This window comes from Streptomyces sp. NPDC104814, from assembly GCF_055583185.1.
Genome location: NZ_JBVJOL010000009.1, coordinates 115,344 through 340,738, shown reverse-complemented (window position 1 = coordinate 340,738; position 225,395 = coordinate 115,344). Strand labels below are relative to the sequence as shown.

The following is a 225,395-nucleotide window of genomic DNA, read 5'->3' as shown; positions in this document are numbered from 1 at the left end:
TTTCAAGCTCGGCCGCGCTGCATGCGCGGTCTGCGGCAAGACATGGCCGTCGGCACGGCAGCAGTGGCCTTCACCGCAGCGACCGGCCCTATCTGGCCGCCGGCCGCCACACTCTGCACAGTGCCGCGCCTGGTCAGCGTGGGACGGGTGCAGTCCGGCGCCCACCAGGGCCTGTCCGCGGATCATGCCGGGGCCGCCCACTGGCGCTGAATCGCTGTGGCGTCCCGCCGGACAAGGAGCTGGGTGGAGCAGGTTGGGCCCCGGCGTTAAATGCCTCGACATCGGTCGCGGTGATCGGGGACGCTTCGCGCGATGACCAGAATCGACGACACCCCACCCGCGTGGGACGAGCGCACCCAGCTCACCACCTTCCTCGACTACGCACGTGACACCGCCCGCGCCAAGTGCGCCGGCGTCTCCGCGGACAACGCACGCAAGGCGCTCCTGCCGGGCTCACCCCTGATGACCATGAGCGGGCTGATCAACCACCTCCGCTGGGTCGAGTACTACTGGTTCCAAGTGGTCTTCCTCGGCGAGGAGGACCGGGGCCCCTGGACCGAGGAGGACCCCGACCGCGAGATGCGTATCGCCGTCGACTTCCCGCTCACGCAGTTGCTCGACGAATACGCCGAACAGAGCGCCCGCTACCGCGAATTGGTCGCAGCGAACGGCCTGGAGAAGCATGCCCAGCGAGCCGTCCGCAACGGCCTCCACGTCGACCTGCGCTGGATCCTCCTCCACCTCACCGAGGAGACGGCCCGCCACAACGGCCACCTGGACATCCTGCGCGAGATGCTCGACGGCACGACCGGCGACTAGGGTCCGTCTTCCCACGGATCTTGCCCAGAGCGGGAACGACGCAAGACTGACCGCTGCCTCGTAGGAGGTGGCGGTCTTGTCGTATCTGGTCGCGATCCCGCGGAAGCCCTTGAGCCGGTTGAAACAGCGCTCGACGGTGTTGCGCCGGCGGTATGCCTCCCGGTCGAACCCGGGTGGCCTGCCGCCGCGGCGGCCCCGGTTGAGCCGGTGGCGCCGCTGGTCGGCCTTCTCCGGGATGGTGTGTGCGATGTCGCGTTCGCGCAGGTAGGCGCGGGAGCCGCGGGAGCTGTAGGCCTTGTCGGCGATGACCTGGTCAGGCCGGCAGCGAGGTCGGCCCAGGCCGGTGCGGGACCGCCGTCCAGGGCGTAGCGGCGGAAGCGGGTCCAGACGGCGAAGACGGACCCTGGACCACCACGAGCAACGCCGACTGTCCGGATTCTGAAACTGGTCCGGCCGTCACAACCCCCGGTCGCAGCCGCCCCGCCCCTCCCTGGGGATCGGGCCCTCGAACGGCGAGGACGGCTCGCGCCGGGCCAGGGCGTCGAGCCGTCCTCAGGGGTGGTGTGTGCGTGCGCTACCGCGCGACCGGACTCAGCGGTGGTGGGCGGCCGCCCAGGCCAGGGCCGGCACGAATCGCAGGGCGTCGATGGTGCCGACGCCGGTGGCCATGTCGTAGCCGTTGACAGCCTTGTAGCCGGTGACGCCGGCGTAGCTGTTGTCGGTGCCGTCGTTGACGTCGATGACGCCGGTGCCGCGGTGGCGAGCCAGGCCGTAGAGGGCTTCGTTGATGTCGCCGACCCGGTGTCCGGCGACCTGGTCGGCGAGGGCGACGATGCCGGAGAACAACGGGCTGGCCTCACTGGTGCCACCGGAGACGTCCCAGCCGCTGGCGGTCGGATCGAAGCTCGAGTAGATCCAGGCCCCGCCGTTGACCGCGGCAGCCATCGACACGTCCGGGGTGCCGCGGCGGGCGCCGACGACCTTCTTCACGCCGTTCTGGAAAGCCGGGCGGGAGAAGACGTGTGACTGGCCGCCGCCGCCCGCGCCGTTGTCGTTGTAGACGCTGTCCGGCTTGACGCGCCGGCCCTGGTCGTCCAGGTGCAGTTGCGTGCCGCCGATGGAAGTGACCAGCGGGTCCGAGGAGGGCCAGGAGTTGACACGCTCCTTGTAGTAGCCCTTGCCGTCCGCGGTCGCGTCGGTGGCACCGCCGTCGCCGGAGGAGGCGAGCACGGTGACGTGCTTGCGGTTCGCTTCCTGGAAGGCGTAGCGCAGCTTGGCGATGCTGGAGAAGTCGCCCTTCTCAAAGCCGGGGAAGGTGTTCTCGGTGGCGCCGAAGCTCTGGGTGATGACGTCGCCGACACCGCGGTCGATGAGGTACTTCTCGGCATCCATCATCTCCGGCAGACCGGTGGTGCCCTCGGTCTCGGCCACCGCGGTCTCCACCAGCACGATCCGGGCGCCGGGTGCCACGGCGTGCGCCATCTCGACGTCCAGCGTGCTCTCTCCGGCCCAGCCCGTCATGTCCGCGTTCTTGGGGTCGAAGACGGGGACCTTGCCCCACTTGACCACCTGCACCTTGGTGCTGGGCAGCCCGAACTGCTTGCTGTAGACGTCCAGGTCGTGCTGGATCGTCGGCGACCCGAACGAGTCGACGATGACGATCGTGCGTCCCTTGCCCGTGATGCCCTTGCGGTACAGCGGGTTGAGGTTGTACGCGGTGCGGTACTGGAGCGGGTTGTAGCAGGCGATCTTCCACTTGGCCTGGCACTGATCGGTGGGCAGTGGCGCGGCCACGCCGTGAACGAGGGTATGCCCGGCGATAGCCGGTACCGCCTTGGTGTGCGGCACGGCGGCGGGCGCAGCCGCGCTGGTGGCGCCGGCCGAGGGAGCGGTCGCCAGGGCGGCGGCGGCGAATGCGGCGGCGACGGTGGCGGACGCCGCAGCGGCGCCTCGTCCGGTACGGACTATGTGCACGAAATCTCCCCTGGGATGTGCGGAGTCGCACGAAGTGGTCTCGCACATCCCATCGATTAAGTCATGCACAGGACAAGGCGGTTGAACGGTCGATGCCGAATCCTTTACCCGCAGCGCACCTCGAAGACTGCGCCGGCCCGACGTAGGCGTGCCGTCCGAAGCGGTAGCGCCCACGACGGCTGACACAGTGCCGGATGACACCGATCGCGCCCGTGACACCCTGCTCGCCGGGTCTTCTGCGACCGCCTGCTGCGAGGCCTTGCCCCCGTGAGGTCTGGATCGTCCACCGCTGCCGGCCAGGCGAGTTCGGGCGCACTGTCAACCCTGGTTGATGCTCCTACGTCGTGGGCGGCAGCAAGCTGCTCTTGCACAACAGCCTGCCGTACGTTTCGCGCTGTCCGATCAGGGCGTACCGGCCGCGCGAGGCGGGCCTGTTGCCCGACCGGGCACAAGCGCCGTCATGGAAGGGAGCGCTGCGACGGTCTCGGACAGCGACCTGGCGGCCAGGCCGATACGGCGCTCTCCCCTTCTCCCAGGCCATAAGGGTTGGCGGCCTGATCTTCGTATCCCGGCAGGGGCCCTGAACCCGCTCACGCACGAGGTACCGGATGACTTCGCTGCCCAGGTGCGGCAGGTTCTGGACAATCTCGTCGCAGCCTTCGTCGCGGCAGGCAGCAGCCAGAAGCTGATCGTCAAGTGCACGGGAGAAGTCTCCGGTCGTACGGCCGAGCGACACCGTGGTCAGTCCGTGAGCGTTTCGGGAAGCGTCGCAGCCGGCCCCCGGCCCTTGGCCTCATCAGACAGTACCCCCGGGTGCTGCCTCGCCCGAGCCTTCGAGGTGCAGGGCGTCGAGGAGAGCGAGCTCGTCCTCGGAGAGCCGCAGGGCGCCCGCTGCCACGTTCGCCGCCACATGGCCCGGATCCCCGGTGCCCGGTATGGCCAGCACATGCGGGCCCCGGTGCAGGATCCAGGCGATCCGGATCTGGGCCGGACCGGCGTCGTGCGCCCGGGCGACGGCCAGGACCTCAGGGTGGGATGAGCTGGCGGATGAAAAAGGCCGAAGCAGTCGGGTTGTCAGCGATGAGGCATCCGACGTGTCACAGGTACTCGTTCAGCACGCTTTTGTCACCGGAACGACGCTCGAGATTGCCGTGCCAACGGCAAAGCATCCGGCGCGTCATAGAAGACGCGCCAGGGCCGCTTCGGACGGGCTCCCGGCCGTCGCCTGGTACACGATGATCACCTGTTGCTCTGCGCCGCCGACGGTGAGGGCCTGCCTTCGCAGGGCGAGGGTGCCGACGACCGGGTGCGCGAAGCGTTTGAGTTCGTCCCGGGCGGGCCGCGTCTCGTGCCGCGCCCACATACGACGGAACGCCTCGTCCGTCTCCAACTCTGCGAGCAGGCGGACGATTTTGGGGTCGCGTGGGTCGGCTTCGGCACGCAGGGCCGCTGCGGTCTGCGCGGCCACCTCCGCCCAGTCGGGGAAGAGCCGGCGGGACGCCGGGTCGAGGAACACCGCTCGGACCAGGTTGCTACCGGGCTCGTACATCGGGGCGAGCGCACGGGCCGGCTTGTTCGCCGCCAGCACGTCGAAGCACCGGTCGCGCACGTACGCAGGGCGGTCCGCCCACGCGTCGAGCAGCCGGTGCACGTCCGCGGAGACCGCGGTCCGCGACGGCGGCACGGGGGCGGGACCGGCGAGGGCGTGCAGGTGAGCGGAGGCGTAGGCGTCCAGCTTCAGCGCCCGCGCGAGGGAGCGCAGTACCTGGGGCGAAGGGTGCCGGTCGACGCCCTGTTCGAGCCGGACCAGGTACGGCTCGCTGATTCCGGCGAGCCGGGCCAGTTCCTCCCGGCGCAGTCCTGCCACCCGGCGACGTCCGCCGGCGGGCACCGCCACGTTCGCCGGAGCGACTCGTCCGCGCCGGGCCTTGAGGAAATCTCCCAGAAAGTTGTCGGCCGCCATGGTGCGAGGGTAACCCTGTGGGGGTGCTGGCTGCCGAGGCGTGAACGGCGCAGGCTCGATGCCATGAAGACCTGGTTCATCACCGGCGCGTCCCGCGGCTTCGGCCGTATCTGGGCCGAGGCCGCTCTCGACCGCGGCGACCTCGTCGCCGCCACCGCCCGCGATCCCGAGACCCTGCGGCCCCTCGTGGACGCCCACGGGGACAACGTTCTCCCCCTCCGCCTTGACGTGACGGACCGCACCGCCGCGATCGCCGCGGTGCAGCGGGCCGCCGAGTTCTTCGGCCGCCTGGACGTGGTCGTCAACAACGCGGGCTACGGCCTGTTCGGCATGGTCGAGGAAACCACCGAGGAACAAGCTCGCGCGCAGCTCGACACCAACCTGTTCGGCCCGTTGTGGGTGACGCAGGCGGCCCTGCCGTACCTCCGGGCCCAGGGCAGCGGTCACATCCTGCAGGTCTCCAGCCTCGGAGGCCTGGCCGCCTTCCCCACGCTCGGGCTGTACAACGCCTCCAAGTGGGCCCTGGAGGGGATGAGCGAGGCCCTGGCCCAGGAGGTCGCCCCCTTCGGGATCCACATGACTCTGGTCGAACCCGGCCCCTACGGCACCGACTGGTCGGGCGCCTCCGCAGTGCACACCGAGCCGCTCCCCGCCTACGAACCCGTCCGCGCCGCCCGCCGGGCCGGCGCGTCCGCCCGCACGCCCCAGGACGCGCGAGGCACCGCCGCCGTTGTCCTCGAACTCGTCGATACCGACGCACCGCCCCTGCGGCTCTTCCTCGGCACCTACCCCTATCCGGTGGTCGAGGCGGCCTATCGGAAGCGGCTCGACACGTGGAACGACTGGCGCTGCCTCGCGGCGAGGGCGTGACCGGTACGGAGCACTCCGCAGCGCCCAGGCTCTGCGCGCATCACCTGCTGCACGGCCCCGGCACCAGGCAGGGGGGCCTCGGCGGTAGCCGGGCATGTCCATGCCGGCGTGACACGAAGTGGTACTGCGCCGCGCAGGTCGGTGACAGCATACCCGTTTATGTGTCAACTACCGTGCTTGGTTCACGGATACGTTTCCGGCAGGTCTGGCATTCGGCCGGGTCAGCACCGGGGGGCAGCCTGCTGTACCCCGTGCAGGCCGGGGTGCCGCCACCCCCGCCCAAGGTGATGCTCGTCAGCCCGCGGGTGTGCCGATCTGGTGGCGTGAGGAACTCTGAACCTCCTCGGCCGCTACAGCTTCACCGACACCCTCCGTCCGCTGCACTGTCCGGGCGCACCGGACGGGGACGACGACGGGAGCGGAGGACTGATCGTGGCGTGATCCGGGCCGTGATGAGCGTGCGAGCTCTCGCCTTGGTCAGCCGCTTCGCGGCGGTCGCGCAACGCTGCACTGGCTGCTCCAGGTGCCGGAGACCGAGCACTGCACGGCCGGTCGACCGACCGTCCGCCGGTCAGCAACGACAGGCGCGCCGCGGTCGTGCTCAGCGAGGACGACGGAGAACTCTGCGAGTGCCGCGCGGCAGTCAAAGACCTCCAGGGGATGCTCCGCCGGAGCGAGTCCAGAAAGGCGAGGGCCGCTCCCTCGCACTCATGAAATGACGCTGCGTACCAGGCTGCCAGCCCGACTGGCCGTATCAGATCTGTTTCGTGCGCAACGCCTGCGACAGGGCGTCGACGGTCACGCCCACGATAGTCAGCAGCTGCGCCCGGCTCGCCCCGGCCCTGCTCATGACGGCGAGCGACTGGTTCACAGCCGCCGCGTGCAGAGCGAAGGCTTCGGCCTCCTGGTCGGTCAGTCGGCCGGCCTTCAGCGCGGCGCGCAGGCGCAGGCGTTGGAGGCCGAGCGCCTGCTTGGCGTGCGCTGCGACGCCGGGACTCAGCACTGGGATTGCCATGGCTGACTGGGCAATCAGGCATCCATCAGGCAGTTCGGGATCGGCGATGCGCTCGAGGGTGACGTCGAAGAACGCACGAAGAGCGCCAGCGGGTTCCGAGGCTGCACACGACAGGGCGGCGTCGTACTTCTCGCCATAGCGCGCGGCGTAGCGATCCAGGCAGCGCAGGAAGAGCGTGTCCTTGTCGCCCAGGGAAGCGTAGATGGAACTGCGGTTCAGGCCGGTCGCCCGAGACAAATCGTCCAATGAAGTGTCGGCGTAGCCATCGCGCCAGAACTGGATCATCGCGGCGTCGAGCGCCGTGTCCATGTCGAACTGCTTCTTGCCTGCCACGCGGTACTTCCTCGCCGATGCGTCGATGGTTCGGACTGTGTTGGCCACCATTCTATCTTGAACTAATCAGTTCAAGATGGGTAACCTTCAAGCGTGGTCATGGCCAGGCATTTCGCGCACTTCGCGGCCGGGCGAGCACACCGCGTGTCTCAGCCACCACCGTCAGCTACACCGGCCCAACCGCACACCTGACACCGACGGAGGATCCCCGTGACCGACCAAGCAACCGCCTCTCCACATGTCTCCGAAAGCAACCCCATCCGCGCCCTGCCCCTGCAGCATCTGGCCGGCTTCACTCACCGCTGGGTCGACGCGGACGGCGTCCGCCTTCATGCCGTAGAAGGCGGACGGCCGAGCGGCCCGACCGTCGTCCTGCTCGCTGGATTCCCGCAAACCTGGTGGGCCTGGCGAAAGGTGATGCCCGGCCTCGCCCACCGGTTCCACGTCATCGCGATCGACCTGCCAGGTCAGGGCCACTCCGAGCGTCCGGAGGGCAGCTACGACACGCACGCGGTCGCCGCGCACGTCCACGCCGCCGTGAAGGCTCTCGGAGTGTCGACTTACTTTCTGGTCGCCCACGACATCGGCGCCTGGGTCGCTTTCTCCCTCGCCCTGAACTTCGAGTGCCACCTGCGCGGGGTCGCGCTGCTCGACGCCGGAATTCCCGGCATCACTCTCCCGGAGGCGATTCCCACCGACCCGGATCGAGCGTGGAAAACCTGGCACTTCGCGTTCCACACCGTGCCCGACCTGCCCGAGACGCTGCTTGCCGGCCGCGAACGTCAGTACGTCGGCTGGTTTTTGAAGGTGAAGGCCCTGTCTCCCGACACGTTCGACGACGGCGAGCTGGACCACTACGCGGCGGCCGTCGCCGTTGACGGCGGCCTGCGCGCTTCCCTCGCGTACTACCGAGACGCCGCGGAGTCAGCGCGCAAGAACCGTGAGGCGCTCAAGTGGCGGCACCTGACCGTGCCCATCCTCGGAATCTCCAGCAGTCACGGCTCCGTTCCGGACATGGCCGCCTCCATCAGCCCGTGGGCCGACAACACCACCGGGATCGTCGTGCCCGGCGCTGGACACTTCATCCCCGACGAGCAGCCCGAAGCCATCACTGCCGCGATAGCAGACTTCATCGCCGACGACGACTGACACCCGTCGAACTACCGACCGCGTTGTCCAAGGCCGCGCGGTACTCAGACCACGAAATCTGACTGCCGCACGAGGCGAATTCACGAACGTCAGGATGGGCGCGGCCGTGGCAGCGAGCGTGGGCAGGCGGGCTCTCATCGTGCCCCTGCCACCGCGTCCGGAGCGGACTGTGTGCCGGCGCGCTCCAGGGCGCGGAGTGCGAGCAGCCCTCCGATGCCGGGAATGACGGCGCGCAGCGCGGCGCCGGTGCTGCGCTGCCGGTCGCGCCAGGTGGCCAGGACGCCGAAGAGCCAGGCGATCCCGTGGACAGGACCGAACAGCGCCGCGATCTGCTGGTCGTCCCCGGTGGCGATGTTGAGCAACAACACGGTGAGGCTCACCAGTTCGATGATGGCTGCAACACGCAGCGGCTTGCGTGCGAGCCGTGGCGCGGCTGCGGAGTCGGCGGTCATGGGTCACGCTCCCGTGGTGGAGCCTGGGCGGAGGACCATCAGGACGGTGACCGTCGCCCAGAGCAGATTGAAGGCGCCGGTCAGCATGGCCAGGCGCGCGGTCTGCACGCGCTCGACGACCGCCGTCCCGGGCGCGGATTCGGACAGGTCGGCGAGGAGGCGTTCCTGGGCCGGCAGAACCAGCAGCGCCAGCACCAGTGCTGCGGCACCGGTCAACACGATCGAGGTGATCAGCCAGGGGCTGCCCAGGACATGCAGCCGGCTCGCGGTGGCGAAGCCGAGGCATGGAACGGCCAGACCGACTGCGGCGTAGACGCGGCAGACGCGGTGCAGCACGCGTACGGTGGCCACCGCTTCGTTCCGGTCGGGCGAACCGGCGGCACGGCGGGCCGCGGCGGGGAACATGCTGCCCGCCACGGTCACCGGGCCGACGGCGACGATCGCCGCGAGCACGTGCAGGATGAGCAGGAGCTTGGTCATCACGGCTGCTCCGCGCCGCCGGCGGCGGACACCGGCGCGGGCCCCCGGTCACGCCAGACGACGCCGCGGCGCTCATAGGCGAACAGCTGCTCCACCGCGAGCGCGATCTTCGGCCCGATCTCCCGGTCCAGCAGATACAGGCCCAGGTCGAGGCCGGAGGTGACGCCGCCGGCGGTGACCAGGTCGCCGTCGTCGACGACCCGGCCCGGGACGACGTGCACGCCGCCCGCGCCGAGCAGGTCCACACCCTGGTGATGGGTGGTGGCGTGGCGGCCGTGCACAAGTCCGGCCATCGACAGCACCAGTGACCCGCCGCACACCGTGGCCACCGTGGTGCCCTCTGCGGCCAGCGCGGCGGCCAGCAACTTCGGGAGTTCGGTGGTCAGCGCACGGCCGAGGATCGCAGGAATCTGTTCCTCGGCGGAGCCGTCCGCGCCCTGCCCCGGGAGCCTGCCGGCCGCGCCCGGGACGACGACCAGGTCCGCGCGGTCCGGGGCCAGAGAAGCTCCGGCCGACAACGTGACGCCGGGGATTCCGCTCGGCACCTGCCTGCTTCCTTCAGCGGAGACGAGTTCGACGGTCACCCGATCCGTGAAGGTTCGGGCGGCGCTGAAGACTTCGAACGGGGCGATGACGTCCAAAGGGTCGAAACCATCGAAGAGGACGAACTGGGCCAGCATCTGCGACTCTCATTTCCCTGGGTGCTTGACTGCCGCGCTCACGCTAGGCGGCACAACAGACCCCGCCCATGGGCTTGAATGACACAAATCAACGAGTTCTCGCCACTTCGCCGACCAGCGCTTTCCCGGCAGACAACCTCGGGACCAGGGCAATCCGGTACGGCTGGAAGTGGGCGTAGTCTGCGCGGATGCACACGGTTGCGATTCTCGCGCTGGACCGGACGGTGGCCTTCGACATGGCCATCCCGGTGGAGGTGTTCGGACGCGTGCGTCTGCCGGACGGGCGTCGCCCCTACCGGGTCCGCGTCTGCGGTACCCGACCGGAGGTGCCGACCGAAACGTTCACCATCCGAGCGCCCTGGGGTCTGGACGGCCTCGCCGACGCCGACACGATCATCGTGCCCGGCCGGGAGGAACATGCGGGCCCGCCCCCGGTCGAGGCTCTTCAGGCTCTGCGCGACGCCGCCGCCCACGGCGCACGCATCGCAACGATCTGCGGCGGCGCCTTCACCTTGGCCGCCACCGGTCTGCTGGACGGCCTGGCCGCCACCACTCACTGGATCGCCGCTGATCAGCTCGCCCGGCAGTACCCGACCATCGAAGTGCGCCCGGACGTCCTCTACGTGGACAACGGTCAACTGCTCACCTCTGCCGGGGCATCCGCCGGCATGGACCTGTGCCTGCATATGATCCGCAGCGACTTGGGCTCGGCCGTCGCCGCGGACGCGGCCCGACTGGCCGTCACCCCCTTGGAACGAGAGGGCGGCCAGGCCCAGTACATCGTCCACGGCCCCCCGCCGCTGCCTCGCGGCTCACTTCTGGAACCGACTCTGGCCTGGATCCAGGACCACCTCGGCGAGGACCTCACCCTGGAAGCCATGGCTGCCCGCTGCGCCATGAGCACCCGCACCTTCAGCCGCCGTTTCCGTGAACAGACCGGCACGACCCCGCTGCAATGGCTGCTCCGCGCACGCGTCCGGCACGCCCAGTACCTGCTCGAGAACAGCGATCATTCCGTCGAGCGCATCGCCGTACAGGCCGGTTTCGGATCCGCCACCGCCTTCCGTGAACGGTTCAAGCGCGTCACCGGTACGACTCCGCATACGTACCGGGCAACCTGGAAAGCCACCGAGTCAGATCGAACCTCTACCGCACCCAACTGACGTGCGCAGCGTCGAAATGCCCGCACTGTGCGCCGCGGACCCACGCCTGCTCCATCCCCTCGGCGAGCAAACCCCGTGTGACGGCCGAATGTCCCCCGCCGGCGCCGGCCCCCGGCGACGCCCCTCCCTCTGTGCCGGATTTCGTACGCGGAGACAGCTTCGTCATCTCCGGCGATCCCGCATGGCGTGAAGCAGCCCGCGAGTTCGAGGACCCGTCCCCGACCGTCCCGCCTGCCACCGCAGTCCGGTTTGGACGTTGCGTGCGGCGGAGCGAGGAGTTGCCAAAGCCTCACCGCCGAATGCGGAGCTCCCTCGTGTCCCCGGTGAGGACCCGGGCCCGGCCGAGGAGACGGCCGGGTGGAGCATTCCTACGTGCCGCAAGGATGTCCTTCCTCGCCGCAAACCGCAGCCTCGCCGTCACGGAGCATCCCCGGGTTGGCGGGAAGGACGCCCCAGAACAGGGGCTCGAACGGCGGGCTCACGCGCGCCGAACCCGGGCTTGGCGGTGGGCGGGGTGCGTACCACCGCTGCAGCGCTTGCGCCCTACCACAAGGGTCCGTGCAGCGTTGCGCACCACTCGTCCACGAGCTGGGGCGGGGACGCTCGGTCGGTACGGGTGCTGGACCGCGGCGGAGGAGATGACCCGTGATCTTCAGGCGACCCGTGTCCCGTCCAACACCTCGGTCGAGGCGCTGGACGGCGGCCCCGCCTGATCCGTCAGGGCGGGGTAGTCGTTGTAGCCGGTGGCTCCGCCCACATACATGAAGTACCGGTCCCGGACCGGGTTGAGCGGTGCTCCGAGGCGAAGCCGGGTGACCAGATCCGGGTTGGCGAGGAAGGGCCGGCCGAGCGCGACCAGGTCGGCGCCGGCCGCCAGCATCTCCCGCGCGGCCCGGGTGACGGCCTGCGTGGACAGGGCGGCCAGGTCGGGGTTGCCGATCAGGATGCCGGGCCAGTCGGCGCGGATCCGCCGGTACCAGCCGGTGGACGGGTCGGAGCGCACCAGGTGCAGATAGGCGAGGTCCAGCCCCTTCAGGCGGTCCAGGAGCGTGGCGTAGAGGCCGTCGGTGTCCTCTTCCAGAACGCCGTTGACCGTGCTCGTGGGGGAGATACGGATGCCCACCCGGTCCGCGCCGATCGCGTCGGCCACCGCCTCGGTCACCTCTGCCGCGAACCGCACGCGCCGCTGGACCGAGCCGCCGTAGCCGTCGGTTCGGCGGTTGGTGTTGTCCGCGAGGAACTGGTGCAGCAGCATCCCGTTGGCCGAGTGGACCTCCACGCCCTCGAAGCCCGCGTCGACGGCCCGGCGTGCCGCGGCGGCGAAGTCGTCGATCGTGGCCCGGATGTCGTTGGTCGTCATCGCGCGCGGGACGGCGGCCTGCCGGTGGCCCTGTGGTGTGAAGATCGTCTCCGGCAGCGGGAGGGGGGAGGGTGCGAGGGGCGTGAGGCCGGTGGTCGCCGGGTGGCTGACCCGGCCCCCGTGCTGGAGCTGCAGGAACATCCGTCCGCCGGCCGCCCGCACCGCATCGGTGACCCGCCGCCAGCCGGCGGTGTGCCGGTCGGTGTGGATCGCGGTGATGTCCGGGTACGTCTGCCCGACCGGGTTGGGCGTCGAACCCTCGGCGATGATCAGCCCGGCAGAGGCCCGCTGAGCGTAGTGGGTGACCATCAGATTCGTCGGGGTACCGTCGGCCTCCGCACGGTTGCGGGTCAGCGGGGCCATCACGAGGTGGTTGGGGAGGGCGAGCCGGCCGAGCCGGGCGGGGGCGAGGAAGTCCGTTGTCCGCGTCATGCCGGCACGGTAAAACTTGACACTGATGTGAGGTTCAAGCTCTCTTCCGTCGGAGGTGGACATGCGGATCGGTGAACTGGCCCGGCGCACAGGCGTCAGCGAGCGGTCGCTGCGCTACTACGAGACCCAGGAGCTTCTCACCGCCGAGCGCACCCCCGGCGGCCACCGCGACTACCCGGAGGCGGCCGTCGACCGGGTCATCCGCATCCAGGAGCTGTACGCGGCCGGGCTGCACAGCGAGAAGATCCGGCAGCTGCTGCCCTGCATGCGCGACCGGGACGGCGGACCCTCCGCGATCGCCACTCCCCGTCTGGTGCAGGACCTGAGCGCCGAGCGCGAGCGGATCGACCGCATGATCGCCGACCTGCGCCGTTCCCGGGAGACCCTGGACGAGGTCATCCGCACGGCCCGGAACGCCTGACCGGCCGTACCTCCGGACCGGCTCGTGCCGGGACGGCAGAGTGCCGGGGGCGCGGTGCCGGGGCGCCAGTACGGCCGCCGAGAGGTCCCGTGACTGTGGTTGCGGGGCGGCCGCAGCCTGGTCAGGCACTCGGCTTCCTCTCCAGATGCCGCTCCTCCGGCCGCGTTGTGCTGGGTTGGCCGAAAGCCACCGCGGCTTATTCGCCGGTGCGTCATCCGCGTCCGCGGCAACGCTCCGCGGCGGCCCGGCCGGCCCGGTCATCCCGCCACCGCGCTACTCATCCCACCACCGGCGGCGCCGTGATCCTCAGCCCACCACCGGCTGTGCCGCGAGGAACTCTTCCACCGCCTTTCTTGCCCGGCGGTCGAACTCGGCGTACTGGGCCTCGCGTCGGGCTCCCGCGACCGCTTCGCCGACCAGCAGGTTGCCCTCGGTGTCGAGTCGCTGGGGGCGCTCCTCGGCGTCGGGGAGGAGGGCGACGGAGGAGTGGGAGAACCCGCAGTAGTAGGCGATGCCTTCGCTCAGGTTGGTCTCCAGCACGGCGCGCATCCCCTCCGCGACGGGATCGTCGGAGGTGACACCGGCCAGGCCCAGCCACAGCATGCGCTTGCCGGCCAGGCGGGGCTTGCTGCGTCCGTAGGCGAATCCGTAGTTCCACACGCGGTCGATCCAGCCCTTGAGGAGGGCAGGCACGCTCTGCCAGTACACGGGGAACACGGCGACGACGAGATCGGCGTCGAGGATGCGCCGCATGTGGGCCCGGGCCTCGTCGGAGTACGGCTTGTCCCGGTCACCCCAGTCGGGCTGGTCCGCCACGTTCATCCGCGGGTCGAACGCTTCGGCGTGCAGGTCGAGCAGGTCGACGCCGTATCCGGCGCCCTTCAGTTGTGCGACGGTACGGCGGGCGGTGTGCGCCGTGAGGGAGTCGGCGCGGTGGTGAGCCATGACCACCAGGGCGGTCCCGGCTGCGTTGGCGAGGTGCGGCATCGTTTCTCCTGACTGGTGTCCGTCGGTGCTGCCGTCCCAGTACACGAGTGATCGACTGGATGATCCATAGGGGAAACGCTTCATGGCATAGGAGTTCGTCTACGATGGCCCCCGTGGATCCCTTGAGTTCTCTGCTCAGCGGCATCCGGGCCGAGGGCTCGGTGGTCAGCAACGCTGTGCTGGAAGCGCCTTGGACCATCCGCTTCGCCGACGGCGCTCCGCTCACCATGGTCAGCGTGCTGCGCGGCGCCGGCACGCTGCGCCTGCCCGACGGAACCGAACGAGCGGTCCGCGCCGGTGACACGGCCGTCGTACGCGGCCCGGACACGTTTCACCTCAGCGACGGGCCGGCCTCCTTCGACCGTCCCCGCGCCGAGTACGCGATCGCCTGCTTCACGGAATCCGCCGAGTGCACCGGTGAGGACCTCGGCGGCATCCACTGGGGCAATGATCCGGACGGAGCGACCGCGCTGGTCGTGGGCGCCTACCGTGCCTCGGGCCGTCGCCACGAGCGACTGCTGCGCGGCCTGCCGCCGGTGCTGGTGGTCAGCGCGGACGCCGACGTCTGCGACTGGCTGGAGCAGGCCGCCGCGGACGCCGCCCGGCGCTCGGCCGGCTCGCAGGCGCTGATGGACCGTCTGCTGGACTGGGCCCTGGTGTGCACGCTGCGCGCCTGGTTCGAGGAAGCACGTTCGGAGGCGCCGGACTGGTACCGCGGTCTGGCCGACCCGATGCTCGCCCCCGCTCTCCAGGCCTTCCACGCCGAGCCCGCCCGGAGGTGGACGGTGGCCGCGCTCGCGGCCGAGTCCGGCGTCTCCAGGGCGCTGTTCGCCAAGCGCTTCACCGAGATCATGGGCCGTCCTCCGCTCGCCTATGTGACCGAATGCCGTATGGACGAGGCCGAGGCGCTGCTGTGCGAGACCGACCTCGCCATCGCCCGGATCGCCACATCCGTCGGCTACGCCGATGCCTTCGGCTTCAGCGCCGCGTTCAAGCGCCACCGCGGCCTGAGCCCCAGCGTCTTCCGCACCGCCGCGGCCTGACGGTGTGATCCGCCGAGGGCAATGCGACGCGGTGGGTCATACGGTCACCTGGTGACCGGCCCGGCGCAGTGCTGCGACGGCTTCGTCGAGCCGATCGGCCGGGACGAGCACGAGGTCTCCTTCGTGGCTCGCGGCGGTCCGGACCGGGAGGTCGCCGGCGGCGAGCGGCGCGACGATGGCGCTGAGCATCCCCGTCGCCTCCGGGTCGTGCGCATCATCGCCGTTCCACAGCGCCGCCCATCCGTCCTCGGCCGTGTCGTCGCGCAGCATCGCCGCACCTCCGTCCGGTCCCTGTACCAGCGCGAGCAGGTCGGAGTCGGCGGCAACCGCGCTGAATCGGACACCCGCGGGAGAACGAAGCGGCCCTCCAGCACGCGCAGATTCTGCGGCCGAGCCGCCGGCACCATGGTCAAGTGCCGCTGGCGCGGCTCCCCCGGTGATGCGGGACCACGAATCGCTCGTTCACCTCGTCCATCGCCGTCACAAGCCATTCGCCGGTCCTCGGGGTCTCGGCGGAGCTGACCTGTTAGGCGGATGCGCGCAGGCCGGCGCCGCCTACGTCCGGACGCGGCGCCGGGCGACGGTGAACACACCGCAGTGCGTCAGGGCCGGCAGGATGGCCGGACGCGCAGCAGTTCGGTCCTCAGCTTCGGCGTGCCGTCGACCGGCGCCGGGTCCTGCGCAGTCGGCTCGATGCCGCCGGCAGCGATCTTGTCGAGCGTCTTCAGGCCGGCGGGGCCGACCGTGCCGAACACCGTGTAGTTCGGTCGCAGCGCGGAGTCGCCATAGACGACGAAGAACTGCGAACCGTTGGTGTCCGGACCGGCGTTGGCCATCGCCAGCAGACCGCGGCCGTAGAGGCGACGGACACCGGTCGGATCGTTCGGCGCCGGCGGCAGGTCCACCGGCAGCTCGTCCTTGTACCGGTATCCCGGACCGCCCTCGCCGGTGCCGGTCGGGTCGCCGCACTGCAGGACCTTCAGCGTCGGGTACGACGTCAGCCGGTGGCACACCGTACGGTCGTAGAACCGGTGCCGCGCCAGGTGTACGAAGCTCTGGACCGTGCACGGCGCCTTCGTCCGGTCCAGACGCAGCGGGAGCGGGCCCTGGCTGGTCGGGACAGCCACGTCGACCGTGCCGTGACCGGGGGTGTGCCGCGGGTCGGGCGGCAGCGGAACCGGCCGCGCCGCCGGCTCGTCCGGGGTCTGGGCGTACTGGCAAGGACCGTGCGTGGTCCGCGGCGGGGCATCGGAAGCGGCGGCGGTGGTGCCCCCGGACACGACCAACCCTGCTGCCGCCAACGCGGCCATGAGCGCTCGGTTCATCCTGCACACCCTCCAGAAGATCGTCAGATTTCGGAGCGGTCGCAGTCTAGGGCGCGGCCCGGCGGGCGAGTACCCGTCGGCAAGCCACATCGGCCACGGCCTCCGGCCCGGCCCCGGGCCACTGCCGTGGCCCACCCCGCTCCCCCTTCTCCACCTTCTTGTGGAGGGACTTCGCCATCCGCATCAGCTCGGAGGCGCCTCGCTCGCCGAGGTGGGGCAGGGAGGAGTGCCGGGATTCATGCAGGTCCCAGCCGGTGCCCGGCCCGGCGAGGGCGGTGTGGTGGTGGGGCGCGGGCCTGGCCGTAGGAGAGGCGGACCAGGCCGGTGTCGGGGCAGACATCCCGGACGGAGAGCACTTTGCCCGGTCCGGCGCGGCGGTGGGTGACGAACACCGGCCCGCGGTCCGCGAATACGGGTGTGAGGCCGGCACCGGCGCAGCAGTGCAGGGCGGGGTTTCACGGCATCCAGGCGCGTCCCCTCCGCACGCCCGGGCCGTGCGCCCGGCTGTTGTTGGCGCGGAACTCCCGCATTATGACGGTGTCCCGTCAGCCACGGCTGGGCTGACGGGACACCTGGTGCAGGAGTGGCTCAGTGGGCCGGGGCGTCGGTGACCACGACCTCCTCGATGCTGCGCTCGATCGCCTCGGGCTCGGACGCGGTCGCCTTGGCCCAGTAGTAGATGCCGAGCGAGAACACCGTGACGACCAGCATGTCCCACCACAGCGGCAGCTCACCGTTGCCGCCGAAGGTGCTCAGGTAGGAGATCACGCCGATGCCCGCCAGGTAGGGCAGCAGCCACTGCGCGGCCTTGAAGTCCAGCCGCGGCGCGTTGGGCAGGTTCTTGCGGACCGCGTACCAGGCGTACGAGCCGAGCAGCACATAGCCGATGAGGATCGCAAAACCCAGGCGCCACAACGTGTCCCAGCCGGACCAGAAGATGATCAGGTTGGCGACCACGAAGGACAGCGGGGCGATGATCTGGCCGGCCGGCAGCTTGTACGGACGCTCGTGGTTCGGCAGACGGTCCTTGAAGACGCCGTAGGCCAGCGGGGCGCCCGCGTACATCAGCACGCTCGCCGAGGTGATGAAGCTGACCAGCGTCTGCCAGCTCGGGAACGGCAGGAAGCAGATCACACCGGTCACGAACGAGACCGCGAGACCGAACCACGGCACACCGCGCTTGTCCGTCTTGGCGAACACCTTCGGCGCGTAGCCGTTCTTGGCGAGGCCGTAGGAGATGCGGGAGGTGGCAGTGGTGTAGATCAGGCCGGTGCCGCCGGGGGAGATGATGGCGTCGGCGTACAGCACCCAGGCCAGCCAGCCGAGGCCGACCACTGAGGCGAGACCCGCCCAGGGGCCGCTGATGCCGGCGTAGGCCAGGTTCGCCCAGCCCTTGGCGAAGGAGGCGTGCGGCAGGGCGGCGATGAACACGACTTGGAGCAGGACGTAGATCACGGCGCCGATCGCGACCGAACCGAGGGTCGCGCGCGGCAGGTCACGCTTCGGGTTGCGGCTCTCGCCGGCCAGCTGGATCGCCTGCTCGAAGCCGAGCAGGGCGAAGATGATGCCGCTGGAGCTGATCGCGGTGAGGACGCCCTTGGCGCCGAACGGCGCGAAGCCCTCGGAGGTGAAGTTGGCCGGGTGGAAGTTGCCGATCGCGATGATGAAGATCGCCGCGAGCGGCACCGCGATCTTCCACCAGGTGGCGGCGCTGTTGGTGTGTGCCAGGACGCGGACACCGAGGAAGTTGACCGCGACGAACACGGCCATCAGGAGGACCGCGACGACAATGCCGCTGGCCGTCAGCGTGCCGTTGGTGTTCTGCAGTCCGTCGGCGAAGTGCCAGTGCTTGGCATAGCCGATCATGGCCTCGACCTCGATCGGAGCCACCGTCGCGGCCTGCAGCCAGGAGAACCAGCCGAAGGACATACCGGCCAGGCCGCCGAAGGCGTAGTGCGGGTAGCGTGCGGTGCCGCCCGCTACGGGGAACATGCCGCCGAGTTCGGCGTGCACCAGGGCGAGCAGCACGATGGCCACCGCGCCGATCACCCACGAGATGATCGCGGCGGGGCCCGCAGCCACAACGGCCTTCTCGGCGCCGAACAGCCAGCCGGAGCCGATGATGGAGCCAACCGAGGCCCACATCAGACCGATGAGTCCGACGTCGCGGCGCAGACCACTACCGGTGTCGCTTGTGGCTACCGGTGCAGCCTGGTCGACATTCGCCATGTCAAGTGGCCTCTCAGATTTCGTATACGCGGGAGCGAGCAAGAAGGCCACACGCTAGAGACGATTTCCGAGTGAGCAAAGACTGTTAGCCAAATCTTGACCCGGGATAGTAGGCGTCTTGAGCACACGTTCAGTCACGGCCTTGTCACAGGTCAGGCGCGTATGCGAATGTCAATATTCAGCAGCAGATTGTGAGTAGAAGGAGATTCGCCAGCGCAGAGGGGGAATTTCGATCGCCGGGCAACGCCTCCATGACCATCTCAAGGCCCGCGTCCCGCACGCGCGCGTACGCGGCCTCGTCGATCACCCCGAGCTGCAACCTGCAACAGACCGCCTTCGCGCCCTTGGCGGCGGCCCCGGCCCCGGTCGAGCAGGCCCGCACCGAGTGCCACCGCCAGGCCGCGGCCCTGCGCCGGGCCCGTGCGGAGCGCGCGGCGAGGGAGGCCGGAACGGCGACCGCGATCCCGCAGACGGCGCCGCTGGGCAGGACCGCATGAGAGGGGGAGAGCGACGGGGTGTTCCCACCACAGGTGGCACCAGCGGGCGTCGGCCCCGGCTTGGCGGAGGTCTAGTCGAGGCGTTGCGCCGCCGCGAGGAGTTCCTCGAGCGCCGCCCGTGTCAGCGTCGCCAGTTCACCGGGGGCGTCGTCCCGTGCCGGGTCGGCCCAGCGAGTGAAGCCCAGCTTGAAGGCCAGGACGCCGAGTTCGGCGGCGACTTGGGCGGTCGCCTCGGGGACGTCGCGCTGCTTCAGGGCGCCCACCATCGCGGCGGCCATGCCTATGATCTTGAGCGCGTTGCGCTCCTGCAGCTCCTCGTTCGCCTCGATCGCCGCGTGCAGGAGCGGACTGAGCTCACGGTTGAACGAGGTCATCTCCCCCGAGGCGCGCTCCAGGCCCGCAGCGACGGCGGCGATCGGCGTCGCGTCCGCGGGGGCGTCGGTGATGCCTTCGATCAGGAGGCGACTGAGGGTCTTCTGCCCAGCCGAGAGGATCTCCCGCTTGTCGGTGAAGTGCCGGTGGAAGGTGCTGCGGGTGAGGCCCGCGCGCTCGGCGATCTGGGCGACCGTCGTGTCGTCGTAGCCCTGTTCCGCGAACAGGCTCAGCGCCGCCACGACCAGGCGTTGCCGGGCGTCCGGCTTCCATCTCGGCATACGACCACTCTAAGTGATGCGACACGTGTCGCATCATCGGGTGTAGCGTGGCGAGTGATGCGACATCTGTCGCATCACTTGTTCCCTCGCACCCTGGAGTCCGCCATGCGCGTCTTCATCACCGGCGGCACGGGCCTGATCGGCTCCGCCGCCGTCGCCGAACTGCTCTCCGCGGGACACACGGTCACCGCCCTGGCCCGCTCCGACGCCTCCGCCGAGAAGGCCCGGGCGGCCGGCGCCGACGTGGTCCGCGGCAAACTCACCGACCTCGACGTGCTGCGCGGCGAGGCGGAGAAGGCGGACGGCGTCGTCCACCTCGCCTTCAGCAACGACTTCAGCTCACCGGAGGCGCTCGCACAGGCCGTCTCCGAGGAAGGCGCCGCGCTCGGCGCGCTCGGTGACGCCCTCGTGGGTACCGGCAAACCGCTCGTCACCGTCTCCGGCACGCCCCTTGCACAGGGACGCCCCGCCACCGAGGAGGACCCGCTGCCCACGGACGGGCCGGTCGGCGGGCGCAGCGTCTCGGTGGAGCGCGCCCTCGGCCTGGCCTCGCGCGGCGTGCGCAGCTCGGCGGTCCGGCTGCCGCGCACCGTGCACAACGAGGGCGAGGGCGGGTTCGCCGGGCTCCTCACCCAGATTGCCCGCAGCACGGGCGTGGCCGGCTACCCGGGTGACGGCACCCAGCGCTGGCCCGCCGTGCACGCGCTCGACGCCGCCGTGCTGTTCCGTCTCGCCCTGGAGAAGGCCCCGGCCGGCACCGCCTGGCACGCCGTCGCCGACGAGGGTGACGCCGTACGGGACATCGCCGCGGTCATCGGGCGGCGCCTCGGCATTCCGTCGCAGTCCGTGCCGGAGGAGAGCTTCGGCACGCTCGGACCGATCTTCGCAGCCGACCAGCCGGCGAGCAGCGCACACACCCGCGCCGCCCTCGGCTGGCAGCCGACCCGACCGAGCCTCCTGGAGGACCTGGAGAAGATCCAGCCCTGAGGGCACGGCCGGCTCCCTCAGTCCCGCGTGCCGTGCAAACTCGGCGGCGACCGCGCGCAGCCCCCGTAGCCGATCCCGATGACGGCCTCGGCCTGCGGGACGACGCACGGGGAGTGGTTGCCGGGGAATGCCGGGGCGCGGCTGCGCCGGGGCCTCGCCCTCCAGCGTGGCGCCGCTCCTTGTACCGCCGACCTGCAAGACGCCGAACACGATCAGGCGCGCTGGCGACCCCTGTGCGAGGCGGGGGGCACGCTCCGGGGGCCGGCGGCCACGCGCCCCTGCAACCCCTCGACCCCCCCCCGCCCACGCGACCTGCTCACCATCGAAGTCCAAAGCCATCAGGCAGCCTCGGGCCGCGTCCACCAGGTCGGGAAACCGGGCCTGGAAGAGGCTGCCCCGCCAGGCAAGCAGGCTATGTGAGCTGTTGCCGCGGTGATGCCCGATGAGTAATGCCGCCATGCCGGGTCTACAGCACCGTTGAGCCAGTCTGGATCGAAACGACAGGAGGTCGAAGTGTCCGCATCAGTGCTCGACATGTCGATGTCACTCGACGGATATATCGCCGATCCAAACGATTTTCTGGGCGGCGACGATGGCGAACGACTGCACAAGTGGGCAGGGTCTGAGGACGAGTCCGGCCCGCCGTCCGGGCCGGCCGCGCGATTCCAGGACGAATGGAACACAGCCGGTGCGGTGCTCGTGGGACGACGCACTGCCGAGCTCATGGATCACTGGGGCGGTGATCACGGTGGTCTCCCGATCTTCGTGCCCAGTCACCGCCCGCCCGGCCCCGCCGCCCGTTGGGGCTATCCGTTGGTGACCTACGTGACCGACGGGATCGAAAGCGCGATGGCACAGGCCAAGGCCGCCGCCGGGGACAAGGACGTGCAGGTGCGTGGCGCGTACACGGCGCAACGGGCGCTTGAGGCCGGAGTGCTGGACGAGGTGCAGATTCATCAGATCCCGGTGCTGCTCGGCGATGGCCGTCGCCTGTTCGACGTCTTGGCGTCGCCGATCGAGTTGGAGATCATCCGGGTGATCGACACGCCGGAGGCCACTCACATCCGCTACCGCGTCCGTCGCTGAGCCGGCCGACCAGCACCTTCTTGGTTGCCCAGGCTGGCTGACCGACTGTTGCCGATCTTGACGTGGCTGACGAGCGTGAAGTCAGATGCGGTGAGAAGTCGGCATCGAGAAGCGGCACGGCCGCAGGGGGTTTGGCGTGTTCATCGCGGAAGAGAGCGTTTTCGATCCTGATGAGATGCTGAGCCTCTACGACTCGGTCGGCTGGGAGGGCTACACCGCCGACGTCGACAAGCTCTGCCGCGGCCTGCGGAACTCTCACCTCGTCATCACCGCACGAGACGGTTCAGGAACGCTCCTCGGACTGGCCAGGACCGTCTCCGACGACGAACACATCTGCTACGTCCAGGACGTCGTGGTCAACCCAGCGCATCACCGGCAGGGCGTCGGCCGGGCCCTGGTCGAGCGCCTCATGCAGCGATACTCGCACTGCCGCTTCTTCCTCCTCTCCACAGACCACGAGTCGTCACCGGAAGGCAAGCGCAATCACGCGTTCTACCGGAGCCTTGGCTTTCTGTCCTACGAGGAGAAGCAGATGGCGGGCTTCGGGCTGCCCAGGAACCGCCCTGACCTGCGTGACATGACGCCATAGAGTCGGCTGCGCCCTCGGCTCACCACAGGTGTGTGCCCGGCGCCCCCTTGAACGGCCCGCACACCTCCGACGTGATCCAGCCGCCGTAGAAGTCGCCCTCCTGCGCCGTGACCGCTTCCCCCGCTACCGTGCAACGGTCCACGCGGCTCGGGTAGAAGGCGAAGAAGTCGGCGAGGGCCGCGTAGGCGGGCTCGGGACGCGGATACGTCCAGGCGGCGCGGGCGCGCACGTCGTCGCCCACGACGACGTCCCAGTACCGGGCCGCCCCCTTCCATTCGCACCAGGTCCGTCCCGCGGCCGCCGGGAACAGAAGCTCCGTACGGACGTCCTGCGGCGGGAGGTAGAACACGGGGGGATGGCTGGTCTCCAGCACCCGGATCGTCCTGCGGCTCTCGGCCACCACCTGGCCTGCACACTCCACGACCACGACGCGGTCGTCCTGGCTCATGGCGGGCGGCCGCGGGTAGTCCCAGACGGACTCGGGCCCGCGCGCAGCGGATCGCGGCGCGGGCCCGTCCAGCAAATCCAGGTACACCTCGTCCTCGTAGCACCAGGCCCAGCCGCCGTCGCGTGACAGGCTGAGGACCACCGGGTGCCCGTCGGCCTCGAAGTGGGCCGTGGCATGGGCTCCAGGAGAGCTGTCGTTGCAGCCCACGTGGCCGCAGGTCAGGCAGAGCAGCAGGCCGGCCGGCGCGCGTCCGCGCGCCTCGCAGGCCAGGCACGTCGCGCTCAGTGGCGTCGGGTCGGCCGTACAGGTGTGGGAACAAGACTTCGACGACGGCCGTCCGCCGTCGGGCCGGGGCGTCCATCTCGTCATCGCTGATCACCGGCCGGTCCAGGCGGCCGCACCTGAGTCCGCCGCCACCGCTCCCCGCACGCAACCGTGTCGATCACAGTCCCTCCTCTGCCGTCATCACCCCCACACCTCCTTCGCCCCGACACCCCACCCAGGATGCAGACCGCTGATCCCGGGCACGACCGCCGACAGCAGGCCGTCCAGTCAGACATGCACGACAGTGCCAAGGGCAGCAGCCATTCCGCGTGGATGTACCCCTGGTCACAGTGGTGAGCGGCACCACGACGTCCGATCCCCGGACGTTCCAGCCGGGGCAGCCGTGGCATCAGCAGGCCGAGATCGGCATCCGCCTGGACAGGGCGCCGGCTCGCCGACTGGGAATGAGCCCTGATATCGACATGCCCGCCTCTGTTGTAGGCGCATGGGAGAAGGGGCGGGCATGTACCGCCGTCAGGATTCGGCGGCGGACACGTGGCGAGCCAACTCGGTGGCCAGGCGACGCATGACCGTACGGTTGGCGCGCCGCATCGTGGTCCGCACCAAGGGGGCCAGCAGCCGGTCGGCGAGCGGGGCGTGCATCCACGTGTACGTGAACGAGATGTGTGTCCCACCGGTGCGCAGCGGTTCGATGGCATAGGTGCCGTGAGCCAGTCGCCGACCGGCCGCGCTGACGTTGTGTTCGACGATGCGCCGCGGCGCAACGGCCTCGATGACCTTGATAGTGACATCGGTCTTCGTACCGCTCAGCGCGGCGGTGACCGTGGCGCAGGATCCGATGCCCCGGGCGGGGCCGCTGTAGCGCCAGTTGGTCAGGTAGTGGTCGGTGAACCGCTCGTGGTGGGCCATGACGTCGAGGAAGCCGTAGACCTGCTCGGGAGTCTGAGGTACGGCGATCGACACGGTGACAGGCTTCATGTACCACACGGTACATGCGGCATGTACCGATTGGTACAGTCGTGACGTGGTGACCATGGACGACTCGCATTCCAAAGGCAAGGCCGAGCAAGGCGCGCAGGGGGATCGGCGCGCACAACTGGTGGACGCGGCTGTCGACCACGTCGCGGCACACGGCATCGCGGACCTGAGCCTGCGCGGGCTGGGCGCCGCGATCGGTGTCAGTCACCGCATGCTGATCCACTACTTCGGCTCCAAGGAACAGTTGCTCGTCGAGATCGTCCGGACGTCGGAGCGGCGCCAGCGCGATGTGCTGTCCCGGCTCCGCCTGGAGCCCGGTCTCTCGCCCGCCGATGTCGCGCGGCTGCTGTGGCGGCAGCTGACGGACCCTCGGCTGGCCGGTCAGGAGCGGCTCTTCTTCGAGATCTGCGGGCACGCGCTGCGCGGCCGCCCCGAGGCCGCCCCGGTCCTCGAAGGGCTTGTGACGGACTGGCTGGAACCGCTCGTAGCCGCCGAGGTCGGTGCGGGAGCGGAGCCTGACGCGGCCCGGAACCGGGCCAGGCTGGGACTCGCCACCGTCCGCGGTCTGCTGCTCGACCTGCTCGCCACCGGTGACCGCGCCGGCGTCGACGCGGCGATGGAGGAGTTCCTCCGGCTGTACTACGGCTCGGAGTGACAAGTCACCGATCAGGCAAAGCGGCCCTGTCCACCTCGACGAACCATTGGGATAGGCGGCTCAGGCCGGCGGGCACGTCCGGTAAGGGCTCTACGGAGTCATCAGCCGTCACTGCTGCTCGCCGTCACCGAAGTGGAGCACCCCGCCGCGATCGAGAGTTGGGGTTGAGGGGAGCTGCGCCCCATGGGCTGGGCGGTGACGTGGTGCACGGGGGCCTGGCTCGGCGAGGACATCGGCCGCCGGCTCGCCACACGGCGCCGCGACTTCCGCCTGCCGAGCAAGAAACATCAGCGGCGCGACCGACTCAACACCGACCAACTCAAAGCCCTCGCCTACCTCGGCATCGACAGGGCGAGGCAACGGCATGCGCGGGAGCTCTCGGCATCGCGGCGCCCGGTGCCGCGGCGTCCCGAGGCGGAAGGGTCGTCACCGTCGAAGTCGCGTCCGTCGCACGGCGCGACCGTCCAACCGGCCGGGACACGCACGGACGAGATCGCGTCACTGAAGTTCTCATCCAGGATGCCGACTGGGACCGAGCGATGCGCTCTGGCCCTTGCGGTCAGGGTCGGAGAAGAAAACCGCTTCGTTCGCGACTGCCCCTGGTAAGCGATCAGTACGGTGACTATCAGGACACCTTCGCCCAGCGAAATGAGTGGAGGCGGGCCACCACGGCACCGGACGCATTTTCCACCTGTGTACCCCTGTCACACCCGCCACAGGCAGCCATGCTTCCCGGGCGAACTTCTGCACCTTTCCTGCACGTCGGCGGTAAAACCAGGAGCTTCCGACGGTGACGGATTTGCGGCGGCTTCCCAATCCCCTGTTCTTCGACGTCGGGTTCGTTGGGTAGTCCCTTGGCCGACCGGCGGCGAGAGCCGTCCGTTCATCACGGATGAACCCATCGAAGGAGTGGACCCCATGGAGCAGCCGGAGATCGAACAGGTCACCGAAGAACTTCCCGAGTTCGGCCTGATGGTCGACATCGGCGGCGACGACGACTAAGGCACTGCATCCGTCCGTGTAGCAGCACCAGGGTGCGTGGCGGTTCGTCCGCCACGCACCTTCCACGACCGAACCGTGCCGGAGGCCGGAACGTGCTTGTGACCCCTGACGCCGTGGCCGCCCGCCGGGCCGAGAACGCCCTCTGGCACGCCACGGACGCGGTGTTGCGCAGGACGGGAGCGAGCAGGTCCGTCCCGCCACCGCGTCATCCTGCCCGCAAGGCCGCCGCCCATCGGGCCGGCGCGGAACCGCTGCCCGTGACCGCACGACTGGAGCGCACGGCCTCGGGCGGCGAGGATCTGGCAACCGTTCCCCCACCCCGTAAGGCCACTGGCCGCTGGGCGGTCGATCTCGCTGTCCCGGCACCCCACCTTGCCGCGGCGGTCGGGCGTGCACTCGCCTCGATCCCGCAGGGTCCAGAGAAGACGGGCTCGGAGGGACCGGGCGCCGTCGTCCGGGGCTGGGAGCCTGGGCAGGCCGCCGTACTGGCCGAGGCCGCCGAGCGGCTGCACCAGGTGTGGCCGGCGATGCTGGCCGAACTGCACGAGGGCGTAAGCCAGATCGCCTTGCTGGACGGGCGGGCCATCCACGGATTCACCGACTTCACCACGCACGGCGCCGTGTTCGTCAATGCGGCCCGGCTGACCGCGGGGCGCGACGGTCTGCCCGGTTGGGTCCGGCTGGCCGACGCCCTGGTCCACGAAGGCACCCACACCCGTTGCAACGCCGCTGCCTTCACTACCCCATTCCTCGTGTCCGCCACCGATCCCGGGCACTCGGTCATGACCCCGCTGCGGCCCGATCCCCGGCCGTTGACCGGGCTCTTCCAGCAAACGGTCGTCCTGATCCGCCAGACGCTGCTGTACCGGCTGATCCACCGGCATGCGCCGCTGTCGGACTCACAACGGGAGGCGGTGACCGACCGCCGAGCCCGGCTGCTGGAGAAGGCGTTCCAGGGCGTCGACGCGCTCGGCCGCCACCGCGCCGCTCTCACTCCTGCCGGTGCTGCCGTGTACGCCGAGGCGACCAGCCTGCTGGCGGAGGAGGCCGCGCGGGAAAAAGCGGGTGCGGCGCGGCTACAGGGAGGCCGTGCGTGAGCGTCTCCACACCGACGGCGTGGGCTCCGGAGGTCTTCGCTCCGTGGCCGCACACCCCTGGCGCGCTGCTGGCCCGCGTCGCGGCCCGGTCGAAGTCCTTCAACCCGACCGGAGCCGCTGGTGGTGCTCCCGTCCTGATCGGCAGCGCTGCGGGCGATGCCGCATCCGACCTCGGGCGACGCGCCCGCGGCGAGCTGATGGAACGCATGGGCAACGTGCTTGCCGGACGGGCCGTGGAGGCCGAGGCCGAATCGGGCCGCCCACGGCGCCCGCCGGCCGGCGGCGGCCGGGTCCGCATCGGCGCGTGGTCCGGGCTGCGCCGCGACGGCGTTCCCGCCACCGATCCCGGCGATCTCGCCGCCCGCCCCACCGCCCTGGCACACGACCGAACCTCCGCGCATGAGGTGCGGCAGCTCTGGTGCCGGGGCCGGACAACGGGGACCGGCGAGGACATCTGGGTACCGGCAGGTGCCGCGTTCCTCCATCACCGCCCGCCGCCCGGTTGCGCGGCCACCCACCGGGCCGGGTCGACCGGCGTCGCCGCTCACCGGGGCCCCGACGCCGCGGCGGCACATGCCGCCTGGGAAATCCTCGAACGTGATCTGGTGCGCCGCAGCTGGTGCGACCCGCTCCGCCAGCCGCCCACCGCGTTCGATGCCCTCGGCGCCCTGCCGGCCGGTGCGAGTGAACTGCGCCATCTGCTCGACCACGAGGGCCTGCAGGCCACCGCGCTCGTCCTCCCCGCCCCGGCTGGTGCCACCGCAGTCGCCGTCTGCGTCCATGAGCCCGATCGCACCCATCAGACGTACGGAGCCCGCTGCGGCCCCGCCCACGACCTCTCGGAGGCAGTGGCACGGGCCTGCTGGGAAGCGCTGATGGTCCGCTGGAGCATGTCCACACCGGTAGCCCTTCGCGCCTGGGACTGCTTGTCGCGCACCGGCGTCCCGCGCACCGAGTTGGACCACGCGGTGTGGACCTTTCACGCCCAGGACGCGCTGACGCGCTGGGCAGGGCCGGCCACCGCCCTCCGCGACCCCCCAGCCCCTGTCCCGTCCTGCCAGCCCGGCCTGGAACCGGACCCGGTCGCTCTGCTCGCCACACACACCGGACGCGAAGTGATCGCTGTCGATTACTGCGCGGGCCCCCCGGCGGACGAGGGCCTGGCCGTCGTCCGGCTGATCGCCCCAGGAACATCACCTCTGCCGGCCCGCCCGGTACCGGGAGTGCCTCCCCACCCGTTCGGCTGACCACCCCGACACGCCCTGCACGCCACTCCGCGACCTGGACCGGCCACGACCACTGCTCCGCGCCCGGTCCACGCCCGCACTGGGAGGACCTCATGTCCACGTTCCCGCACGACATGCCGGTACAGCCCTCCTACACCGCCCTGTTCGCCAACCGGTACGACGACTGGTTCGCCGCGTCCAGCACCGAATCCACCGTCGCCTTCCTGGCAGCCCTCGCCAAGGAAGGGCCGCCCGGCCCCCTGCTCGAACTGGGCAGCGGCACCGGCCGGGTGGCCCTGCCCCTGGCATCACGGGGCCTCACCGTCGAAGGGCTCGACGCCTCCCCCGAAATGACCGCCCGACTGCACGCAAAGCCCGGTGGCAGCGCCATCCGGGTCACCCTCGGCGACTTCTCCGCTCCCCCGGCGCCGGCGGACACCGGCCGGTACGCCCTCGTCTATGCGGCCGGCGGCACCTTCGCCGAACTCGACACCCAAGAGGCCCAGCGCCGCTGTCTCGCCTCCGCCGCCCAGCGCCTGCGACCCGGCGGGCGGCTCGCACTCGACGCGCATCTGCCCGAGGCGCTCGCCACCCGCGGCACCGGCACCCAGCCGGTGGACACACCCGGCGAAGGCTTCGTGCTCCGCACCCGCACGCTGCACCCCGCCCGCCAGCAGTACACCTCCGACTACGCCGTCCTCGACGACGGCCGGATGCGTCACGTGCGTGTCTCCTTCCGCTACTTCACCCCCGGCGAACTCGATCTGCTGGCGGAACTGGCCGGCCTGCGGCTCGTACGGCGTACCGGCGGGTGGTCGGGACGGCCACTGACCGACTCCAGTAGTCACCACGTCTCCGTGTACGAACTGCCCGCATGACCGCCTTGAGTCCCTGGGGTACAGGGTCCCCCCATCATGGCCTTCGGGATTCTGGTTGGCCGGTGCCCTTGCGACCCGCGTTCGCGCGGCTGGGCGCCGGCCCAAAGGAATTCAACACGAGCAGGACGAGAGGCCGCACTTTCCAGCGGTACAGACCGCGAAACTACCTAGCCCGGCGCTGGCCCATCAAGCACCCATGCCCGACAGCACAGGCCCCGGGATACGGTCAGCGGCTCAACGTCCAGGATTCCACAGGGGTTCCCCTGGTCTGGGCCCGACCAGTTCGTCAAGGAACATGTCCTGTCGGCCGAGAGCGCGATTCAGCAGGGCCACCATCCCCATGTCGTAGCGGCGCCAGTCCGCCTTGTCCCACACCAGTACTGGCCAGGCGTCCGGGTCCGGGTCCTCGGTCAGCCAGAAGCACTGCTCGCCGCCGACTGCGTTGCCCCAGAGGAGCAGACCACCGGGCTCGGGATAGAAGAAGTAGGGGAATTCCTCCGGGAATTTCTCCCGATGACCGCGCAACACGGCACTGATTTCGGCAGCGGCGTCCAGCACGGGACCCAGCGCAGCAATCCCAGGGGCGGCACCACAGGGGTGCAGCGGGATCAGCGGCGTGAGTCGGCTGCCCACCGTCCCGGCCCCGAAGGCATCGACGAACGCCCGGTAATCAGCGGGCAAGTCGAGGCCGAACGCCGCCCGGGTCTCGCCCCACGGCAGCACCGGCCCCGCCTTTGCGAGCACGACCCCACTGATCCGCGCGAACTCGGCAATATCGTCCCGCACCGCTGGTACACCACCTGTCAAGGAGTGAGATTAAACCCGATCATTACATTCCGCACCAAGCCGCCGTCGGGCAGCGGGAGCGGAACTGCATTCCCGTGGGAGTCCCAGGCCGTAACCTTGTAGATGAACTCGTACGCTATTACCGCCGCGCTGTCCTTGTACTTGCAGGCTACCGTCATTTGCACGGTTCCATTGTTCTTCGCTATGAAGGATTTGATTGTTTTTGCGATGTCTGTCATCTTTCCGACGTTCACGGTCTTGGCCCAGCACGGCGTGAGGTTACGCTGAGCTCCGCGCCCACCGAACTCTTTGGGTATCAGGTGGCAGCTGTTGACCAGAGTTCCCGGTTTTTTCCCCGGGAACAGGGCCTTCGCGCGGTCGCGGGCCTCTTGCATGCCGGGGCTGTTGCGGTCAGAGGGCTTACCGTCACCAAACGGAAGTTTCAGGCATGCGGTGGCCGCAGTGGCCCGCTTGTGGGGCCCGACGGGGGCGTAGTTGATCCAACCCGCCCCGCTGGGCTCGACCGCACCGGGAGGAAAGGTCTGCGCCAGGCAGGTCGGTTTGCCAGGTGATCCACTGCTGCCCGACGGATCCGGCGACGCTGACGTCCCGCTGGGACCACAGGGCGCGCCGAGCCGGCGGGGACTGATCCACTGGTGGGTTCCGGAGGCGTTGACGACGACGACGCGGTTGACGCGGGGGCCGGCACCGTTCGCCTCGCACAGGCTGTCCCGCAGTTGCTGGAACTGGGGGTCGGTGGACAGGGAATGCTCCAGGTCCTGGGTAGTGGCCAGGCCCAGGAGCGGGCCGACGAACGGTTCGAGGTCGAGCCGGAGCACTCGTTCGTATCCGGGTGGCGCCTTCTGGCCGCCGGTGGTCGCGGTGTCCGGTTGCTCGCCGTTGAGTTGCGCGGCGCCGAGGCGTGCCTTCGAAGCCAGTTCTGCCGGGCTGCGGACCGTTTCGGCCTTGACGGCGCGTTTGACCTGCCGGCCCTGCTCGGTGGTCGTGTAGAGGTAATCCGCCGGGCGTGTCGTGCCTGCGGCCGTGGGCGGAGGGGCCCAGGTGACGTGCGCGTTGGGGTCGGCCTGGAGGAGCAGTGCGATCTGCTGGAGTACGCGCTGGGCGTCGACCTTGTCGGTGGCGGGGAGGATGTCGCGCAGGTCCTGGGGGTTGGTGAGCCGGCCCGAGTCGACGATCTTCCCCAGGTCGGGTAGCTCGCCCTGGTCGTTGGCTGCTTCGATCGCGTCGGTCGCCTTGTCGCCTGCTGTGGTGTCGCTGGTCGGCCGGTCCTTGGTCATGGCGTCGAGCAGTCTTGCCACGGTGGGCCGCAAAGGAGTACTGAACGAGAGGTCGCCTGGCCGCAGGTTGCGGGCGTTCAGCCTGTTGCCGACCTTGGGGTCCGGGCCGTACTCAGGGGTGGAGTACACCCAGGCGTAGTCGGTGAAGGTCACCGTCTTGCCGGGTGGTGCGATGTTGGGGCGGCTGCCGCTGACGGTCTTGGACTGCTTGGGTTTCAGGGTGCCCAGCGGGTGGGGGCCGGTGGGTACTTGCGGCATGTTCAGGTAGAGGGTGGCGTCGCCCGGCTGGTCTCCGCTGTTGGTGACCGTGATGGAGTACGAGCACGGGTTGGTCGTGCACAGGTAGGGGTCGTCGCTGGTGATGGTGAAAGCGGGCCCCATGGTCTTGGAGACCGCCTGGGCCGACGTGGCGGGTGGGACGGCGGTCGCGACAGCTGTGGCGGTGGTGGTGCGGACGGCGTTGGCCTGCTCGGGGGTGGCCGGCTTCGGCTCCAGCAGGAGGTAGCTGCTGAAGTCGCGCTCGTCGGCCGACACGGCGTTCACGCGGTGATCCGCCGGTTTCATCACCGGTCCGGTTCGATGTCCGGGGTGCCAGACGGCGGGCTTGACGGGGTCGTCGTGGCTGGGGTCGCCGCCGATGGCGAGGACCGAGTAGGGCGACTCGGCGGCAAGGAGGACCGTCCAGCCCTCAGAGGTATACGAGACGACGTCGCGACCCCGGTACGTCGCACCGTCCTGCCGTACCGCTGCGGGGTCGGAGGTGACCTGCCGGACCAGCGCGGCAAGCGAGGCCGGCGTCAGCGAGCCGGCGTTCACCGCGAAGCTGTCGAGCATGTAGTAGCCGTCGCGCTTCTCCGGGGCGACCCAGTGACCGGTGCTGGTCAGATCGTGGCCGAACTGGGGATTCTGCTGCGCCCAGAAGGCCGCGTCGCCCTTCAGGTAGACCTGGTCGCCGGACCAAGCGAGGGCCGAATTTCCCGCCACCGGTTCGCTGAGGGTTCCCGCCGCCTGCCCCGTGCTGGTGACCGTCAGGTTCGCCCGGGTCATGGACTGATGCTCAGTCGGGGCGTAGACCATCGACAGGTTCACCGCGGGCAGGGCGCTCAAGGCCTGTGCGGCCGAAGCCCCCTGCTGGACCGGTGACACGCGGGGAGCCGATGCCTCGTGCTTGGCATCCGCGGACCCGTCCGAGCCGCTCGACCCGCTGGGCCACAGCACGTAGAGCAGGCTCGCCAGTACGGCCAGCGCAGCACCCGCAGCCGTGAAGGACCGGGCCCGCGTCTGCCGTAACCACCCCGCAACCGCTCGCGGGGTCCTTGCCGGCGCACCCGCCGTGGGAGGCAGGGCCGGCAGCTGAGGCGCCGCAGGCGGCTGCGGTGGGTGGGGCGGCCGGGGCGGTGGTGAAGAAGCCACGGGCGGCTGGGAGGGGCGGGGCGGGCGCGGAGGGGGCGGGCTGTGTCGGGGCGGCGGCGCTGAAGTGAGGGGCGGACTCGGGCGCTCCGGCGGGGGCGGGGCGACCCGGGGGGGCCTGTGCCAGGTGGGGCGCGGCGGGCCCGCGGGCTTGTGCGGCGGTTGCGTATCGGACAACTCGGGCTCCTGGGACGGGCGTCAGTGGTGACACGAGGCGGCGAGGATCACGAGCAGGACCGCGACGGCGATGATCGCGAAGCAGCTTCCGCCGCCGTCCGGACTTTTGCGGTCGGTCTCGACCTGGCCGCCGGGAGCGAGGCCGGGATGGTTGGTGGCGTAGTGCCTGAACTGTGCCTTCTCGCCCTGGGACTCGGTGCCCCAGGGCGTCTTGAAACTGCACTCGCCGCACCAGTAGCGGTAGGCCATGTCGGCTCCTGAACGATGTGGGGGACGGAAGGGAAGGGGAGTCGGGTAGGGGCGGCGGTGCGGGTGCGCGCGGTGGCCGCCCGCTGTTCAGCGCCATCGCCAGCACACGGTGTAGCTGAAGGAGGGGTAGTCGGTGGACTGCCACCAGGTGGAGCCGTCGCGGCCGCAGAACGAGGAGTCGCCGTAGGTACCGGTGCGCCCGGTCACGTAGACGTTGGACCGCGCGCAACTGCCCCAACTGGTGAAGGTGTTGCCCGACTTGAGCAGGCACTCGTCGCGCGTGGCGTAGCCGGCGTCGTCCGGGTAGTTCATCGACAGGCACAGCATCACGTCCAGGCCGGAGTTGCCGGGTACCGTCATGGAGCGCCAGTAGTTGTAGTGCGGCCAGCCCTCGCACTTCGCGTGCGAGGTGGTGCCGTGGTAGACGGCGAGCACCTTGAACGTGCCGGTCCGGCACGGCTGGGTCGCCCACGCGTCCGCGCCCGGGGGTCCGAAGACACAGTCGCCCTGGTCGGCGTGGAACGCGCTGCCCCCGGAGCTCTGGTAGCTGAGGCACAGTACCCGCCCGTATGCGGCGGAGGAGACGCTTTCGTCGCTGTCGGTGACGCCGTCGCAGCTGTGCAGGTCGGTGGTGCCGGTGTTGACGCGGGCGACCTTGAAGGCACCGGCCGTGCAGTCTGCGGGGCTCAGTTCGGCGTGGTTGCTGTCACCGGCGTCGTCGAAGCAGTCTCCGGCCTGGGCCGTGCCGATGGGGTCGGTGGGGGTGGCGGAGGGCGTGTCAGTCGCTGACTCGTCGGAGTTGCCGGAGCCCGCCGACGTGTCGTCGCCGGTGTCGCCGTTCGGATCGCCCAGGTCGCCCGCCGTGCCCTCACCGGAGCCGGCCGAGGTGGTGGGCGAGCCGGGGAACGGCGGGCTGCTCCAGCCGGAACCGCTTTCGGCCCTGGTGGCTTCGGCTCGGGAATGTATCTGGTACCTCCCCACGATGAACACCACGAGGATCACGATCGCCGCCGCGACGCGCAGGGCCTGTTTGAGGTTGGCCGTTGCAGCGCCTGTGAGGTTCCCCGACCGGGTGGTCTGCCCCGGCCCGGTGCCGCCGGGCCGGCGGGAACCGGGAGCGGTGGCCCCCGCCACGCTGAGCGGCGGCCCGGGTTGGGGCTTCTTCTTGTTCTTCTTCGGCTGGGCCTCGCTCCGCTTCGGCTGGTTGGTCGCGGTGGCGGCGGCCGCCGTCAGCTCTTCCGCCCAGGCGGCCGGGGTCGGCCGGCGGGCCGGATCCGGGTTGAGGGAGGCGCGGGCCAGGACGCCGAGGGCCGTGCCGTTCCGGGCGAGGGCGGCGGGATCGGTCGCGGTCTGGTCGCGGGCGCAGAGCCGGACGGCGAGCAGGCCGAGTTTGTACACGTCGCTGGCCGGGGTCGCGCGTTCCTCACCCGGCGGGATCTGCCAGTCCGGGGTCTCCGCCTGCGGTAGCACGCTCGCGCCCCGCAGGCGCATGGCGTCGCTGTCGATGAGGAAGCACTCGGGCCGGGGGGCGAGGGTGAACAGCAGGTTCTTCGGGGAGATGTCGCCCACTGTGATGCCGAACCCGTGGAGGCGGTGCAGGGTCGCGGCCAGGTCGGCCAGCAGCAGGAGCCGGTCGCGGTCGCCCGCGCTCAGGCCGATCCCGGTGACGTAGGCGTCGTCGTTGAGGAGGTACTCCACGGTGGCCAGCCGCCGCGGTCCCGGGCGTGCCGCGGTCAGCGAACGGAAGGTGAAGTGGAAACGGTCGGGTACCGCGCGCATCAGGAACCCGCAGGCCCGACCCTGGCGCTGGACGACGACGGCGGGCCACGCCGTCTTGTCGCACAGCCAGCGCCCGTCGCCGTCGGACAGGCGGCCGAGCAGGGCCACGGCGGATTCGAGTGCCGCGGTGTCCAGGGCGGGCAGGACGGAGGGGCCGTACTCCTTGTATACGACCTCCCAGTGGCCGCCGGCGGCCCCCTTGTTGATGCGCTTGTTCCGTACCTGGTGAACGCTGCCCTGGCCGCCCTGACCGAGGCGGTCGCCCAGGACCAGGGTGGTGACGTCGACGGGCGCGGGGCGGCCGTCGCTCATCGCGACCCCGTCTCGGGCGGCGGCCCGGGGACCGTCCGGGGCCACACGGCCAGCAGGGTGCGGTCGTCGTCGAAGGTTTCGCGGGAGAAGTCCAGGACGTGCCCGAGCCACAACGGCGGGGGCGGCGTGACCAGGTGACCGAAGAACAGCGTGCCGATCGCGCCGTCTCCGTCGCCGAGCGGGTCGCCGAACCCGTCGGTGCCCGCCAGCAGCACCATCGGGTCCGCGAGCGGGAAGGCCGCCTGTTCCAGGTGCTCGGGGAGCCGCGGCAACGGCGCCACCTCGTTCATGACCAGCACGGCGTCCGACCCGGTCTTCGAGGCGAACACCTGCCGGTAGCGGCCGCTCGCCCGGTCCAGCAGCCAGGCTCCGGAGTCCCCGACCCGGAAAAGCTCGACGCGCGCGCCGTCGCTGGTGGGGCGGACCGCGCCTGCCACGAGGGTGGTCGCGTACAGGCGTGCCACCTCGTCAGCCGCGGCGTCGGCAATCCCCAGTCGCCACCGCGCCAGTTCCGTGAGGCAGATCGCGGTGTAGGCGGCGACATCGGCCAGGTCCAGCGGCCGGCCGGGGTGCTGATCGAGCAGGTGCAGGATCCACTCGGCAGAAGCACGGCACGCCTCGATGGCACCCTGGTGCGCCTCGGTGGCGCTGGAGACCCCGTCGGCGACGGCGAACACCACACTGCCGGTGGCCTCGTGCACTGCCGCCCGTGCGGCGTCCTGCCGGGGTTGACGGTAGTAGCGGTGTTTCGCGCCGCGCACCGAGGCGTAGCGCAGGGTGAGGCGATCGGTGGACCAGCCGTCGCACTCGCTGTCGGGGAAGTCGTAGGCGTACTGGCCGGGCGGGCGGGCCTCGAACTCCATTCCGGCGATGTCCACCTCGACCCGCTTCCAGGGCTGTGATCCGGGCGCCGCCGCGGGCGGGAACGCCGGGAGGGCCGGTGCGGGCGGGGACGGCGGAGCCGGGGGGCGCGGGGGCGTGACGGGCGGTGCGGGCTGCGGCGGGAGGCTCTCCCGGTGACCGGGCCTCACGAGCCGACCTCGTCGATCGCCAGGGTGAAGTGATCCGGCTGATTGACTACGAGCTGCGGAATGGCCGAGTTCAGCGCCTGGCCGGTCGCCACCAGGCTCGCGGTCAGGCACTGGAAGAACTCCGCGACCGCCTTGCCGATGTCGGTCCCCGGCTTGGCCACGAAGGCGAACTCCGGACGAGTCGCGACGTCGATCATGGTCTGCGCCTCGGCGTCGCCGATCCCGCAGGCGATGATGTTCGGCGCGGTGGGGGTCCGGCCCCGGTCGACCAGGGCGGCATGCGGGGCTCGCCAGTCGTGCCCGTCGGAGGGCTGCCCGTCGCTGAGGAAGAACACCACCGGGCGGTGCACCTTGTACCCCTCGCCGCGCAGCCACCGCACGTCGGAGGGGATGCGCTGCAGCAGGTCGTCGAACACGGCCCGGTAGCTGGTCAGCCCTCGGATGACCACCCGCGGCACGGAGGTCTCGGTACGCATATCTGCCACCGCGAGCCTGACCTGCACGTCGTCGGAGAAGCCGAGAACGGCGAGCCTCAGCTTCGCCGCGATCATCGGCTCCGCGCGCAACCCCTCGCACAGCGAGGTCACCCCGCCTTGCAGATCGCTCACATGCGGCCCCATCGACGCCGACTCGTCGGCCACGACGTAGGTAGGCAGCAGCACGCCCCTCGTGTCCGCCATCGATCCGCCTCCTCGCACTCGCTCGTTGATGTCGTCCATGGGCCGGTGTCTTTCCTGCCGGCGGCCGGCCCGCAACGGCGATGCTGGCTTCCCCCGGAAGAAAAGCCCAGGTCATGCAACCGGTCATAGGTGACCGGTCGTCACGGTAAGCTCGTGACCGTCCGGTCACGGAACGGAAGGTGACGGTGTGACGGATACGCTCGGCGAACTGCTGCGCAGGCTGCGCAGGCAGGCGGGGCTGACCCAGCAGGAGCTGGAGGAGCGCGCCGGGGTGAGCGTGAGCACCATCCGCAGAATGGAGAACGACAAACCGTTCGACCACCGGCTCGGCACCGTGACATTGCTGGCGGACGCGCTCGGGGCCGGCCCCCAAGACCGCCAGCGCCTCGCCGCGGCGCTCGGCGGCGTCGCCGGTACACCGGGCGCGGGCAGGCCGCCGCAGGACGTTCCGGCGGCGGACGTTCCGGCCGCGCGTTCACCCGAGGCCAATACCGCCCCCGCCCCAGGCGCCCTCCACAGTCCGCTCGCCGACGCGGCTGACGCACTGGCCGGAGAGATCAAGCGGCGCTGGCGGCACGAGGAGGCGCAGCGCCGGGTCCACCATCCCCACCCGCTGCCGGTGCGGTGGCGGCAGGTGCCGACCGGCCTGGCCGACCACGTCGAGAACAGCCGGCGCCATGCTTCCCCAGAGACGCCGCACGAGACAGACACGGGTGGCTCCCTGGGACAAGTAGCGGATCTCTACCGGCGAGTGGACACGGGCCGGCTGGTCGTCCTCGGCCGGGCCGGGTCCGGCAAATCGGTTTTGGCGATCCGATTCGTCCTGGACCTGCTGGAGGCGCGGGGTACCGGGCGGGGACCCCAGCGGGTGCCGGTGATCTTCGGGGTCGGCTCCTGGGACCCGACCGCGGTCCAACTCCGCGACTGGCTGGCCGAAAGGCTGCTGCGCGACCACCCGCACCTCGCGCGCCGGGTCCCCAGCGGCAAGACGCTGGCCGCGGACCTCCTCGACGCCGACCTCATCCTGCCTGTCCTCGACGGATTCGACGAGATCGCCGAGGGGCTGCGGCGCGACGCGCTCGACGTCCTCAACCGCGTGCCCACACCGCTCGTCCTCACCAGCCGCCGCGTCGAGTTCGCCCAGGCCGTGAAGGCGGCACACACGCCACTCGCCTCGGCCGTCGGCATCGAACTGTGCGACCTGACCCTGGACGACCTCAAGAAGTACCTGCCCCTCACCGACCCGCCACTGCCGGCCACACCCGGCCCGCCGGAACCCTCCGGCATTTCCGGAGACGAAGAGCCCGTTGTCACCTGGGACGCCGTGCTCACCACGGCACAGACCACGAAGGAGCCGGGCGGCACGCACCTCGCCGAGGCCTTGAGCACCCCGCTGATGATCGCCCTGGCGCGGACGCTCTACAGCGACTCCCCCGACCACTGGCCGGACGAACTCCTGGACACGGCGACGTTCCCGGACGCACACGCCATCGAGGAGCACCTGCTCGCCGGATTCGTCCCCGCGGTCTACCGGCACCGCGCCCCCGAAGCGCTTGACGACAGCGGTCCCCGCAGCACACCGCCGGCCCCGGACAAGGCCCAGCGATGGCTGGGCTACCTCGCCCACCATCTGGTCCGGTTCGACCACGAGCGCCAAGACCTCGCCTGGTGGCAACTCGGCGAATCACTGCGCCGCTCCACGCGCGTCCTGGCGGTCGTGCTGGCCTCGGCGCTGTGTGTCGCCGTCGCCACCTGGTGTGTCGGCCTGGCCTCCCTGCCGTTCCTGGGATCCTCACCGACCGCCCTCAGCCCCGCGCAGGTCCTGGTCGAGGGCCTCCTCGTCGGCGTCACCGGCGGTCTCGCCTTCGGCGTCACCTACGCGGTCGTCGGCACCTGGAAGGGGAGCAAGGCCTTCGAGCCCACCGCCGTCCGGCTGCGGCTTCCGGGCACCTACCGCGGCATGGGCCGCCGACCGCGCCGCGAGACCACCGCCCTCTTGGGGGCCGTCTTCCTGGGCGGCCTGGTGGTGGGCGCCGGAATGGCGCTCGTCACCAGCCTGCAGTATCACCTGTTCTTCCACGCGCCGCTTGCCACGTCGGCCATGCTCCAGCTCACGCTCGACAACATGCTGCTGTACGCGCTGATCTTCGGCCCCTCCTCCTGTCTGGTCTTCGGGTTCGTGGTCGCGCTCGAAGCTCCCCTCGATGTCACCACCGCAGCCACCCCGGAGGGGCTGCTCTCCTCCAACCGCGCGACGGCATTACGCCGGGCCCTCATCCTCGCGCCGATGCTGACCCTGACCGTCGTCGTCGGCGGGTATGTGCTCGTCTTCCTGCTGCACGGCGCGCTCGGGCCGCTGAACTGGTCCCTGTTCGACGCACTGCCCGTCGCCGCCGCGAGCGGTCTGGGCGGTGCGGCCGCCTACGTGCTCGCCTTCACCGCGTGGGGGCAGTGGGTGCTGCTGTCGCGGATCTGGCTGCCCCTGACCGGCAGACTGCCCTGGGACACGATGGCGTTCCTCGACGACGCCTACCGGCGCGGCGTCCTACGACGGCGCGGCGCGGTCCACCAGTTCCGCCACCTCCGCCTCCAGCACCACCTCGCCCGTACCTACCGCGACGAGCACGGGGGCTACCGCCCGGTGCACTTCAGCTGAAATCGACCCGGGCGATGGTGAGGCAGGCCAGTGTCACACGAGTCGGGGGCGGGCTTGCCGGAACCGAGCCGGGATCTCCGTGGTCGGCCGCAGGCGCCGTTCTCCGCTACTGATGAGCAAGCTCACCGACGATGGCCGAGCGGCACAGGTCCCCGACGTTCACGCGCCGTAGGTGAGGTCCCCGCCGCCGGCCTCGTTCAACCAAGACAGCGAACCACTGGCGAAGGGCCAACCGGTGGTGGCCACTTCGATCCAGCAGTTGCCCGGCTCGTCCGATGGTTCCAGCGGCTGCAGTCCGGCTTCGACCATGATGTCGTGGGCGACGTTCCCGTCGATCATGACGCCGGCACACCCATGGTGACTGGCTCCCGGATACTCACGCTGGTCATCGGCGGCAGTCTGCGGCAGATCGTTCGACAACGATCGGCTCGCCGGCTCCCGCTACCCATGGCCGGATGGTGATGGCGCTTCATGAGAAGAGCACTGTCCGCAGTGTCCATGTATGCGCGGCGGTCGAGCTCGCGGTCGTGGAGCATCTCACCGCGGGGAGAGAATGCTCCGGCCCTGCCGATCCTGCGGGGCTGAGCCGTCCAGGGAAGTGCCCCGGAGCGACATGAGCACCATCAGGGCACCGCCGCAGACAATGCCCGAATCGGCGAGGTTGAACACCGCGAAGTGCTCGACGGAGATGAAGTCGACGACGTGCCCGCGAAAGACCGCGGGCGCCCGGAAGACCCGGTCAGTCAGATTGCCGAGCGCGCCCCCGAGCATCAGGCCCAGGGCGACAGCCCAGGGGAGGCTCTGAAGCCTACGCGCGGCGCGCGCGATGACCACGACCACCGCGACCGCAATCGCCGTGAACACTGCGGTGAAGGCCTGGCCTCTGCTGAAAGCCGCACCCGAGTTACGGAACACTTGCAGCGTCAGCACGTGGCCCGCCACGGCAACGGGCTCTTGGCCTTCCAACCGCGAGACAGCCACAAGCTTGCTGGCGAGATCCAAGGCATAGGTGAGAACAGCCGCCGTCAGCAGAGCAGTCAGAGCCGGTGTGCGCCTGCCGACAGCACGCGTCGCGGTCTCGGCCGGGGATTGCGAGGCATTGTGGGTAGTAATGATCCGCTCCCTGGATGCCGAGCCGCCCTGGACAACACCACGTTACAAGAGCCTGCGAGGGGAAACGACGGGCAGGCGGCCGGCTCAGCCTTCACACCTTCCGCGGTCCAAGCGCGCTCCTGCTCGGCCGCGCAGGCCCGCGCCGAGTCAGGCCGTGCTTCGGAGACGGGGGTGCGAGCCTTGACCAGGGCGTAGAACAAGGCGGCAGGGCAACCACTTTTCACACGGGCCGCCCGACGCTACGGCATGCCACCGCGCCCCGGGGACGACGGCTGTGTTTCTCGTTGTCGAGGACCTTCACCGGGGCCAGCGAACGGACGTGGTGCGGACAACTGCCCGTCAGTACCATACGGTTCGAGATCTCGCGAGCGCATCCCGCACCGGACGAGGAGACCATCGAATGGAGTCACGCGTCTTATCCGCGGCCTTGCTGGTCGTCGCCCTGACCGCCGTCACGGCCTGCGAGTCGTCGGGAGACGGAAAGCACACGGCGTCGGCGCGGCCCAGCAGCACCGCGCCGAGGATGCGCCAGAATTCCGTTGTCGGCGTCGTGGGAACGAGCCCGGCGACCAAGGCGGTGGGTACTCCCTCGACGGCCAGGGTCGTGGGCCTGGGCTACGGATTCCGCCTGCTGGGAACGGCGACGGCCCCGGTCGTCAGCACCGACCAGGGGCCACGCCAGGCGGCAGCGGGGCAGCGGCTGCTGCTGGTCCGTTACGACGCCACCGGCTCGCTGGGCGGGCAGTCCGGCTCGGACACCCCCGGTCTCACCATGAGGGCCACCCTTGTGGTGGACGGCACCCGTACCGTCCTCAGTCCGGACGCGCTGCCGTCGGGACACGATGAAACCGTCGCGATGTCCGTGGCCGAGAACGCCCACGACCTGTCCCTCGAATTCGAGACGGGAGATCTTGTTCAGTCGCTTTCCCTGGTGACCGGAGTACGGTCCGGCGCTGATCCGGTGGTGCTCTACCGGACGGACGCCGGGAACCAGGATGCGACGGGTTTCCCGAGCGTCACCGCGGAAATTTCCAAACGCCTTTCCTTCCCCTTCGCCCTCATCTCCTCGAACGGGCAGCAGGACACGTTCCCGGACGGGAAGTATCCGACGACGATCGACGTCGAGAAGGCGCATCTCACTTACACCCTCACCCAGCCCGACAACGAGCTCAGGTTTCCATCGAGTCCCGACAAGGCGTTCCTGACCCTGGACACCCAGGTGACCGGAGGAAACAGCTGGATGACGGCTCTCCCCACGAAGGACTTCGTCCTCACCACCGACAAGGGGCAGAAAGTACCGGCGCAGCGGTTCGACGATCCCGGGCTGCGGACGGGCGACCTGCAGGACTCCGACAACGCCTTCTTCGGTGGAAAGGTCTACTGGGAAGTCCCCGGTGACACCAAGTCGGCGACGCTCACGATCACCGCCACGAAGAACCACCACATGGGAGGGCTCTTCAACAGTTCGATGCTCGACTACCACAACAACAGGCAATCTTTCGACATACAGTTCTGACCGGGTCCGGCCATACGGCCACCACGCCTGACCGAGCGCCCGTGAGCGCCGTCCCCGCCGTCCCGGCGGGAACGGACCCAGGGCCTCGGCGTAGCTTCGTCACGCCCGGTCCGCAGCCCGGACGGCCGCTGACGTGGGCCAGGCGGCAGCTGATCGACGGCATACGGTTCCGGGTCCGCACCGGCATCCCCTGGCGGGACCTGCCAGCCGAGTACGGACCGTGGGGCCGGGCGCACGACCTGTTCCGCCGGTGGCAGCGGGACGGCACCTGACATCGGATCTTCACCGCGCTGCAGGCCCGGGCCGATGCGAAAGAGCTGATCACCTGGGACATCAACTCACCTGGGACATCAACGTCGACCCCACGGTGTGCCGGGCCCACCAGCACGTCGCCGGGGCGAGGAAAAGGGGGCTGCAGAAGGAGCCGCCCGGTGGCGTCGCCGTCGAGCCGGACGACCACGGGCTCGGGCGCTCGCGCGGTGGCCTCACCACCAAGCTGTACCTGGCCGTCGAACAGGGCCAGAAGCCCATGTCCATCGTGATCACGGCCGGGCAGCGGAGTGATTCCCGCAGTTCGAGCCCGTCCTGAACAAGGTCCGTGTCCCACGTCCCGGGCCGGGCAGGCCGCACCCGGTCAGGTGGGGTGCGCGTCGACAAGACGTACGCCTCCCGGAAGAACCGCGCTTACCTGCGGCGGCGCGGGATCCTCTGCACCATCCCGGACAAGGTCGACCCGCAGGACTACAAGGCCCGGCAAGCGGTCGAGTGCGCGAACTATCGCCTCAAGAGGCACCGGGCCGTGGCCACGAGGTACGACAAGCTCGCGGTGCGCTACGAGGCGACTGTCATCGTCGCGGCCATCAACGACTGACTCTGATTGCCTGCAACGCCGTCGGGATGGTGAACTGCAACTCCGGGCGTTCCCAGGCAACCTTCGGCGGCGATGGAGCAACTGTCCCCACGCGCTTCGCGCCCATGCGTCGGTAGAACTCCTCTGCCGGCGGATGGGCCACCACGCGCACACTGGTCAGCCCGGCTTCCCCGGCCTGAACGATCATGTGCTCGACCAGATGCCGACCGATACCCAGACCCTGCGCCTCATCGGAGACGAATGCCAAGTCCAACTCCGTCGGCTCCAGCACGAGGGAGTAGAACCCCAGTATCTGCTCGGATGCATCGACGGCCACGAAAACCCCATGGCGGGCGATGTACTCCGCTGTGACCCGGTATCCGGAGATGATCGAGGCATACTGCCCTTGATAGGCACTGGACTGCTGAATCAGCGAGGTAAGGCGCTGCGCATCCTGCGCGACGGCACGCCTGATCGTCGTGGACTGCATCCGTCAGAGTATAGGGGCGTAAGTCGCCCGCACTCATTACTTCTTCCACTCGAGATCCACTTCCGATACACGCCCTGGTGCCGCATCAGTCAACGTTTGCCCTGTCCACGGCGGCAGCCACGGAGTAACCACCGCCCCATACGCATCAGATGATGCAGCGGCGGATCACGTTGCCCTGTTCTTTGTGGCTGGAGTGGTAGGTGCCGTTCACGCGACGACGATCTGGCGCCCGCCGAGGGGGCCGGGCTGCTGGCCGTCACCGGCACAGGGCTGCGTTTCCGGCATCTGCTGGTTCGGTTCGCCGCCTACCGCAGCGCGCCGCTCGCGGAGCGGATCGCGGCGCATCTGGCGTTGGCGCAGGCGCTGGCCGGCGCCGGGCACGCGGACCGCAGTGCCTGGCACTTGGCCGCGGAGGCGACCGGGCCGGACGAGCGGGTGGCCACGGAGCTGGAACAGGCCGCCGAGTGGGCGGGCAGCCGGCAGGCGATGGCGTCGCCCTCCGCTGTCTACGAGCGGGCCGCTCAGCTGACCGCAGAGCCGGCGCTGCGGGCGAGGCGTCGGATCGGCGCGGCGCAGCGGGCCAGCGAGGCCGGACAGGACGAGCGCTGCGGGGCTCTGGCCGACCAGGTGCCGCAGCCGTTGCAGGATCCTAAGATGGCGGCGGACTTCGCCCGGGTGCGGGCCGTGGTCGAGCTCGGCTTCGGCAGCCCGGCGCGGGCCGCCCGGATCCTCGCCGAGGGCGCGGACGCGACCGCCGCGCAGCGCCCCGACAAACTCCCCCTGCTGCTGACGGCGCTGCACGCGGCGTTCGCCGCGGGGGACGCGGCGCTGATCGCCCAGATCGCGGCCCGCGCACCCGATCTGCGGGTCCTCGGGGTTCCGGCACACGTTTTCGCCGACGCGGGGGCCACCCGGCACGAGAACGAGGATGCGGCCGCGGACGACGTCCCGCTGACCCCGACGTCCGTGGCGCGCGGCGGCTGCTCGCCGAGTTGGTGGCCGCCTGCGACCGCGATGAAGTCAGCCTGATGTACCGGCTGATTGGTCGTGGTGGTCGGCCGGCCGCTGCCGGGGAACCGCAACGACTACCTGGCCCGGGTCGAGCCCGGCGCCAAGCGGGCGGTGGGCAACACTACGACGATCGCGGACGGCGGCTGCCCGGGCACCGGGCTGGTCATGCCGCACCGCCGACGCAAGGGCGAGAAACGGCCCGACTGGAAGGAGGCCCACAACAAGAGCCACAAACGGGTTCGCGCCCGCGTCGAGCACGCCTTCGCCCGTATGAAGACCTGGAAGGTCCTGCGCGACTGCCGCTTGAGAGGCGAGGGTGTGGGCCATGCGATGCACGGCGTTCCCGTCTACACAACCTCGCTCTCACGGGATGACTCCCGCCGCATGCGGGACCTGAGAGGTCCACGGGAGGCCGGCCGTCGGGAACACAGGCTGCACCGATGTTCCCGAAGGCCTGAGACGGCTCCCCCATCTCGCAGTCTCGGGCGAGAATCAGGCGAGGCAGAACTCGTTGCCCTCGATGTCCTGCATCGTGATGCATGACTCGTTGACGCCATCGGCGCGCTGCGTCAGCACGTGTTTCGCGCCGAGCGCCATCAGCCGCGCGCATTCGGCCTCGAGTGTGGCCAGGCGCTCCTCGCCCACGAGCCCGGCGCCGGCCCGCACATCGAGATGCACCCGGTTCTTGACGACCTTGCCTTCGGGAACTCGCTGGAAGAGCAAGCGCGGGGCTACACCCGTGGGATCAGTGCACGCGAAGTAGACCTCATCCTCGGGCGGCAGCGAGCGGTGGTACTCCTCCCAGGTGGCAAAGCCCTCCGGGACCGTCGGCAGGACGTACCCCAGCACCTCGCACCAGAAGGCGGCCAGGCGCGCAGGCTCCGCGCAGTCGAAGGTCACTTGGAACTGTTTGATCGTTGACATCGGCGCACGATAACAGGAGCCTGCGCATCTTCCCAGGTCAGGAGGTCCGCACGTTGTCGGGAGGAGGCGCCTGCTCCCCGCTGCTGTGCTGTGCGGTCGCAGGGGTGAACCGAGTCAGTGCCTGTCCGAAGGAAACCTGGGATGCGATCCCGGCCAGCCACTCTCGTGCTGCAAAGATCAGTTACGGGACAGCCCTCAGCGACTTGTCGGGAAGCTCTCGGCTGAAATGGGTGGCCGCGCCGGTCCCGGAGATTTGCGCTCCGCTGATCACCAGGTCGAACTCGTCGACGGCGTCTAACACCTCAGACGTCATGGCGTTTCCTCGCTGCCCGAGTTGGGCGAGACCGGCTTGTGCACCGTGCACCGTACCCAGGGGAAGCAGGTGCTCAGTGTCGTTCTCACCCCGGCCGTGGCCGGCGACAGTGAGGTACGCGGTAACCGCCACAGGCGAAGTTTAGTATCGCTAAACACCTTGTCGTGGCCTGCCGACTAGGACGCCTAGAGGTGTGACTTTGAGTAATCAGGCTGTAGTTGCGGGTCTCGGTGCCACTGGCCGGGCCATCGCTTCTTCCATGCTGCACCGCGCGGACGTGGAGATCGTCGGAGCAATGGACCGAGACCGCCGCGTGGCCGGTCAGGACCTCGGAGTGCTACTTGGTGGCGCTGCGAACGGTGTCGTCATCGTGAGCGACGCCGCCGACCTGCCGGCCGCCGACCTCGCGATCGTGGCGACCACCTCAGATCTGAACCAGGTCGCCGGCACCCTGTTGCCGCTGCTGGAGCGTTCGTACAACGTCCTGAGCATCTGCGAAGAGCTGGCCTATCCATGGCAGAGCCATCCCGCCCTGGCCCGGCGGCTCGACGAAACGGCGAAGGCGCATGGTGTGACCATCCTGGGCAGCGGGGCGAACCCGGGCATCCTGATGGACACCCTTCCTCTCCTGCTGACCGCACTGACCCAGCGCGTGGAGAGCGTGCGCATCCGCCGACGGACGAACATGTCACGCTACGGCGCGATCCTGTCGAAGTTCGGCCTCGGTCTGACCACAGAGGAGTTCGAGGCGGCTCGCAGCCGTGGGGACGTCGTCGGGCACTACGGCTTCGAGCAGGCCATCGCGGCACTCGCGGCGGGGCTCGGATGGGATCTCGATTCGGTGAACGTGGGGGAGGTCGAACCCGCCGTCGTGACGTCCTCGCCGCGCGTCGGGGAGCACATGCGTATCGAGCCGGGAGAGATCTCGGCCGTCACTCATGCCGCCCGCGGCATGCTCAACGGCGGAGCGGTGATCGACCTGGAGATCACATTCGGGTTGTTCGAGCCGGCCGACGAGGTGGCCGCGGGCGACGACTACCGGATCGTCGGTGAGGAGCAGGTCATCGACCTTCGTTCCTCCGTGGGCTTCGATGCCTTCCTCAGCACGATCGCAGCGGCAGTCAACTCCGCCGCTGCCGTCGTCGAGGCACGGCCCGGTCTCCTGTCGATGGGAGACCTCCCGGCCCGCTCGGTCGCCGCCAAGGGTGAGCGACGAGCAGCCCGGGCCTCGCTCGGGGCCACGACTTCTCAGGACTGAGAAGAAGACACAAAAGACGGAAAACCTCCTGCTCGCCGTCTTCACACGTCTCGCCGCAAAGACACCTGTCGCGGTTGATCGGCTGGGCGGGAACGAGGGCTTGCGGCGCGTGCCGAGCAGGTCTTGACGCGAAGTGTGCAGGACAGACCCCCCACCCGAAGGAGATCAGGACAGCATGAGGACCGACGGCACGAAGTACAGCAACTTCACCGGCTGGATCGACCGGCCGGACGACGTGCAGCCCGCGCTGGACGGCGACCTCACCTGTGACGTCGCCGTCATCGGCGGCGGCATGGGCGGCATGGCGGCTGCGCTGCGCCTCGCGGAGCGTGATCAGGACGTGGTCCTGCTGGAGGCCGAGTTCTGCGGATACGGCTCAGCCTCGCGCAACGGCGGTCAGATCGCCGGAGCACCGGGTGGCGACCTGCGGATGCTCAGCCTCCAGTCCCCGAAGAAGGTGCCGGTCATGGTCAAACTGGCGGAACACGCGGGCCACTACGTGGAAGACCTCATCAAGACGCACAACATCGACTGCGACTACGTGGCGAACGGCCTGGTGTGGGGCGCGGTCTCACCCCTCATGATGCTCAGGGTGCGCACCCAGGCGGCGATCCTGCGCGCCTTCGGTGGGCGCGGGACTGTCGGCAGCAGAGAGGAACTCGGCATCCCTGCCGGCTTCGTGGGCGGTATGCGGGAATCCATCGGCGGGATGCTGAACCCGGGCAAGCTGGCTCGTGGCGTGCGTCGCGCGCTGCTCGCCTCCTCGGCCAAGGTATTCGAGCAGTCGCGGGTGAGTGATGTCCGGCGGACAGGCCGCATTGTCGAGCTCACGACACCGCATGGCACCGTGCGGGCCAACAAGGTGGTGCTCGCAACCAACGTCTATGGCGGCGAGTGGGACATCTGGCCCAAGAACCTCGCGACGCCGCTGTACGTCATCGAGATCGAGTCGGAACCCATCGCGCCGGAGCGGCTCGCCGAGCTGGGCTGGACCAGCCGGTCCGGCATCATCACCCAGCACCAGTTGATGACTCACTACCGGCTCACCGAGCGCAACACCATCGTCTGCGGGGTCCGCCAAGCGCAGCGAGGCCAGACCTATCCGCTCCCGGACCGGGTCCCGGACCCCATTGTCGTGCAGGACATGGGGAAGGATCTGGCCAATCGGTTCCCGTCGCTGTCCGACGTGGCCATCGAGCGGGCCTGGGGCGGTTGGATCGGCATCAGCCCGGACTGGCTGGCGATCGCCGGGCAAGTGGGCGACAACGTCTTCTACTCGATGGCCTGCAACGGCCACGGCCTCTGTCAGGTGCCGTACGTGGCCCATCAGATCGCCGACTACATCGTCGACGGTGAGATGCCGGATGACCTCGCCGGCATCTGGTCGGACGCCTCGAAGTACTCGTCGTCGATGTCGCTGCTGCTGCAGCCGTCCGTCCTCCGAGCCGTCTGGGGACTGGACCGGTTCAACGACTTCTTCAACGGCAGCAAGACACTGGCCCGGCGGGCGCACCGTCGTCGCAGGCGCTCCTGAAGGTCTGGGTGGCGCCTGAGCCATGACAACGTGCTGTGAGATCGCCACCCCCCCTACGACACGACCGCCCAGTCCTACGAAGCAGTCGTCGCCCTCGCATCATTCCTGGTGTGGGCCTGACATTTGACGACAGAACCTAGTAGTGCTTCGTCAGATCTTTTCGGTGACGCTGATCGCAGGCATGTGGGCTTGTGTGGATGCGCTTGAAGTGAACCGATTGCGGGCGGCGTTGGCGATGTTCGTGACGGATGTCTTCGCCTGGGGCCTGTCGTTTGGATCAGGTCGGCCCCGGGGACGTGCGAAGGGCTTTCAGCGTCACGGCACTCGGACCGCTCGCCCGCAGCGAGACGGCCTCGCACCGAACTCTCAAGGGTGTCGATGTGCACGTGGGTGGACTTCACGCGCGCCGTGACCGTGGCACCGGCCTCGATACCGAGTTCCTCGACGGATTCCCGTGTCACGAGCGAGACGATGCGGTGCGGTCCCGACCGGACCTCGACCTGTGCGGCGACGTCGTCGAGCGTCACACGGGTCACGATCCCCGGGAACGCGTTACGTACGGAGGTGACCTCGAAACCTTCCCGCAACGTGTGCGTGCCCACTGCCCGTTCCTTCGCGAACGCGGCCAAGCTCACTCCGTCGATCGCACGGTTCCCCGGCCCTTCCCGGTCCATGCGCAGCCGCCCGGAGTCAGCCCACCTCCGGACGGTCTCCGAACTCACGCCCAGCAGCCTCGCGGCCTGCCCAATGCTGTACGACGGCACAGAGCGAACTCTAGGTCAGGCGCCCACGAAGCACCTGGCGCCATCGTCTGTCATGGGCGGGCGATTGCAGCCCAGCCCTCCGGCGGGATCCGCCGGATATGGCTCTGAGGTGCAGGGTGGGTGAGTTGCCCGCGCAGCGCAGGGGCGCCCCGACCTGGTTGCTCTCGAACTCCGGGACGCTGTCCTCATGCAGCAGGCCGCTGCCAAAGCACCCCCAACACGAGGTACCGGCGGAGGCGTTCGGCGACCGCTCGCCCTGTCGCCGTCGACGCGCAGGCGACCGCCGGCCGACGGCTCGGGTCCGGGCGGGCCGGGGCCGCAGCCTGCGCTCGTCGGCCGGTACCGCGGTGCGGGCGGGCGCGTGGGCGCCCGCCCGCCGGGGGCCCGTCGCGTCAGCGGTTCCCGTGGGAGCGCAGCCAGGCGGTGTGGTCCGGGCCGTAGCGGTAGGCGCGGAAGACTGCGTTCTGGGCGCCTCGGGAGGACTCCATGCCGGTGCCGGTGGCGAAGGAGCCGAACTGCGGGACGACGTACTCCCACACCACATCGCCGTCCGGGGTGACCTCGAAGAGGCGGCCGAAGGAGCCCTCGGCGATGAACGTGTTGCCGTTCGGCAGCCGCTGGGCGCTGGACATGTACGGACTGTAGAAGTTCTGCGGCGGGTTGTCCTCGTAGGACCAGACGACCTCCCGGGTGGCACGGTCGACCTCGATCACCCGTGAGCAGGGGACGGAGGTGTCGTCGCGGTAGGAGCCGTTGTCGAAGACCAGGATCGTGCCGCTGTCCAGCTCGTGGGGATAGTGCTGCTGGGCGAGCACGTCGGGGCCGAGGCGCCAGGTGACGCGGGACGTCTCCCGATCGATGATCACGGCCGTGGAGGCGCTGCGGAAGCCGACCATGATGCTGCCGTCGCGCAGTTCGTTGACCGTGTTGGCCATCGGCCAGTGCTCGCGGGCGAAGTGGCGGTTCAGCGGGGTGTCCTCGGGCGTCAGATGCTCGAAGGAGGCCCAGCGCCAGACGATGTCGCCGCTCCACGTCATTTCGTAGACGACATCGCCCCAGATCGTGCCGTCGGGTGCTTCCGATCCGGGTATGCCGCCGGGGATACGGGCCGCGACGGCCGGTGGCACCGGTTCGACGGCAAGGATGATCAGGTTGCCGTTGGCGAGGAGACTGGCGTCGTGGTGGTGACGGGGGTGGCGGACCTCGCGCAGGACCGAGCCGTCGGGGGCGACGAGCTGGAGGATGCCGCCGTGGTAGACGTCCCAGATCGGGAACAGCGACTCCGCGCCGGTGTCCTTGCCCTGGTAGAAGAGCGTTCCGTCGGGCAGGAGGTGCGCGTGCCGGCCCGGCGGATCGGCGAGCTTCCATTCGTGGGCCAGGTCGCCGTGGCTGTCGATCAGGTAGACCTCGCCATTGCCGGCGATGGGGGTGTAGAGGGTGTGGCCGCCGTGACTGCGGGCCGGGTCGTGGGCGCGCAGGCCGGTACCGCGGCGTCGCAGGGTGTTCTGGTCGACGGTCGTCATCGTGTCCTTCCGGGTGACGTGGGGTGAGAGCGGGCCGGCGGGTGCCGGGGTCTCAGGGGAGGTGTACGGCCTGGGGCGCGGCTGCGGTGAGCGGTTCGCGGTCGATGTACTGGAGGAAGGTCGTGCGGCTCGGTGTTCCCGGCAGCCTCTGCGCCGACTTCACCCAGCCGCCCTCGGCGACGAGCAGGTTCAGCAGGGGCTCGTCCAGGGTCACCGCGTAGTCGTACGAGGCGTAGTAGCCGTCGACGAAAGCCGGCTGCACGGCTCCCGCCGCCTGGGCGACCACCGCCTTGCGGGCGCCCGCGGGGTCCTTGGCCATGGTCTGGGCGGCGGTGGTGAGCGTGCGCAGTACGGCGGTGGACGTGGAGGTGCCGGCGCCGGCCCCTGCGATCAGGAGCGTGCGGTACCTGTAGCCCCGGTAGGGGAGGTCGCGGTACTGGGCGCCGAGTGCGTTCTTGGTGGCGTCGTAGAAGCTGGGGAAGGTCAGGCCGGCGTCGATGTCCCCGCGGGCGAGGGAGGCGGTCACCTGGTTCGGGGCGAGGTTCACGAGCGTGACGTCACCGGGCTTCAGGCCGCCTGCCGTGAGCATGCCGCTGAGGGCGTACTGGACGTTGGTGCCCTCGGGCAGGCCGATCCTCTTGCCCTTGAGGTCGGCGAAGCGGCCGACCGAGGCGGAGGCGGTGGTCAGCAACCGCCAGTCCGTGAAGCCGGACAGCGCGGCGATGATCTTGATTTTCCGGCCGGCGAGGACGGCCGACACGGCCGGCAGGTCGCCCACCACGGCGTACTGGGCCTGCCCGCCGAGCACGGCGTTCAGGGCGTCGCGGCCGGTGCTGAAGGGCTGAACCCTCGCGGCGAGACCGTTCGCGGCCCACTGGCCCTTCTCGGTGGCGATGTGGACCGGAGCGCCGCCGAGGTAGTCGCCGGCCGCGACGGTGACCGGGGTGGTTCCGGGGGGCGCGGTGGTGGTGTCGTCCTGGACGGCGCAGGCGGTGAGCAGCGCCATGAGCGTGAGCAGGGCAGAGAGTGCGGCCGCTGTCCGTGGACTGCGCGGCGATGTTCCTGGCATGGGTTGTCCTCGAGGAAGGGGAGCGACCGGGTCAGTGGCCGACACGGCTGTGCGGGTCCCGGCCGATGCCGAGTTGGGTGACGATGCGGGCGTGGAGTCCCCCGTCCGGGTCGTCGCTGACGTGGTGGTCCGCGATCACCCGGCCGGGGTCCGCAGCCATGACGATCACCCGCTGGGAGAGGGCGAGCGCCTCGTCCACGTCGTGGGTGACGAAGACGACGGTGGTGCGGGTGCGCTGCCACAGGCGCGCCAGCAATTGCTGCATCCGTGCGCGGGTGATCGCGTCGAGCGCGCCGAACGGCTCGTCCATGAGCAGGACTCGGGGTTCGGCCGCCAACGACCTCGCCAGTGCGACACGTTGACGCATACCGCCCGAGAGCTGTGCCGGATACTTGTCGGCGGCGTCGGCGAGACCGACCTCGTCCAGCGCTTCCAGGGCGCGCGCCCGGCGCTTCGCCCTCGTCAGACCGAGGCGTTTGAGGGCGAACTCCACATTGCCGCGGGCGGTGAACCAGGGCAGCAGCGCGTAGTGCTGGAAGACCATGCCCCGGTCGGGGCCCGGGCCGGTCACCGGGACGCCGTCCATCAGGACGCGGCCGGCACTCGGCGGCGCGAACCCGGCGATCGTGTTCAGCAGTGTCGACTTGCCGCAACCGGTCGGTCCGAGGAGGGAGGTGAACGACCCTTGGGAGAAACCGAGTTCGGTGGCGGAGAGGGCGAGGGAGCGGCCGTATCGGACCTCGACGCCCGCCAGCTCGACGAGGGCGTTCATGGAGTCCTCCGCAACGGGGTGTGGGCGGTGTCGGTCATGCTCCGCCGCTCCAATGGACGAGACGGCGGCCGGCCGTGCTGATCAGCGCATCGGCGATAAGGCCCAGCAGGCCGAGCTCGATCAGGCCGACGAACATGTGATCGGTGCGCAGGAACTGGCCGTCGACCTGGAGGCGGTAGGCGATGCCGTTCTGCGCGCCGCCGAGTTCCGCGGCGACCAGCGCCAGGAAGGCGAGTCCCGCCCCGTAGCGCAGCGCCGCCACCACCGCCGGGGCCGCGGCAGGCAACAGGACCTCGGTGAGCCGGCGCAGTCGTGGGACGCCGAGGGTGCGGGCCGCGCGCAGGTAGTCGGCCGGCACGCGGGCGACGCCGTCGTGGACGTACAGCCAGACGGCCAGCAACACGGCGTAGGCGATGAGCAGGTGCTTGGCCTGTTCACCGATGCCGAACCAGGCGGTGACCAGCGGAACGAGCGCGATCGCGGGGACCGGCCGCAGGAACGCCATCACCGGATTGACCAGCGCGGCGACGCGTCGGTGGTGACCGGTGAGGAAGCCGAGCGCGATTCCGGCCGAGGCACCGGCTGCGAAGCCCTGTCCGGCCCGCGCAAGGCTGGCCCGCAGGTCGGCGGGCATCGTGCCGTCGGACCACATCGCGTGCGCCGCCCGCAGGGTGCGCCAGGGGGTGGGCACGAGTCCCTCGCCCAGCACACCGAACCGCGCCGCCGTCCACCACAGGGCGAGCACCAGGCACGCCGAGGCCAGTGGCGCCGCGGCGCGGGCGAGCGCGGTGCGGGCACTCGCCGCCGGCCGCGCCGCCGCACGGGACGGGCCGGCCGGTGCGGCGCGGCGGGGCCGAGGCGCGAGGGCGTCCTCGGACACCGCCGGGGAGACGGGTGGTGCTGTTCGGGCACGGGCCATGGTCGTCCAGTTCCTCTGCCGACGCGCGAGATTGACGTGGTCAATAATTCGCGACGCTTATTGCAGCAGCGTGTCGGCGTCATGAAGCTTCTTCCGGCACCCTGCCCCCGCTCCCCCGGCCTTCCCCACGGCCCGCCCCCGCTGCGTTACCGTCGATCGCGTGCGCCGACCCGAACCTTCTCCCGAGGCCCTGGCTGTCGGATCCGTGATCCGGGGCCACCGACGACGCCTCGGCGTCCCGATGGCCGAACTCGCCACCCGCTCAGGCCTGTCGCAGCCGTTCCTCAGCCAGCTGGAGCGCGGCCTGACGACCCCGAGCCTCTCGTCCATCTACAAGATCGCCGACGCACTGGGCCTGCCCCCGGGCATCTTCCTGCGCCCCGCCGACAGTCCCGACGCGGTGGCACACGAAGAAGACCCGCAGGTCATCCGGGTGACCGAGGGCACCGGACAGTTCGCCCACGTGCTGATCCCGGGCGGGCAGAGCGACGTCATGGAGGCCTACGAGCAGCACTTCGTGCCCGGACAGGGCGAGCGCGACTGGTTCACTCACACCGGGGAGGACTTCATCTACGTCCTCGAGGGCGAGGTCGACCTCGAACTGCGGGGGCAGGACCCGATCCGGCTGCGCGCGGGGCAGAGCGCCCACCATCGCGGGGACGTGCCGCACCGTTGCCGCCTGGTCGGCACCACAACGGCCCGCACGCTCCTCGTGGTCGCTCTGGGCCGGTGAACCGGGGTGACCGGCACCAGCTCGGCGACTCGGCCGGCCCGCGGGGGCCCGGCTGCCGGCTGCCGGCGTCGCGGCCCGCTCGGCCGGCCGGTCACGGCCACGGCTCCGGCTCCGGCTCCGGCTCCGGCTCCGGCTCCGGCTCCGGCTACGGCTACGGCTACGGCTACGGCTACGGCTACGACGCCGGCAGGTGCGCGGCGAGGCCCGCGATCACACCGCTGGATGCCGTAATGCCCAGGAAGGCCGGATGCGCCCGCACCGGGCTCGTCGGCTCCTGTTCGGCGACGGCGGTGACCTGCCGTTCGCGATACCGGAGGACGGCTGTCGCGGCACCGCGGCCGGTCAGGGCGACGAGAATCACGGCCGAGAGGGTGTCCGCAAGTCAGGGCAGCCGGAGTCGTAGGCAGGCGAGGGTGACCATGGCTCGGCAGTGGCGGGCGCGTTTGTCATAGCGGGTGGCCAGGGCCTTGTGGTGCACGACGGCGCTGAACACCGACACGGCGGCGACCGCGCGCCGATCCGGTGATGCCCGTGACCGGCCCGCTCCCGATGACCCCGGGGCGGGCCGGTCCGCGTTCGCGAGCGAGTCCGGCTCCCGCTCCGGCTCCGGCGGGGAGCGCCGGTGGCCGGCGCCCGTGGGGCGCGTCAGTGGTCGGAGCGCGCCACGGGTCGGTGCCCGTCAGTGGGCGTAGATGAAGTCGCGTGCGAAGGCCCAGCGTTGGTTGTCGCCGCCGTTGCAGCTCCAGAGCTGGCCTCCCGTGCCCCACGTGCCGGTCTGCCAGCCGTTGATCTCCAGGCACCCGGCATAGGCGCTCTTGAGCTCGGCCGGGTGAACCAACCCGGTGGCGGGTGGCGGGCGTCGCTGAACCCGTGGGCCGGCCCATTGCGCCACCCCATCCGGCGTGGATGGTCCGGAGCGGCCTCGGGCCGGCGACGCGCTCGCTTCCGTACTCTCCCTCCTCGCGGAAGGCAGCGGCTACCGGCGGAGCCTGCCGTGGCTGAGGTGCGAGGCCAAAAGAAGAGGCAGATGATGGACGAGCAGGCCGCGGCGAGATCACCATATCGGGGGGTATGGAGATGCGACATGCCGGTTCACAAGGTCCGCCCGGACATCAGCGTTCTGAATGACAGCATTGAGGTGCCGGGTATCGGGCACCTTCCAGTGAACGCCTTCGTAGTGCTCGCCTCGCAGCCCGTCGTCATCGACACCGGACTCGGGCTTCCCGACAGGAACTTCCTGGAGGTGCTTGGTTCCGTGCTGGATCCCGCTGATGTGCGATGGATCTGGCTGACGCACCCGGATCGTGATCACACGGGTGGGATATTCGATCTGCTGGCCGCGGCACCCAAGGCGCGTGTCGTGACCACGTTCCTGTCCGCCGGATTGATGTCCTGTGAGCGGCCGCTGCCGCTTGATCGCCTGTATTTGATCAATCCCGGGCAGACCCTGAATGTCGGCGACCGCGCGCTCACGGCGTTCAGGCCGCCGCTGTTCGACAACCCGGCCACGGTCGGCCTCTTCGACGACCGGTCGGGGGTCTGTTTCAGCTCCGACTGCTTCGGTGGGCCGATGCCCAGTGTCGAACTGGCACACGCCGATGACGTCGCTGCGGTCGGCGCGGAGGAGTTGCGGGCGGCGCAGCTGCTGTGGGCCACGGTCGACAGCCCATGGGTGCACAACGTGGATGTCGAGAAGTTTCTCGGCACCTTCCAGCCGCTGCGGGACAGGGAGCCGGAGCTCATCCTCTCCACGCATCTGCCACCTGCTCCGGGGATCACCACGTCGATGATCGACACGCTCGGCTCGGCAGCCGGGGAATCGGCGTTCGTGGGGCCGGACCAGCTGGCGCTCGAGCAGATGCTTGCAGGGTTCGAGCCCAGCGGCGGCGGGCACCAGCCGGCGCCCGGCATCCCGGGCTGACTTCCGCGCCGCCTGGACCCTCATGGCCCGCTACTCGGCCAACGTGCCAGGACACCGACCGCGGACGCCACGCCCGAACCCGGGCGCAGGGGCGGGAAGCCGACCGTCACCGGGACGCTCAGCCGGGCGAACTGGGAGACCCTGAAGTACCAGGGATGCGCCGGCCGGCCGGTCCAGCTCCAGTTCCGCAAGGCCGGCACCAGCCGCTACACCACGCTCAGGAGTCCCCAGCTCCTGACGGGTCATCGGGTGGGCCGGTAATAGGCCGCTACGGGGTCACGCGCCTCCTGGTGGAGGGCCGGACCGTCGTGCGGCACCGTCGGCCAGGCGCCCGATGGCGGGTGGATCGCGACGAGCTGCTCGGTCGACAGGGCGTAGACGACCCGACCGATGCCGGAGCGGATGATGCCGCCGTCGCACATGCCGCACGGCTGGCAACTGGTGTACAGGGTGGTACGGGCAGCGATGTCCGGGTCGAGTCCGCGGGCCGCCCAGCGGGCGAGCTTGAGTTCGGGGTGTGCCGTGATGTCGTTGTCCCGCCGGACCGTGTTGTGGGCCTCCGCGAGCACGGTGCCGTCCGGCCCGGCCAGGAGGGATCCGTACGGCGCGTCGCCCCGGGTGACCGCGTGGGCGGCGATGGCGATGGCACGCCGCAGAAAGGCCTCGTCGGCCGAGGTGATCATGATCGAGTCCTCCAGTGAGTGGCGACGGTGGTGAGCGCCCGCCATGCCGCAGCGGGCCGACGTGTTTCTTCCGGGTCCCCGTGGTAGGGGTCCAGTACGACGGTGTCCGCGCCCAACAGGCGCAACTGGTCAAGGTCGTCGAGGATCTGTTCGACGGTGCCGACGCCGGCGGGCCGGTCGGAGGCGTCGACCGGTGCGCCGGTGACGCGCAGGGCGATGCGGGGCGCGAATGCCGGCAGTGCGTGCCGCCGCAAGGCCGCGCGCATGTGGGCGAGGGGCAGCCGCAGCGGGTGCCAGGCGTCACCGAATCTCACGGCGCGCCGCAAAGCCGCCTCACTGTGGCCGCCGATCCAGACAGGAACGTCGCCCTCCTGCCGCCCCGCGTCTCTGGCCTCCCGAAGGACGCCAAGACATTCGTCCGTCAGCCGGCCACGCGCCGTGAACGGCACGTCCAGCGCCTCGAATTCCTGCCGGGCCCAGCCCACGCCCACGCCGAGGACGAAGCGACCGTCACTCAGCTGATGGAGGTTGGCAGCCATGCGGGCCACCAGCAGGGGATGCCGGTAGGGCAGGACGAGCACGGTCGTACCCAGCCGCACCGTGGTGGTGAGACCGGCGAGCCACGACAGAGTGGTGAACGGCTCGTAGAACGGCTCCGGGTACCGCTCGGCCACGTCGGGGGTGACCGCCACATGGTCCGACACCATGAGGACGCCCAAGCCGAGCCCCTCGGCGAGCCGCGCCCATTCACGCAGGATGCCGGGATCGGTGCCCACGCCGAAATTCGGTACATTGACGCCCAGTTGCATGACTCGAGGCTATCCCTGCGATCATGACGCAGAGAACCGAAACCTCGCTGCGTAGCTGCTGCTTCTCCGTGATTTTGCTGGTACTTTCGCCGAATGGCCGGGAACCTTGACCACGTCGACTGGGCGATCATCGAACAGCTGCAACGGGAGGCCCGCATCTCCCTCAGTGAGCTGGGCCGCCGCGTGAACCTCAGCCCGTCGGCCACCACCGAACGCGTCCGCAATCTGGAGGCCCTGGGCGTCATCACGGGCTACCGAGCCGAGATCGACCTGGCCAAGGTCGGCTACCCAGTCCTCGCCGTCGTCAGCCTCAAGTATCCCGGCAACCGCCACCAACCCCTGCGCCGCCTCCTGGCTGAACGCCGCGAGATTCTGGAGTGCCTGCGCACCACCGGCAACGACTGCTACACCCTCAAGGTGGCCGCGACCTCCATGCAACACCTGGAGACCCTCATGGACGAACTCGCCGGCTTCGGCAGCACCACCACGAGCGTCGTCTACAGCCAGACCCTCCCCTACCGCGGCCCGGTCCCCCCGAACTGACCACCGACCCGCCATCCGTCCAGGGCTGCACCGGCAGTCGTCCGGACCCCTGCACCCGGTGCTCCGTGCCGCCGCGCGATGGGTTTCGTCGTGGGCGCTGGCCGCGCCACTGGAGCCGCGGCCGATTGTCGACTGACAGTGCGTCGAGCATGCGGCCTGCAAGAACCATCTGTGGCTTCGCAGGGTCATGGCGCACCCTCCACCCGGCACCGATGAGAACGCACACACGGCGCCATGCGCCGCCATCAAGGCATGCGCGCGCTGAGGGTGCGGACGACCTGGCGCAGTACCTTCTCGCTCCAGTTCTGGTCCGCCTTCGGGTACTCCCCCACGCCGCCGGCCGTCGAGGTGCCGCTCACCGCGAACTCGTACGGGCCCTGATAGCAGGTCAGGTCACCCTCGGCGAGGTTGCCGGCGTAACAGCCCTGCGGGCCGAGCAAGGCGCCGAGGTCCTGGAACTTCTTGTGGTACTTGATCGCGTCCTTGCGCGCGTCGGCCAGGTCCTCGGCGTAGTTCTTCGCGACGAGCCCGGGATCGGCGACGGCCGTGAAGGTGACCGATATGCTGCTGTTGGCGTCGCTGTCGTATGTGTCGGGCAGGCCGAAGCCGAACTTGCAGCCGCCGTCGGGCACATCGCCGGTCGTGCCCGGCTCGGCCTGGGACAGCGGGTCGAAGTTGATGACGCTGACCTTGACCGGCTGCCGCTTGATGCCGTCGGCCTGCGGCAGAATCGCCTCGATCTCGGCGTCGCTCAGGACCTCGCAGCCGTGCGGCCACTGGGCCAGCGGCAGCGAGTGACCCGACGGCGGCTGCGCGGCGAGCCGATTCCCCGACGGCTTCGCGGAGCCGAACTCCAGGGCGGGCACGTCCTTGCTGCATCCGGCGAGCAGAAGCACCGCGGCCAGCACCGCGACCGCGGACAGCGCATGGGTGCGCGTGGTCATCGTTCCCCCGAGTGTGCGTGTACGTGGCCGGCAGTTGCGGCGACGAACAGGACAGCCGTGATCTTCCCATTCGCCGTGGTCAGGTCAACTCAGGGTATCGAGTTGTCGACTACTTGTTACCGAGCGCCGGTCACGCCGAGCAGACGGTGGCCCTGGCGGCGATCGATCCGGACTGCAACGGCAGTCCGGAGTGTTCGGCCGACTGCACCGGATCCTGCTCGCCAGGCTGCATGCGGCCGGCGAGCTGGACCGGTCCAGAGCATGCGTCGATGGTTCCCACGTCCGCGCGAAGGGGGAGCCGGCACCGGTCCATCGCCGGTCGACCGGCGGAATGCGGGCAGCGAACACCACCTGACCGGCAATGGCCGCGGCACCCCGCTCGACATCACCACGCGCGCGGCCAACGTCAACGGCGTAACCCGGACCTCGCCCTCGTCGCAGCCCCGAGGCCCTGAGCCCCGGTACCCGACTCCGGTTGGCTTGGCGGCGTAACGCACTGTTGTGACGAGAGCCTGTTCGTGATCGGGTTACGAACTCTGAGGAGGGGCGGTCGGGCGTGCGGTTTGCTCGGCCGAGTGGCGTACTCCGAATGGGCGGGTGAGCCTGATGGGGAGCGATCCGCTCCGGCGCTGACCATGGCCGTCGGAGTGGGCTGTGTCCTCAATCGTGGGGAGAAGACCCATGCCGCTACCGATCAGGCATCTGGCCGTGGCGCTCACCCTGTGTTGCGCCCTGCTGGCCGGATCGACGGCGTACGCCGCTCCGCAGCACATGGGGCAGCAGACCACGACTGTCGCGGTCGCTGATCCCACACCCAGCCCTAGCACATCCGCGGAGAAACGCAAGTTCGCCAAGACGCGTTTCGTGGCGGACGCTGCCCTCGCCGCCGGCGCGACCTACCAGTGGATCGTCAAACCCTACAAGGCGGGCAAGTTCAAGAAGGGCGCGCACGGCCGCAAGCTGGCGCTCGTCAAAGCCGCTGTCGCCGGCGCATTCGCCTACAACCGACTCAAGGCAGCCGTCCGCAACGCCAAGGCCGACCCCCTGCTGTCGAAAGCCCTGGCCCCACTCATCGCGGGCATCGAGTCGCTGAAGAGCCTGCCCTCCAAGCTCCGCAAGGGCCAGTCCACCGACGACACCGTCAACAGCTACAACGACGTCATCAACAAAGTGAAGGACGCCGGGAAGAAAGCCGGCGCCGAAGTCAAGGACAAGGTGCCCTCGGCATCCCAGCTGACCGGCTCCTGAAGGGTCCTGCAGTTGGTGACGAACCAACCTTCCCGGCCGTCGGCCCCTGGGTCGACGGCCGACCGCTTATCGTCCAAACGCCGGTGTCCTGCGGCTGCGCCCGGATTGCGGGCCCGGGGCCTGCGCGGGCACGTACGCGGAGCAGATCTCAGCGGTAGCGTGCCCGGCCCGCCGCCGCGGCCGCTGTCAGGGGCACGGTCAGGAGCGCCGCCAGCCAGAACAGTGGGCGGTAACCGTGCGTTTGAGCGGTGGGGGCCGCCAGTCCGGTGGCCGCGGCGCTGCCCACGTAGAGGGCAACGCCGAACATGGCCACGCCCGTTGCGCGGGCCGTCGGGGACAGGGCCGTCGCCCACGACTGGATCGTGGAATGCATGAAGGACCAGCCGCCCCCGAGGAGCAGGGCGACCACGACGAGCGCCCCGGTGGCCTGGCTGTAGCCGGCGAGCAGGTACGCGAGAGCCATTTGTACCCCGCCGGCCACGATCAGGCGCACCGGGGACCACTGTCCGACGAGCCGTTTGACCACCTGCGCGGCGGCCATGGATCCGACCCCGTACAGGGCCGCGACCGCGCCGGCCAAGGTGATGGGAACTCCGTGCGCCTGAAGGGCCGGGGCCAGATAGGTCAGGAAGCCGAGGAGCACCGCTCCCTCCAGCATCGCCACGCCCATGACGTACCACTGCCATCGCGAGGACAGGACCGTGCGGAAGGGTGCCAGCAGTGATCCGGAGCGGGCCCGCTCGGGCTCGGGCAGACGGCGCAGGGCCACCGACAGGCAGGCGGCGAGGACGCCGGGCAGCGCGAACACCAGCCGCCAGGTGAGGTAATGCGCCAGCGCTCCGGCGACGAGGGTGGCCACGGCGGTGCCGAGCGCGAACGCGGTCATCAGCTCGCTGAGGGGGCGTTGCCGGGTCGCGGCGGGCACCGTGTCGCCCACGTACGTCAACGAGGCGGCGATGGAGGCGGCGAAGAACGCCCCGGCCAGGGCGCGGGCCACGATCAGCACGGGGGCGTCGGGAGCGAGGGCCGAGGCAGAGGCGGCCAGTGCCGCGCCCGCCAGCGACACCCGCATCACCCGAACGCGGCCCCAGCGGTCGCCGGCCACTCCCCACACCGGCTGCATCAGCCCGTAGGCGAGGTAGTAGCCACTCGCTGCCAGCACCACGGTGGGAAGCGGGGCTCCGAGTTGCGGGCCGATGAGAACCAGCATGGGCGCGATGCAGAAGCGGTCGAAGTTGCTGACGAATCCAGCGGTGCGCAGCAGGCGCAGAGAGGACGCGGGCAAGGTCGCCACCGGTGCCGACGCGGTGGTGGTCACGGGCTGGACGCTCCCTTCCTGGAGGGTTCGACGAGAACGGGTGACAGGGAACCGCTCCTCGGGGACGCGGTCTTCCACCAGTTCAGCACCGGGCCCCGCGGTATGGAGACCGCTGGCTATTACCATCACTCACAGGCTGCCGGTTCGGCATCGCGCCTGGTGACGGCAGCATCAGCAGAGAGCGGCCGCGTTCGTGCGGACGCCCGCTGTCCAAAGGAGGGGCACGATGACGCGCGGCGGGCCGTCGCCCCGGGAGACCCGCACCTCGCCCCTTGCGGAGCACGGTGCAGCGCCGCCGGCCGCGGCCGGTCGCCGGCGCGGTGGACGGTGAGCGCGCTCTCGACGCCCTCGGGCGAGTCCCCCCGACGTGAACTGGGGGCCTTCCTGCGGTCCCGCCGTGAACGGCTGAAACCGAGAGATGTGGGCCTGCGGGAAGCCCCGGGCCGCCGGACGCCGGGGCTGCGGCGGGCCGAGGTCGCGGAACTCGCCGGCATCAGCGTCTCCTGGTACACGTGGTTGGAACAGGGCCGGGTGCGTACCTCGGAACAGGTGCTGCGCGCGGTGTCGCGGGCGCTGCGGCTGGACGCCGCCGAAACCGCGCACGTGATGTCGTTCGTGGAGGAGAGCAGGCCGCCCGCCGACGCTCCCACCTGGGTGTCACGCAACCTGCTCAGTCTGGTGCAGGCCATGGCACCCCACCCGGCCGTCGTCCTCGACCCGCACTGGGACCTGCTGGCCTGGAACGCCGCGTACGCCGCCCTGCTGACCGATCCGGCGCGGCTGCACCCCAAGCAGCGCAATCTCCTCTGGCTGGTGTTCCGCTGGCCGCCGGCGCGCACCCTGCTCCCCGACTGGGAGCATGAGGCCCGCGCTCTGCTCGGCCAGTTCCGGTCACGGGCCGCTCGCCGGCCGAAGGATCCGCGGTTCGCCGAACTCATCGGCGCACTGCTGTCGGACGGTGACGCGGCCCGGTGGTACGAGCGCCGGGAGACAGCCGGGTTCGAGCCCTCGGTCCGTCGTTTCCGGCATCCGGCCGTGGGCGAACTGCGCCTGCGGTACGTGAAACTGGCCGCCGTGGACGAGCCCGGCCATCACCTCCTGGCCTACCTGCCCGACGACCAGGACTCCGAGGACGCGCTGCGCCGTCTGCAGGCAGGCGAGTGAGCCCGCGGGCCCGGACGTTTCCGGGACACGGACCCGCGGGGCTCACCGTCGCCGCGGCACCCCGCCGGTCGAGGGAGTCGAAACCCCGGCTGGTGTCAGCGGTCTTGGGAGAGTGCGAGGAGCTCGGCGAACGTGCCGCCGGCGTGGACGAGGTCGTCGTAGTGGCCCTGCTCGGTGATGCGGCCGTGCTCCATGACGACGACGTGATCGGCGACCCTGGTGTTCTCCAGACGGTGGGTGATCACGATGGTGATGCGGTCGGCGGCGATGGATCTGATCTGTTCGAAGATACGGTGCTCACCGCGCGGATCCATCTGGGAGGTGGGCTCGTCAAGGATGAGCAGCTCGGGCCGCCGGTACAGAGCCCTGGAGCAGGCGATGCGCTGCCATTGGCCGCCGGACAGCTCGGACCCGCCGAAGACCTCGCGGGACAGCAGCGTGTCCAGGCCGCGGGGAAGGTCCTCGACGGCCTCCCGGAGACCGACGACGTCGACGGCTTCCCACACGGGTAGGTCGTCCCGGGTGCGGGGCTGGCCGAGGGTGATGTTCTCCCGGACCCTCAAGGGCCACTGGGCGAAGATCTGCGGCACAAGACCGGTACGGCGCCAGACGGATACCGGATCGAGCTCCGCGAGGTCGGTGCCGTTCCAGGTGACGGTGCCCTTGTCGGGAAGGTAGATGCCGGTGACCAGCCGCGTGAGGGTGGACTTGCCCGAGCCGTTCGCGCCGACGACGGCGAGGATCTGGCCACGCCTCAGGGTCAGGGACACGTGGTCGACGGCCGGCTTGTCCTTGCCCGGGTACCGGTAGACGACGTCCTCCAGCCGGATCTCCTCCACCGGAGCGGTGAGCCGGCCCGGCCCGCGCCGGGGTGCGCGGGCGGCGGCGTCGTCGAGGAAGGCCTGCATGTCGCCCAAATACAGGCTGGTGTGAAAGACGGCGGCACCGTTGACGACGACCTGGGAGAGCGCCGCGAGCGTGGTCTGGACGGCGATCACGGCCGTCGCGGCGACGGCCAGGTCGATCCGGCCGGTCACCGCCAGCCATGCGAGGGCACCCCACGCCACGACGAGGAACGCGCCGCCCGCCAGAGCGGAGAGCAGGGCGATCCGCAGGGTGCGCGGTGCGGCGGCCAGGGTGCGCCGGTCGCAGCGCTCGGACAGGGCCCGGTACCAGTAGACGAGGTAGTCGGTCATCGAGTTGGCGCGGACCTCGTCGGCGTACTTCGACGTGGTCGCCCACCAGCGCATCATTCCCCTGACGTTGCGGTCGGCGATGTTGGCGTAGTGGATCTCGTAGTCGACCCGGGCGGTCAGGACCGCGCCGACACCGGCCGGCAGCACGGCGAGCAGCAGCAGCGGCAGCATCAGCAGGTTCAGCACCGACAGCACACCGCCGGCCGTGACCATGCGGATCAGCGCGGCCAGGAACCGCTGCGCGTCGCTGACCATGACCTGGGTGCGGATCACTCCCATCTCGGCGGCCTCGTACCGGTCCGAGAACCCGTCCTCCGTGTACGCGGCCGCTTCCACCCCGCAGACCGCCTGCACCAGTGCGGTGTCCGTCCGTGTGATCAGCTGCGGGGTGATCCTCCGTTCGGCGTACGCGGCCACCGACCCCGCGGTACGGCTCGTGGCGGCGGCGAGCCCGACGAGCAGGAGGGCCGGCAAGGCGTCGCGGAGCCTCTGTCCGGGTGAGCCGCCGCCGAGGACCGGCTGCATCGCGCGAGCGGTGGCGGCCAGCACCACGGCGGCCGAGATGCCGGTGACGAGCTGGCAGCCGAACAGGAGTTGAACCGCCCGCCGGTCGGTACGCCACGACAGCCGGACGATCCGGGCCAGCACGGCCGGGATCTGCGCCCCCATCCGCCGGAAGCCGACCTGGGCGAGGGGGTTCACGGAGTACTGGCCGCTGTAGGTGATCTCCGCCGGAGGCGGTGGTGGTGGGGCCGTGTTCTGCTGCGTGCTGGTGTCTGCCGAGGTCAAGGTGGTCTCCCTCGTCGTCGTCCGCCGTGGTCACGCAGCTCAACGACCCGACCCGGATATCGAACACATGTATTTCGGTCGGCTCCCGACTCCCCAACCACGGGGCGTGTCGGAGCGTGGGGGATGCATCGACCCGCGACGGACAACGGACCTCCACCGCTCGGCGGTTGGCCGAAACGCCGGCCCTCGCCGGGCGGTGTCGCGATCCGGCTGGTGCGGTGGGCGGTGCTGGACCGGCACCGCACCACCCTTCCCCGCAGGCGGTCGGACCAGGCGGAGTTCAGCCCGTCAAGTGGGCATTCCTGCCCGGTTCTTGCGAGCTCGGTGGATGCCCAGACCGATGAAGCCGACCCAGACCAGAGTGATCAGACCGACGACGGCATCAGCACCCCACCCGTTGATGGCGTAGAAGTGGGTGGCGTCCATACCGAAGTAGAGCGACGGGACGGCCAGCAGGTTGATGACTCCGACGACGAGGGCACCGCGCACGGTCCACCGTGGCACCATCGGCGACGCGGCCGTCACGAACTGCTGCGCGGCACGCGCGAACCCGAGGAAGAACATCGCGATCCACAGGTGTGCGATCGGACCATGAGCCAGTGCCATGGCGGCCGCCAGAGGGCCGTCCGTGGTCGGGTCCATCCCCCGATCCGGGAACGCCAAGGGAGTACCGGCCTCGAGCGAGGTGGCGAAGAGGATCACTGTGACGTAGGTGAGCAGCGACACGATGGTGAGCTGACCGGCGATGGTGCGTCGGCCCGTGTCGTCCCTGGGAAGCAGGCGTGCCAGAGCGACCCCGAACGCCGTCAGCACAGCCATGATCACCAGCGTCAGCAGGCTACGCGTCAGGACGTTCCACTGCGGGGGCGGTCCCGAGTAGACGAAGTACAAGGCCACCATCGGCACCGAGAGGGCACCCACTGCCATACCCGCCCGGCCGGCGAACGTGGTGGTGGGCAGGTCCGATGCGCAGGCTGCGGGACGAGACGAGGCGGACGGGTTCCGCGTGGTCGATGGCGTGGTCACAGTGACTCCCGGGTGACGTCGTCGGTACGGAGGTTTCCGGTCTGGTGACTGTGCGATGAACCGGCGCGTGACCACTGGGCGCGGACGTGGTCCACGGACAGCAGCGCAGCGTTGAGGAGGAGGCCGCTGCCGGGCGTCCACAGCCACCAGGGGCCGTCGAGATGCGTGCGGAAGATGCCCATCAGCAGCCAGGCGATGATCTGCACGGCGGTCGCGAAGGCGGCCGTCGTGGTGACGGCGAAGCGGATCCGGGTGGTGGAGCGCTGATCGGTCGGGTCCAGCCCGAGCAGCGTGATCAGGTATCGGCGAGGACGTGTGGTGTTCATGTCCTCAACCATGTCGGCCGGCCGATGCGCCGGACGTCTTCCGATCGGGACCGATCGAGTCCACGAACGGCCGACAAGTTCTACGACTTTCGTTGACTGCTTCGTCGAGGCCGGCGGTCTAGGGTGGTCCGGTGTCGTCTCCTCCCCTCGCCGTCGCCGGCGGCCGCAACGACGAGATACCGGTGCGTCGAGGGCCGTGGATCGAGCGCGGCCGTTCGGCGTTGCTGGTTCTCTCCTCGTTCGCCGGTGGGCTCGCCATGCTGTTCCTGGTCCTCGAGCAACGCCCGGGTGGAGGGTGGCGCGTCCTCGACATCTGCGTGGGCGCCGTCGCGAGTCTCGTGCTGCTGGTCCGTTACCGTGCTCCGGTCGTGGTCGGTCTGGTACTGGCGGTCGCCGGAGCCTTCTGCGCCACCGCCGGTGTGGCCAACTATGTGGCTCTGTTCGCCGTGGCACGCAGCCGGCGTATGGAACCGGCGTTCGTCGTGGCGCTGTCCGATATCGCCGGCGCCCTGGTCTTCTGGCTGCTGTATCCGGCCAACTCGGCGCTGAGTCTGACCGTGGTGGTCAACACCGCGATCGCACTCGCCGTCGTGGCCTGGGGCGCACTGCAGCAGAAGCAGCAGGACCTGGTCGCGGTCTACCGGGACAGAGCGGCCCGTATCGAGCGCGAGCGAGAGCAGCGTGCGGAACAGATCCAGATGGCCGAACGCGCCAGAATCGCCCGGGACATGCACGACTCGGTCGCGCACTACATCTCGCTGATCGCGCTGTACGCCGGCGGGCTCGCGGTCGCCGGGGACAACGCCAAGAATGTCGGCACAACAGCCGCGACGATTCGCACGACCGCGATCAGTGCACTCGACGAGCTGCGCACTGTGATCGGCATACTGCGCGACGGCACCGTCGTGACACCGCAAGGCTCCGAGCACGGGCACACCGTTGCGGGATTGATCGACGAAGCCAGACAGGCCGGTCAGTTGATCGTCGCGCGCCTTGATCTGCCCGACAACGGCGGCAACAGCGGCAATACCGGCAGCACAGCCGCGCCGCAGGGACCCCCGAACGCCGAGCACGTCTACCGCGTCGTGCAAGAGGGGCTGACCAACGCGCGCAAGCACGCCCCTGGCGCACTGGTCACGGTGAGTGTTCGCCGCGAGGGCGGTGATGCCCTCGTCACGATCACCAACCCGATCGAAGAAACCGAGTCGGCGTTGCCCGGAACCGGCGCCGGGCTGAGCGGTCTCGTCGAACGGATCGCCACCGTGGGAGGCGTCGTCGAACACGAGGTCGTCGACCGCGGTGAGAACACCCACGAGTTCCGACTGTCTGCGCGAGTGCCCCTGCGATGACCAGCTCTCCCCCTTCCAGCAGCACCCCCGGCGGCGTACCCACGTCGGTGCTCATCGTCGACGACGACGCGATGGTCCGCGCCGGGCTGTCGATGGTCCTGTCGGTGGACCCCACCATCACCATCGTCGCCGAGGCATCCGGCGGAGCCGAGGCCGTCGTCGCGGCGGCGCGGCACTGTCCCGATGTCGTGCTGATGGACCTGCAGATGCCGGAGATGAACGGCGTCGAGGCCACCCGCCGTGTCCGTGCGGCGGTGCCGTCGGTCGCGGTGCTGATGCTGACCACCTTCCACCTGGACACGCACGTCCTCGACGCATTGCAGGCCGGAGCGAGTGGATATCTGCTCAAAGACGTCGCGCCGCAAGAGCTCTGCCACGCGATTCACCTTGCCGCATCGGGGGAATCCGCGTTCTCAGCAACGATCACCCGCCAGCTCGTGGCACGCCACACTCGCGCGGCCGACAACTCCACCACCGCCAAAGCCCGGCGGGCATTGGAGGCGCTCACCGATCGAGAACGCGCGGTCGCCGAGGCTGTCGCCGAGGGTGCTTCCAACGCGACCATCGCGAAGGCACTCTTCATGAGCGAAGGCACAGTCAAGACGCACATCTCCCGCGCGCTCACCAAGACCGGCTTGGACAACCGGGTCCAGCTGGCTCTCATGGTCTTCCAGGCACAGCAGAACTCCTGAGGGCTGTCCCGTAACGTCCGTGGGCTGCCCAGCTGTGGCCGTCATGAGGGCTGCCCACCTCTTGCTATGCATCGCACCTCAAACCGCGGCCGGTCTGCCAACGATCTTGGCTTCCACAGCCGGGCGGGACAGATTTACGATCTGGCTCCAGGGTCACTGCAAGAGTGATCCTCTTGGGGGGGGGCAGGGCCATGATGAACCACGCTATCGGCATCTTTTTGATCATCTTTGGAGCGCCACTCGTCGGCCTCGTCGGCAACGTAGTAGCCGACAACGTGCACGAGGGTGTTGGCCGCACCATCAGGATCGGCGGGGTCCTGGCGGTGCTGGGGGTCGCTGCCTGGTTCATCATCCGCAGCTTCTGAGGTCCAGCTTCAGCCAATGCGATGGTCTCGATGTGGCTGGTGTGATCACGGGGTCAGAGCCGTCCTGGACAGCCCCGTTCACCGGGCGGAGCCCGCGTGCCTTCGGGAAGCTGCTGACGGCCCTTCGGCACGAGGGCGCGGACTTGGTCCGCAAGGGCCGGCCGTGGAATGTCCACTGGAGGACCGGGCCCTGCTGGTCGCGGCCTACTGGCGCACGAACCTGACAATGCGGCAAAGTGCCCCGCTGTTCGGGGTGTCCAAGCCGGCGGCGGACCGGACCATCGACCACCTCGGGCCGATGCCGGCGCTCCGGCCCCGCAAGCGGTTCGCCAGGGACACCGTGCTCGTCGTGGACGGCACTCTGGTCCCCACCCGGGACCACACCCTCGCCGAGCGGTCGAAGAACTACCGGTACTCCACGAACCACCAGGTCGTCATCGACGCCGACACCCGACTGATCGTCGTGGTCGGTCGACCGCTCGCCGGGGATCGCAACGATCGATCAGGGGCCGGTCATCCGGCCCGTTGAGTCGTCTCTCCGGTCTGAGCGGGTACCGCGGGCAGGGCGACGGTGCAGGAGGCGCAGCGTCGGGCCTGGGCCGGGACGGGGCTGAGGCACTCGGGGCAGTCCCGCTTGGGGGCTTGGACGTCGTGGTGGGGAGCGAGGCGCTCGTGCAGCTTGTTGATCGGGAGTACGACGAGGAAGTACAGGGCGCCGGCGAGGAGGACGAAGCTGATCGCCGCGTTGATGAAGGCGCCGTAGGGGAACCTGGTGGCGCCTACGGTGAAGGTCTTGCGGGCCATGTCGCCGGTGGCACCGGTGGCGAGTCCCACGAGCGGGGTCAAGAAGGCGCTGACGAATCCGTTGACGACGGCGGTGAACGCCGCTCCGATGACGATGCCGACCGCCAGGTCGACCACGTTGCCGCGCAGGATGAAGCTGCGAAAGCCCTTCATCTTTCACCCCTTCCAGGCCCATGACATCGACGGGCAGCGCCCCCGTTCCTCAGCCCGGATGCCCTTCCATCAGTCACCCATGCCTGGTGGACGGCAGCACCAGCCCGGGCTTCCCCACATGTAAATTTCATATAGCGGAATACATATTCCGCCTGCCGGTAGATTAGGATCTGCGCCTCCATCGCGTCAGCGATCAATCTCGCAAGGAGTGGGCATGAGTGAGCGTCGGGTGGCCCTCATCACCGGTTCGTCGTCCGGGATCGGAGCCGCCGTGGCCCGACGGCTGGCCGCCGAGGGCATGCGGATCGTCGTCAACTCGGCGCGCAGTGTCGCCGCCGGCAAGGAACTCGCGGCCGAACTCCCGGACGCCGTCTACGTGCAGGGGGATGTCGCCGACGCCTCGGACGCCCGGCGGATCGTCGACACCGCCGTGGACGCCTACGGGGGCCTGGACATCCTCGTCAACAACGCCGGCGCCACCCGCTTCATCCCGCTCGGCGACCTCCAGACCGCCGACGTCACCGCATGGCGTGAGATCTTCGACGTCAACCTCTTCGGCGTCTGGCAGTTGACCACCGCTGCCGTGCCCCACCTCCAGCAGTCGGACGATGCCGTGATCGTCAACATCTCCTCGGTCTCCGCCACCCGCGCCCTGGGCAGCTCGATCCCCTACGCCGTCAGCAAGGCCGCCCTCAACCACCTCACCCGCCTGCTCGCCACGCAGCTCGGCCCCCGCATCCGCGTCAACGCGGTCGCCCCCGGCCTCATCGACACGCCGTGGTACGACGAGGCCGAGGAGGCGTGGGAGAACTCCCGCGACTGGATCACCGCCAACACGCCCCTGCGCCGCGTCGGTTCCCCCGAGGACGTGGCCGAGGCCGTCCAGTACCTGACGAAGGCCGCGTACACCACCGGCGACATCCTCACCGTGGACGGCGGCCGCCACGTCGTCTGAACCGTGGACAGGGCGGCTGACGCGTCGTTCGATGCGTGGACGGCGGCAGCCGTGTCGTCAGCGGTCTGCGGCGGTCGTCGCGTCGCGGTCGGCCGCGGCGGTCGCGGACTCGGCCGCGGCTTGAGGGTCACCCGGCTCAGGGAAGAGGGCCGGGACCTGCCCTCTCCGTGTCCGCGATCGGCGCGAGAGCCTGCGGCTCGTCGGCGGCACTGCGCACCGCGAACCCGCTCAGCCTGAGACCGCGCTCCAGGGACCGCCGGATCGCCGCGTCGTCATCGACGACCAGCACCGTCCCTCGATCCGCCGCCGCGTCCGCCATACGCCGCCCTCCGCCTCACCGCTCAGATTACGTCCCCTCGGGAGCAGCCGGTTCAGGGGCACTGGGGCGGTCCGCGGCCGTCCACTGGGTCAGCGCCTGTACTACGTGGCCGACCCGGCTCCGAGTCGGCAGCACCCCACCGCAAGGAGGCTCGGCGCTCGGGCAGACCGGCAGCTGGTGGCCGGCTCGTCCGCCGACCGGGCGGGCGAGCTGGTGGCCGGCTCGTCCGCTGGCCGGGCGGGCGCAGGGTGAGGGACAGCGCGCTCTCGTCCGGCAGATAGGACGACAGGCGCGGTTCACCACGGGCAACCGTTGTCACACGGTGGGCGTCGCGGGTGCCGCGTCTTCTCCCGCGCGCTCGGCGGGGTCGTGGACGAAGGCGTGCGCGGCCGCCAACTCGGCACGGCCCGCAGCCTCGACCGCCTCCAGGAAGTCGTAGGCGTCGGCGCCGATCGGTACGCGCAGTGGTGCCGTGGGCGACGCCACCAGACGCAGGACGTGGTGGGCGAAGACCTCGGGCCGGCTCAGCCCGGGGTTGCCGGGCATGCCCCGCAGGCCTGCCTCGACGTCTCCCGTGCTCTGCGCGTAGGCCTGGATGCGGCCGGCGGCCTCGGCCAGCGAGGTGCCGTAGTGGGTGGCGAAACCGCCGGGTTCGACCGCGTGCACCCGGATGCCGAAGGGCGCGACTTCCGCCGCCAGAGCCTGACTCATTCCCTCCAGTGCGTACTTGCCCGTCACATAGGCGGACAGGCCCGGCAGCCCCATCCGTCCGGCGATCGAGGAGACGTTGACGACGTGCCCGAATCCCTGACGGCGCATCAGGGGAAGCACCAGGCGGGTGAGTCGCCACGGCGCCACGGTCAACACTTCGAGCTGCGCTCGTAGTTCGTCGTCGGACACCTCTTCGACCGCACCGAACAGCCCTGACCCGGCGTTGTTCACCAGAACATCGACGCCGCCGAAGCGATCGACCGCGTGAGCGACCGCCGCTTCGCACTGCTCGGCGTCGCGCACGTCCAGAGCCACCGTCGACACCCGGTCCGGGTACCGGTCAGCCAGGTCATTCATGGTGGCGGGCCTGCGGGCGGTGGCGACCACCAGTTCGCCGGCCTGGGCGGCGGCGCCTGCCAGCGCCCGCCCGAGTCCTGAAGAGCACCCCGTCACCAGCCATCGCCGCGTCATGCGTCCCCCGTCGCCGTGTCCGTGGCCGCGGCCGTAAGCCGCGCAGGGCGATGGTGGCAGCTTCGTGCTCCGGCCAGGAGGGGCGCGCGGAAGCACAAGCGGCGCGCATCCAACCTCATCGGAGGGTCCCGCGTGCCTTGACATACGCGCCGCCCAGGCGCAGGCGCAGGAACGGGTGATGCCGCCGGATCCGTCGGCGTCGATGATTTCCGGCGCGTGCGGGAGTCTGTCTTTCGACAGCAATCTTCTGGAAGGCGGCCTCATGACGACCCTGCACGACCTGCTCGAAGCCCACGTCCGTGCCGGTACGCTGCCGGGCGCGGTCGGCCTGGTGGCCCGGGGCGACCAGGTCGAGGTGGTGGCCGTCGGCGCGCAGGACGTGGGCGCTCAAGGCGTCGGCGGCGGCGCCCCTATGGCGAGGGACTCCATCTTCCGGGTCGCCTCGATCACGAAGTCCGTCACCGCCGCCGCACTGCTGATCCTCGTGGAGGAGGGAAGGATCGCACTGGACGACCCGGTCGGGATGTGGCTGCCGGAGCTGGGGAAGCCGGTGGTCGTCCGCACACCGGCGAGCCCGGTGGACGACGTGGTGCCGGCCGACCGGACCATCACCGTATTCGACGTGCTGGCCTCCCAGGCCGGGTACGGATTCCCGTCCGACTTCACCCTGCCGGCGGTGCAGGAGTTGTTCACGGTGCAAAAGGACGGCCGGGTGCCGAGCAACTTCCCGCCGGCCGACGAGTGGATGGCGGCGCTCGGCCGCATCCCGCTGCTGTACCAACCGGGTGCCGCGTGGTTGTACGACACCTGCTCCGTCCTGCAGGGGGTACTGATTTCGCGGGTCACCGGACAGCCGCTGCCGGAGTTCCTGGCGGAGCGGATCTTCGGGCCGCTGGGCATGGTGGACACGGGTTTCGAGGTGCCGGCCGCCAAGCGGGCCCGGTTCACCAGCTTCTACAGGCCAGGTGACGACGGCAGCCTGGAGCTCGCCGACGGCCCGGACGGCGAGTGGAGCAGCCTGCCCGCGCTACCGCTCGGCAACGGCGGGCTGGCCTCGACCGCCGACGACTGGCTGGCCTTCTGCCGGATGCTGCTGGCCGGCGGGGTGGCGGCCGACGGCCGCCGGGTGCTGTCGGCCGACTCCGTGCGCATGATGACCACCGACCACACGACTCCGGCGCAGCGCGACATCGGGCGGCTGTTCCTGGAGGGCCAGGGCTGGGGCTTCGGCGGCTCGGTCGACATCGACCGGATCAACCCGTGGAACGTGCCCGGCCGTTACGGCTGGGTCGGCGGCACGGGCACAGCGGCGCACGTCATCCCGGCCACGGGTACGGTCACCATCCTGCTGACTCAGGTGGCAGCGATGGGTCCCGTGCCCGCACCCGTGATCAGGGACTTCTGGCGGTACGCGGCGGACGCCTGAGCCCTGGAGGCGAACGCCGGTGGTGGCAGCTCATCACGCCGAAGACAGGGGCCGGGCCCGTTTCGATCTGGACCAGCGACCGCACGGGGCCCCGTCACGGCAGGGGCAGAGATTCTCGCGGCACTATGCGCTGGGGTCGCGGAGGCCGACTGCGTCGTGCAGCCAGAACGGCTCTGCGTAGACCAGTGTCCCTGTCATCCATGGCTCGTACGCCGGGAGCCTGAGAGCCTGGAATGCGCCGTCCGGAATACGCAGGGACGGCTTTCGGAAGCCCTGGCCGCCACCGGGCGCAAAGCCGAAGCGGGAGTAGTAGCCCGGGTCGCCCTCCAGGAAGACGAGGGGGACGGCCCGCTCCGCGAGGATCTTCAGCCCGTTTCGGACCAGGGCCGAGCCGATACCGCGCTGGTGATGCTCGGGCAGGACGGCCAACGGGCTGAGCACCTGCACCTCAACCAGTCGCCGAGGGGCATCGAGAAGACTGCGGGTGAACATGATGTGCCCGGCGATCCGCCCGTCGAGCTCAGCGACCAGTGAAAGACCGTCCGCGGACGTGATCGTGCCCCGCAGGGTGTCGACCAGGTCGGCCACGACAAGGCCGTGGTCGCCGAACGCCCGCAGGTGGATGTCCCGTACAGACTCTTTGTCGCTGGGAAGTTCTTCGCGAAGATCCATCACCGGAGGGTAAGGACCCGGCCCGGTCGCTCGCACATGATTTTGAGGCCGCCTGCGGACGCGCGGTGACAGTGGGCCTGCGGCCGTCCCCACGGCGCACAGCATCGACATGCGCCGTGGTCAACGCCGTGAAGGAACAGCACACGGTCCGCTCAACGTGCGGATCGGCGGTTACTCGCCGGGGGCGAGTGTGGCGGCCAGGACGGCGGCCGCGTCGCGGATCAGACCGTTGTCGACGGGCGCGTCTTTGGCGTCCTTCGTGGACAGCACGGTGAGCAGCAGGGGCGTGTGCCGCGTCGTCCAGGCGATGCCGATGTCGTTGGCGGTGGCGTAGCTGCCGGTACCGGTCTTGTCTGCGAGGACCCAGTTTCGCGGGAGCCCGGCGCCGAACCGCTCGGAGCTGGTGGTGTTGCCCTTCAGCCAGGTGACGAGCTGCTCGCGGTCGGGGCGGGACAGGGCCCGCCCGAGGGTCAGCCGTTCGAAGCTTGTGCCGAGGGCGTGTGGCGTGCTGGTGTCCTGCGGGTCGCCGGGGACGGCGGTGTTCAGGTCGGTCTCCCAGCGGTCCAGCCGGCTCACCCGGTCTCCGAGTGAGCGGAAGAACCGGGTGAGGCCCTGGGGGCCGCCGATCTGACGCAGCAGCAGGTTGCCCGCGGTGTTGTCGCTGTACTGGATGGCGGCGGCGCACGCTTCGCCCACCGTCATTCCTGTGGCCAGGTGGTCCTCGGAGTGCTGCGAGTTGTCAAGGATGTCCGTGGGCGGGAAGTGGATCACCCTGTCCAGGGGAGCGCAGTCGCTGTGGTCGCGCAGCACGGCCGCCGCGGCGAACGCCTTGAACGTCGAGCACATCGCGAACCGCTCCCCTGCGCGGTAGGCCACGGTCCGGCCGGTGCGCACGTTGCGGGCGAAGACGCCGAGCCGCGCGCCGTAATGCTGTTCAAGGCGGCCGAACTCCACGCTGAAGTCGGCAGGTTCGGCGTCTGCGGCTGCCAAGGCCGGGGCCGCCGAGTGCGGGGCAGCGGCCGCCGAGGCCGGGGCCGCGGCCGCGGCGGGGGCCACGCCGGCCGCGGTGAGAGCGAGCCCGGCCTTGAACAGGCGGCGCCGCGGCATCGGATCGGTGCTGGTCATGTGCGTAGTTCTCCCAGGTCGTCGGTGGTCGGGCGTCGGCTTGGTGGATCTTCGACGGGGACAGCGAAACAGCCGGGCTCCACTCATGTCCAAGAGTGAAATTTGAAGGGCTCATACCTAATTGATATGACTGCTGGATGGATCTGCTCGCGCATCTCGAGGCGTACGTCGCCACCGTCGACGAAGCGAGCTTCTCGCGGGCGGCCGACCGGCTCGGCATCGCCCAGCCGCTCCTGAGCCGGCGCATCAAGACGCTGGAGACGCACTTCGGCGGTCTGCTGTTCGACCGCTCCCGGCGACAGGTCACGACGACGGAACTGGGCATGCTGCTGCTCCCCTACGCGCAAGACGTCCTGGACCGGGCCCAGCGACTCGACCAGGCCGCCCGCTCGGCCCAGCGGTCCCAAGCTCGGGCCGTGGGAGTGCCCCTCGACTGTGCGCCGGCGCAGCTGGCCCGGGTCATCCGTGCCGGAACGGAACACGGCACCACCCTCGGTGTGCGCGAACTGACGCCCGCAGAGCGGGATGCCCGGCTGGCGGACGGCACGCTCGCCTACGCTGTGCTGCGCGTTCCACCGGAGCAGGCGGCGCACCGGGTGCCGCTCGGTCTGGCCACCGCGCCGCCCCTTGATGCACACCCGCCGGCGGACGCCCGCCAGGGGCGCCCGGTCCATCTCGAGGACCTGCGGCCGCGCCGCGTCGCCGCTACCGGCGCCCGGACCGTTGCACTGCCGATCCTGACCCTGACGGAGGACGACGTGCCCTACGCACGCGACAGGCTGGCGCGCGCGGCGGCCCGCTGCGGGCTGCCCGAGCAATCGGTACGGCCGGCCGGGCCGGCGGCCACCGCGCTCGCCGAGACACTTGCGGGCCGGGCGGTGTTGCTGAGCGGCGAGTCGTTCGCGCGGCGGCACGGGGCCGACTGGGCGCCGCTGGCTGACGCCTCACTGCACCGCGGGTACGAGGTGCGGGCAAGCGCGCGCCGGCGAAGCGGTGACGTACCGCAGTGGCTGTCCACGGTCCTGGCGGCGGCGGTCGGTGCCGGCACCGCCGCACGCGCCGACAGGCGGCCCGAGCCGGTGAACACCACGACCCGGCTGGCGGCACACGGATGACCGAGGACACGACGCACCGGCCGGGACGGATCTGCGGCGACGGCCATCTGCTGGACGTCGCCGAGGCGATCGTGGAGGACTGGAGTGCGCTCGGCGTCCGCGGTTCGTTCCTCGCCCGCGACATCAACACCGGCGAGCAGCTCGGCTTCGGCATCGAGGAGCCCGTCCCCCTCGCGTCCGTGGTGAAGGTGCCGCTCGCCCTCGTCGTGCTGGACCTGATCGCGAACGGCGGCCTCGATCCGGCCCTGCCGGTGACCATCGACCCGGCCACCAGCAGTGTCGGCCCCACCGGCATCGCGGCGTTCCGGCATCCGGCCACGGTCGCCGTCGGCGATCTGCTCCTGCTCATGCTCTCGGTGAGCGACAACGCCGCGGCCGATGCGCTGTTCGACCTGGTGCCGGTGACCGACGTGGATGCCCGGTTGCGCGCCTGGGGCTGCGCCGGCATCCATGTACGGCACCGGATGAACCACATGTACGAGTGCGCCGCAGGCGCCGCCGGCAACGACTTCTCCCTCGCCCTGGAACTGGCTGTCCGCGACGACCGGGCGCAGCGCCACACCATCGAGACGCTCGACCCCGCGCACGCCAACCTCGGCACCGCCTCGGCGCTGGTTGACCTGCTGCAGAGGGTGTGGCGCGACGAGGTGGCCCATCCACGGGCCACGGCCGAGCTGCGGCGGCTGATGGCCCATCAGGTCTTCACCCAGCGACTGGCGAGCGAACTGCGCGCCGACAGTCTGCGGCTGAGCGGGAAAACGGGCACGTTCTTGCACCTGCGGCATGAGATCGGCGTGATCGAGGCGGACTCCGGAACGCGGGTGGCCATGGCCGCGCTCACCCGGGCGGACCGGCGGGCGGCGCAGGCGCCGGACATCGACCTGGCGATCGGGATCGCCGCGCGGGAGGCCTTCGAGGCTCTGCGCGCGTGAGGCGAGAGACGAGTGCAACGGGCGTGGAAACGCCGGACGTGACCAAGGGCGGAACCCGAGCAGGCAGGCGGTGTCATCCCAGGGACAGGCTCGGGGCTGCGGTGAGCGCACGCAGGTCAGACGGGTTGGGCGCCCAGCGGCAGGCTGCCGAGGGCGCACGCCGGTCAGACGAGTCGGGCCTGCACCGTGGCTGGGTCAGAGGGTTGCGGACGAGTACGCAGACGCACGGTCAGTGCGCTCGCACAGCCGGCGAGGGTGCCGAAGACGAGCGCCGCAGAGACACCTGATCCTGCGGAGACGTAGTAGAGCAGTGGGCCGGCGGTGCTGCCCTGGTAGGAGAGCAGCGAGGTCCAGATGTCGCTCACCTCGACACCGAGGGTGGTGGCGGCGGCTGCGCCGAGCGCGCAGGCGGGGTAGGTCACGCGGTCGAGGACGACGGGCAGCAACCGCAGCCCCCACCAGACCAGGGCGAGCAGTGCCACATCGCCGAGCCTGTACAGCAGCCAGCGTCCCAGGCCGGAGCTGGTGGGCATGGTCCAGGCGCCGAGCTGGACCCACTGCCGCAGCAGGTCACCGGGCTCGGACAGCAATCCTCCGCCTGCGAACGCGGTCTGGACACGCCCGGCGACGCGGTCGTTGGAGAACACGACGAGGGCGAAGGCGATCACGCCGGTACCCGCCGTCGCGGCGAGCCGCGCGGTCGCTGTGGTCGGCACCGGGGGGCGTGGCTGCGACGTGGCTTCACGCCGCAGCAGGGTCATGAGACCCGTGCTCGCCGCCGCGGCCACCAAGGCGGCGGCCACCGGGAGTTCGCGGCCCTGAGCCATGATGCCCGCGAGGTGGGGCAGCAGCCGGAACGACGCCGATCCGCCCGAGGCGGCCATCCAGGGGGCGGAGACGGTGACCGCGAGCACGGCCGCGACGACGCCCCATCCCCACAGTGCCGCCACGCAGACCACCGCGCGCCGGACGCCGCGGCCCGCGAGCCGGCGCAAGAGAGGCAGCGCACCGCAGGCGAAGAACACAACGAGCGCGGCGTACCGTACCCACATGGCGGTCTGCCACAGCGCCGCGTAGTCCGTGCCGTGACCGACCGCGCCGGCCGGATCGGCGAACTGGTCCGAGGACGGCAGGTCGGTCGACCACGGCATCGTCCACGCCAGCAGGCGGCTTACCTCGTCGGGGCCGAAAAATCGCGTAGCGCCGGGCAAGCCGAGCGCGTGAGCACTCGAGCCCGCCCACCACAGCAGCCCAGCCAGCAACAGCGCCCCGAACAACGCCGGTCCCAGCGCACGCCGATACGTCACTATTTCCCCCTTGTGCCCGCTCTCGCGGGTGCCGTCCCCCCGCCGGTCAACGGAGCATGACAACGGCGACAGATGTATCAGACGCCGAAGGAGGCGGTCACCTCGGCCCGCGGAATCGGAGGCACGGCTGGACCCCCGCGTGCGTGGACGGCTCCCGTGTGCTGGACTACGCGTCCGGCGAAAGATCACGCCGGTCGGCTGTCGTCGCCCCACAGTGGTGAGCATGCTGAACCGAGTAGCCGTCCTGTCCGACATCCACGGAGTACTGCCGGCCCTGCAGGCAGTACTCGCCGAACCAGACGTCAGCACCGCCGATCACATCGTGCTCACCGGCGACATCACCGCCGGCCCGCAACCGACCCAGGTTCTCGACCTGCTGACCAGCCTCGGTGACCGCGTGATCTGGATCAGCGGCAACGCCGATCGCGAACTCCTCGAATACCGCCGGGGGCAACGTGAAACGATCCCCGATCCGATCGCCCCCTGGGCGGCCGAACAGCTCCGCGAGGACCACCTCGACCTGCTCGGCTCGCTGCCACGATCACTCTCCCTGTCCGTGAACGGCCTGGGCAGGGTGCTGTTCTGCCATGCCACCCCCCGCGACGACGAGGAGGTCGTCCTGGTCGACTCCCGCCTCGACCGCTGGGAGGAAGTCTTCGACGGACTCGATGCCGACATCCGCACCGTGGTCTGCGGCCACACCCACATGCCGTTCGTCCGCCTCGCCCACGGCCGACTCGTGATCAACCCCGGCAGTGTCGGCATGCCCTACGGGCGAACCGGAGCACACTGGGCCCTCCTGGGCCCGGGCGTCGAACTGCGCACCACGCACTTCGACCTCCAAGCCGCAGCCACCCGGCTCAGGCAGGACTCGTCCTACCCCGACATCACCGAATGGGCGGACTACTTCCTGCACGCTCGCGCGACCGACGCCGACGCCCTCACCGCCTTCGCCCCACGGGACGGGCGCAACCACAACCCCTGACACCCGCTCCCTACGTGAGACAAATCAGAAGGTGTGACGACCTCAGCCGAACGGACGATCGTGCTCGGCAGCTTCTCTCCCCGTTCCGGTGTCAGGCCGGGATGCCCGGGCCCCAGTACGGGCCGTCGTGCTCACGGACCCTGCCGTCGTCGTCGAGGACCACGAAGCGGTCGAAGGTGCGGGCGAACCAGCGGTCGTGGGTGACCGCGAGGACCGTGCCCTCGAAACGTTCGAGGGCGGCTTCCAGCGCTTCCGCGCTGTGCAGGTCCAGGTTGTCGGTGGGCTCGTCCAGCAGGAGCAGGGTGGCGCCCTGCAGTTCGAGCAACAGGATCTGGAAACGGGCCTGCTGGCCGCCGGAGAGCGACTCGAAGGTCTGGTCGGCCTGGGCCTGGAGTTCATAGCGCCGCAGCGCGGACACCGCCGCTCCGCGCTCGCGACCGTCCCGGTCCCCGTCACCGCGGCCGAGGATCTCGACCAGCGTGCGTCCCACCAGGTCGGGCCGCTGCTGGGTCTGTGCGAACCAGCCGGGCCTGACCCGTCCGCCGAGGCGGGCGGTGCCCGTGTGGGCGACCGGTTCGCCGTGCCGGTCCGGGTCGTGGAGGTCCTGGTCGCTGCCGCCTGCCGCGAGCAGCCGTAGCAGATGGGACTTGCCGGTGCCGTTGGCGCCCAGCACGGCGACGCGCTCGCCGAAGTACACCTCGAGGTCGAACGGCGCGGTCAGGCCCCGCAGTTCGAGGTTCTCGCAGCGGACCGCGCGGACCGCGGTGCGGTCGCCGCGCAGCCGCATGCGGACGTTCTGCTCGACGGGGCGCTCCGGCGGCGGGCCGGCTTCCTCGAACCGAGCCAGCCGGGTCAGCGTCGCCCGGTACTTGCCCGCCATCGACGCGGAGGCCTTCGCCTGCTGCTGGAGCGTGCGGACCAGGTCCTTGAGCCGCTGATGCTCCTCGGACCAGCGGCGGTGCAGCTCGTCGAGGCGTTCCAGGCGTGCCGTGCGGGCCTTGTGGTAGTCGCGGAAGCCGCCGCCGTGCACCCAGACGCCGCCGGCCTCCAGGGTGAGGACCCGGGTGGCGGTCGCGGCGAGCAGCTCGCGGTCGTGGCTGACGTAGAGCACGGTTTTCGGGGAGGCCGCCATGGTCTCCTCCAGTTGGCGCTTGCCGGGGACGTCGAGGTAGTTGTCGGGCTCGTCCAGGAGCAGCACCTGGGCGCTGCCGCGGAACAGGGCCTCAAGGGCGAGCCGCTTCTGCTCGCCGCCGGACAGGGTGTGCAGCTCACGGAACCGGGCCCGGTCGAAAGGCAGGTGGAGCGCGGCCTGGGTGACCAGATCCCATTCGACCTCGGCGTCGTAACCGCCGGCGTCGCCCCACGTGGAAAGCGCTTCGGCGTATCGGAGCTGGACGGCCTCGCTGTCCGACTCCATCATGGCGAGTTCCGCTCTCTCCATGGCCGAAAACGCACGTTGCAATTCCGGACGGGCCAGGGAGACCAGGAATTCGTGCACCGTGGTCGAATCCCGTACCGAACCGATGAACTGGGGCATCACTCCCAGCCCGCCGACCACGCGTACAGTTCCGGATTCCGGCTGCAATTCACCCGTGACCAGCCGCAACAACGTTGTTTTACCCATTCCGTTGGCACCGATCAGGGCTACCTTGTCACCGTCCCCGACGCGGAAGGATGCATCATGAAAAAGCATCCGCCCGTCGGCCAACCAGTATTCAAGGCCGGAAACCTCCAGAAACCCCATCGATCTCCCACTCTCGCCAGCCGGTTTGCCGCATACGAATCCGATCAATCTCTCACGGCGGTCTTGAGCGAGAGAAATTGGCATGACACCGTCGCAGCCCACCGCCCGTTCGGGGAACCTCTCGTCCGGGTCGGCGACCCATGGGTGGCCGGTCGCGGGCAAACCCCGCGTCCCCGGCCGCCCGTCCACTCGATGAGAGGGGAACCACCATGGAGTCCAACGCTCAGCGTCCGGAGACCGAGGAGACCGCCGAACTGCGTCAGCAGGACACGGCGGGCACGCCGGAGCTCGAGACCGACGGTCTCGTCTTCAAGCGCGAGCTGCTGAACGAGTTCCTCGGCAACCGCGTTCGCAGCTGATCAACCGTCGCCGGGCTCAGGGCCGTACGAAGGTCCCGGGGCCCGGCGGCCCAGCCGAACCGTCCGGCGCACCGCCGGCAGCCGAACGAGGAAAGGGACGTCGTGGCCGAAGTGGGCACCCACCGCGCCAGGACCGCCGGACGCGACACCGTCCTCGTCGTGGACCTCGACGCCTGGCCGCTCAGTCTGGACCCGTTCCACGTCGTCGACTTCAACCAGGCGCTGGTCCTGGACGCCCTGGTCGACCCGCTCATCCGCGACCGCGCCGAAGGCCAAGGCCCCGGCACCGAGCCGTCCGCTCTCACCGCGCTCACCCCGATCGACGGGGACCGCGTCTGGCGGCTGCGGCCCGCGCCCGGACAGGTCTGGGACGACGGCAGCCCCGTGCGGGCGCAGGAGATCGCCGCCGGCGTCCACCGGGCCTGGGGGCCGACCTGCCTGCCGCTGCCCGCGGCTCACGACCCCGAAGGAACCGGCTCCCCGGTGACCACCCGGGTCGTCCGGGACCCGGCCGACGGTGCTCCCGTCGTCGAAGTGCGCTCCAGGCTGCCCCTGCCCTACCTGCCGCAGCTCCTCGCCTTCCCCGGCGCGGCACCCGTCCGGGAGACACCGGACGGCGGCTGGACGGCGAGCGGCCCCTTCCGGCCGGTGCGGGCCGACCGCGCCCGGGGGCGGATCGAGCTGCGCCGCAAGCCGTCCCGCCGCACCGGGCCCGGCACGCCCGAACGACTCGCCTTCCAGGTGCACGCCGACCGTGCCGACGCCTTCGCGGCCCTGTCCGACGGACGGCTCGACCTCTCGGTCAACACCGGCCTGCCACCCGGTGTCTTCGCCGAGGCCGCCGCCCGTCCCGGCGCGACCGTCCGGCCCCTGTCCCTGGCCTGCCAGCTCTGGGTGCGCCCCGGCCTCGACAGCCCGCTCGCCGGTCCGGCCGGACGCCGCGCCTTCGCCGCCGGGTTCGACCGGCGGGCGGCGAGCACCCTGCTGCGGCAAGCCGTCCTCCCGCTTGGGCGCTACACGGACCTGTGGGAACCGCGGGGCACGGAAGCGGCAGCCGACGCACCGCCCCCCGGGCCGCCGTCTCCCGGTCGCCTCCCGCCTCCGGGCCGGCGGGCCGAACTCAGCCTCAGCTACGCCGACTTCCCGCCGAACGGCGAGGCGGCCGCCCTCATCGCGACGGACCTGCGCGAGCGGTTCGGCCATCCCGTACGGCTGCGACCGCTGTCGTACGAACGCTTCGCGCGGGCCGCCGCCACACTCGACTACGAGCTGCTGTACGGCATCAACCCGGCCCCCCTGGCCCATGTGTCGGGCTTCCTCACCGGCTTCCACAGCACCGCCGGGCAGGCCCGCACCTTCGGCTTCGCCGAGCCCGCCGTGGACGCGGCACTCGACCGGGCGCTGCGCGCGGCCGGCCGGGAGCAGTCGGCGCGGGCCTGGCAGGAGGCGGAGGCGGTGGTGCTCGACCACGCGCCGGTGGTGCCGCTGTTCCAGGTCAACAGCGTCACCCTGACCGCGCCCGGGCGCCCCGCACCCGCCGTGGCCGCCACCGGCATCACCCGGCTCGACGACCTGACCCGAACCGCCGTGCCCGACCGCGACCACTGAAGGGCCGAACCGCATGACGCACAGCCCGGCCACCACCGCGCCCGGCGCCGACACCTCCGGCGCGAGCGCCGCCCGCACCGTCCCGGTGACGTCCGACCCGTCCGCCTCGTCCTCCGCCCGGGCGCCCTTCTGCCCGGCCGACCGCTCCCCCGCCGAACTCACGGCGCTCGCCGAGCTGCTGCGCGCCGTCCCCGCCCGCCCCGTCCATCTCGACGGGTTCCTTCCCGACGACCAGGCGCGGGCTCTCGCAGAGACGGTGCGGGCCATGCCGACGTGGGAGACCTCGGCCGTCCTGTGGAACCCGGACCGGCTCGCCACCCGGGCGGCGACACCGCAGGAGTGGCAGGCCGCGGCCCCCGAGGAGCGGGCAGCCGTCCGTGACGTGGCCCGGGACATCCCGGCGCTGTTCGACGAAGGCTCGCCCTACCCGCCCGAGCACCGTGCCCGGCTCTCGGACTTCTTCGTCTTCGCCGGCATGGGCCCGGCCCTGCGCGACCGGCTGGACCGGTGGACCGACCCGGGGCGGCCGCTGACCACCAACGTCGAGTTCGCGCGCTACCGGCGCGGCGACACGCTCGGCGAACACTCCGACGCCGAGTCGGGCACCTTGTTCGTCCTCAATCTGTACCTTGACCCCGCCTACCGGGAGGGCGACGGCGGTGTCCTCGGCTTCCGGGACGAGGAGGGCCGTGAGCATCTGATGCCGCCCCGTTTCAACAGCCTGTCCCTGATGCCGATCCGGCCCGGCTGCGTGCACTGGGTCACCCCTTGGCAGGCCGACCGCGTCGGTCGCCACACGGTCAGCATCGCCGCCGTTCCCGCGTCCCCCGGTGAGGTGAAGTGACATGACGTCCGGCAACGTCAGCGGCCCCTTGGAGCCCGTGGAGGCCCGCGGCGACGGCTGCGTCGTCCTCGCCCTCCCCCCGCTGGTCGAGTCCAGTTTCGGCCGCTACTTCCCGTCGACGGCCGTCCTCGCCGGCTTCCTGCACAGCCGCAAGGTCCGCACCCACCAGTGGGACCTCAACGAGGAGTTCGCCCTGCACCTGCTCGACCCCGGCCACCTGGCGCAGGCGGGCGCGGGCCGGCTCGTCGGCCTGGACGGCTGCCACCCCGAGGAGATGAGCGCCGTAGCGGGCCGCTGGCTCGCCCGCCATCGCGACGTCCTTTTCGACGAGGACGGCCGGCACACCTTCGCCGCCGAGTCCGGCCCGGCGTTCCTGCTGGCGGCACTGGCGCAGCCGTACCTGATCGACCCGGAGGCCGAGTGGCTGACCGACGCGGCACTGCTGCGTTCGGAGCGGACGCTGGTCTACCGCGCGTACTACGCCTCCCTCGGCCTGGCTTCCCGGCTGCCCGCGGACGCCCGGATCCTGGGGATCTCCGTCCCCATGGGTCCGCAGCTCGTGCCCGCGCTGCTGCTCGCCGAGGCCGTCAAGCGCGTCCGGCCCGACGTGCGGACCGTGCTCGGCGGTCCGACGCTGTCCTTGATGAACGAGCACGACCTGGCCCGTCTGCTGGACGTCCACCACGAGGTCGACGCGGTCGTGCGCTTCGACGGCGAGGCGCCGCTGCTCGCCCTGTACCAGCAGGCCGCCGCGGGCGCATGGCGGCCGACCGAGGTCGGCGGGGTGTCCGCCGTCGCCGACGGCACGGTCGTCCACGCGCCGCCCGTGCCCGGGCTGCACCCCAACGCGCTGCCGCCCGCCGCGTACGACCCCGCGCTGATGGCCCGGCTGGTCGGTCACGAGATGGGCATCGTGCAGGCGCGCGGCTGCTACTGGGGCAAGTGCGACTACTGCGACTTCGTCGAGCTGTACGACGGGTCCCCGCCGTACCGGGGACGTTCCGTGCAGAGCTTCATGGCCGAGCTGGAGCACCAGGTGAGCACACACGGGGTGCGCCGTTTCGAGCTGATCACCGAGTCGATCCCGCCCGCGTTCGCCCGCCGCTTCTCCCAGGCGGTCCTCGATCGCGGCCTGGACATCACGTGGAACTCCTTCGCCATGGTGGACCGGCGTTTCGACGCCGAGCTGCTCCAGCTGATGGTCCGGGCCGGCTGCGAGTACCTGGTCATCGGCATGGAGACGACGAACACCCGGGTGCTGAAGCTGGTGCACAAGTCCGCGGACCGCGAGGAGAATCTCCGTTTCATCCGAGAGGCCCACCAGGCCGGCATGAAGTTGCGGATCAACCTGATCCCCGATCTGCCCTCCACCACGCTGGAGGAGGCCATGGAGTCCCTGCGGGACGTGGCCGGACTCGCCGACTGTGTGGAGTCGTTCACCGTCTTCCCCTTCGAGGCGACCCGCTCCTCCGAGGTGGGCCGCCACCCCGAGCGGTTCGGCCTGGTCGTGGGGGACGGCGGGAGCGGGCTCGCCAACCAGGCGCAGTACGCGCTCAACCACCTCGGCAACATCGACCCGGCCATGACCCGGGAGGAACGCGCCGGAGTCCACCGCGCCTTCCAGGACTTCGCGATCGGTCACGGCTCGGCGCACATGCGTCGCACCGGCGACGAGTTCCTCAGCCGAACGCCCGGCGAGGAAGAGGCGTTCCGGCTGGCGGTCGCGTCGCTGGATGTCCTCCCCCGCGGTGAGGAGTTGGTCGTCACACACGTCCTGCGCCGCGAGCGCACCGTCCTGCCCGCCGCCGTGGCCCGAGGCCTCGCCCCGTGGCTGGACGGGACACCGCTGACCCGCCGCGACCTGTCGGACGTCTACGGCCCGGCCGGCGGCGCCGCGGTCCTGCGGCAGCTCGTCGAGGCCCGGATGCTGACCGCCGTCACGACCGCCGGGCGTCCGGAGCCGGCCCTGGCCTGACCCCAGCGGCCCCGCCCGGCCCTGCGTTCGCCGCCGGGCCGCGCACCGACCCCCGTCCCGTTCGCCCCCTTCGTGAGGAGAACCATGTCCAGCACCACGACACGGCCGTCGTCGCCGGTTCCGCCGGCCCTGACCGGCGCCGCTCCCTACGTCGCGCCGCAGTACCTGACCGGGTCCACGGTCGAGATGCTGCGCGACTGGTACCACGGCGAACCGGTCCGCCCGCTGCAATTGCGCGACTTCCTGCGCCCCGAGTTCGCCACGGACCTGGCCGCCGCGATGCGCGCCATCCCCACGTGGTCGCGGCACGCCGCCAAGTACGAGGGGCGCCTGGGCAAGACCGAGTACTGGGACGAGGCCGTCGACGAACAGGACGAGGTCACCATCGCCCAGTTCGTCGTCAAGGACATCCACGCCCTGCTCGACGAGGGCGCCATGGACGCCGCGCATCAGCGCACCCTCCAGGAGTTCTTCCTCTTCTCCGTGCTCTCCGACGCCCTGCGCGACTGGATCTCCTCCGGCACGGGCCTCGTCCTGCGCAAGCACACCACCATGGAGCTGGCCGCGTACCGCCGCTCCGACGCCCTGGGCGCCCACCAGGACCTGGTGCCCGGCCGGGTCCTCGCGGTCAACTTCTACCTCGACGAGGAGTACACCCCGCAGGCCGGCGGACGGCTCGCCTTCCGCAACGGCGAGGACACGGAGTTCTTCGTCGAACCCCTCTTCAACAGCGTCTCGCTGATGCCCATCCGGGAGGACTGCTGGCACTGGGTCGAGCCGTTCACCCGGGACACCGTCGGCCGCTACACCATCGCCATGGGCCAGCACCTGGAGGGGAGCTGAACACCGTACGCCTGCTGCCCGCCGTCGCCGTCCACGAGAGCGCGGACGAGACGCTGCTGACCCTCGGCCCCCGGCTGCTGCGCATCGGCGGGGCCCGGCCGGGCCTGGCCGACGCGCTGAGGCGGCTGCGGGAAGGCACCACGCAGGAGGCACTGGGGGCCTTGTGGCGCCCGGGCGCGGCGACCGCGCTCCTGGCCGAACTCACCGAGCTGGGCTGGGTCACGGCCGAACCGGAGGCAGCTGCACGAGACTTCGCCGGTGCGTCGTACGAACGGCAGGTCGACTATCTCGGCCTGTTCACCCCGGACACCGGCACGGCGCAGCAGCGGCTGATCGCCGCACGGATCGGGGTGATCGGCCTCGGCGGCATCGGCGGCATCGTCGCCCAGCATCTCGCGGCGGCCGGCGTCGGCCGGTTCTGGCTCGTCGACGACGACCGGGTGGCCGTGCACAACCTCAACCGGCAGTTCACGTACACCCGTTCCGATGTGGGGCGGCCCAAGACCGAGGCGCTGGCCGACCACCTGGGGGCGCTGCGGGCCGGTGCCGTGAGCGTAGGCGTGCGCAGGCGGATCACGACGGCCGCTGACCTCACCGCGTCCCTGCCCCACGACCTGGACCTGGTGGTGGTGGCGGCCGACACGCCGCCCGGGCTGCCCGCCGTGGTCGCGGACTGGGCAGCCCGCACCGGCACCCCGACAGCCATCGGCGCGGTCGGCGTCGGCGTCGGCCTGTGGGGCCCGGTCCTGGACCCGGCCCGACGCGGCTGCTGGGCCTGTTTCGAGCGCGCCCGCCGCGCCCGGCTCACCGACCGCGAACGCCACGTCGAGGACCACTCCACCGAACCCGCCCCCTTCTCCTTCGGTCCCGCCAATACAGTGGTCGCGGCCATGCTCGCGCACGACATCGTCGAGTACCTGTGCAGCGGAACGTGCCCGACTCTGGGACGGCGGGCGGCTTTTGACTTCACCCGGCAGCAGATCACCCACAGCGAAGAGAGCACGTGCACGTGTCCGACGACCTCATGACCGATCGACAGCAGGTACCGGAGCAGCAGACGGACGGGCCGCCGCAGCCGGGGAAACCGGGCCGGGGCAAGCGCCCGGGGAAGCCGAAGAAGGCTCCGTTCCGCGGGACCGGCTTCCTGCGGCTGTGGACCGGCGAGACCCTGTCCCTCGCCGGCACAGAGATCACTTTCATGGCGATCGGCATCACCGCCGTGACCACTCTCGCGGCCACCCCCTGGCAGATGGGCGTCCTGGAGGCCGCCGAATCCGCCGCGGTCCTGCTGCTCGGGCTGTCGGCGGGCGTCTGGGCGGACCGGTACGAGCGGCGCGCCCTCATGCTGGTGTCCAACGTGGCCCGGGGGCTGCTGCTGTTCGCGATCCCGCTGCTGTTCTGGCTCGACGCGCTCACCATGCCGGTGCTGTACGGGGTCGTGTTCCTCGTCGGCGCCTTCACCCTGCTGTTCGACAGCGCCATGTCGGCGTACCTGCCCCGGCTGCTGCCGCGCGGGCAACTGGAGCGCGCCAACTCGTGGATGGAGGCCAGCACCTCCGTCGGCACCGTCGCCGGGCCGGGGCTCGCCGGACTGCTCATCCAGGTCATGAGCGCACCCGTCGCCCTGGTCGTGGACTGCGTCTCCTACCTGGTCAGCTGCTTCACGCTGGCCGGCCTGCCCAAGGCCCCGCCGTCCGCCGACCCCACCGAGCAGGATGAGGACGAGGCGACGACGGACGGCGGCGCCGGTGCGGGCGCCGGCGGCACTCCCGGCGAGGAAAAGGCCGAGAGCGAGGGTGGCGGAGCGCGGAAGGAGCGGGAGTCGCACCGCAAGGCCGTACTCAAGGGGCTCCGGGTGCTGCGGCACGACCGTATCCAGCGTCCCATGATCCTCGCCGCCACCCACTTCAACATCTTCCACGCGATGTTCTTCGCGGTGCACACCCTCTTCGTGCTGCGCGTCCTCGGCTTCAGCCCGGGCCTGCTCGGCGCCACCAGCATGGCGGGCGGCCTCGCGGGTCTGCTCGGCGCGTCCTGCACCCCCTTCCTGACACGGCTGCTCGGCCAGGGCCGGGCCCTGGCGGCGGCCTACGCGGCCCCCGGCCTCTCGGCGGTACTGGTTCCGCTCGCCCAGGAGTGGGACAACCGCCCGCTGGCCATCACCCTGGTGTCGGCGTCCACGTTCACCTGGACGTTCGCGGTCGTGGTCAACCTGGTCATCAGCGAGACCGTGAAGCAGAGCCTGGTCCCCGACCACCTGCTCGGCCGGGTCACCGCCACCACCCGCTTCGTCAGCTGGGGCTGCCAGCCGGTGGGCGCGCTGCTCGGCGGCTGGTTCGGCGGGCGCTTCGGGCTGGCCGAGGTCATGTACGTCTCGGCGGCCGGTCTGCTCACATCGGCTCTGTGGCCTCTGCTCAGCCCGGTCCGCGCCCTCCGGGGCTCCGCCGGCGAGGAGGACGGCGGGGAGGAGGCGGACTCCTCGCCGGGCGCGGCGCCGAGCGTCGGCGATGTCCCCCTGCCCAAGCCCGCGCCGCCCACCGAACCTCCCACCGAGCCGTAGGAGCACCGTGCCCGTCCTCAGCCCCGTCCGTCACACCCTCTCCAACGGTCTGCGGGTGGTCGTCTCCCCTGACCCCACCGTGCCGGTGGCCGCGGTCTGCCTCTGGTACACGGTGGGTTCGTGCGACGAGCCGCGCGGCCGGACCGGGCTTGCGCACCTGTTCGAGCACCTGATGTTCCAGGGGTCGACACAGGTGCCCGCGGGCGGGCACACCGCGGCGATCGAGGACGCCGGGGGCCACACCAACGCCGCCACCGGTTTCGAGCGGACCGCCTTCCACAGCGTCGTCCCGGTCGCCCAGCTCGAGCTCGTCCTGTGGCTGGAGGCCGACCGCATGGGGGGCCTGCTCGACGCGCTCACCGCCGAGAGCCTGACCACCCAGCGGGACGTGGTGCTGAACGAGCGCCGCGAGCGGTACGACAACGTGCCCTACGGGACCGGCTGGGAGCAGTTGGTCGCCATGTCCTTCCCGGCCGGGCACCCCTTCCGCGCGGTGCCGGCCGGCAGCCCTGAGGATCTGCGGGCGGTGACCCTCGACGACTGCCGCGCCTTCTTCAGCCGCCACTACACACCGGACGGAGCGGTCCTCTGCGTGGTCGGCGACGTCCGGCCCGAGACGGTCCTGGACCTGGCCGAGCGGCACTTCGGGCACATACCGCCGTCCGGCGCGGCGGCCGGCCCGGCGGCGCGCCCCGCCCCACCGATCACGCCCATGGAACCGGCCGAGCCGCGGCGGCACGTGGTGGAACCCGTGCCGGGGCCCGCGTTCATGGCCGCGTACCAGCTCCCCCCGTGCGGCGAACCCGGGCACGCGGCCGCCGACCTGGCCCTGACGCTGCTCGGCGGCATGAGCAGCCGCGGACTGCACGACCGGCTGGTGCGCCGCGGCCGGCTCGCCCACACGGCTCGGGCGTCGCTGATGCCGCTGCGCCGGGCGCCGTCCCTCGGCCAGCTCAATGTGCGGGCCCCGGCCGGGGTCGCGCTCGCCGACGTGGTGCGTGCGGTGGACGAGGAGATCGAGCATCTCGCCGGCGGCGGGGCCACCGAGGCCGCCCTGGCGGGGGCCCGGGCGCAGATCCGCAGGGACTGGTACGACCGGCTCGCCCACCCGGTCGGCCGCGCCGACGAACTGTGCGCGCAGGAAGCGTACTTCGGTGATGCCACCCGCTGCGACCGGCACCTGGCGAGCGCCCTGGAGGTCCAGGCGTCGGACGTCGCTGCGGCGGTCGGCGATCTGCTCGCCCCGGCGCGCCGCGCCGTCCTCACCTACGAGCCCGGGCCCGCGCGGAGCCCGGCCCGGCCGACCGTGTCCGCACAGGCCCACCCGGCCCCCTCCCCGACGTCGTAACCGATCGTGCCGCCCGCCGGTCCTTCGCGAAGGGTCCCCGCATGACTGCGCCCGTCTCCGCTTCCTCCCCCCACCCGGCCGCCGCGGTCCGGCGGGCCGCCCGGCCACGGCCGCAGCGGCCCGTGCCTGTCCCGGCCGAGCCGTGGCTCTTCCCCGCACTGCGCGAAGAGGTACTGGCCAACGGCGTGACCTTGCTGACCTGCGACCGTCCCGGTCAGGAGGTGCTGAGCGTCGAGATCGTCGTGGCCGCACCGCTCGCCCTCGAGCCCCGTGACGTGGAGGGTGTCCTCGGCATCACCACCAGTGCCCTCGTCGAAGGCGTACCAGGGCTGAGTTCGCTCGACTTCATCCGGGAGCTGGAGAACCACGGTGCGACCCTCGGAGTGGGCGCCGAGCACGCGGGGCTGCGCATCACCCTGGACGTTCCGGTCACTCGTCTGGCCCACGCCCTGACGCTGCTGGTCCGTGCCTTGCGTGAACCGCTGCTGCCCGCCGCCGCCGTGGAGCGGCTGGTCCGCGAGCGCGTCCATGCCCTGGTCCGTCATGAGGCGGACCCGGAGCGCCGGGCCGCGCTGGAACTGCACACCGCCGTTTTCGATTCCGCGGACCGGCGCAGCCGTCCCGCGCGCGGCACGCGGGAGACGGTCCGCAACATCGACCGGGACGCGGTCGTCGCCTGTCACCGGCGGTTCCTGCGTCCCGCCGTCACCACCGTGGTGGTCGCCGGCGATCTCTCGGGCAGCGGCATCGAGGCGGCGCTGCACCGGGTGCTGTCCTCGTGGGAAGGGGAGCCCGGCACGCTGCAAGCGCCGCCCCCGCCGCCCGTGCGGGACACGTCGGCGGTGATCGTGGTCGACCGGCCGGGGGCCGTGCAGACGCGGCTGGTCCTCGGCCGGGCCGCGACCGCGCGCACGGCGCCGGGCTGGGAAGCGCTGCTCATCGGGAACCACAGTCTCGGCGGCTCGGTCAACGCCCGCCTCGACCGGGAACTGCGGGAGGCCAAGGGCTACACCTACGGCTTCCACAGCCGCCTGCTCGCGGTGGTGCAGCATTCGCTCGCGGTGGTGACAGGTGCGGTGGAGACGTCGGTGACGGGCGACGCGCTCGGCGACGTCCGGCGCATCCTGCGAGACGTCGCCGAGCACGGGATCGGCGAGCGGGAGCGGTCGGCGGCGGTGGCGCAGATCGTGGACGCGGCGCCGCTGCGCTACCTCACGGCCTCCACCGTCGCGGACGAGATCGCCGTGCTGGTGCTCGACGGGCGCGCCCCGGCCACGCTGCCGGGCGCGTTCCGGCGGGCGGCGGCCGTCACCGTCGAGGAGGCGTCCACGGCGCTGCGCGAGGCGTTCGCACCGGACCGCCTGGTGACCGTGGCGGTCGGCGACGCCGCGCGGATCGCCGAGGCCGTCGGGGCCGTGACGGACTCGCCGGTCCTCGAGGTCTGAGCACCTCCGGCGGCGCGGGTGCTCCCGCCACCCCGACCGGTGCGGCCGGCACGCCCATGGCGCGGGCAGGACGGCGTGCGGCGGTCGCCCTGGGGAGCGGGCCGCCTGCACGGCGCGCCTGCCCGTGCCCGACGGGTTTGCCGCGCCCTACGCCCAGTCGCGAGCCGGTCGGCTCCGGACCGTTCGGTCGTGGCGAGCCAGGGCCGTTCGGGTCTCCGCCGAGCTGCTGCGGCGTGTGGCTGTCTCCGGCGCGCAGTCCGGGCCGGTGGTAGGCGCGCCGGTTCGCTCTAGACGGGTTCCGGCGTGGTGTTTTTGGCCTTGGCGGTCGGCCGTAGGTAGCTGGCCCAGCCGCCGGGCGGGGCCTGGCCGACCTCCAGGGCGCGCAGTTTGGCGAGGACGGCGGGGTCCTGGGCGTCGAGCCAGTCGACGAACTGGCGAAACGACACTAGGCGTACGTCCTTCTTTCCGGCGATGTGTCTCAGCGTTGCTTCGACGGCGTCCATGTAGATGCCGCCGTTCCATTCCTCGAAGTGGTTGCCGATGTACAGCGGCGCGCGGTTGGTCTCGTAGGCGCGTTGGAAACCGGCCAGGTAGGCCTGGGTGGCCTGCGTGCGCCAGGACGCATAGTTGTAGGAAGGCGCGCGGGTGGAGTTGTGCGACTGGTTGGCGAGGATGTTGTAGTCCATCGACAGGACCTCGAAGCTGTGGCCGGGGAACGGGATGCCCTGCAGCGGCAGGTCCCACACGCCGTGCTTCTTCGAGGGCCAGCGTTGGACGCCGCCCGGGGAGGAGGCGTCGTAGCGCCAGCCGAGCTCGCGGGCGACCGGCAGCAGGTTCTCCTGACCGAGCAGGCAGGGAGTGCGGCCGCCGATGAGCTCCTTGTCGTAGTCGAAGGGCAGCGGCGGGTGGGCGTGCCAACCGGTGTTGGTGCGCCAGGTCGTGACGAAGGTGCGGGCCTGTTCGATTTCGCTGCGCCACTGGGCGGGCGTCCAGTTGGCGACGGAACCGGAGCCGGAGCAGAAGTGGCCGTTGAAGTGCGTGCCGATCTCGTGGCCGTCCATCCAGGCCTGATGGACGTAGGTGAGCGTCTCCTTGAGGTGAGCGTTGGTCAGGTAGCCGATGTCCGATGCGCCCCGGGGATTGTTCGGCGGGTTGTAGAGCCGCTTTCGCTCTTCGGGAAGCAGGTACAGGCCCGAGAGGAAGAACGTCATGTGCGCGTCGTGCTGTCGTGCCAGCTCGAGGAAGCGCGGGAAGAGGCCGGTCCCGACCTCACCGGCACCGTCCCAGGAGAAGATCACGAATTGTGGTGGTTGCCGGCCCGCCTCGAGGGGCGCGGGTGCGGGGGGCTGATTGGGCTGCCGGCCGGTGTACGCGGTGGAGCCGTCTCCGATCAGCCGGGGCAGGGCCTGGGCGCCGCCTCCCGCGGCCTGGTCGGGGTGACGGCCGGGTGCTGCCGGGGTCCGCGTGTGATGTTCCTCGTGCCCGCATCCGGTGAGCGTCGCGGCGGCGGCGAGGCCGACGCCCAGGCCGAGGCGGGCTGCGTTTCTGCGGCTGAGGTCACTCATGGGCATCCCAACCCGCGCCCTGCACGGGCGCGTTGCGCGTTCCTTTTGGACGAGGGGAACTACCGCACCATAAGGCAGATAAAATGATTAACGACGCATTTCTGACGGCGTGCCATGTAATGGGCTGCCCAAGAGGGGGTGCGGTTCAGGCATCGCCGGCGGTACGGACAGCGGCAGGTGCCCTGAGTCAGGGACGCGGGCCGGCTGCCCCCGAGGGTGGTGCTGTGTCCGCCGTCGTAGCGGGAAGCCCCGATGCCCGCAGAATCGCCCGCATCACCTCGTCGTCGATCCGATGGCCCAGCCGCTCCAGGACGTCCGTCCCGCTGCGGAGCGTGCCGCGTGCCAGGGAGCGGCGTACGCTCGTGTCGAGTTCATGCCAGATCAAGGGGTTCGCGGCCAGGACGCGGGGGTCCAGTTGCACATGGTGGCCGTGCTCGTCCTCGAGGACGAGGTGGGACGAGACGCCGCCGTACTGACGTGCAGCCGTCAGCGCGTCGGTGTGGATCACACGTCGGCACCAGGGCGTGCGCACCGCGAGCCAGCCCGGGCCCGCGCTCACGCGGGGCGGCAGCAGGATGTGCAGCTCCACGGCCGCCAGGGCCACCCACAGCACGGCGCGCAACGGGGTGAGGCTCCCCGCGCCCCAGTCCCCCAGCAGGGTCAGGGCGCAGAACAGCAGGGCACAGGTCACTGCCAGACGGGCGCTGCCGCGCCAGTGGCGGTCAGTGGCAGAGGCCCTGGGACCGTTGTGCTGCATACCCTCGACGCTAGGCGTGCCCGGGGAACCCGGGACTGCTGCTGACGGCTTCCTGACGCCCGGTGGGGCGATCCTGACGCGGCCCTTACGCGGCCGTCGGCGTCAGCCGGTGTGCACGCGAGGGCGGTCCACTCGCAGTGCGGCAAGGGGCTGTATGGGCGTGCGGCGGGAGACCGGCGCGGTGGTCTGCCGGTTCCGCTTCCGCCTGGTGTGTGCGGGATCACCGGCGGTCGGGGGCCTGGGCAGCGGTGCGGGGCAGGGCCGTAAGAGACCCGTCAAAGCCGTACCGGTCGCCGTAAGAGAGCCGTCAACGGACGACCGATCCGGTCGGGGAGGCGGTTTCCTCTAGTCGTCCGTTTCCACCGAACCTCACTCCAGGAGTTCACGATGGCCGATCTGGCCTTCGTCGTCACCGTGCTCGCGGGTTTCGCGCTGGTGGCTCTCGTCGCCAGGGGGGTGACGAAGCTGTGACCGTCGAGAACATCGTCGGCCTGGTCGTCGCCGTCTCCCTGCTGGGTTATCTCGTCCTCGCCCTGATCTACCCGGAGAGGTTCTGAGAGCAGACATGGGTCCCGTTCCGGCCGGCGTGCTCCAGTTGCTCGCCCTCATGGGCGCGCTGGCGCTCGCCTGCGTTCCCCTCGGCTCCTACATGGCCCGGGTCTACTCCTCGACGCGGCATCTGCGCGTGGAGAAGTGGATCTACAAGGGCATCGGCGCCGACCCCGACACCGAGATGACCTGGCCCGCGTATCTGCGCGCGGTCCTCGCCTTCTCGGCCGCCGGCGTCCTCTTCCTCTACCTGCTCCAGCGCCTGCAGGGCGTCCTGCCCGGCTCGCTGGGCTTCGAGTCGGTCGGTCCGGCGCAGTCGTTCAACACGGCCGTGTCGTTCGTGACCAACACCAACTGGCAGTCGTACTACGGCGAACAGACCATGGGTCACGTCGTGCAGACCGCCGGTCTCGCCGTGCAGAACTTCGTCTCCGCGGCCGTCGGCATGGCCGTCGCGGTCGCCCTGGTCCGGGGTTTCGCGCGCTCGCGCACCGGTGCGCTGGGCAACTTCTGGTCCGACCTGGTGCGCGGCACCCTGCGGATCCTGGTGCCCATCGCGGCCGTCGCGGCGGTGATCCTGGTCGCCTGCGGCGTCATCCAGAACTTCTCCGGCATCCACGAGGTCGGCCAGTTCATGGGCGGCTCCCAGCAGTGGAACGGCGGCGCGGTCGCCTCGCAGGAGGCCATCAAGGAGCTGGGCACGAACGGCGGCGGCTACTTCAACGCCAACTCCGCCCATCCGTTCGAGAACCCCACCCCGTTCACGAACCTCTTCGAGATCTTCCTGATCCTCGTCATCCCGTTCTCCCTGACCCGCACCTTCGGCCTGATGGTCGGCTCGGTGAAGCAGGGCTACGCGATCCTCGCCACGATGGCCACCATCTGGCTCGGCTTCGTCGCCCTGATGATGTGGACCGAGTTCGCCCACCACGGCCCGGCGCTCCAGGCCGCGGGCGGCGCCATGGAGGGCAAGGAGGTCCGCTTCGGCGTCGGCGGCTCCTCGGTCTTCGCGGTCACGACGACCCTGACGTCGACCGGTGCGGTGGACTCCTTCCACTCCTCCTTCACCGGTCTGGGCGGCGGCATCACCATGCTCGGCATGATGCTGGGCGAGATCGCCCCCGGCGGTGTCGGCTCCGGCCTGTACGGCATGCTGATCATGGCGGTCATCGCGGTGTTCATCGCCGGCCTGATGGTCGGACGTACGCCCGAGTACCTGGGCAAGAAGATCGGCGCGCGGGAGATGAAGCTGGCCGCCGCCTACATCCTGATCACCCCGGCGCTGGTGCTGGTCTTCACGGCGGCCTCGATGGCGCTGCCGACCCCGCCGCACTCGATGCTCAACTCCGGCGCGCACGGTTTCTCCGAGGTCCTGTACGCCTTCACCTCCGCGTCGAACAACAACGGCTCGGCCTTCGCCGGCCTGAACGCCGACACCGACTGGTTCAACACCACGACCGGGCTCGCGATGCTGCTCGGCCGCTTCCTGCCGATGGTGTTCGTCCTCGCCCTGGCCGGCTCGCTCGCCGGGCAGCGGCCCGTCCCGGTCACCGCCGGCACCCTGCGCACCGAGAAGCCGCTGTTCACCGGCCTGCTGGTCGGCGCGATCCTCATCATCACCGGTCTCACCTACTTCCCGGCCCTGGCACTGGGCCCGCTCGCCGAAGGGCTGGCGTGATGACCACCCGCACCGAGAAGACACAGAAGTCAGAGGACTCCATGTCCACAGCCACTCCCACCCGGGCACCGCACAGCGGCGTCCCCACCGGTCACAGCCCCGCCGAGGGCCGTGTCGGAGCGGGCCTCTTCGACCCTGGGCAACTCCTCAGGTCCCTGCCGGACGCGTTCCGCAAGCTCGACCCGCGGGTGATGGTCAAGTCGCCGGTGATGTTCGTCGTCCTCGTCGGCTCGGTGTTGACGACGGTGTTCTCCTTGAAGGACCCGGGAGACTGGTTCGGCTGGACCATCAGCGCCTGGCTGTGGCTGACCGTGCTCTTCGCCAACCTGGCCGAGGCGGTCGCCGAGGGGCGCGGCAAGGCCCAGGCCGACACACTGCGCAAGGCCAAGACGGACACGGTCGCGCGGCGGCTCGGGAGCGACGGCTGCGAGGAGCAGGTGCCCGGCACGGACCTGAAGATCGGTGACCTGGTGGTCTGCGAGGCCGGGGACGTCATCCCCGGTGACGGCGACGTCGTCGAGGGCGTGGCGTCCGTGGACGAGTCCGCGATCACCGGCGAGTCGGCACCGGTCATCCGCGAGTCCGGCGGTGACCGCAGCGCCGTCACGGGCGGCACACAGGTGCTCTCCGACCGGATCGTCATCAAGATCACCACTGAGCCCGGCGAGACGTTCATCGACCGGATGATCAACCTGGTCGAGGGCGCGGCCCGGCAGAAGACGCCCAACGAGATCGCCCTGAACATCCTGCTGGCGTCCCTCACGATCGTGTTCCTGCTGGCCTGCGCCACGCTGCCGCCGTTCGCCGGCTACGCGGGCACGCACCTGACGATGGTCGTGCTGGTGGCCCTGCTGGTCTGCCTCATCCCGACCACCATCGGGGCGCTGCTCTCCGCGATCGGCATCGCCGGCATGGACCGCCTCGTGCAGCGCAACGTGCTGGCCATGTCGGGGCGGGCGGTCGAGGCCGCCGGCGATGTCTCCACGCTGCTGCTCGACAAGACCGGCACCATCACGCTCGGCAACCGTCAGGCCGCCGAGTTCGTGCCGGTGCGCGGCACCACCGAGGCCGAGGTGGCCGACGCGGCCCAGCTCTCCTCGCTGGCCGACGAGACGCCCGAAGGCCGCTCCATCGTGGTCCTGGCGAAGGAGCGGTACGGTCTGCGGGAGCGGCGCCAGGGCGAGTTGGCGCACGCCGAGTGGATCGAGTTCACCGCCCAGACCCGTATGTCGGGCGTCGATGTCGGCGGCCGCCGGATCCGCAAGGGCGCCACCGCCTCCGTCGTCGCCTGGGTGGAGCAGCGGGGTGGCGAAGTCGGCGAGGACGCCCAGGAGTTGACCGACCGCATATCCGAGGCGGGCGGCACCCCGCTGCTGGTGGCGGTGGACGACGAACGGGGCGCGCGCGTCCTGGGGGTCGTCCACCTCAAGGACGTCGTCAAGAACGGCATGCGGGAGCGGTTCGAGGATCTGCGCCGTATGGGCATCAGGACGGTCATGATCACGGGTGACAACCCGCTGACCGCCAAGGCGATCGCCGAGGAGGCCGGCGTCGACGACTTCCTCGCCGAGGCCACGCCCGAGGACAAGATGGCTTTGATCAAGCGGGAGCAGGCCGGCGGCAAACTCGTCGCGATGACCGGTGACGGCACCAACGACGCCCCCGCGCTCGCCCAGGCGGACGTCGGCGTCGCGATGAACACGGGCACGTCGGCCGCCAAGGAGGCCGGCAACATGGTCGACCTCGACTCCGACCCGACCAAGCTCATCGAGATCGTCGAGATCGGCAAACAGCTGCTGATCACCCGGGGCGCGCTCACCACGTTCTCCATCGCCAACGACGTGGCGAAGTACTTCGCGATCATCCCGGCGCTGTTCGCGGCCGTCTATCCCGGCCTGGACAAGCTGAACATCATGCGCCTGTCCTCGCCGGACTCCGCGATCCTCTCCGCGGTCGTCTTCAACGCGCTGATCATCATCGCGCTGGTGCCGCTGTCTCTGAAGGGCGTGCGCTACCGCCCGATGAGCGCGGACCGGATGCTGCGCCGCAACCTCGGCATCTACGGCCTCGGCGGACTCGTCGCCCCCTTCATCGGCATCAAACTCGTCGACCTGCTCATCTCTGCGATCCCCGGGATCGGATGAAGGACATGAACAACTCCTTGATGAACACGGCCCGGTTGCTCGGGGCGGCCCTGCGCGCCCTCCTCGTACTGACCCTGGTGACCGGAGTGATCTACCCGCTGGCCGTCACCGGTGTCGCCCAGGGCCTCTTCCACGACCAGGCCAACGGCTCCGAGATCACGGCGGACGGCAGGGTCGTCGGCTCCTCCCTGATCGGGCAGTCGTACAACCTGCCGCTGAAGAAGGGGCAGCAGACTCCCGACGCGGACCTGAAGTGGTTCCAGGGCCGCCCGGCCAACGGGCTCGGCACCAACAGCGTCAACACGCGGTACCGGCTGATCCTGTCCGGCGCCACCAACCTCTCCGCCGACAGCAAGGAGCTGATCCAGCAGGTGAAGGAAGCCAAGGCGGCCGTCGTGAAGGACAACTCGGTGCCCGGATACACGGTGCAGCCGTCGGACGTCCCCGCGGACGCGGTCACCTCCTCCGGATCCGGCCTGGACCCGGCCATCTCCCCGCAGTACGCCGCACTCCAGGTGCACCGGGTCGCCGTACGCAACGGCCTGCCCGTCGCCGCCGTGCGGAAGCTGGTCGAGGACCACACCCAGGGCCGCGCCCTCGGCTTCATCGGCGAGCCGCGGGTCGACGTCCTGGAACTGAACATCGCGCTCAAGGACCTCGTGGCCAGGCAGTGACGGCCTGCCTTCGGGGCGGACCATTCCCTGCGGCGGGGCGGGGGTGCTGCAGTCATGGACGAGAACGGGCACGGCGTCCTGACCCACCTCGGCATCGACACCGTCCAGCTGAACGGCGAGGGCTTCACCCTGCTGGTCCACAAGGGCGACAGGGTCAGGCGCGGCCAGCCCGTGATCAAGTGGGACCCGGCTGCCGTCGAAGCCGCCGGCAAGTCGCCCATCTCCCCGATCGTGGCCCTGGAAGCCTCACCGGAACAGTTGTCCGGCGTGGCCGAATCCGGCGAAGTCCCCGCCGGCGGCGAACTGTTCATCTGGAACTGAATCCGAGCACCTGGGCTTGCGCACAGGGACTTTCCGGCTTGCTGTAGTCTGTGGTGGCTGGTGGCCCCCCCTGGCGACCACCACAGAGTGCATCTTGCCGCTGCAGGTACCCAACCGGCGGACGCGCGCACCAGTGGCCGCCGGCGCAGGACGCAGGTCAGGTGCCGCAGTTGCAGCCGGCGGTGGCCTCGGTCTCGGCCGGCGTCCGGCCCTGGTCGGCGGTCTGCTCGTCAGGGGTGCAGCATGCGGTGGTGCCGCAGCATGCGTCCGGGGCGGCGCCGGCCTTCCCCAGCGTGCCGGCGTCGGCCCTGACGACGTACACCTCCCAGGGCTCCTTGCCGGGGCCGGTCACCCACACCTTGTCCTGCACGGCGTAGCAGCAGGAGGTGTCGTTCTCCTCGAAGGTCGCCAGGCCCGCGTCCTTGAGCCGGGTGGTGGCCGCGGTGACCTCCTCGGTGGAGGCGACCTCGACGCCGAGGTGATCCAGGCGGGTGTCCTCGCCGGCCTCGCCCTCGACGAGGACGAGCTTCAGCGGGGGCTCGGTGAGGGCGAAGTTGGCGTAGCCGGCGCGGTGCTTGGCGGGCTCGGTGCCGAACAGCTTGGCGTAGAAGGCGATCGAGGCGTCGAGGTCGGCGACGCGCAGAGCGAGCTGAACACGGGACATGGCGGTCTCCCATCGAACGGCTTGTTTCGATGCTTGTCGATACAGGCCACCTTGCCGCTGGGATCGACGGATGTCAATATTGAGGAATGTCGAAACAAGAGGGTCTGGCGGTGCTCGGACAGGACGACGCGACGACGTGCTGCGCGCCGATGGTCCGCGAGCCGCTCGGCGAGGAGGCCGCGGCCGAACTGTCGCGGATGTTCAAGGCGCTGTCGGACCCGATCCGGCTGCGACTGCTGTCGCTGATCGCCTCCCACGAGGGCGGCGAGGCGTGCGTGTGTGACCTCATCGGCCCCTTCGACGTCTCCCAGCCGACCATCTCCCACCACCTGAAGGTGCTGCGCGAGGCCGGGCTGGTCGGCTCCGAGCGGCGCGGAACGTGGGTGTACTACTGGGTGCTCCCCGAGGCCCTGGCCAAGCTGTCCGCGCTGCTCCAGGTCCCCGCCGTACCCAACAGGGCCTCAGCGTGAGCGCGCCGGTCCGCGACAGGATCGAGCAGCCCATCCGCGGCATGCTCACCCCACTCGACATGGAGCCCGCACAGTGAACGCCGACAACACCGGCGTGCGCATCGCGCCCATGCGGGCCGAGCACGCCGAACAGGTCCTGGAGATCTACCGGTCGGGGATCGACGAGGGCAACGCCACCTTCGAGACCACCGCCCCGACCTGGGAGGCGTTCGACGCCGCCAAGCTGCCCGCCCACCGCCTGGTCGCGTTGGACGAGCAGGGCCGGGTGCTGGGCTGGGCCGCCGTGGCCCCGGTCTCCGACCGCTGCGCCTACGCCGGCGTCGTCGAGCACTCCCTCTACGTCTACCCCGACGCCCGGGGCCGAGGCGTCGGCCTGACCCTGCTGACCGCCCTGCTCGACTCCACCGACGCAGCCGGCATCTGGACGGTGCAGTCCGGCATCTTCCCCGAGAACACCGCCAGCCTCGCCCTGCACCAACGCGCCGGCTTCCGCGTCATCGGCACCCGCGAACGCATCGGCCGCCACCACGGCAGGTGGCGCGACGTCGTCCTCGTCGAGCGTCGCAGCCCCACCAACTGAGCGCGGTGACCACCGAGATCGCAGTGACCGTGGATCCGCCGGACGACGAGGGAGGCCGGCGCGTGCGATCAGGCGGCACGATTGCCGACTCCCTTACGGAGAAGGCGTTTTCCAAACCGTCGGTGCTCGACGACATGGCGGACGGCGACGGCCCGGTCGTTGTCCCGGCAGCGCTACCCCCGGCCCCGCGGTCGAGCGGGCCCGGGCGCACGGCTCGGCCCGTTCAGGGCGTACGGCGTACCGCGACCACCCCGGTGAGCGTGCCCTGCCAGAACGTGCCGTCGGCTGTCGTCGTGCCGGTCATCTGCAGCGGGTTGTAGAGCAGGCCGGCGCCCAGATACCGGCTGCGGAGGGTCTCGCCCGTGCCGGAGTCGAGCACGGCGTAGTGGTAGGCGGCGAAGGTGTTCATGCCGGCCGCGCTGCCGGTCGGGCCGCTGACCGTGACCGTGTAGATCCGCCCGTCGGCCACCGACAGGCGGGGCAGGGCCGCGCTCTTGGTGCCGCTGCGCCACACGATCCGGCAGCCCTCGCCGTCCGCGTCGACGTCGACGCGGGTCAGACCGCCGGCGAAGGGCGCGGAGGAGGGCTGGGAGGCTCCGGCGTCGTCCGGGAGCGCCGGGTACGGGTAGCCGTAGGTGGAGGTGACGAAGACACTCCGGCCGGTGGCGATCACGGCGTCCTCGGTGCCGTCGACGACGGGCACGGTGCACACCTCGGAGCCGTCGCGCCGGCGGACGACGAGGTTCTCCTCGTCGTCGGCGTTGTCCGTGATCGCGAGGTAGTCGGTGCCGTCCCGGGGCCCGAAGTAGACCGGTGTCGAGCCCGTCCCCCAGGACAGTTGCCCCGGCTTGCGCGCGGTGCCCCGGTCGTAGGCGCGGCGCCACTGTATGTGGGGCACGCCGTCCGGCCCGGCGTGCAGCGCGTACAGGGCGTGGCTGGTGGTGACCGCCGTCTGGCCGGGGACCGTGGACAGGGAGTTGGCGACCGTCTCGCCGGACGGCAGGGCGAGGGTGTGCACGCTCGCGTCCGGGGAGAGGACCCCCACCGTGCCGCCGGGGGTGGCGAACCAGATGTTCCCGTGCCAGTCCGGGGACAGGCCAACGACGCCTCCCCGGGCGGCCGCACCGAGCGGGACCGTGGAGTCGACGCGCAGTTCCCAGGTGCCGCCGGGCGAGCGGCGGTGCGCGATGCGGAGCAGGTTGCCGTCGGGGTCCACGGTGACGAGCCGGTTCTCGTGGTCGAGGTAGGCGTAGACACCGCCGAAGAGGCTGCCCTGGGGGAGGTCGAGCGTGGCCAGCCGGTCGCCGTCGGCGGGATCGAGGAGGTAGACCACCGGGTTGCGGCCGAAGATGCGGGTGCACAGGGCCACGAGGAGACCGTCGGATCCGGCCGTGACGGTCGGGCAGGCGGACTGCAGGGCGGTGCGGCCCGAGGTGACCGGTGCGGTGCCCGTTCCCGCGTAGGGCGTGGTGTCGGAGTTGGCCGTGTCGCCGTGCATGGTGGCGGTGCCGGTGACGGCGGTGTACGGGTTCGCCGGCGGCAGCGGCCCGTAGTCGCCCGCGCGGGCGGGGCTCACGGTCACGGCCGAGGCGAGTGCCGTCAGCACCAGGGCGGCGACGGTGGTCCGGCTACGCATGGCAACGCCTTCCGAGGAAAACGGTCGGGGAACACCGTGAACCTAGTGATCAGGCATTGCAGTGGAGTTGCGGCAACATGTCAGCCGCCGGGGTGCCCCTCGCACCTGCACCGAAAGGTGCGCAGACGGCCCCGCCGGGATCGCCTGCCAGGGCCGTGCGCGCCCTGTTCCGCACCGCCGAACGCATGGAACGCCGACGCCCCGGGCACCCGCCTACACCAGATCAGCCGTGCCCCGAGAACCAGGAGACTCGATGATCCGCAAGGCCGTGACCTGCGACCGTGAAGGGTGCCTCGCCCTGTACCTGGAGTCCGAGGAACCGGAGAACGCTCCCTTCGAGGACGTGATCCTGGAAGCAGGGTGGGTCCAGCGGCCCGCGGCCGTGGTCCTGCCGGGCTTCCCGGCCGCGCCCGACGCCCTCGCCCACCTCTGCCCCGCCTGCGCGGGCGAACACGGCCCCGTCGTCGAGCGTGGTGAGTGCCCCGCATGCGGCGGTGCGACCGAAGACCAGGAGGCCGGGTCCACCTGCCGCTACTGCCGGAAGGTCGTCCCCCACCTGGCCGACGAATGGTGCTGAGCCGCGAACACCATGAACCAGTGACTTGGCGGGTCGCCCGTTGCTGCGGTCGCCCCGGCGCGCGGCACGCATGCGGTGCGGCCGCGGCCTGCCACGGGCCGGCGACCACCGCAGGGCCTGGCGTCCGGCCCGCTCCCGACGAGGAAGGGCCGTCTTGACCTCCCCAGGTGGACGGCCCGTCCCCGTCTGCATCGAGGTCCTACCCCGGTGATCCGTCGGCACGCCTGCCCTGCCGCATGCGCGCCGTCGCCGCGAGTGCGGCCCCGCAAAGTGGCGGCGTCCGTGACTGCCGTACACATCAGGACCGGAGCGCCCAACGGGCTGCCGCAGGGACGGGGCCCGTACGGCCGGAGTACTGAAGGCCGTGTTCGGCCTGTACACGAGCGAGGAAATCGGCGGCCGGGTAGCGGGCCTCGGCGATGACTGTGCCGTCCGCGCGCTTACCCGCGCCCCGGCCAATGACACCGGGCAGGCTTTCGCCTCGGCGGGTGGCCGTCGACCTGGTCGATCCGTAGGCTCAGGCATCCAGCTGTTGCCGCCCCCTCGCCACAACCCGCCCGACCGACCCTGCGCCCAGCCACGTGGCCTACACCGGCGACCAGCTGGGCACTCGGCAGACGTGGCGGAAGTTCGTCCAGCTTGCCTCTCGTCTCTCCGGGTACAGCCATGGGATGGGGGCGATGTTCTAGGGGGTGTCTCGTCGATCAGGCCGGATCAGGGAGCGGCGTCTGGTGCCGTGCATCGCAAGGCGGAGGAGGGAGTCGATGCGGAGCATTGGGGGTCCCCCCTGCTCGTAGAGCTTGGGGGAGACTGACGACAACGCGGCGAGGTGCGGTGCCAGGCGTCGCGAGCCCGGCGTGATCGGCGAGACACCCCCTAGGGGGTGTCTTTCCGATCATCCGATCGTTGGGCTGATCGTGAGGGATGGGGAGATAACTGACGCCGCCTGGGCGGTGATCGAGCCGCTGATGCCGCCTGCGGGTCGCGCCCGGGGCAGGTGGCGGGATCACCGCCAGGTGCTCGAGGGCATCGTGTTCAAGTTCCGCACCGGGGTGCCCTGGAGAGATCTGCCGGAGCGGTTCGGGCCCTGGCAGACCGTGCACGGACGCTTCGCCCGCTGGGCCGCCGACGGAACCTTCGACCGTATCCTGGCCGCGGCCCAGGGACGAGCGAAGGTCGACTGGCTGGTTGCCCTGGACTCCACGATCGTCAGGGCCCATCAGCACACCGCAGCCAAAGGGGGCTCGAGGAACGCGGTCTCGGACGCTCCCGCGGCGGGCTGACCAGCAAAATTCACCTGGCCTGCGACGGACGGGGACGACCGCTGGCCTTCACGGTCACAGCCGGCACTCGCAACGACTGCACCCAGGCCGAAGCGGTCATCGACAAGATCCGCGTCACGCAGCCCGGACCGGGACGACCCCGCGTCCGCCCGGAACGGGTGGTGGCCGACAAGGGCTACTCAGCCCGTGCCTTCCGTGTCTACCTGCGCAGACGCGGAATCAAAGCGACTATCCCCGAACGCGTCGACCAGCTCGCAGGCCGACGCCGCCGCCGTGAACGGCCCTGTGGCTTCGACAGAACCGTCTACCGCCGCCGCAACGTCGTCGAGCGCTGCTTCAACCGCCTCAAGCAGTGGCGCGGAATCGCTACCCGATACGAGAAACAGCCCGGCCGCTACCTCGCCGCCATCACCCTGGCCAGCACACTCATCTGGCTCGAGACGTGATCGACAAGACGCTGCCTAGCGCCTGGAGCTTACTGAGAGTGGTGTTTTCGTGACCCGTCTCGGCAGTCCCGACGGCGACGAAGCGAGAGAGCTGCGTGATGGCCCGAACGCTGTCGCGCTGGAGATCGCCGACGCTGTGGACAGCCTCACGAACCTCTGGTCGTTGGCTGCCCAGGAGGCGGTGTTGCGCTTGTCGCTGCATCAGTTGAGGGCGTTGCGTGCCGTGGAGCTGGATCCGGGTCTGAACCTCACGGCCCTCGCGGAACAGCTGGGAACAGGGCTTCCCACCGCCAGTCGGCTGTGCGACCGGCTGGAGGCCGCCGGTCTGATCGAACGCTCGCCTCATCCCCACAAGCGGCGTGAAGTGCGGCTGAGTCTCACCGGGCAGGGAAGCCGGGTGCTGGGGGATGTGGCGGCTCGGCGAGCTCAGGCTCTCGGGGCCGCCCTGGCATCGATGGCGGCTGACGAACGCACAGCCTTGAGTCGCGGCATGCGGGCGTTCCTGGCCGCGCAGAAAACCGGCGAGTCACACCCTGAAGAGCCCTGAGCAGCGTGCTCAGTCGACTGGGTGCAGTACCCGCACCGCCTGTGTGGTGGAACGGCCGGTCCAGTCGAGGCAGACCACTGCGGCGTCAGCCATGAGGTCCGTGTGTCCGAAGTGCTCCGTGAGTGCGGAGACGACGGCGCGGGCGGTCTCGTGCGCAGGTGTGCGGCGTGTGGCGCTGAGGACCTGGCGCAGGGCGTGCTCGCCGAAGAGGTCGCCGAGGGCTGAGCGGGTGTTGTGCACCCCGGTGCTCACGGCGACGAGTCGGTCGCCGGGCTCCATGCTGAAGGTCTGCTCCTTGTAGGGGGTCTCCTCGAACATGCCGAGGGGCAACTGCGCTTCGAGTTCGACCTGTTCGGTCGTGCTGCCGCGAAGGAGGTACAGCTTGGGTGATCCGGCGTCCACAGCATGGACCAGGCCGGTGGCCAGGTCGAAGTTCATCAGGAGCGTGGAGGCGTAGACCTTGCCGCCGTAGTGGGCGTAAATGGCCTGGTCGGCGAGGGACGCCTGGTCGGCCAGGCCGACCCCGGCGCGGCGGGCATTGCGCAGGGCGCCGACGGTGAGGCTGGTCAGGAGGGAGGCGTCGATGCCTTGGCCCATGCCGTCGGTGACGGTCAGCGTCAGGTGGTCGGCTCCGGTGGACCAGTCGAAGTTGTCGCCGCCGATGGCGTAGGCGGGCTCGAGGTGGGCGCCGATGACGTACTCGTCGCGAGCACAGCCGCGGCCGGGCAGCAACTGCCACTGCATTTCGGCGGCGAGGGTCAGACGGCGGGTTCGGCGGGCGAGGAGGTACAGGTCGGTGTCCCGGCCGGCCGTGGCCACCTCGTGGCCGAGTGCGGTGGCGAACTCGGCGAGGCGCAGGACGGTGACAGGGTGCGCGGCATCGGCGGGCAGCCGGACGGAGAGGACTCCCAGCCGGTCGCCGCGCACGGTGATGGGCAGGTGCACCAGGTGGGTGGCCGGATCGCGGGTGACTTCCACGACTGCGCTCTGGTTGATGAACGCGCTGCCGGGGGGACCGTCGTGGGCGGGTACGGGCATCCCGGTGTGCGGCAGGTGGGTGACCGGTTGGAGAACCCTCAGACCGTAGTCGGCCAGCAGGAGGGTGGTTTCGAGGGCGCCCACCTGCTCTGCGAGGAGACGCTGCGCCGTGGCGACGAGTGCGTGCGGTGGCACGGACCGCAGCTGGCTTTCCACGGAGGGAACGGAATCAGAGGCATGCACGGCGCCCACCTTCTCCTCTTGCAGTTTCCACGCTGACGCAGCAACAACCCCGTGGTCGGCGCGGTGCCCGCCGCGTCACTCCGTCTCGTCGGTGCAGTGGCACAGCAACAGGCAGACGTCGTCGTCGCGGTCGGAATCATGCAGCAGCGGTTTGAGTACGGACTCCGCCGCCGCGTTCAGATCGTGCCCCAGTTCGGCGGCACCAAGCCCACTGAGCACGTTCGCCAGCCGCTCGATCCCGGGGTCTATCCCCTGCGCTCGTCGTTCGACGAGCCCGTCGGTGTAGAGGGCCAGCGTGGACCCGCTGGGCAGGTGCACCGTGTGGTCCTGGTATTCGTACGGCACCGGGACGCCGAGCATGATCCCTGGCCTGGTGTCGAGGACGCGTACGGTGCCGTCCGCGTACCGCGCGATGGGCGGCGGATGTCCGGCTGCCGCCCAGGTGACGGTCGGTTCCCCGACCCGGAAACGCGCCACGGCGGCGGTGGCGTACAGCTCGGGCTGCTGGTGGCGGAGCATGGCGTGCAGGCGCGTGAGGATCTCGGCCGGCCCGCCGCCCTCGACGGCGTAGGCACGCAATGCGGTGCGCAGCTGGCCCATGACGACGGCGGCGCGCAGTCCGTGACCGGTGACGTCGCCTATGACGGCGAGAAGGCTTCCGTCGGGCTGGGTGAAGGCGTCGTACCAGTCGCCGCCGATGTTCAGGCCGTGGGTGGCGGGCAGGTAGCGAGCTGCCAGCCGCAGGCCACGGGCCTCGGGCAGGTCGGTGAGCTGCGCTCGTTGCAGTGCTTCGGCGATGTCGCGGTGCTGTTCGTAGCGGCGGGCGTGGTCCAGGGCGATGCCGACACGGCGGGCGAGCTCGATCAGCATGACGCACGCGTCCGGGTCGAAGCGGGGGCCCGGCGCGGTGAGCGTCAGCACTCCGACCAGCCCCCGCGCGGTGAGGGGGATGGACAACAGCGGCTTGTCGGGGGCGAGCGCCGAGGGCGGAAGGTCGTTGATGCCGGGTGCGCCGCTGGGGTGAGCGGCGGCATGCTGGGGACGGCCGGTACGGGCGGCGACCACGGTGCAGGCGGGACGCACGTGGGTGGCATCGGCGTCCGTTGTGTCCTGGTCCTCGGTGAAGAGCCAGATGTCGAGGTGTTCGGCGAACTCCGGGACCAGCAGGTCGGACAGGCGTCGCACGATGTCTTCGGGGTGGAGAGAGGCGGTCACGGCCGCGCTGGCGTCGGCGAGGAAGGTCAGCAGGCCGCGGGCGTTCTCCGCCTCGGCGCGTGCTTGCCGCTCGGCGTCGAGCAGATCCCGCTGGGCCAGTGCGGCAGCGTCCAGTTCGGCGTGCAGCGCCAGTACGCCCTGGTTGGTCTGGTGCATCTCCTCGCGGTGGAAACGGACCAGATCCTGATGTTCGTCGAGGCGGTGCAGGGCTTCAGCGGTGTCCTCGTCCGCGGCGAGCAGGGCATCGGCCAGTGACGCGGCGTCGGCACGTGGCCGGCGAACCGGTTCCAACCGCCGACGAGCGGTGAAGGTGGTCGCCAGCTGCCATTCGGGACCGGCCGACGTGCCTCCTGCCGACGTCAGCGTGACCTGCACCTGTCCCGGTGCGTCGCAGGACGGCTGCCGGACGCCGAGCAGCAGCTCCCAGGTGTCCTTCGTCCCGAGGCATCGGCACAGTTGCTCGCTCACAGCGGTCACGAAGCGCAAGCGGTCGAGCACGGGGACGTCGGCATCGGTCAGGAGGCGGGCCACGGCCGTGCGGGCCCGTGCGGCATCGGTGGACGAGCGGATGGTCCAGGCATCAGTGGCGGTCATGGGGGTCCGTCCAGCGGTCGGGGACGAGCACGGCCACGCTGGTGTCGTCGCGCAGTGGGCGGGCAGCGCTGCTGGCATCCCTCAGGATGGCGGCGGCGATCACGGCCGGATCCGGGTGGGCGAGAAGCTGGGGATCACCGGGCGGCGCCCAGCGGCTGGGCAGGCCGTCGCTGTGCAGGATGAACAGGCTGTCTCCTTGCCACGGCACCCGGCATACGGGTGGGCGCGCGGGGAAATGGGCGCCGACGATGCCTGGATGTGACAGGAGCGGCCGCCAGGAGTCGCCGGCGCGAAGACGTGCTCCGACATTGCCGACACCGGAGAACGTGAGCATGCCGGTGGCCTCGTCGAGCTGTCCTATGGCGATGGCTGCGCCCCGGGTGGACCGCAATGCCTGGTGGAGGCCGCGGAGGATCTCCTCGGGTGGCAGGTCCGCTGTCCGGTGAAGCTGTACGACCGCTGCCGTGGATGCGTCCGCGGCTTTGGCACCGTGGCCGAGTCCGTCGGCCAGCATCACGGTCAGGCGCGGGCCCGACCGCACCCAGCTGAACGCGTCACCCGAGTGCTCGGCCAAGCCGAGGGGGACGTTGATTCCTCCTGCCCGCATCCCGTTCCGGGCACGGCCTGAGACGGCTTGCTGAGCGGCGGGTACGGGGCCGACGCGGGCGGTGGCGACCGTGCCGTGGCCGCTCCTGCTGTGCACACCGAAGTCGTTCGATATGCGCCGGCACGTACCGAGTCCGGCGCCGAGCGACGCCGACACCGTCGTATACCCGTCGCGCAGGGCCGCCTCGACGCTGCCTATGCCCGGCCCGTGATCGAGCGCGGCGATCTGCACCCATACCTCGCCGCTGTCCGTGACGACGTCGGGATGGGCCACGAGATTGATCACGATGTGGCCTCCTCCCGCGTGCTTGAGCAGGTTGGTGGCCAGTTCGGTGGCCACGAGCGCGGCGGCGGCCGTGCGCTGGGCGTCGAGCCCCGCATGGGCGCAGGCGGCCTCGGTGGCCACCCGGACGTCTCGGACGCGTGTGGAGTCGTGGACCGGAATGTCCCAGACGCGGCTCATCAGGAACCCGCTCGCGGAAAGGGCAGGCCCGAGAGCCAGACGGTGACGGTGACGGTGGTGCCGTGTCCGGGCCGGCTCTCGATGTCGAATTCCTGCACGAGCCGTTTCGCGCCGCTGAGCCCCAGGCCGAGACCGCCACCGCTGGTGTAGCCATCGGTCAGCGCGAGTTCGAGGTCACGGATTCCGGGACCCCGGTCCGTGAAGGACAGCTGCAGTCCCTGGGAGGTGCCGTTGTCCAGCACGCTCAGCGTCATGTGTCCGCCACCACCGTGGATGAGGGTGTTACGGGCCAGTTCGCTGGCGGCGGTGATCAGCTTGGTCTGCTGGACCAGGCTGAAACCGAGTTCGGCCGCGGCCTGCCGAACCTGCTGCCGCGCCCAGGCCAGATCGGCGTCGGAGCCGATCGGGACCGTGGTCGTCGCGGCGAGTCGGGCATGCATTACGCGCCCTCCTCCGACGAAGCGGACGGGCCGGTCAGAGTGGGTCCTCCTTCTAGCAGGGACAGGGCCCTCTCGACGTTCAGGGCGGTGTGCAGGCCGGGCAGGGCGAGTCCCAGTTCGACGAGTGTGATGGCCACGGCAGGCCGCATCCCGGCCACTACCGTGCGGGCCGCCAGCAGCCGGGCTCCGGCGGCGATCTCGGCGAGGATCCGGCCGAGGAACGAGTCGACGATCTCCACGCCGGAGATGTCGATGACCACGCCTCGCACCGGCCCTTGCGCGATACGCCGCGCGAGGTCCTGCTGCAGTTGCTCGGCCGCGCCGTCCTGCAACTCTCCCTGCAACGTGACCAACAGGACATTCCCCAGTGCCAGTACCGGCACCGGGGTCGCGTGGTCGGCAAGGGAGATGTTCATCGTGGGCTCGACAGGACGGGCGTTCGGGCCGAGACTTCGACGCCCTGCCGGCTCAGCGCGTAAGCCAGGGCGTCGGACAGACCGCTGCGGGTGACGACCGGGCCGAGGTCGATGCCGAGCTGCACGATGGTCTGCGCGATCGCCGGACGGATCCCGGAGACGATGCACTCGGCCCCCATCAGACCGGCGGCTGCGACCGTCTTCATCAGGTGCTGGGCGACGAGGGAGTCGACCGTGGGCACGCCGGTGATGTCCAGGATCGCGAAATCGGCCTGCTGGTCGACGATCGCCTCCAGCAGGTTCTCCATGACGACCTGGCTGCGGGCGCTGTCGAGCGTGCCGATCAGGGGCACCGCGACGATGCCGTGCCACAGCTTGATGACTGGGGTGGCCACCTCGAACAGCTGCTGACGCTGGCGCGCGATGAGTTCCTCGCCCGCACTCAACGCCGTCTCCATCACCACCAGCCGGAGAGTGCCCAGCAGGAGCGCGAGAGCCAGCGCGCACTCCTGCCCCTGGGCACCGGAGCGATCCGGGAACTCTGCGCGCAACAGGTCCGTGGCAGAGGAGCGCAGGGTGGCGACCTCGTCGGCGATCTGTGCCGACGTCGATCCGCTGCGGGCACGAGAGGCCGCCATCCGCCCCAGTTGCTCGCGCACAGTGTGGAAACCGGGTGCCGTGATGTCCTCCAGCCGGCCGGAGGCCGCAACGGAGGCCAGGGCGTCGACCACGGCCTTGCAGGCCTCCACCGCCTCGTCGCGTGAGACGGTGAACACCGTACGGAACAGGGCCGCGTCCGCCCACCGCTGGGCGATCTGCTCCCGCCGCTGTTCCAGGAAGCCGGCCACCTGCTGCGCCGCCGACTCCTGGGCCGCGTCCCGCTCCGACACCTGCATCTTCTCCTTCTGAAGAGGCTCCGCGCCGTGATCAGCACGCTCGGCCAATTATTGCCGAATGACAAACATTAGCCCCGGGCGAGTGACGCAAACAAGACAGGCCCGCAATCTCCACACGGCGCACACCGCTACGGAGCGTCACCGCCCTCGCCAGTCGAGACAGACCACCAGGGCGTCGTCGTCCGGGGTGGGCTGGCCGCGATGGCCGGTCAGCTCGCGCAGGATGGCGCGCGGGACCTCGGCGGCGGGCAGCAGGCGGGTGGCGTGGATCGCCCGGGCGAGCGCCGCGTCTCCGTACTGCTCCCCCTTGGGCGAGGCGACCGCGTGGACACCGTCGCTGACGAAGATCAGCCGGTCCCCGGGCTCGACCTGGAACTCCTGGGCGACGTAGTCGGTCTCCTCGAACATGCCGAGGGGCAGCTGCGCCTCGAAGCGGACGCGTTCCACGACGCCGCCGCGCAGCCGCAGCAGCTGCGGGGAGCCGGCGTCCACGACCCGGGCACGGCCGGTGGCGAGTTCGAAGTCGAACATCAGAACCGACAGGTAGCAGCGCCCCCGGTAGTGGGCGTACACCGCCTGGTCGGCCAGGGCGGCCTGGTCCTCGATGGAGATGCCGGCGCGCCGGGCGTTGCGCAGTGCGTTGATCGAGAGGTTCGTGAGCAGGGAGGCCTCTATACCCTCGCCCATGCCGTTGGTGACGTAGAGCATGAGGTGGTCGGCTGTCGCGGACCAGTCGAAGTTGTCACCGAAGATCGCGTAGGCGGGTTCGAGCTGGGCGCCCAGTTCGTACTCCGGGCGTGAGCAGGAGCGTCCGGGGAGCAGTTGCCACTGCATCTCGGCGGCCAGGGTGAGCCGGTCCTTGCGGCGCGCCTGCAGGTATACGTCGGTGTCCCGTTCGGCGACGACCACCTCGTGTGCGAGCACGTCGGCGATCTCGGCCAGCTCTGCGAGGCATTCCTCGGCGTGTTCGGCGTCGGGGAGGGTGACGGACAGCACGCCGAGCCGGTCGCCGCGCACCGTCACCGGCAGGTGGGCGACCTGCGCCGAGCCGTCGCGCAGGGGCTCCAGGAACGGCTCCTGGGCACCGAAGGCCCGGCCGGCGGGGCTGTTGTGCACCGATACCGGCGCCAGGGTGTGCGGCAGTACCGAGACCGGCTGCAGCACGGTCAGACCGTAGTCGGCCATGAACAGCTCGACGGATTCCGCCGCGTACTGCTCTTTCAGTACACGGCGGACGGCGTCGAGCAGGTCATGGGGAGCCGCCGTACGTACAGCGCGTTCAGCGACCACAAATCTGTTCACGATGGAAAGAACACCAATCTTTGCCGAAGAAATACGCACGTCATAACGGGAAGTGAGTCATTCCGTGCCACTACCCGTTTGCTCAAGACGCAGTAGCAGGCCCAGGCACCAGGCCCAGGCACCTAGTACGCTGACAGCCGTCCCAACGCCTGCGAGAGTGTGACCGTGACTGACTTCCGCGCCCGCCCACAGCCCGACGAGGTCGCGCGTGTGACCTCAACGGCCGCGGAGTTGCTGGAAGTCCTGTGGGGCCGGGCGTCGACCGTGCCCGCGTCGGCATCGCAGATGCGCGTCCTGCTCATCCTCGAACACCACGACGGCATCAACCTGCGCACCCTCGCGGATTCCATCGCCTCCACGCCGCCGTCGACCAGCCGGCTCTGCGACCGGCTGCAGGCCGCCGGCTTCATCGACCGCGATATCAGCCAGGCCGACCGGCGCGAGGTGCGCCTGCACCTCAGCAGCCGCGGTCGCGCCTTCCTCGCCGACCTGCGCGAACGCAGACAAGAGGAACTGCGGTCGGTACTGAACGTGATGCCCGCCGCGAAGCGCGCAGCCCTTCTGGAAGGCCTGGAGGCCTTCTGCGACGCCGCCTCCCTGCAGATAAACCCCGAAGCCGACGTCGACAGCCAGTCCGCCTGAGACGACCAGCGCAACGCCAGATTCACCGGCACGCTCGGATGCCTGTGGTCGGCGCACGGAGGCGTGCCCGCCCACCGGAACATCTCGGATCCCTTCCCGCGCACGTACGACACACTTACTTTGTTGCCTCAAGGCTATAGTTGTCAAACGGCAACATTCGCGGCGCCGACCGCCGGCGACTGCCTCTCATCTCCTGATACCCGGTCCTGCCGCCGACACGACGACTGTGGCGCAGTTCATGGCAAATGCGGAGTAATCAAGCACGCCGGGGCGTGACGGCGCTCGGGCTGTTCGCCGCCTCGGACGGCGGCGGCCTCGATTCGCAGATCACAGCGGAAACGCCGAACGTCGGCGTAAAAGACGCGGATCAACTGCAAGGAGCATGCGGTGCAGGCCGCGGCAGCGTCAGAATGCCGTCGACCATCTGCGCCGTCCTTGCTTCGCCCCGCAGCGTGTCGAGCCGTTCCAGGAGGGCGTAGCCCTCGACCAGTACCGTCTCGTGGCCCCCGTAGGACTCCAGGTTGACGACGGCGGCTTCCAGGTAGCGGATCTCGGACACCAGCAGTGCCACCCCGCAGCCTCTGGCGACGGCGATGCCGACGCGGGGATAGAGCAGCGGTAACAGGTCGGCGCCGCTGGCGTTGCCGATCGTGTCGGCATCACTGCCGCCGGCGCTTTCCAGCTGTGCCCGGGCGTGTTCGATCACCCGGACCAAAGAGCGGAACTCCCCCTGGCTCAGCTCGACCACCAGGCGGCCACTGCTGAGGCGAGGAGTCGACTCGCTCTGTCTTCGCCTGGAGAACCACGCCACGACCGCCCCCTGTTGATCAAGCTATGAGAGGTACAGACACGTGCTCACATTCGTGGGCAGATGATGGCCATAGTGTGACAGATTCATGGGCCAACTGTTGCCTGATGGAAACTTTTCGCTTCAGGGGGAGACATCGGAGGCGGGCGGGGAATGCTCTGGCGCCGTCTCACGAGCGGTGATGAGAGCACAGAGCTGTCCCAAGGCATCCTTGAGGACCTCCCGGTCAGCACCGGAATGAGTGAGGGCGGCGCTCGACCAGACCGCGCCGCTCAAGACGATCACACAACCGAGTGGCGGAGGACGGGCTGGTTCCCAGCGAACGGGCGAGGGCTGGCCCCGTTGAGGGGCGTCCTCTCCAGTGCGAGCACCGTACGCATCTGCTGGTCGGAGACGTCCGGGGCCATGTCCAGGTGAGCGCGCCGCCACAACCGTAGGGCACGCCGCCACAACCGTAGGGCACCAGGGCTCTCCGTTCCGCACTACCTCCGGTGGCGAAGACCCATGTCTGCCGGCTGCCGGCTGCCGGCACTCAGTCCGTGCTGAGCATGCCTTCGCGCAAGCGGGACAGGAGCCGGGTGATCAGCCGTGAGACGTGCATCTGGGAGACTCCGAGGCGTTCGCCGATCTGGGCCTGGGTCAGTTCCTCGATGAAGCGCCAGTGGATGATCTGACGGTCACGTTCGTCGAGTGCGGCGATCATCGGCGCGAGCGCGCGGAAGTCTTCGACCAGGGCGAGGGCGGCGTCCTCGTTGCCGATGAAGTCCGCCAGCGCGGCCTCGCCGTCCTCACCGCTGGTCATCGCCGCGTCCAGGGAGGACGTGTTGTAGCCGTTGGAGGCCAGTTGCGCCTCGACGACCTCGTTCTCCGGCAGGCTCATCAGCTCCGAGAGCTCTTTGGTCGTCGGCGCCCGGCCCAGCCGGCTGCGCAGTTCGTCGTTGGCCCGGGCGAGTTCGAGACGGGCTTCCTGCAGGCGACGCGGGACGTGCACGGCCCAGGAGGTGTCGCGGAAGAACCGCTTGATCTCGCCGACGATGTAGGGGACGGCGAAGGAGGTGAACTCCACCTCGCGGGACAGGTCGAACCGGTCGATGGCCTTGATCAGCCCGATCATGCCGACCTGGACGATGTCCTCCATCTCCTCCGGCCCACGGCTGCGGAACCGGGCGGCCGCGAAGCGGACGAGGGACATGTTCAGCTCGATCAGCGTGTTGCGCGCGTACTGGAACTCGGGCGTTCCCTCCTCCAGCACCGCCAACTCGTCGAAGAACAGCTTCGACAGCTGTCGCGCGTCCTTCGGCGCGACCTTGGAGGGCTCCACGACCTCCGGAACGCCCACCGTCTGCACCGCAGTCCCCGTGGTCGCCGTCGTCATCATGCGCCCTCCCCCTTCGATCAGCCCTGCTCGCGCCGGCCCGTCGTCCGGCAAGCTCGCGGATACCCCCGATCAGGGCCGGCATGCCTCGGAACTTTTCAGTCTCCGCTCGTCTCCCCGTGGCTTCGTACGACTTCCTTCACCTTGGCCACGGCGAACCCCCAGCCCTGCTCGACGGTCGGCTTGGCCGGGACGGCGATCTCGTCGGGGTTGGTGAGGACGTCCAGCAGTACGGGACCGGGCGTGTCGAAGGCGCGTCGCACCGCATCCTCCACGTCGGACGGATCTGTGACACGGATGCCGGTGATGCCCATGGCCTCGGCCACGGCGGCGAAGTCGGGATTGTCGAGCACGGTGCCGAACTCGGGCAGGCCGGCCTGCTCCTGTTCGAGCTTCACCATGCCCAGCCGGCGGTTGTCGAAGACGACGAGCTTGACCGGAAGCCGGTACGTCTTCAAGGTCATGAGGTCGCCGAGGAGCATGCTCAGTCCGCCGTCGCCGCAGAAGGCGACGACCTGGCGGTCGCGGTCCAGGCATTGCGCGCCCAGCGCCTGAGGCATGGCGTTGGCCATGGAGCCGAGGTTGTAGGACCCGATGAGGCGTCGCTCATCACGCATCTCGACGAAGCGGGAGAGCCACACCGTGGCCATACCGGTGTCGGAGGTGAAGACGGCGTCGTCGGCCGCGACCCGGTCGACGGCCGCAGCCAGCACCTCCGGGCGGATGTCGTGCGACCGGTTGTCCAGCGCGGAGCGGATGCGGCCCACCAGGCCCTTGTCGTGCGCCGGGTCGGCGAGCCGGGCCTGACCGGAGCGCCACCGGTCGAAGTGTTCGCGGGCCCCCTCGAGGTGTGAGCGGTCCCGTGCGCCTTCCGAGCCGGCAGGCGCCGCAGCGAGATGCTCCAGCAGGTCGCGCACGGTGGCGCCGGTGTCCCCCACCAGCCCGACGTCGACCGGCACCCGGCGGCCGATGTGGGTGGCCTCGGTGTCCACCTGGATCACGGTGCGTCCCTCGGGATACCAGTCCCGGTAGGGAAAGTCGGTGCCGAGCAGCACAAGGGTGTCCGCGTCGTGGAGGGCCGCCGCTGCCGCCGGGTTGCCGATCAGCCCCGTCTGGCCGACCTGGAAGGGGTTGCTGTCGCCCTCGAAACCCGCCTTGGCCTTCAGCGTGAGCACCATCGGAGCGGCCAGGCGGTCGGCGAGCGCGAGGACGTCGTCGCGGGCGGCGCGGGCTCCCTCACCGACGAGCAGGGTGACGCGTTCGGAGTGGTCGAGGAGTTCCGCGGCACGGCGGACGGCGGACTCCTCCGGGCGGCTCACCGGTGCGTTCAGGGAGAAGCGGGCAGGCCGGTCGGCGGTCAGTTCCCGCTCGCCCAGGTCACCCGGCACGGTGAGGACGGCCACGCCCTTGCGGCCCAGTGCGTGGCGCACCGCCGTCTCCAGCATCTGCGGCAGCTGGTCGGGTGAGGTGACGGTCGCGCGGAAGACTGCAACGTCGCTGAAGAGGGCGTCGTTGTCGACCTCTTGGAAGTAGTCGCTGCCGAGTTCGGCGAGCGGTACCTGACCGGCGATGGCGAGGACCGGGGCATGGCTCTTGGCGGCGTCGTAGAGGCCGTTGAGCAGGTGGACGGAGCCGGGTCCGACCGTGCCCATGCACACGCCGAGGGTGCCGGTGAGCTGCGACTGGGCGCTCGCGGCGAAAGCGGCGGCCTCCTCGTGCCGGCAGCCCACCCATTCCAGGTCGTCGGTGGTGCGGATGGCGTCGGTGAGGGGATTGAGCGCGTCTCCCACGACGCCGAACACCTGACGTACGCCGAGTTCGCTCAGGGCGTCGACGATGACGCGGGCAACAGTACGGGCCACGTGAGTCCTCCAGGTCATACGGTGAAGCAGTCGGGGTCGGCGCTCTTCCAGTCGGTCGCCCATGAGGCCGGCGGCTCCGCGAGCAACCGCCCTGGTTCGAGCCACTCGTAGAGCTCCTCGTAGGAGCGCTCGGTGAGAGGGTCGACGCGCCGGCGGAGCATGTGGGGGCGCAGTTGCGCGGGGTCAGTCACGCCCATGGACGCCATGATCTGCAGTGCGCCGGCCACGGTCGCTTCCTGGAAGCGCTGGACGCGCTCTGTCTTGTCACGCACGTCCAGGGCGCGGGCACGGCGGGGGTCCTGGGTGGTGACGCCGGTGGGGCAGGTGTTCGTATGGCACCTCTGCGCCTGGATACAGCCGACGGCGAACATCATCGCCCGCGCGGCGTTGCCGTAGTCGGCGCCCTGCACCATGCGTTTGACCAGGTCGGTGCCGGTGGCGATCTTTCCGCTCGCCCCGATCTTGATCCGGTCGCGCAGGCCCGCGCCCACCAGGGCGTTGTGCACGGTGAGCAGGCCCTCGGTGAGCGGGGTGCCCACGTGGTCCGCGAACTCCAGTGGCGCGGCGCCGGTCCCTCCCTCGGCGCCGTCCACCACGATGAAGTCGGGCGTCGTGCCCTCCTCCAGCATGGCCTTGCACACGGCCAGGAACTGCCGGCGCGAGCCCACGCACAGCTTGAACCCCGTGGGCTTGCCACCGGACAGCTCGCGCATGCGGGCGATGAACTGCACGAGTTCGCGCGGTGTGGAGAACACCCGGTGATACGGCGGTGACACGACCGTCCGTCCTTCGGGTACGTCGCGGACCCGGGCGATCTCGGCGTTCACCTTGGCTCCGGGCAGGACACCGCCGATGCCGGGCTTCGCCCCCTGCGACAGCTTCAGGGACACGCACTTGACGTGGTCGTGCGCTGCCTTGTCCGCGAACTCGGCGGCGTCGAAGTCACCTTCCTCGGTACGGCAGCCGAAGTATCCGGTGCCGATCTCCCATATGAGGTCGCCGCCGGGACGAAGGTGATACTCGGACAGCCCGCCCTCACCGGTGTCCTGTGCGAAACCCCCGGCTGCGGCTCCCCCGTTCAGCGCGAGGACCGCGTTGGCGGACAACGAGCCGAAGCTCATCGCCGACACGTTCAGCAGAGCCATGTCGTACGGGCGGCTGCAGTCCGGGCCGCCGATCCGCACGCGTGGCGGGTCCTTCGGTACGGGGCACGGCGCCATGGACGGGACCAGGAACTCGTAACCCGGCTCGTACACGTCCCGCTCGGTGCCGAACGGCTCCTCCGCGTCGGTGCCCTTGGCGCGTTCGTAGACGATGCTGCGCACGTCCCGGTCGAACGGGCGCCCGTCGTAGTTCCGCTCGATGAAGTACTGCTGCAACTCGGGGCGTATGCGCTCCATGAGGTAGCGGGCATGGCCGAGTACGGGATAGTTGCGCAGTACCGAGTGGCGACGCTGCACAAGGTCCCAGGCACCCAGCACGCCGACGAAGGCGAGGGGAAGGGCCGCGAACCACCAAGAGGGGGCGATCCCGATCGCGGCGGCAGAGGCCACGAGAGCGGCCACCAGGGTCAGGACGACGATTCCAACGCGTATCACATCCCGCGCATTGCCCGGTTACCGCGCATCATGCGCGGCGGCGGAGAATCCCGCAGTTCAGCTGCCCAGATACGAAACGAAGTCGCCGTTGAATGCCGCCACTGCCAGCAGCACGACGAACGACAGCAGGTCCACGGCTCCAAGGAACACGCCCGCCTTTGCGAGGCCCAGGCTGCCCTCGGCCGACCGCTGACGCAAGGCCGGCACGCCGAAGGCAATGGCAAGCGGCCCAAAGACAACACTCAGAGCGAGAATGCCGGCGACGCCGCACACCAGGCTCGCGATGGCCAGACCATTGGTGCGCGTGCCGTAGGACACGGTCTGCGAACTGAAGTGACTTGTCATCGAGAACTCCAGAGTGGGTCATGAGGAACGGACGCACGCCTCCGGTTGGTCGGGTGACCGGGAAGCGGCTTGGACCGCACCCATGCCCCGCCCCCTGCCAAACATGCCGACAGTCCACGCTGCCCCATCCGCCCGGCCGCCTTCACAAAGCGCGGATGTCGACGCCGACAAGGGGTATCCGGGGCTCGAGCAAGCAACAAGACGCCACTGTAGACGCGAATTCATGAACACCGACGGGCCATTTGGACGCAGGAAACCCCGCCACCCTTATGGTGCCAGCATCACCCGCACGTAGCTACACCAGAGAAAGCGATGCCGAGCGATGGCCGATGACGCGTACCTGTTCCTTGTCTCCGAGGATTATCCACGAATGGGGGCCGCCATGGCAGCGGTGGGCAGCCTGGAATGCGCCGAGACGCCGGCCGTCCGAGCGTGGCTGTCGGCCCACGAGGTGTCCGCCACCTCCGACCGGATCCGGATTCTTCCTGCCGGTTGGGAGACCCTCATCCCGCAGGACGCCGAGCGCCTGCCCGTCCCGCTGAGTGAGGAAGAGGCGCTCCGGGTGCAGGAACAGTGCGCTCCGCACTCGGTCATGGACATGGAGAGGGAGCTCCTGGAGTACCGGGAGACCACCCAGGACTGGGAGGCTCTCGTTCATCGGGCGCTGACCGCTGGTGTCCCCGCGCCACGCATCGCCGAACTCACCGGGCTCGATCCCCAGGACATCGGCAGACTGACGCAGACCTGACGAGGCTTCGCCGGGTGCCGATGCGGCGGCCGCAGTATTCGAGTCACCGCGTTGGCTCGTCAAATCTTCAGCCGTGTGCGTTCTCGTCGACGGTGTGATGTGACGGGCGGGACGGGGTGCGATCAGGGCTGTGCCGGCGTGTGAGCATGGCGGCGAGGGCGCCGGTGGTTCCGCCCAGGAGCCATCCCGCCAGCACGTCGGTCGTCCAGTGAACCCCGAGATAGACGAGGGCCAACCCGGTCACCAGGTTCGCCGCGATCGCGAGGGCGGTCCCGGTCCGTCGTCGAAGCCGGCTCGGCCACCGCACGCTGAGGACCGCGGCGATCGTGAACCCGGCGACCAGAGCGGCGTCGGTTGACGGGAAGGAGTACCCGCCGGCCTGGACGAGTGCCAGGCCGGCGGGCGGCCGCGGCCGTGCGATGAGGCCTTTCAGCACCAGGGAAGAGGCCACCGAAAAGATCGCGGCACCGCACGCCGCCAGAAGCATCGGCCGAAGAGCGCGCACCAGCACCGCGGTGAGCAGGACGGCGAGGAACGCCAGGCCGAGAAAGACCACGCTGACGCCGAGGCCCATCAGCCCTTTGGCCAGACCGGTCCAGCCGACGCTCCGGTGAGCGACGAGCCACCGCAGGATGTCGCGGTCCGCCGTCGTCAGCGGAGTGAACGGCGCTGCCATGCCGTACTGCCTTTCATCCGTCGTTCATTGCTTGGCCGAGCTCACCACTCGCCGGGGAAGCCTCCCGGGCCGGGGTTGCACTTGTGGTTGATGGTCTCGGTCAGGCCGACGTCGGGCCTCCACTCGTCGAGGTCCCAGGTGGACTTGTTCGGCGAGTACCAGGAGACGATCAGTACGTGGCAGAGGTACTGGTTCTTCATCGACCCGAGGTTGGTGTTCAGGCCGTGGTTCTTGTACTTGGCGTAGAGCTCGTTCCATCCGGCCACCGCGGGAGCGTATCCGTTGAAGAAGCGCTGCCAGTCGGTCGGCTGTACTTTCAGGGTCCAGCCGTAGCCGGAGTGGTAGGTCCAGCTGGCGCTGTGGATGAGGTCGCGCCACAGCCATGGATCGGCGACCACCGGGTAGGCGACGCCGGCGTTGGTGGTGTGGTCGATGACCTGGACGAGTGAGCCGCCCTGTATTTCGTAGTGTGTCGGAATGTCCGTGCCGTTCGCGTCCTTCGCCCACGGCGCCGCGAAGGCGCCGAGCGAGGCGCCGTCGCTGCCGGATATCAGGACGCTGCCGTCCTCCTGGGCGGCCATGCTCGCCCCGGCGGGAAGGCTGACGGGATAGGTGTAGGTGGTCGGGGCGCTGCCGTCCCGGACGACAGTCTCCAGGCGGACGCTCTGCTCCAGCGGCTGCACCGCAAGGTCGGTGGAGGGCGCGGAGCCCTGATACGTGATCGTGCCGTCGGAGGCGACTGCGGCACCGCTGCTCTGGTCACCGGGCAGGCCGATCCCGATGGCGTCCGCGGGAGAGTCGGCCGGGGCCACCTGGACCATGCCGGAGTTGTCGCTCGGGGCAGTCACCGTGATGTCGCTGCCGGCCGAGGTGAGTGTGCCGTCGTCCTTGCTCTCGACGGGCGGGACGACGTCGGCCTGCGGCGCCACGCTGTTGACCTGCTGGGCGATGGCGTCTGGCGTGGGCGGTGGGTCGGCGGGAGCGTCGTCGGCCAGGGCCGTACCTGCCGTGTAGAGCATGAGTGCCGCGGCAAGGGCGAGCGGTCTGGACAGGGCCTTCACGCGCATGCATTTCCCCCTCTGGTCAGTGGCTCGTGGCGCTGGAGCAATGTGCAGATGACGTGCGTGATGTGCACGCAATCTTCACGACCACGTCGACCAGGGATCCTCGCACGGGCGTACACGGGCGGCCTGACGCCTTGTCAAAAAACAAGGCGGACCAGAGACATTCTTGACGCGAGCATGGCGTGAAGCAGCGGTATGAATCCCCCCGCTTCCTGCCCCTGGGTGGGTGGCCGGCTCCTGCCCTAATCTGTCCGCATGACCAAGGCAAACGACCCCGCAGCATCAACGGGGGTCTCACGACTCGCTGGGCGCCCCAGGAAACGCAGCTCCCTGCGCAAGACGGCGAAGATCGCCCTCGTGGTCATGACAGTGATCATCGCCGGACTTCCGCTGGCCATGCTCGGACTGTCTCGTCTCCCCGCAGAGCGCGCCTACCAGCAGTGCGCGGAACAACCGGACGTCTCCAAGTGCCGTGACCCTCTGACGTCCTGGCTGCCGTAGCCATTTCCGTGTGCGGCTCGACCTGAAGATCCTCTCTCCAGGGTCAGTGCCGCCTCAGGGCTCTCCGGATGAGCAAGTACACACCCGCTGCGATCAAGACCATCCCCATGAGGATCAACAGCATCCCGGCAGCAATCAAAAAAGCTCCGAGAGCGATCAAAATCGTCCCGAGGACAAGCAAGATCATCCCGATGACGAGCAGAAGGGTAGCGAGGACGATCACGGCGTTCTCCTGTCTCCACTCCCGACTGTGGACCCTCCTCGTGGCCGGTGCAAACACTTGTGAGATGGCCCTGGGCACCGTGGGACCCGTCGCGTCCCGCACACCCCCGAAGATCAGCCGCGTGATCCGCAATCGGTGAGCTCACATGAGGTCGTGGCGTGACGCCCTGGCGGCCACAGAGACTTGATCATCACCGCACACCCACGCCAGAGCCGTGCGAACCCCGCGCACGAAGTCAAGGCTGCCGGGCTGATCATCAGGGATTTCGAGCAGGCCGGCAGCCGCGTCCAACTCGGACGTCAGCCGAGGCAGATCCAAGGTGCCACGGCCGCCCCGGCCGGTCACCGGGGGATTCTCGATACGCCCGAGCACCCACTCGTACGCCGCAGTCGCCCCGATGAAGAACTGCGACGAGCGCTCCGCACCGTTGACCGCGAGCTCCTCAAGTGCACGTTCGACTTCGGCGAACGGCCGCGCGCCCACCCTCGTGACACCGCTGCCGTTCATGTCCTCAGGCAAAGTCATGCCCTCGACATTCCCCCCTTCGCCGGTCTCCGGGCTCCGCCCTTCGGGTGGGCTCCCCGGGACGCGGCTCCGCGCAGGGCTCACGCCGGCCGATGCCGGCGGCTCATCGGGTTGCAATCCGTCGAGACCCACACCGCAACAGCGCCGCCCCACGTCGCCTGTCTGCTTGCGATCTCAGCGGGCATACGGCGGTGAACCGGAGAGGACGATCTCCGGTCCGACATCGCCGCAGGACGTTGATCACGGGAGTACGGATGCCGACGGTTGTAACGGAGAGACCCGCCGAGTCGCCCGGGGACAGACCCGGGGAAGGCCGGGGCGGCGCCGGCGGAAGCAGTCGGTCCACGGTGCCGCGCGGGATCGGCTGGTCCGCTCGGTGGATCAGCGCGCTGACCGTCTCTCAGGCAGCGCTGATGGTGGGCATCGGCCTGCTGATCACCGGCCCCGCCCACGGCCTGTGGCCCATGACGGTCGAGGACAAGATCAACGAAGCCCTGGAGCGGATGCGCACGGGCTCCCTCACCGCCTTGTCGTCGATCGTCTCGGAGGCCGGCAACACCACGGCGGTGATCGCCCTCACCCTCTTGAGCTGTCTGGGTCTGGTCCTGATACCCGGATTGCCGATGTGGCGGCAGGCTGCCTTCCTCGCTCTCGCCGTGTCGTTGCAGTCGCTCGTCTTCCTGGTCGTCACGATGGCGGTCGACCGTCACCGTCCGGACGTGCACCGTCTCGACGGCTCCCTGCCCACCTCCAGCTACACCTCCGGCCACACCGGCGCGGCCACGGCGATCTATGGCGGCCTGGCCGTGCTGGCGCTGTCCCGGCTGCGGCGCCCATGGCGGACGATCGTCGCCGCACTGCTGTTCCTCGTCCCCCTGCTCGTGGGTGCCGCCCGCCTCTACCGGGGGATGCACCATCCCACCGATGTTGCGGGCGGCCTGGTGAACGGCTGTCTGTCGCTGCTGATCGTTGGACGCGCCGTGCTCACGGACGGGTTCGTGACCGCACCGCCGAAGGCCACGCCCGCCGCCGAACTCAGTGAGCGGTTGTCCGGCCACGTTGCTGTGATCTTCAATCCCACGACCACCGACCAGGCCGACCTCGACGCCCTGCAGCAGGTCCTGGAACAGCACGGCTGTGCCTCCCCCGCGTTCATCGAGACCACCGCCGACGACCCCGGTGGCGGGCAGACGGCAGGCGCGGTCCGCGACGGCGCGGCCCTGGTCGTCGTGTGCGGCGGTGACGGTACAGTCCGAGCGGCCGCCGACGCCCTGGCGGGCAGCGGCATCCCGCTTGCCCTGGTGCCCTGCGGCACCGGCAACCTCCTCGCACGAAATCTCGGACTGCCGCTCAAGCCCGCGGACGCACTCGACGCAGCGCTGCGCGGTGCCGCCCACCGCGTCGACTTGGGCCGCATCGAAGGCGACGGCCTGACCGCCACCCACTTCGCCGCCATGTCCGGTGCCGGTCTGGACGCCGCGATGATCCAGCGCGCCAACGACAGCGACCGGACCAAGTCCGTGCTGGGCTGGCCCGCCTATTGCGTCGCGCTCCTGCGGGTACTTCGCACCCCTCGCATGGAGGTGAGCGTCCGTCTGGATGACGCGCCGGCCCTGAGCCGTACGGCCCGCATGGTGCTCCTCGGCAACGTCGGCACCGTACAGAGTGGTATGACGTTGCTCCCGGGTGCCCGTACCGACGACGGACGGCTCAACCTGCTGATTGCGGACCCGCGCGGGCTGAACGGCTGGATGCGCGCCGTATGGGCGCTGCTTCGAGGTACAGCCACGCAGGCGTCGCCGGCCGCAGGCACCGCCCGCGAGCAGAAGGGCTGCTCGCAGGGTGCGCCCGTGGAGTTCTTCACCTTCCGGCGAGCCGAGATCACCTTCGGCACCCCGCAGCCCCGCGAACTGGACGGCGATCCGGTGACGCCGGGGCGCCGCCTGATCGTGGAAGCCGAGCCGGGCGCCCTGACCATGCTGCTCCCCAGGCGAGGAAAGTGATGGGGACCGCCACGAAGGTTCCCGAGACACGGGACATGAGCGGAGAGGAACTGTCCGCCGACGAGGCCTGGGCAGCACTGCGCCGTTACGGCGGCTGGTCACTGCTGCGGGATGCCTTCACCCGCTTCCGTTACGCCGACGGCTTCAGTCACGCCCGAGCCCTCGCCCTGCAAACGGTCCTCGCCGTCATACCCCTGGCGATCGCCTTCGTCGGTCTGTCCACCACCCTGCACACCGAGAACATCGGGAAAATGGCGGAACTGACGATCCACCGGATCGCCCGGGGCCCGAGCGCCGATGTCGTCGACGACGCGCTCCAGCGCAGCCGGCGCACAGCAGGCGGCGGCGCCGAGGTCGCCCTCTGGCTCGGCGCCGTCTTCTCGCTGGTCAACGTCACCACCGCCATGTGCCAGATCGAGCGGGGCGCCAACCGGATCTACGGCAACGAACGGGACCGCCCCTTCCGCCACAAGTATCTGCGCGGCCTGGTGATGTCCGTCAGCGCCGGGCTTCCGCTCGGCCTGGGGTTCATCGTCATGGTCGCCGGCGGTGACCTCGCCTCGGCGGCGGTGACGGTCTACCACCTGGGCGGCAGCGCCCAGCATGCCTGGGGCATCCTGCGCTGGCCCTTCGGGTTTCTGCTCGCCCTGATCTCGGCGAGCGTCGTCTTCCGCCGCTCTCCGCGCCGCAAACAGCCCGGTTACACGTGGCTGGCCTTCGGCGCGGCCGTCTACCTGGTGCTGTGGATGACGCTGACCTGGCTGCTGAGTCTCTACCTCGACATCAGTGGATCCTTCGACTCCATCTACGGCCCTCTGAGCGCCTTCATGTCACTGCTGCTGTGGGCCTATCTCACCTCCATCGCCCTGTTCCTCGGGCTGTCGTTCGCCGCTCAGCTGGAGGCAGCTCGGGGACGGCGTCCCGAACCGATCCAAGCCGATCCGGGAGTCTGAATGGTCACACGGAGCCCACGGAGCGCACGGAGCGCCCTACGACGCCTTGGCGAACGCCGCCGACGTGCCGACCGCAGATTCGGTGCACGGCTGCTGGTCTCGGCGGCCGTCGCCGCGGCAGCCGCGGTCCCCTTCGGGTTGCTGCTGGTTCTGGTCGAGGGGCAGTGGTGGCCGCTGCGGCGGGTCGACATGGGCGCCGCACGACGTCTGCACGAGGTCGCGATCCACCACCCGGCCTGGACCAACGTCCTCCACGTGCTGTCCGACCGGGTCTGGGACCCTGTCACCCTCCGCACGGCCGTCGCGCTGCTGACCGCCTGGCTGCTCTATCGCAGGGCATGGCGCCTGGCGGCCTGGGCGGCCGTGACCGCCACAGCCGGCGGACTCATCGGCCTGCTGGTCAAGACGGTGGTCGAGCGTGCAAGGCCCGCTCTGCAGGACCCGGTCGCGCACGCGCCGGGCTACTCCTTCCCGTCCGGCCACGCGATGACGGCCACCACGTCCTTCGCCGTCTTCATGCTGGTGCTGCTGCCACTGATCCCACGGAGCTGGCGGATTCCGTGCTGGTGCCTCGCTGCGTTCTCGGTGGTCGGCGTGGGCTTCACCCGGGTCGCCCTCGGCGTCCACTGGTTCAGCGACGTCCTGGGCGGCTGGCTCCTCGGCCTGGCCGTCGTCGCCGTCACCACCTGGGCCTTCGAGACATGGCGCGCCGAAGCCGGCCAGAACGACGCGCCCGTCGCCGAGGGCCTGGAACCGGAACTCACCGAGGCCACGCCCGAACCGTGAGGCGCATGAACGCACCCTGAACCCTCTTCGTACGGAACCCGGTCCGCCAGGGGCAGGCACCACGGCCGGCCACCACCGGGCCGAACCGAGCCTTCTGCAACATCCTTTGGGGCGTGTATCGAAAGTGTTTTCTAGGAGATCGTCAGGCTGCCCGGCTACGGTGCGGGCATGGTGAATTTCGTGCTGGTTGCCGGTGCACGGCTCGGGGCGTGGGCGTGGGACGAGGTGGTGCCGTATCTGCGTGCTGCGGGCCACGGCGTCTATCCGTTGACGCTGTCCGGTCTTGCTGACAAGCAGGGTGTGCCGGCGGGGCAAGCGACCCACGTTCAGGACATCGTTGCCGAGGTGGAACGCCAGGGTCTGCGGGACGTAGTCCTGGTGGGTCACAGCTACTCGGGCATCCCGGTAGGTCAGGCCGCGGAGCGGATCGGTGACCGACTGGCCCGCGTGGTATTCGTCGACTCAAGTGTTCCAGCTGACGGCGAGTCGTTTGTCTCCGCCTGGCCGGACGGCGGGGCGGCAGTGAAGGCATCGATCGCCGAGAACGGAGGGTTTTGGCCGCTGGCGCCAGCCGCTCATTACGACGGCGAAGGTCTCACCGATGAGCAGATCGCACGCCTCGTGCGTGGCTCGACGCCTCACCCAGGTGCCACGCTGACCGAGCCCGCTGTGCTGGCGGGGCCACTCGGTGAACTGCCGGCGACATACATCCTGTGCGTGATGCCGGGGGCCGAGCCCGACGAAGCCGGGCCCGACGAAGATGTGGCTGAGCTGCTGAACAGCACGTGCTGGCGGCTGGTCAAGATGGACACCGGCCATTGGCCGATGTTCTCCCAGCCGAGCGAGCTGGCGCAGATTCTCCTCAATGCTGTCGTGGAGTGAGAGCACCTCCATGCCTGCGGGCTGGTCTTGGACGCGCTTGTGTGTCGCGTCCGGCGACCAGTGCGTGCAGTCCCACGCCCTGAAGCTGACCGACGGCACCTGGAACCCGATCCCCGCCACAAGCAGCGCGACCCGAGAGCCGAGAGCGGCGCATCCGATGGTCCGGGGGGACAGGGCGCGCCGGGCCGGTGACCTTGCCTCCGGCCAGCGGCTCTCGCGGGGTTCTCACGCCGACGGACCCCGGCCCTGCTCGACCAAGGTCCAGGCATGGCCGAACAGTTCGGGCAGGGTGTGGGTCGGGAGCGGGGGTGGGTTGTCCAGCCGGCCGTTGTAGGAGCGCCGTATGCCGAGCAGGTCCGCCTTCCACGCCTCCATGGGCACGTAGGGCTTCGCGGCGTGGATCCACTCGCCCGGCAGGAACAGCCCGCGGCCCGCGCGGGGGCGCTTGTCCTCGACGACCAGGCCGCGTTCGACCAGCACGGCGGCGGCCTTGTGGTGCCGGGCGGTCTGCCAGCCGTTCCAGGTACGGACACTGCGGTCGCTCGGCGCCCGCAGGGTCAGCAACTGGAGGTAGAGCGTTGCCGCGTCCTCGTCGATACCGAGTGCGGTGACGACCTGTCCCAGCACCTCGGGCGCGGAGTGCGCGGGATTCGTCTCGTACGACCCGGAGGGCAGCGTGCCGTCCTCGAGCCGTTCGACGATGCGCGCGCAGACCGGGCTCCGCAGCCACTCGACCAGCTCCAGATCGGGGTCGTAGCGGGAGCCCGAGCGGGCCGCGCGCAGGGTGCGGGAGCGGTCGTCGTCGCCGTAGAACGCCGGGCGGAAGTACAGCTGGGGCCGGGAGCGGTCGCCTCTGCGGTCGACGGTGCCGTCCACGACCACGGTCAGCCCGTCGTCGATGCTCGCGACGTCCAGTGGTTCCGGACCCTCGTACGGGCGGAACCCGAACCGGTCGTGCACGTCGGCGACCGTGCCGCCCACCGTGTGGCTGAGGTCGCCGGCGTCCAGCAGGAGGCCCGGGTGGTTCAGCCGCTCCAGCAGCGCTCGTACGAGGCCGGGAGCTCCGGCCCGGACCGGGTCGCCGGCGGGGAGCTCGGCGTAGACCGGGAAGAGGTGCGGGACGACGGTCCTCAGCGTCTCCTGGAACTCGACGAGGGTCCAGCCCTCGGCGGTCGGGAAGGGGCGGAAGTCGCTGTTGCGGACCCAGGTGTCGAGGTCCGAGCCGAGGCCGGGGATCGAGGCGTGGTCGGTGAACGCCGCGCAGAAGCGGCCCGCCGACATCAGGGGCCGGTGCAGGTCGAGGACCGCGTCGAAGGTGCGCTGCGGGACCACGGTCCGCCGGCCGTACCGCTCTCGCCACGCCTGCGCGAGCCGTTCCGCAACGGCACGCATGCCCTGCGGCTCCCACAGCTCGGCGGGGTCTTCGGGCAGGACGTCCGCCGCCAGGTCGAGGCGGTCGAGGGTGCGCATGCGGCCGGGTTCGCGGACGCCGTCCTCGATCTCGGCCACCTTGAGCCGGTGGATCTTCCGCTCCCGGTCGTCGAGGCGGGGGAGATAGCCGGCGGTGAGCATGCCCGCCAGCGCGAAGGACGCCGCGGCGCGGCCCATGCCCGTGCCGTTCCGCAGCGCGGCCACCGCATCGAGGTCCCACGGCACCGGCCCGCGCTCCCGGACGAGGTCCACCAGCCGGCGTACCTGCCCGGCGCTGCCCCATCCCCCGCGGGGGACGTCGGTCGCCTCTTCGATCGTCCCGAGGCTCGGCGGCTCCGCCTCTCCCGTCCGCAGGTCGACGAACTTCCGCAGTCCGTCGGGGGCCCAGCCGACCGCGACGGCCGCCCCCCGCTCGTCCCGGACGGCCACGGGGTCGCCGTCGGCCACCCGTACCAGGCCGGTGCGGAGCCGGGCCCGCGGATCGGCGAAGGGGCTGTCCGCCCATATCTCCAGCAGCGCCAGCAGCCGCCGGCGCCGCTCCTCACGCGTGGGCTCCACGGCGGCGCGCAAGGCCACGGCAGCGATACGTCCCATGAAGCGCGTCCAGGAGCCCTCTCCCGCGGTTCCCGGACCGTCCTGCGGCGCGACCGGCTCCCATGTCCCGTCGAGGTAACGGCCCGTCCGCTCGATACCGGCGAGCACGCCTTTACGGGTCCAGTACCCGGAGCCGTCGACCAGCCCGTCCAGCGCGGCCGCCACGCCGTAGTCATCCACGGCCACCACCTCGGCGTCCGCCGCCCGCAGCCCACCGCCCGTCATCCCGTCTCCCCTGTCGCACTCGAAGGTCCCATGGGTCCGATCATGACGCAGGGGTCTGACATCGCGGCCAGCGGCGCGAAGCCATAGGGCGCCCTGGCCGATGTCCCGTGAACCGGAGCCTGTGGCGGTTGACCGGCCCGGTGCGCTGCCCAGCATCATCGCGGTGCTGCCGCGGTCACTTCGTCACGGGTGCAGGCACTCGGCGAGCAGGTCGACGATGTCGCGCCAGGCGCGCTGTGCGTGCCGTGGGTGGTAGCCGACGCCGGGGACTGTGGGGTGGTCGACCGGCGGGTTGTGGAAGGCGTGCAAGGCGCCGCCGTAGACCACGAGGCGCCAGTCGACGCCCGCGGCCTGCATCTCGGCGGTGAACGCCTCCCGTTGTGCGGGGGGCATGATCGGGTCTTCGGATCCGACCCCGGCCCACACCGGGCAGTGAATGCGTGCCGCCTCGCCCGGTCGGCCTGTGGTCAGTGCGTTGACCGTCCCGATCGCCCGCAGGTTGGCACCGTCGCGCCCGAGTTCCAGCGCGATGGCGCCCCCGGTGCCGTAACCGACGGCGGCGATCCGGTCGGGGTCGGTCCGCGGTTCGGCGCGCAACACGTCGAGCGCCGCGTGACCGATACCCCGCATCCGGTCGGGGTCGGCGAGCAGCGGCATACAACGGGCCAGCATCTCCTCGGGGTCGCCCAGGTAGCGCCCGCCGTGAATGTCGAAGGCCAGCGCCACGTACCCCAGTTCGGCGAGCGCATCGGCCCGGCGGCGCTCAACGTCGCTGAGCCCCGGGCCCTCCGGCCCGACCAGGACCGCAGGCCGGCGATCGGCACCGGCCGGCAGCGCGAGGTGCCCGATCATGGTCAGGCCGTCGGCCGGGTACTCCACCGTGCGCGTTGCCACTGTCGTCATGAGATGGACGATAGGGATCGTCGAGCCCGGTCGGACCGTTGTTCTGCCGCAGGCAGAACAGCACGCTCGTGTCTCCGGGTGCGGCGATGACTCACAGGTTCCGTCACAGACCGGTTTGCCGCGACAGACCCCTGCGTGCTCGCGTCGCTCCAGTGGGACACTGGTGGAAGTTTGTCCTAGGCGCGGTCCGTGCGGTCGGCGGCGGAGCCCATGTCTACCAGCGGACCGGCAGTTCTCGCAGGCTCCGCATGAGACTGGTGCGCCACCTCGGTGTGCCGTCACCGTCGAAGGTAAGGCGGGGGAAGCGGTCCAGCAGGATGCGCAGGGCCAGGGTCGCCTCCAGGCGGGCCAGCGGGGCGCCCAGGCAGTGGTGCAGTCCGTGTCCGAAGGCCAGCTGGGCGCGGGTCGCGGCCGGATCGCGGCGGATGTCGAACCGTTCGGGGGCGGGGAAGCGCGCGGGGTCGCGGTTGGCGGCGGCGATGGAGAGCACGACTCGCGCGCCGGCCGGTATCCGGGCGCCGCCGAGGCTGATCGGTTCGGCGGTGTAGCGGTAGGTGGCCGCCGGTGCCGGCGGCTCGAAGCGGAGCGTCTCCTCCACGGCTCCCTGCAGCAACTCGGGTTTGGCGCGGAGCGCGGCGAGCTGCCCGGGATGGCCGAGCAGCAGGTGGACGGCGTTGGCGATGAGGTTGACGGTGGTCTCGTGCCCTGCGACGAGCAGCAAGAAGGCCATGCCGAGCAGTTCCTGCGAGGTGAGCCGGTCGGTGCTGTCCCCGTCGTGGGTGCGGACCAGGGCGTGCAGCAGGTCGCTCTCCGCCCCCTGGCGAAGCCGCCGTTTCTCCTCCGCCAGCCCCGCGAGGTACGCGGCCATCTCCTGCGCGGCGCGGGCGGACTGCTCCGCGTCATCGAGGGCGACGACCTTCGTGGACCATGCCCGGAAGGCAGCCCGGTCCCCGTCCGGCACCCCTAGCAGCTCGCAGATGATGGTGAGCGGCAGCGGATAAGCGTACGCAGCCACAAGGTCGGCACGGCCGTCGGCGGCCACGGCGTCCAGGAGCGCACCGGCCGCCTCCCGCACGCGGGGCCGCAGCGCCTGGACGCGGCGGGCGGTGAACTCGCGGGCCACCAGGGTGCGCAGGCGGGTGTGATCGGGCGGATCGACCTGGAGCATGTTGCGGCCCACCGCGTACAGCCCGTCGTCCTCGAAGTCGGCAGAGTGCCGTACGTCGTTGCGCAGCCTGGGATCGGCGAACGCGGCGCGTACTTCCTCGTGCCCGACCACCAGCCATGACTCGTCCCCGGTGGGGAAGCGCACGTAGTGGACAGAGCCGCGGGAGCGCAGCGCGGTGAAGGCGGAGTAGGGGTCGGCGGTGAAGTCGTCGGTGAGGTCCGCGAGTCGGACGGTGGGGTGCTGCGTGCGCATTGACGGCTCCCGGACAGAAGTGGGGAGTACTCCCCGCTTATACGTCAGGTGCGACCCTAGCAGGTACACGACAGCCGGCGATCAACCCCTTCGCGCCTCATATGGAGACCTCGCGTCACTTCAGTCGCTGTTGGGCTCCTCAAGCAGCAGTCGCGCCGGCGCATAGCCGGTCCACCAGCAGTTCCACCCGTTGTTCCGCGAACTCGGGCAGCAGGCGGCTTGCTCGGGTCAGGGTGGCGATCCCGTGCAGGGACGCCCAGAACACCTCGGTGAACAGCCCCGGGTCGACGCCGGGCCCGGCGACCTCCTGGAGGGTCTCCATCAGTGCGGCGAAGGCGTCCTTCAGTTGCTTGGGGGTGTCCTCCTGCGCGTAGGCGAGGCCGCCGTCGAGCTGGAAGATGGCGTCGTAGACCGCCGGGTTGCCCTCGGCGAAGTCGAGGTAGGCGCGGGCCAGGGCGGCGACCCGTTCGCGCGGGCCGTCCACGCCGGCGGTCGCGGCCCGTACCGCCACGGCCAGTTCGGCGGCGCCTTCCAGGGCGACGGCGCCGATGATCTCGCGCTTGCCTCGGAAGTGGCTGTAGAGGACGGGCTGGCTGTACTCGATGCGTTCGGCGAGCCGGCGGGTGGTCACCGCGTCCCAACCCTGCCGCTCGGCGAGTTCGCGGGCCGCCGCCACGATGAGGCGTTCGCGTGCCGCTCGTTCGCGCTCCTTGCGTTCCTTTACCGACATGATCCGATTCTAGCACTGCTAGACATTCGAGCGTCAGCAGCGCTAGCGTTGCATCAACATCTAGCAGTGCTAGAAATCGGAGGGATCGTCATGCTCGACGCGCTCAAGGTCGTCACCACCGTCGTCGTCGGCCTGATGGTGGGGGTGGAGTTCGCCGTCGCCTTCATCATGAGCCGGATCCTGGATGCGCTTCCCGAGGACAGCGGCCAGCTCGGGCACGCACACGGTGGCCGGATGCTCGGCTCCTTGATGCCGTTCTGGTACATAGGCTCGCTCGTCCTCAGCGCGGTCTGGGCCGTCGCCGGGTGGCACCAGCACGGTGCCGGACTCGTTGTCACGGCCGCCGGCCTGCTGATCGTGAGCGTGGTCATGTCGATGCTGCTGCTCGTCCCGATCAACAACCGCAACAAGACCTGGACGCCCGACAACCGGCCCGCGGACTGGAAGCAGCAACTGAACCGCTGGGGCCGCTACCACTACCTCCGCGTGGCCGTCATCATCGCCGCCTTCACCCTCCTGGTCACCGCCCTCACCTGACACCACCACCGCCTCGCCGACCGCCCGGCCGCCAGCATCCGGTGACGCGGTTGTCGCTCTCATCCCCTACTGCGATCCGGGCAAGCCGCGGCCCCGCCAACAGCCGCCTGTACGCGGCCCGAGCAGGCCCCGCGCGACTCGGCAAGCTCTGCGAAGCCCACCCTGCCGACGAAGACCCGCAAGGAGAAGGACCATGTCACTGAAGAAGATCAACACCGTCCTCGCCGCCGCCTTCATCCTCTTCATCCTGTGGTTCGGGACGGAGTTCATCCTGAGTCCGCAGACGACGGCGCCCGGCTTCGGCCTGCCGAGCTGGCCGTCCGGCGACGGCGGCGGCTTCCTGATCATCAAAGGGATCCGCGACGTCGTTCTCGCCCTGGTCCTGGCCGTCCTGCTCGTGACGGGCCAGCGCCGCGCGCTGGGCTGGGTGTTACTGGTGGAGGCACTCGCCGCATACGGCGACATGACCACCGTGCTCAGCCACCACGGCTCCATGGCCACCGCACTCGGCGTTCACGGACTGACCGCCACACTGATGGTGATCAACGGCCTGTCGATCGTGCACGAGACGCGCAGGGCCGCGACCACTCCGGAGATCCCCAGCCCGCAGGCCGCCTAGGGGCACCTACCGGGCCGGGCCGTGACCGACCCGCCGGGGGTGCGGGCTGGCGTGCAAGACCCGCTGCAGGACTTCACGTTCGCGTCATGAGGCGCGCCACTGCCGCCTCGTAACGGGCGGGGAGTTCCGCATCCGCCGACACTCGCAGCAGTACGCCGAGCGCCCGTACCGCGCCGTCGTCGTAGCCGGACGTCTCGGCCTCGCGGGCGGCCAGCTCGAGTTGCTCGATGCCCTCGGCCTCGTGGCCGAGACCCAGCAGCGCCTCTCCCTTGACCATGAGCAGCAGTGTCCGAGGCACGTCGGCCGTGCTCGGTCGGTCGTCGAAGGCCAAGGCCTCGGTGGCCGTGTCGAGGGCCTGGCGCCAGTTGTTCCGGCGTCGGCCCGATGGCGGGCGAGGTGCTGCATGGCCAGTCGCTCGATGGTCCGGTCGTCGGCCTTGCGCGCCAATTCCACCGCCCGCTCGCATCCTTGTGCGGCCTCGTCGAGGTCGCCGAGCGCGGCTTGCGCGACGCCCAGAACGATCAGGGCGTTCGCCTCGGCCACCGCGTCACCGGCCCGGGATGCGAGCGTGGAGGCGGCCGCCAGACGCGTCAGCGCCTCGGCGATGCGCCCTACCTCGATCAGCACCCAGCCCAGCACATTCAGTACCCGTGACTCGCCGTACTGATCGGCGTCGGCCCGTGCCGCGGCCAGTGCGGTCTCAAGGAGCGGCACCCAGCCGTCCCGCACGCGCCACACGATCAGCGGCCACAGCGTCAGCACGATCCGCCAGGCCCGGTCGTGCAGTCCGGCGGTGTGCGCCGCGGCCACCGCCAGCGTCAGGTCGTCCCGCTCGGCCGCGTACCAGGCCACGGCGGCGGACCGGTCGGCGAACTCCCGTACGGTGGCGGGCGGCAGGAAGTGGGCCGGCAGCGGGAAGCACTCCTCGTTGCCGGGCTCGGCCGCCGCCACGGCCGCGAGTCCCGTGGCGATGTAGTGGTCGAGCACGCGCGTCAGTCCATCGGGTCCGGCGTTCAGACTGCGTGCGTAGAGCCGCACGAGATCATGCATCGTCCAGCGGCCGGGCGCCGTCTCCGTGACGAGGTGCGCTGCGGCGAGCCGCTCCAGGGCGGTCTCGGCGGCTGACGGGTCAGTGTCGGCCAGGGCCGCCGCCGTATACCGGTCGACGTGCGTGCCGGGGTGGCAGCCGAGACAGGCGAACTGGTGGGAGACGTGCGAGGGGAGCTGTTGCAGCGTCACGCGTAGCGCCGCTCGTACGCCGGTGTCCTCGACGTCGAGCAGACTCAGCCGGCGTGTCTCGTCGGACAGTTCGGTGGCCATCGCGCCCAGCGACCAGCCGGGCCGTTGCGCCAGCCGGGCAGCTGCCACCCTCAGGGCGAGGGGCAGCCCGCCGCACAGCTCGGCCAGCTGTCGCGCAGCCGCGGGCTCAGCGTGCACCCTTTGTGCGCCGAGCACTTCGGCGAGGAGCATGATGCCGTCCTCGGGCCCGAGTACGTCCACGGCGACGGGCCTGGCGGTGTCGGTGACGATCAGCCCCGGCAGCCGGTGTCGGCTGGTGACGACGGTGACGCAGCGGCGACCGCCTGGGAGGAGCGGCCTGACCTGCTCGGAGTTGCGCGCGTTGTCGAGTACGACGAGGAGCCGGCGGTCGGCAGCCAGCGACCGGAAGAGCGCGGCCGCGCCGTTCGCCGACTCCGGTATCCGGCCGTGCGGCACACCGAGCGCCGGCAGGAACTCGCGCAGCACCTCGATGAGGGCAGGCTCGCCCGTGTCGCTGAAGCCCCGCAGGTCGGTGTAGAGCCGCCCGTCGGGAAATTCGGCGCAGCCGTGGTGGGCCCAGTGCAGTACCAGGGCTGTCTTCCCGACCCCGGCGGGGCCGACGACCAGACAGACGGGTGCCTCGCCCGCGGCGGCCCGGGACAGAGCGTCGAGCTCCGCCGCCCGCCCGTGAAAGCCGCGTGGAGCGCGCGGCAGAAGATCGGGCGCATCAGGCTGCGCAACAGCGGGCACTACGGCGGCTGGTGGCGGGGTTTCTTTCGTGGGGGCCCGGCGGGGACGGCCCAGGCTCGCGGTGTACTCCAGCTCCCGGGCACCGGCCGCGTCCAGATCCAGGGCTGCGGCCAGCGCCTGGACAGTGCGGCGCTGCGGCCCACGGGAGCGTCCGCGCTCCATGTCCGACAGAGCCCGCACACTCACCCCCGAGGCCTGCGCCAGCTCCTCCTGGCTCAGCCCGGCCGCCGTCCGCAGGCCTCGCAGAAGCGCGCCGAAGCCGCCGGTGGCCGGTGTACCGGTGCCCATGTGTGGATGTCCCCTGGTCAGTGCGGGCCAGCCTGAACGCCGTACCTCTCCCGCAGAAGTATGCACGTGACTGCTTTCGCAGGTGAAACGCGCAGTTGCCTCCTGCACGGGGTTGGCCGGAAGCAGCACCGGCGCAGAGGCGGACATCTGTCTGCGCCGGCCCCCGCCACCGTGTTCGGGCGCGCACGGCGCCGGCCGCCGGCCGGTGTCGGGCGACCTGCCGAGCAGCATGCGGGCTCGGCGGGCGAGTGCGGTAGGTGCGAACACCCCGAGCTACTTCTGCCGGTAGTTCTGCATGGTCCACCTCCGCACGCCCGTGATCCACTGTGCCGCAGGACGCCGGTTCCTCCCCTCCCCCTCTGCAGGTCCGCCCCTCTCCCAGGCCACCGGCGCGTCGACCGCTGACCGAAGGAACAGGAGTCCGATTCCGTGCCCTCCCATCGTCGACCCAAGCAGCCGAGCCGCGCGCGCGTGAGCGTGCTCACCACCGCAGCCGCCGCTGCCGTAGCACTCAGCGCGAACGCCGCCGACGCCTTGCCCGGTCACAAGCTCGGCAAGGACGAGGTGAAGGCGAAGGTCGACCAGCTCTACGAGCAGGCCGAGCAGGCCACGGAGAAGTACAACGGAGCCGATGAGAAGCAGCAGAAGCTCCAGAAGGAGGTCGCCACCATCCAGGACAGCGTCGCCCGCGGCCAGCAGGAGCTGAACGCGCTGCGCACGGGCCTGGGTTCAGTGGCCTCGGCCCAGTACCGTTCCGGAGGCATCGACCCCTCGGTGCAGCTCCTGCTCTCTTCCGACCCTGACGATTTCCTCGACAAGGCGACCAGGCTCGACCAGTTGAGCAGCCGGCAGGTGGAGACGCTGAGGAAGATCCAGGGCAAACAGCGCGAACTCGCCCAGCAGCGCGCCGAGGCCACCGAGAAGCTGAAAGACCTGGCCTCCACCCGCACCGATCTGGGCAACAGGAAGAAGCAGATCCAGAGCAGGCTCGCCGAGGCGAACAAGCTGCTCAACACCCTGACCGCCAAGGACAAGGCGGCCCTCGCCGCCGAGCAGCAGCGCGCCGACCGCTCCTCCGCCGAGCGCGTGCAGATCGGCCACCACGCACCCGCTTCCGGCCGGGCCGGCGCCGCGTTCGCGGCCGCCCAGAGCCAGCTCGGCAAGCCCTACATCCGCGGTGCCAACGGTCCCTCCTCCTACGACTGCTCGGGTCTGACCTCCTGGGCCTACGCCCAGGCCGACGTCTTCATACCGCGCACCTCTGAGGCCCAGTCGGGCATCGGCACGCGCTTGACAAGGAGCCAGCTCCAGGTCGGTGACCTGGTCTTCTTCTTCAACGACCTGCACCACGTGGGTCTTTACGCGGGCAACGGCCAGATCCTGCACGCCCCCCGCACCGGCACCGTCGTCCGATACGAGTCGATGGACACCATCGGCGGACCCTTCATGTTCGGCGTCCGCGTCTGACCCGACCCGGCGCCGAGGCAGGCGTTGCGGAGACAGCGACGTCCCCCGCCGGCTCGGGCAGGGGGACGTGGGTCAGACGGTGGTCACTCTCCCCAGTTGCAGCCGGTCTGGAGTGCTTTGCTCGCGTCGTAGGGGACCATGTCGTAGTGCCAGGCTTCCAGGTCCCAGGTCGGACCGCCCCTGTGGCTGCTGCCGTCGGGGTAGGAGTACGAGGCGTGGCAGTACAGCTGCTCGTAGGTCGAGTGCATCTCGCCCTGCGTGGCGTGCGGGAACATGAGCGTGTTCGACCAGACTTGCTTCCAGTTGTCCGCCGGATCGCTGGAAGCGGTGTCCGAGCGCGAGGTACTGGCGAACGCGGCGTCGGTCGGGGTGACATGCGTGGAGCGCTTGTTCTGGTCCGCCAGGTTCATGTAGACCTCGGTCTTCTTCACCCACTTCGTGTTGGTGATGCCGCCGTAGCCGATGCACGCGGTGTGGCAGCTTTCGAAGGCGTTGGACTGGCCGCCGCTGTACAGGATGTAGCGGCCGGACTGGAAGTTCTGCCGGACGCCGGTGTTGTTGTCTTCGTTGCCTCCGACGTGGACCTCCTTGTATTCGTCGGACGTCGGGTAGCCGTAGAAGCCGCTCTCGTACCCGTTCTGTCCCCACCACCAGCCGATGACGCCGTGTACGGCGTGGGCGCCGCTGTACTGGCTCCAGTAGACGGTGCCGCCCTGGAACTGCTGGCGAACTCCGTAGCCGTCGGGGTTGGTGATCTCGTCGGTGAGGGGGTAGCCCAGATAGCCGCGCTCCCAGCCCAGGTCGGCCCAGTGCCGGCTGATCGCGCCCCACACGGCGTGTGCGCCGGTGTCCGGGGTCCAGTAGATCGAGCCGTTGTCGAAGCCCTGGAAGCGGCCGACGCCGTCGGGAGTGCCGAGTTCGTCGGTGGTGGGGCAGCCCAGCGACCGCTGGACGCCGGGGGTCTGGGTGTACTCGGTCCAGATGGCGCCGTCCACGGAGCGGGACCCGCAGAAGACTTCGGCGGAGGCGGGGGTGACGCCGACGGTGAAGCCGACGGCGACCAGGGCGAGGGCGACGACCGGGGCCGCCAGGAGTAATCCGATACGCCTGAGGGAGGAATGCATGGCCGCTTCCTGCCCCGGCCCCGGGTGCCCGAACCTGCTGCCGGCCGGTCCGTCGAGCCCATGACCGTCTTCGAGCCAAACGGCAATCAGACAACGAACAGCCCCCGGTTGCCGGGCTGCCACCGGCCATTCGCAGCCGGTACATCAGCGTCGCGGTCGCGGTCGATGCTGCGGCGCGGGTGTGGAGGCTGGACAGGTCGCCCTGCCGGACGGCGTCGAGCCGGTCGGGCAAACACTCGCCCTGGGGCCGGTAATACCCGCTGCCCGGCGAGCTCGCGTGCTGCGTGTGAACCCAAGGTCTTCGAGGCAGTACGACGTCGATCCCAAGGACATTGGACTCTGCTGGAGTTCGCCGCAGTAGGCACATGCGCCAGTGGCGAAGTGTGCTGCAGGCGCACAGAATGGAAGCAAGAGAGAAGTAGCCTCCAGGCCAGGGGACGGGGGATTCAAATGCATCTCTCCGAAGCCGCCACCAATCCCTGGGAAGTGATGATCGCCTTTGGGACCGTGGGTACGGTAATTGTGGCTGTCGCTGGCCCCATCATCGCCGGATGGCTGAAGAAACCGCGCCTCAAGGCGTTGAATTCGGACGACCATGGTCCCAGATGGACCTCCATGCCGTACGCCAACTTTGACATGGGTGACGGAGATCCCGATGAATTTCGCTGTTGGCTCCGTTTGCCCATCCTCAACGACGGCCGCTCCACAGCAGAGGGCACAATGGTACTGGTAACCAAGGTCACCCTGCCGACGCCCGGGCGACTGCCGCCGACCCGGGAGTTGAAGTGGGGGGATGTTGAGGCGAATTCGCTGCCCATCCCGGTCACGGCTGCTCGTTTGGTGGACATCGTGCATGTGGCCCGCATCTCTGCCACGCCAGACCGGCCAGCAGTGACCGGCATCTTTCTTGGACTGTATCCATATAGTGCTGACGACCTGAAGATCTCCAACGATAACCCCGTCTGGATAGGCGGCGTCGAATGCGAAAATCAGCCCATTAGGATCGAAATAGCACTTACCGCAAGAAACGCCGACACTCAGAGGTATGTTATCGAGTTCACGCTCAAGAAGATGGAAAGCCTGAGAGTCTGCAAGGCAAATCTGGAGGGTGCGACCCTGTCGAAGGCAGGCTGAGAGGGCAACCACGAGACGGGCAAATTTCGTCGTCTTCTCGGTGGAAGGGCTGCGCGGTGGTCCTTGAGACGCGCCCCCGTGCCCGGTGGCGCGGCCTCCGCAGCACGCCGGCGCATGCGAAGGGCCGACGGGCACCGGCGCGTCGGCTCCTGCGGCTCGCCGTACCGCCGCGCGCGGCCCGGAGCGGTGGCGACCGCGCGCCCCGGATGGCGGACGGCGGCCCATGTCGGGTCCGTCCACGAGGCCCGCGCCAGGCGCGCGGCGTTCGACGGCCCACGCCCCACTCGCCGAGCGGCGCAACGACGTCCCGGGGGGGGAACCGGACAGTTATTCGCCGAAGGCCACGGTCGCGTGCGGGCGGGCGGGCGAGCGGGAATGGGCCTTCCGCGGTCCGCCGCGGACGCCTGATGGGTCCTACCGTGCCGTCGCGGTTGCCCGTCGGCGCTGTGGGCCCGCCACCGCGAGATCGAGGTGGACATGAAGCGAACCTCTGAATTCACTCAAGTACCTTGAGTCACAGCGGGGTCGCTGAAAACCTTCCCCGGAGCTCACTGCTTCCGATCGGACAGCCCGGTCGAGAACGGCGGGCCGCAAGGGGGTTTCCATGTCAGTCGTACGGAAGTTCGCTTCCTCGGTGGGGGTGCTGGGGCTCGTCGTGGCCGGCAGCGTTGCCGCCACGGCGCCCGCTCAGGCCTACACGAAGACATGCAACGCGGACCAGACGGCGTACTACAGCATCTGCTTCGACGGCAACGGTGACAAGTTCATCGTCGACGACCTGAGGGCCGACGGGGAACGTGCCGTCGTCAAGTGGTACGCCTACGACGGCTCCGGGCGGGAGGGCGAGTGTTCGGACGCGAACGGTTCGCTCAACGGCCCGGTCGTCTGCGACTACGACTTCAAGGAAGGGCCCAACAACTACGTGTCCTTCATGGGCTTCACCCGCGACGGGGCCTCCGGGCCGAAGCACAACGAGTCGTGGGTGTACACCGGGTACATCACACCCAGGTAGCCCCTGCCGGCACCCGGGCAAGCACCGAAAGCGGGCTCGCGCGCGGAAGAACGCGGCGCTGGGCCCTGCCGCTTCTACGGGACCTTCGACAGGAACGGCCTCGTCCGTGACGGTCCTTTCCTCGCCCCCAGCTGCGGGCCGTTGGGGCCAGCCCTCAGCTGCGGACCGTTGGGGCCATGGCGTCTGCCCCGGCGTCCTCTGGCGTACTATCCCCCCGGGTCGGTGGGGGCCGGCAGGCCGGGGGGCGTGGTGACGCGATCAGCGAGGGCGAGCACGGTGGTGGTGCTGGCCGCCTTCGCCGCCGCCTATGTGATCGGCGGCTCCCTTCCGGCGGTCGGGGTGTTCGCCCTTCAGCTCTGCCACGTACTGCCGGCGCTGCGCCGCTTGCGCGGGCCGTGGCTGCTCGCCGGGCAGGCCGCCGTCGGGTACGCCGCGGTGCTCGCCTCCGGCGCGTCCGTGGGGATTCTCGGATTCCTCGGCGGCTCCCTGCTGCTGTGCCGCCGGCCCTGGCCGCTCCTCACGGCGCCGGTGGCGGTGAGCGCGCTCGTCCTCGGGTCCGTGGACGCGGCGATCACCATGGTGCTGACCGCCCTGGTGGTGTACGGGTTGACGAGGCTGACCGAGCGCGCCGAGGCCGCGGACGCCGCCCGCGTGGCTGCCGTCGTGGCCGCAGTCGCCGAGGAACGGCTGCGCATCGCCGCCGAGCTCGGCGACGGACTCGGGCGGGGCCTCGCCGAGATCGGCAACGGTGCGCGGGCCGCGCTGGCCCGCCCGGACCGCGCGTCCGCCGTACTCGCCGAGGTGACCGGCAAGGCGCGCAGCTGTCTCGCCTCGGCCCGGCAGTCGGCCGCCTCCTACCGCGCGATGTCCCTGGCGCCGGAGCTGACCACGGCGCGCGCCCTGCTGGCCGCCGCCGGGATCCGGGCGCAGATGCACACAGGACACGCCGAGCCGTTGGGCCCGTCCGGGGCGCTGCTCGCCCATGTGCTGCGCGAGGCGGTGACCGCAGTGGTCCAGCGGGGGGCCACCAGCTGCCGCATCGAGACGTACGCCGGTCACGGCCGGGTCGGTCTGCGCGTCGTCAGCGATTCGGCCCGGACCGCCGACGACGAGATCCTCGGGGACGTACCGGCCCGCTTCGCCGAGGCCGGCGGCCGCGTCACCACCGGGCTCACCCCCATGGGACGGCACTTCACCGAGGCGGTACTGCCGCAAGCGGCCGCTTCCGCAGCGGAAGGAGCGGACGACCGGCAGGCGTACCGCTTGTCGCTCGCGCTGCTCACCGTCGTCCTGGCCGGGTTCTGCGGCAAGGCCCTGCTGATGCTCGACGGGCCCCGACTGGCGCCCGCGGCGGCCGGGTTCGCCGTGATCGTCTATCTGCAGCTGTCCTCCGTCCACGGCCGCCACCCCTACAAGCTCGCGGTGATGACACTGCTCGCGTTCCTTCCCGTGCCGGTGTTCGGGCAGGCGTGGCTGGGCGCCCCCGGGTTCGTCGCCGGGCCGCTGCTCCTCGCCCTGCCCTGGCGGGTGGCGTGGCCGCTGGTGGCCGTGGTCGCGGGTGCGGTGTGCGCGGTGGGGGCCCGCCTGGGGCTGTCGGCCGCGCTCACCGTCAACTACGGCGTGTCGAGTGTGGTGACGGGCCTTGTCGTGTACGGGCTGCTGCGGCAGGCGCAGATCATCCGGGAACTCCATCTGGACCGGCACCGCCAGACCCGCGCGGCCGTGGTCGAGGAGCGCCTGCGGGCCGCCCGGGACCTGCACGATCTCCTGGGCCACAGCCTGGCGGCCATCCTGCTCAAGTGCGAGCTGGCCCGTCGGCTGCCGCCGGAGCGGGCCCGTACGGAACTGGCCGACGTCCTCGCCATGACCGAGCGCGGTGAAGCGGATCTGCGGGCGGCCTCGGGCGGTGAGGTGCCGATGGTGCTCTCCACGGAGGCCGAGTCGGCGCGCTCGGTGCTGGCCGCGGCCGGAATCGAGGCGAAGGTGCGCCTGGCGCACGGGGCGCTGGAGCCCGCTGCGGAGAGGGTGCTCAGCGCGGGGCTGCGGGAAGCCGTCACCAATGTGCTCCGGCACAGCTCGGCCACGCTCTGCGAGATGAGCACCGAGCCCGTGTCCGGCGGCACGGTGCTGAGGGTCCGCAACGACGGGGTGTCGGGCTCCTCCGGCCGCCGCCCGGGCTCGTCGGGCATCGGCAATCTGACAACCCGTCTGGCCACCCTGGACGGCACACTCACAACCGCGACGGCCGGCGGCTGGTACACGCTGGAGGCGTGGCTGCCCGGCGCGGCGCGGCAACCGAAGTGACCTGGGCAGGGAGGGCCAGGAGCCGACATGCGCCGCAGGAGCGGACCCCGAGGGCCGGATCGTGCCGCGGCAGCGGGGCCCTGGGAACCGACGTGTGCCGCGGGAGCGGGCCCCAGGTGTTGCGGGACATGACGTTGGTGACACAGGCCGATGCCGGTGAAACCGAGGTGCCTCGACGGGCATCGGTCGGGTAGCGTGCGGGCCATGTCGAGTCCTGAGTCGGACCAGGTGGGGGCTTTCGGTCACGCCGTCAGCCCCCTGAACCCCTGAGTTCGTAGCCCTGTCGTCGCGCCGCATCCGCGGTGGGACGCGTGTGCCCTGGGGCTGGCCGCGGTGACGAGATGACCTTCTCGTGCCTCTCCTCACCCCGGAGCCACTCGATGCCTCTCCCGCTGTACCTGCTTGCCCTGGCGGTCTTCGCCATGGGCACCTCGGAGTTCATGCTCGCCGGCCTGTTGCCGGACATCGCCTCAGAGCTCGGCGTCACCGTCGGGACGGCAGGCGTGCTCACCTCGGCCTTCGCCGTCGGCATGATCGTCGGCTCCCCCCTGGTGGCCGCGCTTGCCCGCAACTGGTCCAGGCGCTCCAGCCTTCTGGGGTTCGTCCTCGCTTTCGCGGCAGCCCACGCTGTGGGCGCCCTCACCACGAGCTTCCCGGTCCTGTTCGCCACCCGGGTCGTCGCCGCGCTCGCGAACGCCGGGTTCCTCGCCGTTGCCCTGACGGCTGCTGCCACGCTGGTCTCGCCCGATGAGAAGGGGCGTGCGCTGGCCGTGCTGCTGTCGGGCACGACGGTGGCCACGATCGCCGGTGTCCCCGGTGGTTCGGTACTCGGCGCGTTGCTCGGCTGGCGGGCCACCTTCTGGGCCGTTGCCGCACTCTGCCTGCCTGCGGCTCTCGGCGTCCTGAAAGGGGTCCCCACGGGACGGGTGAAGGCAGAGGCGACCGGCGGGCCGGCCCTGAGAGCAGAGCTCGCCCAGCTCACCCGGCCGCGGCTGATCCTGGTGATGCTGCTCGGCGCGCTGGTGAACGCGGCGACGTTCGCTAGCTTCACCTTCCTCGCCCCCGTGGTGACCGACGCCGCCGGACTCGACGAGTTGTGGGTCTCTGTCGCGCTGGTGCTCTTCGGTGCCGGTTCCTTCGTCGGCGTCACCGCCGCCGGCCGACTGTCCGACCAGCGTCCCGGTCCGGTCCTCGCAGTCGGTGGTCCGTTGCTGCTCCTCGGCTGGCCGGCCCTGGCCATGCTGGCCCACCAGCCGGTCGCCCTGTTCGCCCTCGTGTTCGTGCAGGGCGCGCTGTCGTTCGCGCTGGGCAGCACACTGATCACCCGGGTCCTCTACGAGGCGGCCGGAGCCCCCACCATGGCCGGCTCGTATGCGACCGCGGCCCTCAACATCGGTGCCGCCGCCGGCCCCCTCATTGGCGCGGCCACTCTCGGTACCGCGGCCGGGGCCCTGGGGCCGCTGTGGGCAAGCGGACTGCTCCTCGCTGCCGCGCTGCTCATCGCGTTCCCCCTCCGCACGGTGGTCGCGGCCGGCCGAAGCGCCGGGATGCTCCAGTGATACACGCGAACGCCCCCTTGAACAGCTAGTGCTGCGACCGGAAAGGTTCACCGGCTCGCGACGCCCGGCACGGCACCTCGCCGCGTTGTCGCATCACCCGAGTACATCCAGTACGCGGGCGATGCTCCGCCTTGCGATGCTCCGCACCGGACGCCGCGAACCACCCGACATGTGCCGCGGGAGCGGCGCTAGATCCAGCCCGCCTCGGAGGCGATGCGGACCGCGTCCGTGCGGTTGCGGGCGTTGAGTTTGGCGACGATCCCGGTCAGGTAGTTGCGTACGGTGCCCGCCGAGAGGTGCAGTTCCGTGGCGATCTCCGTGGCCTCCGCGCCCGCCGCCACCAGGCGCAGCACGTCCGCCTCCCGGGACGTGAGCGGGTTGTCGGCGAGGTCCCAGGCGGTGACCGCGAGGGAGGGGTCGAGGACCCGGCCGCCCGCGGCGACCTCGCGGACGGCGGCCAGCAGGTCGTCGGGGGGCGCGGTCTTCAGGACGAAGCCGTGCACCTGAGCGGCGAGGGCCCGGCGCAGATGGCCGGGTTTGCCGTACGCGGTGAGCATCAGCAGACGGCAGCGGGGCACCTTCGCGGTGATCTGTGCCGCCGCGTCTAGGCCGTCCAGCTCGCCGGGCATGTCGATGTCGAGGACGGCCACGTCGGGCTGGTGCACCAGGGCCATGGAGAGCGCCGCCGCGCCCGAGTCGGCCTCGGCGACGATGTCCAGATCGTCCTCCAGGCCGAGCAGGGTCGCCAGGGCGGTGCGGATGATGTGCTGGTCCTCGGCGAGCAGTACGCGTATCACCGTCGAAGATCCCCCTTTTGTCCTCGCGCAATGTACAGCAGTGTCCGGATCATGACGAGGTCATGGTCGATCCGGGACGAGGTCTGTGGGAGACGTCCTTCCTGGTCGGCAGGGTGGAACTCATGACGGACACAGTGCGGTTGGAAGCCGTGAGCAAGGTCTACGGCAAGGGGCAGGGTGCGGTCGCCGCCCTGCGAGAGGTGTCGGTGCGGATCCCCCGGGGTTCGTTCACCGCCGTGATGGGGCCCTCCGGGTCGGGCAAGAGCACGTTCCTGCACTGTGCCGCCGGGCTCGACACTCCGTCGTCCGGGTCGGTGCGGCTCGGCGACACGGAGCTGTCCGGGATGAACGAGACGAAGCTGACCGAACTGCGGCGCCGCCGCGTCGGGTTCGTCTTCCAGTCCTTCAACCTGATCCCGGCCCTGGACGTCCTGGAGAACATCACGCTGCCGATGCGGCTCGCCGGCGCCCGCGTCGAACGCCCGTGGCTGGACGAGATCGTGGCCCGGGTCGGCCTCACCGGCCGCACCGGTCACCGCCCCGCCCAGCTCTCCGGCGGCCAGCAGCAGCGGGTGGCGATCGCCCGGGCCCTGATCACGCGCCCCGAGGTCGTCTTCGGCGACGAACCGACCGGCGCCCTGGACACCGTGACGGCACGCGAGGTGCTGAAGCTGCTGCGCGACGTGGCCGACGCCATGCACCAGACGGTGGTGATGGTGACGCACGACCCGATGGCGGCCGCGTACGCGGACACCGTGCTGTTCCTGGCCGACGGCCGGATCGTGGACGCGATGACGGACCCCACGGCGGACAAGGTCGCCGAGCGGATGACACGGCTGGGAGCGTGGACGTGATGATCGGTTTCGCTCTGAAGACGCTGCGCCACCGCAAGGCCGCCTTCGCGGGCGCCTTCGTGACCTTGCTGTGCGCCGCGGCGCTGATCACCGGCTGCGGGATGCTGCTGGAGACCGGGCTGCGCGGCACGGTGGCCCCCGAGCGGTACGCGGGCACGCCGGTCGTCGTCGCCGGGGACCAGTACGTGCACCAGACCGTCACCAAGTCGAAGGGCAAGACGAAGCACAAGGCCAAGCAGATCGCCGAACGGCGCTGGATCGACGCCTCGTTGGCGGGTGAGCTGCGCGCTCGGCCCGGGGTCCGCGAGGTCGTGTCCGAGGTGACCTTCCCGGTCCACACCGCGGACGGGCGCGAGGCGCTCGGCCACGGCTGGGACTCGGCGGCCCTGACTCCGTTCACACTGGCCGACGGGCGGGCCCCGAAGAGCGCGGACGAGGTCGTCGTGGACGCCGCTGCCGGGCAGCGGGTCGGATCGCGGATCGAGACGGTGACCTCGGCGGGACCGGCCACGTACCGGGTCGTCGGCGTCACGGCGCAGCACCTGCCCAGCCAGCGCACGCTCTTCTTCACGCCCGCACAGGCGGCGCGACTGGCCGGCCGGCCCGGTCAGGTCACCGCGATCGGGGTCTTCCCCAAGGCGGACGTCTCGAAGGTGCTGCGGCCCGGCGAGGTCCTCGCGTACGAGGGTGAGGAACGCGGCAAGGCGGAGTTCTTCGACGCCGAGCAGGCGCGGATCAAGCTGATCAGCCTGGGCGGTGCGCTGGGCGGCACGGCGCTCCTCGTGGCGGTGCTGGTCGTGGTGGGCACGTTCGCCCTGTCCGTGCAGCAGCGGCAGCGGGAGATCGCCCTGCTGCGGGCCGTCGCTGCGACACCGAAGCAGCTGCGCGCCCTGCTGGGTGGCGAGGCGCTGCTCGTCGCCGCCGTCGCCTCGGTGTGCGGCGCGGGCCTCGGCATCGGTGTCGGATTCTGGCTGCGGTCGCGTTTCGTCGCTCTGGGCGCGCTGCCGGAGCAGTTGAAGCTTGTCGTCAGTCCGTTCCCGGCGGCGGCGGCCGTGCTGGCCACGCTGGTCGCGGCCTGGGCGGCGGCGCGGCTCTCGGCCCGGCGCGCGGCGCGCATACGGCCGGTCGAGGCGCTCGGCGAGGCGGCGCTGCCGACCGCGCGGCTGCCGTGGACCAGGCTGACGGGCGGAGCGGTGGCGTCGGCGGGAGCGGTGACGCTGACGCTCGTCCTGTCGACGCTGACCACCGAAGCGGCCTCCGGACCCCTGACGATGGTCACCGCGCTGCTGTGGACCGTCGCCGTGGCGCTGCTCGGCCCGCTCCTGGTACGGGCGGCCCTCGCACCGCTCGGGATCGTGCTGCGCACCTCACGCGTCAGCGGCTACCTGGCCGCCGCCAACCTGCGCAGCCGGGCCCGCCGACTGGCGTCCGTGGTCGTCCCGTTGACGTTGATGATCGGAGTGACCTGCACGATCCTGTTCGTCCCGACGACGCTGGGCCACGCCGCGCAGAGGGAGGCGGCCGACGGCAACAGGGCCGACTACGTACTGGGCCCGCACGTCCCCGCCGTATCGGCCGCACGGCTGCGCACACGTCACGGGGTGGTGGCGGTCACCGAGGTGCTGCACACATCGGTCCGGGTGGGCCTGACGAAGTACGGCGCGCAGGGGGTCACCCCGCGCGGCCTCGACCGGACCTCCGACCTCGGGGTCGTGTCGGGCTCCATGGACCGGCTCGGGCCCGGCACCGTCGCCGTCAGCGAGAACGCGGCCGACCGCCTGGGTGCCGGCGTGGGCGGCGAGGTGAAGCTGACCCTCGGCGACGGCACTCCGCTCGCCCTGCGTGTCATCGCGGTCTACGCGCGCGGTCTCGGCTTCGGCGAACTCACCCTGGACCACGGCCTGGTGGCCCGGCACGTGGACGATCCGACCGGCACGCTCCTCGTCGCCGCGCCGGGACTGAGCCGTAGCGACGTGGCGGCGGCCGTCCCCGGGGCCGCCGTCCTCGACCGGGCGCAGGCGGTCCAGCAGGCGGCGCCCGACGCCGAGGTCAACTACGTCGCGATGGGCCTGGTGATCGCCTTCACCGCGATCGCGGTGGTCAACACGCTCGCCATGTCGACCGCCGACCGCACCCGCGAACTGGCCCTGCTGCGCCTGGTCGGCACCACGCGCCGGCAGATCCTGCGGATGCTCCGCCTGGAGACCCTCACCGCGCTGACGATCGCGGCGGTACTCGGCACGGCCCTGTCGGCAGCCACGCTGACGGCGTTCAGCAGCGGTATGACCGGCACGGCCACCCCCTACATCCCACTCCCGGCCTACGCGACGGTACTCGCCGTGGCCGCAGGCCTCGCCCTGACGGCGACGGCCCTGCCGGCCCGCGTCGCGCTGCGCCGGCAGGCAGCGGAGGCGGTGGGCGGACGGGAGTGAGTCCGGGCCACGAGCCGGCTGCCCTGTCCCCGTCCCCTTGTCCCGACGAGGGAGCGCCGGCTCGCCGACCGGCTCGCATGACGAAGGGGGCGGGGCCGCCGTAGTCGGCCCTGCCCCCCTCAGGCTCTCGGTCCGGTCGGATCAGCGGGTGTCGGTGGACCTGCGGCGCCACCAGACCAGGCCTGCGCCGGCCGCAAGCAGCAGTGCGGCTGCCGCCGCGACGCCTGCGACCTCGGTGCCGGTGTTCGCCAGACCGCCCCCGCTCCCGCCGCCGTTGTCGCTGGGCGGTGCGGACGGCGGCTGGTGGCCGTCACCCTGGGCGGTGTGCCCGGGGCTGGGGGTGGGCGTGGCCGCGGGAGTCGACGAGCCGCCGGTGGGGGTCGGTGTCGGCTTGTGTGTGGGTGTGGGCGTCGGGGTCGGGGTGCCCCCGCCGGTCCCGGTGTGCGCGGCTGTGTTGCCGCCGAGGGCGAGCAGACCCTTGTTCTCGGCGTCGTCCGTCAGGGCCTTGACGGAGATCTCCGTGGTGCGCGGGAGATAGGTGTGCTGGGTGCGGAACTGCGCCTTGTCGATGTTCTTCTTCGGCGCCTTGGAGAAGTCGACACCGCCCGACACGCAGGTGGCCGGCTGGCCGGCCTTCTCGCACGGGTAGCTGTAGTCGCCCTCGGTGAAGGACTTCACGTACTCCTTGTACGTCTGCTCGGGTGTCCAGGAGCGGTTGCTGCCCCGCAGCGGCCAGTCCGTGACCTTGTTGCTGTTGATGAACGCGTGGTAGTCCGTCGGGGACGCGGCGTCCTGGCGGCGGATCCACTCGGCCGCGACCCGCGCGCTGTACACGCGGCGCAGGTCGGCGTACGTGGCGCCGGTGTTCACCTTCTTCTCGATGTCGGGCACGATCATCGAGTCCATGAGCTGCTGTACCCGTTTGTGCTGGGCCTCGGTGAGGTTGCACGGACCGTTCGGGCTCGGCGTCCTGACCTCCTGCGGTACGGAGTTGACCTGCAGCGGGGCGTCCAGGATGTACAGGCCGCCGTCCTGCTCCCGTACCACCGCCGGCTTGGGCACGATCCAGTTCCGCACGCCGTGGGTGCAGGGGATGTTCTCCGCCGCGAGCGTGTCGAAGAGCTTCTTGCCCACCCCGGTGCGCGGGTCCATGTCCCTCGCGAAGTCGTGCTTCATCTCCAGGTCGGCCTGGAGCAGGACGCGTCCGGCGTCGGTCGTGCCGAACGTCTTGTCCATGATCCGGTCGGGCTGGTCCGGGTTGAGATTGACCCAGAACCGGTCCGGCGTCAGGGCCAGCCAGGTGAAGAAACTGTCCGAGATGAGCTGGGCCTTTTCCTTGCCGCCGTAGCCGAGGCCGGCGGACTCGTCGACCTTCTTCGCGCCGAACGAGTAGTTCAGGCCCTGGCCCTTGACCGGCTTGCCGACATAGCGCAGTTCGAGGGTGGAGAAGTCCACTCCGCCCGGTCCGCGCCCGCGCAGCCCCTGCGGGTCGCCGGCGCGCATCCGCGCGTTGCGCTGCGCCATCTCCTCGGCGGTCCGCGGCGACTCCCGGACGACCTCGGAGCCGCGGCCGAGGCTCTTGGAGGTGTCCTGGGCGGTGTACTTGCCCGGGGTGTACTCCGGCTCCGGGGTGGCTATGTGCTCGTACGTGGCCACCCGGCCGGAGCCCGCGAGCTGCTTGAGGCCGGCCGTGAACCGCCGGGTGTCCTCGGACTGCGTCTCACCGAAGGCGTACCGGAGCTTGTAGTCCTTGTAGTTGGGGTCCTTCAGGAACGCACGGTCCTTCGGGGCCTGGCTCGCGTCGTGGTTGCCGCCGGACTTGATCTCGACCGCTTCCTGAGTCCGGCGGTTGAAGGCGTCGAACCGCCGCTTGTAGGACTGCTTCGTCTCCGGGTCGGTGACCGTGACCGTCTCCTCGCAGATCCAGTCCGGCCCGGTCAGCCCGAGGTCCTTGACGATCTTGGCGTGGAAGGCGTTGCCGCGCGGGTTGCGGCCGTACACGTCGATGTAGGCCTCTTGCAGCCAGTTCTGGAAGCCGCGGTACTTGGTGTCGGAGCCTCCGTTGCGCTGGAGGTAGTTCTTGTAGGTGGCGTAGACGCGCTCCTTGGTGCCCTCGGCGTACATCTTGTAGGGCTTGGTGAGTTTGTCCAGGATCGCGTCGCGTTGCTGCTGATCGTCGGGCAAGGTGAGGCCGTTCATGGCCATCCGCTGGTTCGTGTACCCGTAGGTGTCCCAGTCGGTCTCGGGCCGGACCGCGTCCCCGGCCGCCCACGGCAGGTCGGCCGGGTTGGTCGGGGTGGTGCCGGTCAGGCCGAACATCTCGTCGCAGCGCTGTGCCCGGGCGGCCGCGTCCGCCGTGCCCTGAAGCTGGGGCAGGCCGCTGAAGGAGAGGATGCCGACGGTGGCGAGCGCGACGGCCGCGCGCGCCCATATGCGCCGGCCGCGTCTGCTGTTGGGATGGTTCACGCGAATCTGTCTTCCCCGGGAGCCCACAGCCGGTGGGGAGGAAACGATGCGACGCCAGGGCCCCCGTGCTCACGGCGTCGAGCGGACACGCTAGTCACCCGACGCACAGGAAACCCAAGGTTTTCCCGCCCGCGTCGCGTTCAACTTCCTTTTTCCTCCTGTTCGTTACGCCTGAGTACGGTCTCGGGACGGCGTTCGGCGGGGGCTTGGCCGGGCCCTCGATCCGGCCCGTACGCTGTCGGCATGAGCGAGCAGCAGTGGACGGACCACCCCCGGCTTCACGCGTGGCTGCGGCAGCAGGAGGCCGCGTTCCCGGAGTGGAGCGCCGCCCATCCGGGTGTCTGGGACTTCTCGCCGGAGTCGGTCGACCGGCTGGAGGCGGTGGTCAGGGCCCGGTTCGGCACGGCGGCGCAGCTGCGCGCCGCCCGGCAGACCCCCGAGGTCACCGTCCCCGCCTGGTATCTCGGCGAGGTGTGTGTGCGCGCCGGTGCGGTGTGGAAGCACAACCCCGGCGCTCCGGACGACCCCGAGGTGTGGGAAGGCCCCTTCGTGGGGGTTCCTGGTGATCCGATGGAGGACCCGGACCACGAGGACCTCTACGAGGACGAGGACTACCGTCCGGCCGCGGTCCCCGTCGCCGAACTGCGGGGCGTCTTCACGAAGGGGGCGGACTGGCGGCTCAGGAGGGTGGTGGACGAGTTCGCGGAGTGGGGTGGGGGTGAGGGGTGAGGCCATCCCGCCGTCTCGGGAGGGGGCGGGGGTGGCACATCACCGCGGATCGGGTTGCTCCGAAGGTCGCGTCACGGCTATGACTCGTGACGTGACGACGAGCCCGAGCGAATCCGTGTCCTCCTGGACCCACGTCGAGGACTTCCTGCGCGACCGTGGCGCCGACAGCATCCCCCACCCGGGCGGCACCCTGCTGGCCCATCTCTTGCGCGTGGCACGGCTGTTGGCCGAGTGGGGTGCCGATGTCGACGTCCAGGCGGCTGGGCTGTGCCATGCCGCCTACGGCACCGACGGGTTCGATCAGGCCCTGCTCAGCACGACCGAACGCGCCGCGCTGGCCGACCTCATCGGCGAGCGCGCCGAGGCACTGGTCCACCTTTACGGCAGCTGCGACCGGGACGCCGTATATCCCCTGCTCGGCGGGGCCGCTCCGGTGGTCTTCCGCGACCGCTTCACCGGGGACGAGCACGCCCCGTGCGACGCCGACCTGCGCGCCTTCATGGAGATCACCGCCGCGAACGAACTGGACGTCCTCGCGCACAACGAAGACCTGGCAGCCCGGTACGGCACCGCCCTGTACGGCCTCTTCACCCGGTCGCGCGACCTGCTCTCCGCCCCGGCACGGGCCGCCTGCACCCGGCAACTCGGCGGCGACGCCCGACCGTAACCGCGGTGAGGACCATTCGAGCGGAGCAGTGATCCGAGCTGGACCTCAGCGGCGGTGTCGTGCCGGTGACGCGGGTCACCGGCACGACACCGCTCCAGATTCTCGGGTCGCCTTACTTGCTGATGGCGAAGCGCATCAGGGCGTGTTCGTCGCCTTGCTTGATCTTCCCGGGCTGGTTGATCACTTCGAGTTTCCAGGTTTCGCCGTGGCGCACCGCCTTGGCCACCGCGCAGCCGTTGTCCTGGGTGAGGAGGCTGGGCCAGATGTCGGCGACCTGCTGGGAGCTGCCGCCGGTCGCGTCGTAGACCTTGAAGCTGATGTTGCGCGCCTTCTGGAAGGAGCTGCCCTTCTTGAATGCGGCGGCGACGAACACGATCGAGGTGATGTGGGGCGGTATCCGGGCGAACTCGACGGTCACCGTCTCGTCGTCGCCGGCCCCGTGCCCCGTCTGGTTGTCGCCACTGTGCACCAAGGAGCCGTTTCCCATGGGGTCGAGCGAGTCGAGACCAGCCAGGCGCACCGGGTCAGCGCCCTGCATGGCGACGGCAATCAGGTCGAGGTCCGTGCCCTGCTTGCGACGCAGCGCGCCCAGCACTCCGCCGCTGCTGCCGGCCGTGGCATCCCAGGAGACCCCGATGGACAGATGTGTGACCCCGTCGAGGTCCGCCGGGCCGTCTTCTTTGGTGAGCGTGATCATGTATCGGCCATCCCTTTCAAAGCGCAACTACACCATGCAGAGTCTGCCCGGGTCCTCGGCGGTTCCAAGCGGTCGCCCCTTCTTCGCATCCGGGAGGCGAGGACCGCGCCTCTCCCACGCGGTGACGGCCACTCGCGCCAATGCCGCACAACGGGTTCTGCCGGCTGTCATCACGTGCATAATTGCGGGTGCTGAGCGGCCCCTGTCCCCCCGTCAGTGGGCCGCTCAGTATCAGCAGGCGTGATCACTGGCGACATTCAGCCGATTTGGTAGTCGAACCAGATGCGATGCGTACCGTCGGCGTCGACGGCCATTCCACCGGCACCGGAGATACCGGCCAGCTCGCCGGTGCCGCTTGAAGGCACGATGGTGAAGAACTCCGCCGTGCGGTCGCTGCCCGTTGTTGTCGCCGAGTGCACGAAGTTGAAGGCCCCCTCCCGTCCCTGCAGCGAGCCTTCGAAGGACTCCATGGCCACATAGGTGCCGACGCCGGTCGACTGATCGAACGCGGCAGTGAACAGGGTCGCCGAGCGTCCCACGACCTCTCCGTCGAAGTGTTTCTCCATGGTCGCCACCCCTACCGGCAGGCCAGTGGATACGGCAGGCTCGGGCTTGAGCTCAGTCGGGACGAACGCCTTGACGGTGAAAGTTGCGGTAGCTCTCATACGCCGACCGTACCGGGGAGGTCTGACAACGCGGCTGCGCCACGGGGCTCCCTTCTCCCCCGACCCGGGAGGCGCTCGGAACGGCGTGGACGTGCCCAAGGGCGAGCACACCTGGGGCTTCCACAGCGGACGTCACCTCCCCTCCAGAATGCGACAGTTGGCCACGCGTGCAAAGCTGGAGTTGCTGCCTCGTGGCTTCGTAGCACCTGGCAGGTCATCAGGGCACTGCCAACGCCGCTGATCCGGGCCGGGCACTCCAAGAGCAATCACCTGGAGCCCGGCCCATGGAAGAGTTGTTTTCGTGTCAGGTGCGCTGGAAGAACTCGACCTCGGCGAGGGCGAGTCGGCGGCCCTGTGCCAGGCCGGCCGGGGAGCGCAGGGTCAGGCTGACCGTGTGGACGTCGCTGTATCCGGTGGGGAACGTCTGCGGGCCCGGCTTGTCGGCCAGGGTGAGTTCGCTGCGGTGCTGCTCGCCGTCGCGGGTCGTCACCACCAGGTCCATGCGCAGGGCGCGCGCCTGGCCGGCGTACTCCTGCGGGTCCGGGGAGGAGCCGTTGCTGACGATGACGTCGACCAGCCGGAACGGCGTGCCGAAGGTGTACGTCACCGTCGCGCCCGCCGCGGGTGCGGCCCAGTAGCTGTTGCTCACGCCGTCGGTGGTGTTCGTGGCCGGGTGACCCGGGGACTCGGCGCTCGCCGTCGTCCGTACCGGGGTGACCTGCCGGGCGTTGCCCAGCTTGTCCCGCGTGTCCTCGAACAGGGCCCGTCCGGCCGGGAGCAGCAGGAACGCGCCGGCGCACAGGGCCAGCACCACGAACAGGATCACCAGCAGCCGCACCGCCCTGCCCGAACCCGAGCGCACCCCGCGGCGGAACGGCCACACGGTCCGCCACCAGGGCAGCGCCTCGGGCGGTGCGACGGGGTCCAGCGGGGCCGCGCAGCGCCGGCAGAAGCGGCGGCCGGGTGGATTGGGCACCCCGCAGGAGGGGCAGGGCGGCCCCGTCACGTCGTCGTCATCGGCCGCCGCCACCGGCCGTACGACGGGACGGGGGGCCACCGGCTTGGCGGGGAGCACCGGCTGGACCGGGGCGGGGGCCGGGTCCGGGGCCGGGTCGGGAGCGGGCATGGGCGCGCTCGGTGCCACGGCTGAAGGGGAGGGAGGCGCGGGCGGCGTCGGCGTCGCGGGGGGCGAGGCCGGACGCGCCGCGGGAGCCGGGTCCGCGACGGGGGGCGTGGTCCGGTCCCCTGTCCCGGCGGGGCTGTGGCCCCCGCGGCGGGTGCGCGGCACGGAGGCGGTCGTCGCGGCCGGCCGTTCCGGTTCGGGCGGGGTGGCGACGGCGGACGCCGGGGACCGGTCATCGGCCGCGCGCGGCGCGGCCCGGTCACCAGTCGCCGGCGGAGTGCCCTCCGGTGCCGTCCCGGAGCCGGCCGGGGACGGCCTCGGCACGGTTCCGCCGCGTGACGGCTCGGCCGTAGGCGGCTGCTCGGCCGTCGGCGGCTCCTCCGGGTCCGGCGACGACGGTTCGCCGGGAGCCGGTGCGGGCGGACCGGCGGACGTGTCGCGGGCGGACCTGCGGTCCGACCAGCCCAAGTACGCGCCGCAGTTGCCGCAGAAGTCGTCGGTGGGGTCGTTGGACGCCCCGCACGCGGGACAGGCGCGCACGACGTCACCTCCCTTCGTCGTCGGTGGGCGGGCCGGGCAGGATCTCCGGGCGGCAGACGGTGTGCACGGGGCACATGGCCGTGACCACCTGCCGGACCCGGTCCGGGTCCACCCGGCCGCCGTCTTCGGGCCACACCCGGACCAGGACCTCGGCGGGGGGCGGCGGCGGCAGGTCGGCGCCCGGGGTGGCCGACCAGACCGCGGCGCCGTCGCCGGCGACCTCGGCGTGCACACCGAGGGCGAGCCGCAGCGCCTCGACGAGGCCGCGCCGGGTGCCGCGCCACCGGTGCAGTTCCACCGCGCGGCCGACCGCCTCGCGGCGTCGCTCCACCGGCCACGCGGGATCGTCGGCGGCGCCCACCCAGGAGCCCAGCCAGGCAAGGAAGTCGGCAGGGGCCACCCGCGGGTCCAGATAGGCGGGCAGGTTGTCGAGCGTGGCGAAGACCGGGGCGAGGACGGTGTCCAGTCCGGCGGTGAAGCGCTGCGCGAAGTCGTCGTCGGCGTACAGCGCGGGCAGGTGGCCGCCGATCGGGTACCGGCTCGGCAGCCCGGGTATCGCGGCGCGGCTCATCCGCGGTCCTCCGTCCGTGCGGCGGTGGCGGACGCGCTCATCCCCGCACCTCTCCCCGGTCCTGCGCTTCCACCGCGGTGACCACGACCTGGTGCTGGTAGGAGAAGACCAGTGCGCCCGCGGACACGTCGATGCGGTCCGTCGGCGCCCCACGCCGCCCGGTGACGGGGTCGGCGGGGAACAGCAGGATCTCCTCGACCAGCGCGTCACCGGCGGCGTTTTGCAGCACGCCGAAGACGTCGCCGTACTGGACGGGCCGGCCGAAGGGCCAGCCGGCGCCGTCGGGGCCGCCGGTCAGCGGGTTGAGGTGGCGGTACAGGGCGGCGAGGCAGGCGTCGCGGACGCGGTCGGTGGCGCCGGGCGCCGCTGCGAGCCGGGCGACGACGGTGACGCCCTGGTAGACGGGCGGTTCGACGACGAGCCGGGTGCCGATCAGCCGGCGTTCGTCGAGCTGCGCGGTGACCGCCCGCAGGACCTGTTCGGACGGGATGAGCTGCTCGAAACGGAGCCGGTCGTCGCCCTCGTCGGCGACCGCGTCCGGCACGACGAGGACCCGTACCGCGCCCGCGCCCCCGGCGGGCAGGCAGCGCACCCGGCGCAGGGAGGGGGCCGCCTGACGGGCGATGGTCTCGTGGTCGTCGGCGGTGACCGCGCGTTCCTGCATCCGCAGCGCGTCCGGCGCCCGCAGTCTGGCGTTGGCGACGGTCTCGCCGGCGACGCCGCCGCTCGCCGCCTCCCGGTTCACGACCCGGGCGATGTACGGGACGGAGCTGCGCAGGACGGAGATCGCGCCGCGGGCGACGTTGCCGGCGGGGCCGCCGCCGGTGCGGTAGCGGGCCACCCGCACGAAGGCGCCCTTGGGCGGCACCGCGCCGCACTGGCGCAGGGTGCCGTCGGCTTCGCGCAGCGCGGGCGGGAAGGTGAACTCACCGGTGGTGGCGTCGACCCGGACGTGGCGGTCGGCCGGTTGCGAGCGGCCGAAGTGCTCGACGATCTCCCAGCGCTGCCAGCCGTCGGCGGAGGACACCTCCACCACGGGCGGCTCCCGGTCGAGGAGGACGGGCGGCCGGCCGATGCGGAACGTCTGCCCGGCGACCCCCTCGGAGATGCCGAGCGGCACGTCGGTCTCGGTCTGCGCGTGCTCGGCCGTCATGGTGCCGCCCACGGTGAACACCGACGCCTCACGGACCGTCGGGGACTCGGAGTAGAACGGCTGGCCGGGCTCCGGCTCGGTGACCCGGCAGCGCAGCCAGCCGGCGCGGACGCCGCCGATCACGGACGCCGTGTGCCCGGCCGGGATGTACACGATGACCTCGCCGGGGCGGTTCAGGCCGCCGGTGGAGTCCTCGCCGGTCTCGCAGATCCGCCAGCCGGAGCCGTCCCACGCCTCCCACACCAGCGGGGGCTGGCGCGGGTCCACGCCGATGCCCTCGACGCGGCTGTCCAGGCGTACGGCGACCACGCAGCGCGGCACCGCCGCCGGCAGGCCGAACAGCAGCGCGTCGCCCGCCTCCGGCGCCGCCTGGAAGGCGGGCACGTCGCGGCCCTCGGCGAGTTCGCCGGTGCGGTCGCTCTGCTCGCCGGTGCGGGGCGCGGTGACCAGCCGGACCAGTTCGCTGGGCACGATGCGCAGTTCGTCGGTGGTGGTGAACGTGACGGCCGCATCCGCCTCGCCGCCCGCCGTGGTCACCTCGGTGCCGGCGGGCAGCGTCACCGTGTCGGGCTGCGGCGCGGACAGCCAGAAGTCGACGTCGGCGACGGCCGCCGCGGGCGGGAACAGGCGGATGCCGAGCAGGTCGAGGAAAGCGGTGTAGTTCTTGTCCGGCACCCGGTTCAGCCGGTACAGCAACTGGTCGACGAGGTAGGCGAACGTCTCGATCAGGGTGACGCCCGGGTCGGAGACGTTGTGGTCGGTCCACTCCGGGGCGCGCTGCTGCACGTACCGCTTCGCCTCGTCGACGAGCTGCTGGAAGCGCCGGTCGTCCAGGTTGGGGGAGGGCAGGGCCATCAGGCGGCGCCCCATTCCTCGGCCCCCTCCTCGGAGGGGATCGTGTAGAAGGGAAAGACCAGGTTGCGCCGGTCGTTGGTGGAACGCAGGGTGTAGTGCACGTCGATGTACAGGGTCCCGGCCTCGACCGCGTCGTAGGCGACCACCACGTCGTCCACCGCGATGCGCGGCTCCCAGCGCTCCAGTGCCTCGCGCACCTGCCGGGCGACGCGCCCGGCGGTGGCGCCGTCGCCGGGCGCGAAGACGTACTCGTGGATGCCGCAGCCGAACTCGGGGCGCATCGGGCGCTCGCCGGGCGCGGTGCCGAGGACGAGCCGGATGGCCTCCTCGATCTCCCGTTCCCGCTCGACCATGGCGATCCCGCCGGTCGGTCCGACGCGCAGCGGGAACGCCCAGCCGCGGCCGATGAACCGCTCGCTCATCACTCGCCCCCGATCAGCACGGTCGGGTGGCCGGCCGAGATCATCGCCCCGCACGAGGTCTTGTCGCGCATGCGCGCGGCCGGCAGCCCGCCGATGAGGACGCGGCTGCGGGCGAGGGCCGCCGGGTCCGGCATGACCACGTTGCCCGGGCCCAGCGCCAGGTGCGGGGGTACGGCGCAGGTGTGCAGGCTGCCCGCGACGGCGGCGGGACGGCCACCGATGAGCACGGTCGCGACCGCCGTGGCGGCGCCGGGCGGCGGGGTGGCGATGACACCGCCGTGGTTGGTGGGGTCACCGCTGCGGGCTGCGGCCGGCATACGGCGCTCCTTTCGTCGGCCCGACCGCCCGGACGGTGCACGGGATCGGTCGAGAGGGGTGGGTCGGTGGCGGGGTGCGGGCCGGTCGGGGGGTCGGTCGAGGGATGTGCGGGTGGTTGACCGGTGTGCGGGGGCGGATCGAGGGATGTGCGGGCGGTTGACGGGTGCGTGGGGCGGGCCGAGAGATGCGTGGGGCGGATCAAGAGGTCCGCGGGCTCAGTTGATGCGGATGAGCTTGGCCTTCAGGACGCCCAGCAGGCCGCCGTCGACGGTGACCTCCGAGCTGCCGGACACGCGGACCTTGCGGCCCGCGACGTTCACGCCGACCCGGCCCTGGATGTCCACGTTGCGGCCGGACACGCTCACGTCGCCCCGGCCGGCGTCCAGCGTGATGCCCTTCCTGTCGAGCCGTACGGAGGTCAGCGCCTGCCGGGTCCGGCCGGCGTACACGGTCAGCTCGATCCGGTCCCGCCGGTCGTCCAGGAACACCTCGAGGCGCTCGTCGGCACTGCGCAGCCGGACGCCGGAGGGACCCGGCGCCCGGGCGTCGAGGAGCTCCACCCGGTGTCCCGAACGCGACACGAGGGAACGGCGGTTGACCCGGCCGCTGGTGCCGTCGACGAGCGGCACGTCGTGCGCCGAGGGGGTGTCCACGCCGTTGTAGAGGCCGCCGATGACGTACGGGCTGTCCAGCAGCCCCTGTTCGAAGCCGACCAGCACCTCGTCGTTGACCTCGGGGCTGACCACTCCCCCGCCGCCCTTGCCGCCCCACTGCACGGTCCGCACCCAGTCCGTGACGTAGGTGTCGTCCAGCCAGGGGAACTTCAGCCGTACGGCGCCGCTCTCCGAGCCGCCCGGCTCCCGTACGTCCGTCACCACGCCGATCGCCAGACCGGGCATGCGCGGGCTGCGGGCCGGGGCGTTCGCCCCGGTCACCAGGCCGGTCAGGGAGCGGTCCGGGCTGGCGCTGACCCAGACCGTCGTCCGGTATCCGCCGTGCGGCTCCAGGACGTGCTGGACGGCCGTCGCCGTGTACCGGCCGGAGAACGCCTGCCCGACGTTGCCGAGCGCGACCGGCAGGCCCGCCCGCAGCCGCGGGTTGCCCTCCACCACGGCCTCCAGCTCGCCGAAGGAGGCGCTGACGTGCGCGGCCGTCGCGTCCGCCGCGGCCGTCGTCTCCGCCTGCGTCCGGTACGGCGTGTCGGTGACGGTGAGCTTGGACGACCTGCCGAACCGCGCGCTCAGCGCCGGGCTCAGCCCCGGCACCACCGTGTCGCTCTCCACCGACTGCGCGCGCGCCACCAGCGGCCGTTTCGTCGTGACGTCCCAGCCGCGCACCTCCACCTGCGAGGCGCCGTCCGCGGCCGACAGCGAGGCCCGCAGCGCCAGCAGGTTGCGCCCGTACTCCAGGACCATCGGATCGCGGGTGGCCGAGGTGGACGGCGCGGGCGCCCCCGACGCCTTCCGTGGCGGTGCGAAGTGCAGCAGCCCCTTGTCGTCGACGTGCACCTGCGCGCCGCTCTCCTGCGCCAGGTACTGCAGGAAGTCCCAGTCGGAGACGTTGGCCTGCGACAGCTGCCGGTAGGTGACGGGCGCCGCCTCGACCCGGCCGCACGCCAGCCCGGCGCCCGCGGCCACCTTGCGGACGATCGCCTCCGCCGTCATGTTGCGGTACGCCACGACCTTGCGGCCCCGTTGCAGGCGGTGCGCCCGGGAGTAGGCGCGCACCACCGTGAACGAGCCGGTGCGGTCGCGGTCGACCTCCAGGCCGGTCACCTCGCCGTCGAACAGCCGCTCCCGCGCCTGCCCCGAGACGGTCACCACCGACACCCGCACCGGCGTGCCGATGGTGATGCCGGTCGCCCTCAGGAATTCGTGGTCGGGGTCGCGGAAGGTGAGCACCGCCGCGTCCGGCAGCCCCATGTTCTCGTCGACCACGCAGCCCACCAGCTGCGCGGCCCAGATCCGCGGGAGTTCGCCGGGCGTCTCGATGACGGGGTCCGCCGCGAACGACCGGCCGCCCCGGGCCTCGGGTGTCGTCACTGCTCCTCCTCGGCCCCGGCGTCGCGCAGCCCGGGCACCACGAGTTCGGTGCCGGGTACGAGCGCCATCGGGTCGTCGATGTCGTTGGCCTCCGCGATGACCCGCCAGGCCGTCGCGTCGCCGTACTCCCGCCACGCCAGCAGCGCGAGGCTGTCGCCGGCGACGACGGTGTGCGTGCTGCGGGCGGTGCGCGACCCGGATGTCGGGTTCTGCCCCGGCGGGTCGACGCTCGCCTCCTCGATGGACAGCGCGCAGGTGGCCCGCAGCGGCTTGCCGTCCACGTCGAAGAGCGTGTACGTCACCGACAGGCTCGACAGCACGCCGTCGAACGAGGTGGTGCGCGCCGTACCCCACTCGAACCGCACCCACGGGCTGGCCGGCTTCTTGCGGCCGAGGCTGGCCGGGGTCGGCACGCACGCCTCCATCAGCGTCTCCACCGCAAGTTCCACGGAGTTGTCGTGGGTGGCGGTGGCGTCCAGGAACACCTCCAGGCTCAGCTCGCGCGGGCCGCTGCCGACGAACTCGGGCAGCGCCGACTGCCCGGCCATCCGGGACGGGGTGCGCCGCCACTCGGTGGTCTTGCGCAGCTGGAGCGTGGACGGGTTGAACTGGAGGTCGAGCCGGCCGATCGTCCCGCCGGGCTTGGCGCCGACGGAGGTCGGGGGCTCCTTCAGGGTGAGCTGGGCCCGGGCCCGGCTGGAGCGGACCGCTGAGAACATGCCGTGGCTTCCTTTCCGGGGGCGGGCGGCGGTCGGGGACGGGTGGGACGGTGTCCCGGGGGCGGTTTCAGGAGGGGCGCAGGCCCTGGTGGGCGATCTCCAGGGTCTCGATGGCCGCCTGGGAGCTGGCGGGGTCGAAGGAGGGGCCCTGCCAGCGCACGGGGACGATCCCGAGGACCTGCCAGCTGATGATCCGGCTCAGATCCGGTCTCAGCGCCACGATCTCGCCGTCCTTGGGCTCCACCCGTTTCAGCGTCTCGTCGAGCCAGCGGGCGATCTTCGCGGTGTCCGCGGTGACCGGACGGGTGAGCGTGATGTTCGACCAGGACACACGGCTCGGAAGCTGCCAGGTGAAGCCGTTGTTGCCCCCTTCGGCGTACGTCTCCATCTCGACCTCGGCGCCCATGCCGGAGCAGGTGTTGAAGGCGCCCAGATCGCTGCCGCCGATCGCGAGCCGGAAGAACACGCTCGTCGCGAAGATGCTGTCGGTCATTCCTCGTCACTTGCCAGTCGGGGGTGGTCGTCGTCGTGCGTCGTACGGTGCGTTGGTCTGTCGGTCGTGGGTCGTGGGGTGCGCGGGTCTGCCGGTCGTGCGGTGTGCGGGGTCTGTCGTGCGTGATGTGTCTGGTGCGCGGGGGCTGTCGGTCGTCGCGGGCGGTTCTCAGCGGCGTCCGTCGTAGGGGCGGCCGGTGCGTTCCCGGCCGCGGCGCAGTTCGGCGCGCAGCAGCCGGGCCACGGGGTCGATGAGCCGCCGCGCCAGGTCGTCCAGGTCGAGACCGGCTTCGGCCTGCGGGTTCTCGGGGCGACGGGCCGCCCCCTTGCCCGCAGCGGTGGCGGTGGGGGCGGGGGTGGGTGTGGAGGACGGGAGGGAGCCGGTCGACGCCGACCGCGGCCGGCCGCGCGCCGGCGTCTCCTTCGCCGGTACGGCGGCCCGGACGGCCCCGGCGGCGCCGGTCGCGTCACGCTGCACGGGCGCGGCCGTGGCCGGCAGGGCGACCCGTGCGCGGGCCACGGGCGCGGGCCACACCGGGGCCGGCGGCGGACGGTCCGCGAGCGGCGGGGCCTGCGGGGCCGTGACCGGCAGAGGGTGCGCCGGTACGGCGACGGGTCCACCGGCCGCTGACGGCCCCGGCGGAGCGGGACGGACGACGGGGACGCGCCGGACGGCGTCCGGGAGGCGCGGTGCCCCGTCGGACGGCCCGTCGACCCGCGGCCCCGCGCCCGGCACGTGCGGCGGGACGGCATCGGCCACCGCCCGCTGGACGTACGGCACCGCGGAGGCGGCGGCCCCGTGGTGCGCCGGGTTCGGCGCGACGGGAAAAGCAGGGTGAGGCGTGGAGGGCGCCGGGTGCGGCGCGAGGGGCGAGGTCCGGTGGGCCGTCGACGGCGCCGCGTGCGCTGCCGGTCCGGCGGTCCGCGTGGGGGCCGGTGCGGACGCTCCGGCGGTGCGGCGTTGAACCGGTGGTTCCATACGGCCCGGGGTCCGTCCGGCGTCCCCGTGCCGGGCCGGTGGCTGGGCGGGCCGGGTGGTGTCGCCGGGTGCGTCGGCCGGTGTGCCCGGCCAGCGCGCCGCCACCACGGGACGACGGCGGGACGGGGCTCCGGCACGGGGCTCCGCGCCCTCCGGGGTCCGCGTGCTCAGGCTGAGCGGGCGGCCGGCGAGCAGCGGGACGGTCCGGGAGGCGGCCGCGTCGGCTGAACGAGCCACGGTGAGCGGGAGGGCGCCGGGCGAGATCACCCGGGTAGCCGCCGCGGCCGCCCGACCGCTCGTGGTGCCGGGGACGCCGTGGGCGGCCCGGGCGTGGGCGACACCGCTCGCGGTGACGGCGGCCGAGCGCGCCGTGACGGCTCGCGCCACGGTGACCGGCGGCGACGCCTGGCCGACGGCGGGCGTCGGCGCGGTGGTGCGTCCGGGACCGGGCGCCGGCAGGTCCAGCGTCGGAGTGCGGGTGCTGCTGGACGCTTGAGGGGGCGTCACCAGTGGTGCGACGAGGCCGTCGAGGGGTCCGGCGACGGGCGCGGCGGGCGGCGCGGCCGGGGTGGCGAGGCGGCGCTGGACGTCGGCCGTCCCGAGCAGCGGTGCGTCCCCAGCCGGCGCACCGGCCGGGGAGGACGGCGCGGGAGCGGTCGCGGCGCCCCCGTCCCGACGCGCCGGAGCCCGCTGGACGTCCGTGACGGACGGCGCGGGGGCGGACGGCGCCCCGGGCGACGACTCGGAGGAGGCGTCCCCGGACGCGTGCCCGGTGGCGGTGGCGGCGGGGCGGTCGGCGCTGGGCGGGAGTGCGGACAACGGCGCGCCGAGGCCGCCGCGCACGCGGGCGCCCCGGCCGGGCGCGGTCCGGTCACGGGCCCCGGGTGCCGTGCCCGGCGCACCGTCGTGGACGTCCGGCGTGACCGCCCCCGCCGCACCGGGCCCGGCGGTGCCCGTGCGGGTGCCGCCGTGCGGCGCGGGGGCATCGTCGGTCCGGCGCTGGACGACGGGCAGCACGGGACCGGGTGCCGTGCCGGCACCGGCCCGAGCGGCGGCCGTCGGCTGCGGCTGCGGCTGCGGCTGCGGGATCGCCGTCGCAGGGAGGCCGCCCAGCGGCGTACCGAGCGGCGCCCGGCCGCGCGCCGCCGCAGCGGTGCGCTGAACGGGGGCGGTGGTCGGCGTGCCGGCGGGCTCGGGCGTCACCGTCCCCGCGCGCTGGACGGAGGCGGAGGTCGGCAGCCCGGCCGCTTCGGGCGTCGCCGGGGCGGGGGTGGCGCCGGGGGCCGGGCGCACCACTGCGAGGCGGCGCACGGGGGCGGCCGGGCGACGGGCGACGGTCAGACCGACGCCCGCCGGGACGGCGCGGACGACGGGGCGCGGCTCGCCGGTCCGCGCGGCACGGGACGTAGGCGGCTGCTCGCCATCGCGGGCGGCTCGCGCTCCGGCGCTCGGGGCGCCGGCCTGCCGGGCGGCCGAAGGCGCGGACGTACGGCCGCCGTCGTGCACGGCGTCGTTCGCGGCACCGTTCGTGGCGCCGTTCGTGGCGCCGTTCGTGTCAGGACGGTTCAAGGACCCCGGGGCGGCGGCCGGAGGGATCACCGCCACCCGGCGTACGAGCGGGGTCGGCGGGACGGCGCTGCCGCGCCCGGAGACCGCAGCGGCACCGTTCGCGGCAGCCGCCGTACCGGCACCTGCGTCGTCCGGCGTCACGGCCCGGGAACCGGCCGTGGCCGTCGTGGCCGTCGTGGCCGTCGGCGCGGCATGGGAGAGCACGCCGGGCGACTGCTCCGACATAAGGCCCCGGGAGCGGCCGGACCCGGCGACCGATGAACCGCGAGCACCGGCACCGGCATCTTCATCGTCACCGGCGACACGGTCGGCAGCAGAGGGCACGGCGGGCGCGGACGCCCCGCCCGGCGAACGTGCCCCGCCGCGCGGCGGGGTGACGCCACGCGAAGGGGCACCGTCCTGCGAGGGAGCCGCGCCGGACGTCGGAGCGCCGTCACGCGAAGGCGTCGAACCGGGCGAAGGAGCGCCCCCCGACGAGCCGGTGGCCGGGTGCCGTCGCGGTGCCGCCGGGGCCTCGCCGGGTGAGGCCGGCGCCGTACGGTCGGCGGTCCGACCACCGGAAGGCGCGGCGGCCCGCGAGCTCTGGCCGCCCGGCATGGCGGGGCCGGGGGTCCGCGGGTCCGGGAAGTCGTCGGCCGGGGGTTGCGCCCCCTGCGGGCGCACGGCCCTCAGCAGCAGCGGTCCCCCGGCGGGCTGTGTGGGCCGCGGGGCTGCCGGGCGGGTGACGCCGCGTACCAGGCCCGTGGGGGCCATGGGCGTCAGCGCGTGTCCGAGGCCGCTGTCGAACGACGGGTTCTGCCAGGCGGTCAGCCCGGCCCGGAAGGCGAGGCCGTCGCTGACCCCGAGGGGAGCCCGGGACAGAGTGAGGTCCGGCGCGGCCGTACGGCGCCAGCCCCCGTCCCAGTCGCGCGGCACGGAACGGCCGCCGCCCGACGGCCCGTTCTTACCGGCCGAAGCACCCTGCACGCCGCCGGGCACACCCGAGGCTCCCGCGGAGGCAACCGCAGCCGGGCCACCCGCCGGGCGCGGGGCCTGCGGCGGCCCCGGGACGCGGGAGCGGGCCGCGACGGTACGACGGCGGAGCCTGTCCCGCCATGCCATGTGCTAACCGCCCTCGTTCATACGGGTGTTGATCCGGGCGATCTCGGCGACCCACTGCCGGCGTTCGTCATGGGTCAGGTCGAGGATCTCCTCGCGCCGCCAATGGAAGTGGTAGGCGACGTACGCGATCTCCTCCCGGAGCCGGGGAAGGGCGTACGTCACGATTCCCCCAGGCGCCCACCCGAGAGGTCGACCTCGAAGCCGCCCTCGCAGTGCGGGCAGGTCACCGCGGCGCGGGTGTGGCCCTCGCTGTTGACGCGGCGGTAGAAGTCCTGGAGGAAGGCGACGTCGGTGGCGTACATCCGCTCCACGACCCCGGCGTGCACGTCGGTGATCGTGCCGATCCGGGTGATCACCTGGCTCAGCAGGACCACGCTCAGGTACGCCGGGTTCTCCTTGACGCGCAGGTCGATCTGCGGACGCAGTTCGTCGCGTGCCGTGGCCAGGCGCATCGCGCCGTGCCGGTGCACGGTGCCCGCCTCGTCGACGTATCCGCGCGGCAGCTCGAACTCGAACTCGGTGCGCAGCCCGTGCTCCTCCCGGCGCGGCGCGGCGGCCGGGGCGGGCGCCGCCACCGGCTCGTGTGCGGCGGCGGGGGCGGGCTCGGTCGCCTGGAGGATCTCCTCCAGGCTGCCCGCCGTCACCGTACGGCGTCTCATTCGACCACGATCTCCTCGAACACGATCGTGACGGACTCGGTCGCCGCGGACGACTCACCCGCGCGCAGCGACGGCCCCTCCCACCGGGAGGCCCAGCCCTGCATGAGCTGGATGCGGCGCACGGTGCTGCCCTCGGAGTCCTTGATCTCGATGGTGAGGTTCTGCCGGGCCGAGTTGACCGCCCCGTTGTTGAGGGTCTCCTTGATCCAGTTGGTGAACTCGCTGCTCTGGTCGAGTCCCCGGGTGATCGTGATCTCGCCGGCCTGCCGGGCGCCCGGCTGCTTGCGGATGATCTGCTTGCCCTCCGCGGTGACCTGCTTGACCTCGACGACCTCCTCCTCGACGGTCAGGCCGCTGATCTCCTGGATCGATTCGACCAGGTAGCCGCCGAGTTGCACGCCGAAGACGTGTGTGGACAGTGCGTCGCCCGTTGCCATGACTGTCTGTCACCCTTTCCTGTGGACCCGCGGGTCACTCGTCGATGAGGCTGGTGCTGTCGGAGAACTGGGCCAGCCGGAACACCACGAACTCCGCGGGCTTGACCGGCGAGACGCCGATCTCGCAGACGACGCGGCCCTGGTCGATGGACTCCTGCGGGTTGTTGTCACGGTCGCACTTGACGTAGAACGCCTCCTCGGCCGTACGGCCGAACAGCGCGCCCCGGCGCCACTCCTCGGTGAGGAACGCGGTGACGTTGCGCCGGATGCTGGACCACAACCGGTCGTCGTTGGGTTCGAAGACGACCCACTGGGTGCCCAGGAGGATGGACTCCTCCAGGTAGTTGAACAGGCGGCGCACGTTGAGGTAGCGCCAGGCCGGGTCGGAGGACAGGGTGCGCGCGCCCCAGACCCGGACCCCGCGCCCGGGAAAGGCACGCACGCAGTTGACGCCGATCGGGTTGAGCAGGTCCTGCTCGCCCTTGCTCAGCCGCAGCTCCAGGTCGACCGCGCCGCGGACCACCTCGTTGGCGGGCGCCTTGTGCACCCCGCGTTCGGCGTCGCTGCGCGCCCACACGCCGGCGATGTGGCCGCTCGGCGGGACGGTGGTGTTGCGGCCGGCGGCCGGGTCGAAGACACGCACCCACGGGTAGTAGAGGGTGGCGTAGCGGGAGTCGTAGCCCGCCTCGTCGTTGCGCCAGGTGCGCACCTGCTGCGCGGTGAGGCCGGGCGGGGTGTCCAGGACGGCGACGCGGTCGCCCATCTGCTCGCAGTGCGAGATCACGGCGAGCTGCACGGTGCGCACGCCCTCGGCGTCGATATCCCCGCGCTGGTAGGCGCTCATCAGATCCGGCACCGCGACCATGGTGATCTCGTCGATACTCTCCAGACCGCCGAACCCGGTGCGGGCGCCCGCGTCGCCGACGTACTCCGCCGGGTCGAGGCGGGCCACGTCGGAGGCCGTCGCGGCGGGCGCGGCCGGGGCGTCGGGCACGGCGAGCGTCTGCGCGGCCGGCCGGGTCTGGGCGGTGCCCTGCTGCTCGGCGACCTGGATCAGCCTGGAGGCGCGGACCTGGTTGACGAGGTAGCCCTTGACGTTCTTGCGGACCGAGGCCTCGTAGGTCTCCGCGACCTGGTCGCCCTGGCGGACCAGGACCTTGAAGCGGTCCTCCGGCGGGTTCTCGCCGTCGGCGTCCGCGATCTCCACGGAGACCCCGGTGACACCGGGCCGGGCCGCGACGAGGAAGCCGCCGAGGGCGACCGGCTGCGCTGCCGGGGCCTGCCGCCGGGCGGCGTCGCCCGTCGCGGGGGCCGAGGCGTCGTCGGCGCGGCCGCCGATGCGCACGATGTAGGCGGCGCCGCCACCGTTGGCGAAGTAGCCGTAGACGGCGTGCGGCAGATAGGCGCCCTCGGTGAAGCCGCCGAAGAGCTGGGTGTACTGGTCCCAGCTCGTGACCAGGGTCGGCGTGTGGAACGGGCCGTTCCCGGCGAATCCGACGAACGCGGCGACGGCGGTGCCGACCCCTTCGATCGGCCGGGCACCGGACTGCACCTCCTCCACGTACACGCCCGGGGTGAGGTACGTCGGCATGCTCGCTCCTTCGGGTCCTGCGGCTCGTTCGGCTCGTCCAGCTGTGTCCAGGGCGAGTCTGCGCGGCCGGGGGCAGCGACCGGCAGGGACGCGGGGACCATGCCGGGGGCAGCACCGCTGCCCCTCCCGCCCGCCGCGGCGGCCCCTTCGCCGCCCCCGCCTGCCCCCGGCGTGCCCCGATGTCCCTGGACGGACCCGCGGGCCGGGCGGTCCACTGAGGGCCGCAGCAGGGGTGTGCCGACGAGGAGGCAGCGCAGTGCGAAGGTCCGGGGCACACGCCGAGCAGGACGAGGTGCGGCAGGACGCGGACGGCCAGGCCGCCGCCCGCCGCGAGACGGGCGCCGGCGCCGCCGTGCCGCCGCCGCTCACCGCCGACGCACTGCGGACGGCACAGGGCGACGCGGGCAACGCCGCGGTCGGTGCCATGATCGCCCGCCGGGTCCGTCCCGTGACGGTCGAGGAACAGCCCGACCCGGGCGTGCACGAGGTGCTGCGCGGCTCCGGCAAACCGCTCGCCGCACCGGTCCGCCAGGACATGGAATCCCGCTTCGGGACCGACTTCTCCGACGTGCGCCTGCACACCGGGGCCGCGGCCGCGCGCTCGGCCCGCGCCATCGGAGCCCGGGCCTACACCTCGGGCAGCCATGTCGTCCTCGGCGACGGCGGCGGCGACTCGCACACCCTGGCGCACGAGCTCACCCACGTCGTCCAGCAGCGCCAGGGGCCCGTCGCAGGAACCGACAACGGGGCCGGACTGAGCGTGTCCGACCCGTCCGACCGGTTCGAGAAGGAGGCGGAGGCCACCGCCCACCGGGTCATGAACACCCCGGCCCCCGCTCCGGCCCAGGACGCGCACGCGCACGCGCATGTGCACGGCTCCGGCGACCTCGGCACGGCCCGCGCGGTGGGCCACCGGGCGGCGGCCGGCGGCCCGGCGGCACAGCGGGCCGCCGTGGACGTCCAGCTGCGGGAACTCGACATCCAGGGCGGCGGCGGCGAGGGTCCCACCACGATCCGTTCCGCGTCCGACCTGATGGTGTGGCTGGTGGGCCACCCCACGCGGCCGGCCCCGCTCAACTGGGCGGAACCGGCCGTCCTTCAGCGCGTCCTCGCACAACTCGAGCGACTGGACGGCCCCGTGGGCGGCGACGCGGTGTGGGGTGCCGTGCGGTCCGTCGTCGAAGCCCGGGCGGCGGCCCAGCAGGGAAGCGACTCCAGCAGCGATTCCAGCAGCGACAGCGAGAGCGGCGGCGGCTTCTTCCGCCCCACCCGGGCCCGCGGCGACAGCAGCAGCGAGAGCAGCAGCGACGAGGAGTCGGACAGCACCAGCGTCGCCTCCTCCCCGTCCCTCACCGGAGAGGACTGGGACGAGGGCCAGTGGGACCAGGACGACATCGGCCTGGCGCAACCGCACGAGTTCCGCCGCGAGATGTCCGACGAGGAGCGCACCCGGCGCCAGGCCGAGGTGACGCAGAGCCTGTCCGGCTACCGCCTGGTCGGGTTCCACGGCACCCACGTCGAGAGCATCGGCAGTCTGATCGCGCACGGACCCGACGCGGAGAAGTTCGGCAAGGGGGCCGGCACCGGCAAGGGCAACGGGTTCTACGTCGCACCGGTCGTCGCGCCCGCCGGGAAGTCGGCGTCCGGCTCCGGCGCCGCGAAGAAGGAGGCGCGGCAGTGGGGCGGCTTCCTGGTCGCCGTCTATGTGCGCGAGGACGTCGAGGTGGTGGAGGCCGACGGCGCGTCCGACGACGGCTTCGCGTTCGAGAGCGGAAGCGAGAGCGGCGCCGCCGAGGCCGCCGGGCCGGTGATGACGTACCACGGCTCCGACGAACTGGTCATCCCCGAGGAGTTGTTCGGCAGCGTGCGGCTGGTCCGCAACCCGGACGACTTCGCGATGGTGTCCGACCCCGGCCTCGACGCGGTGCCGTACGAGGACGGGGTGAGCGAGTACAGCAAGGCCAAGAAGAAGAAGTGACCCGGCCGGCGGGGGCGGCCGCGGCTCAGGCGCCGACGGCCGCCTGGAGGTAGGGGCCGAACTCGCCCTCCAGGACCAGCCGGCCCAGCTTGCGGTACTCCTGCGCGATCGCCGTCACCAGCCCGTCCATGGTGAGGGGCGCGCCGGACTCGGCCGCGAGGTAGGCGGCGGTCACCGCGCACGCCCGGATGGAACCGCCGGCCAGCTCGAAACGGTCGGCGCAGAAGGCGAGGTCCAGGTCGGCGGCGCGGGGCAGCCGGCCGCCCAGGCAGCGCTCCCACAGCGCGAGCCGCTGACCGGCGTCGGGCACGGGGAAGTCCGCGACCACGTCCAGCCGCCGGGTGAACGCCTCGTCCAGGTTGGCCCGCAGGTTCGTGGTCAGCACCGCGATCCCGTCGAACGACTCCATGCGCTGCAGCAGGTACGCCGACTCGATGTTGGCGTGCCGGTCGTGCGCGTCCTTCACCTCCGAACGCTTGCCGAAGATGGCGTCGGCCTCGTCGAAGAGCAGCACGGCGTTGACCGCCGACGCCTCGGTGAAGATCCGCTCCAGGTTCTTCTCGGTCTCCCCCACGTACTTGTCGACGACCGTGGACAGGTCCACCACGTACAGGTCCATGCCCAGGTCGGCGGCGACGACCTCGGCGGACATGGTCTTGCCGGTGCCCGACTCGCCGGCGAACAGGGCGATCACACCGCGGCCCCGGCCGCCGCCGGGCCGCATCCCCCACTGCCCGAGCACCTGCTCGCGGTGGCGGGCGCGCAGCGCGAGTTCCCGCAGCCGCCGGTGGGTGGCCGGCGGCAGCACCAGGTCGTCCCAGCCGACGCCCGGCTCTACCCGGCGGGCGAGCCGGTCGAGCCCCGCGCCGTTCTGCGCCCGTACGGCGGCCCGCAGGTCGTCGGGGCCGACCGGGCGCCCCGCGGCGGCGGCCGTGCGCACCGCCACGTCGGCGGCGCGGCCCACCTGCCGGGCGTCCAGGCGGTGCGCGGCGACCGCCTCCACGAGGCCCGGCACGTCGTCCGCGGTGCGGCGCCGCTCCGGGCCGTGGGCGTCGTCCGCCGTGGGGCGCGCTCCCGGGCCGGGGGCGTCGTCCATGGTGAGGCGCCACTCCGCGCCATGGGCGTCGTGTGCGGCGGCCCGTTCGAGGGCGTGCCGCCAGCGCGCGGCCTGCCGCTCGGGCGACGGCGCCGGCACGGCCAGGGTGACCGGCGTGTCGGCGGCCCATTCCGGGTCCCAGCCGATCGAGCCGTGCGTGATCAGGGGAATGCCGCGCAGCGCCGCGCACACCGCCCGTACGGCGCGGGCCCGTTCGGCCGGTTCCCCGGGGAGCGCCTGAAGGGGGCCGAGGACGACGGCGGCGCCGGTGAGCCGGGCTTCCAGAGCCACGAGACGGGCCAGTTCCGGTACGTCGCCCGGGCGGCGGGCGAGCGCGGCCGCGTCCAGGGCGAGCGGGGGCGGTCCGGCCGTGCGCAGGGCGGCGACGGCGAGTCCGGCGGCGTCGCCGCCCCGGCTGCGCAGATGGACGAGCCCGATGCCGACCGCGGCGGCGGCCGCCGCCCGCCGCACGTCCGCCGGATCGGCGGTCGGGTCCGGGTGGACGTCGTCGAGAACGCCGGCGAGCCGGGCGTCGGGCCGGTCGTGGCCGAGCAGGTGCGCGGTGACCCGGTCGGGCACGGTCACCACCCGGGACAGCGGGGGCCGTTCGGGCTCCCTGACCTCCACCAGGCCGCCGTCGACGAGCGGTGCGCCGGGGGCGAGCCGGAACCGCGCGGCGACCGCTCCGGCCGGCCCGCACAGTTCCAGGGCGAGCCCGACGGTCGGGCGGCGGCGGGTCAGGTCGTCGTTGAGGTAGCCGTAGAGGCGCTCGAACCGGGCGTCGATATCGGGCGCTACGGCGACCAGGAGCAGGTCCAGGTCCAGCGGGGACAGCCCGAACCGCCGGGCGAGACGGCCGAGGACGGACCCGGCGGGCGGCTCCCACGGCTCGTTCGGGGGTACGTCGAGACCGCCCGGCTCGTCCAGGAGCCGGGCGACGGCCTCCGGCGCGAGGTACTGCCCGCGGTAGGGATCACCGGGATCGGGATCACCGGCCCGCCGCCCGGCCACGGCCCGCCGCACCCGCCCCTCGACGACCGCCAGCCGCCCCCACAGCCCGTCCGCACCACCGGACCCCGACGGCACGGCCGGAACGGCCCCGCCGGAGTGGTCGGCGGCGGTCTCGCCGTCGACGGGGCCGGCGGCCTCGACGCTGGAGGGGCCGGGGCCGGGGGGTGCCGGGGCGGCGGACGCGGGGTGGCCGGACTCGCCGGTAGCGGGGGCCGCGGCTCCGGAGACGCCGGGATCGGCGGACACAGGCGCGGCTGGCACGGCGGTCTCGGCGGGACCGGGCGCGGTGTGGCCGGAGTTGCCGACGGCGGGGGCCGCGGCTACGGACGCCCCGGGGGCGGCGTACGCCGGGGCCGCGGGCACGGCGGGGCCGGACGCTGCGGCCGCGGCCGCAGCCCCGGACGCGCTCGGCTCGGCAGGGGTCGGCTCGGCAGGGGTCGGGGCGGCATCGGCGGTGCCGAGCCCGGCGGCTGGAGCCGCGGGCGCGGCGTCGGCGGCGTTGCCGGGTGCGGTGGGCGCCCCGGCCCTGGGGGACGTCCGCGTGCGGTTCGGGGTGGGGGTCATGGCTGGCGGTCTCCTCGGCGGCGGCGGGTGGGGGCGGGGCCGCGGTCGCGGGGGCCGGCGAAGCCGTCCGGGCCCGGGTCGGTCGTCTCCCGGTAGCGCAGCCGGCGGCCCGGTGCCGCCCCGCCGTCCGCGCCGCGGGTGGCCGAGCGCACGACGAGGCCCTCGGTGACGGGCGCGGCGGCCGCCCGGGTCACGCCGGCCAGCGGCGCCCGCACCCGGGCCTGGAGCGACGCCTTCAGCTCACCGCCGAGCGCCGACCACACGTCGGCGGGGGACGGTGTGTAGTCCCCGGCCCCGGTGGTGTCCAGTGCGACGGTCAGCCCGAGGTCGGCGAGCGTGCCGGTGAGCAGCCGCGCGGGCAGTGTCTCGGTGGACACCAGCGTCCCCAGCACCTGGGACAGCAGGCGGTGTTCGTCCTGCGGGCGGCCCGCCCACGCCGTGACCAGGTACGTCAGCTCGAACCAGCGCGGCGGGCTGCGCCGCGCCACGAGGTGCCCGTCCGCGTCGTACACCTCCCCGGCGCCGCTGCCGCGCCGGGTGGCGTCCTCCCGGATGTCGTACAGGAAGACGCAGACGGTGGGGGCGCTGCGGCGCGCGGCCCAGTCCCGGGTGGGGGCGTCGAAGACGACCTCGACGCCGGACGCCTCCAGACCGGACTCGGCGAGCAGCCGGCGCAGCGCCTCGTCGACCTCGTGGATCACCGGCGGGTCACCTCGTCCGGCGGCTGGATGCTGCCGTTGACCACCAGGAAGTCGGTGGTCACCGGGGAGAAGCCGGGCCCCTTGGCGATGATGACGCGCGGTCCCGTCTGGTCCTTGGCGAGGATGAGGAGCTGGCCGATGAAGGTGCCGTCGGGTCCGGGGACGGTCGGCGCCGCCGCCGCGGTGATCCCGGGCTTCCAGGTGAAGCGCACCGGCGCTCCGGGCGGGAAGTCCTTGCCGCGCACGGAGGTCACGAAGCCGGGCTTGCCGATGGCCGGCACCGCCACGATGCGCGGCTGGAGGATGCGCAGCCGTGTCCGGGCAGTGTTGTCGCGCGGGTCGGCGTCGGTGCCGGTGGTGGTGAGCCGGCCGGTGACCCTGCCGGTGGTCGCCTTGTCGGGGCTGAGCACGATGCGGACGACGGTGCTGGTGCCGGGTTCCAGGTCGGGCAGCGCGCACGCCCAGGTGGCGTCGCAGCCGGGCGGCGGACCGTTGTGGGGGATGCCGTCGGGCAGGCCGATGCGCAGCCGCAGCCCGGTCGCGAGCGCGTTGCGGCCGTTGCGCACGGTGTACGTCACCACGACCCGCCCGCCGACGTAGCCGGGGTCGGGCTGTGCGGTGACCCGCACCCCGGGTCCGGCCGCGGGCGCGGGCGGCTCGGGCGGCACGGTCGGCGTCGGCCTGGGTGCCGGAGCCGGGGGCTGCGTCGGAGTGGGAGTCGGAGTGGGGGTGGGCGTCGGCGGGGGCGGTGCGGCCTCGCGCACCGGGACCACGGTCCGGCCGGCGTTGTCGCCGGGCTCCGGGTCGAGCACCGTGCCGGTGACCGACCAGCCGACCGGCTGGTCCCCGGGGAGGAGGCCGGTGAGGGTGACGTCCACGGTGACGGTGGCGCCGGGACCCACGACGCCGACGTCGCAGGTCAGCGCCGTGGCGTCGCAGGTGCCACCGGGCCAGGTGACCCCGGTGACGCCGACGCCGGACGGCGGGGCGATGGTCAGGGTGGTGCCGGGGGACGCGGCGGGCCCCTGGTTCACCAGGTCCACGCCGATCGTGGTGGAGGTGCCGACGGGGACCTCGGGGGTGGTGCCGGGCGCCCGGACCGCGAGGTTCACCGACTGCTGGACGCTCGGCTCCTTCTGCCGGCCCGGCAGCGAGGTCATCAGATGGGTGAGCTTCCCGGTGGCCAGGTCCAGCACCTTCAGTTCCTCGGGGCTGTTGACCGCGCGATCGGGGCGCGCGCTGATCACCAGGCGGGTGCCGTCGGCGGTCCAGGCGGCGTCGCGCGGCTGGAACGGGCCGGTGGCTTCCGGCAGTTCGCGCCGGCAGGCGCCGGGCAGGTCGCGGGCCGTGGGCGGCAGCAGCACCCGGCAGTCGTCGCCGGTCAGGGAGGTCAGTACGAGGCCGGCGTGTTCGTCGATCCGGCCGCCGCCGTTCTTGCGGTTGAAGACGAGCGAGCGGCCGTCGGGCGAGAACGCCGGGCTGTCGTCGATGACGTCGCAGGCGCCCGGGCAGATGGTGGCGCTCAGGTCCCGCTGCCGGTCCAGCCGGGTCACCGGCACCGTCCACACGTGCTTGTTGCCGCCGTCCCCGCCGATCACCTCGTTACGGGTGAACGCCAGGGTCGTGCCGTCCGAGGACCAGGCGGGCTGGGCGTCTTCGCCCGCCCGCTCGCCGGCCGGCGGGGTGATCTGCCCGGTGATCGCACCCGTCGCGACGTCCGCGATCAGGATGCGGCCGGGCCCGCCGACGCCGCCCGGCGATGTGCGGGTGAACGCGAGGTACTTGCCGTCGGGGGAGAACGTCGGGTCGGTGTCCCAGTCGGTCTCGCCGCGCCCCGCGAGGGGCAGCCTGGCAGGGTTTCGGCCGTCGGCGTCCACCATCCAGATCCGTTCGACCCGGCCGTCGCCGCCGTCCTCGAAACGGGTCACCGCGATACGGCGGCCGTCGGGCGTGTAGTTCTGCCGCTCGGTCCACGGGTCGAACTTCGCGGAGGGCCGGAACAGCGGGTCCTGCGCCGGGTCGGTGTTCGTGTCGGCCGCCGGGTCCTCCTTGAGGATGGGCAGCCCGAGGTCGCGCGGGTCGGAGCCGTCCGCCCGGACGTCCTGGAGCGTCACCTCGTGGCCGTCGGCCGCCGTGTCGCGTTCGACGACCGCGCGGCCGCCGTCGCGCGGTCCGAGCCAGGTGACCGAGGTGACCTCACGGTTCTCGCTGAGCACCACCTGGGGCGTGGCCTCGGAATGCGCGGGCACGCGGAACACATGGTCCCAGTTCCCCTCGCAGCTGCACGGCCGGTCGGGGCTGAGGAATAGCACGTCGGTCCCGTCGGGCAGCCAGGCTGCCCCCCGGGTGCGCCAGCCCGCCTGCGCGCCCGCCAGCAGCGGCCCGTCGGTGGTCCCGTCGGTCACCCGGAGCCGGGGATCGCGCTGCCCGGTGGCGACGCCGGTGTACGCGATGAGGCCGCGGTGCGCGGCGTCGTCGACCGGGTTGAACACCGGGTCGGTGGCGGTGCCGTTCGCGGGGTCGGTGACCCGGGTCGCGGTCCCGCCGGCCAGCGGCCGCACATGGATCTGCTCGCCGGCCAGGGCGTCGGCGTCGCTCGCGTACGCCAGGCGCCGTCCGTCGGCGGAGACCGTCGGGCACTCCTCGTTCGCGGGGGTGTCCGTGAGCCGCGTCAGACCGGTGCCGTCGGTGCGCACCCGCCACAGGTCGCGCTGCTTCCTGCCGCCCGGGCCGCCCGGCCCGGACGCGTCGAACACCACGGAGCGCCCGTCGGGGGTGAGCCGGGGGTGCGCGGCGTCCATGCCGGTGGTCAGGCGCCGTACGGAGCCGTCGGCCGCGCGCAGGTAGATCTGCGGCTGCCGTTCGTCGCGCAGGCTCGCGAAGACCATGAGGTCGCCGAGCGCGGACGGCTGGACGTCCTGGTGGGTCGGTGCCTCGCCGAACAGGGCGTCGGAGCGGGTGTCGGTGTCGGCGGCCACCCGGCCGAGACTGCGGTGCCGGGTGCCGGCGTAGGCGATCCGGGTGGCGTCCGCCGGGGCGGCGGCAGCGGCCCTCGGCACGGATCCGGCGCTGCCCGGTCCGGCCGCCGCGGTCACCCCGAGCAGGGGGACCAGCAGCAGCAACGACATTCCGAGTCTGCCCGGGCGGTACCGCCCGCCGCGGCCAGCGGTTCGCATGGAGGTCCCCCTCGCGCTCTGGTCAAGCACACGTGGGGTGTGCCCCCGCCACCCTGCGCCGGACGGACGCCGGGCGGCAGGGCGGCGGGGCCGTGCCCGAGGGAAGAGCGCGGTGTGCTTTCGGGCAGCGCGGTGTGCCTTCGGGCAGCACGGGTGCCTTCGGGCAGCGCCGGGGTGCCCGGCCGCCCTCAGATGAGCCCGTTGCGCAGCGCGTACCCCACCGCGTGGGCGCGGTTGCGCAGTTGCAGCCGGGTGGTGATCTCGTGCAGGACGTTCTTCACCGTCCGCTCCGAGTACGCCGTCTTGCGGGCGATCTCCGCCGTGTCCAGGCCCTCCGACACCAGGCGCAGCATGTCCGCCTCGCGGGTGGACAGCGTGGACAGCGACACGCTGCCCGGGTCGAGGGCGGAGCGCTGCGCGCTGCCGACCTGGCTGAGCAGTCTGCCGAGCAGGTCGCCGGGGAGCACGCCCTCGCCGTTGGCCGCGGCCTGGACCAGATGGACGAGCCGGTCCTGGTCGGCCTCCGCGCGCCGCAGCACCGCCGGGACGCCGCACTCCAGGACGCGTTGCAGCGCGCCGGAACCGAGGGTGCCGACGACGAGGCCGACCCGGGTGGCCGAGTTGACGCGCAGCCGGTTGAGCAGGTCGGCCACGGGGTCGTCGACGGTGTCCACGACCACCAGGGACACCTGCGCGTCCTCGGGGCCGGTGTCGCCGAGCAGGTCGATCTCGGGGCGCTGGCGTAACTGCTGGACGACGCCGGCGCGCAGGATCGGATCGGCGGCGTAGACGGTCACGCTCACCCGCGGCGACGGACCGGGCCGGGCGGCCAAGTACGCGGGGGCGGTGCGGTGTTCGTGGGAGGTGGCGAGGGATTCGTGGGAGGTGGCGAGGGATTCGTGGGAGGTGGCGAGGGGTTTGTGGGAGGTGGCGAGGGACATGGCGAAGCTGCTCTTCTCTGCACGGGACGTGGGTGCGGTCGCCTGGCGGGACACGGGTCCGGTCACCTGACGGGACATGGGTGCGGTCACCTGTTCGTGAGCTGAGGGGAGGATCGTCTGGACGGGACGACCCCGCGAAGGCGGCGCGCGGGCGCCGGGAAGTGACTTCAACGACACGGTCTCCACAGGGAGTTGACGGTGGCCCTGCGGGCACCGGAACTGCCCGGAATTTGCCCTCGCGCCCCTCGGCGCGGCCGGGCGGACGCTTCTAGCGTGGCGGTGTGACGCCTTCTGCAGCCTCTTCCGGTCCCGGTACGCCCGGACTCGACATCCCGGTCGTGACGGTGGCCCCGGGCGGCACCGCGACGACCACTCTCACCGTCCGGAACGACAGCGACATCGTCGAGGCCTACAGCCTGGAGGTCGTCGGGGACTGCGCGCCCTGGTCCACGGTGGAACCCGCGCGCGTCTCCCTGTACCCGGGCACGTCCGAGACGGTGACGATCCTCCTGGAGCCGCCGCGCTCCCCGGAGGTCCGGGCCGGGGAGACGCCCCTCGCGGTGCGGGTCCTGCCGGCCGAGCACCCCGACGCGGTACGGGTGCCCGAGACCACCGTGCACATCGAGGAGTTCCACGAGCTGCGCACCGAGCTGCTCCCGCGCCGCCGGCGCGGCTGGCTGCGCGGCCGTTACCGGCTGGCGGTGCGCAACGAGGGCAACACCCCGGTGCAGGTGGGCTTCACCCCGGGCCAGGCGGGCGAGGAACTGGCGTTCGCGTTCAGCCCGGCCGAGCCGAGGCTGGAGCCCGGTGAGTCGGCGGAGACCGGGCTGCGGGTGCGCACCGGCAAGCCGGTGTGGTTCGGCGCCCCGGTGGTGTGGCCGTTCACGGTGGTCGCCGCCGAGACCGGGGAGCAAGACGCGGCGCGGCCGGACGACAGCGTCCACCGGCCCGCGCTGGAGGCGGAGTTCGTTCAGATCCCGCTGTTCCCGAAGTGGTTGATCGCCCTGCTCGCGGCGCTGCTGGCGCTGCTGCTGGCGTGGTTCGCGCTGGTCCGGCCCGCGGTGCGCAGCGCCGCGAAGGAGGCGGCGCACGAGGCGGTGCAGCCACGCCCCACCACGGCCGGGGACCCGGGCGACGCCGGCGGGCCGGGCGGCGCAGGCGGCGGCGCGAGCGCCCCGCCCGGCGTCCGCACGCCGGGCCAGGGGCAGGGGCAGGGGCAGAGCCAAGGTCCGGGGGCCGGCGACGGCGGCACCGGGGCCGGGCCCGGCACGGCGGCCGGCGGTCAGCAGAGCTCGGCGACGATCGACCTGACGACCTCCGGCGGGGAGACCAGGTCCGGGACGTACAAGGTGCCCGAGCAGAGCGTGTTCGGTGTGACGGACATCGTTGTCGCCAACTTCCAGGGTGACGAAGGGGTCATGACGATCACCTTCGGCGACCGCAAGATCACCACGATTGCGCTGGAGACGTTCCGCAACCAGGACTACCACTGGGTCACCCCTATCAAGATCTCCGCGAACGACACCGTGACCATCGAAGTGACCTGCGCGAAGCCGGGCACGCCGGCCACCGGCCGGCGTGCGCAGGGCTGCCACGAGGTGCTGAACGTGAGCGGAGTGCTCGGTCGTACTGACCAGTAGATCGGACGTCGCGCTTCCGAATCATTCTCGGTCGGTGGTGACTACATCTGTAAAGTGTGACCGCGGGTTCAGTCCGGAAATCGACAACCCCTGGTCCGAAAATGACACACCGTGATCATTGGCTGTCGGGGGGCACAGGTGCCTTCGCGTCGCGGCTCGCGCGCAGGGACGTCGTTTCCGCTTTTGACGAGTCGGAAGGACACGGCTCCCGGGGGCTCACCACTCGACCCGCCACACGAGGACTGACGCCACAGGTGATCAAGACGTGACCTGCGCGTGGGGCAACCTCTCGGGGGCCGGCCGGGTCAAGGGGACATGATCCGATGCCTTGCCCGTACCGGTGCGGTGCTCGCTGCCGCATCCCTGCTGCTGACCGCCTGCTCCGGCACGCCCGACGCCCCGGCGCCCACACCCGCCGCACACCCTGTCTTCAGCCAGAAGCTGGACCGTCAGATCTTCCTCGCGCTGCGCCGGACCCAGCAGGCCGGTAACGCCGCCTTCACTCAGACGATCACCTTCACGTCGAAGAAGGGCCGGGCGATACAAACGGTCCGCGGGCGGCTGGACTTCGCGCAGGGAGCGGGCGCGGCGACGGCCAAGTGGGAGTTGTCGCCCGGCCTCTCGAAGGACGTACGGGACACGGTTCTCGGGCTGACCCCCGGCAAGGGCAATGCCGACGCCTCGGGCAGCATGCTCGTGGACCGCTGGACCATCCGCTACCGCGCCGGATCGGCGGCGTACTGGCTGCAGTACCGGATGGGTGACGTCGAGACGTACTCCGCGGAGGACAACATCGAGTCCTTGCGCGGGACCGAGGCGCCGATCGGCGGGACGCTCTTCGAAGGGCTCGGAGCGGCGCAGGCCACGTCCCAGCGCGGCGAGGGGTCCGGGCGCGTCTATCAGGCCAGGATGCCGAGTTCCACCGCGTGGGACATCTTTCCCGAGGACCTCAGGCGCCACCTGTCCACGGAGAAGGAGGGCATCATGTCCTATCGCGAAAGTTCCCCGGTGCCGGTGAGCGTCTCCGTGGACGGGCAGGGCCGTGTCACGCACGCGCGCGCCGACTTCTCCAAGGTTCTGCGGCACGAGGAAAGCGCCTTCAAGGACATGACCTCCCTGATCATCGACCTGCGACTCGCCGGACACGGCACGTCGCAACCGGGTATGAAGGCCGACGGTCCAACCCGGGCTGCCCCTGACGCCGTCCACCGGGTGGCGTCGGTCAAGCGCGGCGGCTGCATCGACTTCAGCACCGGGCAGCGCTACATGCCCACCGTCGTGGACGTGCCGTGCACGGGTCCGCACGACGCGAGGATCTTCGGCCAGGAGAAACTCGGCCGGGTCTATCCGGGTGCCGAGGAGGCACGGCAGAGGGCCGATGACGCCTGCCTCACCGCCTACGACCGAGCCCCCGCCGGCTGGACCGCCGAATCGGCCGTGGCCCGCCAGATTTGGTACATGTGGCCGACCGAATACGCATGGAACCACGACGGAGGCCGTGCCACCTGCTACGTCATCACGCGCAGGGGTGCGGCAGTGGATTGACAGCGCACCGCTGCCGGTCCCCCGGGGTGCGCCGGCCTCGTACGCGATCTCGCCCGCATTCGAGAACCGACCTTCCGCACCGACGCCGAGGAAGCCGCCGCGACGGCCGCTCCTGTCGCCGCGTGGTGCCCTGGGTCGGGCAAGTCGGACGGCAGGCCCTGCGCGCAACTGTCCGGCATCTGCAGGACGCACTCCTGCCACAGCCGCCCACAGAACAGCTCAGCTGACCTGACTGACCGTAAACGCTCCTCGATTCATTCCCGGAAGGCCGCCATGAGCTGGGACGTACTCCTCCTCCGCCTGCCCGACGACCTCACCTCCGTGCAGGACATCCCCGCCGACCACACCCCGGAATCGCTCGGCCGGCGATGCGACGTGCTCGCCGCTGTCGCGCAGGCGTGTCCCGAGGCCGATCTCTCGGACCCCACCTGGGGTGAAGTTTCCGGCCCCAGTTGGTCCATTGAGGTCAACATCGGCTCAGAAGACCCCGTTGAGTCGCTCATGCTCCATATCTGGGGCTCCGGTGACGACGCGCTGACGCCCGTCTTCCGGCTCGCCGAGGCTCTGAGGTGCAAGGTGTTCGACTGCGCCGAAGGAGAGCTGATCGCTCCGGGGCAAACGCCAGGCTGGCGCACTTTCCAGCAGTTCCGCGATCGAGTGGTCGGCCCCTCTCGGTGATGCGTCCCGGTTGCAGCACTAGCATCCGCCCCATGCACCCTGAAGCCCGTGTGAGCGTTGCGAACCTCCTTCCGCCCGGTCGGATGGTGACGTCCGACGAAGGCGACGGAGACGTCCAGCCTCTGTGGCTCAGTGACGGGCCGGCCACGGCCGAGGTGTGGAAGCGGATGCACGCGGAACACACACGCTCCGGCCTGTGGCCGCTACTGCTCGACTCGCTGCATCCGAACGACGGCGAATTCCGCCCATGGGAATCCGGAGAGCTCTTCCCCGAACGGATGTCCTCCCCAGCAAGCCACGACGCTGCCGGCCTCCTCGCACAGTGGTGGGCGACGTACACAGCCGTCGACGAAGACGACGACGCGCTCGACGCCGACAGACGCCTCGCCGTCACGACCCCCTTCGGACAGACCTGGCCCGGCCTCGCGCCCAGCCGGAAAGCGGCAACCAACCCCGATCAATTGGCTGCCGACTTCGCGCAGGAGTTCCTCGCCAACCGCCCACGGACACGTCTGGGGTTGGTCGCCGCGGCGTCCGGTGCCGAGGCGCTGACGGCCGTGGGCTGGGACGGACCCTGCAACTACGACAACGACACCGCGAAGTTCTCCGCCGTCGTCCGCGACTGGGAGCACCGGTTCGGCGCCCGTGTCATCGCGGTCGGCTTTTCCACACTGCACCTCAGCGTCGCCGCGCCGCCGGCGAATGAGCATGAGGCTCTCCTGGTCGCGGCCGAGCACTTCGCCTTCTGCCCGGACAACATCTGGCAGGGCAGCAGGCCCTACACGTTGGCCGCGTATTCCGACCGGATCACCAACGCCCGTCGCTGGGACTTCTGGTGGGACTGATCCCCTCCCGGCAAACGCTCATCCATCCCGAGCGAAAGGACCCTCGGGCGGTCCGTGCGCCCGGCCGGCGCCCGTGAACAGGTCACCCTCCAGCACCTGGGCGTCTCGGTCACCGACGGCGTGCTGCACAGCGCCAGTTACCCCCTCGACTCCGCCCGCAAGGTGACGGCCGCTCACCCGGGCCGCGACGGCGGGCCGGACAGCACGACGGAGGTCTACGTGCCGTCCGGCCCGGACGCATCCTGCAGGGCGTCGGCATGGGCGGCACCGGTGCGTGCGATCGCACGGGGGAGGAGGGCCGCCACGCGGTGGGGCACCTCCCGTGCCCGCAGGCCTCCGGCGGAGCGCGCACCAGGCGTCGCGATCCCGGCATGCGCCGAAAGACAAGTCCAGGCACTGCGTAGGCCTGCGGCTGCTTGCATTGCTCGTCGCCGCGCTCTTCATGCGAAGTGATCGGTGCCCCCGGCCGGAGGTCGCCGGCGCACGGATCCTCCGCCTTCGGCCGGCCGAACTACTCAGGCCGAGCTGTCCAGTTCTCCGGGACGAGTGGCGCGGGCATCAGCCACGCAGCGAACGCAATCTGAGCCAACAGCTGGATCAGCAGCGGCTCCGACGTGCTCCCGGCCAGCAGAGGCCACGTGAACAGTGCCATCGGGAAGGCCAACGCGGCTCGGAACGCCGGGACGCTCATCTGCGTATGCGCAGCGCCCGCGGCGAGAGCAAGGAGCAGCGTCGGGACGCCGATGAAGGAAAACATACCGATGCTGATCCCCAGGACGTGGGTGAACGAGTCCTCCCAAGGCACCACGAGGGCGATGAGCACCCAGGTCACAACGTAGAGGAGGAGATACGTCAGAACGCATCGCGCGACTCGCATCAAAACCCGGCGCGGCCCGGGTTCAGCCGAGGTCCGGGTCCCCTGCATCAGCATCCCCTCACGCATTGCCCATCCGTCCAGTTCTGCGATCGCCGGCCGGCGTCCGTGACGTAGTCCATCAGGCCGCTTCGTTGGCACCTTGCCTGGGGTCCGCGCACAGGAGCGTCGGACCGCGACAAATTGAAGAGGCACCTCTTCAGTTCGGCGTGGCAGCATGCGGCAATGGTCCTTCGACACCCCGACGGCGATTATGCGATCACCGTGATGTACTCCGTGCCCGATGACGCCTGGTATCTCGAACTGGATCTTGTGGCCGGCCAACGAAATCTCGTGACCGCGATCGTCCCCGACGAGGATCCAGGGCGGGAGCCGACAGTGTGCTTCAACCCGCACGCGGAGCACGTGGACGTCCCGTACGAGGTGATGCGCTGGTTCATGCACCAGGTCGATGACGAGATCCGCACCTCGCGAGCCTGGATGCGGCTGAGGCCGGAACTCGTCGAAATCATCTACCGACTCCGTCAGGAGCACATGGGTGTCATCGACGATGACGGCTTGCGTCAGGTTCTGGCTGACGTGCGCGCCGCGGTTCCCGAGGCAGACCTCCCCGCGGTTCTGGAGGCCGCCTTCGGGCGGAATCCTGACGGCAGCACCGTGGAACCTCCCCAAGTCCCCAAGCCTGTAGACGGCCAAGGCGACAGGCCTTAGGCACCAAGCGGCTTGTCCGCAGGGCCGTCCATGAACTGAGTCGTTCTGGCGGGAGATGGCATTCTGGCTCCGTGCACGGCACCGAATACGACCAGCCCATCCCGCTGTCCGCCTGCTGGCTCCACTGGATCGCGATATCCACCGGTGACCAGGCCGGCCTCATGAAGATCATGGGGCTCTCGCGGCCCAGCCCGATCACCTTCGCCGCCGCGGCAGAACTCATCGACACGGACGCCCACGACCACAGGAGCCCGGACAGCCTCAGCCGGGTCTACGTCAGCCCGGAGCTGGACGGCTGGACCCTGGTCGTCGGTCGCTGGTGTAACCCCAGCGACAGCGACCGCAGCGATGACCTCCTCCACGTATGCACTGAACTGAGCAAACGGTACGGGCAGGCCCACGCCTATTACTACGGTGAACAAGGCGACGGCTCCGCCTGGCTCGTCACCGCCCACGGCACTGTCCTGCGGCGCTACTGCGAGACCGGGCAGGGCGAAGACGAACTCCTCACTCTCGGCGAACCTCTGCCCTACGAGCAGGCGCGGCGCGAGCAATTGGGACTGTCGGCCACATGGGACGCGGCGACGGAGGACGAGGAAGCCGAGGAGGAGTGGAGGTGTGCCACCTACGTCATGGCTCCCGAGATCGCGGCACAACTCGGACCGAGCCCACGCACGATCGGCGCGCACACACTCGTCCGCGGCAACGGCGTTCTGGCCTCCACCCCCGTAACCGCCGAACGCCGTTGAGGAGAAACGTCGCGCATGCTGGCGTTCCAGGCATCCGCGCTGGACGGAGTCGCCGGCAATCCGGCGCTGCCGACACAGCTGCTCCTGCGTCTGCTTGCCTTCGAGGGCGAGGGCGAGGGCGAGGGCGAGGGCGAGGGCGAGGGCGAGGGCCCAACCCGTCATGCCCTCCATCGGGACGGACTCCCTGAGTCGGCCGTCACGATGATCCTGGCCCACCCGAACCCGGGCGCCCGGATCGACTTCCCCATGAGCGCCACGGCGGAGCCTGCACAGCGGGCCCGGCTCGCGGACGATCCTTCTCCCAGGGTGCGGGCTGCTCTCGCCTACGGACCCGAGTCGTACGGATCACGTAGGAGTTCGGCGGTGACATGGGCGTCCCATCGGCACTCCCACAGCGAGGCGACCCGTCGTACCTCGGTGTCAGGGTCGGCCAGGAGCGCCGACTGCTCGCCCGGCGCCAGGTCCTCCCATGCACGCGCGGCACGTCGGCGCGCCGCCGGATCGGCCTGCGGGGCCGGCGAGGCCACGAACGACGGCGTCAGATGAGGCGATTCCAGCAGGGCCGTCCGGACAGACGAGACCGCCGTCCTGGACCGGACCGGTGTCCCCGTCTGACCGCTGAGCGAACCGACTTGCTCGCGCTCTCCAGCGAAACCGCGATCAACCGCTCGCGCATGAAGTGCAGACCTAGAGTCACTTCAGTCGCTGTCCGGCTGCCAAGTAGCGGTTTTACCTGTGGATGTGTGCCGAGGGCCCTGTCGCGCGGCGGTGCGCCCTCCCAGCCCCGGACGTCCTCGGCCAGCGTGGAGAGGAAGCTGTCGAGGCCGGCGCCGTCCCAGCTCCGTATCGAGGTCTCGATACTCACCCATCGGCCGCGTGCCTTCACGAGAAAGTCGAGCGTCGGGTCTCCATGCGCACTCGTCGGCTCGGAGGACAGCCGGTGGACCGGTCGCGGTCCGGGGGCTCCGACCCGGACCGACAAGCAACCGAGACGGATTCGGGGAGCGCAGGGATCAACGATGCCGACGAACCCACAACCACACACCGACCACGACCACCAGCCCCGCGAGGAAGCTCCACAGCGTCACTCCTTGATCGGGGCCGGCCGTCAAAGCCTGTGAGTTCATGAAAAGCCCCTGCCCGAGCTCGCCATTGCCATGCGGTGACGGTGACCGGACCTCGCGCAGCGGGGGTTTGCTCACAGCGGCACGGCGAAGTCAGGCCGTCGGCAGCTTTCCTGTCTGGTCCGGGCAGTAGACCTGGACCGCCGCCGGCACCAGGGCCGCTGCCTGTTCGGGTGCGAAGTTGTGGAAGATGGCGTACTGCATCGCGTCGCCGTACGAGCTGGTTTTCAGCGTTGCGCAGATCTCCGTCCCGGTCGAGCCGCGCTTGTCGGCCAGCTGGTCCGTTTCCATGTCGCCCAGGCCGTAGGGGTCGGCGGCCGCGACCGCGTCGGCGTACTTCTTGTCGTCGCCGGTCGGCCCGCTCGACGAGCAGCCGACGAGTACGAGCCCGGCGAGCAGGGCGCCCGCGACGGTGGTGATCTTTCGTCTCATGGTGTCATCATCGCCGCCCCGATGATCATGCTGGTAGTCACGTGATGGATCCGTGACGACTCGGGCAGTCGCTCCCTGCCGCGGGCCTCCCCCAGGGGCACCGGTCCGTGATCGACTGGGGTTCATGACACAGCTGAGCCGCATATACGTGGACGAGTGCCGGGGCGGGAACGAGGGGCTGCGGGACGTCGTCGCGCGCGCCGCGCTGCCGCCCGTGTACGGCGACGCCTGGCGCAGTTATCTGCTGCCTCGGCCGTGGTTCGTGGAGGCGGAGGAAACCGCCGCCTTCGCACGTGACTTGGAGGATCTGTTCGCTCTTCTCGTCTCGCTGCCGGACCGCCTCTTCGACGGGGCCCCGGAGCGGTACGCGGCCGCGCTCGGGCTCGCGCCCCGGCATGCGGCCCTGCTGCGGCGCTCGGCCGACGGGTACCCGGCGAAGCTGGGGCGCGCCGACGTCTACCACGACGGACATGGTTACCGGCTCCTGGAGTTCAACCTCGGCAGCGAGGTCGGCGGCATGGACATGGCCGTGTGCAACGCGGCGCTGCTCGGTGTCCCGGAGTTCTCCGCCTTCGCCGCCGCGCACGGGTTGGAGTACGTCGACACGGCTGCGCGGCTCGCGGAGGACCTGCGCGAGCGGGCCCGGCCGGCGCTGCGGGGCGATGCCGTGGAGCCCGTGATCGGCTTGATCGAGGGGAACGGGGGCGTCGCCTCGTACGGGCCGTTGATGCAGGCGATGCGGGAGACGATGGCCGTGCAGGGTCTTGACCTGCGGATCGGCGAGGTGAGTCAACTACGCACTCGTGCCGACGGGAAGCTGACCCTGGACGGCGCTCCCCTCGACCTGGTGCTGCGCAACTTCGGCGCTGGCCAGCTGCTCGACGACCCGGCGGGCCCGGAGGTGGCCGAGCAGTTGTTCCGCGCGCACGACGCGGGGCGGACGGTGCTGTTCACCACGCTGGAGAGCGGGTTGTACGCGCACAAGAACGCCCTTGCCATGTTGTCCGACCCGCGCTGGGCGGGCGCCTTCGAGGAGGCGGAACGGAAGCTGGTGGAACGGGTGCTGCCGTGGAGCCGCACGCTGGGCCCGGCGACTTCTGCGGCTCTCCTGGCGGAGTGCCACGAGCGCCGCGAGGAGCTGGTCGTCAAGCCGGGCGCGGGCCATGGGGGTCTGGACACCTTCGCCGGCTGGGAGTGCTCCGACGCCGAGTGGGGTGCGGCGCTGGTGACGGCCGTCGAGCGCGGTTGCCTGGTGCAGGAGCGGGTGGTCCCGCGCGCCGAGCCGGTCCTCGATCCGGCGACCGGCGCGGTCGAGGAGTGCATCGCGGTCCTCGGCATCTTCCTCACCTCGCGCGGCTTCGCAGGCGCGCACGCCCGCGTCAACCGGGCGGACGGGGGTGCGATCGTGGGCTTGAGCAGCAACCCGGGCACCCGGATGGCGTGCGTGTTCACCCACGCGTGAGGACTCGGCAGGGGGCCGGCCGTTTCGGCACGGTCGGTGCGCAGTCGGGCTTACGCCGCTTTCCTGCGACCCGCCGACCCGCCGGCCCGCCGCAGTTTGTCGACCTTGGCGTGCCGGCCCGACCCGGCACGCCCACTGCTTCAGCCGGGGTCAGGAGAGCCGGGGTACCGGCGGCCCTGATCCTTTCACCGGGCGTGGTCGGCCGTGGTGGTCATGAGGCGCTCTGCGTCAACAGCCCCCGCTCGAAGCGCGGGTAGCGGTCGACCGACCGTGCCAGGACCTCGTTGCCGTCGGCGGTGACCACGCGGTCCCACCAGACGCCGTAGGTCAGCCGCGGTCGCCTCCGGTCAGCTCGGTGAGGACGGACGGGCGGCTGGGCCGCCAGCCGAGTGCGGTGACGGCACGCTGGCCGGACACCACCTGGTTCAGGCCCAGGGCCTCGGCGAACGGGCCGCCCACGGCCTCGGCGGCCTGCTCCAGCGGCCAGGGCTCCGCCCGGCCGTCGCCGCCCGCCGCCACGTCGGCGGCCGCGGCCAGCGCCGCGACCGGCACCGCCTCGTGCGCCACGCCGTGCAGCACGCTGCCCGCATCGGCCTTGGTCACGGCCAGCACGAAGAGTTCGGCCAGGTCGTCCACGTGCACCATCGGCCAGCGGGTCGCCGCCGAGCCGACGTAACGGCCGGTGCCGTGCTCGCGCGCCCAGCCGGTCATCAGCCCGGGAATGCCGCCGCCCAGGCCGTACACGATGCCGGGCCGTACGACGACGGCTCGCACGTCGTCCCCGGCCGCGGCCAGCACCCGCTGCTCGATCCGCGGGCGGTAGCCGACGATGGCGATCGCGTTCGTCGGCGCGTCCTCGTCGACCGCCGTGTCGCCGGTGGCGCCGAGCACCCACACGCCGCTGGTGTAGACGAAGGCCCGTCCGGAGCCGCGCAGCCGCTCGGTCAGCGCGTCCACGGCGGCCGCGTCGACCGCCTCCTCGCCGGTCGGCGTCGCGAGGTTCACCACGGCGTCGATGTCGTCGGTGACGGCCGCCCGCAGCGAGGCCGGGTCGGCCAGGTCGCCCACCCGCACCGGCGTCCCGGCCGGCAGCCGGCCCGCGTCCTTCACGAAGTGGACCACCTGGTGGCCCTCGGCCGTGAGCCGCCGCACCACGGCCGATCCTATGTAGCCGGTGGAACCCAGCACGAGTACCTTCACGTCCATCCCCCTTTGCTCCTGGACCAGTTGAAGCGGATGCCTTCCCGCCTCACCGACGACAAGAGAATCTAGCGGAGCCCGGCCGGCGACGGTCGTCGCAGCGTGCAGAATCCGTCGGCTCAACGTGCAGAGCCGAGGTCCAGCGCGTGACGGCGGTACACCCTTGGGCGTGAGGCCGCACGCCTGGCGGAAGGCGCGTCCGAAGACGGTGGCCAGCTCGGCCGGCATGCCCCGTCCCATGATCCGAACTTACTTGCGGGAAGTGTCACTCAGCCGCTTATGATCATGGTCGCGCCGGACAAGGCCGGCCAACCACGGGGGGAATCATGGGCATGCGCAAGAAGACAGCCACCACGATCGGCGCGCTGGCATTGGCTGTCGCCGGTGTCCTCGGCACCGCCGGTCAGTCCTTCGCCGGCAGCAACGGCCAGCAGATCGTCTTCGCCGACACGCGTGGTGACACCTACTCGGTCTACCTGGTCGGCACGAACCAGAACGGCCAGCGCGCCGACGTCTGCTTCAACACTCCGAACAGGAACACCTACCTCGGCGGCTGGTGGTGGAAGGGGCGGGTCAGCTACAGCGGCTGGGCCGGTTCCAACTGCACGGGCGCGAGCCGCGGTGCGTACGAGGCGACCATTCCGACCTACCAGACCGACACCGACTGGTACACCATCAGCAACTGATCCGTAGCCTCCGGACCAGCGACGAGACCGGCCCCCGCCCACCGGCGGGGGCCGGTCTCGTCGCATGGAGTGCCCGGGCTGCCCACACCTGCCTGCAGACAGGCACTGAGCGTTTCCGCCGGTGCAGGAGGGGTCGGGCCACACTCCGGTGCCGGGTCAACCGGTCTGGGCGGTGGGCAGGCGACGCGGCTGGGGTTGCTGTTCGAACTCGGAGCGGGCCGTCTCCAGCAGGCGGCGCCACGAGGTGACCGTCGGTCTTCGGCGTAGCAGCGCACGCCGTTCACGTTCGGTCATCCCGCCCCAGACACCGTGATCGATGCGGGCGTCCAGTGCGTAGGCGAGGCACTCGGTCCGCACGGGGCAGCCCGTGCACAGCGCTTTGGCCCGGTGCTGCGCCGCCCCGTCGGCGAACAACTCGTCGGGGTCGGCGTCCTTGCACGCCGCGCGCTCGTTCCAGCCACTGTCCATGATCACAACCATGCCCGCCCACTCCCCTAGTACGCCCCGCACACTCGCACTGCGGGGCACCCACCGGTGCCGGGAACGTATGCCGTGATCGCATATGACGAAAGAGCGGGCCCGCGGCAAGCCACCTTTTCGAGTGACAACTCTTGCCGCACAGCACGCGGAGGCGCTAAGGGGCGCAAGGTCGTGGGGACCGGGGCGGGGTCACAGCAGTCGGTCGACCAGGCCGTCGACGTAGTCCGGGGTGAGCGGGACCATGCCGAACAGGACGCGGATGTACATCGGGGCCAGGATGTGGTCCAGCACGTCGAACGCGTCGGGCGCGGGCTCGCCACGGTCGCGGGCGCGGTCGAGCATGGACTGCAGTTGCCGGGTGCGTTCGGCGCGGAGGTGGGCGCCGGCCTGCAGGCCCTGCTGACCGCTGCTCGACAGGGCGAAGGCCAGGTGCAGTACCGCCGGCCCGTCGGGTCCGGTGATCTCGCGGGCCACTTGGGCCGCGTACGTGCGCAGGTCGCCGGCGAGGCTCCCGGTGTCGGGCATCGGTGACTGCGCGTTGAGGCGGGTGAGCGCCACGTCGGTGAGCAGGGTTTCCAGGTTGCCCCACCGGCGGTAGATGCTGCTGTCGGCCACGCCGGCGCGGGTGGCGACCTCGCCGACGGTGAAGTGGCCGTAACCGCGCTCACTGATCAGCTCGGTGACGGCCTGATGCACCTGCGCGCCGACGCGGGCGCTGCGTCCGCCGGGCCGCCGGGCTGGCTGTCGCTCGTTCATACCTTTCACCTTAACGCAGTCAGCACTTGCGTTTGCGAGCGACCCTCCTTATAGTCGCCTAACGCAGTCACCGACTGCTTTAGGGCGCCGGGTTGTCTCGCCATCCACCCACCCGCATCGACCGCGACCGGACGCCACCAACAACCGAGGGGACCCCATGGCCGCATCGCACGCGACCGCAGACAGTCGATCAGAACGGGCCGTGCTGCTCACGGTGACCTGCCTGGGCCAGTTCATGGTCCTGCTCGACAACACCATCGTCGGAGCGGCACTGCCCGACATGCAGCACCGGCTGCACACTCAACTGACCGGGCTGCAATGGATCGTCGACGCGTACGTACTGCTGGTCGCCATGCTGCTGCTGTCCGGCGGTGTCTTCGCCGACCGGTTCGGCCGTAAGCGGGTGTACCTGACCGGCGTGGCGGTGTTCACCGCCGCATCGCTGCTGTGCAGCCTCGCGCCCTCGCTCGGCTGGCTGGTCGCCGGCCGGGTGCTGCAGGGCATCGGGGCCGCGGCACTGAGCCCTGCCTCGCTCGCCCTGCTCGCCGCCGCCTACCCCGTACCGCAAGAACGGATGAAGGCGATCGGGCTGTGGGCCGGACTCAGCGGAATCGGTCTGGCGGCGGGCCCCGTGGCCGGCGGCGTCCTGACACAGGCCTTCGGCTGGCCCGCCATCTTCCTGGTCAATCTGCCCATCGGCGTGGTCCTGCTGCTGCTCGGCCTGCGCCACCTCGGCGAGTCCCGCAACCCGAGCGCCCCCGCGATCGACATCCCGGGCACGGTGCTGTCCGTTCTGGCGGTGGGGGTACTGACCTACGGTCTGATCGAGGGCGGTGCCCGCGGCTGGACCTCGCCGCTCATCCTGGGCAGCTTCGCCGCCGCGCTGATCCTTCTCGCCGCCTTCATCGCCGTCGAAGCCCGTCGGCCCGCTCCGATGCTGCCGCTGCGGCTGTTCCGGCAGCGCCTGTTCCCCGTGTCCAACACCGCCATGGTCGTGGTCGGGTTCGCGCTCATGGGCTCGTCGTTCTTCTTCTCCCAGTTCTTCGTGTACGTCCAGGGCAGCTCGATCCTGCGCGCCGGCCTGCAGACCCTGCCGGTATCCCTCGGCATGGTGATCGTCAGCCCGTACGCGGGCCGACTCGCCGCCCGGCACGGCTTCCGCGTCGTGGTCACCACGGGCCTGGCCCTGGCCGGACTGGGACTGCTGGCGCTCGGCACGGTGCACGCCGACACCGGCTACGGGAACGTGTGGTGGCGGCTGGGGCTCACCGGCATCGGCTTCGCCCTGACCATGTCCCCGCTGACCGGCGCCGCCATCCAGGCAGTCAGCCCGCAGGAGGGCGGCCTCGCATCAGGTATCAGCAGCACCACCCGGCAGATCGGTGCGGTGCTCGGCGTCGCGGTGCTCGGAGCCATCGTCCACAGCCGGCGATCCGGCGGCGCCACTTTCGAGTCCGGCCTCGACAGCGCCTTCCTCGCCGCCGGCACCGTCACCTTGGCCACCGCCGTGTTCACCGGCCTGTGGCTGACGAAGTCCAGGCCCGCGGAAGGCCGCCCTGCGGCACCGCAGCGTGCGGCCGATGGCCACAGGGTCACCGCCTCGGACGAGGCGCCCGCGACCAGCCCGAACTAGAACGCGACGAGCACGGGCCGGCGGGTGTGGCGGGCGGTTGCCGGTGCGGCTCCCTCACTCCGCCGGGTGCAGTTCCGCGTGCAGCATGTCGATCAGATCGCCCGCTTCGGAGGCGTGAGGATCGCGGGGAACCTCGTAGTAGCCGCCCAGGGTGGCGATCACGTCGCGAGCCGACTCGTCGTATGCGTGGGACTCTTCATCGCGCTCGCGCGGGTCCTTCCCATCGGAAAGCTGCCACCACCACACCCGGTCCCGGATCTCGTCCTTCGACAGGGGGCCGGACAGGATGATGTCCCGCCCCTGCACCTTCCCTGTGATCCTGATGGAGTTGGCGTCTGTGGCCATGCGCGGGTCCCCTTCCCCGGACGCAGGGTGCGTCCCCCTGCCCAGCACTCCTTCCACGATCCGGGCCCTTGAATCAGGCCACGCCCCCGCCGCTGATGCCGCAACCTCCACGGCGGCACCTGGCGGAGCCCTCCGCGCTATTCGGGTGGAACTGGGCTGACGCGTCCCCGCGGGGCATGCGGGATCCCGGCGGGCGCCTTTCACTGGAGCTCGGCAATGACCGGTCCAGCACGGGAGAAGATGTGGTACGACGCCTGAGGAAGAGCAGCGCACGCGGCACAGCGGCTGTGCTGCTCACGGCCTGCGCCGTGGCCGGCGTGAGCAGCTGCTCCAACGACACGGGAACACCGTCGACGGGCGGGAGCAAGGCGGCCTCCGTCGCCTCCTCGGCGGCGTCCGCGGCCTCCTCGGCCGTGGCCTCCCTGGCCTCCGAAGGCGCCTCCGCACTGGCCTCGGCCTCGGCCGAAGCCAAGCGGCACCTGAACGAGGTGAAGGGCGGGATCGACGCCAAGAACGAGGTACGCCTCGGCGCCCCCACCCGGGCCGACGACGGCCGGAGCACCGTGCCCGTCACCGTGCACAACACCGCGGGCTCGGCGAAGTCGTTCGTGGTGCAGGTGAACTTCCGTGACCAGGCAGGCAATCTCCTGGACGTCGTCGTGCTGACGGTCGACGACGTCGGCGCCGGCAAGGAGAGCACCGCCACCGCCCGCAGCAATCGCAAGCTGTCCGGCACGGTTCGCGCCGAGGTGGCCAGAGCCGTGCGGTACTGATCGCAGACCGCCTCAGCAGACCTCTGAGGGCGGGTACGACGACGTGGCCGGGGTCGGCTCTGCGGACGCGATCTACGGCCGGCGCGCCAGCAAGTGGGCGTCGAGGAAGCCCCGTTCGGTGGCCGGGTCGTGGATCAGCCGGGCGAACGTGACGAGTCCGGCCCCGGCCAGCAACTCGGCGAACCGGTCCACCGGCCAGCTGTAGGCGGGTGTCACCTTGTGGTCGAAGCGGACCGGTTCTTCCGGTCCGTCGGTCGCGAAGAACGAGACCAGCAGCAGGCCGCCCGGGGCCAGGACGCGTACCTGCTCGGCGAGCAGCGCGGGCACTTCCCCGGGCGGAGTGTGGATCATCGAGTAGTGGGCCAGCACGCCGCCGAGCGCGCCGTCCTCGACCGGGAGGGCCTCCATGCGCGCCTCGTCGAACCGCAGCTCCGGATGCGCCCGCCGGGCGTGGTCGACCATGCCCGGGGAGAGGTCCAGCCCGAAGGCGTCCAGCCCCGACTCGTGCAGCATGGCCGTCAGATGTCCCGGCCCGCACCCGACGTCGGCTGTCCGCAGGTTCCCCGTTGCGCGCACCAGCTCGGCGAAGGTGCCGATCATGTTCCGCGAGAACGGGTGCGTTTCCAGCCGGTTGGCGAACTTCGAGGCATACAGTTCGACGACCCCGTCGTAGGCCGCCCTGGTCTGTTGCTGGTGCTCCCTCACGGGAAGGGAAGGTAACACCCCCGTCGCCGTGGCGACTTCTCCAGGCTCGCCGTGCTCCGGGCGCCCCCGGTGGCCGGCACGTGGACCGTGCCGCGTCGTGGCGGAACTTCGCGCGTGGTCCAGTCCACCGCCAGGTGCCCTGTCCAGCGGAGAGGGCGACTTGGACGGGCGGATTGGTCTAGTCCCATTTTGGTCCAGACCATTGACCCGACCCCCGGCGGGCGATATCCCGGTAGGCGACAACTCCCCGACGTCACGGGGGCGTTGTCCCCACCCTCCACACACCGGGACTGACATGAGACTCGTGCGCTCCGCCCGCGCAGCCCTCACCGCCGCCGTCACCCTGGCGGCCGCGACAGGCCTCGCCCTCACGGGAACCGGCACCGCCCAGGCCGCCACCCCCCTGCCGAACCACGTCTTCGCCCCCTACTTCGAGGCCTGGACCGGCGAGAGCCCCGCCGCCCTGTCCGCCCAGTCCGGCGCCAAGCACCTGACGATGGCGTTCCTGCAGACCGCCTCCAAGGGTTCCTGCACGCCGTACTGGAACGGCGACACCGGCATGCCGATCGCCGCCTCGACCTTCGGCGCCGACATCAGGACGATCCAGGCGAACGGCGGTGACGTCATCCCCTCGTTCGGGGGCTACACCGCCGACACCACCGGCACGGAGATCGCCGACAGCTGCACCGACGTCCAGCAGATCGCCGCCGCCTACGAGAAGGTCATCACCACCTACGACATCTCGCGGCTCGACATGGACATCGAGGTCGACTCGCTCGACAACACCGCCGCCATCGACCGCCGCAACAAGGCCATCAAGCTGGTCGAGGACTGGGCGGCGGCCAACGGGCGCAAGGTCGAGATCTCCTACACGCTGCCGACCACCACGCACGGCCTCGGAGACACCGGCGAGGCCCTGCTGCGCAACGCGGTGAGCAACGGCACCCGGGTCGACGTCGTGAACCTCATGACGTTCGACTACTACGACAACCAGCCCCATGACATGGCGAAGGACACCCAGACCGCCGCGCAGGGCCTGTACGACCTGCTCGCCCAGCTGTACCCGGGCAAGAGCCCGGCCCAGTTGTGGAACATGGTCGGCGTCACCGAGATGCCCGGCGTCGACGACTTCGGCAAGGCGGAGACCTTCACTCTGGCCAACGCCCGGACGGTGTACGACTGGGCCGTCTCCAAGGGCATCAACACCCTGTCGTTCTGGGCGCTGCAGCGGGACAACGGCAGCTGCGCGGGAGGTGCCGCCGCGGACAACTGCTCGGGCATCCAGCAGAACACGTGGGACTTCACCCACATCTTCGCGCCGTTCACCGGCGGCACCACCACCCCGTCCAACGACTTCTCCGTCGCGATCGGCCCGGCCTCCGGGACCGTGACCGCCGGCCAGTCCGCCACGGCCACCGTGAAGACGGCCGTGACGGCGGGTGACGCCCAGAGCGTGAAGCTCAGCGTCACCGGGGCCCCGGCAGGTGTCACCGCCTCCCTCAGCCCGTCGTCGGTCACCGCGGGCGGCACCTCCACGCTCACCTTGGCCACCACGTCCGCCGCGGCCTCCGGCACCTACACGGTCACCGTGACCGGCGCCGGCACCTCGGGCAGCCACTCGGCGACGTACGCGCTGACCATCACCGGCGGCTCCGGCAACCAGTGCACGGACGCCCCGTGGGCCCGGGACAAGGTGTACACCGGCGGCCAGCGGGTGTCGTACAAGGGCCACTCCTGGAAGGCCAAGTGGTGGACGACGGGCGAGGAGCCCGGCACCACCGGCGAGTGGGGCGTCTGGCAGGACCTCGGCGCCTGCTGACCGGCCACCCCGCTTCACCCGCACGGGCTGCCACGGCCCCGCAGGAGGCCCCGGACAGGGCGTCGGCGAGACGACACCTCGTCCGCAAGGGCTCCTGCGGGGCCGTCCTGCGACCCTCGGCCGACGCACGCCGCCTTCTTCCGGCGGCCCGGCAGCCGGGCCGCCCGCTGTCGGAGGGACGGCGACGGCCGGGGTGCGACGGGGCGGAAGCGTGCCGGTGTACGAGTAGGACATGACCATCCCCGAGAACCAGCTCAGCGACCCGACCGTGCGCGCCTTCGTCACGGCCCTCAACGCGGGCGACCGGAGCGCCGTGTACGACGTCATGACGGCGGACGCGACCATGGCCGACGACGGCACCGACCGCGACGTCCGCGAGTGGCTCGACCGGGAGGTGTTCTCCTCCCGCGGGCACATGGACGTCGAAGCGGAGGCGGACGACGGCCGCGCCCTCGTCGCCCGCTACCGCAACGACACCTGGGGCGAGATGCGGACCAGGTGGCACTTCACCGTCGCCGACAGCAAAGTCTCCCGCTTCGAAACCGGCCAGGCATAGCCCCCGTCCTGCCGGATCACGCCGGGCCCGTCGGCACTGTCTCGGCGTCACCGGCAGCACAGGTCCGGTGGGTCCGGCGTCCTAGCTGGTGGACGCCGAGGTGGTGTGTTCCAGGCCGCGGCGGATCGCGATCTCCACTGGGGAGTACGCGCCGTCGGGGCGGTCCAGTTCGTACGGCTCGGCCGGCATCAGGGGTGGCTGGGCCATGAAGCGCGGTCGCAGCCCGTGGTGCGGTTGGGCCGCGTGGACCAGGAACGGATGGCACAGGAAGACGTCCCCCGGGGAACCGGTGGCGAGGGCGAGCGGCCGGTGCGCGGAGGCCGCCACCAGGTCCGGTGCGATGGCCAGGCCGCTCGCCCCCTCCTCCCCGTACGGCTCCAGCACCTTCGGCACGTCGAGGTGGGAGCCGACCCTGATCCGGGTCGGGGCGTCCTCCTCCCCCACCTCGCTGAACAGGAACAGCATCAGCAGGGCCCGGCCGCGTGAGCGGAGATTGGTGAAGGGCCAGGTTTCGCCCTCCACCGCGTAGCTGCCCTCGATGTGCCAGCCCGCGTCGCCGGGCTCCTCCTCGTGCGGGAAGCGCAGCGGGAAGGTGCCGAGCGAGTAGCGCGGCTCCCAGCGCCCGGCGCCGACCAGCAGGTCGTACGCCCGGTGCAGTTCCGGGGAGTTGGGTGCGGCGGCGAACGGCCCCTGTGCCATCCCGCCGACCCAGTGCACGGGCTGGGTCCAGGTCTGCGGATCGTCCGGGTCGCAGCCCGTCTCCTGCCACAGCAGCCGTGCGCAGCTCGCCGCCACGCGGGGCGCGACGGCACCCTCCAGCTTGACGAAACCGTCGCGGAGGAAGCGGGATACCAAGATCGTGTCGTTCATGCCTCCATCGTGCGGCGCCGCCCATGGCGGCCACCCGACACTTGCCGCACCGCTTTTCTCGGGTACGGCGTGCGGGACGGCACCTGATTGAATCGTCGGTCGGATCTTGGAGGCGATGGTGCTGGAGCGGTTCAATCAGGTCATGGAGCACATCGAGCGGCAGCTCGACACCTCCGTCGACGTAGCCGAGCTGGCGCGCGTCGCCGCCACCTCGGAGTATCACCTGCGGCGCATGTTCTCGGCGCTCGCGGGGATGCCGCTGTCGGAGTACGTCAGACGCCGGCGGCTGACCGTCGCGGGCGCGGAGGTACTGGCCGGTGAGCGGACGCTGCTGGAGATCGCGGTGCGGTACGGGTACGGCTCGGGGGAAGCCTTCGCGCGGGCCTTCCGCACCATGCACGGCGTCGGACCCGGCGAGGCGCGGCGCACCGGTGCCGCGCTCGACTCCCAGCCCCGGATGTCGTTCCGCCTCGTCGTCGACGGGAGCAGCAGCATGCGCTACCGGGTCGTGCACAAGCCGGAGTTCAACGTCGTCGGGGCGAAGACACGGGTGCCGCTGGTGCACTCGGGGCCGAACCCGGCGATCATCGATTTCGTCCGCGGGATCGGCCACCAGACGCGGGAGGCGCTGGAGAAGCTGTCCGACCAGGAGCCGCACGGCATCCTCGCGGTCTGCGACGACCTCGATCCCAGCCGGACGGAGGGCTCCGAACTCGACTACTACCACGGCGTCGTCACCTCGGCGTCCGCGCCGGAGGGCATGGCCACGCTGGCCGTGCCGGCCGGGACCTGGGCGGTCTTCGCCACCTCGGGGCCGGCCCCGGAGGCGATCCAGGCGCTGTGGCGGGACGTGTTCACCGAGTGGTTCCCGTCCAACCCGTACCGGAGCCGCCCCGGGCCGGAGATCCTGCGGATGCGGATGTCGGCGGACGGCACGGAGGCGGACGCCGAGCTGTGGCTGCCGGTGGAACGGGAGCCGATGCGGTGATGCGGTGACGTGACCCCGAAAAGGGCCGGTCGTGGGCGAGGATGCCTGTATGAGCCCTGAATCGGATGAGGTCCGGGAAGCGATCGCGGGCGAACTACGCCTGATGGACCCCAGCGTGCGCAGGTCGCCGTCGCTGGCCCGACAGCTGCTGGACCCGGACTTCACCGAGGTCGGCGCTTCGGGGCGACGGTGGACGTACGAGGAGATGCTGGCCGCCTTGCCCGGGATGGACAGCGCGGCAGAGGACGGCCCGCGCTACGAGCCCTCCCGGATCACCGGTGTCCTGCTGGCACCCGGGCTGGTGCACCTCACCTACGAGACCACACTGGACGGAAACCGGGCACGGCGCAGTTCGCTCTGGCGCAGGCGGGATGCGGACGCGCCCTGGCAGATGTACTACCACCAGGCCACGCCCGTCCCGCCCGGCAGCGCGTAACCAACGGGGAGTCCCGGACGCCCCTCTTGTCATCGGGTACCCGGGGCCCGGCCGGTGCTCCAGCGGCGGACCGCCGAGACGAGTCCGCCGGGGCCCTCCTCGTGCTGCGGCGGGGTGTTGATCGGCCGGCCGTAGGCGGCGGCGCGCTCGCGCAGGGTGTGGCTTTCCGCCTCCCAGCCGTGCCCGGCCAGCCAGCCCACCGGGTCGTCGGGCATCTCCGAGACCCACAGGGACGCCGCCGACCCCGGCACGGCGTCCGCGCCGAAGCGCTCGATCACACCGCGCGAGCCCAGCGTCAGCCCCATCCGGCTGCCTGCCGCCGACCGCGCGCTGATCCGGGCCAGCAGCAGCTCCACCGCGTCCCCGGGCAGATAGATCAGCAGTCCTTCGGCGATCCACACGGTCGGTACGGCCGGGTCGTGCCCTGCGGCGGCCAGCGCGGCCGGCCAGTCCTCACGCAGGTCCACCGCGACGGTGATCCGCTCGCAGCGTGCGACGGCCCGCTCCCGGCGCAGCACCGATTCCTTGAAATCCAGCGGCGCGGCGGTGTCGACCTCGAACAGCCGGGTGCCCTCGGGCCAGTCCATCCGGAAGGCCCGGCTGTCCATGCCGGCGCCGAGCAGCACGACCTGGCGGACACCGGAAGCGGAGGCGTGCAGCAACAGGTCGTCGAGGAACTTCGTCCTGATGACGATGGAGAACGACACGGCCAGCCGGCGGCGTCGCGCGGCCTCGTCGGCGGGCGGCGGCGAGGAGGGCCACAGGCCGCCGGCGGCGGCGAAGGCCTGTGCCAGCGGGTCGCGGAACAACGCGTTCTCCCGCTCGCTCTCCAACGCCCGCACCCGGGCCACCCCCACCGCCGTGGCCCACACGCCCGACGGCCGCACCGGCTCCTGCTCATCAGTCACCGTGCCAGCCTAAGTCCTCTGGTCATGTCAGGGTGCGGTCCAGGAGCGGGAGCAGGCGGTCCCAGTGGCGTTGCAGGCCGGAGGGGCTGAAGGCGTCGGTGTCGGACATGGTGAAGCCGTGGAGGGTACCGGGGTAGATCTCGGAGGTGTGGTCGACGCCTGCCGTATCGAGGGCCTCGTTGAGCTCGCCGAGGGCCTCGGGTGTCATGTCGCCTTCGGCGTGGCCGAGATGGACCTGTGCGGTGAGCTTGGAGAAGAGAGTGGGCCCATCGACGCCGACGGGCCCGTGGAACGCGGCGACGGCCGCCACCTGGCCGGGGTGGGCCGCGGCGGTGCGCATCGCGTAGAGGCCGCCGATGCAGTAGCCGGTCACCGCTACCGGTCCGGCCCCGACCTCGGGCTGGGCGGTGAGGAAGCTGAGGTAGGCGTCGGCGTCGCTCAGGACGCGTTCGGCGGTGTGCGCCTCGATCAAGGGCATCAGCTGGGCGAACACCGCGGGCCGGGCCTCTTCCCCGATGTGCTCGGGAAGTTCGAGCAGCGGTGCCGGGCCGTGCCGGTAGAAGGTGTTGGGGACGAGCACGTAGTAGCCGTGACCGGCCAGTTCGCGGGCCATCTCCCGCAGCGCGGGACGGATGCCGAAGCCGTCCGCGTACATCAGCACCGCTGGGTGCCGCTCGCCGTGGTCGGGGAAGGCGGCGAAGGCATCGGCCTGGCCGTCCGTGGTGGGAATCCGCAGCGTTCTGGTGGGCATGCATGCTCCTGTCGTGGTTGATGTGCAGAGCCTGAGATCAACCCGACGGAGGCGGAGCCCGCGCAGGAGCAGCGCAAGAACCTCGAGAAATCAGCGGACCCGAACCGGCCCGTACGGCGCTCAGAAGAGCACCGGGTCACCGATCCGTGTGTGGCGCGAGGCCGTCCCGGTAGTCATAACGGCACAGCGTAGCGGAAGGACGATGAGCCGACGCCACCATTCCACCGTGCCACGTCGCCTGACCCCGTCCCAACCGACGGCTCGTGGCGATGGCCCCCTGATGTTTCGTCAGCCGGTCTCGGGGTTCGGGCCGGGGTTTGATCAGGGTCGTTCCCCGATGAGGCGGAGTGGGGGTGGGGCTCAGACTCGTGGCGGGCGGTGATCATCCGCTCCGACCACCACGCGCCCGGAGGGCAACCGACGTGAACAGTTCCGCCCGTCGCACCCGTTGGATCGACCTGGCCGCCTGCGGCACCCTGACCATGGCTCTGGCCGCGGGGGTTGCCGCGCCCGCGCTCGCCGTAGCACAGCCGGCGGGGGCGGTGGCACCGGCGGCCGCCGGCGCGCCGTTGCCGCCTCTGGACCCGGCCGCGCTGCGGGCCGCCATCGCCGGTCTGCCCGACGACGACGTCACCGGCGCGCTGCTGCGGATCACCGGCAGCACGGGCCACTGGTCCGGCACTTCGGGTGTCGGCGATCTGGAGACCGGGGAGGGCGTCCCGCCCAACGCGTTCCTGCGGATCGGCAGCATCTCCAAGGTGTTCACGGCCACGATCGTCCTCCAGCTCGCCGCCGAGCACCGGATCGACCTGGACCGGCCCGTCCAGCAGTACCTGCCGGGCGTGCTGCCCGCCGGTCTGCCGCCCGTCACCGTGGGCCAGTTGCTCAACCACACCAGCGGCCTGCCGCGCGGCGGATCGAGCCCGGAGTTCGGCGACGGCAGCCCCGAGTGGTTCGCCGCCAACCGCATGAAGAGCTTCACTCCGCAGCAGGTCATCGACACGTTGGCCGGTCAGCCGATGCAGTTCGCGCCGGGCACGGCCCAGCAGTACAACGGCATGAACTACTACGTCGCCGGTGTGCTGATCGAGAGGGTCACCGGCCATACCTTCGCCGACGAGGTGCGGAGCCGGATCACCCGCCCGCTCGGCCTGCGCGACACCTACGTCCCCGACGCCGACGACCCGCGGCTGCCGGGCCCGCACTCCCACGGCTATCTGACGGTCCGGTCCGCGGACGGCACCACGCATCGGGTGGACGTCACCGAGCAGAGCCCCTGGCCGTGGGCCGAGGGCGGCATGATCTCCACGCCCGCCGACCTCGACCGGTTCATCACCGCCCTCTTCCGCGGCCGTCTCCTCCCCAAGGCCCAGCAGGCCAAGCTCTTCGAGGTCCCGGACGTCCCCAGCAGTCACAGCAGCCAGTGCCGCACGGCGGCCGACGCCGGCCGGGCCTGCATGACCATGGGCCTGATGCGGGTCACGGCGTCCAACGGCGTCGTCGTCTGGGGCAAGACCGGCTCCCGGCCCGGCTGGACCAGCGGCGTGTTCGCCACCAAGGACCTCTCCCGCAAGATCGTGTACTCGGTCGACCCGACGAACCTCAACGGCACCGAGATGGCCCTGATCCAGCGCATCGCAGCGGCGTCCTTCGGCACGCTGGTCCCGGCGGAGAATTAAGGGAGAGGAGGCCGGTCGGCCCGTCAGTGTCCCGTCGGGGGCTGGATGTAGTCCTCCAGGCGGGCCACGGCGAAGCCCTGCTCCTGGATGTGCTTGAGCAGAGCGGCGAACATCTGCGTCATCGTGGTGCCCTTGAGCTCCGAAGGACCGCGGAAGTGGGCCAGGATGATGTCCCCGGGGTGCAGCTTCTTGTCGGGCTCCTGGTACGCCATGTTGTGGATCTGCATGGTCTCCCGCCACCAGACGATGGCCTTGGGCCCGCACTCTGCCACCGCCGTCCTGGTGTCGGCGTTGTACGCGCCGTAGGGGGGCCGGAACAGCAGGGGTGCAGTGCCGTATTCACGGGTGAGGATCTTCTGGTCGCCGCAGACCTCCTCCTTCTGGCGGGCCGGCGGGACCGTGTTCATCGCCGGGTGGTGCAGGGTGTGGTTCTCGATGGGGTTGCCCAGGTCCTGGAGCTGCTTGAAGTACCCGTAGTCGGACTTGATCACGTCGTTCATCAGGAACATCGTGAACGGGACCCTGAGGTCGCGCATCATCTCGACGAACCGGGGATCCTTCTCCTGGCCGTCGTCGATGGTGATGAACACGACCTTCTGTGACGTCGGTATGTGCGTGAGGACCGGAACCGTCCCGGTGGCGGAGAGCTTCACGGGCTTGTCGGCGGGGGGCTGCGGGGCCGACGGCAACGGAGTCAGGCCCCACTTGCGCCAGAGCGTGGCCTCGGCGGCACGGGCGGCGGCGGTCGTACCGTCGGTGGCAGAGGGCCGCGCCGGTGCGGGGGCCGTGCGGGCCCCGCTGCCGCCGCCCGCGTCGCATCCGCCCGCGGCCAGGGCCGTGACCACCACGCCCGCCAGCGCTCCGCAGAGCCTGCCCCGCTTGTTGTACCGCTTCACCGTGCCGCTCTCCCCACACATGCCGTGCTGCTCCTGGCGCACGTGATCCCGTCGGGAAGATCAGCCCGACTGTATGTAAAGAGGATGAATGAGGGAGGTTGGTTGCGGCCGCGCGAGCCAGGAGTCGTCCCGGGTCATGGCCGTCCGCCTGGGGTTCGGCCGGGCCGGAAGCCTCAGCGGCTGCCGGGGCTGTCGGAGCACAAGGCGTGGTCGATCAAGGAGCCGGCCGCCTTCTCCTGGGCGAGTATGTGCTCCGGGGTGTCGCCGCGCGCCTCGGACATCGAGACCACGGCACTTCGCCTGCCGTCGCCGGTGACGCCGTTGAGGGTGATGTAACCGCCGTCCCCGCCCTCGTGGCTCCAGTACGTTCCTCCGCAGCTCAGGGGGCGTTGGACCAGGCCGAGCCCGTACCGGCCGCCGGGCCAGAGCTGTTGGACCTCGGCGCTCACGGGGACCGTCTGCTGCATCTCGGCGAGTTGCCGGGGCGGCAGCAGGCGGCCCGCGAGCAGCGCGCGGAAGAAGACGTTCTCGTCCCGTGTGGTCGTGACCCAGGACAGGTTCTCGTGGTCCACCGGTATCTGGTCGGTGACGTCCACCCGGGAACCGGGGCCGAAGAACTGGTAGGCCTGGGCGTGCGGCTGGGGCACCGCGGGCGAGGTGCCCATCCACCGGGTCCGGTCGAGACCGAGCGGGCGCAGGATGCGGTCCTCGATCTGCCGGTGGGCGGGTTGACCGGTGGCCTTGTGGATGATCATGCCGAGCAGGACGTAGCCGGTGTTGGAGTACGCCCAGCCCTTGCCTGGCGGGAAGTCCGGCGCGTGGGCCATGGCGCGGGCGACGAGTTCCTCGGGCCCGTGGACGGTGTGGCGCTGCTGGTCGTACTCCTGGGGCGTGGTGTATCCGGGCAGGGCGTCGGGGATGCCGCTGGTGTGCTGGAGCAGTTGGCGGAGGGTGACGCGGTGGCCGTCGTTGCCCTTGCCCCGCACCACTCCCGGCAGCCGGCGGTCGACCGTGTCGTCCAAGGACAGCCGGCCCTCCGCCTCCAGTTGGAGGACGACGGTGGCGATCAGCGTCTTGGAGGTGCTGGCCATGCGGAAGTAGCCGTCGGACGGGACCGGGCGGCCGGTGCGCAGGTCGGCGGTGCCGCTGGTGGCGACCGACTGCCGACCGTCGGGTGCGATCATGCGGGCCTGTACACCGCTGATTCCGAGGGCCCGGATCGACTCGGTGTCCTGGCGCAACCGCTCCACCGGGGCGGCGGATGCCGCCGGCTCGGCACCGGTGGTCGTCGTACAGGCGGTGAGCAACGTCGAGACACCGAGCGCCACGGCGAGGAGCTTTCGCCGCGCCATGGGCAGATGCCTTCGCCGTGCCGTGGCGAGGTGCTTTCGCAGAGCCGAATTCATGATCGAACGCTAGTTTCGCCCCTGCATGAGGTGCGATCCGGCGAACCCCCAGGACGGGAGGGGGGATATCCCTCCCCCCGCAAGCCGTGACCCGTGCCGTGAACTCGCCAGACCGGATGCCCGATATCGGGGCAAAAGCACACTAGCCTTCCCGCGTGGATGCATCGATGCGTGGTCTCAAGGTTGCGGTCACCGGGGCGTCGGGCTTTGTCGGGGGGCATCTGTGCCGTCGCATCGCCGGTGCCGGTGGGCGGGTGGTCGCCATGGTTCGGGCGGGCGCGGCGCGGGCCCGGTTGTCCGGGGCGGCGGAACGCGTCGTAGAGGTCGACTGGGAGCGTGGCAGCGGGGTGGCCGACGCCGTGGCGGACGCGGACGTGGTGATGCATCTGGCCGCGGTGTTGCAGGCGCGCTCATGGGCTCAGTTCGAGCGTGGCAACGTGGGGGTGACGCGGACGCTGGCCCGGGCGGTCGCGCAGGCCGCGACGCGCGGCGACGGCCGGCGGGCGCGACTGGTGCTGTGCTCGTCGTTGGCCGCGGCCGGCCCGGTGTCCGGCGCGGGGCGGCCGCGATGCGAGGAGGACCGGCCCGCGCCGGTGTCCTGGTACGGGCGCAGCAAGCTGGCCGCGGAGGACGCGGCGGCGGAAGTCGCCGACCGTGTCGAGGTGGTGGTCGTACGGCCACCGATCGTGTACGGGGCCGGGGACCGGGCGTTCGTGCCGTCGGTGGGGCGTATGGCGCGCTCCGGTGTGGTGCTGCAGCCCGGCCGGGCGCGGCGCGAGTACGCGGTGCTGCACGTGGACGATGTGTGCGACGCCTTGATGGCGGCGGCGGTGCGCGGGCGAGTCGTGGTGCCGGGGCAGTATGCGAGCGGGCTGTACCACGTGGCGGACGAGCGGCAGTTCACGGTGCCGGAGATGGTGCGGGTGGCGGCCGCGGCCCTGGGCCGGCGGGCGCCTCGGGTGGTGCCGGTGCCGATGGCCTTCGTGCATTCGGTGGCGGTGGCGGGCGAGTTGGCGCTGAGTCCGTTCGGGCGTCTTCCCCTGCTGAGCCGGGACAAGGCCCGGGAGGCCGGGCTGGGGTGGACGGCGTCGGCGCAGCGGGCGCGCCAGGAGCTCGGCTTCGTGCCCAAGGTCGGCTTCGAGGAAGGGCTTGGGTCGGCGGTGCGCGAGTGGGCGGCGCACCGCTGATCACGGTGCCGGCGATTCGCGGGACTCGGACGGTGTGCCGTGCCGGTCAGGGGTGGTGCAGCAGGAGCGCGGTGTTGCTGCCGCCGAAGCCGCTCGCCTGGGAGAGCACGCTTCGCAGGCGGTGCGGGCGGGGCACCTTGGTGACGACGTCGAGGTCGATGTCGGGGTCGGGGGTGTCGAGGTTGGCGGTGGGCGGGATCCGCTGATGGGTCAGGGCGAGGACGGCGAGTGCCGCCTGGATCGCTCCGGCGGCGCCTACCGGGTGGCCGAAAGCACCCTTGGGCGCCGTGACCGGTGGCGGCGATCCGGCGAACGCGTGGTGCAGCGCGCGGGCTTCGGCGAGGTCCCCGAGCGGCGTGCCGGTTGCGTGTGCGGCGACCATGTCGACGTCGGCCGGGGACAGGTCCGCGTCGGCGAGGGCGGTGCGGATCGCCTGGTGCAGACCGCGGCCGTCGGGGTGGGGGGCGACCGGGTGGTGGGCGTCGGACGCGGTGCCGTACCCGGTGAGGAGGGCTCGTGGGCGGGCGTGACGGGCACGGGCGTGCTCGAGGCGTTCGAGAATCAGGACGGCGGCACCTTCGGACAGGACGAAGCCGTCACGGTCGCGGTCGAAGGGGCGGGAGGCGCCCGCGGGGTCGCGCCCGCGGGTCGACAGGGCCCGCAAGCGGTGGAAGGTGAGGGACGCGCTCGGGTTGCGGATGGATTCGGCACCACCGGCCAGGACGACGTCGCAGGTTCCGGACCGGATCAGGTCGCGGGCGACGCCGATGGCGTTCGCGCCGGAGGTGCAGGCCGTGGCCAGGGTGAGGACCGGGCCCCGGACGCCCAGGTGGATCGCGGTCTCGTCGGCGGCCATGTTGGGCAGGCTGCGGGGCAGGGCCAGCGGCGGAACGGTGTCAGGCCGGCCGTTGAAGAACGGCCGGTAGACGTCGAGGTAGGTGGTGGTGCTGTTCGAGCCGCTGCCGAGTACGACGCCGATGCGGGTGGGGTCCACATCGCGTCCGACGGTCAGGCCGGCGTCGGCGACGGCCTCATGCGCGGCGGCGAGCGCGAAATGGGTGAACGGGTCGGTGCGGCGGACGAGTTGACGGCCGAACATCGTGCGGGGGTCGAAGCCGGAGACCTGGCACGAGAAGTCCACGGGGCAGTCGGCGAGTTCAGGATCCGACGCCGTGAAGGAACGTCCTGAGCACAGGCCGTCCCACGTCGCGGCGGCGCCGACTCCGCAGGGGGTGATCACCCCGATGCCGGTGACCGTGACCGCGCCCCGCGTCCCGGACGCCGCCGGACGGGCTGCCGGCGGAGGCGTCACCCGGCACCCAGGCCGGATCGAAGGGGTGCCACGGGGGATGCCGGGCGGTTGATGTGGTCGACCAGGTCGGCCACCGTGGTGCGGGCGGTGGGCTTGAAGGTCTCGCCTCCGGTGAGCTGGAAACGGTCGGCGAGGACGGCGTCGAGCTCGGCGAACAGCATGGAGTCGATGCCCAGGTTCACCAGCACGGTGTCGGGGCGGATCGTGTCCGGGTCCACGTCGGTGAAATCGGTCAGGATCTCGATGATCTGTCCGTATGTGGCAAGGGGCATGGGATCTTCCGGCCTTCCTGAAAGCGGGGCGCGTCGAGCGCGGGCGGGTGGTCAGGTGTGGGCGGGTGCGTCAAGCGTGCGCGGGGGTGTCGAGGACGCGGTGGAGCAGGGCCGCGGCCTCCTCGATCTGGTCGGCGGTGTGGGAGGCGGTCACGGACAGCCGCAACAAGGGGCCCGCAGGTGTGGACGGGGGCAGGAACAGCGCCGTGTACAGCCCGGCGTCCAGCAGTTCGCGCCAGACGTGCGGTGCCTGTGACGCGGACGGCACGGGCACCGCTGCCACCGGGCTCGCCGGCGTCGGGACAGGGGCCGGGGTCGTGCCCTGGGCCGGAACCGTGCCGGACAAGGGGATCCGGTCGAAGACGACCCGGTGCAGGTGCTCGGCGTTGCGCCACAGCAGTGCGCGGCGTTCGGGTTCGGCGCGGGCGATGCGCAGTGCCGCGAGGGCCGCGGCCGCCGCGGGCGGGGGGAGCGCGGCGGCGTAGACCGACGCGCGTCCGAGGTGACGCAGGGTCGCGATGACGTCGCGTGGGCCGGCGACGAATCCGCCCACGGAGCCGAAGGCCTTGGAGAAGGTGCCGGTGACGACGTCGACTTGGTCTTCGCAGGCGAGGTGCTCGGCCAGTCCCCGTCCGCCGGCGCCGTACACGCCGATGTCGTGGGCGCCGTCGACGATCAGCGCGCCGTGGTGGCGGTGCGCCGCGTCGGCGAGCGGGACGAGCGGTGCGGGCGCGCCGCCGAGCGAGAACGCGCCCTCGGTGACGACCAGCGGGACCAGCCCGGCGGGTGCGGCGGCTTCGTCCAGGACGCGTGCCGCGTGGGCGGCGTCATTGTGCCGGAAGCTGCGGTGCCCGGCGTGTCCGAGGCGGATGGCGTCGACCAGGGAGGCGTGATTGTGCCGGTCGGTGAGCACGAGGTGGGCCGGGTCGAAGAGACAGGCCAGGGCGAGGTTGGCCTGATAGCCGGTGGCCGTCAGCAGTACGGCGTCGCGGCGCAGGAAGTCGGCCAGTTCCTCCTCGAGTTCACGGTGCACGCCGAGCGTGCCGGCGGTCAGGGGGGAGCCCGAGCAGGACGTGCCCCAGCGTGTGGCGCCCTGGGCGGCGGCGTGGGCGACCCGGGGATCGGCCGCCAGGCCGAGGTAGTCGCTGCAGGCGAAGTCGACGGCCGTGGTGCCGTCGACCACGACGCGGGCGGGGCCCGGCCTGTTGCCGACGTGCCTGAAGTACGGATACACCCCGAGCGTCTGGGCTTGCGCGGCCACCTCCAGAACCGGTGACCGGGTGAGCCAGTCCGTCATTGGTTGCCTCCGCGACATTCCGTACCGATCAGCTTCGATCACACACCGTACTTGATCGGCTACCGAGCGTATCGGAGCTGCTAGCCTTTCCCGGCGTGGAACCGGTGAGCCATTCAGTGGCGACGACGAACACAGTGAGCCGGGCTCCGGCACGCAGCCGGCGATGGTCGGTGACCCCTGCGGTCTCGCGTGCGGACCTTCGCGCCTTTCACTCCCTTCCCCACCGCCTGTACGACGCCGGCCAGCCCTGGGTCGCACCGCTGCTGTGGGACCAGCGCCGGCTCTGGTCGTCCCGGCACAACCCGTTCCTCGCCCGTACGGAAGCCGTCCTCCTGCTGGCCCGGAGCGACGGCGACGACACGCCTCGGGGCAGACTGGTCGCCCTGCTCAACCCCGATCGCGGACCGGGGCAGTTCGACGGGTTCCTCGGCGCCTTCGAATGCGTCGACGACGTCGAAGCCGCCACGGCACTCGTCGAGGCCGGCTGCTCCTGGCTGCGCGAACGCGGTGCGCGCACGGTCGTCGGACCGATGAACCCGAACATGCATCACGAGTGCGGGCTCCTCGTCGACAACCACGACGACCCGCCGCTCATCGGCATGCCGTACACCGCCCGGTACTATCCGGCTCTGCTGGAGGCCGCCGGACTGCGCCCCGTCAAGGACCTGCTGTCCCTGCGGCTGGACACCAGCGGCGAGTCCGTGCCCCGACTGAAGGGGTTCGCCGAACGGCACCAGCAGCGCTACGGCATCGTGCTGCGCGACGTGGACCGCCGTCGCTTCGACGAGGAGATCCGCCTCGTGTGCGACCTGTACACCCGCGCCTGGCGCAACAACTGGGGCTTCGCCCCCATGACCCGGGCCGAGGCCACGCACATGGCCCGGCAGCTGAGATTCCTGGCCCCCCGGGGCGTCCGCATCGCCGAACACCAGGGCACACCCGTCGGGTTCGTCATCCTGCTGCCCGACTTCAACCAGGCGCTCGCCTCGGTCCGCGGACGGCTGACGCGGTACGGGCTGCCGCTGGGGGCGTGGCGCATCTGGCGCGCCGCTCGTCGCATCACCCGGGGGCGGGCCATGGCGACCGGCATCGTCCCCGGTGCCGTCCTGGGCCTGGGCAGCGTCCTCATGGCGGACGCGATGCGGCACGCGATCGACCGCGGCTGGGACGAGATCGACCTGTCCTGGATCCTCGAGGACAACGCCGCCGCCCTGCGCCCCCTGATGTACGCCGGCGCCGTCGTCCACAAACGCCACCGCCTGTACGCCCGGTGCCTCGCGCACAGCGGCCCGTGCACGTGCATCGACCTGACGGCCCCACGGCCCCACCATCCCGGCGATCCCGCCACCGACGGCTGAGCAGCGCCGAGCAGAAGGTCGCCGGACAGCCGTGCGCGGCGGCGCCGCCCGCGGCAACGACAAGGAGAATCACCGGTGCGCGTACTGTCCGTCCACCACGCCTACCGCAAACGGCGCGTCCTGCGCGGCGTCGACCTCGAACTCGAACCCGGCACGATCGCCGGGATCGTCGGGGAGAACGGCGCCGGCAAGACCACACTGCTGAAGATCCTGGCCGGTGAGCTGGCCCCGACGAGCGGCACGGTCACCCACCGCGGCCGCTTCGGCTACTGCCCCCAGAACGTCGTGCTCAACCGGAGCCTGACGGTGCGCCAGCACCTGCGGTTCTTCCAGACCGCCTACCGGCTGCCGGACCTGCGGTGGGCCGAGGAGGTCATGGACATCCTGCAGTTCACCCAATTCACCGACGACCGGCCCGCGACCCTCAGCGGCGGCACCCAGCAGAAGCTCAACCTCACCCTCGCCCTCATGCACGACCCCGGCCTGCTGCTCCTCGACGAGCCCTACCAGGGCTTCGACTGGGACACCTATCTGCGTTTCTGGGAACTCGCCGCGCGCCTGCGCGACCGCGGTCGATCGGTCCTGGTCGTCTCCCACCTCGCCTACGACACAGAGCGCCTCGACCGGCTCTGGCGCCTGGAAGCCGGAACCCTCCACCCGATGGCGGCCGTCACCCCATGACCTCTACCGATACCGAGACGACCGAATCGACCCTCCGCCCCGGCGACGGCCTCCCCGAGGCCTCCCCGAGCGGCCGGGCCGGTCAGGGAACGCTGTTCACCGTCGCGACGCGGTTCGCGCTGACCGAGCACGCCCGCAACGGCTTCGCGTTGTTCCTGGCCGCCTGCTTCATGCCCCTGTGGCTCCATCTCGCCCACATCCTCACCCGCACCACCCGGACGCCGTTCCGCCTCACCGGGGGACGCACGGTGGTGGAGCCGGCGCACGAGGTCGCCCAGATCGCCGGAGCCCTGAACTCCGTCGCGATCCTGGCCGGGTTCATGATGTTCGCCGCCACCTTCACCAGCGGCGGGTTCGACCGCCGTCTGGCGATGGCGGGCTATCCCCGCACCCATCTCGCCCTGGCCAAGACGACTGCCCTGGCCATCGCGGCGACGGTCCTGGCGGCCTATGCCACCGTGATCATCCGCCTGCACTGGGCACCCCGGCAGCCGCTCGCCCTGGCCGCCGCGCTGTTCGGCGCGGCCCTGACGTACGGGTTCATCGGCGTAGCCCTGGGCTCGGTTCTGCGCCGCGACGTCGAAGGCATGTTCGTCATCACCATCGTCAGCGCCATCGACATCACCTTGCAGAACCCCACGATGACCGACAACACCGACGGCCCCCTGGTGCGGTATCTGCCCGCCCACGGTGCAGTCCAGGCCGCCGACATGGCCGCCTTCACCACCACGGTCCCGGTCACCGCCCTCGTCACCCAGGGGGTGTGGTGTGCCGGCGTCGCGGTCGCCGCCTACGTGATGTTCCGCCACCGCACCCGCACGGCTCACGGCCAAGCCCGTGCGCCGGGAGGGAGGTTCGGGTCCCCGTGGGCCGAAAGGTAAACACCGCGCCATTTTTCGTCTGAGCCCCTTTATGGGGGTGTTGTGCTCACGCCAAGATCCCGTCTGCGCCCGGGACACCCCCATGCATTCCGGCGCAGGGAGGAGAGGGCATGCTGCCCCCAAGACAACAGCGACGGTTCATGACCTGCACCGTCGTGGCCGCCGCGTTCGGACTGGTAAGCACCCAGTCGTTCGCGGCCCAGGCCGACACCGGAGGACCCCGGCCCTGGCAGGCGCGCCACCAGGCCGCCGTCGGCCGGCAGCACATCCAGGCGGTGCGCGCCGGCGACGCCATGTCCGCCTTCGCCGCCGAGGGCGACGAGGACGGCGCCGACGAGGCCGAGAACTCCGCCGAGGCCACGGCCCAGTTCACCGAGGCCCGCACCGCGCCCGGCGTCGTCGCACCCGGCGCCTACGGTGCCGCCTGGCAGCAGCTGCAGTCCATGCGGCACACGTCCGGCAGCTGGGACCACGTCACGAAGAAGCCGTACGACTCGGACGACCCCCGCTACCGGGACGTGAACTCCAACTCCAGTGGCGGCGCGGGCCAGGTGACCGGCCGTATCACCGGGATCGCCGCCGACAACCAGGGCTATGTGTACGCCGGTGGCGCCAACGGAGGTGTCTTCCGGTCCACGACCGGCGGCGGGCACTGGAAGCCGATCGCCGACAAGCTGCCCTCCCTGTCCACCGGCACGCTCGCCCTCGACGGCGGCAACCGCCTCTGGTACGCCACCGGCGAGTCCAACACCGGGGCCACGTCCTTCGTCGGCACGGGCGTCTACGTCCTGAAGGACCCGCGACACGGGCAGTTCCAGCCCGGCGACCGCGTGGGCGGCGCGGAACTGGAGTCCACGGTCATCCACGCGCTGCGCTTCGCCGGCACCAAGGTGTGGGCCGCCACGAGCACCGGCGTCTGGTCGCACTCCACGACGAAGCTGTCCGGGCCGTGGAAGCGGGAGTTCGCGCCCAACCCGGACTACCTGCCGGGCGGTTCGAAGGCGGACGACCCGAGCGCGCCGTACAAGAACATCGCCAACGACATCGCCGTCGACCCCAGGGACCCGGACAAGGTCCTGCTCGCGGTCGGCTGGCGCGGCGGCGACACCTACAACGGGCTGTACGCCCGCGCGTCCGACGGCACCTGGAAGCCGGCCACCGGGCTCGGCGACCTGCCCACCGACAGTGGCGACGTGGGCAACATGACCTTCGCCGCCGCGGCGGACGGATCGCGCCTGTACGCCATCGACCAGTCCCCGGCCCAGACGGCCGCCAACCCGGACAGCGGGCTCAAGGGCGTGTACGTGTCCAAGAGCGGCTCGCCGTTCGGCCCGTGGACGCTCATCGCGGACTACACCAAGCTGAAGGCGTCCGGCTCCGCCCTCCAGGGCGACGGCTACCAGCCGGGCATCCAGTCCTGGTACAACCAGTTCCTCCAGGTCGACCCGGCAGACGCCGACCACCTCTACCTCGGCCTTGAAGAGGTCTTCGAGACCAGGAACGGCGGCTCGACCTGGACGACCCCGGGCCCGTACTGGAACTTCCCCTTCCCCTGCTGGAGCATCGACCCGGCCAAGCAGACCGGCGACTGCTCCCCCACCACGCACTCCGACCAGCACGCCGTCGCGATCGGCAGCTACCGGGGCAAGACCTGGGCGTACGTCGGCAACGACGGCGGCATCTACCGCCGCCCGCTCAACGGCGCCGTCGACTCCGGCGGCCACGCCAAGGACTGGCAGTCCCTGAACGACGGCACCCTCGACACCCTCCAGTACTACTCAGTCGGCGTCGGCAAGGACCTCACCCACGGCGGTGTCTCGGTCACCGGCGGCCTGCAGGACAACGGCCAGTCGATCCTGCGCGGCCACGACAAGGTCATGGGATCGAACTTCGGCGGCGACGGCGGCGACACCATCGCCGACCCCGCCAACGGCTGTGACATCGCCGAGGAGTACGTCTACCTCGACATGTGGGTCACGCAGAACTGCGGTGTCAACGACGGCTCGTGGACGACCGACCCGGCCAAGGCCACCGAGTACGAGGTCGCCCCGCCGGACAAGGACCAGGGCGGGGCGGGGGCCCGCTTCATCGCGCCGATCACCGCCGACGCCAAGAACACCGGCACCTGGATCGCCGGCGGCCGGCACGTGTGGGTGAACACCAAGGGCTTCGCCATCCGCTCCGGCAAGGAGTGGGCCAACGCCTACGACCTCGGTGAAGGCCACGTGGCCACCGCCGTGGCGTCCTCCGGCGGCACGGTCTACGTCGGCTGGTGCGGACCCTGCAACAACCAGGGCTTCACCCGCGGCATCGCGGTCGGCAACGCTGGGGGCACCTCCCGGACGAAGTCTGGGGGAGGGACCGGCTGGCACCAGCTGAACCTCCCGGTCGACGGCACCGTCCCGAACCGCTACGTCTCCGGCTTCACCATCGACCCGGCCGACGCCCAGCACGTCTTCGTGGCGATCAACGGCTTCTCCCGCCGCTTCACGGAGGGCCCGGGCGCAGGCGTCGGCCACGTCTTCGAGTCGAGGAACGGCGGCGCCGACTGGACGGACGTCTCCGCCAACCTGCCCGACGTGCCCGCGAACACCCTGAAGCTCCTCCCGAACGGCGGCCTCGCCCTCGGCACCGACCTGGCCGCCTTCTACCGGCCGGCCGGCGCCACCCAGTGGGAGGTCCTGGGCCACGCCCTGCCGAGCACGGCCGTGATGCAACTGCGCCTCGGCCCCGACGGCAAGCTGTACGCGGCCACCCACGGACGCGGCATCTGGTCCTTCGACGTACGCCGCCTCAAGGGCCGCCGGAACTGACCCCGACGCCCGTCTCGTCCCCAGCGGCCGGTGCACCCCCTCCAGCGGAGGCGCACCGGCCGCGCCCTCTTCGAGTGCCGGTCGGGCCCTGCGCGCTCCTGGTGCAGGGCAAGGACGCCGGACGCCGGAGCATGGCCGGCCGTCCGTGCCGTCCTTGACCCCGGCGTACCAGGAGGGCAGTTGCGGGGGCCCCGGGTCTTCGGCCTGCGGGGCGAACCGCGGCGCGAGCCCGTCCCCGCCCACCTGGCCGACCCGACCGTCGCCGCCCATCTGTGGACCGCCGGCCGGGGGGAGCACAGCGCGTCACCCCAGCGACGTGCGGACAGCTCCTCCCGTCCGCGGCCGGTCGGACGACTCGACGGCGCCGGGAGGTCACGCGGGCGGACGGCGGCCGGCTCCGGCGCGCAGGCGCCGCTCGACGAGTCCACCGGGACGACGGAAGCTACCGAAGCGACCGAAGCGACCGAAGCGACGGACGCAACAGGTGCAGCCGTGGCAGCCGAAGTACCTTCCGGACGCCCGTCTTCGGAGACGTCCCGGGCGGCCACGGACTTCCCCTGGTCGTGCAGGGCCGGGTCCAGGTGTCCGAGCATCTCCCGCAGCTCGGCCAGGCACCGGGTCAGCAGCCGGGAGACGTGCATCTGGGAGACGCCCACCATCGACGCGATCTGCTGCTGTGTCCGGTCGTGGAAGAAGCGGAGCACCACGATGCGCCGTTCCCGCTCGGGGAACCGCTTCAGCGCGTCGAGCAGCTCGGCGCGCACCGCGGCGGCTTCGATGCCCGGATCGTGCTGCCCCATCGCCTCGCCCAGCCCGGCCGGCCGTCCGTCCGCTCCCGCCGCGGGCGCGTCGAGCGAGCGAGGCCGCTCGACGTCGTGGGCGCCCAGCGCCTTGACCACCGCGTCCTCGGGCAGCCCGCACGCCCGGGCGATCTCGGTGACCGTGGGCATGGTCCCGCCGGATCGCTGTTCCAGCTCCAGTTGCGCCCGCCGCACTCGCTGTCTGGCCTCCTGCACGGCCCTCGGCAGCCGCACGAGGGCGCTGCGGTCCCTGAGGTGACGTTTCAGTTCCCCGGTGATCGTCGGCACCGCGTAGGAAAGGAAGGCATGGCCTTGGCCGGGGTCGTAGCCGTCGATCGCCTTGACCAGGCCGACGCAGGCCACCTGGAAGAGGTCGTCCTGTTCCTCGCCCTTGAAGTTGCGGTACTTGGCGGCGATGCGCCGGGCCACCGGCATCAGGGCGCGGATGGTCTCGTCGCGCACGGCCTCCCGCCGTGGGCCCGGCTCCTCCTGGCTGATGCGCCGCACCCGCTCGTCGATCTGCTGGGAGGTGAGCGCACCTCCGGCTTCGTACGTCGCCGGTGAGTGAAGCGTGTCGAGCGGCGTCATGCGGGCCTCTGCAGGGGGACGGCTTCCAGGGCATCAGAGCATGGGTCCCCCCGTTCGTTTAGCCTATGCAAAGTTCACCCCGTCGCCACATTTTCCCGTGGGGCCGTGCCGGGTACGGCTTGCCCGGTGAAGCAGCGGATCTTCCGCTGCGTTGCTCCGTCGGCGTCCCCGTCCGTTTCCCGCTGCCCGAACCGGCGTACTCCCGTCCGCATGCGTCGCCGGACACCGCCGCCGGACCCACGAGGAGGCAGCCACATGAGCGGGATGAGAGTCACGTCCTTCCCCTCGGAGAGCCCACGATGAAACCGCGCCCCAGGACCACGGCGAGCACCGGGGCCGCGTCCCGTGTCCGGGGCGCCGCCCCCGGGCTGTACCGGCGCCTCGCCGCCCGGTTCGGGTGAGGGATCGTGGGAGTGCTCACCGTCTTCCTGTCGCTGCTCGCCGCCCTGTCCAACGCCTCGGCCTCGGTGCTGCAACGGCGGGCCGCGGCGGACGAGTCGGACAGCCACAGCGGCAGCGGTGCGCGGCACGCCGTGCACTGGCTGGCCGGCGTGCTGCGCCGGCCGCACTGGCTCGCGGGGGCCGCCCTGCTGGCCCTGTCCACCGTGTTGCAGGCCTGGGCCCTCGGCGTGGGAAGCCTCGCCGTGGTCCAACCGCTGCTGACCAGTGAGCTCCTGTTCACCCTGGTCGTGGGAAGCCTGGTGTTCCACCGCCGTCCGGACCGGCGTACCTGGATGGCCTTCCTCGCCCTCGGTGCCGGACTGGCGCTGTTCCTGGCCGCCGCTTCGCCCTCGGCCGGCCGGACCACCGCCGACGACGGCTCATGGATCGTGGCCGGCGCGGTGGTGCTGGGCGCGGTGGCGGGGCTGGTGCTCGCCTCCCGCCTCACCCGGGGCGGGCCACGCGCCGCGCTCCTCGGTCTGGCCGCCGCCATGTCGTTCGCGATCACCGCCGCGCTGATGAAGGAGGTCGTGGGGCGGTTCGGGCAGGGCCCGGGCGCTGTCTTCACGCACTGGTCCCTGTACGCGACGGCCGTGACCGGGCTGATCAGTTTTCTTCTGCTGCAGGCGGCGTTCAGAGCCGGATCGCTGACGGCCTCGCAACCCGCCCTCACGCTCGGCGACGCGATCACGAGCGTCGCGTTGGGCTGGGCGCTGTTCGAGGAGCACGTCCGGCTGGGTCCGGCGGTGGTCCCGGAGGTGGTCGGGATCCTGCTCATCGGGGCGGGCAGCCTGGGCCTGGCCGGTGCTCCGTCGGTCAGCGGCGCCTGGGACACCGCCCCGGGCCGCGAGGCGGACGCCGGCCGCGAACAGCGCTGACCGCGAGCGCGTACGGCGGCAGCGCCGGCGACGGCACCAGCGACGGCGCATGTTTACGCAGCCGTCGCAGGGGCTATTCCGGTGTGCGTTCATCACCGAGGCCGACGCGTCGGCGCACCTGGAGGGCGCTCATGTCGAAGTCGCAGCCGACCCTGGGGCAGGAGGAGGGCGCCGTCGACGGCCCTCGCGTGAGCACGGGCGACAGGATCAGGGACTACCTGACCACGACCGATCACAAGACGATCGGCAATCTCTACCTGGTCACGTCGTTCGGGTTCTTCCTCGTCGCGGGGATGCTGGCGATGCTGATGCGGGCGGAACTGGCCCGGCCCGGCCTGCAGATCGTCAGCGAGGAGCAGTACAACCAGCTGTTCACGATCCACGGCACGATCATGATGCTGCTGTTCGCGACACCCACGTTCACCGGCCTCGCGAACGCGATCATGCCCTTGCAGATCGGCGCTCCCGACGTGGCCTTCCCCCGGCTCAACGCGCTGACCTACTGGCTGTTCCTCTTCGGCGGGCTCACCGTGCTGTCCGGCTTCCTGGTCAGCTCCGGTCCCGCCCCGTTCGGCTGGTTCGCCTACGCCCCGCTGAACGACGCGGTGCACAGCCCCGGGCAGGGCGGCGACCTGTGGGCGATGGGGCTGGTCCTCTCGGGTGTCAGCACGACCCTGGGGGCCGTCAACTTCATCGCCACGATCATCTGCCTGCGCTGTCCGGGCATGACGATGTTCCGGATGCCGATCTTCACCTGGAACGTGCTGTTCACCTCCATCCTCGTGCTGCTGGCCTTCCCCGTCCTCACCGCGCTCCTGCTGGCCCTGGTCGCCGACCGGCGTTACGGCGCGCACATCTTCGACGCGGCCACCGGCGGCCCGCTGCTGTGGCAGCACTTGTTCTGGTGGTTCGGCCATCCCGAGGTCTACATCGTGGCGCTGCCGTTCTTCGGCGTCGTCACGGAGATCATCCCCGTCTTCAGCCGCAAACCGATCTTCGGCTACGTCGGCATGGTGGGCGCCACCATCGCGATCACCGTGCTGTCGGCGACCGTGTGGGCGCATCACATGTTCGCCACGGGCGCCGTGCTGCTGCCCTTCTTCTCCTTCATGTCCTTCCTGATCGCCGTGCCCACGGGCGTGAAGTTCTTCAACTGGATCGGCACCATGTGGCACGGCAGCCTCTCCTTCGAAACGCCCATGCTGTGGTCGCTCGGCTTCATGGTCACCTTCCTGCTGGGCGGGCTCAGCGGCGTCCTCATCGCCTCTCCCGCGTTGGACTTCCACCTCACCGACACGTACTTCATCGTCGCCCACCTGCACTACGTGCTCTTCGGGACGATCGTCTTCGCCATGTTCGGCGGCTTCTACTTCTGGTGGCCCAAACTGACGGGCCGCATGCTCGACGAACGCCTCGGCAAGATGCACTTCTGGACGCTCTTCGTCGGCTTCCAGACCACGTTCCTCGTCCAGCACTGGCTGGGCGAGAGCGGCATGCCGCGCCGCTACGCCGACTACCTGCCGGCCGACGGCTTCACCGCCCTGAACACCGTGTCGTCGATCGGCGCCTTCCTGCTCGGGCTCTCCACGCTGCCGTTCCTCTACAACATCTGGAAGACCGCCCGGTACGCGCCGAAGGTGACCGTCGACGATCCCTGGGGATACGGCCGCTCCCTCGAATGGGCCACCTCCTGTCCCCCGCCCCGGCACAACTTCACGGCCCTGCCCCGCGTCCGTTCCGACTCCCCCGCCTTCGACCTGCACCACCCGGATCTCACCAAGGAGCTCCCGCCGCAGGCCCATGGAACGGTGGAACCCACCCCTGACACCCTAGGAACACAGAGCGAATGAAGTCCGAGGCCTACCTGTTCGCCGGCGTGGCCGGGTTCTTCCTGGTCACCGATGTCGCCTATGCCTGGGTCGCCCAGGAGCCCGCAGGCATCGCGGCGCTCACCGTCTCCTGTCTGATGTCGTCGGTGATCGCCTTCTTCTCGTTCGTCAACTACCGGCGCAAGGGCGTGCGTCCCGAGGACCGCGCGAAGGCGGAGATCCGGGACCGCAGCGGACGCGTCGACTTCTTCCCTTCGCACAGCCGGCACCCGGTGGTCACCGCCATCGGCGCCACGGCCGTCGCCAACGGACTCGTCTACGGCGTATGGCTGGTGCTGCTGGGTTTCGGCATTCTCGGACTCGGGGTCTTCGGCATGGTCTTCCAGTACAACGACCGCGGAAGCCGCTGAGCCGGTCGCCGGCGGGCACGGGGTGCGCACAGCCGGCGGCCACGCCCCGGGCACAGCCGGCGGCCACGCCCCGCGCAAGGCGGGCCGCCGGCTGCCCGCTCAGCCTGCTTCGTCGTCGCCGCCGATGCCGCGGGACACCGGATCGGCGATGCGGCCGCCGGCCTGGAGGCGCTCCTCCGGCGTCGCGGGCATGTCCACGCGGTCGCGGTAGTACCAGGAGCTGAGCGCCGCCTGCATCCGGCTGCGCAACGGCGCCCCGGATCCGGGGTGCCGAAGGGGCTGCGGGATGTCGCGCACCAGCAGCTTGTAGCGCTGCGCGTTCTCGAGGGGCCGGTGCGACTCGCTCATCCCGCCGGCGAGGTCCTGGAACACCTCACCGCTCTCCTCGCCCTCCTCCAGCAACCGGCGGTCATGGCGCTGCAGGGCGAGACAGGCGCGCTTGGTCACCAGGTAGCACAGGACCGGCAGGACGAACACGGCGACCCGGAAGACCCATGTCAGCGCGTTGACGGAGAAGTCGAACCAGATCGACAGCACGTCGTTGCCCCCGGCGATGAGCAGCACGGCGTAGAAGGCGATGGCCGCCACGCCGAGACCGGTCCGGGTGGGCCTGTCCCGGGGCCGGTCGCACAGATGGTGCTCCACCATGTCCCCGGTCGCCCAGCGTTCGAAGAACGGATACAGGTAGAGCACCCCGAACAGCAGGGCCGGCAGCACGACGGCGGGCAGGAAGACGTTCCACATGACGGTGTGCCCGGCGACGTTCCATTCGACGCCGGGCATCAGCCGCAGCGCACCCTCCAGGAACCCCACGTACCAGTCCGGCTGGGCGTCGGTGGAGACCTGGTCGGGCACGTACGGGCCGAACAGCCAGACCGGGTTGATCTGAGCGATCGCCCCCAGCACGGCGGTGACGCCGGCGACGATCAGCGACAGACCGGCCGACTTGGCCACGAAGGAGGGGAACATCGGCTGGCCGATGACGTTGTGGTTGGTCTTCTTCGGCGCCGCCCAGTGCGTGTGTTTCAGATACACCACCATGATCAGGTGCACGGTGATCAGGGCGATCAGCGCGCCGGGGACGAACAGCACGTGCAGGATGTACAGGCGGCGGACGATCGCTGTGCCGGGGAAGGGACCGCCCCAGAGCAGGAAGCTCAGATAGGTGCCGACGATCGGGATCGACTGGACGATGGAGTCGGCGGTGCGCAGGCCGGTGCCGGACAGCAGGTCGTCCGGCAGCGAGTAGCCGCAGAAGCCTTCCAGCAGGGCGAGCAGGAACAGGGTCACCCCGATGATCCAGTTCAGTTCCCGGGGCCGGCGGAAGGCGCCGGTGAAGAAGACCCGCAGCATGTGGACGCCGATGGCCGCCACGAAGACGAGCGCCGCCCAGTGGTGCATCTGGCGGATCAGCAGCCCGCCGCGCACGTCGAAGCTGAGATGCAGCGTCGTGTCGTACGCCTTCGACACGAGCAGCCCCTGCAAGGGCTCGTAGGAGCCGGTGTAGGGCGCCTCGGCCAGGCTGGGATCGAAGTAGAACGTCAGATAGGTCCCCGTCAGCACCAGGACGAGGAAGCTGTAGAGGGCGATCTCCCCCAGGAGGAACGACCAGTGATCGGGGAAGGCCTTGCGCAGCAGCTGGCCGGCGAGTTCCGACAGGGGTGACCGCCGGTCGGCCGCGACGTACGCCCGGAAGGCCGCCTGCCGCGACTTTCCCCTCAACCTTTGCCTTCGTCGCCGTAGCAGCACGCGCGCACCAGCTCCTCGGTCGGGCTTCTGATCCCCGCACGGCCCGGACGTCGTGCGGCGCGCGCACGGATACCCGAGGCCGGCGTTTCTCAACCAGTGGCCCGCCAGGAACAGGCACGAGGGGGAATAGAAGAGCGGGCTGCCGGGAAACCAGGGGTCCGGCGCCGATCGGCCTCGGAGCCGCTCCGGCCGCTGCGCGGGCATCAGCGGCGGTCGGACCGCACGGACTTCAGGGAGCATGAGTGGGGAGCCACAGCGGCATCATCGGTGAGCTGGCGAACGACCACCGCACGATCCAGGGCCTTCTCGACCGGCTGCGGTCGGCACCGCCCGGCAGCGAGGAGCGCACCTCGCTGGCCGAGGAGGTCGGCATGGCCGTGGTGCGCCATCTGGTGACGGAGAAGGAGTGCCTGCATCCGCTGCTGCGCCGGTACGTGGTCGACGGCAGGGAGTGGGAGAACGGGCTGCTCGACGTCGACCGGAGCATCGAGGAGACGCTGAGGTCCCTCGAGACGGTTCCGCCCGCGAGCGTGCGCCATACCGAACTGCTGCTGTCGCTGGTGTCGGACATCACCCGTCACGTGGTCGAACAGGAACAGCGGGTGTTTCCCCGTCTGCAGGCCATGAGCCCCGCCGCGGTGCTGCGCGACGCGGGGACGGACGCGCGGGATGCGGAAGCCGTGGCGCCCACCCGGCCGCGCCCCGAGGCGCCGGACTCGCCGGCCCTGACGAGAATCACGGCGTCTCTGTGGGGCCCCTGGGACCGGCTCCGCGACCGTCTGGGACGCCGCGGGCTGCGCTGACCGGCACACCCGGGGCACCCGGAGGCCGACCGATTCGTGGCACAGTGCAAATTTTGCCCGGGTAGGAGGGTTGCATGATGCGGTCTGAGCCCTCGTCGAGGGATGCGGACGATGTGGACACGGTCACCCGGGCGGTGCTGACGGCCTCTCGCGTGCTGGTGGCCGTGTCCGCGCGCTCGCTCGCCGAGGTCGAGGAACGGGTGACACTGCCCCAGTTCCGCATGCTTGTGGTGCTGTACACCCGCGGTGTCACCAAGCTGGTCACCCTGGCCGACTCGCTGCAGGTCGCACCCTCGACGGCGCTGCGCATGGTGGACCGGCTGGTCGCGGCGGAACTCGTCGTGCGGCAGCCCAATCCCGAGGACCGCCGCCAGACGCTGCTGGCGCTCACGGCGGAGGGCCGCCGAACGGTCGAGGCGGTCTCCGCCAGGCGCCGGGCGGAGATCGCCGACATCGTCCAGCGGCTGAGGCCCGTGCAGCGCCTGGCGCTCGTCGAGGCCCTGGACGCCTTCAACGAGGCGGGCGGAGAACCGACCGACTACACCCGGATCGAAGACCCGCATCCCCTCGGCTGACGATCAGATGAGGTCGCGGGTCCGTGAGCGGAACGTGCGGCGGTAGCTGTCCGGCGGCACGCCCAGCGTGCGGTTGAAGTGGCGGCGCAGCGTCGTGGCCGTACCCATGCCGGTGGACCTGGCGATGGTGTCGATGTCGTCGTCCGTCCGCTCCAGGAGTTCCTGGGCGTGGCGGATGCGCTGGGCGAGGAGCCACTGCAAAGGGGTGGTGCCCGTGGCCGCGCGGAAGTGTCGGCCGAGGTGGCGGGAGCTCATGCCGGCCCGGCGGGCCAGATCCTCCACCGTCAGCGGCTGGTCGAGGCGTTCGATGATCCAGGGGAAGAGGGCCGTGAGCGGGTGGTCGTCCTGGTCGGGGACCGGGGTGGTGACGTACTGCGCCTGGCCGCCGGCGCGGTGTGGCGGAACGACCAGGCGCCGGGCGACGGTGTTGGCGATCGCCGAGCCGTGGTCGAGGCGGACCAGGTGCAGGCACAGGTCGAGGGCGGCGGCCTTGCCGGCGGAGGTGAGCACGGTGCCGCTGTCGACGTAGAGGACGTCCGGGTCGACCTGCACGGCGGGGTGGCGCTCGGCGAGGACGCCGGTGTGGGCCCAGTGGGTGGTGGCGCGTCTGCCGTCCAGGAGACCGGCGGCGGCCAGGACGAACGCGCCCGTGCACAGGGAGACGATGCGGGCCCCGGCGTCGTGGGCGGCCCGCAGTTCGGCGATGAGGTCCGGGGGCGGGGGGACGTCGACGTCGGCCCAGCCGGGGACGATCACGGTGTCGGCGCGCCGCAGATGGTCGAGGCCATGGTCCGGGGCGAGGCGGAAGTGGCCGAGCCGCACGGGGTGCGGGGCGCAGACGGCCAGGTCGTACCAGGGCACGGTGACGGCGGCCGGGGCCGAGCCGAACACCTCGTGCGCCACGGCGAGCTCGAAGTGCAGCATGCCGTCCGTGACGGCCAGCGCGACAGAAGCCATGTCCGGAAGTGTATGGGGTGTGTCGTTCCGGACACTCACGGTCGGTCGCACGGCCACGCCAGGATGGGCGCCGGCCGATCGGTTCGCGAGAGTGGAGGACGTCATGCCGGCGGGTGCGAGGGTGGCGGTGTACGGCGCGTACGGGCACACGGGGCGGTTCGTCGTGGCGCACCTGGTGGAACGGGGGTTCACCCCCGTCCTGGTGGGGCGCGACGCTCGCAGGCTGGGGGAACTGGCGGACGCGGTCCCGGGGTTCGACGTGAGACCGGCTGCCGCGGACGACGCCGGCGCGCTCGACCGGGCGCTGGCGGGGGCCGCGGCGGTGATCAACTGCGCGGGGCCTTTCGCCGTCACCGCGGCCCCGGTGATCGAGGCGGCGCTGCGCGCCGGTGTCCCCTACGTCGATGTCGCCGCCGAGATCGAGGCGAACGCGGACACGTTCGCGCACTTCGCGGAGCGCGCCCGCCGGGCCGGTGCGGTGATCGTGCCCGCGATGGCCTTCTACGGCGGACTCGGCGACCTGCTGGTCACTGCGGCGATGGGCGACTGGACGAAGGCCGACG

206 protein-coding genes and 10 pseudogenes (1 of these 216 only partly in view) are annotated in these 225,395 nt (G+C 71.1%); 100 read left to right on the top strand and 116 right to left on the bottom strand.

Features of this window, described 5'->3' with window-relative positions:
• The first annotated feature begins 312 nt into the window (after positions 1–312).
• The gene (locus ACZ64A_RS28120; protein WP_469814234.1) at positions 313–819 is read left to right on the top strand and encodes a DinB family protein; all 507 of its coding nucleotides are present in this window, start codon (positions 313–315) and stop codon (positions 817–819) included.
• A gap of 18 nt (positions 820–837) precedes the next feature.
• Here ACZ64A_RS28120 and ACZ64A_RS28115 read toward each other — a convergent pair.
• The 4 genes and pseudogenes from ACZ64A_RS28115 to ACZ64A_RS28100 all read right to left on the bottom strand — a co-directional run.
• Positions 838–1,176, bottom strand: a pseudogene (locus ACZ64A_RS28115) (transposase); the annotation flags it as partial.
• A gap of 234 nt (positions 1,177–1,410) precedes the next feature.
• Complete coding sequence (locus tag ACZ64A_RS28110) at positions 1,411–2,793, bottom strand: S53 family peptidase (protein ID WP_469814232.1); 1,383 nt, start codon at positions 2,791–2,793, stop codon at positions 1,411–1,413.
• 796 nt (positions 2,794–3,589) lie between these two features.
• A pseudogene (locus ACZ64A_RS28105) lies at positions 3,590–3,850 on the bottom strand (aldo/keto reductase); the annotation flags it as partial.
• A gap of 120 nt (positions 3,851–3,970) precedes the next feature.
• Positions 3,971–4,756, bottom strand: a complete 786-nt coding sequence (locus ACZ64A_RS28100) for a helix-turn-helix domain-containing protein (RefSeq protein ID WP_469814230.1) — start codon at positions 4,754–4,756, stop codon at positions 3,971–3,973.
• A gap of 63 nt (positions 4,757–4,819) precedes the next feature.
• Here ACZ64A_RS28100 and ACZ64A_RS28095 point away from each other — a divergent pair, with 63 nt between their 5' ends.
• Positions 4,820–5,626: an SDR family NAD(P)-dependent oxidoreductase gene (locus ACZ64A_RS28095; protein WP_469814229.1), complete on the top strand. Its 807-nt coding sequence runs from the start codon at positions 4,820–4,822 to the stop codon at positions 5,624–5,626.
• Positions 5,627–6,380: 754 nt separating this feature from the next.
• Here ACZ64A_RS28095 and ACZ64A_RS28090 read toward each other — a convergent pair.
• Positions 6,381–6,974: a TetR/AcrR family transcriptional regulator gene (locus tag ACZ64A_RS28090; RefSeq protein ID WP_469814227.1), complete on the bottom strand. Its 594-nt coding sequence runs from the start codon at positions 6,972–6,974 to the stop codon at positions 6,381–6,383.
• Positions 6,975–7,184: 210 nt separating this feature from the next.
• Between ACZ64A_RS28090 and ACZ64A_RS28085 the strand changes: the two genes are divergently transcribed.
• Positions 7,185–8,123, top strand: a complete 939-nt coding sequence (locus ACZ64A_RS28085) for an alpha/beta fold hydrolase (RefSeq protein WP_469814225.1) — start codon at positions 7,185–7,187, stop codon at positions 8,121–8,123.
• A 134-nt stretch (positions 8,124–8,257) separates the two neighbouring features.
• Here ACZ64A_RS28085 and ACZ64A_RS28080 read toward each other — a convergent pair whose 3' ends face one another.
• From ACZ64A_RS28080 to ACZ64A_RS28070, 3 genes are read right to left on the bottom strand one after another with little or no spacing between them, the layout of a single operon-like run.
• Positions 8,258–8,575: a hypothetical protein gene (locus tag ACZ64A_RS28080; RefSeq protein WP_469814224.1), complete on the bottom strand. Its 318-nt coding sequence runs from the start codon at positions 8,573–8,575 to the stop codon at positions 8,258–8,260.
• A 3-nt stretch (positions 8,576–8,578) separates the two neighbouring features.
• Positions 8,579–9,055 (bottom strand): DUF2269 family protein, encoded by a 477-nt coding sequence (locus tag ACZ64A_RS28075; RefSeq protein WP_469814222.1) that lies wholly within the window; start codon positions 9,053–9,055, stop codon positions 8,579–8,581.
• Positions 9,055–9,735: a DJ-1/PfpI family protein gene (locus ACZ64A_RS28070; RefSeq protein WP_469814221.1), complete on the bottom strand. Its 681-nt coding sequence runs from the start codon at positions 9,733–9,735 to the stop codon at positions 9,055–9,057. Before ACZ64A_RS28070 ends, ACZ64A_RS28075 begins: the two co-directional genes overlap by 1 nt.
• 188 nt (positions 9,736–9,923) lie before the next feature.
• Between ACZ64A_RS28070 and ACZ64A_RS28065 the strand changes: the two genes are divergently transcribed.
• A complete protein-coding gene (locus tag ACZ64A_RS28065) occupies positions 9,924–10,898 on the top strand; it encodes a GlxA family transcriptional regulator (RefSeq protein ID WP_469814219.1) in 975 nt (324 codons plus the stop codon).
• Positions 10,899–11,550: 652 nt separating this feature from the next.
• Here ACZ64A_RS28065 and ACZ64A_RS28060 read toward each other — a convergent pair.
• Positions 11,551–12,690, bottom strand: a complete 1,140-nt coding sequence (locus ACZ64A_RS28060; RefSeq protein WP_469814217.1) for an alkene reductase — start codon at positions 12,688–12,690, stop codon at positions 11,551–11,553.
• A 61-nt stretch (positions 12,691–12,751) separates the two neighbouring features.
• Here ACZ64A_RS28060 and ACZ64A_RS28055 point away from each other — a divergent pair, with 61 nt between their 5' ends.
• Positions 12,752–13,111 carry a MerR family transcriptional regulator gene (locus ACZ64A_RS28055; RefSeq protein WP_469814215.1) on the top strand — a complete coding sequence of 120 codons (360 nt, stop codon included), beginning with the start codon at positions 12,752–12,754 and terminating at the stop codon, positions 13,109–13,111.
• Between the two features lie 306 nt (positions 13,112–13,417).
• Here ACZ64A_RS28055 and ACZ64A_RS28050 read toward each other — a convergent pair whose 3' ends face one another.
• The gene (locus tag ACZ64A_RS28050; RefSeq protein WP_469814214.1) at positions 13,418–14,098 is read right to left on the bottom strand and encodes an NAD(P)H oxidoreductase; all 681 of its coding nucleotides are present in this window, start codon (positions 14,096–14,098) and stop codon (positions 13,418–13,420) included.
• A gap of 113 nt (positions 14,099–14,211) precedes the next feature.
• On the opposite strand from ACZ64A_RS28050, the gene ACZ64A_RS28045 reads away from it, so the two are divergent.
• The gene (locus ACZ64A_RS28045; RefSeq protein ID WP_469814212.1) at positions 14,212–15,141 is read left to right on the top strand and encodes an AraC family transcriptional regulator; all 930 of its coding nucleotides are present in this window, start codon (positions 14,212–14,214) and stop codon (positions 15,139–15,141) included.
• A 36-nt stretch (positions 15,142–15,177) separates the two neighbouring features.
• Here the strand turns inward: ACZ64A_RS28045 and ACZ64A_RS28040 are convergent, their stop codons facing one another.
• The 4 genes and pseudogenes from ACZ64A_RS28040 to ACZ64A_RS28025 form a co-directional block, all read right to left on the bottom strand.
• Complete coding sequence (locus ACZ64A_RS28040; RefSeq protein ID WP_469814210.1) at positions 15,178–15,411, bottom strand: ACT domain-containing protein; 234 nt, start codon at positions 15,409–15,411, stop codon at positions 15,178–15,180.
• 332 nt (positions 15,412–15,743) lie between these two features.
• Entirely contained in the window at positions 15,744–16,466 is a 723-nt protein-coding gene (locus ACZ64A_RS28035; RefSeq protein WP_469814208.1) for a peptidylprolyl isomerase, read from the bottom strand.
• Between the two features lie 46 nt (positions 16,467–16,512).
• Positions 16,513–16,867 (bottom strand): annotated as a pseudogene (locus ACZ64A_RS28030) (hypothetical protein); the annotation flags it as partial.
• Between the two features lie 187 nt (positions 16,868–17,054).
• On the bottom strand, positions 17,055–18,695 hold the full coding sequence (locus tag ACZ64A_RS28025; RefSeq protein ID WP_469814207.1) for an APC family permease: 1,641 nt from the start codon (positions 18,693–18,695) through the stop codon (positions 17,055–17,057).
• Between the two features lie 251 nt (positions 18,696–18,946).
• Between ACZ64A_RS28025 and ACZ64A_RS28020 the strand changes: the two genes are divergently transcribed.
• Positions 18,947–19,192 carry a hypothetical protein gene (locus tag ACZ64A_RS28020; protein WP_469814205.1) on the top strand — a complete coding sequence of 82 codons (246 nt, stop codon included), beginning with the start codon at positions 18,947–18,949 and terminating at the stop codon, positions 19,190–19,192.
• 71 nt (positions 19,193–19,263) lie between these two features.
• Here the strand turns inward: ACZ64A_RS28020 and ACZ64A_RS28015 are convergent, their stop codons facing one another.
• Complete coding sequence (locus tag ACZ64A_RS28015; protein ID WP_469814203.1) at positions 19,264–19,845, bottom strand: TetR/AcrR family transcriptional regulator; 582 nt, start codon at positions 19,843–19,845, stop codon at positions 19,264–19,266.
• Between the two features lie 105 nt (positions 19,846–19,950).
• Here ACZ64A_RS28015 and ACZ64A_RS28010 point away from each other — a divergent pair, with 105 nt between their 5' ends.
• The 3 genes from ACZ64A_RS28010 to ACZ64A_RS28000 all read left to right on the top strand — a co-directional run bounded on the left by ACZ64A_RS28010 (position 19,951) and on the right by ACZ64A_RS28000 (position 22,507).
• Positions 19,951–20,832: an SDR family oxidoreductase gene (locus ACZ64A_RS28010; protein WP_469814202.1), complete on the top strand. Its 882-nt coding sequence runs from the start codon at positions 19,951–19,953 to the stop codon at positions 20,830–20,832.
• Between the two features lie 513 nt (positions 20,833–21,345).
• On the top strand, positions 21,346–21,918 hold the full coding sequence (locus ACZ64A_RS28005) for a dihydrofolate reductase family protein (protein WP_469814200.1): 573 nt from the start codon (positions 21,346–21,348) through the stop codon (positions 21,916–21,918).
• Positions 21,919–22,054: 136 nt separating this feature from the next.
• Positions 22,055–22,507, top strand: a complete 453-nt coding sequence (locus ACZ64A_RS28000) for a GNAT family N-acetyltransferase (protein ID WP_469814198.1) — start codon at positions 22,055–22,057, stop codon at positions 22,505–22,507.
• Between the two features lie 19 nt (positions 22,508–22,526).
• Here ACZ64A_RS28000 and ACZ64A_RS27995 read toward each other — a convergent pair whose 3' ends face one another.
• Both ACZ64A_RS27995 and ACZ64A_RS27990 read right to left on the bottom strand, forming a co-directional pair.
• Positions 22,527–23,324: a DUF427 domain-containing protein gene (locus ACZ64A_RS27995; protein WP_469814196.1), complete on the bottom strand. Its 798-nt coding sequence runs from the start codon at positions 23,322–23,324 to the stop codon at positions 22,527–22,529.
• Between the two features lie 429 nt (positions 23,325–23,753).
• Entirely contained in the window at positions 23,754–24,218 is a 465-nt protein-coding gene (locus tag ACZ64A_RS27990; protein WP_469814193.1) for an SRPBCC family protein, read from the bottom strand.
• A 55-nt stretch (positions 24,219–24,273) separates the two neighbouring features.
• Here ACZ64A_RS27990 and ACZ64A_RS27985 point away from each other — a divergent pair, with 55 nt between their 5' ends.
• The 4 genes from ACZ64A_RS27985 (at position 24,274) to ACZ64A_RS27970 (ending at position 29,076) form a co-directional block, all read left to right on the top strand.
• On the top strand, positions 24,274–24,873 hold the full coding sequence (locus tag ACZ64A_RS27985) for a TetR/AcrR family transcriptional regulator (RefSeq protein ID WP_469814315.1): 600 nt from the start codon (positions 24,274–24,276) through the stop codon (positions 24,871–24,873).
• A 1,259-nt stretch (positions 24,874–26,132) separates the two neighbouring features.
• Positions 26,133–26,972, top strand: a complete 840-nt coding sequence (locus ACZ64A_RS27980) for an aKG-HExxH-type peptide beta-hydroxylase (protein WP_469814191.1) — start codon at positions 26,133–26,135, stop codon at positions 26,970–26,972.
• A complete protein-coding gene (locus ACZ64A_RS27975; protein ID WP_469814189.1) occupies positions 26,969–28,219 on the top strand; it encodes a YcaO-like family protein in 1,251 nt (416 codons plus the stop codon). Before ACZ64A_RS27980 ends, ACZ64A_RS27975 begins: the two co-directional genes overlap by 4 nt.
• Positions 28,220–28,311: 92 nt before the next feature.
• Positions 28,312–29,076, top strand: coding sequence for a class I SAM-dependent DNA methyltransferase (locus ACZ64A_RS27970; RefSeq protein ID WP_469814187.1), 765 nt, complete (start codon positions 28,312–28,314; stop codon positions 29,074–29,076).
• Between the two features lie 234 nt (positions 29,077–29,310).
• Here the strand turns inward: ACZ64A_RS27970 and ACZ64A_RS27965 are convergent, their stop codons facing one another.
• The 6 genes from ACZ64A_RS27965 to ACZ64A_RS27940 form a co-directional block, all read right to left on the bottom strand.
• The gene (locus ACZ64A_RS27965; protein ID WP_469814185.1) at positions 29,311–29,883 is read right to left on the bottom strand and encodes a hypothetical protein; all 573 of its coding nucleotides are present in this window, start codon (positions 29,881–29,883) and stop codon (positions 29,311–29,313) included.
• On the bottom strand, positions 29,880–32,306 hold the full coding sequence (locus ACZ64A_RS27960; RefSeq protein ID WP_469814183.1) for a DNA/RNA non-specific endonuclease: 2,427 nt from the start codon (positions 32,304–32,306) through the stop codon (positions 29,880–29,882). The genes ACZ64A_RS27965 and ACZ64A_RS27960 overlap by 4 nt, the downstream gene beginning before the upstream one ends.
• Before the next feature lie 462 nt (positions 32,307–32,768).
• A complete protein-coding gene (locus ACZ64A_RS27955; protein WP_469814181.1) occupies positions 32,769–32,996 on the bottom strand; it encodes a hypothetical protein in 228 nt (75 codons plus the stop codon).
• Positions 32,997–33,083: 87 nt separating this feature from the next.
• Positions 33,084–35,087: an LppU/SCO3897 family protein gene (locus ACZ64A_RS27950; RefSeq protein WP_469814179.1), complete on the bottom strand. Its 2,004-nt coding sequence runs from the start codon at positions 35,085–35,087 to the stop codon at positions 33,084–33,086.
• Positions 35,084–35,965, bottom strand: a complete 882-nt coding sequence (locus tag ACZ64A_RS27945; RefSeq protein ID WP_469814177.1) for a protein phosphatase 2C domain-containing protein — start codon at positions 35,963–35,965, stop codon at positions 35,084–35,086. Before ACZ64A_RS27945 ends, ACZ64A_RS27950 begins: the two co-directional genes overlap by 4 nt.
• Positions 35,966–36,114: 149 nt before the next feature.
• On the bottom strand, positions 36,115–36,798 hold the full coding sequence (locus tag ACZ64A_RS27940) for a vWA domain-containing protein (protein WP_469814175.1): 684 nt from the start codon (positions 36,796–36,798) through the stop codon (positions 36,115–36,117).
• A 187-nt stretch (positions 36,799–36,985) separates the two neighbouring features.
• Between ACZ64A_RS27940 and ACZ64A_RS27935 the strand changes: the two genes are divergently transcribed.
• Positions 36,986–39,454, top strand: coding sequence for a helix-turn-helix domain-containing protein (locus ACZ64A_RS27935; RefSeq protein WP_469814173.1), 2,469 nt, complete (start codon positions 36,986–36,988; stop codon positions 39,452–39,454).
• Between the two features lie 159 nt (positions 39,455–39,613).
• Here the strand turns inward: ACZ64A_RS27935 and ACZ64A_RS27930 are convergent, their stop codons facing one another.
• Both ACZ64A_RS27930 and lspA read right to left on the bottom strand, forming a co-directional pair.
• On the bottom strand, positions 39,614–39,874 hold the full coding sequence (locus tag ACZ64A_RS27930) for a hypothetical protein (protein WP_469814172.1): 261 nt from the start codon (positions 39,872–39,874) through the stop codon (positions 39,614–39,616).
• A 117-nt stretch (positions 39,875–39,991) separates the two neighbouring features.
• Positions 39,992–40,483: a signal peptidase II gene (gene lspA, locus ACZ64A_RS27925; RefSeq protein WP_469814314.1), complete on the bottom strand. Its 492-nt coding sequence runs from the start codon at positions 40,481–40,483 to the stop codon at positions 39,992–39,994.
• A gap of 358 nt (positions 40,484–40,841) precedes the next feature.
• Here lspA and ACZ64A_RS27920 point away from each other — a divergent pair, with 358 nt between their 5' ends.
• Entirely contained in the window at positions 40,842–42,083 is a 1,242-nt protein-coding gene (locus ACZ64A_RS27920) for a hypothetical protein (protein WP_469814170.1), read from the top strand.
• Between the two features lie 110 nt (positions 42,084–42,193).
• Positions 42,194–42,954: pseudogene (locus ACZ64A_RS27915) on the top strand (IS5 family transposase); the annotation flags it as partial.
• Here the strand turns inward: ACZ64A_RS27915 and ACZ64A_RS27910 are convergent.
• A complete protein-coding gene (locus ACZ64A_RS27910) occupies positions 42,944–43,423 on the bottom strand; it encodes a GNAT family N-acetyltransferase (RefSeq protein ID WP_469814168.1) in 480 nt (159 codons plus the stop codon). The pseudogene ACZ64A_RS27915 and the gene ACZ64A_RS27910 overlap by 11 nt on opposite strands.
• Before the next feature lie 351 nt (positions 43,424–43,774).
• Between ACZ64A_RS27910 and ACZ64A_RS27905 the strand changes: the two genes are divergently transcribed.
• Both ACZ64A_RS27905 and ACZ64A_RS27900 read left to right on the top strand, forming a co-directional pair.
• Entirely contained in the window at positions 43,775–44,452 is a 678-nt protein-coding gene (locus ACZ64A_RS27905) for a hypothetical protein (protein ID WP_469814167.1), read from the top strand.
• A gap of 12 nt (positions 44,453–44,464) precedes the next feature.
• A pseudogene (locus ACZ64A_RS27900) lies at positions 44,465–44,808 on the top strand (transposase); the annotation flags it as partial.
• A 118-nt stretch (positions 44,809–44,926) separates the two neighbouring features.
• Here ACZ64A_RS27900 and ACZ64A_RS27895 read toward each other — a convergent pair.
• A complete protein-coding gene (locus ACZ64A_RS27895; protein WP_469814166.1) occupies positions 44,927–45,358 on the bottom strand; it encodes a VOC family protein in 432 nt (143 codons plus the stop codon).
• A gap of 181 nt (positions 45,359–45,539) precedes the next feature.
• Positions 45,540–45,803 (bottom strand): hypothetical protein, encoded by a 264-nt coding sequence (locus ACZ64A_RS27890; RefSeq protein WP_469814164.1) that lies wholly within the window; start codon positions 45,801–45,803, stop codon positions 45,540–45,542.
• 127 nt (positions 45,804–45,930) lie between these two features.
• On the opposite strand from ACZ64A_RS27890, the gene ACZ64A_RS27885 reads away from it, so the two are divergent.
• Complete coding sequence (locus ACZ64A_RS27885) at positions 45,931–46,929, top strand: dihydrodipicolinate reductase (protein ID WP_469814163.1); 999 nt, start codon at positions 45,931–45,933, stop codon at positions 46,927–46,929.
• Positions 46,930–47,104: 175 nt separating this feature from the next.
• Positions 47,105–48,463 (top strand): NAD(P)/FAD-dependent oxidoreductase, encoded by a 1,359-nt coding sequence (locus ACZ64A_RS27880; RefSeq protein WP_469814162.1) that lies wholly within the window; start codon positions 47,105–47,107, stop codon positions 48,461–48,463.
• Between the two features lie 374 nt (positions 48,464–48,837).
• On the opposite strand, the pseudogene ACZ64A_RS27875 reads toward ACZ64A_RS27880, so the two are convergent.
• The 5 genes and pseudogenes from ACZ64A_RS27875 to ACZ64A_RS27855 all read right to left on the bottom strand — a co-directional run.
• Positions 48,838–49,227 (bottom strand): annotated as a pseudogene (locus ACZ64A_RS27875) (TOBE domain-containing protein); the annotation flags it as partial.
• A gap of 392 nt (positions 49,228–49,619) precedes the next feature.
• A complete protein-coding gene (locus ACZ64A_RS27870; protein ID WP_469814160.1) occupies positions 49,620–50,750 on the bottom strand; it encodes an aryl-sulfate sulfotransferase in 1,131 nt (376 codons plus the stop codon).
• Positions 50,751–50,802: 52 nt separating this feature from the next.
• The gene (locus tag ACZ64A_RS27865; protein ID WP_469814158.1) at positions 50,803–51,756 is read right to left on the bottom strand and encodes an ABC transporter substrate-binding protein; all 954 of its coding nucleotides are present in this window, start codon (positions 51,754–51,756) and stop codon (positions 50,803–50,805) included.
• Between the two features lie 94 nt (positions 51,757–51,850).
• Positions 51,851–52,591, bottom strand: a complete 741-nt coding sequence (locus ACZ64A_RS27860) for an ABC transporter ATP-binding protein (protein WP_469814157.1) — start codon at positions 52,589–52,591, stop codon at positions 51,851–51,853.
• Between the two features lie 34 nt (positions 52,592–52,625).
• Positions 52,626–53,510, bottom strand: coding sequence for an ABC transporter permease (locus ACZ64A_RS27855; RefSeq protein ID WP_469814155.1), 885 nt, complete (start codon positions 53,508–53,510; stop codon positions 52,626–52,628).
• A gap of 160 nt (positions 53,511–53,670) precedes the next feature.
• On the opposite strand from ACZ64A_RS27855, the gene ACZ64A_RS27850 reads away from it, so the two are divergent.
• On the top strand, positions 53,671–54,243 hold the full coding sequence (locus tag ACZ64A_RS27850; RefSeq protein ID WP_469814153.1) for a helix-turn-helix domain-containing protein: 573 nt from the start codon (positions 53,671–53,673) through the stop codon (positions 54,241–54,243).
• 175 nt (positions 54,244–54,418) lie between these two features.
• Here the strand turns inward: ACZ64A_RS27850 and ACZ64A_RS27845 are convergent, their stop codons facing one another.
• Both ACZ64A_RS27845 and ACZ64A_RS27840 read right to left on the bottom strand, forming a co-directional pair.
• Complete coding sequence (locus ACZ64A_RS27845; protein WP_469814152.1) at positions 54,419–54,604, bottom strand: hypothetical protein; 186 nt, start codon at positions 54,602–54,604, stop codon at positions 54,419–54,421.
• A 318-nt stretch (positions 54,605–54,922) separates the two neighbouring features.
• Positions 54,923–55,081 carry a hypothetical protein gene (locus tag ACZ64A_RS27840; RefSeq protein ID WP_469814150.1) on the bottom strand — a complete coding sequence of 53 codons (159 nt, stop codon included), beginning with the start codon at positions 55,079–55,081 and terminating at the stop codon, positions 54,923–54,925.
• A 246-nt stretch (positions 55,082–55,327) separates the two neighbouring features.
• Here ACZ64A_RS27840 and ACZ64A_RS27835 point away from each other — a divergent pair, with 246 nt between their 5' ends.
• Positions 55,328–56,164, top strand: a complete 837-nt coding sequence (locus ACZ64A_RS27835) for an MBL fold metallo-hydrolase (protein ID WP_469814148.1) — start codon at positions 55,328–55,330, stop codon at positions 56,162–56,164.
• 242 nt (positions 56,165–56,406) lie between these two features.
• Here the strand turns inward: ACZ64A_RS27835 and ACZ64A_RS27830 are convergent, their stop codons facing one another.
• Complete coding sequence (locus ACZ64A_RS27830) at positions 56,407–56,847, bottom strand: nucleoside deaminase (protein ID WP_469814146.1); 441 nt, start codon at positions 56,845–56,847, stop codon at positions 56,407–56,409.
• Positions 56,844–57,656 carry an LLM class flavin-dependent oxidoreductase gene (locus tag ACZ64A_RS27825; protein ID WP_469814144.1) on the bottom strand — a complete coding sequence of 271 codons (813 nt, stop codon included), beginning with the start codon at positions 57,654–57,656 and terminating at the stop codon, positions 56,844–56,846. Before ACZ64A_RS27825 ends, ACZ64A_RS27830 begins: the two co-directional genes overlap by 4 nt.
• A gap of 93 nt (positions 57,657–57,749) precedes the next feature.
• Between ACZ64A_RS27825 and ACZ64A_RS27820 the strand changes: the two genes are divergently transcribed.
• Positions 57,750–58,199: an Lrp/AsnC family transcriptional regulator gene (locus ACZ64A_RS27820; RefSeq protein ID WP_469814143.1), complete on the top strand. Its 450-nt coding sequence runs from the start codon at positions 57,750–57,752 to the stop codon at positions 58,197–58,199.
• 245 nt (positions 58,200–58,444) lie between these two features.
• Here the strand turns inward: ACZ64A_RS27820 and ACZ64A_RS27815 are convergent, their stop codons facing one another.
• On the bottom strand, positions 58,445–59,143 hold the full coding sequence (locus ACZ64A_RS27815) for a hypothetical protein (RefSeq protein WP_469814141.1): 699 nt from the start codon (positions 59,141–59,143) through the stop codon (positions 58,445–58,447).
• Positions 59,144–59,824: 681 nt separating this feature from the next.
• Between ACZ64A_RS27815 and ACZ64A_RS27810 the strand changes: the two genes are divergently transcribed.
• A complete protein-coding gene (locus ACZ64A_RS27810; protein WP_469814140.1) occupies positions 59,825–60,391 on the top strand; it encodes a hypothetical protein in 567 nt (188 codons plus the stop codon).
• A gap of 148 nt (positions 60,392–60,539) precedes the next feature.
• Here the strand turns inward: ACZ64A_RS27810 and ACZ64A_RS27805 are convergent, their stop codons facing one another.
• Positions 60,540–61,709, bottom strand: a complete 1,170-nt coding sequence (locus ACZ64A_RS27805) for an MFS transporter (RefSeq protein ID WP_469814138.1) — start codon at positions 61,707–61,709, stop codon at positions 60,540–60,542.
• Between the two features lie 327 nt (positions 61,710–62,036).
• Here ACZ64A_RS27805 and ACZ64A_RS27800 point away from each other — a divergent pair, with 327 nt between their 5' ends.
• Positions 62,037–62,873: a helix-turn-helix domain-containing protein gene (locus tag ACZ64A_RS27800; RefSeq protein ID WP_469814136.1), complete on the top strand. Its 837-nt coding sequence runs from the start codon at positions 62,037–62,039 to the stop codon at positions 62,871–62,873.
• 95 nt (positions 62,874–62,968) lie between these two features.
• Here ACZ64A_RS27800 and ACZ64A_RS27795 read toward each other — a convergent pair whose 3' ends face one another.
• The 3 genes from ACZ64A_RS27795 to ACZ64A_RS27785 all read right to left on the bottom strand — a co-directional run bounded on the left by ACZ64A_RS27795 (position 62,969) and on the right by ACZ64A_RS27785 (position 66,210).
• On the bottom strand, positions 62,969–64,858 hold the full coding sequence (locus tag ACZ64A_RS27795; protein WP_469814134.1) for an ABC transporter ATP-binding protein: 1,890 nt from the start codon (positions 64,856–64,858) through the stop codon (positions 62,969–62,971).
• A gap of 288 nt (positions 64,859–65,146) precedes the next feature.
• Positions 65,147–65,884, bottom strand: a complete 738-nt coding sequence (locus tag ACZ64A_RS27790) for a hypothetical protein (RefSeq protein ID WP_469814132.1) — start codon at positions 65,882–65,884, stop codon at positions 65,147–65,149.
• Complete coding sequence (locus ACZ64A_RS27785) at positions 65,881–66,210, bottom strand: hypothetical protein (RefSeq protein WP_469814130.1); 330 nt, start codon at positions 66,208–66,210, stop codon at positions 65,881–65,883. The genes ACZ64A_RS27790 and ACZ64A_RS27785 overlap by 4 nt, the downstream gene beginning before the upstream one ends.
• Positions 66,211–66,341: 131 nt before the next feature.
• On the opposite strand from ACZ64A_RS27785, the gene ACZ64A_RS27780 reads away from it, so the two are divergent.
• The 4 genes and pseudogenes from ACZ64A_RS27780 to ACZ64A_RS27765 all read left to right on the top strand — a co-directional run.
• On the top strand, positions 66,342–67,559 hold the full coding sequence (locus tag ACZ64A_RS27780; protein WP_469814128.1) for a sensor histidine kinase: 1,218 nt from the start codon (positions 66,342–66,344) through the stop codon (positions 67,557–67,559).
• Entirely contained in the window at positions 67,556–68,251 is a 696-nt protein-coding gene (locus ACZ64A_RS27775; protein ID WP_469814126.1) for a response regulator, read from the top strand. Before ACZ64A_RS27780 ends, ACZ64A_RS27775 begins: the two co-directional genes overlap by 4 nt.
• A gap of 191 nt (positions 68,252–68,442) precedes the next feature.
• Positions 68,443–68,616, top strand: coding sequence for a hypothetical protein (locus tag ACZ64A_RS27770; RefSeq protein WP_469814124.1), 174 nt, complete (start codon positions 68,443–68,445; stop codon positions 68,614–68,616).
• A 32-nt stretch (positions 68,617–68,648) separates the two neighbouring features.
• Positions 68,649–69,115: pseudogene (locus ACZ64A_RS27765) on the top strand (transposase family protein); the annotation flags it as partial.
• Between the two features lie 14 nt (positions 69,116–69,129).
• On the opposite strand, the gene mscL reads toward ACZ64A_RS27765, so the two are convergent.
• A complete protein-coding gene (gene mscL, locus ACZ64A_RS27760; RefSeq protein WP_469814122.1) occupies positions 69,130–69,573 on the bottom strand; it encodes a large conductance mechanosensitive channel protein MscL in 444 nt (147 codons plus the stop codon).
• A 214-nt stretch (positions 69,574–69,787) separates the two neighbouring features.
• On the opposite strand from mscL, the gene ACZ64A_RS27755 reads away from it, so the two are divergent.
• Positions 69,788–70,528 carry an SDR family NAD(P)-dependent oxidoreductase gene (locus tag ACZ64A_RS27755; protein ID WP_469814120.1) on the top strand — a complete coding sequence of 247 codons (741 nt, stop codon included), beginning with the start codon at positions 69,788–69,790 and terminating at the stop codon, positions 70,526–70,528.
• Between the two features lie 136 nt (positions 70,529–70,664).
• Here the strand turns inward: ACZ64A_RS27755 and ACZ64A_RS27750 are convergent, their stop codons facing one another.
• Together ACZ64A_RS27750 and ACZ64A_RS27745 are read right to left on the bottom strand one after the other, a co-directional pair.
• Entirely contained in the window at positions 70,665–70,847 is a 183-nt protein-coding gene (locus ACZ64A_RS27750; RefSeq protein WP_469814118.1) for a hypothetical protein, read from the bottom strand.
• A 315-nt stretch (positions 70,848–71,162) separates the two neighbouring features.
• Entirely contained in the window at positions 71,163–72,029 is an 867-nt protein-coding gene (locus ACZ64A_RS27745) for an SDR family oxidoreductase (RefSeq protein WP_469814116.1), read from the bottom strand.
• A 262-nt stretch (positions 72,030–72,291) separates the two neighbouring features.
• Between ACZ64A_RS27745 and ACZ64A_RS27740 the strand changes: the two genes are divergently transcribed.
• Positions 72,292–73,455: a serine hydrolase domain-containing protein gene (locus ACZ64A_RS27740; RefSeq protein ID WP_469814114.1), complete on the top strand. Its 1,164-nt coding sequence runs from the start codon at positions 72,292–72,294 to the stop codon at positions 73,453–73,455.
• 123 nt (positions 73,456–73,578) lie between these two features.
• Here the strand turns inward: ACZ64A_RS27740 and ACZ64A_RS27735 are convergent, their stop codons facing one another.
• Both ACZ64A_RS27735 and bla read right to left on the bottom strand, forming a co-directional pair.
• Positions 73,579–74,127: a GNAT family N-acetyltransferase gene (locus ACZ64A_RS27735; RefSeq protein WP_469814112.1), complete on the bottom strand. Its 549-nt coding sequence runs from the start codon at positions 74,125–74,127 to the stop codon at positions 73,579–73,581.
• Positions 74,128–74,298: 171 nt separating this feature from the next.
• Entirely contained in the window at positions 74,299–75,252 is a 954-nt protein-coding gene (gene bla / locus ACZ64A_RS27730; RefSeq protein ID WP_469814110.1) for a class A beta-lactamase, read from the bottom strand.
• Between the two features lie 137 nt (positions 75,253–75,389).
• Here bla and ACZ64A_RS27725 point away from each other — a divergent pair, with 137 nt between their 5' ends.
• Positions 75,390–76,367, top strand: a complete 978-nt coding sequence (locus tag ACZ64A_RS27725) for a LysR family transcriptional regulator (protein WP_469814108.1) — start codon at positions 75,390–75,392, stop codon at positions 76,365–76,367.
• Entirely contained in the window at positions 76,364–77,299 is a 936-nt protein-coding gene (locus ACZ64A_RS27720; RefSeq protein ID WP_469814107.1) for a serine hydrolase, read from the top strand. The genes ACZ64A_RS27725 and ACZ64A_RS27720 overlap by 4 nt, the downstream gene beginning before the upstream one ends.
• 164 nt (positions 77,300–77,463) lie before the next feature.
• Here ACZ64A_RS27720 and ACZ64A_RS27715 read toward each other — a convergent pair whose 3' ends face one another.
• Complete coding sequence (locus ACZ64A_RS27715; RefSeq protein ID WP_469814105.1) at positions 77,464–78,606, bottom strand: hypothetical protein; 1,143 nt, start codon at positions 78,604–78,606, stop codon at positions 77,464–77,466.
• 223 nt (positions 78,607–78,829) lie between these two features.
• Here ACZ64A_RS27715 and ACZ64A_RS27710 point away from each other — a divergent pair, with 223 nt between their 5' ends.
• Entirely contained in the window at positions 78,830–79,591 is a 762-nt protein-coding gene (locus ACZ64A_RS27710; RefSeq protein ID WP_469814104.1) for a metallophosphoesterase family protein, read from the top strand.
• A gap of 91 nt (positions 79,592–79,682) precedes the next feature.
• On the opposite strand, the gene ACZ64A_RS27705 is transcribed toward ACZ64A_RS27710, so the two are convergent.
• Positions 79,683–81,335 (bottom strand): ABC-F family ATP-binding cassette domain-containing protein, encoded by a 1,653-nt coding sequence (locus ACZ64A_RS27705; protein WP_469814103.1) that lies wholly within the window; start codon positions 81,333–81,335, stop codon positions 79,683–79,685.
• Between the two features lie 209 nt (positions 81,336–81,544).
• Between ACZ64A_RS27705 and ACZ64A_RS27700 the strand changes: the two genes are divergently transcribed.
• From ACZ64A_RS27700 to ACZ64A_RS27660, 9 genes are all read left to right on the top strand, one after another.
• Complete coding sequence (locus ACZ64A_RS27700) at positions 81,545–81,694, top strand: hypothetical protein (protein ID WP_352023053.1); 150 nt, start codon at positions 81,545–81,547, stop codon at positions 81,692–81,694.
• Between the two features lie 102 nt (positions 81,695–81,796).
• Positions 81,797–83,302, top strand: a complete 1,506-nt coding sequence (locus ACZ64A_RS27695; RefSeq protein ID WP_469814101.1) for an ABC transporter substrate-binding protein — start codon at positions 81,797–81,799, stop codon at positions 83,300–83,302.
• Positions 83,303–83,315: 13 nt separating this feature from the next.
• Complete coding sequence (locus ACZ64A_RS27690) at positions 83,316–84,146, top strand: hypothetical protein (RefSeq protein ID WP_469814099.1); 831 nt, start codon at positions 83,316–83,318, stop codon at positions 84,144–84,146.
• A gap of 1 nt (position 84,147) precedes the next feature.
• Positions 84,148–86,121 carry a B12-binding domain-containing radical SAM protein gene (locus ACZ64A_RS27685; RefSeq protein ID WP_469814097.1) on the top strand — a complete coding sequence of 658 codons (1,974 nt, stop codon included), beginning with the start codon at positions 84,148–84,150 and terminating at the stop codon, positions 86,119–86,121.
• Positions 86,122–86,205: 84 nt separating this feature from the next.
• Positions 86,206–86,964: a 2OG-Fe(II) oxygenase gene (locus tag ACZ64A_RS27680; RefSeq protein ID WP_469814095.1), complete on the top strand. Its 759-nt coding sequence runs from the start codon at positions 86,206–86,208 to the stop codon at positions 86,962–86,964.
• 161 nt (positions 86,965–87,125) lie between these two features.
• A complete protein-coding gene (locus ACZ64A_RS27675) occupies positions 87,126–87,992 on the top strand; it encodes a HesA/MoeB/ThiF family protein (RefSeq protein WP_469814093.1) in 867 nt (288 codons plus the stop codon).
• The gene (locus ACZ64A_RS27670; RefSeq protein WP_469814091.1) at positions 87,989–89,524 is read left to right on the top strand and encodes an MFS transporter; all 1,536 of its coding nucleotides are present in this window, start codon (positions 87,989–87,991) and stop codon (positions 89,522–89,524) included. Before ACZ64A_RS27675 ends, ACZ64A_RS27670 begins: the two co-directional genes overlap by 4 nt.
• Positions 89,525–89,531: 7 nt before the next feature.
• The gene (locus ACZ64A_RS27665; RefSeq protein WP_469814090.1) at positions 89,532–90,872 is read left to right on the top strand and encodes a M16 family metallopeptidase; all 1,341 of its coding nucleotides are present in this window, start codon (positions 89,532–89,534) and stop codon (positions 90,870–90,872) included.
• Between the two features lie 41 nt (positions 90,873–90,913).
• A complete protein-coding gene (locus ACZ64A_RS27660) occupies positions 90,914–92,317 on the top strand; it encodes a M16 family metallopeptidase (RefSeq protein ID WP_469814088.1) in 1,404 nt (467 codons plus the stop codon).
• Positions 92,318–92,604: 287 nt separating this feature from the next.
• Here ACZ64A_RS27660 and ACZ64A_RS27655 read toward each other — a convergent pair whose 3' ends face one another.
• Entirely contained in the window at positions 92,605–93,882 is a 1,278-nt protein-coding gene (locus ACZ64A_RS27655) for a polysaccharide deacetylase family protein (RefSeq protein ID WP_469814087.1), read from the bottom strand.
• A 187-nt stretch (positions 93,883–94,069) separates the two neighbouring features.
• Positions 94,070–94,639, bottom strand: coding sequence for a hypothetical protein (locus tag ACZ64A_RS27650; RefSeq protein WP_469814085.1), 570 nt, complete (start codon positions 94,637–94,639; stop codon positions 94,070–94,072).
• Positions 94,640–95,106: 467 nt separating this feature from the next.
• Here ACZ64A_RS27650 and kdpF point away from each other — a divergent pair, with 467 nt between their 5' ends.
• The 5 genes and pseudogenes from kdpF to ACZ64A_RS27625 form a co-directional block, all read left to right on the top strand.
• Positions 95,107–95,196, top strand: a complete 90-nt coding sequence (kdpF, locus tag ACZ64A_RS27645) for a K(+)-transporting ATPase subunit F (protein ID WP_469814083.1) — start codon at positions 95,107–95,109, stop codon at positions 95,194–95,196.
• An 8-nt stretch (positions 95,197–95,204) separates the two neighbouring features.
• Positions 95,205–96,866 (top strand): potassium-transporting ATPase subunit KdpA, encoded by a 1,662-nt coding sequence (kdpA, locus tag ACZ64A_RS27640; RefSeq protein ID WP_469814081.1) that lies wholly within the window; start codon positions 95,205–95,207, stop codon positions 96,864–96,866.
• Between the two features lie 41 nt (positions 96,867–96,907).
• Complete coding sequence (gene kdpB, locus ACZ64A_RS27635; RefSeq protein WP_469814080.1) at positions 96,908–99,010, top strand: potassium-transporting ATPase subunit KdpB; 2,103 nt, start codon at positions 96,908–96,910, stop codon at positions 99,008–99,010.
• Positions 99,011–99,015: 5 nt separating this feature from the next.
• Positions 99,016–99,684: a potassium-transporting ATPase subunit C gene (locus tag ACZ64A_RS27630; RefSeq protein ID WP_469814078.1), complete on the top strand. Its 669-nt coding sequence runs from the start codon at positions 99,016–99,018 to the stop codon at positions 99,682–99,684.
• A 51-nt stretch (positions 99,685–99,735) separates the two neighbouring features.
• A pseudogene (locus ACZ64A_RS27625) lies at positions 99,736–100,005 on the top strand (PTS sugar transporter subunit IIA); the annotation flags it as partial.
• A 157-nt stretch (positions 100,006–100,162) separates the two neighbouring features.
• Here the strand turns inward: ACZ64A_RS27625 and ACZ64A_RS27620 are convergent.
• On the bottom strand, positions 100,163–100,669 hold the full coding sequence (locus ACZ64A_RS27620; protein WP_469814076.1) for an ArsI/CadI family heavy metal resistance metalloenzyme: 507 nt from the start codon (positions 100,667–100,669) through the stop codon (positions 100,163–100,165).
• A gap of 86 nt (positions 100,670–100,755) precedes the next feature.
• On the opposite strand from ACZ64A_RS27620, the gene ACZ64A_RS27615 reads away from it, so the two are divergent.
• Positions 100,756–101,139 carry an ArsR/SmtB family transcription factor gene (locus ACZ64A_RS27615; RefSeq protein WP_469814074.1) on the top strand — a complete coding sequence of 128 codons (384 nt, stop codon included), beginning with the start codon at positions 100,756–100,758 and terminating at the stop codon, positions 101,137–101,139.
• Between the two features lie 109 nt (positions 101,140–101,248).
• The gene (locus tag ACZ64A_RS27610) at positions 101,249–101,719 is read left to right on the top strand and encodes a GNAT family N-acetyltransferase (RefSeq protein ID WP_469814313.1); all 471 of its coding nucleotides are present in this window, start codon (positions 101,249–101,251) and stop codon (positions 101,717–101,719) included.
• Between the two features lie 223 nt (positions 101,720–101,942).
• Here ACZ64A_RS27610 and ACZ64A_RS27605 read toward each other — a convergent pair whose 3' ends face one another.
• On the bottom strand, positions 101,943–103,355 hold the full coding sequence (locus ACZ64A_RS27605) for a hypothetical protein (protein ID WP_469814072.1): 1,413 nt from the start codon (positions 103,353–103,355) through the stop codon (positions 101,943–101,945).
• 253 nt (positions 103,356–103,608) lie between these two features.
• On the opposite strand from ACZ64A_RS27605, the gene ACZ64A_RS27600 reads away from it, so the two are divergent.
• The 3 genes and pseudogenes from ACZ64A_RS27600 (at position 103,609) to ACZ64A_RS27590 (ending at position 106,208) form a co-directional block, all read left to right on the top strand.
• Positions 103,609–103,932: a hypothetical protein gene (locus tag ACZ64A_RS27600; protein WP_469814070.1), complete on the top strand. Its 324-nt coding sequence runs from the start codon at positions 103,609–103,611 to the stop codon at positions 103,930–103,932.
• A 917-nt stretch (positions 103,933–104,849) separates the two neighbouring features.
• Positions 104,850–105,661: pseudogene (locus tag ACZ64A_RS27595) on the top strand (IS5 family transposase).
• 49 nt (positions 105,662–105,710) lie between these two features.
• Complete coding sequence (locus ACZ64A_RS27590) at positions 105,711–106,208, top strand: MarR family winged helix-turn-helix transcriptional regulator (protein ID WP_469814068.1); 498 nt, start codon at positions 105,711–105,713, stop codon at positions 106,206–106,208.
• 9 nt (positions 106,209–106,217) lie between these two features.
• Here ACZ64A_RS27590 and ACZ64A_RS27585 read toward each other — a convergent pair whose 3' ends face one another.
• The 7 genes from ACZ64A_RS27585 to ACZ64A_RS27555 all read right to left on the bottom strand — a co-directional run bounded on the left by ACZ64A_RS27585 (position 106,218) and on the right by ACZ64A_RS27555 (position 113,361).
• On the bottom strand, positions 106,218–107,438 hold the full coding sequence (locus ACZ64A_RS27585) for a PP2C family protein-serine/threonine phosphatase (RefSeq protein ID WP_469814066.1): 1,221 nt from the start codon (positions 107,436–107,438) through the stop codon (positions 106,218–106,220).
• Between the two features lie 66 nt (positions 107,439–107,504).
• Positions 107,505–109,238: a PP2C family protein-serine/threonine phosphatase gene (locus ACZ64A_RS27580; RefSeq protein WP_469814065.1), complete on the bottom strand. Its 1,734-nt coding sequence runs from the start codon at positions 109,236–109,238 to the stop codon at positions 107,505–107,507.
• Positions 109,225–110,307 (bottom strand): SpoIIE family protein phosphatase, encoded by a 1,083-nt coding sequence (locus tag ACZ64A_RS27575; RefSeq protein ID WP_469814064.1) that lies wholly within the window; start codon positions 110,305–110,307, stop codon positions 109,225–109,227. Before ACZ64A_RS27575 ends, ACZ64A_RS27580 begins: the two co-directional genes overlap by 14 nt.
• The gene (locus tag ACZ64A_RS27570) at positions 110,307–110,747 is read right to left on the bottom strand and encodes an anti-sigma regulatory factor (protein ID WP_469814062.1); all 441 of its coding nucleotides are present in this window, start codon (positions 110,745–110,747) and stop codon (positions 110,307–110,309) included. Before ACZ64A_RS27570 ends, ACZ64A_RS27575 begins: the two co-directional genes overlap by 1 nt.
• Positions 110,747–111,163, bottom strand: coding sequence for an STAS domain-containing protein (locus ACZ64A_RS27565; RefSeq protein WP_469814061.1), 417 nt, complete (start codon positions 111,161–111,163; stop codon positions 110,747–110,749). The genes ACZ64A_RS27570 and ACZ64A_RS27565 overlap by 1 nt, the downstream gene beginning before the upstream one ends.
• Positions 111,160–112,059 (bottom strand): STAS domain-containing protein, encoded by a 900-nt coding sequence (locus ACZ64A_RS27560; RefSeq protein WP_469814059.1) that lies wholly within the window; start codon positions 112,057–112,059, stop codon positions 111,160–111,162. The genes ACZ64A_RS27565 and ACZ64A_RS27560 overlap by 4 nt, the downstream gene beginning before the upstream one ends.
• Positions 112,060–112,197: 138 nt before the next feature.
• On the bottom strand, positions 112,198–113,361 hold the full coding sequence (locus ACZ64A_RS27555; protein WP_469814057.1) for a PP2C family protein-serine/threonine phosphatase: 1,164 nt from the start codon (positions 113,359–113,361) through the stop codon (positions 112,198–112,200).
• Positions 113,362–113,520: 159 nt separating this feature from the next.
• Between ACZ64A_RS27555 and ACZ64A_RS27550 the strand changes: the two genes are divergently transcribed.
• Entirely contained in the window at positions 113,521–114,003 is a 483-nt protein-coding gene (locus tag ACZ64A_RS27550) for a MarR family transcriptional regulator (RefSeq protein WP_469814056.1), read from the top strand.
• 367 nt (positions 114,004–114,370) lie between these two features.
• Here ACZ64A_RS27550 and ACZ64A_RS27545 read toward each other — a convergent pair whose 3' ends face one another.
• From ACZ64A_RS27545 to ACZ64A_RS27520, 6 genes are all read right to left on the bottom strand, one after another.
• Positions 114,371–114,751, bottom strand: coding sequence for a hypothetical protein (locus ACZ64A_RS27545; protein ID WP_469814054.1), 381 nt, complete (start codon positions 114,749–114,751; stop codon positions 114,371–114,373).
• A gap of 286 nt (positions 114,752–115,037) precedes the next feature.
• The gene (locus ACZ64A_RS27540) at positions 115,038–115,253 is read right to left on the bottom strand and encodes a MarR family transcriptional regulator (RefSeq protein WP_469814053.1); all 216 of its coding nucleotides are present in this window, start codon (positions 115,251–115,253) and stop codon (positions 115,038–115,040) included.
• Positions 115,254–115,343: 90 nt separating this feature from the next.
• Positions 115,344–116,189, bottom strand: coding sequence for an RNA polymerase sigma factor SigF (locus ACZ64A_RS27535; RefSeq protein ID WP_469814052.1), 846 nt, complete (start codon positions 116,187–116,189; stop codon positions 115,344–115,346).
• 95 nt (positions 116,190–116,284) lie between these two features.
• Entirely contained in the window at positions 116,285–118,048 is a 1,764-nt protein-coding gene (locus ACZ64A_RS27530) for a thiamine pyrophosphate-dependent enzyme (RefSeq protein WP_469814050.1), read from the bottom strand.
• Positions 118,049–118,062: 14 nt separating this feature from the next.
• A complete protein-coding gene (locus tag ACZ64A_RS27525; protein WP_469814048.1) occupies positions 118,063–119,646 on the bottom strand; it encodes an FMN-binding glutamate synthase family protein in 1,584 nt (527 codons plus the stop codon).
• Positions 119,647–119,703: 57 nt separating this feature from the next.
• On the bottom strand, positions 119,704–119,991 hold the full coding sequence (locus tag ACZ64A_RS27520) for a DUF4190 domain-containing protein (protein ID WP_469814047.1): 288 nt from the start codon (positions 119,989–119,991) through the stop codon (positions 119,704–119,706).
• A 322-nt stretch (positions 119,992–120,313) separates the two neighbouring features.
• Here ACZ64A_RS27520 and ACZ64A_RS27515 point away from each other — a divergent pair, with 322 nt between their 5' ends.
• Complete coding sequence (locus tag ACZ64A_RS27515; RefSeq protein WP_469814045.1) at positions 120,314–120,739, top strand: DUF6003 family protein; 426 nt, start codon at positions 120,314–120,316, stop codon at positions 120,737–120,739.
• Positions 120,740–120,806: 67 nt separating this feature from the next.
• Here ACZ64A_RS27515 and ACZ64A_RS27510 read toward each other — a convergent pair whose 3' ends face one another.
• Both ACZ64A_RS27510 and ACZ64A_RS27505 read right to left on the bottom strand, forming a co-directional pair.
• Positions 120,807–121,415: a phosphatase PAP2 family protein gene (locus ACZ64A_RS27510; protein ID WP_469814044.1), complete on the bottom strand. Its 609-nt coding sequence runs from the start codon at positions 121,413–121,415 to the stop codon at positions 120,807–120,809.
• 41 nt (positions 121,416–121,456) lie between these two features.
• Complete coding sequence (locus ACZ64A_RS27505) at positions 121,457–122,482, bottom strand: DUF2599 domain-containing protein (RefSeq protein WP_469814043.1); 1,026 nt, start codon at positions 122,480–122,482, stop codon at positions 121,457–121,459.
• 252 nt (positions 122,483–122,734) lie between these two features.
• Here ACZ64A_RS27505 and ACZ64A_RS27500 point away from each other — a divergent pair, with 252 nt between their 5' ends.
• Positions 122,735–122,980: a hypothetical protein gene (locus ACZ64A_RS27500; protein WP_469814041.1), complete on the top strand. Its 246-nt coding sequence runs from the start codon at positions 122,735–122,737 to the stop codon at positions 122,978–122,980.
• Between the two features lie 43 nt (positions 122,981–123,023).
• Here ACZ64A_RS27500 and ACZ64A_RS27495 read toward each other — a convergent pair whose 3' ends face one another.
• Both ACZ64A_RS27495 and ACZ64A_RS27490 read right to left on the bottom strand, forming a co-directional pair.
• A complete protein-coding gene (locus tag ACZ64A_RS27495; RefSeq protein ID WP_469814040.1) occupies positions 123,024–123,203 on the bottom strand; it encodes a hypothetical protein in 180 nt (59 codons plus the stop codon).
• A gap of 141 nt (positions 123,204–123,344) precedes the next feature.
• A complete protein-coding gene (locus tag ACZ64A_RS27490; protein WP_469814038.1) occupies positions 123,345–123,728 on the bottom strand; it encodes a hypothetical protein in 384 nt (127 codons plus the stop codon).
• A 254-nt stretch (positions 123,729–123,982) separates the two neighbouring features.
• Here ACZ64A_RS27490 and ACZ64A_RS27485 point away from each other — a divergent pair, with 254 nt between their 5' ends.
• From ACZ64A_RS27485 to ACZ64A_RS27470, 4 genes are all read left to right on the top strand, one after another.
• Positions 123,983–125,731: a bifunctional phosphatase PAP2/diacylglycerol kinase family protein gene (locus ACZ64A_RS27485; protein WP_469814036.1), complete on the top strand. Its 1,749-nt coding sequence runs from the start codon at positions 123,983–123,985 to the stop codon at positions 125,729–125,731.
• Positions 125,731–126,684 carry a YihY/virulence factor BrkB family protein gene (locus tag ACZ64A_RS27480; RefSeq protein WP_469814035.1) on the top strand — a complete coding sequence of 318 codons (954 nt, stop codon included), beginning with the start codon at positions 125,731–125,733 and terminating at the stop codon, positions 126,682–126,684. The genes ACZ64A_RS27485 and ACZ64A_RS27480 overlap by 1 nt, the downstream gene beginning before the upstream one ends.
• Positions 126,685–127,470, top strand: coding sequence for a phosphatase PAP2 family protein (locus tag ACZ64A_RS27475; protein ID WP_469814033.1), 786 nt, complete (start codon positions 126,685–126,687; stop codon positions 127,468–127,470).
• 168 nt (positions 127,471–127,638) lie between these two features.
• On the top strand, positions 127,639–128,352 hold the full coding sequence (locus tag ACZ64A_RS27470) for an alpha/beta fold hydrolase (RefSeq protein ID WP_469814031.1): 714 nt from the start codon (positions 127,639–127,641) through the stop codon (positions 128,350–128,352).
• Between the two features lie 225 nt (positions 128,353–128,577).
• Here ACZ64A_RS27470 and ACZ64A_RS27465 read toward each other — a convergent pair whose 3' ends face one another.
• The 4 genes from ACZ64A_RS27465 to ACZ64A_RS27450 form a co-directional block, all read right to left on the bottom strand.
• The gene (locus ACZ64A_RS27465; protein WP_469814029.1) at positions 128,578–130,602 is read right to left on the bottom strand and encodes a hypothetical protein; all 2,025 of its coding nucleotides are present in this window, start codon (positions 130,600–130,602) and stop codon (positions 128,578–128,580) included.
• A 183-nt stretch (positions 130,603–130,785) separates the two neighbouring features.
• Positions 130,786–131,505: a dienelactone hydrolase family protein gene (locus ACZ64A_RS27460; RefSeq protein ID WP_469814027.1), complete on the bottom strand. Its 720-nt coding sequence runs from the start codon at positions 131,503–131,505 to the stop codon at positions 130,786–130,788.
• 214 nt (positions 131,506–131,719) lie between these two features.
• On the bottom strand, positions 131,720–132,925 hold the full coding sequence (locus ACZ64A_RS27455; RefSeq protein ID WP_469814026.1) for a cytochrome P450 family protein: 1,206 nt from the start codon (positions 132,923–132,925) through the stop codon (positions 131,720–131,722).
• Positions 132,926–133,064: 139 nt separating this feature from the next.
• Positions 133,065–133,655 carry a TetR/AcrR family transcriptional regulator gene (locus tag ACZ64A_RS27450; protein ID WP_469814025.1) on the bottom strand — a complete coding sequence of 197 codons (591 nt, stop codon included), beginning with the start codon at positions 133,653–133,655 and terminating at the stop codon, positions 133,065–133,067.
• Positions 133,656–133,745: 90 nt separating this feature from the next.
• Here ACZ64A_RS27450 and ACZ64A_RS27445 point away from each other — a divergent pair, with 90 nt between their 5' ends.
• A complete protein-coding gene (locus ACZ64A_RS27445; RefSeq protein ID WP_469814312.1) occupies positions 133,746–134,192 on the top strand; it encodes an anthrone oxygenase family protein in 447 nt (148 codons plus the stop codon).
• Positions 134,193–134,385: 193 nt separating this feature from the next.
• Positions 134,386–134,811 carry a DUF4267 domain-containing protein gene (locus ACZ64A_RS27440; RefSeq protein ID WP_469814024.1) on the top strand — a complete coding sequence of 142 codons (426 nt, stop codon included), beginning with the start codon at positions 134,386–134,388 and terminating at the stop codon, positions 134,809–134,811.
• 84 nt (positions 134,812–134,895) lie between these two features.
• Here the strand turns inward: ACZ64A_RS27440 and ACZ64A_RS27435 are convergent, their stop codons facing one another.
• Complete coding sequence (locus tag ACZ64A_RS27435; protein ID WP_469814022.1) at positions 134,896–137,109, bottom strand: helix-turn-helix domain-containing protein; 2,214 nt, start codon at positions 137,107–137,109, stop codon at positions 134,896–134,898.
• Between the two features lie 429 nt (positions 137,110–137,538).
• On the opposite strand from ACZ64A_RS27435, the gene ACZ64A_RS27430 reads away from it, so the two are divergent.
• A complete protein-coding gene (locus ACZ64A_RS27430) occupies positions 137,539–138,576 on the top strand; it encodes a C40 family peptidase (protein WP_469814020.1) in 1,038 nt (345 codons plus the stop codon).
• 83 nt (positions 138,577–138,659) lie between these two features.
• On the opposite strand, the gene ACZ64A_RS27425 is transcribed toward ACZ64A_RS27430, so the two are convergent.
• Positions 138,660–139,700, bottom strand: coding sequence for an LGFP repeat-containing protein (locus ACZ64A_RS27425; RefSeq protein ID WP_469814019.1), 1,041 nt, complete (start codon positions 139,698–139,700; stop codon positions 138,660–138,662).
• A gap of 450 nt (positions 139,701–140,150) precedes the next feature.
• Between ACZ64A_RS27425 and ACZ64A_RS27420 the strand changes: the two genes are divergently transcribed.
• The 4 genes from ACZ64A_RS27420 to ACZ64A_RS27405 all read left to right on the top strand — a co-directional run bounded on the left by ACZ64A_RS27420 (position 140,151) and on the right by ACZ64A_RS27405 (position 145,709).
• Positions 140,151–140,834 (top strand): hypothetical protein, encoded by a 684-nt coding sequence (locus ACZ64A_RS27420; protein WP_469814017.1) that lies wholly within the window; start codon positions 140,151–140,153, stop codon positions 140,832–140,834.
• Between the two features lie 604 nt (positions 140,835–141,438).
• Complete coding sequence (locus ACZ64A_RS27415) at positions 141,439–141,846, top strand: hypothetical protein (protein WP_469814015.1); 408 nt, start codon at positions 141,439–141,441, stop codon at positions 141,844–141,846.
• Between the two features lie 249 nt (positions 141,847–142,095).
• Positions 142,096–144,150, top strand: coding sequence for a sensor histidine kinase (locus ACZ64A_RS27410; RefSeq protein ID WP_469814013.1), 2,055 nt, complete (start codon positions 142,096–142,098; stop codon positions 144,148–144,150).
• A 380-nt stretch (positions 144,151–144,530) separates the two neighbouring features.
• Positions 144,531–145,709, top strand: a complete 1,179-nt coding sequence (locus tag ACZ64A_RS27405; RefSeq protein WP_469814011.1) for a Cmx/CmrA family chloramphenicol efflux MFS transporter — start codon at positions 144,531–144,533, stop codon at positions 145,707–145,709.
• A gap of 188 nt (positions 145,710–145,897) precedes the next feature.
• On the opposite strand, the gene ACZ64A_RS27400 is transcribed toward ACZ64A_RS27405, so the two are convergent.
• Positions 145,898–146,506, bottom strand: a complete 609-nt coding sequence (locus ACZ64A_RS27400) for a response regulator transcription factor (RefSeq protein WP_469814009.1) — start codon at positions 146,504–146,506, stop codon at positions 145,898–145,900.
• A gap of 122 nt (positions 146,507–146,628) precedes the next feature.
• Between ACZ64A_RS27400 and ACZ64A_RS27395 the strand changes: the two genes are divergently transcribed.
• Positions 146,629–147,360: an ABC transporter ATP-binding protein gene (locus ACZ64A_RS27395; RefSeq protein ID WP_469814008.1), complete on the top strand. Its 732-nt coding sequence runs from the start codon at positions 146,629–146,631 to the stop codon at positions 147,358–147,360.
• On the top strand, positions 147,360–149,792 hold the full coding sequence (locus ACZ64A_RS27390) for an ABC transporter permease (protein ID WP_469814006.1): 2,433 nt from the start codon (positions 147,360–147,362) through the stop codon (positions 149,790–149,792). The genes ACZ64A_RS27395 and ACZ64A_RS27390 overlap by 1 nt, the downstream gene beginning before the upstream one ends.
• 141 nt (positions 149,793–149,933) lie before the next feature.
• Here the strand turns inward: ACZ64A_RS27390 and ACZ64A_RS27385 are convergent, their stop codons facing one another.
• Positions 149,934–152,258 carry an LPXTG cell wall anchor domain-containing protein gene (locus tag ACZ64A_RS27385; RefSeq protein ID WP_469814005.1) on the bottom strand — a complete coding sequence of 775 codons (2,325 nt, stop codon included), beginning with the start codon at positions 152,256–152,258 and terminating at the stop codon, positions 149,934–149,936.
• 243 nt (positions 152,259–152,501) lie between these two features.
• On the opposite strand from ACZ64A_RS27385, the gene ACZ64A_RS27380 reads away from it, so the two are divergent.
• Entirely contained in the window at positions 152,502–152,987 is a 486-nt protein-coding gene (locus ACZ64A_RS27380) for a hypothetical protein (RefSeq protein ID WP_469814003.1), read from the top strand.
• A gap of 91 nt (positions 152,988–153,078) precedes the next feature.
• Positions 153,079–153,654 carry a DUF6817 domain-containing protein gene (locus tag ACZ64A_RS27375; protein ID WP_469814002.1) on the top strand — a complete coding sequence of 192 codons (576 nt, stop codon included), beginning with the start codon at positions 153,079–153,081 and terminating at the stop codon, positions 153,652–153,654.
• 112 nt (positions 153,655–153,766) lie between these two features.
• Here the strand turns inward: ACZ64A_RS27375 and ACZ64A_RS27370 are convergent, their stop codons facing one another.
• From ACZ64A_RS27370 to ACZ64A_RS27300, 15 genes are all read right to left on the bottom strand, one after another.
• Complete coding sequence (locus ACZ64A_RS27370; protein ID WP_469814000.1) at positions 153,767–154,351, bottom strand: TerD family protein; 585 nt, start codon at positions 154,349–154,351, stop codon at positions 153,767–153,769.
• A gap of 257 nt (positions 154,352–154,608) precedes the next feature.
• Positions 154,609–155,016, bottom strand: coding sequence for a DUF3224 domain-containing protein (locus tag ACZ64A_RS27365; RefSeq protein ID WP_469813999.1), 408 nt, complete (start codon positions 155,014–155,016; stop codon positions 154,609–154,611).
• Positions 155,017–155,320: 304 nt separating this feature from the next.
• Positions 155,321–156,160, bottom strand: coding sequence for a zinc ribbon domain-containing protein (locus tag ACZ64A_RS27360; protein ID WP_469813997.1), 840 nt, complete (start codon positions 156,158–156,160; stop codon positions 155,321–155,323).
• A 523-nt stretch (positions 156,161–156,683) separates the two neighbouring features.
• Complete coding sequence (locus tag ACZ64A_RS27355) at positions 156,684–157,250, bottom strand: phage tail protein (protein WP_469813996.1); 567 nt, start codon at positions 157,248–157,250, stop codon at positions 156,684–156,686.
• A gap of 37 nt (positions 157,251–157,287) precedes the next feature.
• Positions 157,288–159,258 (bottom strand): putative baseplate assembly protein, encoded by a 1,971-nt coding sequence (locus ACZ64A_RS27350; protein WP_469814310.1) that lies wholly within the window; start codon positions 159,256–159,258, stop codon positions 157,288–157,290.
• Positions 159,258–159,680: a GPW/gp25 family protein gene (locus ACZ64A_RS27345; protein ID WP_469813994.1), complete on the bottom strand. Its 423-nt coding sequence runs from the start codon at positions 159,678–159,680 to the stop codon at positions 159,258–159,260. The genes ACZ64A_RS27350 and ACZ64A_RS27345 overlap by 1 nt, the downstream gene beginning before the upstream one ends.
• Positions 159,680–159,997, bottom strand: coding sequence for a PAAR domain-containing protein (locus ACZ64A_RS27340; RefSeq protein WP_469813992.1), 318 nt, complete (start codon positions 159,995–159,997; stop codon positions 159,680–159,682). The genes ACZ64A_RS27345 and ACZ64A_RS27340 overlap by 1 nt, the downstream gene beginning before the upstream one ends.
• 216 nt (positions 159,998–160,213) lie before the next feature.
• Positions 160,214–162,040: a VgrG-related protein gene (locus tag ACZ64A_RS27335; protein ID WP_469813990.1), complete on the bottom strand. Its 1,827-nt coding sequence runs from the start codon at positions 162,038–162,040 to the stop codon at positions 160,214–160,216.
• On the bottom strand, positions 162,037–162,759 hold the full coding sequence (locus ACZ64A_RS27330) for a CIS tube protein (RefSeq protein ID WP_469813988.1): 723 nt from the start codon (positions 162,757–162,759) through the stop codon (positions 162,037–162,039). Before ACZ64A_RS27330 ends, ACZ64A_RS27335 begins: the two co-directional genes overlap by 4 nt.
• Positions 162,760–162,826: 67 nt before the next feature.
• Positions 162,827–163,252: a phage tail protein gene (locus tag ACZ64A_RS27325; RefSeq protein WP_363267806.1), complete on the bottom strand. Its 426-nt coding sequence runs from the start codon at positions 163,250–163,252 to the stop codon at positions 162,827–162,829.
• 168 nt (positions 163,253–163,420) lie between these two features.
• Entirely contained in the window at positions 163,421–166,024 is a 2,604-nt protein-coding gene (locus tag ACZ64A_RS27320; RefSeq protein WP_469813987.1) for a hypothetical protein, read from the bottom strand.
• Positions 166,025–166,903: 879 nt separating this feature from the next.
• Positions 166,904–167,062, bottom strand: a complete 159-nt coding sequence (locus ACZ64A_RS27315; protein ID WP_366840198.1) for a DUF6760 family protein — start codon at positions 167,060–167,062, stop codon at positions 166,904–166,906.
• The gene (locus tag ACZ64A_RS27310) at positions 167,059–167,559 is read right to left on the bottom strand and encodes a hypothetical protein (protein WP_469813985.1); all 501 of its coding nucleotides are present in this window, start codon (positions 167,557–167,559) and stop codon (positions 167,059–167,061) included. The genes ACZ64A_RS27315 and ACZ64A_RS27310 overlap by 4 nt, the downstream gene beginning before the upstream one ends.
• Positions 167,556–167,996 (bottom strand): phage tail protein, encoded by a 441-nt coding sequence (locus tag ACZ64A_RS27305; RefSeq protein ID WP_361621916.1) that lies wholly within the window; start codon positions 167,994–167,996, stop codon positions 167,556–167,558. The genes ACZ64A_RS27310 and ACZ64A_RS27305 overlap by 4 nt, the downstream gene beginning before the upstream one ends.
• Positions 167,997–168,030: 34 nt before the next feature.
• Positions 168,031–169,587 (bottom strand): phage tail sheath family protein, encoded by a 1,557-nt coding sequence (locus ACZ64A_RS27300; RefSeq protein WP_391825074.1) that lies wholly within the window; start codon positions 169,585–169,587, stop codon positions 168,031–168,033.
• A gap of 256 nt (positions 169,588–169,843) precedes the next feature.
• Between ACZ64A_RS27300 and ACZ64A_RS27295 the strand changes: the two genes are divergently transcribed.
• Positions 169,844–171,565: an eCIS core domain-containing protein gene (locus tag ACZ64A_RS27295; RefSeq protein WP_469813982.1), complete on the top strand. Its 1,722-nt coding sequence runs from the start codon at positions 169,844–169,846 to the stop codon at positions 171,563–171,565.
• A gap of 25 nt (positions 171,566–171,590) precedes the next feature.
• Here ACZ64A_RS27295 and ACZ64A_RS27290 read toward each other — a convergent pair whose 3' ends face one another.
• From ACZ64A_RS27290 to ACZ64A_RS27275, 4 genes are all read right to left on the bottom strand, one after another.
• A complete protein-coding gene (locus tag ACZ64A_RS27290; protein ID WP_469813981.1) occupies positions 171,591–174,236 on the bottom strand; it encodes an AAA family ATPase in 2,646 nt (881 codons plus the stop codon).
• Positions 174,233–174,937, bottom strand: coding sequence for a Pvc16 family protein (locus ACZ64A_RS27285; protein ID WP_469813979.1), 705 nt, complete (start codon positions 174,935–174,937; stop codon positions 174,233–174,235). Before ACZ64A_RS27285 ends, ACZ64A_RS27290 begins: the two co-directional genes overlap by 4 nt.
• Positions 174,934–178,065, bottom strand: coding sequence for a hypothetical protein (locus tag ACZ64A_RS27280; RefSeq protein ID WP_469813977.1), 3,132 nt, complete (start codon positions 178,063–178,065; stop codon positions 174,934–174,936). Before ACZ64A_RS27280 ends, ACZ64A_RS27285 begins: the two co-directional genes overlap by 4 nt.
• Positions 178,066–178,301: 236 nt before the next feature.
• Positions 178,302–179,054 (bottom strand): helix-turn-helix transcriptional regulator, encoded by a 753-nt coding sequence (locus ACZ64A_RS27275; protein WP_469814308.1) that lies wholly within the window; start codon positions 179,052–179,054, stop codon positions 178,302–178,304.
• Positions 179,055–179,335: 281 nt separating this feature from the next.
• On the opposite strand from ACZ64A_RS27275, the gene ACZ64A_RS27270 reads away from it, so the two are divergent.
• The 4 genes from ACZ64A_RS27270 to ACZ64A_RS27255 all read left to right on the top strand — a co-directional run bounded on the left by ACZ64A_RS27270 (position 179,336) and on the right by ACZ64A_RS27255 (position 183,762).
• Positions 179,336–180,694, top strand: coding sequence for a COG1470 family protein (locus ACZ64A_RS27270; RefSeq protein ID WP_469813975.1), 1,359 nt, complete (start codon positions 179,336–179,338; stop codon positions 180,692–180,694).
• A 315-nt stretch (positions 180,695–181,009) separates the two neighbouring features.
• The gene (locus ACZ64A_RS27265) at positions 181,010–182,239 is read left to right on the top strand and encodes a hypothetical protein (RefSeq protein ID WP_469813974.1); all 1,230 of its coding nucleotides are present in this window, start codon (positions 181,010–181,012) and stop codon (positions 182,237–182,239) included.
• A 273-nt stretch (positions 182,240–182,512) separates the two neighbouring features.
• A complete protein-coding gene (locus ACZ64A_RS27260; RefSeq protein WP_469813972.1) occupies positions 182,513–182,917 on the top strand; it encodes a hypothetical protein in 405 nt (134 codons plus the stop codon).
• 32 nt (positions 182,918–182,949) lie between these two features.
• The gene (locus ACZ64A_RS27255; RefSeq protein WP_469813970.1) at positions 182,950–183,762 is read left to right on the top strand and encodes a DUF4253 domain-containing protein; all 813 of its coding nucleotides are present in this window, start codon (positions 182,950–182,952) and stop codon (positions 183,760–183,762) included.
• 511 nt (positions 183,763–184,273) lie between these two features.
• Here ACZ64A_RS27255 and ACZ64A_RS27250 read toward each other — a convergent pair.
• Complete coding sequence (locus ACZ64A_RS27250) at positions 184,274–184,594, bottom strand: hypothetical protein (protein ID WP_469813968.1); 321 nt, start codon at positions 184,592–184,594, stop codon at positions 184,274–184,276.
• A 267-nt stretch (positions 184,595–184,861) separates the two neighbouring features.
• On the opposite strand from ACZ64A_RS27250, the gene ACZ64A_RS27245 reads away from it, so the two are divergent.
• The 3 genes from ACZ64A_RS27245 to ACZ64A_RS27235 all read left to right on the top strand — a co-directional run bounded on the left by ACZ64A_RS27245 (position 184,862) and on the right by ACZ64A_RS27235 (position 186,642).
• Positions 184,862–185,347 (top strand): hypothetical protein, encoded by a 486-nt coding sequence (locus ACZ64A_RS27245; RefSeq protein WP_469813966.1) that lies wholly within the window; start codon positions 184,862–184,864, stop codon positions 185,345–185,347.
• 71 nt (positions 185,348–185,418) lie between these two features.
• Positions 185,419–186,096, top strand: coding sequence for a hypothetical protein (locus ACZ64A_RS27240; protein WP_469813965.1), 678 nt, complete (start codon positions 185,419–185,421; stop codon positions 186,094–186,096).
• Positions 186,097–186,111: 15 nt separating this feature from the next.
• Positions 186,112–186,642 carry a hypothetical protein gene (locus ACZ64A_RS27235; protein WP_469813963.1) on the top strand — a complete coding sequence of 177 codons (531 nt, stop codon included), beginning with the start codon at positions 186,112–186,114 and terminating at the stop codon, positions 186,640–186,642.
• Here the strand turns inward: ACZ64A_RS27235 and ACZ64A_RS27230 are convergent.
• Positions 186,635–187,141 (bottom strand): DUF6228 family protein, encoded by a 507-nt coding sequence (locus tag ACZ64A_RS27230; RefSeq protein ID WP_469813961.1) that lies wholly within the window; start codon positions 187,139–187,141, stop codon positions 186,635–186,637. The two genes, ACZ64A_RS27235 and ACZ64A_RS27230, sit on opposite strands and share 8 nt — an antisense overlap.
• 172 nt (positions 187,142–187,313) lie before the next feature.
• Positions 187,314–187,652, bottom strand: a complete 339-nt coding sequence (locus ACZ64A_RS27225; protein WP_469813960.1) for a DUF732 domain-containing protein — start codon at positions 187,650–187,652, stop codon at positions 187,314–187,316.
• Between the two features lie 124 nt (positions 187,653–187,776).
• On the opposite strand from ACZ64A_RS27225, the gene ACZ64A_RS27220 reads away from it, so the two are divergent.
• Positions 187,777–189,114, top strand: a complete 1,338-nt coding sequence (locus ACZ64A_RS27220; RefSeq protein ID WP_469813958.1) for a hypothetical protein — start codon at positions 187,777–187,779, stop codon at positions 189,112–189,114.
• A gap of 327 nt (positions 189,115–189,441) precedes the next feature.
• Here the strand turns inward: ACZ64A_RS27220 and ACZ64A_RS27215 are convergent, their stop codons facing one another.
• Complete coding sequence (locus ACZ64A_RS27215; RefSeq protein ID WP_469813956.1) at positions 189,442–190,320, bottom strand: NAD-dependent epimerase/dehydratase family protein; 879 nt, start codon at positions 190,318–190,320, stop codon at positions 189,442–189,444.
• A gap of 326 nt (positions 190,321–190,646) precedes the next feature.
• Here ACZ64A_RS27215 and ACZ64A_RS27210 point away from each other — a divergent pair, with 326 nt between their 5' ends.
• Complete coding sequence (locus ACZ64A_RS27210) at positions 190,647–191,000, top strand: hypothetical protein (RefSeq protein ID WP_469813954.1); 354 nt, start codon at positions 190,647–190,649, stop codon at positions 190,998–191,000.
• Between the two features lie 156 nt (positions 191,001–191,156).
• Here the strand turns inward: ACZ64A_RS27210 and ACZ64A_RS27205 are convergent, their stop codons facing one another.
• Both ACZ64A_RS27205 and ACZ64A_RS27200 read right to left on the bottom strand, forming a co-directional pair.
• Positions 191,157–191,468 carry a WhiB family transcriptional regulator gene (locus ACZ64A_RS27205; RefSeq protein ID WP_469813952.1) on the bottom strand — a complete coding sequence of 104 codons (312 nt, stop codon included), beginning with the start codon at positions 191,466–191,468 and terminating at the stop codon, positions 191,157–191,159.
• A gap of 201 nt (positions 191,469–191,669) precedes the next feature.
• Positions 191,670–192,236 carry a TetR/AcrR family transcriptional regulator gene (locus ACZ64A_RS27200; RefSeq protein WP_469813951.1) on the bottom strand — a complete coding sequence of 189 codons (567 nt, stop codon included), beginning with the start codon at positions 192,234–192,236 and terminating at the stop codon, positions 191,670–191,672.
• 157 nt (positions 192,237–192,393) lie between these two features.
• On the opposite strand from ACZ64A_RS27200, the gene ACZ64A_RS27195 reads away from it, so the two are divergent.
• Complete coding sequence (locus ACZ64A_RS27195; RefSeq protein WP_469813949.1) at positions 192,394–193,869, top strand: MFS transporter; 1,476 nt, start codon at positions 192,394–192,396, stop codon at positions 193,867–193,869.
• A gap of 54 nt (positions 193,870–193,923) precedes the next feature.
• Here the strand turns inward: ACZ64A_RS27195 and ACZ64A_RS27190 are convergent, their stop codons facing one another.
• Positions 193,924–194,214, bottom strand: coding sequence for a hypothetical protein (locus tag ACZ64A_RS27190; RefSeq protein WP_469813948.1), 291 nt, complete (start codon positions 194,212–194,214; stop codon positions 193,924–193,926).
• Between the two features lie 317 nt (positions 194,215–194,531).
• Here ACZ64A_RS27190 and ACZ64A_RS27185 point away from each other — a divergent pair, with 317 nt between their 5' ends.
• Positions 194,532–194,987 (top strand): hypothetical protein, encoded by a 456-nt coding sequence (locus tag ACZ64A_RS27185; RefSeq protein ID WP_469813946.1) that lies wholly within the window; start codon positions 194,532–194,534, stop codon positions 194,985–194,987.
• 72 nt (positions 194,988–195,059) lie between these two features.
• On the opposite strand, the gene ACZ64A_RS27180 is transcribed toward ACZ64A_RS27185, so the two are convergent.
• A complete protein-coding gene (locus ACZ64A_RS27180) occupies positions 195,060–195,692 on the bottom strand; it encodes a class I SAM-dependent methyltransferase (protein ID WP_469813944.1) in 633 nt (210 codons plus the stop codon).
• Between the two features lie 295 nt (positions 195,693–195,987).
• Here ACZ64A_RS27180 and ACZ64A_RS27175 point away from each other — a divergent pair, with 295 nt between their 5' ends.
• Both ACZ64A_RS27175 and ACZ64A_RS27170 read left to right on the top strand, forming a co-directional pair.
• Entirely contained in the window at positions 195,988–197,511 is a 1,524-nt protein-coding gene (locus tag ACZ64A_RS27175) for a chitinase (protein ID WP_469813943.1), read from the top strand.
• 232 nt (positions 197,512–197,743) lie between these two features.
• Entirely contained in the window at positions 197,744–198,067 is a 324-nt protein-coding gene (locus ACZ64A_RS27170; protein WP_469813941.1) for a nuclear transport factor 2 family protein, read from the top strand.
• A gap of 81 nt (positions 198,068–198,148) precedes the next feature.
• Here the strand turns inward: ACZ64A_RS27170 and ACZ64A_RS27165 are convergent, their stop codons facing one another.
• Positions 198,149–198,937: a phytanoyl-CoA dioxygenase family protein gene (locus ACZ64A_RS27165; RefSeq protein ID WP_469813940.1), complete on the bottom strand. Its 789-nt coding sequence runs from the start codon at positions 198,935–198,937 to the stop codon at positions 198,149–198,151.
• 118 nt (positions 198,938–199,055) lie between these two features.
• Between ACZ64A_RS27165 and ACZ64A_RS27160 the strand changes: the two genes are divergently transcribed.
• Both ACZ64A_RS27160 and ACZ64A_RS27155 read left to right on the top strand, forming a co-directional pair.
• A complete protein-coding gene (locus ACZ64A_RS27160; RefSeq protein WP_469814306.1) occupies positions 199,056–199,925 on the top strand; it encodes an AraC family transcriptional regulator in 870 nt (289 codons plus the stop codon).
• Between the two features lie 49 nt (positions 199,926–199,974).
• Positions 199,975–200,361: a nuclear transport factor 2 family protein gene (locus ACZ64A_RS27155; protein ID WP_469813938.1), complete on the top strand. Its 387-nt coding sequence runs from the start codon at positions 199,975–199,977 to the stop codon at positions 200,359–200,361.
• A gap of 29 nt (positions 200,362–200,390) precedes the next feature.
• Here ACZ64A_RS27155 and ACZ64A_RS27150 read toward each other — a convergent pair whose 3' ends face one another.
• Both ACZ64A_RS27150 and ACZ64A_RS27145 read right to left on the bottom strand, forming a co-directional pair.
• On the bottom strand, positions 200,391–201,233 hold the full coding sequence (locus ACZ64A_RS27150; protein ID WP_469814304.1) for a class I SAM-dependent methyltransferase: 843 nt from the start codon (positions 201,231–201,233) through the stop codon (positions 200,391–200,393).
• 58 nt (positions 201,234–201,291) lie between these two features.
• Positions 201,292–202,020, bottom strand: a complete 729-nt coding sequence (locus tag ACZ64A_RS27145; RefSeq protein ID WP_469813937.1) for a dienelactone hydrolase family protein — start codon at positions 202,018–202,020, stop codon at positions 201,292–201,294.
• A gap of 422 nt (positions 202,021–202,442) precedes the next feature.
• Here ACZ64A_RS27145 and ACZ64A_RS27140 point away from each other — a divergent pair, with 422 nt between their 5' ends.
• A complete protein-coding gene (locus ACZ64A_RS27140) occupies positions 202,443–203,699 on the top strand; it encodes a serine hydrolase domain-containing protein (protein WP_469813935.1) in 1,257 nt (418 codons plus the stop codon).
• Between the two features lie 23 nt (positions 203,700–203,722).
• Here ACZ64A_RS27140 and ACZ64A_RS27135 read toward each other — a convergent pair whose 3' ends face one another.
• Together ACZ64A_RS27135 and ACZ64A_RS27130 are read right to left on the bottom strand one after the other, a co-directional pair.
• Positions 203,723–204,616, bottom strand: a complete 894-nt coding sequence (locus ACZ64A_RS27135; protein ID WP_469813933.1) for a polysaccharide deacetylase family protein — start codon at positions 204,614–204,616, stop codon at positions 203,723–203,725.
• Between the two features lie 152 nt (positions 204,617–204,768).
• Positions 204,769–206,001, bottom strand: coding sequence for a serine hydrolase domain-containing protein (locus ACZ64A_RS27130; RefSeq protein ID WP_469813932.1), 1,233 nt, complete (start codon positions 205,999–206,001; stop codon positions 204,769–204,771).
• 167 nt (positions 206,002–206,168) lie between these two features.
• On the opposite strand from ACZ64A_RS27130, the gene ACZ64A_RS27125 reads away from it, so the two are divergent.
• Entirely contained in the window at positions 206,169–207,188 is a 1,020-nt protein-coding gene (locus ACZ64A_RS27125) for an NAD-dependent epimerase/dehydratase family protein (protein WP_469814302.1), read from the top strand.
• A 46-nt stretch (positions 207,189–207,234) separates the two neighbouring features.
• Here the strand turns inward: ACZ64A_RS27125 and ACZ64A_RS27120 are convergent, their stop codons facing one another.
• From ACZ64A_RS27120 to ACZ64A_RS27110, 3 genes are all read right to left on the bottom strand, one after another.
• Positions 207,235–208,500: a beta-ketoacyl-[acyl-carrier-protein] synthase family protein gene (locus ACZ64A_RS27120; RefSeq protein WP_469813930.1), complete on the bottom strand. Its 1,266-nt coding sequence runs from the start codon at positions 208,498–208,500 to the stop codon at positions 207,235–207,237.
• Positions 208,497–208,772 (bottom strand): acyl carrier protein, encoded by a 276-nt coding sequence (locus tag ACZ64A_RS27115; RefSeq protein WP_469813928.1) that lies wholly within the window; start codon positions 208,770–208,772, stop codon positions 208,497–208,499. The genes ACZ64A_RS27120 and ACZ64A_RS27115 overlap by 4 nt, the downstream gene beginning before the upstream one ends.
• Before the next feature lie 70 nt (positions 208,773–208,842).
• The gene (locus tag ACZ64A_RS27110; protein ID WP_469813926.1) at positions 208,843–210,069 is read right to left on the bottom strand and encodes an aminotransferase class I/II-fold pyridoxal phosphate-dependent enzyme; all 1,227 of its coding nucleotides are present in this window, start codon (positions 210,067–210,069) and stop codon (positions 208,843–208,845) included.
• Between the two features lie 170 nt (positions 210,070–210,239).
• Here ACZ64A_RS27110 and ACZ64A_RS27105 point away from each other — a divergent pair, with 170 nt between their 5' ends.
• The 4 genes from ACZ64A_RS27105 (at position 210,240) to ACZ64A_RS27090 (ending at position 215,802) form a co-directional block, all read left to right on the top strand.
• Complete coding sequence (locus tag ACZ64A_RS27105; protein WP_469813925.1) at positions 210,240–211,427, top strand: GNAT family N-acetyltransferase; 1,188 nt, start codon at positions 210,240–210,242, stop codon at positions 211,425–211,427.
• Positions 211,428–211,502: 75 nt separating this feature from the next.
• Positions 211,503–212,108 carry an ABC transporter ATP-binding protein gene (locus ACZ64A_RS27100; protein WP_469813923.1) on the top strand — a complete coding sequence of 202 codons (606 nt, stop codon included), beginning with the start codon at positions 211,503–211,505 and terminating at the stop codon, positions 212,106–212,108.
• Positions 212,105–212,989: an ABC transporter permease gene (locus ACZ64A_RS27095; RefSeq protein ID WP_469813921.1), complete on the top strand. Its 885-nt coding sequence runs from the start codon at positions 212,105–212,107 to the stop codon at positions 212,987–212,989. Before ACZ64A_RS27100 ends, ACZ64A_RS27095 begins: the two co-directional genes overlap by 4 nt.
• Before the next feature lie 110 nt (positions 212,990–213,099).
• Complete coding sequence (locus tag ACZ64A_RS27090) at positions 213,100–215,802, top strand: WD40/YVTN/BNR-like repeat-containing protein (RefSeq protein ID WP_469813920.1); 2,703 nt, start codon at positions 213,100–213,102, stop codon at positions 215,800–215,802.
• 599 nt (positions 215,803–216,401) lie between these two features.
• On the opposite strand, the pseudogene ACZ64A_RS27085 reads toward ACZ64A_RS27090, so the two are convergent.
• A pseudogene (locus tag ACZ64A_RS27085) lies at positions 216,402–217,190 on the bottom strand (sigma-70 family RNA polymerase sigma factor); the annotation flags it as partial.
• A 407-nt stretch (positions 217,191–217,597) separates the two neighbouring features.
• Here ACZ64A_RS27085 and ACZ64A_RS27080 point away from each other — a divergent pair.
• The 3 genes from ACZ64A_RS27080 (at position 217,598) to ctaF (ending at position 220,748) form a co-directional block, all read left to right on the top strand.
• Positions 217,598–218,509, top strand: a complete 912-nt coding sequence (locus ACZ64A_RS27080) for a DMT family transporter (protein WP_469813918.1) — start codon at positions 217,598–217,600, stop codon at positions 218,507–218,509.
• Between the two features lie 131 nt (positions 218,510–218,640).
• Positions 218,641–220,359, top strand: coding sequence for an aa3-type cytochrome oxidase subunit I (gene ctaD / locus ACZ64A_RS27075; RefSeq protein ID WP_469813916.1), 1,719 nt, complete (start codon positions 218,641–218,643; stop codon positions 220,357–220,359).
• Positions 220,356–220,748 carry an aa3-type cytochrome oxidase subunit IV gene (ctaF, locus tag ACZ64A_RS27070; protein ID WP_469813914.1) on the top strand — a complete coding sequence of 131 codons (393 nt, stop codon included), beginning with the start codon at positions 220,356–220,358 and terminating at the stop codon, positions 220,746–220,748. Before ctaD ends, ctaF begins: the two co-directional genes overlap by 4 nt.
• A gap of 99 nt (positions 220,749–220,847) precedes the next feature.
• On the opposite strand, the gene qcrB is transcribed toward ctaF, so the two are convergent.
• Complete coding sequence (gene qcrB, locus ACZ64A_RS27065) at positions 220,848–222,497, bottom strand: cytochrome bc1 complex cytochrome b subunit (RefSeq protein WP_469813912.1); 1,650 nt, start codon at positions 222,495–222,497, stop codon at positions 220,848–220,850.
• A 242-nt stretch (positions 222,498–222,739) separates the two neighbouring features.
• On the opposite strand from qcrB, the gene ACZ64A_RS27060 reads away from it, so the two are divergent.
• Positions 222,740–223,300, top strand: a complete 561-nt coding sequence (locus ACZ64A_RS27060; protein WP_469813911.1) for a hemerythrin domain-containing protein — start codon at positions 222,740–222,742, stop codon at positions 223,298–223,300.
• Between the two features lie 74 nt (positions 223,301–223,374).
• Positions 223,375–223,875 carry a MarR family winged helix-turn-helix transcriptional regulator gene (locus ACZ64A_RS27055; RefSeq protein WP_469813909.1) on the top strand — a complete coding sequence of 167 codons (501 nt, stop codon included), beginning with the start codon at positions 223,375–223,377 and terminating at the stop codon, positions 223,873–223,875.
• A 3-nt stretch (positions 223,876–223,878) separates the two neighbouring features.
• On the opposite strand, the gene ACZ64A_RS27050 is transcribed toward ACZ64A_RS27055, so the two are convergent.
• Positions 223,879–224,832, bottom strand: a complete 954-nt coding sequence (locus tag ACZ64A_RS27050; RefSeq protein WP_469813907.1) for a helix-turn-helix domain-containing protein — start codon at positions 224,830–224,832, stop codon at positions 223,879–223,881.
• Positions 224,833–224,935: 103 nt separating this feature from the next.
• On the opposite strand from ACZ64A_RS27050, the gene ACZ64A_RS27045 reads away from it, so the two are divergent.
• Positions 224,936–225,395 carry the 5' end (the start) of a saccharopine dehydrogenase family protein gene (locus ACZ64A_RS27045; protein WP_469813905.1) on the top strand. It continues 581 nt past the right edge of the window, so 460 of the gene's 1,041 nt are visible here — the first part of the coding sequence; the start codon lies at positions 224,936–224,938; its stop codon lies off the right edge, out of view.

Coding starts and splice junctions, on each gene's coding strand:
- ACZ64A_RS28120 (WP_469814234.1), top strand. CDS start 313: ATGACCAGAATCGACGACACCCCACCCGCGTGGGACGAGCGCACCCAG.
- ACZ64A_RS28100 (WP_469814230.1), bottom strand. CDS start 4,756: ATGGCGGCCGACAACTTTCTGGGAGATTTCCTCAAGGCCCGGCGCGGA.
- ACZ64A_RS28095 (WP_469814229.1), top strand. CDS start 4,820: ATGAAGACCTGGTTCATCACCGGCGCGTCCCGCGGCTTCGGCCGTATC.
- ACZ64A_RS28080 (WP_469814224.1), bottom strand. CDS start 8,575: ATGACCGCCGACTCCGCAGCCGCGCCACGGCTCGCACGCAAGCCGCTG.
- ACZ64A_RS28075 (WP_469814222.1), bottom strand. CDS start 9,055: ATGACCAAGCTCCTGCTCATCCTGCACGTGCTCGCGGCGATCGTCGCC.
- ACZ64A_RS28070 (WP_469814221.1), bottom strand. CDS start 9,735: ATGCTGGCCCAGTTCGTCCTCTTCGATGGTTTCGACCCTTTGGACGTC.
- ACZ64A_RS28065 (WP_469814219.1), top strand. CDS start 9,924: ATGCACACGGTTGCGATTCTCGCGCTGGACCGGACGGTGGCCTTCGAC.
- ACZ64A_RS28060 (WP_469814217.1), bottom strand. CDS start 12,690: ATGACGCGGACAACGGACTTCCTCGCCCCCGCCCGGCTCGGCCGGCTC.
- ACZ64A_RS28055 (WP_469814215.1), top strand. CDS start 12,752: ATGCGGATCGGTGAACTGGCCCGGCGCACAGGCGTCAGCGAGCGGTCG.
- ACZ64A_RS28050 (WP_469814214.1), bottom strand. CDS start 14,098: ATGCCGCACCTCGCCAACGCAGCCGGGACCGCCCTGGTGGTCATGGCT.
- ACZ64A_RS28040 (WP_469814210.1), bottom strand. CDS start 15,411: ATGCTGCGCGACGACACGGCCGAGGACGGATGGGCGGCGCTGTGGAAC.
- ACZ64A_RS28035 (WP_469814208.1), bottom strand. CDS start 16,466: ATGAACCGAGCGCTCATGGCCGCGTTGGCGGCAGCAGGGTTGGTCGTG.
- ACZ64A_RS28025 (WP_469814207.1), bottom strand. CDS start 18,695: ATGGCGAATGTCGACCAGGCTGCACCGGTAGCCACAAGCGACACCGGT.
- ACZ64A_RS28020 (WP_469814205.1), top strand. CDS start 18,947: ATGACCATCTCAAGGCCCGCGTCCCGCACGCGCGCGTACGCGGCCTCG.
- ACZ64A_RS28015 (WP_469814203.1), bottom strand. CDS start 19,845: ATGCCGAGATGGAAGCCGGACGCCCGGCAACGCCTGGTCGTGGCGGCG.
- ACZ64A_RS28010 (WP_469814202.1), top strand. CDS start 19,951: ATGCGCGTCTTCATCACCGGCGGCACGGGCCTGATCGGCTCCGCCGCC.
- ACZ64A_RS27995 (WP_469814196.1), bottom strand. CDS start 23,324: ATGACGAGATGGACGCCCCGGCCCGACGGCGGACGGCCGTCGTCGAAG.
- ACZ64A_RS27990 (WP_469814193.1), bottom strand. CDS start 24,218: ATGAAGCCTGTCACCGTGTCGATCGCCGTACCTCAGACTCCCGAGCAG.
- ACZ64A_RS27985 (WP_469814315.1), top strand. CDS start 24,274: ATGGACGACTCGCATTCCAAAGGCAAGGCCGAGCAAGGCGCGCAGGGG.
- ACZ64A_RS27970 (WP_469814187.1), top strand. CDS start 28,312: ATGTCCACGTTCCCGCACGACATGCCGGTACAGCCCTCCTACACCGCC.
- ACZ64A_RS27955 (WP_469814181.1), bottom strand. CDS start 32,996: ATGGCCTACCGCTACTGGTGCGGCGAGTGCAGTTTCAAGACGCCCTGG.
- ACZ64A_RS27950 (WP_469814179.1), bottom strand. CDS start 35,087: ATGAGCGACGGCCGCCCCGCGCCCGTCGACGTCACCACCCTGGTCCTG.
- ACZ64A_RS27940 (WP_469814175.1), bottom strand. CDS start 36,798: ATGGCGGACACGAGGGGCGTGCTGCTGCCTACCTACGTCGTGGCCGAC.
- ACZ64A_RS27910 (WP_469814168.1), bottom strand. CDS start 43,423: ATGCAGTCCACGACGATCAGGCGTGCCGTCGCGCAGGATGCGCAGCGC.
- ACZ64A_RS27895 (WP_469814166.1), bottom strand. CDS start 45,358: ATGTCAACGATCAAACAGTTCCAAGTGACCTTCGACTGCGCGGAGCCT.
- ACZ64A_RS27885 (WP_469814163.1), top strand. CDS start 45,931: ATGCTGCACCGCGCGGACGTGGAGATCGTCGGAGCAATGGACCGAGAC.
- ACZ64A_RS27880 (WP_469814162.1), top strand. CDS start 47,105: ATGAGGACCGACGGCACGAAGTACAGCAACTTCACCGGCTGGATCGAC.
- ACZ64A_RS27870 (WP_469814160.1), bottom strand. CDS start 50,750: ATGACGACCGTCGACCAGAACACCCTGCGACGCCGCGGTACCGGCCTG.
- ACZ64A_RS27865 (WP_469814158.1), bottom strand. CDS start 51,756: ATGGCGCTGCTCACCGCCTGCGCCGTCCAGGACGACACCACCACCGCG.
- ACZ64A_RS27860 (WP_469814157.1), bottom strand. CDS start 52,591: ATGAACGCCCTCGTCGAGCTGGCGGGCGTCGAGGTCCGATACGGCCGC.
- ACZ64A_RS27855 (WP_469814155.1), bottom strand. CDS start 53,510: ATGGCCCGTGCCCGAACAGCACCACCCGTCTCCCCGGCGGTGTCCGAG.
- ACZ64A_RS27835 (WP_469814148.1), top strand. CDS start 55,328: ATGCCGGTTCACAAGGTCCGCCCGGACATCAGCGTTCTGAATGACAGC.
- ACZ64A_RS27830 (WP_469814146.1), bottom strand. CDS start 56,847: ATGATCACCTCGGCCGACGAGGCCTTTCTGCGGCGTGCCATCGCCATC.
- ACZ64A_RS27825 (WP_469814144.1), bottom strand. CDS start 57,656: ATGCAACTGGGCGTCAATGTACCGAATTTCGGCGTGGGCACCGATCCC.
- ACZ64A_RS27820 (WP_469814143.1), top strand. CDS start 57,750: ATGGCCGGGAACCTTGACCACGTCGACTGGGCGATCATCGAACAGCTG.
- ACZ64A_RS27815 (WP_469814141.1), bottom strand. CDS start 59,143: ATGACCACGCGCACCCATGCGCTGTCCGCGGTCGCGGTGCTGGCCGCG.
- ACZ64A_RS27810 (WP_469814140.1), top strand. CDS start 59,825: ATGCCGCTACCGATCAGGCATCTGGCCGTGGCGCTCACCCTGTGTTGC.
- ACZ64A_RS27785 (WP_469814130.1), bottom strand. CDS start 66,210: ATGAACACCACACGTCCTCGCCGATACCTGATCACGCTGCTCGGGCTG.
- ACZ64A_RS27775 (WP_469814126.1), top strand. CDS start 67,556: ATGACCAGCTCTCCCCCTTCCAGCAGCACCCCCGGCGGCGTACCCACG.
- ACZ64A_RS27770 (WP_469814124.1), top strand. CDS start 68,443: ATGATGAACCACGCTATCGGCATCTTTTTGATCATCTTTGGAGCGCCA.
- mscL (WP_469814122.1), bottom strand. CDS start 69,573: ATGAAGGGCTTTCGCAGCTTCATCCTGCGCGGCAACGTGGTCGACCTG.
- ACZ64A_RS27755 (WP_469814120.1), top strand. CDS start 69,788: ATGAGTGAGCGTCGGGTGGCCCTCATCACCGGTTCGTCGTCCGGGATC.
- ACZ64A_RS27750 (WP_469814118.1), bottom strand. CDS start 70,847: ATGGCGGACGCGGCGGCGGATCGAGGGACGGTGCTGGTCGTCGATGAC.
- ACZ64A_RS27745 (WP_469814116.1), bottom strand. CDS start 72,029: ATGACGCGGCGATGGCTGGTGACGGGGTGCTCTTCAGGACTCGGGCGG.
- ACZ64A_RS27740 (WP_469814114.1), top strand. CDS start 72,292: ATGACGACCCTGCACGACCTGCTCGAAGCCCACGTCCGTGCCGGTACG.
- ACZ64A_RS27735 (WP_469814112.1), bottom strand. CDS start 74,127: ATGGATCTTCGCGAAGAACTTCCCAGCGACAAAGAGTCTGTACGGGAC.
- bla (WP_469814110.1), bottom strand. CDS start 75,252: ATGACCAGCACCGATCCGATGCCGCGGCGCCGCCTGTTCAAGGCCGGG.
- ACZ64A_RS27725 (WP_469814108.1), top strand. CDS start 75,390: ATGGATCTGCTCGCGCATCTCGAGGCGTACGTCGCCACCGTCGACGAA.
- ACZ64A_RS27720 (WP_469814107.1), top strand. CDS start 76,364: ATGACCGAGGACACGACGCACCGGCCGGGACGGATCTGCGGCGACGGC.
- ACZ64A_RS27710 (WP_469814104.1), top strand. CDS start 78,830: ATGCTGAACCGAGTAGCCGTCCTGTCCGACATCCACGGAGTACTGCCG.
- ACZ64A_RS27705 (WP_469814103.1), bottom strand. CDS start 81,335: ATGGGGTTTCTGGAGGTTTCCGGCCTTGAATACTGGTTGGCCGACGGG.
- ACZ64A_RS27700 (WP_352023053.1), top strand. CDS start 81,545: ATGGAGTCCAACGCTCAGCGTCCGGAGACCGAGGAGACCGCCGAACTG.
- ACZ64A_RS27690 (WP_469814099.1), top strand. CDS start 83,316: ATGACGCACAGCCCGGCCACCACCGCGCCCGGCGCCGACACCTCCGGC.
- ACZ64A_RS27685 (WP_469814097.1), top strand. CDS start 84,148: ATGACGTCCGGCAACGTCAGCGGCCCCTTGGAGCCCGTGGAGGCCCGC.
- ACZ64A_RS27680 (WP_469814095.1), top strand. CDS start 86,206: ATGTCCAGCACCACGACACGGCCGTCGTCGCCGGTTCCGCCGGCCCTG.
- ACZ64A_RS27670 (WP_469814091.1), top strand. CDS start 87,989: ATGACCGATCGACAGCAGGTACCGGAGCAGCAGACGGACGGGCCGCCG.
- ACZ64A_RS27660 (WP_469814088.1), top strand. CDS start 90,914: ATGACTGCGCCCGTCTCCGCTTCCTCCCCCCACCCGGCCGCCGCGGTC.
- ACZ64A_RS27655 (WP_469814087.1), bottom strand. CDS start 93,882: ATGAGTGACCTCAGCCGCAGAAACGCAGCCCGCCTCGGCCTGGGCGTC.
- ACZ64A_RS27650 (WP_469814085.1), bottom strand. CDS start 94,639: ATGCAGCACAACGGTCCCAGGGCCTCTGCCACTGACCGCCACTGGCGC.
- kdpA (WP_469814081.1), top strand. CDS start 95,205: ATGGGTCCCGTTCCGGCCGGCGTGCTCCAGTTGCTCGCCCTCATGGGC.
- kdpB (WP_469814080.1), top strand. CDS start 96,908: ATGTCCACAGCCACTCCCACCCGGGCACCGCACAGCGGCGTCCCCACC.
- ACZ64A_RS27630 (WP_469814078.1), top strand. CDS start 99,016: ATGAACAACTCCTTGATGAACACGGCCCGGTTGCTCGGGGCGGCCCTG.
- ACZ64A_RS27620 (WP_469814076.1), bottom strand. CDS start 100,669: ATGTCCCGTGTTCAGCTCGCTCTGCGCGTCGCCGACCTCGACGCCTCG.
- ACZ64A_RS27615 (WP_469814074.1), top strand. CDS start 100,756: ATGTCGAAACAAGAGGGTCTGGCGGTGCTCGGACAGGACGACGCGACG.
- ACZ64A_RS27610 (WP_469814313.1), top strand. CDS start 101,249: ATGCGGGCCGAGCACGCCGAACAGGTCCTGGAGATCTACCGGTCGGGG.
- ACZ64A_RS27605 (WP_469814072.1), bottom strand. CDS start 103,355: ATGCGTAGCCGGACCACCGTCGCCGCCCTGGTGCTGACGGCACTCGCC.
- ACZ64A_RS27600 (WP_469814070.1), top strand. CDS start 103,609: ATGATCCGCAAGGCCGTGACCTGCGACCGTGAAGGGTGCCTCGCCCTG.
- ACZ64A_RS27580 (WP_469814065.1), bottom strand. CDS start 109,238: ATGACCGCCACTGATGCCTGGACCATCCGCTCGTCCACCGATGCCGCA.
- ACZ64A_RS27575 (WP_469814064.1), bottom strand. CDS start 110,307: ATGAGCCGCGTCTGGGACATTCCGGTCCACGACTCCACACGCGTCCGA.
- ACZ64A_RS27570 (WP_469814062.1), bottom strand. CDS start 110,747: ATGCATGCCCGACTCGCCGCGACGACCACGGTCCCGATCGGCTCCGAC.
- ACZ64A_RS27565 (WP_469814061.1), bottom strand. CDS start 111,163: ATGAACATCTCCCTTGCCGACCACGCGACCCCGGTGCCGGTACTGGCA.
- ACZ64A_RS27560 (WP_469814059.1), bottom strand. CDS start 112,059: ATGCAGGTGTCGGAGCGGGACGCGGCCCAGGAGTCGGCGGCGCAGCAG.
- ACZ64A_RS27535 (WP_469814052.1), bottom strand. CDS start 116,189: ATGATGACGACGGCGACCACGGGGACTGCGGTGCAGACGGTGGGCGTT.
- ACZ64A_RS27520 (WP_469814047.1), bottom strand. CDS start 119,991: ATGACAAGTCACTTCAGTTCGCAGACCGTGTCCTACGGCACGCGCACC.
- ACZ64A_RS27515 (WP_469814045.1), top strand. CDS start 120,314: ATGGCCGATGACGCGTACCTGTTCCTTGTCTCCGAGGATTATCCACGA.
- ACZ64A_RS27510 (WP_469814044.1), bottom strand. CDS start 121,415: ATGGCAGCGCCGTTCACTCCGCTGACGACGGCGGACCGCGACATCCTG.
- ACZ64A_RS27505 (WP_469814043.1), bottom strand. CDS start 122,482: ATGCGCGTGAAGGCCCTGTCCAGACCGCTCGCCCTTGCCGCGGCACTC.
- ACZ64A_RS27500 (WP_469814041.1), top strand. CDS start 122,735: ATGACCAAGGCAAACGACCCCGCAGCATCAACGGGGGTCTCACGACTC.
- ACZ64A_RS27490 (WP_469814038.1), bottom strand. CDS start 123,728: ATGACTTTGCCTGAGGACATGAACGGCAGCGGTGTCACGAGGGTGGGC.
- ACZ64A_RS27485 (WP_469814036.1), top strand. CDS start 123,983: ATGCCGACGGTTGTAACGGAGAGACCCGCCGAGTCGCCCGGGGACAGA.
- ACZ64A_RS27480 (WP_469814035.1), top strand. CDS start 125,731: ATGGGGACCGCCACGAAGGTTCCCGAGACACGGGACATGAGCGGAGAG.
- ACZ64A_RS27475 (WP_469814033.1), top strand. CDS start 126,685: ATGGTCACACGGAGCCCACGGAGCGCACGGAGCGCCCTACGACGCCTT.
- ACZ64A_RS27470 (WP_469814031.1), top strand. CDS start 127,639: ATGGTGAATTTCGTGCTGGTTGCCGGTGCACGGCTCGGGGCGTGGGCG.
- ACZ64A_RS27465 (WP_469814029.1), bottom strand. CDS start 130,602: ATGACGGGCGGTGGGCTGCGGGCGGCGGACGCCGAGGTGGTGGCCGTG.
- ACZ64A_RS27460 (WP_469814027.1), bottom strand. CDS start 131,505: ATGACGACAGTGGCAACGCGCACGGTGGAGTACCCGGCCGACGGCCTG.
- ACZ64A_RS27455 (WP_469814026.1), bottom strand. CDS start 132,925: ATGCGCACGCAGCACCCCACCGTCCGACTCGCGGACCTCACCGACGAC.
- ACZ64A_RS27450 (WP_469814025.1), bottom strand. CDS start 133,655: ATGTCGGTAAAGGAACGCAAGGAGCGCGAACGAGCGGCACGCGAACGC.
- ACZ64A_RS27445 (WP_469814312.1), top strand. CDS start 133,746: ATGCTCGACGCGCTCAAGGTCGTCACCACCGTCGTCGTCGGCCTGATG.
- ACZ64A_RS27440 (WP_469814024.1), top strand. CDS start 134,386: ATGTCACTGAAGAAGATCAACACCGTCCTCGCCGCCGCCTTCATCCTC.
- ACZ64A_RS27435 (WP_469814022.1), bottom strand. CDS start 137,109: ATGGGCACCGGTACACCGGCCACCGGCGGCTTCGGCGCGCTTCTGCGA.
- ACZ64A_RS27425 (WP_469814019.1), bottom strand. CDS start 139,700: ATGCATTCCTCCCTCAGGCGTATCGGATTACTCCTGGCGGCCCCGGTC.
- ACZ64A_RS27420 (WP_469814017.1), top strand. CDS start 140,151: ATGCATCTCTCCGAAGCCGCCACCAATCCCTGGGAAGTGATGATCGCC.
- ACZ64A_RS27415 (WP_469814015.1), top strand. CDS start 141,439: ATGTCAGTCGTACGGAAGTTCGCTTCCTCGGTGGGGGTGCTGGGGCTC.
- ACZ64A_RS27405 (WP_469814011.1), top strand. CDS start 144,531: ATGCCTCTCCCGCTGTACCTGCTTGCCCTGGCGGTCTTCGCCATGGGC.
- ACZ64A_RS27395 (WP_469814008.1), top strand. CDS start 146,629: ATGACGGACACAGTGCGGTTGGAAGCCGTGAGCAAGGTCTACGGCAAG.
- ACZ64A_RS27390 (WP_469814006.1), top strand. CDS start 147,360: ATGATCGGTTTCGCTCTGAAGACGCTGCGCCACCGCAAGGCCGCCTTC.
- ACZ64A_RS27380 (WP_469814003.1), top strand. CDS start 152,502: ATGAGCGAGCAGCAGTGGACGGACCACCCCCGGCTTCACGCGTGGCTG.
- ACZ64A_RS27370 (WP_469814000.1), bottom strand. CDS start 154,351: ATGATCACGCTCACCAAAGAAGACGGCCCGGCGGACCTCGACGGGGTC.
- ACZ64A_RS27365 (WP_469813999.1), bottom strand. CDS start 155,016: ATGAGAGCTACCGCAACTTTCACCGTCAAGGCGTTCGTCCCGACTGAG.
- ACZ64A_RS27355 (WP_469813996.1), bottom strand. CDS start 157,250: ATGAGCCGCGCCGCGATACCCGGGCTGCCGAGCCGGTACCCGATCGGC.
- ACZ64A_RS27350 (WP_469814310.1), bottom strand. CDS start 159,258: ATGGCCCTGCCCTCCCCCAACCTGGACGACCGGCGCTTCCAGCAGCTC.
- ACZ64A_RS27345 (WP_469813994.1), bottom strand. CDS start 159,680: ATGAGCGAGCGGTTCATCGGCCGCGGCTGGGCGTTCCCGCTGCGCGTC.
- ACZ64A_RS27340 (WP_469813992.1), bottom strand. CDS start 159,997: ATGCCGGCCGCAGCCCGCAGCGGTGACCCCACCAACCACGGCGGTGTC.
- ACZ64A_RS27330 (WP_469813988.1), bottom strand. CDS start 162,759: ATGTTCTCAGCGGTCCGCTCCAGCCGGGCCCGGGCCCAGCTCACCCTG.
- ACZ64A_RS27325 (WP_363267806.1), bottom strand. CDS start 163,252: ATGACCGACAGCATCTTCGCGACGAGCGTGTTCTTCCGGCTCGCGATC.
- ACZ64A_RS27320 (WP_469813987.1), bottom strand. CDS start 166,024: ATGTCGGAGCAGTCGCCCGGCGTGCTCTCCCATGCCGCGCCGACGGCC.
- ACZ64A_RS27310 (WP_469813985.1), bottom strand. CDS start 167,559: ATGAGACGCCGTACGGTGACGGCGGGCAGCCTGGAGGAGATCCTCCAG.
- ACZ64A_RS27305 (WP_361621916.1), bottom strand. CDS start 167,996: ATGGCAACGGGCGACGCACTGTCCACACACGTCTTCGGCGTGCAACTC.
- ACZ64A_RS27300 (WP_391825074.1), bottom strand. CDS start 169,587: ATGCCGACGTACCTCACCCCGGGCGTGTACGTGGAGGAGGTGCAGTCC.
- ACZ64A_RS27290 (WP_469813981.1), bottom strand. CDS start 174,236: ATGACCCCCACCCCGAACCGCACGCGGACGTCCCCCAGGGCCGGGGCG.
- ACZ64A_RS27280 (WP_469813977.1), bottom strand. CDS start 178,065: ATGTCGTTGCTGCTGCTGGTCCCCCTGCTCGGGGTGACCGCGGCGGCC.
- ACZ64A_RS27275 (WP_469814308.1), bottom strand. CDS start 179,054: ATGTCCCTCGCCACCTCCCACAAACCCCTCGCCACCTCCCACGAATCC.
- ACZ64A_RS27265 (WP_469813974.1), top strand. CDS start 181,010: ATGATCCGATGCCTTGCCCGTACCGGTGCGGTGCTCGCTGCCGCATCC.
- ACZ64A_RS27260 (WP_469813972.1), top strand. CDS start 182,513: ATGAGCTGGGACGTACTCCTCCTCCGCCTGCCCGACGACCTCACCTCC.
- ACZ64A_RS27255 (WP_469813970.1), top strand. CDS start 182,950: ATGCACCCTGAAGCCCGTGTGAGCGTTGCGAACCTCCTTCCGCCCGGT.
- ACZ64A_RS27245 (WP_469813966.1), top strand. CDS start 184,862: ATGGTCCTTCGACACCCCGACGGCGATTATGCGATCACCGTGATGTAC.
- ACZ64A_RS27235 (WP_469813963.1), top strand. CDS start 186,112: ATGCTGGCGTTCCAGGCATCCGCGCTGGACGGAGTCGCCGGCAATCCG.
- ACZ64A_RS27225 (WP_469813960.1), bottom strand. CDS start 187,652: ATGAGACGAAAGATCACCACCGTCGCGGGCGCCCTGCTCGCCGGGCTC.
- ACZ64A_RS27220 (WP_469813958.1), top strand. CDS start 187,777: ATGACACAGCTGAGCCGCATATACGTGGACGAGTGCCGGGGCGGGAAC.
- ACZ64A_RS27215 (WP_469813956.1), bottom strand. CDS start 190,320: ATGGACGTGAAGGTACTCGTGCTGGGTTCCACCGGCTACATAGGATCG.
- ACZ64A_RS27210 (WP_469813954.1), top strand. CDS start 190,647: ATGCGCAAGAAGACAGCCACCACGATCGGCGCGCTGGCATTGGCTGTC.
- ACZ64A_RS27205 (WP_469813952.1), bottom strand. CDS start 191,468: ATGGACAGTGGCTGGAACGAGCGCGCGGCGTGCAAGGACGCCGACCCC.
- ACZ64A_RS27200 (WP_469813951.1), bottom strand. CDS start 192,236: ATGAACGAGCGACAGCCAGCCCGGCGGCCCGGCGGACGCAGCGCCCGC.
- ACZ64A_RS27195 (WP_469813949.1), top strand. CDS start 192,394: ATGGCCGCATCGCACGCGACCGCAGACAGTCGATCAGAACGGGCCGTG.
- ACZ64A_RS27190 (WP_469813948.1), bottom strand. CDS start 194,214: ATGGCCACAGACGCCAACTCCATCAGGATCACAGGGAAGGTGCAGGGG.
- ACZ64A_RS27175 (WP_469813943.1), top strand. CDS start 195,988: ATGAGACTCGTGCGCTCCGCCCGCGCAGCCCTCACCGCCGCCGTCACC.
- ACZ64A_RS27170 (WP_469813941.1), top strand. CDS start 197,744: ATGACCATCCCCGAGAACCAGCTCAGCGACCCGACCGTGCGCGCCTTC.
- ACZ64A_RS27165 (WP_469813940.1), bottom strand. CDS start 198,937: ATGAACGACACGATCTTGGTATCCCGCTTCCTCCGCGACGGTTTCGTC.
- ACZ64A_RS27155 (WP_469813938.1), top strand. CDS start 199,975: ATGAGCCCTGAATCGGATGAGGTCCGGGAAGCGATCGCGGGCGAACTA.
- ACZ64A_RS27145 (WP_469813937.1), bottom strand. CDS start 202,020: ATGCCCACCAGAACGCTGCGGATTCCCACCACGGACGGCCAGGCCGAT.
- ACZ64A_RS27135 (WP_469813933.1), bottom strand. CDS start 204,616: ATGTGTGGGGAGAGCGGCACGGTGAAGCGGTACAACAAGCGGGGCAGG.
- ACZ64A_RS27130 (WP_469813932.1), bottom strand. CDS start 206,001: ATGAATTCGGCTCTGCGAAAGCACCTCGCCACGGCACGGCGAAGGCAT.
- ACZ64A_RS27125 (WP_469814302.1), top strand. CDS start 206,169: ATGCGTGGTCTCAAGGTTGCGGTCACCGGGGCGTCGGGCTTTGTCGGG.
- ACZ64A_RS27115 (WP_469813928.1), bottom strand. CDS start 208,772: ATGCCCCTTGCCACATACGGACAGATCATCGAGATCCTGACCGATTTC.
- ACZ64A_RS27110 (WP_469813926.1), bottom strand. CDS start 210,069: ATGACGGACTGGCTCACCCGGTCACCGGTTCTGGAGGTGGCCGCGCAA.
- ACZ64A_RS27095 (WP_469813921.1), top strand. CDS start 212,105: ATGACCTCTACCGATACCGAGACGACCGAATCGACCCTCCGCCCCGGC.
- ACZ64A_RS27090 (WP_469813920.1), top strand. CDS start 213,100: ATGCTGCCCCCAAGACAACAGCGACGGTTCATGACCTGCACCGTCGTG.
- ctaD (WP_469813916.1), top strand. CDS start 218,641: ATGTCGAAGTCGCAGCCGACCCTGGGGCAGGAGGAGGGCGCCGTCGAC.
- ctaF (WP_469813914.1), top strand. CDS start 220,356: ATGAAGTCCGAGGCCTACCTGTTCGCCGGCGTGGCCGGGTTCTTCCTG.
- ACZ64A_RS27055 (WP_469813909.1), top strand. CDS start 223,375: ATGATGCGGTCTGAGCCCTCGTCGAGGGATGCGGACGATGTGGACACG.
- ACZ64A_RS27050 (WP_469813907.1), bottom strand. CDS start 224,832: ATGGCTTCTGTCGCGCTGGCCGTCACGGACGGCATGCTGCACTTCGAG.